Annotated in this window: 210 protein-coding genes, 1 tRNA gene and 6 pseudogenes (2 of these 217 cut by a window edge); 103 read left to right on the top strand and 114 right to left on the bottom strand. The window is 61.8% G+C overall.

The features are described from left to right. Positions 1-29, top strand: partial view of an RNA-binding protein gene (locus JJJ17_RS02360; protein WP_200684759.1) — the final stretch only. 592 nt of this gene lie to the left of the window's left edge; 29 of the gene's 621 nt are visible here — the last part of the coding sequence; the start codon falls outside the window, past its left edge; the stop codon is at positions 27-29. Between the two features lie 8 nt (positions 30-37). Further along, entirely contained in the window at positions 38-2,623 is a 2,586-nt protein-coding gene (infB, locus tag JJJ17_RS02355; protein ID WP_200683473.1) for a translation initiation factor IF-2, read from the top strand. 182 nt (positions 2,624-2,805) lie between these two features. On the opposite strand, the gene JJJ17_RS20500 is transcribed toward infB, so the two are convergent. The 4 genes from JJJ17_RS20500 to JJJ17_RS02340 all read right to left on the bottom strand — a co-directional run bounded on the left by JJJ17_RS20500 (position 2,806) and on the right by JJJ17_RS02340 (position 5,551). Beyond that, the gene (locus tag JJJ17_RS20500) at positions 2,806-2,934 is read right to left on the bottom strand and encodes a hypothetical protein (RefSeq protein WP_267911075.1); all 129 of its coding nucleotides are present in this window, start codon (positions 2,932-2,934) and stop codon (positions 2,806-2,808) included. A 123-nt stretch (positions 2,935-3,057) separates the two neighbouring features. Beyond that, positions 3,058-3,456: an 8-oxo-dGTP diphosphatase MutT gene (gene mutT, locus JJJ17_RS02350; RefSeq protein ID WP_200683471.1), complete on the bottom strand. Its 399-nt coding sequence runs from the start codon at positions 3,454-3,456 to the stop codon at positions 3,058-3,060. Continuing rightward, the gene (gene argJ / locus JJJ17_RS02345) at positions 3,453-4,706 is read right to left on the bottom strand and encodes a bifunctional glutamate N-acetyltransferase/amino-acid acetyltransferase ArgJ (protein WP_200683470.1); all 1,254 of its coding nucleotides are present in this window, start codon (positions 4,704-4,706) and stop codon (positions 3,453-3,455) included. The genes mutT and argJ overlap by 4 nt, the downstream gene beginning before the upstream one ends. Beyond that, the gene (locus JJJ17_RS02340) at positions 4,706-5,551 is read right to left on the bottom strand and encodes a peptidylprolyl isomerase (RefSeq protein ID WP_200683468.1); all 846 of its coding nucleotides are present in this window, start codon (positions 5,549-5,551) and stop codon (positions 4,706-4,708) included. The genes argJ and JJJ17_RS02340 overlap by 1 nt, the downstream gene beginning before the upstream one ends. 209 nt (positions 5,552-5,760) lie before the next feature. On the opposite strand from JJJ17_RS02340, the gene secA reads away from it, so the two are divergent. After that, the gene (gene secA, locus JJJ17_RS02335) at positions 5,761-8,478 is read left to right on the top strand and encodes a preprotein translocase subunit SecA (protein WP_200683467.1); all 2,718 of its coding nucleotides are present in this window, start codon (positions 5,761-5,763) and stop codon (positions 8,476-8,478) included. A 66-nt stretch (positions 8,479-8,544) separates the two neighbouring features. Continuing rightward, positions 8,545-9,258 (top strand): hypothetical protein, encoded by a 714-nt coding sequence (locus JJJ17_RS02330; RefSeq protein ID WP_200683464.1) that lies wholly within the window; start codon positions 8,545-8,547, stop codon positions 9,256-9,258. Between the two features lie 15 nt (positions 9,259-9,273). Here JJJ17_RS02330 and fmt read toward each other — a convergent pair whose 3' ends face one another. Genes fmt through def (JJJ17_RS02310) form a run of 4 tightly spaced genes read right to left on the bottom strand, consistent with a single transcriptional unit; the run spans position 9,274 to position 11,765 of the window. Next, entirely contained in the window at positions 9,274-10,167 is an 894-nt protein-coding gene (fmt, locus tag JJJ17_RS02325; protein ID WP_200683463.1) for a methionyl-tRNA formyltransferase, read from the bottom strand. Between the two features lie 59 nt (positions 10,168-10,226). Then, entirely contained in the window at positions 10,227-10,727 is a 501-nt protein-coding gene (gene def / locus JJJ17_RS02320) for a peptide deformylase (RefSeq protein WP_200683462.1), read from the bottom strand. Next, positions 10,724-11,251 carry a peptide deformylase gene (def, locus tag JJJ17_RS02315; protein WP_325168749.1) on the bottom strand — a complete coding sequence of 176 codons (528 nt, stop codon included), beginning with the start codon at positions 11,249-11,251 and terminating at the stop codon, positions 10,724-10,726. The genes def (JJJ17_RS02320) and def (JJJ17_RS02315) overlap by 4 nt, the downstream gene beginning before the upstream one ends. Next, entirely contained in the window at positions 11,244-11,765 is a 522-nt protein-coding gene (gene def, locus JJJ17_RS02310) for a peptide deformylase (protein ID WP_234463918.1), read from the bottom strand. The genes def (JJJ17_RS02315) and def (JJJ17_RS02310) overlap by 8 nt, the downstream gene beginning before the upstream one ends. 87 nt (positions 11,766-11,852) lie before the next feature. On the opposite strand from def (JJJ17_RS02310), the gene JJJ17_RS02305 reads away from it, so the two are divergent. Then, on the top strand, positions 11,853-13,037 hold the full coding sequence (locus JJJ17_RS02305; protein WP_200683460.1) for a MalY/PatB family protein: 1,185 nt from the start codon (positions 11,853-11,855) through the stop codon (positions 13,035-13,037). 46 nt (positions 13,038-13,083) lie between these two features. Here the strand turns inward: JJJ17_RS02305 and JJJ17_RS02300 are convergent, their stop codons facing one another. After that, positions 13,084-13,737, bottom strand: a complete 654-nt coding sequence (locus JJJ17_RS02300) for a hypothetical protein (RefSeq protein ID WP_200683459.1) — start codon at positions 13,735-13,737, stop codon at positions 13,084-13,086. Positions 13,738-13,897: 160 nt separating this feature from the next. Here JJJ17_RS02300 and JJJ17_RS02295 point away from each other — a divergent pair, with 160 nt between their 5' ends. Next, on the top strand, positions 13,898-14,857 hold the full coding sequence (locus JJJ17_RS02295) for an acetyl-CoA carboxylase carboxyltransferase subunit alpha (RefSeq protein WP_200683458.1): 960 nt from the start codon (positions 13,898-13,900) through the stop codon (positions 14,855-14,857). Positions 14,858-14,951: 94 nt separating this feature from the next. Here the strand turns inward: JJJ17_RS02295 and JJJ17_RS02290 are convergent, their stop codons facing one another. Together JJJ17_RS02290 and JJJ17_RS02285 are read right to left on the bottom strand one after the other, a co-directional pair. Continuing rightward, the gene (locus JJJ17_RS02290) at positions 14,952-16,202 is read right to left on the bottom strand and encodes an MFS transporter (protein WP_200683456.1); all 1,251 of its coding nucleotides are present in this window, start codon (positions 16,200-16,202) and stop codon (positions 14,952-14,954) included. 105 nt (positions 16,203-16,307) lie between these two features. Continuing rightward, entirely contained in the window at positions 16,308-16,718 is a 411-nt protein-coding gene (locus JJJ17_RS02285) for a hypothetical protein (protein WP_200683454.1), read from the bottom strand. Positions 16,719-17,228: 510 nt separating this feature from the next. On the opposite strand from JJJ17_RS02285, the gene JJJ17_RS02280 reads away from it, so the two are divergent. Beyond that, a complete protein-coding gene (locus JJJ17_RS02280) occupies positions 17,229-17,459 on the top strand; it encodes a hypothetical protein (protein ID WP_200683452.1) in 231 nt (76 codons plus the stop codon). 9 nt (positions 17,460-17,468) lie between these two features. On the opposite strand, the gene JJJ17_RS02275 is transcribed toward JJJ17_RS02280, so the two are convergent. The 4 genes from JJJ17_RS02275 to JJJ17_RS02260 are packed head-to-tail and all read right to left on the bottom strand — an operon-like array spanning position 17,469 to position 20,434. Then, on the bottom strand, positions 17,469-18,071 hold the full coding sequence (locus JJJ17_RS02275; RefSeq protein WP_200683450.1) for a pyridoxamine 5'-phosphate oxidase family protein: 603 nt from the start codon (positions 18,069-18,071) through the stop codon (positions 17,469-17,471). After that, complete coding sequence (locus JJJ17_RS02270; protein WP_200683448.1) at positions 18,049-18,837, bottom strand: lysophospholipid acyltransferase family protein; 789 nt, start codon at positions 18,835-18,837, stop codon at positions 18,049-18,051. The genes JJJ17_RS02275 and JJJ17_RS02270 overlap by 23 nt, the downstream gene beginning before the upstream one ends. Next, a complete protein-coding gene (locus JJJ17_RS02265; protein WP_325168748.1) occupies positions 18,834-19,763 on the bottom strand; it encodes a cell division protein FtsX in 930 nt (309 codons plus the stop codon). Before JJJ17_RS02265 ends, JJJ17_RS02270 begins: the two co-directional genes overlap by 4 nt. Continuing rightward, positions 19,760-20,434: a cell division ATP-binding protein FtsE gene (locus tag JJJ17_RS02260; RefSeq protein ID WP_200683446.1), complete on the bottom strand. Its 675-nt coding sequence runs from the start codon at positions 20,432-20,434 to the stop codon at positions 19,760-19,762. Before JJJ17_RS02260 ends, JJJ17_RS02265 begins: the two co-directional genes overlap by 4 nt. Before the next feature lie 94 nt (positions 20,435-20,528). Here JJJ17_RS02260 and JJJ17_RS02255 point away from each other — a divergent pair, with 94 nt between their 5' ends. Then, entirely contained in the window at positions 20,529-21,278 is a 750-nt protein-coding gene (locus JJJ17_RS02255; protein WP_200683443.1) for a zinc-ribbon domain-containing protein, read from the top strand. Here JJJ17_RS02255 and JJJ17_RS02250 read toward each other — a convergent pair whose 3' ends face one another. The 3 genes from JJJ17_RS02250 to argH form a co-directional block, all read right to left on the bottom strand. After that, positions 21,279-23,849, bottom strand: coding sequence for a DUF4175 domain-containing protein (locus tag JJJ17_RS02250; protein WP_234463843.1), 2,571 nt, complete (start codon positions 23,847-23,849; stop codon positions 21,279-21,281). Further along, positions 23,840-25,105: a diaminopimelate decarboxylase gene (gene lysA, locus JJJ17_RS02245; protein WP_200683442.1), complete on the bottom strand. Its 1,266-nt coding sequence runs from the start codon at positions 25,103-25,105 to the stop codon at positions 23,840-23,842. The genes JJJ17_RS02250 and lysA overlap by 10 nt, the downstream gene beginning before the upstream one ends. A gap of 137 nt (positions 25,106-25,242) precedes the next feature. Next, entirely contained in the window at positions 25,243-26,649 is a 1,407-nt protein-coding gene (argH, locus tag JJJ17_RS02240) for an argininosuccinate lyase (protein WP_200683440.1), read from the bottom strand. A gap of 22 nt (positions 26,650-26,671) precedes the next feature. Between argH and JJJ17_RS02235 the strand changes: the two genes are divergently transcribed. Then, a complete protein-coding gene (locus tag JJJ17_RS02235; RefSeq protein WP_407673315.1) occupies positions 26,672-27,220 on the top strand; it encodes a TlpA family protein disulfide reductase in 549 nt (182 codons plus the stop codon). Between the two features lie 54 nt (positions 27,221-27,274). Here the strand turns inward: JJJ17_RS02235 and JJJ17_RS02230 are convergent, their stop codons facing one another. Further along, a complete protein-coding gene (locus tag JJJ17_RS02230; protein ID WP_200683435.1) occupies positions 27,275-27,844 on the bottom strand; it encodes a DNA-3-methyladenine glycosylase I in 570 nt (189 codons plus the stop codon). Between the two features lie 149 nt (positions 27,845-27,993). On the opposite strand from JJJ17_RS02230, the pseudogene JJJ17_RS02225 reads away from it, so the two are divergent. From JJJ17_RS02225 to phbB, 3 genes and pseudogenes are all read left to right on the top strand, one after another. Next, positions 27,994-28,764, top strand: a pseudogene (locus JJJ17_RS02225) (EAL domain-containing protein). A gap of 316 nt (positions 28,765-29,080) precedes the next feature. Next, positions 29,081-30,253 (top strand): acetyl-CoA C-acetyltransferase, encoded by a 1,173-nt coding sequence (locus tag JJJ17_RS02220; RefSeq protein WP_200683433.1) that lies wholly within the window; start codon positions 29,081-29,083, stop codon positions 30,251-30,253. 86 nt (positions 30,254-30,339) lie between these two features. Continuing rightward, complete coding sequence (phbB, locus tag JJJ17_RS02215) at positions 30,340-31,065, top strand: acetoacetyl-CoA reductase (protein WP_200683432.1); 726 nt, start codon at positions 30,340-30,342, stop codon at positions 31,063-31,065. A gap of 84 nt (positions 31,066-31,149) precedes the next feature. Here the strand turns inward: phbB and JJJ17_RS02210 are convergent, their stop codons facing one another. The 3 genes from JJJ17_RS02210 to JJJ17_RS02200 are packed head-to-tail and all read right to left on the bottom strand — an operon-like array spanning position 31,150 to position 32,334. Beyond that, on the bottom strand, positions 31,150-31,314 hold the full coding sequence (locus tag JJJ17_RS02210) for a YdcH family protein (RefSeq protein ID WP_200683431.1): 165 nt from the start codon (positions 31,312-31,314) through the stop codon (positions 31,150-31,152). Positions 31,315-31,373: 59 nt separating this feature from the next. Continuing rightward, positions 31,374-32,132 (bottom strand): tRNA1(Val) (adenine(37)-N6)-methyltransferase, encoded by a 759-nt coding sequence (locus JJJ17_RS02205; RefSeq protein WP_200683430.1) that lies wholly within the window; start codon positions 32,130-32,132, stop codon positions 31,374-31,376. Next, on the bottom strand, positions 32,125-32,334 hold the full coding sequence (locus tag JJJ17_RS02200) for a putative signal transducing protein (RefSeq protein ID WP_200683429.1): 210 nt from the start codon (positions 32,332-32,334) through the stop codon (positions 32,125-32,127). Before JJJ17_RS02200 ends, JJJ17_RS02205 begins: the two co-directional genes overlap by 8 nt. A 75-nt stretch (positions 32,335-32,409) precedes the next feature. On the opposite strand from JJJ17_RS02200, the gene JJJ17_RS02195 reads away from it, so the two are divergent. Next, a complete protein-coding gene (locus tag JJJ17_RS02195; protein WP_200683428.1) occupies positions 32,410-33,411 on the top strand; it encodes a polyprenyl synthetase family protein in 1,002 nt (333 codons plus the stop codon). Positions 33,412-33,558: 147 nt separating this feature from the next. Here the strand turns inward: JJJ17_RS02195 and JJJ17_RS02190 are convergent, their stop codons facing one another. Next, positions 33,559-34,884, bottom strand: coding sequence for an ammonium transporter (locus JJJ17_RS02190; RefSeq protein WP_200683427.1), 1,326 nt, complete (start codon positions 34,882-34,884; stop codon positions 33,559-33,561). Positions 34,885-35,164: 280 nt separating this feature from the next. On the opposite strand from JJJ17_RS02190, the gene JJJ17_RS02185 reads away from it, so the two are divergent. The 5 genes from JJJ17_RS02185 (at position 35,165) to JJJ17_RS02165 (ending at position 42,082) form a co-directional block, all read left to right on the top strand. Continuing rightward, positions 35,165-36,580, top strand: coding sequence for an ammonium transporter (locus JJJ17_RS02185; protein ID WP_200683426.1), 1,416 nt, complete (start codon positions 35,165-35,167; stop codon positions 36,578-36,580). A gap of 172 nt (positions 36,581-36,752) precedes the next feature. Next, complete coding sequence (locus JJJ17_RS02180) at positions 36,753-39,038, top strand: transglycosylase domain-containing protein (RefSeq protein WP_200683425.1); 2,286 nt, start codon at positions 36,753-36,755, stop codon at positions 39,036-39,038. Between the two features lie 163 nt (positions 39,039-39,201). Then, the gene (locus JJJ17_RS02175; protein WP_200683424.1) at positions 39,202-40,302 is read left to right on the top strand and encodes an agmatine deiminase family protein; all 1,101 of its coding nucleotides are present in this window, start codon (positions 39,202-39,204) and stop codon (positions 40,300-40,302) included. 133 nt (positions 40,303-40,435) lie between these two features. Beyond that, on the top strand, positions 40,436-41,305 hold the full coding sequence (gene hchA / locus JJJ17_RS02170; RefSeq protein ID WP_200683423.1) for a glyoxalase III HchA: 870 nt from the start codon (positions 40,436-40,438) through the stop codon (positions 41,303-41,305). Between the two features lie 3 nt (positions 41,306-41,308). Beyond that, positions 41,309-42,082 (top strand): SDR family oxidoreductase, encoded by a 774-nt coding sequence (locus tag JJJ17_RS02165; protein WP_200683422.1) that lies wholly within the window; start codon positions 41,309-41,311, stop codon positions 42,080-42,082. Positions 42,083-42,132: 50 nt separating this feature from the next. Here the strand turns inward: JJJ17_RS02165 and putA are convergent, their stop codons facing one another. Further along, the gene (putA, locus tag JJJ17_RS02160; RefSeq protein WP_200683421.1) at positions 42,133-45,540 is read right to left on the bottom strand and encodes a bifunctional proline dehydrogenase/L-glutamate gamma-semialdehyde dehydrogenase PutA; all 3,408 of its coding nucleotides are present in this window, start codon (positions 45,538-45,540) and stop codon (positions 42,133-42,135) included. Positions 45,541-45,656: 116 nt separating this feature from the next. Between putA and JJJ17_RS02155 the strand changes: the two genes are divergently transcribed. Both JJJ17_RS02155 and JJJ17_RS02150 read left to right on the top strand, forming a co-directional pair. Continuing rightward, the gene (locus JJJ17_RS02155; protein ID WP_200683420.1) at positions 45,657-46,121 is read left to right on the top strand and encodes an Lrp/AsnC family transcriptional regulator; all 465 of its coding nucleotides are present in this window, start codon (positions 45,657-45,659) and stop codon (positions 46,119-46,121) included. Between the two features lie 281 nt (positions 46,122-46,402). Then, on the top strand, positions 46,403-48,061 hold the full coding sequence (locus JJJ17_RS02150; protein WP_200684755.1) for a thiamine pyrophosphate-binding protein: 1,659 nt from the start codon (positions 46,403-46,405) through the stop codon (positions 48,059-48,061). A gap of 210 nt (positions 48,062-48,271) precedes the next feature. Here JJJ17_RS02150 and JJJ17_RS02145 read toward each other — a convergent pair whose 3' ends face one another. Both JJJ17_RS02145 and JJJ17_RS02140 read right to left on the bottom strand, forming a co-directional pair. Next, positions 48,272-50,323 (bottom strand): DEAD/DEAH box helicase, encoded by a 2,052-nt coding sequence (locus JJJ17_RS02145; RefSeq protein WP_200683419.1) that lies wholly within the window; start codon positions 50,321-50,323, stop codon positions 48,272-48,274. A 153-nt stretch (positions 50,324-50,476) separates the two neighbouring features. Then, a complete protein-coding gene (locus JJJ17_RS02140) occupies positions 50,477-51,220 on the bottom strand; it encodes a sulfite exporter TauE/SafE family protein (RefSeq protein ID WP_200683418.1) in 744 nt (247 codons plus the stop codon). A gap of 75 nt (positions 51,221-51,295) precedes the next feature. Between JJJ17_RS02140 and JJJ17_RS02135 the strand changes: the two genes are divergently transcribed. Then, complete coding sequence (locus JJJ17_RS02135; protein WP_200683417.1) at positions 51,296-52,177, top strand: LysR substrate-binding domain-containing protein; 882 nt, start codon at positions 51,296-51,298, stop codon at positions 52,175-52,177. A gap of 39 nt (positions 52,178-52,216) precedes the next feature. Here the strand turns inward: JJJ17_RS02135 and JJJ17_RS20295 are convergent. The 8 genes and pseudogenes from JJJ17_RS20295 to JJJ17_RS02100 form a co-directional block, all read right to left on the bottom strand. After that, positions 52,217-52,324 (bottom strand): annotated as a pseudogene (locus tag JJJ17_RS20295) (IS5/IS1182 family transposase); the annotation flags it as partial. Positions 52,325-52,513: 189 nt separating this feature from the next. Further along, a complete protein-coding gene (locus tag JJJ17_RS20495; protein ID WP_200683416.1) occupies positions 52,514-53,785 on the bottom strand; it encodes a calcium-binding protein in 1,272 nt (423 codons plus the stop codon). Positions 53,786-53,968: 183 nt separating this feature from the next. Further along, entirely contained in the window at positions 53,969-55,243 is a 1,275-nt protein-coding gene (locus JJJ17_RS20620) for a calcium-binding protein (protein ID WP_200683415.1), read from the bottom strand. A 739-nt stretch (positions 55,244-55,982) separates the two neighbouring features. Continuing rightward, positions 55,983-56,957, bottom strand: coding sequence for an ATP-binding protein (locus JJJ17_RS02120; RefSeq protein ID WP_200683414.1), 975 nt, complete (start codon positions 56,955-56,957; stop codon positions 55,983-55,985). Continuing rightward, positions 56,954-59,140, bottom strand: coding sequence for a hypothetical protein (locus JJJ17_RS02115; RefSeq protein WP_200683413.1), 2,187 nt, complete (start codon positions 59,138-59,140; stop codon positions 56,954-56,956). The genes JJJ17_RS02120 and JJJ17_RS02115 overlap by 4 nt, the downstream gene beginning before the upstream one ends. Continuing rightward, positions 59,137-59,904 carry a hypothetical protein gene (locus JJJ17_RS02110; RefSeq protein WP_200683412.1) on the bottom strand — a complete coding sequence of 256 codons (768 nt, stop codon included), beginning with the start codon at positions 59,902-59,904 and terminating at the stop codon, positions 59,137-59,139. Before JJJ17_RS02110 ends, JJJ17_RS02115 begins: the two co-directional genes overlap by 4 nt. Continuing rightward, on the bottom strand, positions 59,901-61,910 hold the full coding sequence (locus JJJ17_RS02105) for a TniQ family protein (protein WP_200683411.1): 2,010 nt from the start codon (positions 61,908-61,910) through the stop codon (positions 59,901-59,903). The genes JJJ17_RS02110 and JJJ17_RS02105 overlap by 4 nt, the downstream gene beginning before the upstream one ends. A 212-nt stretch (positions 61,911-62,122) precedes the next feature. Beyond that, complete coding sequence (locus tag JJJ17_RS02100; RefSeq protein ID WP_200683410.1) at positions 62,123-62,371, bottom strand: helix-turn-helix domain-containing protein; 249 nt, start codon at positions 62,369-62,371, stop codon at positions 62,123-62,125. A 1,064-nt stretch (positions 62,372-63,435) separates the two neighbouring features. On the opposite strand from JJJ17_RS02100, the gene JJJ17_RS02095 reads away from it, so the two are divergent. Next, on the top strand, positions 63,436-63,924 hold the full coding sequence (locus JJJ17_RS02095; RefSeq protein ID WP_234463841.1) for a hypothetical protein: 489 nt from the start codon (positions 63,436-63,438) through the stop codon (positions 63,922-63,924). Between the two features lie 90 nt (positions 63,925-64,014). Here JJJ17_RS02095 and JJJ17_RS02090 read toward each other — a convergent pair whose 3' ends face one another. After that, positions 64,015-64,239, bottom strand: coding sequence for a hypothetical protein (locus JJJ17_RS02090; RefSeq protein ID WP_200684859.1), 225 nt, complete (start codon positions 64,237-64,239; stop codon positions 64,015-64,017). A gap of 266 nt (positions 64,240-64,505) precedes the next feature. Here JJJ17_RS02090 and JJJ17_RS02085 point away from each other — a divergent pair, with 266 nt between their 5' ends. After that, positions 64,506-64,817, top strand: a complete 312-nt coding sequence (locus tag JJJ17_RS02085; RefSeq protein WP_200683408.1) for an H-NS histone family protein — start codon at positions 64,506-64,508, stop codon at positions 64,815-64,817. A gap of 139 nt (positions 64,818-64,956) precedes the next feature. Beyond that, positions 64,957-65,160 (top strand): hypothetical protein, encoded by a 204-nt coding sequence (locus JJJ17_RS02080; RefSeq protein ID WP_200683406.1) that lies wholly within the window; start codon positions 64,957-64,959, stop codon positions 65,158-65,160. A gap of 751 nt (positions 65,161-65,911) precedes the next feature. Here the strand turns inward: JJJ17_RS02080 and JJJ17_RS02075 are convergent. The 3 genes from JJJ17_RS02075 to JJJ17_RS02065 all read right to left on the bottom strand — a co-directional run bounded on the left by JJJ17_RS02075 (position 65,912) and on the right by JJJ17_RS02065 (position 67,947). After that, positions 65,912-66,637 (bottom strand): hypothetical protein, encoded by a 726-nt coding sequence (locus JJJ17_RS02075; RefSeq protein ID WP_200683405.1) that lies wholly within the window; start codon positions 66,635-66,637, stop codon positions 65,912-65,914. Between the two features lie 111 nt (positions 66,638-66,748). Then, positions 66,749-67,090, bottom strand: coding sequence for a hypothetical protein (locus JJJ17_RS02070; RefSeq protein WP_200683404.1), 342 nt, complete (start codon positions 67,088-67,090; stop codon positions 66,749-66,751). Between the two features lie 314 nt (positions 67,091-67,404). Beyond that, a complete protein-coding gene (locus JJJ17_RS02065) occupies positions 67,405-67,947 on the bottom strand; it encodes an IS66 family transposase (RefSeq protein ID WP_234463914.1) in 543 nt (180 codons plus the stop codon). On the opposite strand from JJJ17_RS02065, the pseudogene JJJ17_RS20255 reads away from it, so the two are divergent. From JJJ17_RS20255 to JJJ17_RS02055, 3 genes and pseudogenes are all read left to right on the top strand, one after another. Continuing rightward, positions 67,873-68,202, top strand: a pseudogene (locus JJJ17_RS20255) (IS21 family transposase); the annotation flags it as partial. The gene JJJ17_RS02065 and the pseudogene JJJ17_RS20255 overlap by 75 nt on opposite strands. Positions 68,203-68,292: 90 nt before the next feature. Next, complete coding sequence (locus JJJ17_RS02060) at positions 68,293-69,036, top strand: ATP-binding protein (RefSeq protein ID WP_234463840.1); 744 nt, start codon at positions 68,293-68,295, stop codon at positions 69,034-69,036. Between the two features lie 387 nt (positions 69,037-69,423). After that, positions 69,424-69,567 (top strand): hypothetical protein, encoded by a 144-nt coding sequence (locus JJJ17_RS02055; protein ID WP_200683402.1) that lies wholly within the window; start codon positions 69,424-69,426, stop codon positions 69,565-69,567. Positions 69,568-70,313: 746 nt separating this feature from the next. Here the strand turns inward: JJJ17_RS02055 and JJJ17_RS02050 are convergent. The 5 genes and pseudogenes from JJJ17_RS02050 to JJJ17_RS02030 form a co-directional block, all read right to left on the bottom strand. Beyond that, positions 70,314-71,174 (bottom strand): hypothetical protein, encoded by an 861-nt coding sequence (locus JJJ17_RS02050; protein ID WP_200683401.1) that lies wholly within the window; start codon positions 71,172-71,174, stop codon positions 70,314-70,316. Between the two features lie 713 nt (positions 71,175-71,887). After that, a complete protein-coding gene (locus JJJ17_RS02045) occupies positions 71,888-74,479 on the bottom strand; it encodes a capsular polysaccharide export protein, LipB/KpsS family (protein WP_234463913.1) in 2,592 nt (863 codons plus the stop codon). 389 nt (positions 74,480-74,868) lie between these two features. Next, positions 74,869-77,388 (bottom strand): glycosyltransferase, encoded by a 2,520-nt coding sequence (locus JJJ17_RS02040; protein WP_200683398.1) that lies wholly within the window; start codon positions 77,386-77,388, stop codon positions 74,869-74,871. Positions 77,389-77,651: 263 nt separating this feature from the next. After that, positions 77,652-78,851, bottom strand: a complete 1,200-nt coding sequence (locus JJJ17_RS02035; protein ID WP_200683396.1) for a Hint domain-containing protein — start codon at positions 78,849-78,851, stop codon at positions 77,652-77,654. A 402-nt stretch (positions 78,852-79,253) separates the two neighbouring features. Then, positions 79,254-79,790: pseudogene (locus tag JJJ17_RS02030) on the bottom strand (IS5 family transposase); the annotation flags it as partial. 222 nt (positions 79,791-80,012) lie between these two features. On the opposite strand from JJJ17_RS02030, the pseudogene JJJ17_RS20250 reads away from it, so the two are divergent. Further along, positions 80,013-80,248 (top strand): annotated as a pseudogene (locus tag JJJ17_RS20250) (integrase core domain-containing protein); the annotation flags it as partial. A gap of 300 nt (positions 80,249-80,548) precedes the next feature. Here the strand turns inward: JJJ17_RS20250 and JJJ17_RS02020 are convergent. The 5 genes from JJJ17_RS02020 to JJJ17_RS02000 all read right to left on the bottom strand — a co-directional run bounded on the left by JJJ17_RS02020 (position 80,549) and on the right by JJJ17_RS02000 (position 85,679). After that, complete coding sequence (locus tag JJJ17_RS02020) at positions 80,549-80,983, bottom strand: nucleotidyl transferase AbiEii/AbiGii toxin family protein (protein WP_200684753.1); 435 nt, start codon at positions 80,981-80,983, stop codon at positions 80,549-80,551. 489 nt (positions 80,984-81,472) lie between these two features. Beyond that, positions 81,473-81,548 (bottom strand) — tRNA-Thr (locus JJJ17_RS02015). Positions 81,549-81,630: 82 nt separating this feature from the next. After that, the gene (locus JJJ17_RS02010; protein WP_200683394.1) at positions 81,631-83,508 is read right to left on the bottom strand and encodes a heme biosynthesis protein HemY; all 1,878 of its coding nucleotides are present in this window, start codon (positions 83,506-83,508) and stop codon (positions 81,631-81,633) included. A 10-nt stretch (positions 83,509-83,518) separates the two neighbouring features. Next, positions 83,519-84,946: a COG4223 family protein gene (locus JJJ17_RS02005; protein WP_200683392.1), complete on the bottom strand. Its 1,428-nt coding sequence runs from the start codon at positions 84,944-84,946 to the stop codon at positions 83,519-83,521. A 34-nt stretch (positions 84,947-84,980) separates the two neighbouring features. Next, entirely contained in the window at positions 84,981-85,679 is a 699-nt protein-coding gene (locus JJJ17_RS02000) for a uroporphyrinogen-III synthase (protein ID WP_200683391.1), read from the bottom strand. Between the two features lie 65 nt (positions 85,680-85,744). Here JJJ17_RS02000 and tsaD point away from each other — a divergent pair, with 65 nt between their 5' ends. The 9 genes from tsaD to truA all read left to right on the top strand — a co-directional run bounded on the left by tsaD (position 85,745) and on the right by truA (position 92,940). Then, positions 85,745-86,812: a tRNA (adenosine(37)-N6)-threonylcarbamoyltransferase complex transferase subunit TsaD gene (gene tsaD, locus JJJ17_RS01995; RefSeq protein WP_200683390.1), complete on the top strand. Its 1,068-nt coding sequence runs from the start codon at positions 85,745-85,747 to the stop codon at positions 86,810-86,812. Continuing rightward, entirely contained in the window at positions 86,809-87,750 is a 942-nt protein-coding gene (locus tag JJJ17_RS01990) for an NAD(P)H-dependent glycerol-3-phosphate dehydrogenase (protein ID WP_200683389.1), read from the top strand. Before tsaD ends, JJJ17_RS01990 begins: the two co-directional genes overlap by 4 nt. Continuing rightward, positions 87,751-88,023, top strand: a complete 273-nt coding sequence (locus JJJ17_RS01985; protein ID WP_200683388.1) for a YciI family protein — start codon at positions 87,751-87,753, stop codon at positions 88,021-88,023. Continuing rightward, a complete protein-coding gene (locus JJJ17_RS01980; RefSeq protein ID WP_200684751.1) occupies positions 88,023-88,436 on the top strand; it encodes an EVE domain-containing protein in 414 nt (137 codons plus the stop codon). The genes JJJ17_RS01985 and JJJ17_RS01980 overlap by 1 nt, the downstream gene beginning before the upstream one ends. Positions 88,437-88,556: 120 nt before the next feature. Beyond that, complete coding sequence (locus JJJ17_RS01975) at positions 88,557-88,808, top strand: DUF4170 domain-containing protein (RefSeq protein ID WP_200683387.1); 252 nt, start codon at positions 88,557-88,559, stop codon at positions 88,806-88,808. Between the two features lie 25 nt (positions 88,809-88,833). Continuing rightward, on the top strand, positions 88,834-90,015 hold the full coding sequence (locus JJJ17_RS01970; RefSeq protein WP_200683386.1) for a 3-deoxy-D-manno-octulosonic acid transferase: 1,182 nt from the start codon (positions 88,834-88,836) through the stop codon (positions 90,013-90,015). Continuing rightward, positions 90,015-90,998 (top strand): tetraacyldisaccharide 4'-kinase, encoded by a 984-nt coding sequence (gene lpxK / locus JJJ17_RS01965; protein ID WP_200684743.1) that lies wholly within the window; start codon positions 90,015-90,017, stop codon positions 90,996-90,998. The genes JJJ17_RS01970 and lpxK overlap by 1 nt, the downstream gene beginning before the upstream one ends. A gap of 178 nt (positions 90,999-91,176) precedes the next feature. Next, positions 91,177-92,151 carry a 5-bromo-4-chloroindolyl phosphate hydrolysis family protein gene (locus tag JJJ17_RS01960; RefSeq protein ID WP_200683385.1) on the top strand — a complete coding sequence of 325 codons (975 nt, stop codon included), beginning with the start codon at positions 91,177-91,179 and terminating at the stop codon, positions 92,149-92,151. Positions 92,152-92,154: 3 nt separating this feature from the next. After that, a complete protein-coding gene (gene truA, locus JJJ17_RS01955; protein WP_200683384.1) occupies positions 92,155-92,940 on the top strand; it encodes a tRNA pseudouridine(38-40) synthase TruA in 786 nt (261 codons plus the stop codon). Between the two features lie 6 nt (positions 92,941-92,946). On the opposite strand, the gene JJJ17_RS01950 is transcribed toward truA, so the two are convergent. Further along, the gene (locus JJJ17_RS01950) at positions 92,947-93,699 is read right to left on the bottom strand and encodes a sugar transferase (protein ID WP_325168746.1); all 753 of its coding nucleotides are present in this window, start codon (positions 93,697-93,699) and stop codon (positions 92,947-92,949) included. A gap of 154 nt (positions 93,700-93,853) precedes the next feature. On the opposite strand from JJJ17_RS01950, the gene JJJ17_RS01945 reads away from it, so the two are divergent. The 10 genes from JJJ17_RS01945 to JJJ17_RS01900 all read left to right on the top strand — a co-directional run bounded on the left by JJJ17_RS01945 (position 93,854) and on the right by JJJ17_RS01900 (position 102,585). Further along, entirely contained in the window at positions 93,854-94,309 is a 456-nt protein-coding gene (locus tag JJJ17_RS01945) for a universal stress protein (protein ID WP_200683382.1), read from the top strand. A 75-nt stretch (positions 94,310-94,384) separates the two neighbouring features. Continuing rightward, a complete protein-coding gene (locus tag JJJ17_RS01940; RefSeq protein WP_200683380.1) occupies positions 94,385-94,945 on the top strand; it encodes a NifU family protein in 561 nt (186 codons plus the stop codon). Beyond that, positions 94,938-95,525: a tRNA (adenosine(37)-N6)-threonylcarbamoyltransferase complex dimerization subunit type 1 TsaB gene (gene tsaB, locus JJJ17_RS01935; RefSeq protein WP_200683378.1), complete on the top strand. Its 588-nt coding sequence runs from the start codon at positions 94,938-94,940 to the stop codon at positions 95,523-95,525. The genes JJJ17_RS01940 and tsaB overlap by 8 nt, the downstream gene beginning before the upstream one ends. After that, the gene (locus tag JJJ17_RS01930) at positions 95,522-95,941 is read left to right on the top strand and encodes a GNAT family N-acetyltransferase (protein ID WP_200683376.1); all 420 of its coding nucleotides are present in this window, start codon (positions 95,522-95,524) and stop codon (positions 95,939-95,941) included. Before tsaB ends, JJJ17_RS01930 begins: the two co-directional genes overlap by 4 nt. An 80-nt stretch (positions 95,942-96,021) precedes the next feature. Continuing rightward, entirely contained in the window at positions 96,022-97,011 is a 990-nt protein-coding gene (locus tag JJJ17_RS01925; protein WP_200683374.1) for a BMP family lipoprotein, read from the top strand. Continuing rightward, positions 97,012-98,661, top strand: a complete 1,650-nt coding sequence (locus JJJ17_RS01920) for an ABC transporter ATP-binding protein (protein WP_200683373.1) — start codon at positions 97,012-97,014, stop codon at positions 98,659-98,661. It abuts the gene before it with no gap. A 439-nt stretch (positions 98,662-99,100) separates the two neighbouring features. After that, on the top strand, positions 99,101-100,198 hold the full coding sequence (locus JJJ17_RS01915) for an ABC transporter permease (protein WP_200683372.1): 1,098 nt from the start codon (positions 99,101-99,103) through the stop codon (positions 100,196-100,198). Positions 100,199-100,200: 2 nt separating this feature from the next. Next, positions 100,201-100,836: a LysE family translocator gene (locus JJJ17_RS01910; protein ID WP_325168745.1), complete on the top strand. Its 636-nt coding sequence runs from the start codon at positions 100,201-100,203 to the stop codon at positions 100,834-100,836. After that, entirely contained in the window at positions 100,836-101,801 is a 966-nt protein-coding gene (locus JJJ17_RS01905; protein ID WP_200684737.1) for an ABC transporter permease, read from the top strand. The genes JJJ17_RS01910 and JJJ17_RS01905 overlap by 1 nt, the downstream gene beginning before the upstream one ends. Further along, on the top strand, positions 101,785-102,585 hold the full coding sequence (locus JJJ17_RS01900; protein ID WP_200683371.1) for a purine-nucleoside phosphorylase: 801 nt from the start codon (positions 101,785-101,787) through the stop codon (positions 102,583-102,585). The genes JJJ17_RS01905 and JJJ17_RS01900 overlap by 17 nt, the downstream gene beginning before the upstream one ends. A gap of 61 nt (positions 102,586-102,646) precedes the next feature. On the opposite strand, the gene JJJ17_RS01895 is transcribed toward JJJ17_RS01900, so the two are convergent. Continuing rightward, complete coding sequence (locus tag JJJ17_RS01895; RefSeq protein ID WP_200683370.1) at positions 102,647-103,207, bottom strand: L,D-transpeptidase; 561 nt, start codon at positions 103,205-103,207, stop codon at positions 102,647-102,649. 414 nt (positions 103,208-103,621) lie between these two features. On the opposite strand from JJJ17_RS01895, the gene JJJ17_RS01890 reads away from it, so the two are divergent. Together JJJ17_RS01890 and JJJ17_RS01885 are read left to right on the top strand one after the other, a co-directional pair. Further along, positions 103,622-106,024, top strand: coding sequence for a heavy metal translocating P-type ATPase (locus JJJ17_RS01890; RefSeq protein WP_200683369.1), 2,403 nt, complete (start codon positions 103,622-103,624; stop codon positions 106,022-106,024). Next, positions 106,021-106,665, top strand: coding sequence for an arylesterase (locus JJJ17_RS01885; protein WP_200683368.1), 645 nt, complete (start codon positions 106,021-106,023; stop codon positions 106,663-106,665). Before JJJ17_RS01890 ends, JJJ17_RS01885 begins: the two co-directional genes overlap by 4 nt. A gap of 73 nt (positions 106,666-106,738) precedes the next feature. On the opposite strand, the gene JJJ17_RS01880 is transcribed toward JJJ17_RS01885, so the two are convergent. From JJJ17_RS01880 to meaB, 6 genes are all read right to left on the bottom strand, one after another. Further along, entirely contained in the window at positions 106,739-107,206 is a 468-nt protein-coding gene (locus JJJ17_RS01880; RefSeq protein ID WP_200683367.1) for a copper chaperone PCu(A)C, read from the bottom strand. Positions 107,207-107,239: 33 nt separating this feature from the next. After that, positions 107,240-107,581 carry a hypothetical protein gene (locus JJJ17_RS01875; protein ID WP_200683365.1) on the bottom strand — a complete coding sequence of 114 codons (342 nt, stop codon included), beginning with the start codon at positions 107,579-107,581 and terminating at the stop codon, positions 107,240-107,242. A 205-nt stretch (positions 107,582-107,786) separates the two neighbouring features. Beyond that, entirely contained in the window at positions 107,787-108,074 is a 288-nt protein-coding gene (rpmB, locus tag JJJ17_RS01870; protein ID WP_200683363.1) for a 50S ribosomal protein L28, read from the bottom strand. A 125-nt stretch (positions 108,075-108,199) separates the two neighbouring features. Continuing rightward, positions 108,200-108,946 (bottom strand): isocitrate lyase/PEP mutase family protein, encoded by a 747-nt coding sequence (locus JJJ17_RS01865; protein ID WP_200683361.1) that lies wholly within the window; start codon positions 108,944-108,946, stop codon positions 108,200-108,202. Then, positions 108,936-109,991 carry a bifunctional transcriptional activator/DNA repair enzyme AdaA gene (locus JJJ17_RS01860; RefSeq protein ID WP_200683359.1) on the bottom strand — a complete coding sequence of 352 codons (1,056 nt, stop codon included), beginning with the start codon at positions 109,989-109,991 and terminating at the stop codon, positions 108,936-108,938. The genes JJJ17_RS01865 and JJJ17_RS01860 overlap by 11 nt, the downstream gene beginning before the upstream one ends. A gap of 65 nt (positions 109,992-110,056) precedes the next feature. Continuing rightward, positions 110,057-111,031, bottom strand: coding sequence for a methylmalonyl Co-A mutase-associated GTPase MeaB (gene meaB, locus JJJ17_RS01855; protein ID WP_200683357.1), 975 nt, complete (start codon positions 111,029-111,031; stop codon positions 110,057-110,059). Between the two features lie 137 nt (positions 111,032-111,168). Here meaB and JJJ17_RS01850 point away from each other — a divergent pair, with 137 nt between their 5' ends. The 3 genes from JJJ17_RS01850 (at position 111,169) to JJJ17_RS01840 (ending at position 113,741) form a co-directional block, all read left to right on the top strand. Beyond that, positions 111,169-111,537, top strand: a complete 369-nt coding sequence (locus JJJ17_RS01850) for a thioredoxin domain-containing protein (RefSeq protein WP_234463839.1) — start codon at positions 111,169-111,171, stop codon at positions 111,535-111,537. Between the two features lie 129 nt (positions 111,538-111,666). Continuing rightward, entirely contained in the window at positions 111,667-112,959 is a 1,293-nt protein-coding gene (gene serS, locus JJJ17_RS01845) for a serine--tRNA ligase (protein ID WP_200683355.1), read from the top strand. Between the two features lie 50 nt (positions 112,960-113,009). Continuing rightward, positions 113,010-113,741 carry a hypothetical protein gene (locus JJJ17_RS01840; protein ID WP_200683353.1) on the top strand — a complete coding sequence of 244 codons (732 nt, stop codon included), beginning with the start codon at positions 113,010-113,012 and terminating at the stop codon, positions 113,739-113,741. 197 nt (positions 113,742-113,938) lie between these two features. On the opposite strand, the gene JJJ17_RS01835 is transcribed toward JJJ17_RS01840, so the two are convergent. Further along, positions 113,939-114,964 (bottom strand): TraB/GumN family protein, encoded by a 1,026-nt coding sequence (locus JJJ17_RS01835; RefSeq protein ID WP_200683352.1) that lies wholly within the window; start codon positions 114,962-114,964, stop codon positions 113,939-113,941. A 208-nt stretch (positions 114,965-115,172) separates the two neighbouring features. Between JJJ17_RS01835 and JJJ17_RS01830 the strand changes: the two genes are divergently transcribed. Together JJJ17_RS01830 and groL are read left to right on the top strand one after the other, a co-directional pair. Then, a complete protein-coding gene (locus JJJ17_RS01830; protein ID WP_200683351.1) occupies positions 115,173-115,460 on the top strand; it encodes a co-chaperone GroES in 288 nt (95 codons plus the stop codon). Positions 115,461-115,508: 48 nt separating this feature from the next. Continuing rightward, positions 115,509-117,146 carry a chaperonin GroEL gene (gene groL, locus JJJ17_RS01825; protein WP_200683350.1) on the top strand — a complete coding sequence of 546 codons (1,638 nt, stop codon included), beginning with the start codon at positions 115,509-115,511 and terminating at the stop codon, positions 117,144-117,146. A gap of 269 nt (positions 117,147-117,415) precedes the next feature. Here the strand turns inward: groL and JJJ17_RS01820 are convergent, their stop codons facing one another. The 5 genes from JJJ17_RS01820 to JJJ17_RS01800 are packed head-to-tail and all read right to left on the bottom strand — an operon-like array spanning position 117,416 to position 123,620. Further along, positions 117,416-117,883: an OsmC family protein gene (locus JJJ17_RS01820; protein WP_200683349.1), complete on the bottom strand. Its 468-nt coding sequence runs from the start codon at positions 117,881-117,883 to the stop codon at positions 117,416-117,418. A 35-nt stretch (positions 117,884-117,918) separates the two neighbouring features. After that, positions 117,919-119,454, bottom strand: coding sequence for a Ppx/GppA family phosphatase (locus JJJ17_RS01815; RefSeq protein ID WP_200683348.1), 1,536 nt, complete (start codon positions 119,452-119,454; stop codon positions 117,919-117,921). A 58-nt stretch (positions 119,455-119,512) separates the two neighbouring features. Then, positions 119,513-121,678 (bottom strand): RNA degradosome polyphosphate kinase, encoded by a 2,166-nt coding sequence (locus JJJ17_RS01810; protein ID WP_200683347.1) that lies wholly within the window; start codon positions 121,676-121,678, stop codon positions 119,513-119,515. A gap of 34 nt (positions 121,679-121,712) precedes the next feature. Then, complete coding sequence (locus tag JJJ17_RS01805; protein ID WP_200683345.1) at positions 121,713-122,411, bottom strand: P-loop NTPase family protein; 699 nt, start codon at positions 122,409-122,411, stop codon at positions 121,713-121,715. After that, on the bottom strand, positions 122,412-123,620 hold the full coding sequence (locus JJJ17_RS01800) for an AI-2E family transporter (protein ID WP_200683343.1): 1,209 nt from the start codon (positions 123,618-123,620) through the stop codon (positions 122,412-122,414). Between the two features lie 176 nt (positions 123,621-123,796). Here JJJ17_RS01800 and proS point away from each other — a divergent pair, with 176 nt between their 5' ends. From proS to JJJ17_RS01750, 10 genes are all read left to right on the top strand, one after another. After that, entirely contained in the window at positions 123,797-125,164 is a 1,368-nt protein-coding gene (gene proS, locus JJJ17_RS01795; RefSeq protein WP_200683341.1) for a proline--tRNA ligase, read from the top strand. Beyond that, positions 125,161-125,652, top strand: coding sequence for a DUF2937 family protein (locus JJJ17_RS01790; RefSeq protein ID WP_200683339.1), 492 nt, complete (start codon positions 125,161-125,163; stop codon positions 125,650-125,652). The genes proS and JJJ17_RS01790 overlap by 4 nt, the downstream gene beginning before the upstream one ends. Positions 125,653-125,767: 115 nt before the next feature. After that, positions 125,768-126,952 (top strand): ABC transporter substrate-binding protein, encoded by a 1,185-nt coding sequence (locus JJJ17_RS01785; protein WP_200683337.1) that lies wholly within the window; start codon positions 125,768-125,770, stop codon positions 126,950-126,952. Positions 126,953-127,065: 113 nt separating this feature from the next. After that, a complete protein-coding gene (locus JJJ17_RS20665; protein ID WP_200683336.1) occupies positions 127,066-127,857 on the top strand; it encodes an ABC transporter ATP-binding protein in 792 nt (263 codons plus the stop codon). Between the two features lie 65 nt (positions 127,858-127,922). Further along, on the top strand, positions 127,923-128,603 hold the full coding sequence (locus JJJ17_RS01775) for an ABC transporter ATP-binding protein (protein ID WP_407673335.1): 681 nt from the start codon (positions 127,923-127,925) through the stop codon (positions 128,601-128,603). A gap of 3 nt (positions 128,604-128,606) precedes the next feature. Beyond that, the gene (locus tag JJJ17_RS01770) at positions 128,607-129,614 is read left to right on the top strand and encodes a branched-chain amino acid ABC transporter permease (RefSeq protein WP_200683334.1); all 1,008 of its coding nucleotides are present in this window, start codon (positions 128,607-128,609) and stop codon (positions 129,612-129,614) included. Positions 129,615-129,626: 12 nt separating this feature from the next. Beyond that, the gene (locus tag JJJ17_RS01765) at positions 129,627-130,958 is read left to right on the top strand and encodes a branched-chain amino acid ABC transporter permease (protein ID WP_200683333.1); all 1,332 of its coding nucleotides are present in this window, start codon (positions 129,627-129,629) and stop codon (positions 130,956-130,958) included. Between the two features lie 131 nt (positions 130,959-131,089). Continuing rightward, positions 131,090-132,361 carry an acetylornithine deacetylase/succinyl-diaminopimelate desuccinylase family protein gene (locus JJJ17_RS01760; protein ID WP_200683332.1) on the top strand — a complete coding sequence of 424 codons (1,272 nt, stop codon included), beginning with the start codon at positions 131,090-131,092 and terminating at the stop codon, positions 132,359-132,361. A gap of 78 nt (positions 132,362-132,439) precedes the next feature. Then, complete coding sequence (locus tag JJJ17_RS01755) at positions 132,440-133,363, top strand: cation diffusion facilitator family transporter (RefSeq protein WP_200683331.1); 924 nt, start codon at positions 132,440-132,442, stop codon at positions 133,361-133,363. A gap of 79 nt (positions 133,364-133,442) precedes the next feature. After that, positions 133,443-134,276 (top strand): EcsC family protein, encoded by an 834-nt coding sequence (locus tag JJJ17_RS01750; protein ID WP_200683330.1) that lies wholly within the window; start codon positions 133,443-133,445, stop codon positions 134,274-134,276. Positions 134,277-134,282: 6 nt separating this feature from the next. Here JJJ17_RS01750 and JJJ17_RS01745 read toward each other — a convergent pair whose 3' ends face one another. The 12 genes and pseudogenes from JJJ17_RS01745 to JJJ17_RS01690 all read right to left on the bottom strand — a co-directional run bounded on the left by JJJ17_RS01745 (position 134,283) and on the right by JJJ17_RS01690 (position 149,604). Further along, on the bottom strand, positions 134,283-134,573 hold the full coding sequence (locus tag JJJ17_RS01745; protein WP_200683328.1) for a hypothetical protein: 291 nt from the start codon (positions 134,571-134,573) through the stop codon (positions 134,283-134,285). An 11-nt stretch (positions 134,574-134,584) separates the two neighbouring features. Then, a complete protein-coding gene (locus JJJ17_RS01740; protein WP_200683327.1) occupies positions 134,585-136,201 on the bottom strand; it encodes a phage minor head protein in 1,617 nt (538 codons plus the stop codon). Between the two features lie 83 nt (positions 136,202-136,284). Continuing rightward, positions 136,285-138,660, bottom strand: coding sequence for an ATP-dependent helicase (locus JJJ17_RS01735; RefSeq protein ID WP_200683326.1), 2,376 nt, complete (start codon positions 138,658-138,660; stop codon positions 136,285-136,287). 113 nt (positions 138,661-138,773) lie between these two features. Beyond that, positions 138,774-139,742: pseudogene (gene folE2 / locus JJJ17_RS01730) on the bottom strand (GTP cyclohydrolase FolE2); the annotation flags it as partial. Positions 139,743-139,860: 118 nt separating this feature from the next. Continuing rightward, positions 139,861-141,051 (bottom strand): O-succinylhomoserine sulfhydrylase, encoded by a 1,191-nt coding sequence (gene metZ / locus JJJ17_RS01725; RefSeq protein ID WP_200683324.1) that lies wholly within the window; start codon positions 141,049-141,051, stop codon positions 139,861-139,863. Between the two features lie 554 nt (positions 141,052-141,605). Then, positions 141,606-142,931: a sigma-54-dependent transcriptional regulator gene (locus JJJ17_RS01720; RefSeq protein WP_200683323.1), complete on the bottom strand. Its 1,326-nt coding sequence runs from the start codon at positions 142,929-142,931 to the stop codon at positions 141,606-141,608. A gap of 24 nt (positions 142,932-142,955) precedes the next feature. Beyond that, positions 142,956-144,671 carry a sensor histidine kinase gene (locus tag JJJ17_RS01715; RefSeq protein WP_234463909.1) on the bottom strand — a complete coding sequence of 572 codons (1,716 nt, stop codon included), beginning with the start codon at positions 144,669-144,671 and terminating at the stop codon, positions 142,956-142,958. Between the two features lie 141 nt (positions 144,672-144,812). After that, positions 144,813-145,481, bottom strand: a complete 669-nt coding sequence (purQ, locus tag JJJ17_RS01710; RefSeq protein WP_200683322.1) for a phosphoribosylformylglycinamidine synthase subunit PurQ — start codon at positions 145,479-145,481, stop codon at positions 144,813-144,815. 362 nt (positions 145,482-145,843) lie between these two features. Further along, positions 145,844-147,055, bottom strand: coding sequence for an NADP-dependent isocitrate dehydrogenase (locus JJJ17_RS01705; protein ID WP_200683320.1), 1,212 nt, complete (start codon positions 147,053-147,055; stop codon positions 145,844-145,846). Positions 147,056-147,368: 313 nt separating this feature from the next. Further along, complete coding sequence (locus JJJ17_RS01700) at positions 147,369-148,490, bottom strand: HD domain-containing protein (protein ID WP_200683319.1); 1,122 nt, start codon at positions 148,488-148,490, stop codon at positions 147,369-147,371. Then, positions 148,487-148,945 (bottom strand): hypothetical protein, encoded by a 459-nt coding sequence (locus JJJ17_RS01695; RefSeq protein WP_200683318.1) that lies wholly within the window; start codon positions 148,943-148,945, stop codon positions 148,487-148,489. Before JJJ17_RS01695 ends, JJJ17_RS01700 begins: the two co-directional genes overlap by 4 nt. Beyond that, entirely contained in the window at positions 148,942-149,604 is a 663-nt protein-coding gene (locus JJJ17_RS01690; RefSeq protein ID WP_200683317.1) for an alpha/beta hydrolase, read from the bottom strand. Before JJJ17_RS01690 ends, JJJ17_RS01695 begins: the two co-directional genes overlap by 4 nt. Before the next feature lie 164 nt (positions 149,605-149,768). Between JJJ17_RS01690 and iscR the strand changes: the two genes are divergently transcribed. From iscR to JJJ17_RS01675, 3 genes are all read left to right on the top strand, one after another. Further along, positions 149,769-150,227 carry a Fe-S cluster assembly transcriptional regulator IscR gene (iscR, locus tag JJJ17_RS01685; RefSeq protein WP_200683316.1) on the top strand — a complete coding sequence of 153 codons (459 nt, stop codon included), beginning with the start codon at positions 149,769-149,771 and terminating at the stop codon, positions 150,225-150,227. A 24-nt stretch (positions 150,228-150,251) separates the two neighbouring features. Further along, positions 150,252-150,851, top strand: a complete 600-nt coding sequence (locus tag JJJ17_RS01680; RefSeq protein WP_200683315.1) for a sulfotransferase family protein — start codon at positions 150,252-150,254, stop codon at positions 150,849-150,851. A gap of 80 nt (positions 150,852-150,931) precedes the next feature. Continuing rightward, positions 150,932-151,702, top strand: coding sequence for an IclR family transcriptional regulator domain-containing protein (locus tag JJJ17_RS01675; protein WP_234463837.1), 771 nt, complete (start codon positions 150,932-150,934; stop codon positions 151,700-151,702). On the opposite strand, the gene JJJ17_RS01670 is transcribed toward JJJ17_RS01675, so the two are convergent. The 6 genes from JJJ17_RS01670 to pcaD all read right to left on the bottom strand — a co-directional run bounded on the left by JJJ17_RS01670 (position 151,693) and on the right by pcaD (position 156,450). After that, positions 151,693-153,012, bottom strand: a complete 1,320-nt coding sequence (locus JJJ17_RS01670; RefSeq protein ID WP_200683314.1) for a class-II fumarase/aspartase family protein — start codon at positions 153,010-153,012, stop codon at positions 151,693-151,695. The genes JJJ17_RS01675 and JJJ17_RS01670 overlap by 10 nt on opposite strands. 61 nt (positions 153,013-153,073) lie before the next feature. Continuing rightward, positions 153,074-153,925: a BKACE family enzyme gene (locus JJJ17_RS01665; RefSeq protein WP_200683313.1), complete on the bottom strand. Its 852-nt coding sequence runs from the start codon at positions 153,923-153,925 to the stop codon at positions 153,074-153,076. A gap of 14 nt (positions 153,926-153,939) precedes the next feature. Beyond that, positions 153,940-154,545 (bottom strand): protocatechuate 3,4-dioxygenase subunit alpha, encoded by a 606-nt coding sequence (gene pcaG, locus JJJ17_RS01660; protein ID WP_200683312.1) that lies wholly within the window; start codon positions 154,543-154,545, stop codon positions 153,940-153,942. Continuing rightward, positions 154,545-155,297 (bottom strand): protocatechuate 3,4-dioxygenase subunit beta, encoded by a 753-nt coding sequence (gene pcaH, locus JJJ17_RS01655; RefSeq protein WP_200683311.1) that lies wholly within the window; start codon positions 155,295-155,297, stop codon positions 154,545-154,547. Before pcaH ends, pcaG begins: the two co-directional genes overlap by 1 nt. Beyond that, entirely contained in the window at positions 155,294-155,674 is a 381-nt protein-coding gene (gene pcaC, locus JJJ17_RS01650; protein WP_200683310.1) for a 4-carboxymuconolactone decarboxylase, read from the bottom strand. Before pcaC ends, pcaH begins: the two co-directional genes overlap by 4 nt. Then, on the bottom strand, positions 155,674-156,450 hold the full coding sequence (gene pcaD / locus JJJ17_RS01645) for a 3-oxoadipate enol-lactonase (protein ID WP_200683309.1): 777 nt from the start codon (positions 156,448-156,450) through the stop codon (positions 155,674-155,676). Before pcaD ends, pcaC begins: the two co-directional genes overlap by 1 nt. 141 nt (positions 156,451-156,591) lie before the next feature. On the opposite strand from pcaD, the gene pcaQ reads away from it, so the two are divergent. Then, the gene (gene pcaQ / locus JJJ17_RS01640) at positions 156,592-157,509 is read left to right on the top strand and encodes a pca operon transcription factor PcaQ (RefSeq protein WP_200683308.1); all 918 of its coding nucleotides are present in this window, start codon (positions 156,592-156,594) and stop codon (positions 157,507-157,509) included. Here pcaQ and JJJ17_RS01635 read toward each other — a convergent pair. Continuing rightward, on the bottom strand, positions 157,469-158,359 hold the full coding sequence (locus JJJ17_RS01635) for a helix-turn-helix domain-containing protein (protein ID WP_234463836.1): 891 nt from the start codon (positions 158,357-158,359) through the stop codon (positions 157,469-157,471). The two genes, pcaQ and JJJ17_RS01635, sit on opposite strands and share 41 nt — an antisense overlap. A 73-nt stretch (positions 158,360-158,432) precedes the next feature. On the opposite strand from JJJ17_RS01635, the gene pobA reads away from it, so the two are divergent. Continuing rightward, positions 158,433-159,587, top strand: a complete 1,155-nt coding sequence (pobA, locus tag JJJ17_RS01630; RefSeq protein ID WP_200683307.1) for a 4-hydroxybenzoate 3-monooxygenase — start codon at positions 158,433-158,435, stop codon at positions 159,585-159,587. Positions 159,588-159,651: 64 nt separating this feature from the next. Here the strand turns inward: pobA and JJJ17_RS01625 are convergent, their stop codons facing one another. From JJJ17_RS01625 to JJJ17_RS01605, 5 genes are all read right to left on the bottom strand, one after another. Continuing rightward, entirely contained in the window at positions 159,652-160,362 is a 711-nt protein-coding gene (locus JJJ17_RS01625) for an ABC transporter ATP-binding protein (protein WP_200683306.1), read from the bottom strand. Continuing rightward, positions 160,359-161,105, bottom strand: coding sequence for an ABC transporter ATP-binding protein (locus tag JJJ17_RS01620; RefSeq protein WP_200683304.1), 747 nt, complete (start codon positions 161,103-161,105; stop codon positions 160,359-160,361). The genes JJJ17_RS01625 and JJJ17_RS01620 overlap by 4 nt, the downstream gene beginning before the upstream one ends. Next, positions 161,102-162,097 (bottom strand): branched-chain amino acid ABC transporter permease, encoded by a 996-nt coding sequence (locus tag JJJ17_RS01615; RefSeq protein WP_200683301.1) that lies wholly within the window; start codon positions 162,095-162,097, stop codon positions 161,102-161,104. The genes JJJ17_RS01620 and JJJ17_RS01615 overlap by 4 nt, the downstream gene beginning before the upstream one ends. After that, positions 162,094-162,957 (bottom strand): branched-chain amino acid ABC transporter permease, encoded by an 864-nt coding sequence (locus JJJ17_RS01610; protein WP_200683299.1) that lies wholly within the window; start codon positions 162,955-162,957, stop codon positions 162,094-162,096. Before JJJ17_RS01610 ends, JJJ17_RS01615 begins: the two co-directional genes overlap by 4 nt. Before the next feature lie 129 nt (positions 162,958-163,086). Next, entirely contained in the window at positions 163,087-164,253 is a 1,167-nt protein-coding gene (locus JJJ17_RS01605; RefSeq protein ID WP_200683298.1) for an ABC transporter substrate-binding protein, read from the bottom strand. A gap of 476 nt (positions 164,254-164,729) precedes the next feature. On the opposite strand from JJJ17_RS01605, the gene JJJ17_RS01600 reads away from it, so the two are divergent. After that, positions 164,730-165,350: a glutathione S-transferase family protein gene (locus JJJ17_RS01600; RefSeq protein WP_200683297.1), complete on the top strand. Its 621-nt coding sequence runs from the start codon at positions 164,730-164,732 to the stop codon at positions 165,348-165,350. A gap of 53 nt (positions 165,351-165,403) precedes the next feature. On the opposite strand, the gene JJJ17_RS01595 is transcribed toward JJJ17_RS01600, so the two are convergent. Beyond that, positions 165,404-166,522 carry an ROK family transcriptional regulator gene (locus tag JJJ17_RS01595; RefSeq protein WP_234463835.1) on the bottom strand — a complete coding sequence of 373 codons (1,119 nt, stop codon included), beginning with the start codon at positions 166,520-166,522 and terminating at the stop codon, positions 165,404-165,406. A 122-nt stretch (positions 166,523-166,644) separates the two neighbouring features. On the opposite strand from JJJ17_RS01595, the gene JJJ17_RS01590 reads away from it, so the two are divergent. The 4 genes from JJJ17_RS01590 to JJJ17_RS01575 all read left to right on the top strand — a co-directional run bounded on the left by JJJ17_RS01590 (position 166,645) and on the right by JJJ17_RS01575 (position 170,224). Continuing rightward, complete coding sequence (locus tag JJJ17_RS01590) at positions 166,645-167,673, top strand: sugar ABC transporter substrate-binding protein (protein ID WP_234463834.1); 1,029 nt, start codon at positions 166,645-166,647, stop codon at positions 167,671-167,673. A gap of 90 nt (positions 167,674-167,763) precedes the next feature. After that, a complete protein-coding gene (locus tag JJJ17_RS01585) occupies positions 167,764-168,819 on the top strand; it encodes an ABC transporter permease (RefSeq protein ID WP_200683296.1) in 1,056 nt (351 codons plus the stop codon). After that, complete coding sequence (locus JJJ17_RS01580) at positions 168,816-169,589, top strand: ATP-binding cassette domain-containing protein (protein ID WP_234463833.1); 774 nt, start codon at positions 168,816-168,818, stop codon at positions 169,587-169,589. The genes JJJ17_RS01585 and JJJ17_RS01580 overlap by 4 nt, the downstream gene beginning before the upstream one ends. Beyond that, the gene (locus JJJ17_RS01575) at positions 169,586-170,224 is read left to right on the top strand and encodes an AAA family ATPase (protein WP_325168744.1); all 639 of its coding nucleotides are present in this window, start codon (positions 169,586-169,588) and stop codon (positions 170,222-170,224) included. Before JJJ17_RS01580 ends, JJJ17_RS01575 begins: the two co-directional genes overlap by 4 nt. A gap of 30 nt (positions 170,225-170,254) precedes the next feature. On the opposite strand, the gene JJJ17_RS01570 is transcribed toward JJJ17_RS01575, so the two are convergent. From JJJ17_RS01570 to JJJ17_RS01550, 5 genes are all read right to left on the bottom strand, one after another. After that, positions 170,255-171,085 (bottom strand): carbohydrate ABC transporter permease, encoded by an 831-nt coding sequence (locus JJJ17_RS01570; protein WP_200683294.1) that lies wholly within the window; start codon positions 171,083-171,085, stop codon positions 170,255-170,257. A 4-nt stretch (positions 171,086-171,089) separates the two neighbouring features. Continuing rightward, complete coding sequence (locus JJJ17_RS01565) at positions 171,090-172,001, bottom strand: carbohydrate ABC transporter permease (protein ID WP_200683293.1); 912 nt, start codon at positions 171,999-172,001, stop codon at positions 171,090-171,092. Positions 172,002-172,081: 80 nt separating this feature from the next. Continuing rightward, on the bottom strand, positions 172,082-173,314 hold the full coding sequence (locus JJJ17_RS01560) for an ABC transporter substrate-binding protein (protein WP_200683292.1): 1,233 nt from the start codon (positions 173,312-173,314) through the stop codon (positions 172,082-172,084). Between the two features lie 45 nt (positions 173,315-173,359). Further along, positions 173,360-174,418 (bottom strand): ABC transporter ATP-binding protein, encoded by a 1,059-nt coding sequence (locus JJJ17_RS01555; protein ID WP_200683291.1) that lies wholly within the window; start codon positions 174,416-174,418, stop codon positions 173,360-173,362. Positions 174,419-174,517: 99 nt separating this feature from the next. Then, entirely contained in the window at positions 174,518-175,369 is an 852-nt protein-coding gene (locus JJJ17_RS01550) for a response regulator (protein WP_200683290.1), read from the bottom strand. Positions 175,370-175,589: 220 nt separating this feature from the next. Here JJJ17_RS01550 and JJJ17_RS01545 point away from each other — a divergent pair, with 220 nt between their 5' ends. Further along, a complete protein-coding gene (locus JJJ17_RS01545; protein WP_200683289.1) occupies positions 175,590-176,279 on the top strand; it encodes a hypothetical protein in 690 nt (229 codons plus the stop codon). Positions 176,280-176,323: 44 nt separating this feature from the next. Here the strand turns inward: JJJ17_RS01545 and ilvD are convergent, their stop codons facing one another. The 4 genes from ilvD to JJJ17_RS01525 all read right to left on the bottom strand — a co-directional run bounded on the left by ilvD (position 176,324) and on the right by JJJ17_RS01525 (position 181,210). After that, positions 176,324-178,162, bottom strand: coding sequence for a dihydroxy-acid dehydratase (gene ilvD / locus JJJ17_RS01540; RefSeq protein WP_200683288.1), 1,839 nt, complete (start codon positions 178,160-178,162; stop codon positions 176,324-176,326). Between the two features lie 136 nt (positions 178,163-178,298). Then, entirely contained in the window at positions 178,299-178,613 is a 315-nt protein-coding gene (locus JJJ17_RS01535; RefSeq protein ID WP_200683287.1) for a DMT family transporter, read from the bottom strand. A 397-nt stretch (positions 178,614-179,010) separates the two neighbouring features. Next, entirely contained in the window at positions 179,011-180,207 is a 1,197-nt protein-coding gene (locus JJJ17_RS01530) for a UbiH/UbiF family hydroxylase (protein WP_200683285.1), read from the bottom strand. A 250-nt stretch (positions 180,208-180,457) separates the two neighbouring features. Continuing rightward, positions 180,458-181,210 carry a pyrimidine 5'-nucleotidase gene (locus tag JJJ17_RS01525; protein ID WP_407673312.1) on the bottom strand — a complete coding sequence of 251 codons (753 nt, stop codon included), beginning with the start codon at positions 181,208-181,210 and terminating at the stop codon, positions 180,458-180,460. A gap of 11 nt (positions 181,211-181,221) precedes the next feature. Here JJJ17_RS01525 and JJJ17_RS01520 point away from each other — a divergent pair, with 11 nt between their 5' ends. From JJJ17_RS01520 to JJJ17_RS01505, 4 genes are all read left to right on the top strand, one after another. Further along, positions 181,222-181,851 carry a GntR family transcriptional regulator gene (locus JJJ17_RS01520; protein ID WP_200683282.1) on the top strand — a complete coding sequence of 210 codons (630 nt, stop codon included), beginning with the start codon at positions 181,222-181,224 and terminating at the stop codon, positions 181,849-181,851. Next, positions 181,844-182,479: a DNA-3-methyladenine glycosylase family protein gene (locus tag JJJ17_RS01515; protein ID WP_200683280.1), complete on the top strand. Its 636-nt coding sequence runs from the start codon at positions 181,844-181,846 to the stop codon at positions 182,477-182,479. The genes JJJ17_RS01520 and JJJ17_RS01515 overlap by 8 nt, the downstream gene beginning before the upstream one ends. Beyond that, on the top strand, positions 182,476-183,129 hold the full coding sequence (locus JJJ17_RS01510; protein WP_200683278.1) for an alpha/beta hydrolase: 654 nt from the start codon (positions 182,476-182,478) through the stop codon (positions 183,127-183,129). The genes JJJ17_RS01515 and JJJ17_RS01510 overlap by 4 nt, the downstream gene beginning before the upstream one ends. Positions 183,130-183,291: 162 nt before the next feature. Continuing rightward, positions 183,292-183,672: a glyoxalase superfamily protein gene (locus JJJ17_RS01505; RefSeq protein WP_200683276.1), complete on the top strand. Its 381-nt coding sequence runs from the start codon at positions 183,292-183,294 to the stop codon at positions 183,670-183,672. Between the two features lie 192 nt (positions 183,673-183,864). Here JJJ17_RS01505 and JJJ17_RS01500 read toward each other — a convergent pair whose 3' ends face one another. Together JJJ17_RS01500 and JJJ17_RS01495 are read right to left on the bottom strand one after the other, a co-directional pair. Then, positions 183,865-184,959 carry a DUF7256 domain-containing protein gene (locus tag JJJ17_RS01500; protein WP_200683274.1) on the bottom strand — a complete coding sequence of 365 codons (1,095 nt, stop codon included), beginning with the start codon at positions 184,957-184,959 and terminating at the stop codon, positions 183,865-183,867. A gap of 220 nt (positions 184,960-185,179) precedes the next feature. Beyond that, positions 185,180-186,613 carry a cobyric acid synthase gene (locus JJJ17_RS01495; RefSeq protein WP_200683272.1) on the bottom strand — a complete coding sequence of 478 codons (1,434 nt, stop codon included), beginning with the start codon at positions 186,611-186,613 and terminating at the stop codon, positions 185,180-185,182. An 82-nt stretch (positions 186,614-186,695) separates the two neighbouring features. On the opposite strand from JJJ17_RS01495, the gene secG reads away from it, so the two are divergent. Both secG and JJJ17_RS01485 read left to right on the top strand, forming a co-directional pair. After that, positions 186,696-187,211: a preprotein translocase subunit SecG gene (secG, locus tag JJJ17_RS01490; protein ID WP_200683271.1), complete on the top strand. Its 516-nt coding sequence runs from the start codon at positions 186,696-186,698 to the stop codon at positions 187,209-187,211. A 150-nt stretch (positions 187,212-187,361) separates the two neighbouring features. After that, the gene (locus JJJ17_RS01485) at positions 187,362-189,005 is read left to right on the top strand and encodes a CTP synthase (RefSeq protein WP_200683270.1); all 1,644 of its coding nucleotides are present in this window, start codon (positions 187,362-187,364) and stop codon (positions 189,003-189,005) included. A gap of 377 nt (positions 189,006-189,382) precedes the next feature. Here the strand turns inward: JJJ17_RS01485 and JJJ17_RS01480 are convergent, their stop codons facing one another. After that, complete coding sequence (locus JJJ17_RS01480; protein WP_200683269.1) at positions 189,383-189,934, bottom strand: LabA-like NYN domain-containing protein; 552 nt, start codon at positions 189,932-189,934, stop codon at positions 189,383-189,385. Positions 189,935-190,045: 111 nt separating this feature from the next. Here JJJ17_RS01480 and folK point away from each other — a divergent pair, with 111 nt between their 5' ends. From folK to JJJ17_RS01460, 4 genes are all read left to right on the top strand, one after another. Further along, the gene (folK, locus tag JJJ17_RS01475) at positions 190,046-190,645 is read left to right on the top strand and encodes a 2-amino-4-hydroxy-6-hydroxymethyldihydropteridine diphosphokinase (protein ID WP_200683268.1); all 600 of its coding nucleotides are present in this window, start codon (positions 190,046-190,048) and stop codon (positions 190,643-190,645) included. A 70-nt stretch (positions 190,646-190,715) separates the two neighbouring features. Beyond that, positions 190,716-191,069 carry a DNA-directed RNA polymerase subunit omega gene (gene rpoZ, locus JJJ17_RS01470; RefSeq protein WP_200683267.1) on the top strand — a complete coding sequence of 118 codons (354 nt, stop codon included), beginning with the start codon at positions 190,716-190,718 and terminating at the stop codon, positions 191,067-191,069. 27 nt (positions 191,070-191,096) lie between these two features. Further along, the gene (locus tag JJJ17_RS01465; RefSeq protein ID WP_200683266.1) at positions 191,097-193,211 is read left to right on the top strand and encodes a RelA/SpoT family protein; all 2,115 of its coding nucleotides are present in this window, start codon (positions 191,097-191,099) and stop codon (positions 193,209-193,211) included. A 91-nt stretch (positions 193,212-193,302) separates the two neighbouring features. Then, the gene (locus JJJ17_RS01460) at positions 193,303-193,926 is read left to right on the top strand and encodes a DUF2062 domain-containing protein (protein WP_234463832.1); all 624 of its coding nucleotides are present in this window, start codon (positions 193,303-193,305) and stop codon (positions 193,924-193,926) included. 32 nt (positions 193,927-193,958) lie between these two features. Here JJJ17_RS01460 and JJJ17_RS01455 read toward each other — a convergent pair whose 3' ends face one another. Genes JJJ17_RS01455 through JJJ17_RS01430 form a run of 6 tightly spaced genes read right to left on the bottom strand, consistent with a single transcriptional unit; the run spans position 193,959 to position 200,496 of the window. Beyond that, positions 193,959-194,867, bottom strand: a complete 909-nt coding sequence (locus JJJ17_RS01455; protein WP_200684705.1) for a 2-hydroxyacid dehydrogenase — start codon at positions 194,865-194,867, stop codon at positions 193,959-193,961. Beyond that, on the bottom strand, positions 194,867-196,006 hold the full coding sequence (gene rodA, locus JJJ17_RS01450; protein WP_200683262.1) for a rod shape-determining protein RodA: 1,140 nt from the start codon (positions 196,004-196,006) through the stop codon (positions 194,867-194,869). The genes JJJ17_RS01455 and rodA overlap by 1 nt, the downstream gene beginning before the upstream one ends. Positions 196,007-196,013: 7 nt before the next feature. Next, the gene (gene mrdA, locus JJJ17_RS01445; protein ID WP_200683260.1) at positions 196,014-197,954 is read right to left on the bottom strand and encodes a penicillin-binding protein 2; all 1,941 of its coding nucleotides are present in this window, start codon (positions 197,952-197,954) and stop codon (positions 196,014-196,016) included. After that, positions 197,951-198,487: a rod shape-determining protein MreD gene (locus JJJ17_RS01440; protein ID WP_200683258.1), complete on the bottom strand. Its 537-nt coding sequence runs from the start codon at positions 198,485-198,487 to the stop codon at positions 197,951-197,953. The genes mrdA and JJJ17_RS01440 overlap by 4 nt, the downstream gene beginning before the upstream one ends. Then, positions 198,480-199,421, bottom strand: coding sequence for a rod shape-determining protein MreC (gene mreC, locus JJJ17_RS01435; protein ID WP_200683257.1), 942 nt, complete (start codon positions 199,419-199,421; stop codon positions 198,480-198,482). Before mreC ends, JJJ17_RS01440 begins: the two co-directional genes overlap by 8 nt. 40 nt (positions 199,422-199,461) lie before the next feature. Further along, positions 199,462-200,496 (bottom strand): rod shape-determining protein, encoded by a 1,035-nt coding sequence (locus tag JJJ17_RS01430; RefSeq protein ID WP_200683256.1) that lies wholly within the window; start codon positions 200,494-200,496, stop codon positions 199,462-199,464. A 474-nt stretch (positions 200,497-200,970) separates the two neighbouring features. Between JJJ17_RS01430 and urtA the strand changes: the two genes are divergently transcribed. The 5 genes from urtA (at position 200,971) to urtE (ending at position 206,916) form a co-directional block, all read left to right on the top strand. Continuing rightward, positions 200,971-202,254, top strand: a complete 1,284-nt coding sequence (urtA, locus tag JJJ17_RS01425) for an urea ABC transporter substrate-binding protein (protein ID WP_200683255.1) — start codon at positions 200,971-200,973, stop codon at positions 202,252-202,254. Between the two features lie 63 nt (positions 202,255-202,317). Then, positions 202,318-204,261 (top strand): urea ABC transporter permease subunit UrtB, encoded by a 1,944-nt coding sequence (urtB, locus tag JJJ17_RS01420; protein WP_200683254.1) that lies wholly within the window; start codon positions 202,318-202,320, stop codon positions 204,259-204,261. Further along, positions 204,262-205,470, top strand: a complete 1,209-nt coding sequence (gene urtC / locus JJJ17_RS01415) for an urea ABC transporter permease subunit UrtC (RefSeq protein ID WP_200683253.1) — start codon at positions 204,262-204,264, stop codon at positions 205,468-205,470. Then, positions 205,467-206,207, top strand: coding sequence for an urea ABC transporter ATP-binding protein UrtD (gene urtD / locus JJJ17_RS01410; protein ID WP_200683251.1), 741 nt, complete (start codon positions 205,467-205,469; stop codon positions 206,205-206,207). The genes urtC and urtD overlap by 4 nt, the downstream gene beginning before the upstream one ends. A gap of 1 nt (position 206,208) precedes the next feature. After that, entirely contained in the window at positions 206,209-206,916 is a 708-nt protein-coding gene (gene urtE, locus JJJ17_RS01405; protein ID WP_200683250.1) for an urea ABC transporter ATP-binding subunit UrtE, read from the top strand. Between the two features lie 33 nt (positions 206,917-206,949). Here the strand turns inward: urtE and JJJ17_RS01400 are convergent, their stop codons facing one another. Next, entirely contained in the window at positions 206,950-208,008 is a 1,059-nt protein-coding gene (locus JJJ17_RS01400; protein WP_200683249.1) for a hypothetical protein, read from the bottom strand. Positions 208,009-208,122: 114 nt separating this feature from the next. Further along, positions 208,123-208,992, bottom strand: a complete 870-nt coding sequence (gene yghU / locus JJJ17_RS01395; RefSeq protein ID WP_200683248.1) for a glutathione-dependent disulfide-bond oxidoreductase — start codon at positions 208,990-208,992, stop codon at positions 208,123-208,125. Positions 208,993-209,096: 104 nt separating this feature from the next. Here yghU and JJJ17_RS01390 point away from each other — a divergent pair, with 104 nt between their 5' ends. From JJJ17_RS01390 to bmt, 5 genes are all read left to right on the top strand, one after another. Beyond that, on the top strand, positions 209,097-210,176 hold the full coding sequence (locus JJJ17_RS01390; RefSeq protein WP_200683247.1) for a PA0069 family radical SAM protein: 1,080 nt from the start codon (positions 209,097-209,099) through the stop codon (positions 210,174-210,176). A 413-nt stretch (positions 210,177-210,589) separates the two neighbouring features. Then, on the top strand, positions 210,590-211,012 hold the full coding sequence (gene rpsF / locus JJJ17_RS01385) for a 30S ribosomal protein S6 (RefSeq protein WP_200683246.1): 423 nt from the start codon (positions 210,590-210,592) through the stop codon (positions 211,010-211,012). 13 nt (positions 211,013-211,025) lie between these two features. Next, on the top strand, positions 211,026-211,253 hold the full coding sequence (gene rpsR / locus JJJ17_RS01380) for a 30S ribosomal protein S18 (RefSeq protein ID WP_103173059.1): 228 nt from the start codon (positions 211,026-211,028) through the stop codon (positions 211,251-211,253). A gap of 12 nt (positions 211,254-211,265) precedes the next feature. Next, the gene (rplI, locus tag JJJ17_RS01375; protein WP_200683245.1) at positions 211,266-211,853 is read left to right on the top strand and encodes a 50S ribosomal protein L9; all 588 of its coding nucleotides are present in this window, start codon (positions 211,266-211,268) and stop codon (positions 211,851-211,853) included. Between the two features lie 162 nt (positions 211,854-212,015). Further along, positions 212,016-212,975, top strand: coding sequence for a betaine--homocysteine S-methyltransferase (gene bmt, locus JJJ17_RS01370; RefSeq protein WP_200683244.1), 960 nt, complete (start codon positions 212,016-212,018; stop codon positions 212,973-212,975). 14 nt (positions 212,976-212,989) lie between these two features. Here the strand turns inward: bmt and JJJ17_RS01365 are convergent, their stop codons facing one another. Next, positions 212,990-213,883, bottom strand: coding sequence for an MBL fold metallo-hydrolase (locus tag JJJ17_RS01365; protein WP_200683242.1), 894 nt, complete (start codon positions 213,881-213,883; stop codon positions 212,990-212,992). Between the two features lie 299 nt (positions 213,884-214,182). Between JJJ17_RS01365 and JJJ17_RS01360 the strand changes: the two genes are divergently transcribed. The 5 genes from JJJ17_RS01360 (at position 214,183) to JJJ17_RS01340 (ending at position 217,945) form a co-directional block, all read left to right on the top strand. Further along, positions 214,183-214,446 (top strand): YjhX family toxin, encoded by a 264-nt coding sequence (locus JJJ17_RS01360; protein WP_200683240.1) that lies wholly within the window; start codon positions 214,183-214,185, stop codon positions 214,444-214,446. An 8-nt stretch (positions 214,447-214,454) separates the two neighbouring features. Continuing rightward, a complete protein-coding gene (locus tag JJJ17_RS01355) occupies positions 214,455-214,952 on the top strand; it encodes a GNAT family N-acetyltransferase (RefSeq protein ID WP_200683238.1) in 498 nt (165 codons plus the stop codon). Between the two features lie 105 nt (positions 214,953-215,057). Further along, positions 215,058-216,110 (top strand): peptide chain release factor 1, encoded by a 1,053-nt coding sequence (prfA, locus tag JJJ17_RS01350; RefSeq protein ID WP_200683237.1) that lies wholly within the window; start codon positions 215,058-215,060, stop codon positions 216,108-216,110. Then, positions 216,107-216,928 carry a peptide chain release factor N(5)-glutamine methyltransferase gene (prmC, locus tag JJJ17_RS01345; RefSeq protein ID WP_200683236.1) on the top strand — a complete coding sequence of 274 codons (822 nt, stop codon included), beginning with the start codon at positions 216,107-216,109 and terminating at the stop codon, positions 216,926-216,928. The genes prfA and prmC overlap by 4 nt, the downstream gene beginning before the upstream one ends. Before the next feature lie 255 nt (positions 216,929-217,183). After that, positions 217,184-217,945, top strand: a complete 762-nt coding sequence (locus JJJ17_RS01340) for a DUF4167 domain-containing protein (RefSeq protein ID WP_200683235.1) — start codon at positions 217,184-217,186, stop codon at positions 217,943-217,945. 71 nt (positions 217,946-218,016) lie between these two features. Here the strand turns inward: JJJ17_RS01340 and rsmA are convergent, their stop codons facing one another. Genes rsmA through lptF form a run of 6 tightly spaced genes read right to left on the bottom strand, consistent with a single transcriptional unit; the run spans position 218,017 to position 225,767 of the window. After that, complete coding sequence (gene rsmA / locus JJJ17_RS01335) at positions 218,017-218,865, bottom strand: 16S rRNA (adenine(1518)-N(6)/adenine(1519)-N(6))-dimethyltransferase RsmA (protein ID WP_200683234.1); 849 nt, start codon at positions 218,863-218,865, stop codon at positions 218,017-218,019. Further along, positions 218,862-219,854, bottom strand: coding sequence for a 4-hydroxythreonine-4-phosphate dehydrogenase PdxA (pdxA, locus tag JJJ17_RS01330; protein WP_200683233.1), 993 nt, complete (start codon positions 219,852-219,854; stop codon positions 218,862-218,864). The genes rsmA and pdxA overlap by 4 nt, the downstream gene beginning before the upstream one ends. A gap of 6 nt (positions 219,855-219,860) precedes the next feature. Continuing rightward, on the bottom strand, positions 219,861-221,132 hold the full coding sequence (locus JJJ17_RS01325; protein ID WP_200683232.1) for a peptidylprolyl isomerase: 1,272 nt from the start codon (positions 221,130-221,132) through the stop codon (positions 219,861-219,863). Between the two features lie 32 nt (positions 221,133-221,164). Beyond that, complete coding sequence (locus JJJ17_RS01320) at positions 221,165-223,528, bottom strand: LPS-assembly protein LptD (RefSeq protein ID WP_234463831.1); 2,364 nt, start codon at positions 223,526-223,528, stop codon at positions 221,165-221,167. A gap of 11 nt (positions 223,529-223,539) precedes the next feature. Then, positions 223,540-224,649: an LPS export ABC transporter permease LptG gene (gene lptG, locus JJJ17_RS01315; RefSeq protein ID WP_200683230.1), complete on the bottom strand. Its 1,110-nt coding sequence runs from the start codon at positions 224,647-224,649 to the stop codon at positions 223,540-223,542. After that, positions 224,646-225,767, bottom strand: coding sequence for an LPS export ABC transporter permease LptF (gene lptF, locus JJJ17_RS01310; protein ID WP_200683228.1), 1,122 nt, complete (start codon positions 225,765-225,767; stop codon positions 224,646-224,648). The genes lptG and lptF overlap by 4 nt, the downstream gene beginning before the upstream one ends. A 119-nt stretch (positions 225,768-225,886) precedes the next feature. Here lptF and JJJ17_RS01305 point away from each other — a divergent pair, with 119 nt between their 5' ends. From JJJ17_RS01305 to JJJ17_RS01295, 3 genes are all read left to right on the top strand, one after another. Next, entirely contained in the window at positions 225,887-227,470 is a 1,584-nt protein-coding gene (locus JJJ17_RS01305) for a leucyl aminopeptidase (RefSeq protein ID WP_200683226.1), read from the top strand. A 450-nt stretch (positions 227,471-227,920) separates the two neighbouring features. Then, positions 227,921-228,370, top strand: a complete 450-nt coding sequence (locus tag JJJ17_RS01300) for a DNA polymerase III subunit chi (RefSeq protein WP_200683224.1) — start codon at positions 227,921-227,923, stop codon at positions 228,368-228,370. 406 nt (positions 228,371-228,776) lie between these two features. After that, positions 228,777-228,821 carry the 5' portion of a hypothetical protein gene (locus JJJ17_RS01295; protein ID WP_200683223.1) on the top strand. It continues 321 nt past the right edge of the window, so only the first 45 of its 366 coding nucleotides appear in the window; its start codon is at positions 228,777-228,779; its stop codon lies off the right edge, out of view.

Genomic DNA, 228,821 nt, shown 5'->3' with positions numbered 1-228,821 from the left:
GCGGCAATACGGCTGCCGGGAAGGAATGAAGACGCAGATGAGCGATAAAGACGACAAAAGAACCTTGGGCGTTGGCGGCGGTAGCGGCCGGTCCGGTCAGGTCAAGCAGAGTTTCAGCCACGGCCGCACGAAAAGCGTGGTCGTCGAGACCAAGCGCAAGCGCGTCGTGGTTCCCAAGCCCAGTGCGCCGCAAGGTGCGACCACCGTGGACAAGGCAAAGACGCCGATGGTTGCCCGTCACGCGGGCGATCCTTCGAAACGTCCGGCAGGCATCTCGGAAGCCGAGATGGAGCGTCGACTGAAAGCCCTTGCTGCGGCGAAGTCGCGTGAGGTCGAAGAGGCTGCCACGCGTCTGGCCGAGGAAAAGGCCCGCGAAGAAGAACGCGAGCGTCGCCGGGCCGAGATCGAGGCCAAGGAACGCGAAGATCGCGAGCGCGAGGAAGCCCTCAAGGCCAAGGCCGAAGAGGAAGAACGCCGTGCGCGCGAGGCCGAGGAGGCCGCCAAGCGCAAGGAAGAGCCCAAGCGCGAAGAGCCGAAGAAAGAAGAGCCGCGGGCCAAGCCTGCTGCCGCGGGTCGTCCGACCCCGCCCGATCAGGCGTCGATCGAAGCTGCCGCAGCCCGTGCCGAGACCAAAGGCGTGGCGACTGCCCGCAAGCCCGAACGCGACCGCCCAGAGCGTGCGCCGGAACGTGACAGCCGCAACAAGACCAACCGCGACGATAGCCGTCGTGCGGGCAAGCTGTCGCTGAATCAGGCGCTTGAAGGTGGTGAAGGCGGGCGTCAACGCTCGTTGGCCGCGATGAAGCGCAAACAGGACCGCGCCCGCCAGAAGGCGATGGGCGGCAGCCAGCGCGCTGAAAAGCAGGTCCGTGATGTGCAGTTGCCGGAAACCATCGTGGTGTCGGAACTGGCCAACCGGATGGCGGAACGCGCCGCCGATGTGATCAAGTCGCTGATGAAGATGGGTCTGATGGTCACGGCCAATCAGGCAATCGATGCCGATACCGCAGAACTGGTGATCGAAGAATTCGGCCACAAGGCGGTTCGGGTGTCGGATTCCGATGTGGAACAGGTGATCGACTCGGTCGAGGACAAAGCAGAAGATCTGCAATCGCGTCCGCCGATCATCACCATCATGGGTCACGTCGACCACGGCAAGACCTCGCTTCTGGATGCGATCCGCAAGGCCAACGTCGTCTCGGGCGAGGCTGGCGGGATCACCCAGCATATCGGCGCCTATCAGGTGACGACGGAATCCGGTGCGGTTCTGTCCTTCCTCGACACGCCGGGCCACGCTGCGTTCACCTCGATGCGTGCCCGTGGTGCGCAGGTGACCGATATCGTGGTGCTGGTGGTTGCAGCGGACGATGCGGTGATGCCGCAGACGGTCGAGGCGATCAACCACGCCAAGGCCGCCAATGTCCCGATGATCGTGGCGATCAACAAGGTGGACAAGCCCGCCGCCGATCCGCAGAAAGTGCGGACCGATCTGCTGCAACACGAAGTCGTGGTCGAGCAGATGTCGGGCGACGTGCAGGATGTCGAGGTTTCGGCCAAGACCGGCAAGGGTCTGGACAATCTGCTGGAGGCCATCGCGCTTCAGGCAGAAATCCTTGAGCTGAAAGCCAACCCGAAACGCGCCGCCCAAGGCGCTGTGATCGAGGCGCAGCTTGACGTGGGCCGCGGTCCCGTCGCCACCGTTCTGGTTCAGAACGGCACCCTGCGTCGCGGCGACATCTTTGTTGTCGGCGAGCAATGGGGCAAGGTGCGCGCGCTGATCAACGACAAGGGCGACCGTGTCGATGAAGCCGGTCCTTCGGTTCCGGTCGAGGTTCTGGGCCTGAACGGCACCCCGGAAGCGGGCGACGTTCTGAACGTGGTCGAGACCGAGGCGCAGGCCCGTGAAATCGCGGATTACCGTCTGCAGCAGTCCAAGGACAAACGCGCCGCTGCCGGTGCCGCGACCACGCTGGAACAGCTTATGGCGAAGGCCAAGGCCGACGAAACCGTTGCAGAACTGCCGGTGGTGGTGAAAGCGGACGTGCAGGGTTCGGCCGAGGCGATCGTTCAGGCGCTGGAGAAGATCGGCAATGATGAGGTTCGCGTCCGCGTGCTGCATTACGGCGTCGGTGCCATCACCGAATCCGATATCGGTCTGGCCGAGGCGTCACAGGCGCCGGTGATCGGCTTCAACGTCCGCGCCAACGCTCCGGCCCGCAATTCGGCCAACCAGAAGGGTGTCGAGATCCGCTATTACTCGATCATCTATGATTTGGTGGACGACATCAAAGCGGCGGCTTCGGGCTTGCTGTCGGCAGAGGTTCGCGAGAACTTCATCGGCTATGCGCAGATCCGCGAAGTCTTCAAGGTTACCGGCGTCGGCAAGGTTGCCGGCTGTCTGGTCACCGAAGGCGTTGCCCGCCGCTCGGCTGGCGTCCGTCTGCTGCGCGACAACGTGGTGATCCACGAGGGCACGCTGAAGACGCTGAAACGCTTCAAGGACGAGGTCAAAGAGGTCCAGTCCGGTCAGGAATGCGGCATGGCGTTCGAGAACTACGACGATATCCGCACCGGCGATGTCATCGAGATCTTCGAGCGTGAAGAGGTCGAGCGCAGCCTGTAAAGGCTGCCTCCCCCTCGGGGAAATCCCTCAATTACAAAACAAAAAGGCGGCCCTTTGGCCGCCTTTTTGCTATAGTATCACAATGTCGGGTTAATGGCGGAATGGCGCCTCCTACACCATTCCGCCGCAACACCGCTTTCCGCACCCAGAAGGTGTTCCAAGCGGGTTATTCCGCAGCGCCGTTAACGGCTGATCGGTTTCCCCTCATAGGTGCGGCCACCAACGCGCACCACCATGTTCCCATTCGGTGAGAGCCGTTCGAACAGCCCCTGAATGAGAATGTAGCTACCGATCGAAATCGTCCGAATCATTGTGCAAGCCTCCAACTCCCTCACATTTCAGTTTAAGCACAACTTGCTTAAATTTGTGTAACAAAATCTTACACATGCTAACAAATTGTGCATTCTTGAAATGCTGCAGTTGCGAAATGGTTTTTACAGCCACATTTGCAAAGCGGGGATCAGGGGAATATCGGCGGCGGGCATCGGGTAATTGCGCAGGTCATTCGCCCTGACCCATGCCAGTTTCTGCCCTTCTTGCGGCGTAACGATGCCCTGCCATTTACGGCAGGCATAAACCGGCATCAGCAGATGAAAATCGTCATAGCTGTGGCTGGCAAAGGTCAGCGGCGCCAGACAAGAGGTCCAGGTGTCGATGCCCAGCTCCTCATGCAATTCGCGGATCAGCGCGGCTTCCGGAGTCTCTCCCGGCTCGACCTTGCCGCCGGGGAATTCCCACAGACCGGCCATCGACTTGCCCTCGGGGCGCTGTGCCAGAAGCACCCGCCCGTCGGGATCGATCAGCGCAACGGCGGCGACCAGAACCGTCTTCACGAACGGTAATCCGCGTTGATGTCGATATAGCCATGGGTCAGGTCGCAGGTCCAAACCGTGCGCGCGCCCTGCCCCAGACCCAGATCAACCGCGATCAGCAGTTCGGCGTTCTTCATATAGGCGCTGGCCTGCGCTTCGTCATAATCGGGGGACCGCCAGCCGTGCTGTGCCAGCACCAGGTGGCCGAAGCGGATGGTCAGCATGTCGCGATCCGCCACCGCGCCGGATTTGCCCACTGCCATGACGATCCGGCCCCAATTGGCGTCCTCGCCCGCAATCGCGGTCTTGACCAGCGGCGAATTGGCAATCGCCATCGCAACCTTGGTCGCATCGCCTTCATCCATCGCGCCGGTCACCCGAACCTCGACGAATTTCGTCGCACCCTCGCCGTCGCGGACGACCAGATGCGCCAGTTCCCGCATCACCTCGGCCAAGGCCAGCGCAAACGCCCGCCCATCAGCATCGTTGAGCGAAGTGATCTCCGCCGTGTCCGAGCGCCCCGTCGCCGCCAGAATCAGCGCATCCGAGGTCGAGGTGTCGCTATCCACCGTGATCGCATTGAAGGTCGAGGGCAGCGCCTCATCCAGCGCCTGCTGTAGCAGCGGCGCGGAAATCTTGGCATCGGTGAAGATATAGACCAGCATCGTCGCCATGTCCGGCGCGATCATCCCCGAGCCTTTGGCGATCCCGGTGACCCTGATCTGCCCGCCATTGCCGTCGAAGGTCGCGGAGGCGCCTTTCGGAAAGGTATCCGTGGTCATGATCGCCCGCGCCGCATCCGCTGCGCCGTTCTGATCCAGCGCCGAGGCCAGATCGCCGATCACCGAGACGATCCGGTCATGCGGCAAAGGCTCGCCAATCACCCCGGTCGATGATGAAAACACCCGGCCCGCGGGCACGCCCATTGCCTCGGCCACAGCACCCGTCACCGCATCGACCGATTCCTGACCGCGCGCGCCGGTGAAGGCATTGGCATTGCCGGAATTGACGATGATCGCGGCACCTTCGGGCGCTTCACCGCCCTCGGCCAGCTTCGCCTGATTGTCCAGAACGCAGGCGGCGCGGGTCGAGGATTTGGTGAACGCCCCGGCCAGGGTCGAACCAGGCGCAATGCGGATCAGGGTCACATCGGTGCGACCCTGATACTTGACGCCAGCGGCACCGCTGGCGAATTCAACGCCACCGATAACCGGCAGATCGGGGAAAGAGGCAGGCGCCAGCGGCGAAACGGGAAGCCCGGCCTTGCCCATTATTCGGCCTCCAGCAATTCGACCTTGTCCATCGCCTCGGGCGCGATGCCCTCGATCTTTTCGACGGTCGCATCGGTGACGATCTTCTCGACCCCGGCCTCCACCTTTTCGCGACGGACCATCTGGTCAAGCTGGTCGCGGATGTCTTCCAGTTTGGGGTTCTCGCGCGTGCGGCTGTCGTTCAGCTTGATGATATGCCAGCCAAAATCGGTCTGGACCGGGTCAGAGATCGTGTCCTTTTCCATTCCGCGAACGGCTTCGGCAAAGGGCGCGACCATCTGATCGGCAAGGAACCAGCCCAGATCGCCCTTGTTCGGACCGGAATTGTCGGTCGATTTCTCGGCAGCGAGTTCGCCGAAATCGGCACCGCCATCAAGCTGCGCCTTGATCTCTTTCGCCTCGTCCTCGGTTTCGACAAGGATATGGGCGGCGGAATATTCGGTCTGCGCCTCGGCCTCGGCAAAGACCTTGTCATAGGCGGCCTTGATTTCGTCCTCGGTCGGATCGGTCTCGGCGATATTGGTCACCGCCACCGTCGCCAGCGTATTGCGGCGCTGGATTTCAAGCTGGGCGCGCACGCCCGCATTCTCGGTGCCCTGTTCGGCCACGGCGGTCTGGCGGATCAACTGGTCCAGCATCAGATCCCACAGCTCTGCCGGGGGCATCTGCGCGACCGAGGGGTCCTGCATCGACTGCTTCATCACGATCATCTGGCCCAGCGTGATCTCTTGGCCATTGACGGTCGCGACCACCGTGTCCGCGCTTTCATCCTGCGCGAAGGCCGGCACAGCCGTCATCACGGGCGCCGCGATCACGAAAGCGGCCAGAATCGACGGTTTGAACATGGGAATCCTTTGCTATGGTTTGCCCAAAACCCCGGCTTGGGGCGGGCCAGCGTTGACAGTCAGGAAAGCGAGGCATACATCCCGGTCCAACTCTGGGGAAGGCAGTGCCGCCGCTTTTCGTTCAGGCCCCTGATACGGCAATGCGGAAGGTCGCGGCAAGTGGGACCGCCCAACACGGCCTTTCCCAACAACGTGATTGCGAAGGTAACATGCTCGGCATTGGAAATCTGGCGAAGAAGGTCTTTGGTTCGCCGAACGACCGGAAAGTAAAGGGAACGCGCGGGCTGGTTTCGCAGATCAACTCGCTTGAGGATCAGTTCAAGGCGCTGAGCGACGAACAGCTTGTCGAAAAGACGCGCGAGTTTCAGGATCGCATCGCCAAGGGCGAGGATCTGGATGCGCTTCTGCCCGAAGCCTTCGCCAATTGCCGCGAAGGTGCCCGCCGCGCGCTTGGCCTGCGCGCCTTTGACGTGCAGTTGATGGGCGGAATTTTCCTGCACCAAGGTAACATTGCCGAGATGAAGACGGGTGAGGGCAAAACCCTTGTCGCGACCTTCCCGGCCTATCTGAACGCGCTTGGCGGCAAGGGCGTCCACGTCGTCACCGTCAACGACTATCTGGCGAAACGCGACGCCGACTGGATGAGCAAGGTCTTTGCACAACTGGGCCTGACCACCGGCGTGGTCTATCCCTTCCAGCCAGAGCCGGAAAAGCGCGAAGCCTATGCCGCCGACGTGACCTATGCCACGAATAACGAGCTGGGCTTCGATTATCTGCGCGACAATATGAAGGGCAGCGTCGCCGAAATGGTCCAGCGCGGCCACAACTTCGCCATCGTGGACGAGGTCGACTCGATCCTCATCGACGAAGCGCGGACGCCGCTGATCATCTCGGGCCCGTCGCAGGATCGCAGCGAGCTTTACGTTACGCTGAACCAGTATATTCCGCTGCTGACGGAAGAGCATTTCAAGCTGGACGAAAAGACCCGCAACGCCACCTTCACCGAAGAGGGCAACGAATATCTGGAGAAGAAGCTGCAGGCCGAAGGCGTGCTGCCCGAAGACCAGACCCTCTACGACCCGGAATCGACCACCATCGTCCACCACGCCAATCAGGCGTTGCGGGCGCACAAGCTGTATCTGCGCGACCAGCACTACATGGTCCGCGACGGCGAGGTGATGCTGATCGACGAATTCACCGGCCGGATGATGAAGGGCCGCCGTCTCTCTGACGGTCTGCATCAGGCGATCGAGGCCAAGGAAGGCGTGACCATCCAGCCCGAAAACGTGACGCTGGCCTCGGTCACCTTCCAGAACTATTTCCGCCTTTATTCCAAGCTGGCGGGCATGACCGGCACCGCCGCCACCGAAGCCGAGGAATTCGCCGAGATCTACAAGCTGGGCGTGGTCGAGGTTCCGACCAACCGTGGCATCGCTCGTCTGGACGAACATGACCGCGTCTATCGCACCGCGCAGGATAAATACGCCGCCGTGGTCGAGGCGATCAAGGAAGCCCATGCCAAGGGCCAGCCGACATTGGTTGGCACCACCAGCATCGAGAAATCCGAGATGCTGGCCGATGTGCTGAAGAAAGAGGGCATTCCCCATAACGTGCTGAACGCGCGTCAGCACGAGGCCGAAGCGCAGATCGTTGCCGATGCGGGCAAGCCCGGCGCGGTGACCATCGCCACCAACATGGCCGGTCGCGGCACCGACATCCAGTTGGGCGGCAATGCCGAGATGAAGGTGATGGAGGCGCTGAAGGCCGACCCGGACGCCAATCCCGACGATATCCGCGCCCGGATCGAGGCCGAACATGCCTCGGACAAGGAAAAGGTGCTGGCTGCGGGCGGGCTGTTCGTGCTTGGCACCGAACGCCACGAAAGCCGCCGGATCGACAACCAGTTGCGCGGTCGTTCGGGCCGTCAGGGCGATCCGGGCCGCTCGCTGTTCTTCCTGTCGCTGGACGACGATCTGATGCGGATTTTCGGGTCCGAGCGTCTGGACAAGGTTCTGTCCACCCTGGGCATGAAAGAGGGTGAGGCGATCATCCACCCATGGGTGAACAAGTCGCTGGAACGCGCGCAGGCCAAGGTCGAGGGCCGCAACTTCGACATCCGCAAGCAATTGCTGAAATTCGACGATGTGATGAACGATCAGCGCAAGGCCATCTTCGGCCAGCGCCGCGAGATCATGGACAGCGACGAGGTGGGCGAGATCGCCGCCGACATGCGCCATCAGGTGATCGACGATCTGGTCGATGAATTCATGCCGGAAAAATCCTATGCCGAGCAGTGGAACACCGAAGGCCTGAAAGCTGCGGTGCGCGAGCGGTTGAACATGAACCTGCCCGTCGATGAATGGGCCAAGGAAGACGGCGTCGATCAGGAATCGATGCGCGAGCGCATCGAGGACGCGACCGATACCTATATGGCCGACAAGGCCGCCGCTTTCGGCGAAGAAAACATGCGCCAGATCGAAAAGCAGGTTCTGCTGCAGATGATCGACAGCAAGTGGCGCGACCATCTGCTGACGCTGGAGCATCTGCGTTCGGTCGTGGGTTTCCGCGGCTATGCGCAACGCGACCCGCTGTCGGAATACAAGACCGAGGGCTTCCAGCTCTTCGAAACCCTGTTGAACAGTCTGCGCTTCGACGTGACGCAGCGCCTTGCGCAAATCCGCCCGCTGACCGAGGCCGAGCGCGAGGAAATGCTGCGCCAGATGGCCGAACAGCAAAAGGCGTCGCAAGAGCATCTGACGATGGAACATGGCGACGAACACCAGTCCACCGACGATGCCGACAAACCGACGCCGCTGGTGCCGGGCTTTGACGAGGCCGATCCCGCAACCTGGGGCAACCCGGCGCGGAACGACCTCTGCCCCTGCGGCTCGGGCAAGAAGTTCAAGCACTGCCACGGCGCATTCTGACCGATCGGCACCTGATCCGGGCGGTTCCCGCCGCCCGGCACGCTACCCATTGGACCGGGACCAGTGATGCTTGATTTCGGCCAACTGGTCTATCTGGATGTCCAGAAAACCGGCTCGATGTATGTCGCGGCCTTCCTCCGGGCCAGTTGCCGCCTGCCACTGATCAAGGCGGTCCAGCACGGCAGGATCGATACGCGCGACCCTTCTGCGGTCCACGTCATCTCGGTCCGCGATCCGCTGCAACAATATCTGTCGATCTTCCGCTACGGTCTGGACCGGCGCGGCGCGCTTTACCACAGCCTGAAGCAGCGCGATGCCGAAGAGGTTTACAAGCCGACACAGGAAGGTTTCGAGGAATTCGTGCAGATCATGCTTTCTGCCGATCTCGCCCCGATCCTGCACAAGGATTTCGCCGCCCCGGCGCGGAAATTCGACATCGGCTTCATGACCTTCCGCCACCTGCTTCTGGCGCTTCCCCAGCCACTTGCGACGCTCAACGCTACCCCCGGCCCGGCTTTGTCAAAGACCTATGGCGAAAAGCGCCTCTGGACCGATGTTCTGCGGCAGGAGAACCTGACAACCGATCTCCGCAACCTGATCGCCCGCTATCCGCACCTGCTGGATGCCGACCGGGCCGAAACCTTCCTTGCCGAACAGGCAACCATCAATGCCGCCGTCAGCGGAGCACATCTGCGCCCGGTTCTGTCCGAAACAACGACAGCCCTTCTTCGGCAGAAGGAATCACTGATCTACAGCGAATTCTACCCGGACCAAGCCTGAAACCCCGCCCGCCGCTCAATCCAGCATTGCGGGCAAGGCCCAACCCCGCAGCAATTCTTCGGCGCGCATCGGCTTGCGGCCTGCCCGCTGCGCCTCGGTGATCTCAATCGCCCCTTCGCCGCAGGCAATGGTCAGCCCGTCCAAAACCTCACCAGGCTGCCCCGCGCCCTCAGCTATACGGCTTCGAAGCAGCTTCACCCGCTCGCCCGCAACCTCGCACCATGCGCCCGGAAACGGCGACAGCCCCCGGATCAGCCGGTCCAGTTCCACCGCAGACCGCGTCCAGTCAATGCGCGCCTCGGCCTTGTCGATCTTGGCGGCATAGGTGACGCCTTCAGCCGCCTGCGCCACAGCGGGCAGCGGCAACCGCGCCAATACATCGACCACCAGTTCTGCCCCCATCCCGGCCAGCCGGTCATGCAGATCGGCGGTCGTCTCGCCCGCCCCGATCGCTGTCCGCGCCTCGGCCAATACCGGCCCGGTATCCAGCCCCGCCTCCATCTGCATGATCGCCACGCCGGTCTCGGCATCCCCCGCCATCACCGCCCGATGGATCGGAGCCGCCCCACGCCAGCGCGGCAACAACGAGGCGTGGATATTCAGGCAACCAAGCCTCGGCGCATCCAGAACGGCCTGCGGCAGGATCAGCCCATAAGCCACGACGACGGCAACATCCGCGCCCAAAGCCGCAAACGCCGTCTGCTCATCGGCATCCTTCAGCCGAAGCGGCACCCGCACCGGGATCCCCAACTCCTCGGCCACAAGCTGCACCGGCGACGGACGCGGCTTCTGCCCCCGCCCCGCTTCCCGAGGCGGTTGCGAATACACCGCCACCACCTCATGCACCGTAGCAATCGCCCGCAAGGCAGGCACCGAAAAATCCGGCGTTCCCATGAAGATCACGCGCATGGCAAACCCTTCTTCTTCATCCAAATATCCCGGGGTCCGGGGCAGCGCCCCGGCCTCGCCTATCGCCGCGCCAGCTTGGCCGATTTCGCCACCAGCATCTTGCGGCGCAGCGGCGTCAGGTGGTCCACATACATCCGCCCGTTCAGATGGTCGATCTGATGCTGCACACTGGTCGCCCAAAGCCCGACGAAATCCCGATCTTCGATCTCGCCCGTCTCGTTCAGAAACCGGACCGTCACCGCGCGCGGACGGTTGATCGGCGCGAAGACGCCCGGCAGGTTCGGACTGGCCTCATCATGGCTGCGCAACTGCACGCTGGCATGCAGCACTTCGGGATTGGCCATCCGCACCGCCTGCCCGCGCTTGTCCGAGGCATCGACGACCGCCAGCCGAAACATGATCCCGATCTGCGGCGCGGCCAGACCAACGCCGGGCATCGCGTCCATCGTATCGACCATATCGTCCCAGATCATCCGTACCGTCTCGGTGATCTCGGCCACCGGCTCTGCCGGGATATGCAGCCGGCGGTCGGTATAGGGCAGAAACGGGCGCACGCTCATTCCGCACCGTCCACAGGGTCCACGATCAGCCGCCCGTCAAGATGGTCGGCTTCATGCTGAAAGATCCGCGCCTCGATGCCGGACAGCGTCCGTTCGTGGTGGTGCCCGTCCAGATCATACCACGCAATCGCGATACTCGCGGACCGCAACACCTCGACCGGCTGATCGGGGATCGACAAACATTGCTCGACCGCCGCCACCTCTTCGACCGAGCGCGACAGGATCTCGGGATCAAGCATCACCTGCGGATCGGGACGGCCTTCTTTCCAATGCGCGTCCATGACAAAGGCCCGCAACATCACACCGATCTGCGGTGCGGCCAGACCCCTGCCCCCCGCTTCATACATCGTCGCCAGCAAATCCGCCGTAAGCGTGCGCAACTCTTGCCCACTCACGGAACCCGCGGGCTCGCAGCGCTGATGCAATCGAGGATCGGGATGTATCAGGATATCTCGGACATCGCCACGCGCAAGCTCGCCCTCAAGATCGGGGCGCGTCCAGCCCGGCAGGTCAGCCTCAGGCACGCGCCCTCTCGCGCTTCAGCTTGACCATCCGGCGCGTGATCATCTGCCGCTTGATCGCCGAGATGTGGTCGATGAACAGCACCCCGTCCAGATGGTCCAGCTCGTGCTGCGCACAGGTCGCCCAGAGGTCGTCGAACTCTTCCTCATGGGTCTTGCCGTCCAGTCCCAGCCAGCGCATGCGAACCTGCTTCGGGCGGGTCACATCGGCATATTGATCGGGGATCGACAGGCAGCCTTCCTCATAGGTGTTCTGCTCTTCCGAACTCCAGCTGATCTCGGGGTTGATCAGCACCATCGGACGCCGATCAGCCTCGGGGTCGCGGGTCGCATCCATGACGAACACACGGCTCAACACGCCGACCTGCGGGGCGGCAAGGCCCACGCCCGGCGCGTCATACATCGTCGCCAGCATATCGGCAGCCAGCTTTTCGATATCCGGGGTGATCCGTGCCACAGGCTCGGTCACCTTCTTCAGGCGAGGGTCGGGATGGATCAGGATCGGACGCAGGTTCATGCTTTGCGATTTAGGCCATGCCTTCACCATAAGCAACAACCGGCGTATGCAAGGAAGCGAACGGACAAAGCAGCGGGGACCACAGCCATGACCACACCCGATTTCGACGAGATCATCGACCGCATCGGCACCTATTGCGACAAATGGGACGAGATGGAGCGGGTCTATGGCGTCTCGCCTGCCGAAGGTGGGTTGGCAATGTGGGTCGCCGACATGGATTTCCGCCCCCCCGCCGCCGTCCAGAAAGCGGTCGAGGCCGCCGCCGCCCATGGCGTTTACGGCTATCCGGGCAGCAACCGCCCCTATCTCGACGCGATCAAGTGGTGGATGGCGAACCGCCACGGCTGGCAGATCGAGACCGACTGGATTCTGACCTGCGCCGGTCTGGTCAATGGCGTTTCCATGGCGATCGACGCCTATACCCAACCCGGCGACGGCGTGATCGTGATGAGCCCGGTTTATCACGCCTTCGCCCGCGTCATCCGCGCCTCGCACCGTGAACTGGTGGAACTGCCGCTCGCCATTCGGGACGGCAGCTACCAGATGGACTGGCCTGAATGGGAGCGGCAACTGACCGGGCGCGAGAAGATGCTGATCCTCTGCTCGCCCCACAATCCCGGCGGTCGTGTCTGGACCAAGGCCGAACTTCGCGAGGTCGCCGATTTCTGCACCCGCCACGACCTGATCCTGATCTCGGACGATATCCACTGCGATCTGGTCTATCCGGGCCATCGCCACCACATGATCGCCACCATCGCCCCCGAGATCGCTGACCGGCTGGTGACGCTGACGGCGGCAACGAAGACCTTCAACATCGCCGGCGCCCATATCGGCAACGCGATCATCGCCGACCCCGAGCTGCGGGCAAAGTTCAAGGGCGCGCTGATGGCGCGGGGCGTCTCGGTCGGGATGTTGGGGATGGACATGGTCGCCGCCGCCTATTCGCCCGAGGGCGCGGCATGGGTCGATCAACTGGTCGCCTATCTTGACGGCAATCGCCGCCTTTTCGACGACGGGATCAACGCGATCCCCGGCCTGCGCTCGATGCCGCTGGAATCGACCTATCTGTCATGGGTGGATTTCTCGGGCACTGGCATGTCGCCCGCTGAATTTACCGCTCGCGTCGAAAAGACGGCCCTCATCGCCGCCAATCACGGCAAGACCTTCGGTCTGGGGGGCGAGGATTATCTGCGCTTCAACATCGCCACCCCTCGGGCAAGGGTCGCGGATGCGGTCAGCCGCCTGCAAAAGGCCTTCGCCGACCTGCAATAATAAATGGGCGGGCGCGCCCCGAAACCCGGATGCGCCCGCTTTTCCGTCAATAGGTGCGCAGATCGATCGTCCCGGCCTGATAGGCCTGCAAGCAGTCGGTCGCGTCCCGTTCTACATCTTCCTGCAGCAGCGCGGTCGTGGTCATGCCTTCACCTTCGAAGCGCGGATCGTCGCATTCGTTGTCATTGGCCCAGTCGCCGCCATCGGTGCCGAAATTGATGCCGTCATGGATCAGGTTCTGCGTCACCGCCTCGCGCAAGGTGATGGTCCCGGCAGCATAGGCGCCGGCGCAATCGGTTGCATCGCGGCCGATATCCTCGTCCAGAAGAACCGTCGCGGTCATCCCTTCGCCGGTAAAACGCTTGTCATCGCACTCATTGTCATTGGCCCATTCGCCACCATCGGTGCCGAAGTTGATGCCGTCCTGAACCAGATCCTCGGTGACGACGTCGCGCAAGGTGATGGTGCCCGCCTTGAACGCCTTGGCGCAATCGGTCGCATCATGGCCGATATCCTCGTCCAAAAGCGGCGTCTGCGTCATCCCCTCGCCGATGAAACGCTTGTCATCGCATTCGCCGTCGCGGGACCAATCGCCCTCGTCGTCGCCGAAATCGACCTGCTGCGCCACCGCCGGTGTCGCCAGCGCCAGCAGCGACACCGCAAGTGTCACCGACAGCACGGAAAGCACGAAATGCCTCACGTCATTCTCCCTCGAAGCTCACAATCCTGTGTCTAGCCCGAGATCTGTGCAAAGCATAGCCAACTTAGGGACAAGTCCGCACGCCGCGTTGCATTCTGACGCTAAGCGCATCATATAGGGCGCAATCGTCAGCGCGAAACGACGCCCGGAGCAGTGTTGGATGGTCTATCTGGATTTCGAAAAACCCCTCGCCGATATCGAGGGCAAGGCTGAAGAGCTGCGCGCCATGGCCCAGAAGGGCGAAGGCGCGGTCGATGTCGAGAAAGAGGCCGCCGCGCTGGACAAGAAATCCGGCGATCTGTTGCGCGATCTTTACAAGAATCTCGATCCTTGGCGGAAAACGCAGGTCGCGCGGCATCCGGACCGCCCGCATTGCAGCGACTATATCGCGGCGCTGTTCACCGAATACACGCCCTTGGCAGGCGACCGCGCCTTTGGCGACGATCATGCGGTGATGGGCGGCCTTGCCCGCTTCAACGATACGCCCTGCGTGGTGATCGGCCATGAAAAGGGCAACGACACCAAGACCCGCATCAGCCACAATTTCGGCATGGCCCGCCCCGAAGGCTATCGCAAGGCGATCCGCCTGATGGATGTGGCCAACCGCTTTGGCCTGCCGGTGATCACGCTGGTGGACACGCCCGGCGCCTATCCCGGCAAGGGCGCGGAAGAGCGTGGCCAATCCGAAGCCATCGCCCGCTGCACCGAGAAATGCCTGCAGATCGGCGTGCCACTGGTCAGCGTCATCATCGGCGAAGGCGGCTCGGGCGGCGCTGTGGCCTTCGCCACGGCCAACCGGATCGCCATGCTGGAACACTCGATCTACTCGGTCATCTCGCCCGAGGGCTGCGCCTCGATCCTGTGGAAGGACGCGGAACGCATGCGCGAAGCTGCCGAGGCCCTGCGCCTGACCGCTCAGGATCTGAAGAAACTGGGCGTGATCGACCGCATCATCTCCGAGCCGGTCGGCGGCGCGCAACGCAACCCGTCCGAGGCAATCCAGGCCGTCGGCGCCGAGATCGCCTTGATGCTGAAGGATCTCGAGGGCAAGAAGCGCGCCGAACTGATCAAGGATCGTCGCCACAAATTCCTTGATATGGGATCGAAGGCACTGGCCTGATCCACGACGGACGCATCTGCTTTCGTCAAAACAGTCGACCCCGCCGCGCCTTGAGATGAGAATCGGCGGGGCGGGACAAACCGGGCCTTTCCGTTTAAGCCCGGTCGAAACGAAGGCGAAGAGCCGCAAAGACTGCCAGCAAGCTACAAATGGCGGCGGCGAACAGATATGGTGCGTGCAATGCGCCACTCCGCCCGATAGCAGGCGTCAGCGTCGTTACAAGCGCCCCGGCCCCCATGGCACCAAAGGGCATCCCGCCCCAGCCGAAGAACCTATAGACTGAGTTGACCCTGCCCAGCAGATCGTCCGGGATCAGGCGCTGACGATAGCTGACAGTAACCACGTTCCACAGCATCCCTGCCGCCGCTTCGATAAACAGGGCAAGTCCGGTCAGAACCGTCGAGCCGAAAAGGCCAAGCATGAGATTGATGACCACGAATGCGCCAATTGCAGTAAGAAGGCTACACCTCATGCCCAGTCGAAGGGCCAGTGCGGGTGCAAGCAAACCACCTGCGACGCCACCCATTGCACCGAAAGTCAGCAGCAATCCGTATCCTGTAGCGGACAAGCCCAGCACCTCTTGTGCGTACAGCACCAGAACCGTCATACCGCCGATGAATACCGCGTTGATTGCCCCCAACATAACCGCCAATCGCAGGATCGGGGGATTCTGCCGCATCCACGCCAACCCTTCCATCAATGCAGGGAGAAATCGGGTGGTGATGGCGAGATTTCTCGGCGGCAAGGCAATCATCCAGACCAGAAGGGCGGAAAACGCATAGGCCGATACGTCGAACCCGAAGGGCATGGCTACAGATGTGGCGATCAGCAGCCCTGCCAGCGGCGGCCCAATAAACTGCCCGGTGATCTGCTCCGCGCTCCACATCTGGCCGTTGGCTCGTTCCAGATCCTGATGCGCGACAATTGCAGGAAGTACAGTTTGGGCAGCGTTGTCCCGGATCACCTCCGCAGAACCAAACAAGAAGGCGATGAGCATCAGGGATAGAATGGCAGCCGAGCTGGAATTTTCCAGCGCAGGCAAGCTGGGTTGCGAAACTACCATAAGAATAGTGAACGCCATGAGCGCGACCCGTACCAGATCTGCCCGTACCATCAGCAATCGACGGTCCATGCGGTCAGTCCAGACCCCGGCAGGCAATGCAAACAGAAGCCAGGGTAGACGTTGCGCGGTAGCAACCCCCGCTATCAGAAGCGGATCACTGGTGAGCATCGTCGTCAGCCATGGCAGCGCGACCATTGCGATACCATCGCCAAGATTTGAAACCGAACTTGCCGATAGCAGCAGGCGATAATCACGATTTTTGCTGATCAGCGAATTTTTCAATCGAAGCCTCCAGCAGGACATTACCGGCGCAGCATAGCGGCGGCAACGAACAGCAGAAAAGGGCTCCATTTCCGCAATCCGCCCACCCTCACCTAACCCCACATATCAGCGTCGCGGTTTGATCGTAAAAACCCCGCCGCCAGAGATGAACCAGCGCTGTTCTCTCTCGTCCAATTCCAGTCTGGCGATCAAACTCATCTGACGCGACAGCCAATTCTGCCAAATCAACTCCTCCGGCGCATGGAGGCAGGACAAAACCCATGCCCCATACACGATCCTGCTGGTGCCATCACCAAGCCACAGGGTCCGCGGCGGTCTGAAATAGTCGTCATGCATCCGCGGAAATTCTGCCCGGCTCTCCGGCTCCTCCAGAAACCGACGCAGCGCCGCAGCCATGCCATGAACCTGGTCCTCCGCCAACGGCACCTTCTCACCGTTGCAGATGATGGACGGGCTTTCAGCCGCCTCGTATTCGGCCGGAATGGCGATCTGCGGCGGCTCGACATATCCGTCCATGATTCCGTTCCCCGAATTATTTTCGCCGCCCGCAACGCCACCGCTCGCAAGCGGTGTACAACCTGTGCACGCCCGGTGTACCCGCAGTGCACGCCCTGTGCAGCCAAAATCCCAGCATTTGCTGACCAGAACTGAGGGCGCGCCGACATCCTGCCACGCAACACCTGTTCTTCGGTAACTGTTGCCGATCAGCCACGGAGAATCGCCTGCGTCATCCTGCCGCAGACCAGCGCTTGCCAAAGGCACGATCGCTGCGGCATCCAGTCTTTGCCCCATATCAGTCCGAAAGGAGGGCCAGCATGACTAACATCGCCACCGCCCACGCCCTTTGGATGATTTCGGCCCAGACCGGCTTCCGACGCGCCTGAGCCTTTCCCGTAAGGGGCATTCCAACCTGACTTGCTGACCTGACGCGTTTGCGCGCGCCCAGCCGCACGTCTTTTTCCAACCTGTCAAAAATCGTGCCCGGTCAAAGGCTTGGCTTGTGGTGCGATCATCATGGAGACCGCAATGATTGCGCAATTCACCACGCGTGCGCCCAATCCGCGCATCGGTATGCAACGCCTGCTGGACCGTCATGGAACGATGCCGGTCTTACTGGCCCTGATCCGCGCACTGCTGCTGCCAAGGCGCAGGCGACCGAGGCCGCCTGACCCTTACCACCTCAGCCCACATATGCGGCGCGACATCGGCCTGCCGCCGATCGAGCCCTATGTCCCGAAATATTTCGACCTGAGGTAAATCAAGGGCTTACCACATCGTCCCGGCGGCGCGCACCGGCCATTCGGCATCATAGGCCGCGCCGCCCACCCTGCCCTCGGTCAGGTTCGCAAGAATCCGTCCGGGGGTCGGCAAGCCAGCACTGTCATCCTGACCGCCCCAAAGCCCGGAACGGATGATCGCCCGCGCACATTGAAAATAGATTTCAATCACTTGCACGACGATGACGGTGCGCGGTTCCTTTCCCTCATGCGCGCATGAGGCCCGTATTTCCGCATCATCGGTAACCCGCGCCATCCCGTTCACCCGGATCGCATTGCCCGATCCGCGCACCAGAAACATCAGGCTGACGCGGCCATCGCGAACGATATTCCTGATCGAGTCGATCCGGTCATTGCCCCGCCAATCGGGCAGCACCAGATGCTTTGGGTCCAGCACCCGCGCCACCGGGCCATCATCGCCCCGCGGGCTGCCATCGGTGCCCTCCGGCCCGACAGTCGTCAGCACGCAAAATCGCGAAGCCATTATGAACGCTTCATAATCCGGCGTCAGATGGTCCGCGACCTTTTCCAGCGAGGCCGGTCCCGGTTCGCCATAGATCGCGCTCAGATCAGCTTCTTTCAACCAGTTCATAGGTAAACCCCGCCTCTGCCATCAGCCTGTCGGAATGGGTCTCGACCTCGGCTTCTAGTCGCGGGATCAGACCCTCTTGCGGGACATCCGGGTCGATCACCGGCAAAAACTCGACCACAGCGCGCCCCGGCCGGATGCCCCAGCCTTTGCGCGGCCAGAACAGCCCCGTATTCACCGCCACCGGCACTACCGGCAATCCGGTCCCGGCGCGGATCGTGCCGACGCCGTGTTTGTAAGAACGCCGCTCGCCCGGCTTGGTCCGCGTGCCCTCGGGGTAGATGATCAACTGGCCCAAACCTTCGCCCGCCACGCGCTTGTTGATCTCGGCCGAGATCGTCCGCATCGCGTCGCGGCCCTTGGTCCGGTCGATCGGGATGCAGCCGACCTTATAGGCATACCAGCCCATGATCGGCACCCGCATCACCTCGCGTTTCATGATGAACGCGCGTTCGGGCGCGGCATGGGCGATGGTCAGAATATCAAGGAAACACTGATGCTTGGCCGCGATAATGCAATCGCCGGTCGGGGGCGTACCGCGCACTTCGCAGGTGACGCCCAGATGCAGCTTCGCCGCCCAGAGCATATAGCCGATCCAGCGTGTCGCGACCCGGTTCGCGCCCTTCCGACCTTGCGCCATGACCAGCGGTATCCCGGCCAGTCCAATGATCAGCGTCGCTACTGCGACATGCAGATAGTAGAGCGCGTTTTGCACGTATTGCCACGGCCCTAACGGCCCCGGCTCGGGCGACTCCGTGCGCCTGCTCATCGCACCGCGCCCAGCATCTTCAGCGCCGCCCAGCGGGTCGCAAAGAAGCCGACAGCGGCGGCGATGACCGGGATCAGCAGCGGCAGAAGCCAGCCCCAACCCTGAAACGCCAGACCCGTCAGGAAGCCTCCGGCGGCGCTCATCCCCGGCAGCAGCGCGACCGCGATCATCCCGCAAACCGTCCCGACCGAAGCACCGACCGCCGCGCGTTGGGTAAAGCGGCGCACGAAAGCCGTGGCGATGGTGATGTCTCGCGCGCCGATAAGACGCAGCACCCGGATCACCTGCCCGTTCGCCGCCAGTGCCGCCTTGGCCGCCAGCGTAATCATCGCCGCCGACGCCGCTGCGATCAGCAATAGCGAGACGATCCCAAGCGCGCTCAGCCGCTTGGCCGCAGAAACCAGCGGCTGCCGCCATTGCGTGTGGTCATCAAGGATCGAGCCGGGCGCCTCTGCCTCCAGCCGCAGCCGCAGCCCCTCGGCATCGAAGGCAGAATCCGTCACCGGCACATCGATCAGCGCCGGAACCGGCAGCGCATCCACCGGCATATCCGGCCCGAACCACGGGGTCAGCAGATGGGCGACCTCTTCATCCGGCAACAGGCGTGGCTGACCGATGCCCGGCGTGGTCTGAAGGATCTGCATTGCGGCCTGTGTCCGGGCCTCCTGCTCGGCAACGGGGGCGCTGACGCGGACCGTCACCGACTCGGCCAGTTCGGATGACCAACGCTCGGCCAGCCGTCCCGTTGCCAGCGCAAGGGCCAGCGCGAAGACTGCCAGAAACGCCATTGCGCCCGCCGAGAACACCGTCAGTTGCGCGGTAAAGCCGGTCGGCGGCACGATGCGGTCACCTGCGCCGCCATCGCTGCGGACCAGACCCAGCCATAATGCCTTGAGGTTCAGCCCCCTGAAATCCAGCTTCTTCACAGATCCGCCCCCGCCAGTTGCAGGCTGCCGCCCGAAATGCGCAGCACGCGCGCCGCGACCTGCGCCTTGGTGGCGCGGATCAGGTTCAGATCATGGGTCGCGACCAGAACGGTCTTGCCCGACTTGTTCAGCTCGATCAGCAACTGCATCAGCCGCATCGACATGTCCCAGTCAAGATTGCCCGTCGGCTCATCCGCCAGCACCAGATCGGGCGACAGAATCACCGCCCGCGCCAGCGCCGCACGTTGCCTTTCGCCGCCAGACAGCGACGGCGGATAGGCCCGCGCCTGCGGACCAAGCTGCACCCAACCCAGAAGATCGCGCAAAGCCTCCATATCGACGTTTTGCCCCGAGACGGTCAGCGGCAATGCCACGTTCTCGGCGACCGGTAGGTGGTCAAGAAACTGCGTATCCTGATGAACCACGCCCACTCGTCGCCGCAGATGGGCGATGCCATCGCGCGAAAGGCTGCGCACATCCTGCCCAAAGGCCGTCATTTCGCCCGTTGTGGGCAGCAAATCCGCATAGCACAGCCGCAGAAGCGTCGTCTTGCCCGAGCCGGATGGCCCGGTCAGGAAATGCAACATGCCTGGCTGAAGGCTAAGCGTCATGTTCGACAACAGCTCGGCACTGCCGTGATAACCGAAGCCGACATCTCGCATTTCGATCAAGCTGCACTCTCCTATTTTCTTACGCCTGCCGCAGCCGCTTGGAAGCCGGGCATGGACTTGATAGAACAGCCACAAACCGAATGCGAGGGTCGGCATGGCTGAAATAAGGGTGATCTGTCCGAACTGCCGAACGGCCTACGAGATTCCAGCCTCGGCATTACCCCCTCAGGGCCGCGAGGTGGAATGCAGCAATTGCGGTCGTATCTGGCGGGCGCAACTGCCCTCGACCAGCCAACCTTCTCCGCTGGAACTTGGCGTTTACAGTTATAATCTGACCGGTTTCAAGGAATTGGCCGATGAATATGCCCGCACGACCAAGCCTGCATCACCCGAGGCTACGTCGAAAGGCCCGGCACCGCTGAACCGCCGCCTGCCGGAAAATGTGCTGAATATTCTGCTGGAAGAGGTCGAGCACGAACGCCGCTTGCGCAAGGCCGAAGGGACCCGCACAGATTCGCTGCCGGTCCGTGCCGATTTCAATTACGAGGGCGATCCCGACTGGCCCGCGATGACGATGACAAATCCTGTCTCGCGTCCAACGCCAGCCGCCAGCCAAGCGGTGCCGGAACCTGCCGCCGAACCGGATCCCGCGCCAACTCCTGCAACGACCGAGCAGCAGGTTAGCGAAGTCCAGCCGCAGACGGTCAGCCCGAATGCACGCGGGGGCTATTGGGCGGGTTTCGGCCTTGCAGCCGGTCTGGCCGCCCTATGTGTCGGGCTTTATCTGGCGGCACCTTCGCTATCGGATAACGGCTCGTTCGGCGAGGTGCTGATGACGATGCGCGATGGCGTGGATCAGGCGCGCCTGTGGTTGCATGACACGGTGTCCGGCAACGGTGGCTGATCAGAAGCGGTCCAGCAGACGCCCCAGATAGTCACGCTCATCCTCGGGCCGCTGGCGTTCCGCGCTGCGGCGCCGGATCTCGTCCAGCAGATCGCGGGCACGGCGCGCCGGGTCCATGGCCCCGCCGATTTCCTCACCGCCGCCCTGCACATTGCCATCCGCGCCTGCGCTTTCACGCCCCAAAGGATCATGTGTGATAGGACGGTTGGGCTGGCCCTGCTGTCCGCCACCGCGACGATTGCCACCGGGACGATCATTCCGGTCCAACGCCCGCTGGCCGTTCGGGTCTTCCTGCGCCCCACCTTCCTGATCGCCCTGCTGGCCCTGCATCATCTCGCCAAGGGCCCGCATGCTTTCGCGCATCGACTCGATCGCATCTGCCTGCCGCTGCATCGCACCTGACATATCGCCGTCGCGCAACGCCTGTTCGGCGTCTTCCATCGCGCGGCCTGCTTCATCAAGCTGATCACCAGCGCGATCCCCGCTGTCCGAGCCCTGCCCCGGCAAAAGCCCGCGCTGCTGGCCTAGCTCCTCGCGCAATTGCCGCTGCCGCTCGGCCATTTCGTCGGAATTGGTCGAGGGTTGACCCATCTCGCCATTGCCGAACTGTTCCTGCATATCGCGGAAGGCATCGTCGGACAGGCGCTGCTGTTCACGCAGACTGTCGGCCAGTCGGCCCATTGCGCCACCCTGACCCGGCATTTCGATACCGTCGCCATCGCCGTCGCCCTGAGTGACCTGCAAATTCTCCATCATCCGGTTGAACTGCTCCAGCAGTTCCTGCGCCTCGGCCATGCGGCCTTCGTTCATCAGACGCTGGATCTCGTCCATCATCTCCTGAATCTGGTCGCCGGTGATCATCTGCCGCTCTTGATCGCGGGTGAAGCGCTCGGACGGGTCGCGTTCGTTCTGCTCGGCCAGCATGCGGGTATAGGCGTCGGTTGCCTCTTTCAGCTCATCCATCAGGCGCTGGATTTCGTCGGGGCTGGCACCGTTGCGGATCGCCTCGGACAGCTTTTCCTGCGCCTGCCGCATCCGCTGCAGCGCGTCCGCAAGACCGCCATCCTCAAGCTGGATCGCCGCCTGCCACAGCGCCTCGGCCATTTCGTCCCGCGCCTTTTCCGAGATCTCGCCAGATTCCAGAATGGTCACGGCACCGCGAAGCTGCAGATAAAGCTGTTGATCGACAAAGCCCTCCGGTTGCCATGTCACGGCGCGCAGGATTTCAGCACTCCGGTCGGCATTTTCGCGCGACCACAGCAGATCGCGGCGCATCTCGATCAGGGCTGCGGCAAGCGGCTGGAAGAAGCGCCGTCCCGGCAGGATTGTCTGCATCGGCTCGGCAGTACCTGTCTGCTCGATCCCGTCGGTCGCGGTCAGGGTCAGCGTCACCGGCAGATTGGCCCAAGGGTGCCGCGACAAATCCTGCACCAGTTGTCCCGAAATGTCGCGCCGATCCGCGCGCCGCGGGATGGGCAGCGCCAGTTCGACATCGGCACGCGGCTCGGGATCGGCGGCAAGACCATAGCGGCGATCGATCTGCGGCAGATCCAACGAGATCGTCGCGGTCGCGGCCATCACGCCATGGTCGTCCTCGGCCTCATAATCCTGCACCATCCGTCCGTCGGCCCGCCGCACCGGCGCGGCCCCGGCACGGATCACCGGCACCTCATCTGGCAGCACGGTGACCTCGAACCGGCGATCCCCGACAGAAATCACGCCGCTTTCTTCCGCCCGGAACGTAGGAGCCTTTGGATCATCCGCTGCGATGGCTGTGCCGATATCCTGCGACACCCCGGTCGAATCGTCATAAAGCCGGAAGCTCAGCGTGGTGCCCTTGGGCAGTTCCAGCAACTCACCCTCGGGCTGCGCATTCAGGTAGATCGTCGGGCGGCGTGTATAGGCGGGCGGCTCGGCCCATCCTTCCCAACTGGGGCCAATCGGCTTGGCATCGCCGGTGCCGGGACGGTTAGCGGTGGCAGCGATTGCCGACAGCCCGCGATCCATGTCGCTGATGCCGCCAAAGATCAGCGCCATCACCAACGCGACCAGACCGGCCAGCCGCAGCGCAAAAGGATCGCGCCTCGACAGGCCCGCATCGGGTTTCACCGCCCGCGCCTGCGCCGCCGACCGTGACATCTGCGCCAGATGCGCCTGCCACAACGCCCCTTCGCCACCAATCGCCGCGCGATCCGACAGCGCCGCCAAGGGCCGCCCGGGCAAGGTCCGGTCCAGCCGTTCAACGACTTCGCGCCGCCTGACCCGGCGATAGCGCAAACCACCCCGGATTGCCGTGACCACCAGCAGGATCAGTGCCGCGCCGGTCACCCAAGGCAACAGTTCGGGCGATATTTCCTCGACAAGGTTCAACCAGACGACTGCGAACAGCACCGCCAGCATCGTCGCCAGCGGCCAGAACGCACGCGCCGCCCGCTCCCATTCCATTCCCCAACGGGTCAGGAACAGTGCGCGACCTACAGGTCCGTTCTTCGTTGTGAAAATACCGTCGGGGGTCCGGGGGCGGACAGCCCCCGGCAGTGCCGTGTCATCCTGAGGACGCGTCAAAGCCATCCGGGGATGCTATCGCGGGCCAACATATCCTCATATGTCGGTCGCGCCCTGATGACGGCGAATTGATCGCCGCTGACCAGAACTTCGGGCACCAGAGGCCGGGAATTGTACTCCGACGCCATCACCGCCCCATAAGCACCCGCCGAACGGAAGGCGATCAGGTCTCCCGCCGCCATATCGGGCAGCGAAGTGCCCTTCTGGAACGTGTCCCCCGATTCGCAGACCGGGCCGACCACGTCGAAACTGCGCCCTTCCGAGCCCGCCACTGGCTCGACCACCGGGACGATGTCATGATGCGCTCCATACATGGCCGGGCGCAGCAGGTCGTTCATCGCCGCATCGACGATCAGGAAATTGCGGCCCTCGCCTTCCTTCACATAGATCACCTGCGACAGCAGCACCCCGGCATTGCCGACGATATTGCGGCCCGGCTCGATCTCGATCTCGCAGCCCAGATGGCCGACCGCATCACGGATCACTTGCCCGTATTCCAGCGGCAGCGGCGGCACGTTGTTATCGCGCCGATAGGGGATGCCCAAACCGCCGCCCAGATCCAGCCGGGTGATCGCATGACCATCGCCGCGCAGCACCTGCGTCAGCTCGGCGACCTTGGCATAGGCTTGCCGGTAAGGGTCAAGATCCGTCAGCTGACTGCCGATATGCACATCGATGCCGACGACCTTGAGACCGGGCAGAGCCGCCGCCTCGGCATAGACCTCGCGCGCCCGCGCGATAGGGATGCCGAATTTGTTCTCGGATTTGCCGGTCGCGATCTTCTCATGCGTCTTCGCATCGACATCCGGGTTCACCCGGACGGCAATCGGCACCTCGGCCCCCATACTGGCGGCCAGCGCCGACAGCGCCCGCATCTCGGGCTCGCTTTCGATATTGAACTGCCGGATGCCGCCTTCGATGGCCTGACGCATCTCGGCCAGGGTCTTGCCGACACCGGAAAAGACGATCCGGTCGCCGGGCACGCCTGCCGCCTTCGCACGGGCATATTCCCCGCCCGAGACGACATCCATGCCCGCCCCCAGATCGCCCATCAGCTTCAGCACGGCCAGATTGGAATTGGCCTTCACCGCGAAACAGACCAGATGATCGGTCCATTCCAGCGCTTGCCGGAACAGACCGAAATGCCGCGTCAACGTCGCGGTCGAATAGACATAGACAGGGGTTCCAACCTCGGCGGCGATCCGGGTCAGCGGAACATCCTCGGCCCACAGCGCACCGTCACGATAGTTGAAATGGTCCATGCTCGCTTAAAGCTCCGTCACCACGCCAACCGTGGCGTGACCCGAAACGTTTACACCCGGCTTCTGCGCCGGACGCTCGGGGGCACCGTCTACACCACATGCTGCAACTGCCAGAACTGCCAATATCGAAAACAACCTCATGCCAGTCTCTCCTTCCAGCGTTTGATCTGAGCGCGCACCTGATCGGGTGCCGTCCCGCCATAGCTTTGACGCGAGGCGACCGAATTGTGAACGCCCAAAACGCCGAACACCGAATTCGTGATATCGCCATGAACCGACTGCATTTCTTCCAAAGAAAGATCGGGCAAATCGACGCCTTTCCCCTCGGCCAGCGCCACCAGAGACCCGGTGACATGATGCGCGTCACGGAACGGCAGCCCAAGCTCGCGCACCAACCAGTCTGCAAGGTCGGTCGCGGTCGAGAAACCAGCCGAAGCCGCCGCCTCCAACTTGTCGCGATTGGCGGTCAGGTCCGACAGCATCCCTGCCATCGCGGCCAATGCCAGCATCAGATTGTCGGCGGCGTCGAAGACCTGTTCCTTGTCTTCCTGCATATCCTTGGAATAGGCCAGCGGCAGCCCCTTCATCACCGTGAACAGCGCCACCGTCGCCCCAAGGATTCGTCCTATCTTCGCGCGGATCAGCTCTGCCGCGTCGGGGTTGCGCTTCTGCGGCATGATCGACGAACCAGTGGACCACTTGTCCGACATCGACACGAACCGGAACTGGGCCGAGGACCAGATCACCAGCTCCTCCGCCAGCCGCGACAGATGGACGGCGCAGATAGAGGCGCAGGACAGGAATTCCAGCGCGAAATCACGGTCACTGACGGCATCAAGGCTGTTGGCCATCGGCGCGTCGAAATCCAGCGCCGCCGCCGTCGCGTGACGATCAATCGGATATCCGGTCCCGGCTAAAGCCGCCGCGCCAAGCGGCGATTCGTTCATCCGTTTGCGGGCGTCCCGAAACCGCGACAGATCACGGCCGAACATCTCGACATAGGCCATCATGTGATGGCCCCATGTCACCGGCTGGGCGGTTTGCAGATGGGTAAAGCCCGGCATCACCCAATCTGCACCGTTTTCCGCCTGCGACAAAGCCGCGCGGATCAAAGCCTCCAGACCGGAAATCGCCGCGTCGCATTGATCGCGCACCCAGAGACGGAAATCCGTCGCCACCTGATCGTTACGCGAACGGCCCGTGTGCAGGCGGCCTGCGGGCTCGCCGATCACCTCTTTCAGCCGCGCCTCGACATTCATGTGGATGTCTTCCAACGCGGTTGAGAACCGAAACTCGCCCGCCTCGATCTCTGACAAGACCGTGAGCAGCCCTTCCCCGATGGCCTTCGCATCGCTATCGCTGATGATGCCTTGTGCGGCGAGCATCGCGGCATGGGCCCGGCTGCCCCGGATATCCTGGGCATAAAGTCGACGGTCGAACCCGATCGAGGCATTGATCGCCTCCATGATCGCGTCAGGTCCGGCGGCGAAGCGTCCGCCCCACATGCTGTTGGCGGCGTCCTTGCTTTGGGGCCGGTCGGTCATCGTGAAGTCCTTCGGAGGTCATATGCTGCGTTCCGTCCTGCTTTATACGGCACTGGTTTTCTGTGCAAACACCGCCTTGGCAGGCGAGGTGGATTGGCAGGCCGCGAAAGATGGCGGGCTGGACAAGCTGGTGGTGACGAACGACGCGCCGCCGGTGGCCGAAACCACGTTCACCGACCCAAAGGATGGCACGCACACGCTGGCCGATTACAAGGGTCAGGTGGTTCTGGTGAATTTCTGGGCGACATGGTGCGCACCCTGCCGTGAGGAAATGCCCTCGCTGGATGAATTGCAAGCGGAACTGGGAGGTGATGATTTTCAGGTGGTTCCAATCGCAACCGGCCGCAACTCGGTCGAAAATATCGATCGATTCTTTCAGGAAACCGGCGTCGAGAACCTGCCGGTCCTGCTGGACCCACGCCAGCAGCTTGCCCGGCAGATGGGTGTGGTCGGACTTCCGGTCACCATCATCCTCGACCGCGACGGCAACGAGGTCGCGCGGCTGATGGGCGATGCCGACTGGGCTAGCGATGCTGCGAAAGAGCTAGTCAGGCAGTTAATCGCGGGCTGATCGAAGCGGTCGGCGGCAGGAGCGTCGGTTTGAAATCTCACCCTGCCGAGGCGCTCAGGACGCCGTGCCGCCAAGCCGCGCGTGACAGGGGCAGCCAGTGATGTGGTCGTTGACCATCCCGGTCGCCTGCATGAAGGCATAGACGATCACTGGCCCACAGAAATTGAAGCCGCGCTTTTTCAGCGCCTTCGACATGGCGGTCGATTCGGCGGTTGCGGTCGGAACCTGCGACATATCGCTAAAATTGTTCTGAATTGGTTTGCCGCCGACGAAGCTCCACAACCACGGTGTGAAACCCTGTTCCTTCTCGATTTCAAGAAATAGCTGTGCGCCTTTCACCGTGGCTTCGATCTTGCCGCGATGGCGGATGATGCCAGCATTCAGCAAGGCGCGATCGACGCGCGCGACATCCCAACTTGCAATCCTCTCAGGATCAAACCCTTCGAATTCCTCACGAAAAGCGTCGCGCTTGCGCAGAATGGTGATCCAGCTCAACCCGGCCTGAAAGCCATCCAGCACCAGTTTTTCCCATAACGCGCGAGGGTCATATTCCGGCACGCCCCATTCTTCGTCGTGATATGCGACATAAAGCGGGTCGGTGCCGCACCACGTACATCTGGTCATGTTCCGTTAACCTCGCTTCCAGAATCCCCTGCCCGTTGACGCGAAATTAGGGAAACATGGGTCAGGATCAACACCCGACCAGATACCAGACGAGGCTTCACGTGACCAACGGCTCCCCTCCCTTCAAAGGCTCGCCGCTTGATTATGCGATGAACCGGCAGGAACGACTGACCCTGCCCGCCGTCCACGCGGCGGTGGCCAAGGGCAATGGGGTTCTTGCCTTCCAGCCCATCGTGCAGGCTGAAAATACCGGGCGTCCGGCCTTTTACGAAGGTCTCATTCGCATCATCGACGACAGCGGTCGTATCGTGCCTTTGCGTGACTTCATGCCGGTCGCGGAAACGACCGAACTTGGGCGCGAAATCGACTGCCTGTCGCTGTCGCTTGGCCTGCAGGCGCTGCTCGAAAACCCGATACTACGCCTGTCGATCAATATGTCCGCACGCTCGATCGGCTACCCGGCATGGATCAAAATCCTGCGCGACACGGTGACCGACGACGCTCATGTCGGTGAGCGGTTGATTCTAGAGGTGACTGAAAGCTCGGCCATGGATATGCCCGCTGAGGTCAATTCTTTCATTCGCGAGGTGCAGCAATACGGGATCAGCCTTGCGCTGGACGATTTTGGGGCCGGCTATACCTGATTCCGTTACCTACGGGATTTCTGCTTTGACATGATCAAGATCGACGGACAGTTCATCCGCGAGATCTCGAAACATCGCGACAATCAGGTGCTGACCCGCGCGCTGATGTCGATAGCGCAGCATTTCGACATGTTCACCGTGGCCGAACAGGTCGAGACGGCGGACGATGCCAGCTTTCTGATCGAACACGGCATCGACTGTATGCAGGGCTATTATTTCGGCGCACCGACAATCGCGCCGCCATGGCGCACTCCACCCTCGGTTGCGGTGCGCTGATTTCTTCGAAGCACTGACTGCGCCCGCTGCCGTTTTGGCAATGGCACGGCGGCAATCTGACCGAATTACGCGAGAGCAACAAAATCCTGCGAAATCAACGAATGAAAACTGCGCGATACCGCGATTGCAGCGCCGTCAGTAACGAGACTGAAATGGTCCCTAAACGCCCGCGAAGCGTCTCAGCCCGCCCGATATGGCCTGCCGCTTCGGGGCTCGGATATGTCGCAATTGCATGGCGTTCCTTGACGCGACGACATGAACCGGCATCCTAGCGTTGATTCGCCATTCGTCCGGCGACCAAGGGAAGGAGCCCGCCATGACCAAAGCTGTTATCGTTTCCGCCGCGCGCACGCCGGTTGGAAGTTTTCTTGGATCTTTCGCGAACGTCCCGGCACATGATCTGGGTGCCGTCGTTCTGAGGGAAGTTGTTGCCCGTGCCGGTGTGGACCCCGCCGAAATCAGCGAGACCATTCTTGGTCAGGTGCTGACCTCCGGCCAAGGCCAGAACCCTGCACGGCAGGCACATATCCACGCCGGGCTACCCAAGGAATCCGCTGCGTGGCTGATCAATCAGGTCTGCGGCTCGGGCCTTCGTGCGGTTGCGCTGGCGGCCCAGCAGGTCATCCTTGGCGATGCAAAGATCGTTCTGGCGGGCGGTCAGGAAAGCATGTCGCTGGCCCATCACTCGGCCCATCTGCGCGCCGGTCAGAAGATGGGCGATCTGCAATTCATCGACACGATGATCCGCGACGGTCTTTGGGACGCGTTCAACAATTACCACATGGGCCAGACCGCAGAGAATGTGGCGAACCAGTGGTCGATCAGCCGCGAAGAGCAGGACGAATTCGCCGTCGCCTCGCAGAACAAGGCTGAGGCCGCGCAGAAGGCGGGCAAGTTCGACGATGAGATCGTCGCCTATACCGTGAAGACCCGGAAGGGCGATACTGTCGTCGATAAGGACGAATATATCCGCCACGGCGCGACGCTGGAAGCGATGCAGAAACTGCGCCCCGCCTTCACCAAGGACGGCAGCGTGACTGCGGGGAACGCATCTGGTCTAAACGACGGTGCCGCCGCCGCGATGGTGATGACCGAGGAAGAGGCGAACCGCCGCGGCCTGACGCCTCTGGCCCGGATCGCCTCTTATGCGACCGTCGGTCTTGATCCGTCGATCATGGGCACCGGCCCGATTCCGGCCAGCCGCCGCGCGCTGGAAAAAGCGGGCTGGAGCGTCGGCGATCTGGATCTGGTCGAAGCGAATGAGGCTTTCGCTGCGCAGGCCTGTGCAGTCAACAAAGACATGGGCTGGAACCCCGAGATCGTGAACGTGAACGGCGGCGCCATTGCTATCGGGCACCCGATTGGCGCTTCGGGCGCGCGTATCCTCAACACCCTGCTGTTCGAAATGAAGCGCCGCGACGCCAAGAAAGGCCTTGCCACGTTGTGCATCGGCGGCGGCATGGGCGTGGCCATGTGCCTCGAACGGTGATTGCGATTTCGGTGCGCAATGATATTGCGCACCGAACCATCAACATTTAACAAGATTTCAATGAAGCTTTCACTTAAGGGGGGAATATGTCCAAGGTAGCACTTGTCACGGGTGGTTCGCGTGGGATCGGCGCAGCGATCTCCAAAGCCCTGAAAGACGCCGGTTACACGGTCGCGGCCAATTATGCTGGCAATGACGATGCCGCAAAGGCGTTCACCGATGAAACCGGGATCGAGACCTTCAAATGGTCGGTGGCCGATTATGATGAATGCGCAGCGGGTATCGCCCGGGTGAGGGAAAAGCTGGGCCCGATCTCGGTTCTGGTGAACAATGCCGGGATCACACGCGATGCGATGTTCCACAAGATGACCCCGCAACAGTGGAAAGAGGTCATCGACACCAACCTGACCGGCCTGTTCAACATGACCCATTCGGTCTGGGGCGACATGCGTGACGCCAAGTTCGGACGTGTCGTCAATATCAGCTCTATCAACGGCCAGAAGGGTCAGGCTGGGCAGGCCAATTATTCGGCAGCCAAGGCAGGCGATCTGGGCTTCACCAAGGCACTGGCGCAGGAAGGCGCGCGGGCCGGGATCACCGTCAACGCGATCTGCCCCGGCTATATCGGGACCGAGATGGTCCGCGCCATTGATGAAAAGGTGCTTAACGAACGGATCATCCCGCTGATCCCGGTCGGTCGTCTGGGTGAGCCGGAAGAAATCGCCCGCGCCGTGGTGTTTCTGGCGTCGGACGATGCGGGCTTTATTACCGGATCGACCATCAGCGCGAATGGCGGTCAGTACTTCTCCTGACGCTGTTTCCGACAATTTTACAAAGAAAGACGGCCCGCGCGTTCTGCGCGGGCCGCTTTCATTCGGGTGAAACCATTCTGGTGACTAGTGGGACAGTCGGGAAATCTCTTCCTTCAGACGAAGCTTCCTGCGTTTCATCTCGGTAATTTCCACGGTATTCATGCTAGGGCTTCTTTCCGCCTTTTCAACGGCTTCCGAAAGCACTCGGTGTTTCTTGCGAAGCTCCTCGACATGGGAAGCAACCGACATCGCGTCCTCCTATCCAGTTGTGTCGAACAGGGGGATTGCAGCACAGGATTGCGATTCTGTCACGAGACTTTTGCAAAGAGATTCGTGATCGCCTGACCCTCGCGGAGAACAGCCGATGCGGCGGGGCTGAGGTCTTCGCCATCGGCCAGATGTGCGCCGTTTTCATGCATGATGAAGGGAGCCAAAAGCCGCAGCGGCCCGCGCCCGCCCTTGCGCGCCGTGACGATGATCCGGCCCGCTTCGCGGCCTGTCCGTGCAGCCACGGGCAGGATCGCGATGTCACCAGCGCGGTCCGACAGTCCGGCGATGATCCCATCCAGCCTGTCGGCCCGTTGGATCAGAGTGATGGTGCCACCGGGTCGCAAACGGCGCAGACCGGCGTCGATCCATAGCGACAGCGGGGTATTCTCCTGCCTCGCCTGCGCCCGCCCCAGGTCAGGTGCTGCGGTTCCGGCGAGAAAATAGGGTGGGTTGGCGATGATGTGATCGAAACTCTCGGCCCGCAGATCGGCGGGGGGCGCGGCAAGATCGCCCGTGATGATCAGGCAGGCAATCGCATTCAGATCGGCGTTCTGCCTGGCAAGGTCCGCATATTCAGGCTGCTGCTCGATTCCGGTCAGGCGCAGGTCGGACAGGCGCCAGCCAAGGCACAGAAGCGCCACCCCCGCCCCGCAGCCAAGCTCCAGCACCGACTGTCCGGGTTGCGCCGGGCACGCAGCGGCCAGCATCACCGCGTCGGCACCCGCGCGATAACCTTTGGCCGGTTGCAGGATCCGCAGCCGACCGTTCAGAAAGCCGTCGTTTCGAAGATCACTCATCCAGCCCGGCATCGCGCAGGATCGCACGCGCCATGAACTCGTCGCGGTCGGCGACCATGATGCGCCGGGGCAGAATACCGATCGAGCCTTCCAGCACGCTCATATGCTGGTCCATTTCGAACACGAGTATTTCCTCCTGCTCCAAGAGGTCTTTGGCGATTGAAATACGCACGGGATCGTTGCTGCGAAAAAGCTCTTTCATCGGCAAAACGTTACGTGGCGGTTGCGCAATTGTCGATGGCATGGCAATGCGTTCGCGCAGAAACGGGGTTGGGCAATGGGTGTGAAGCAAGACGTCCAGAAACCGCTGGATCGCCTGTCGGTCGCTTTGGCGGATGAAATGGAGGCGGTGAACGTCCTCATTCGGCAGAAGATGTCCAGCCGGCATGCGCCCCGGATCCCCGAGGTGACAGCGCATCTGATCGAGGCTGGCGGCAAAAGGTTGCGGCCGATGCTGACGCTGGCTGCGGCGAAGATGGTCGGCTATGGCGGCCCCTATCACGTGCATCTGGCGGCGACGGTCGAGTTCATTCACACCGCGACCTTGCTGCATGACGACGTGGTTGATGAAAGCCGTCAGCGGCGCGGGCGGCCCACGGCTAACCTGTTGTGGGACAATAAATCTTCGGTTCTGGTCGGCGACTATCTGTTCGCCCGCAGCTTCCAGTTGATGGTCGAGCCGGGGAATATGCGGACGCTGGAGATTCTGGCGAATGCCAGTGCGACCATTGCCGAGGGCGAGGTGTTGCAACTGACCGCCGCGCAGGATCTGCGGACGGATGAAAGTGTTTATCTTCAGGTGGTTCGCGGCAAGACCGCCGCGCTGTTTTCAGCTGCGACCGAGGTTGGCGGGGTGATTGCGGGTGCGCCGCAAGCGCAGGTGCAGGCGCTGTTCGATTATGGCGATGCGCTTGGGATTGCCTTCCAGATTGTCGATGATCTGCTGGATTACGGCGGCGCGACCGAGACCATCGGCAAGAATGTCGGCGATGATTTTCGTGAACGAAAACTGACGCTTCCGGTGATCAAGGCCGTCGCCAAAGCCGATACCGAGGAACGCGCCTTCTGGTCGCGGACCATTGAGGCGGGCGATCAAAGGGACGGCGATCTGGAGCAGGCGCTGCGGCTTCTGGCCAAGCATGGCGCGATGGAAGCGGCGCGCGCGGATGCGCTGGATTGGGCGGCGAAGGCCAAGGCGGCGCTGAACGAATTGCCGCCGCATCCGATCCGCGACATGCTGGCCGAACTGGCGGATTTCGTGGTCAGCCGGGTCGCCTGACCCCCTTCACAACCCGCACACAGTCGGTGCACAGCGCGTACACAGACTGTACACAGGCTTGATGCCATTGGAAAAATCGTGTTCCCTAACAGGAAGGGGCGAGGCGCTTTCGCACCCCGCCCCCTCTCGGGAAGAGACCCTGTTATTTTATGCCTGTACGAAATCCGGGTAGGCTTCCATTCCCATCTCTTTGGTGTCGAGGCCGTTGATCTCGGTCTCCTCATCGGCACGGATACCGACGGTCATCTTCAGGACGGTCCAGACGATGAAGCTGGCGGTGAAGACGAAGGCACCGATGGCGACGATGCCGATCAACTGGGTGATGTAGCTGGCCTCGGGGTTCGAGGCCGGGACGATCAGCGTGCCCCAGATGCCTGCGATCAGGTGAACCGGGATCGCGCCGACCACGTCGTCGATCTTGAATTTGTCCAGCAGCGGGACGGTAAAGACCGCGATGGCACCGCCGACGCCGCCGATCAGAACCGCGCCGAGGATCGAGGGGTAAAGCGGTTCGGCGGTGATCGAGACCAGACCGGCCAGCGCGCCGTTCAGCACCATGGTCAGGTCGATCTTGCCATAGCGCAGGTGGCAGCAGATGATTGCCACGACGACACCGGCAGAGGCGGCCATGTTGGTGTTGACGAAAACCCGGCTGACATCGGCGGCATCATTGACCGAGCCGATGGCAAGCTGCGATGCGCCGTTGAAGCCGAACCAGCCCAGCCACAGGATGAACGTGCCAAGCGTCGCCAGTGCGAGGTTAGAGCCGGGCATGGCGTGAACGCTGCCATCGGCGCGATACTTGCCATGGCGTGCGCCAAGCACGATGGCACCGGCCAGCGCGGCAAAGCCCCCGGTTGCGTGAACCAGCGTCGAACCTGCGAAGTCCGAGAAGCCCATTTCCGACAGCCAGCCGCCGCCCCACTGCCAGCTTGCCTCAATCGGGTAGATCAGGCCGGTCAGCACAACGGTGAACAGCAGGAAGGGCATGACACGCACCCGCTCGGCCACGGTGCCCGAAACAATCGAGGCGGTGGTCGCGCAGAACATAAGCTGGAAGATGAAGTCCGACCCGGCCGAATATCCGTCCTCGGTCACGCCCGCGGCGACGGGATCGATGCCTTTCGGGACGAAAAGCTCTCCGATCAGGCCGCCGATGGTCCAGTCGCCCGGATACATCAGGTTATAGCCGACGATCCAATACATGATCCCGGCGATCCCGAAGACGCCGACATTCTTGAAAAGCTGGGTTGTGACGTTCTTCGAGCGGACCAGACCCGCTTCCAGCATCGCAAATCCTGCCGCCATCCACATGACCAGAAAGGCTCCGATCAGGAACAGCAGGGTGTTGAAGATATAGGCCACCTCGGGGGTGACACCCCCCGGCGCAGCTTCAGGGACCACCTCTTGCGCGGACACCGGCAGAGCCTGTGTCATCGCAAGAATCGCGGCAAGCATAAGGAGCTTTTTCATTCTGTTACCTCGCTTCCGTGATGCAGCCGCCGGGCGACCGCCTTGTGACCATTGATCGGGACATCACGGCTTTGCGCGCAAGTTGTGTGGCCATTGTGCAGGCGCAGAAACTCAGTCTGCCTAAATATTGCGCTGAGGTCGGTTTTTCTGCCCCGAAATGTCTCAAACGCGATCTGATTGGTCGCTAAACATGCTCAACCTCTGTGCATGGGCGTCTGACTTGCTCATGGAAAAGGCGTTGGCGGCCTGGCGGGCTGCAGCCTTTTTGGGGAATATCGGAATGAAAAGGGCACTTCCTTTTATCGCAATGGCCGCGTTTGCTGCGGCCCCTGCCTTTGCTCAGGACGCCGCAGCGGTCGTCGAGACCGCCGTGGCCGAAGTGGCCGCGCCGGTCGCAGACAAAGGTGATACGGCCTGGCTGCTGGTTTCGGCGATTCTGGTCATGATGATGACGCTGCCGGGTCTGGCGCTGTTCTATGGCGGTCTGGTCCGGGCCAAGAACATGCTTTCGGTGCTGATGCAGGTTCTGACTATCTTCAGCATCATGGCGATCCTGTGGGTCGCTTTCGGCTATTCGCTGGCCTTCACCGGCGCGGGCAGCGCCGAGGATGTCGGCTTCCTGACGCCCTATATCGGCGGTTTCAGCAAGGCGTTCCTGTCGGGTGTGGGCACCGATGCGCTGGCCGAGACCTTCTCGACCGGGGTTTATGTGCCGGAACTGAGCTTCGTGATCTTCCAGATGGCCTTCGCCTGCATCGCCAGCGCGCTGATCGTCGGCGCGACCGCAGAGCGGCTGAAATTCTCGGCCATCCTGCTCTTCGTGGTGATCTGGTTCTTCTTCTCCTACATCCCGATGGCCCATATGGTCTGGTGGTGGGGCGGCCCAAGCGCCTATGACGCGCCTTCGGGTCTGCTCTTCAGCCATGGCGCGCTGGACTTTGCAGGCGGCACGGTCATTCACATCAATGCGGGCGTCGCCGGTCTGGTCGCAGCCTTGGTCGCCGGTCCGCGCATCGGTTACAAGAAAGAGCTGATCGCACCCCACAACCTGACCTTCACCCTGATCGGTGGCTGTCTGCTGTGGATCGGCTGGTTCGGCTTCAACGCCGGTTCCAACCTCGAGGCCAATGGCCTGACCGCGCTGGCGATGATCAACACCGCTGTGGCGACCGCTGCCGCCGTGCTGGCATGGTCCTTTGGCGAATGGATCTTCCGTGGTCATCCCAGCCTTCTGGGCGGTATCTCGGGCGCGATTGCCGGTCTGGTCGGGATCACCCCGGCGGCAGGCTTCGTCGGCCCGATGGGCGCGATCGCCATTGGTCTGGTCGCGGGTCTGATCTGCATGTGGTTCGTGATCTCGCTGAAATCGAAGATCGGCATCGATGACAGTCTGGATGTCTTCGGCATCCACGGCATCGGCGGCATCATCGGCGCGATCCTGACCGGCGTATTCGCGGCACCCTCGCTGGGCGGCGGCGGTGTCTTCGACTACTCGACCGGCGAAGTGGCCGAGTTCGCGATGGGCAGCCAGGTCTATGCGCAGACACTGGGCGTGGTCATCGCGATCATCTGGTCGGCGGTCGTGTCCTTCATCGCCATCCATATCGTGAAGGCGGTGATCGGTCTGCGCGTCGCCGAAAGCGACGAGCGGCAGGGTCTGGACGTGACCACCCATGGCGAGAACGCCTATAACTAAGGCGGATTTCCGCACTATCGGGGGCCCGGTCATCGCGACCGGGCCCTTTTCAATTGCCACACGTCAAATCACGTCTCGGTCAGCCCAATTCCCTCGCCGTGATTCTTGATGTAAGGTGGCCGCCAATTCGGCCGGGTGAACCGGCTCTGGGCAGCGACAGGCATCCACAGGAATGAAACGACCGACCGGCACTCCGAAGCGCACGGGCCGCAGCCCCGTTGCTGACAAGCGCACACAGCCGCAACCCGAAAAGCCCGCGACTTCGGGCAAGGTGCGGCGACACAAGCAGCGCCCGCGTTCGGGCAACGTGGTGGTGCGGACCGTGGTCGGCACCGTCAGTCTGATCTGGCGTATCCTTTGGGGTTCGGCCTGGCGGCTGGCGATGGTGATGTTCCTGATCCTAGGAGCGGCCACGACCTATTATTACATCAGCCTGCCCAAGGCCGAGGATCTGTTCGACGCCCGCGCCCGCGGCTCTGTCACCATGCTGGATCATGAGGGCAAGGTGTTCGCCTGGCGGGGCGAGACCTATGGCGCGGTCAGCAGCGATCAGATCGCGCCGGTGCTGAAACAGGCCGTCATCGCGACCGAGGACAAGCGTTTCTACGGCCATCTGGGCATCAGCCCGCGCGGTATTGCCAGCGCCATCAAGATCAACCTTGCCGAAGGGCGCGGCGCGCTGGAAGGCAATGGCGGCTCGACTATCACGCAGCAGGTGTCGAAACTGCTGTGTCTGGGCGAGACCTTCGATCCGATCCGCTGGAAGAACGAGGCCGAGTTCGAGGCGGATTGCCGCGTCGGCAGCCTGTGGCGGAAGATCAAGGAAGTGCCGTTCTCCTTCGCGCTTGAGGCCAAGTATTCGAAGGACGAAATCCTTAGCATCTACATGAACCGCTCTTACATGGGTGGCGGCGCGCGGGGCTTTGAAGCTGCCAGCCAGCGCTATTTCAACAAACCGGCATCCGAGGTGAATGCGCAGGAATCGGCGATGCTGGCCGGGCTTCTGGTCGCGCCCAGCCGTTTCGCACCGACCGCAAACCTGCAGCGCAGCCGTGACCGTGCCAATGTGGTTCTGGGGCTGATGCATGAACAGGGCTATCTGGACGAGGCACAGCTTACCGATGCGCGCGCCCATCCGGCCAGCCTGTCGCAAGCGGCAGAGGCGCGCGCGGGCGGCTATTTCGCGGATTGGGTGATGGATTCGGGTCCGGGCTTCCTGACCAGCGAAACGACCGAGGACGTGACCATCCGCACCACGTTCGACCAGCGCATTCAGCGCGCGGCGGAAGGTGCGGTGAAGCGTATTTTCGACGAAAAGGTCGATACTGGCAGCAAGGCCGAAGCCGCGGTGGTGGTGATGTCGGCGGATGGTGCAGTGCGTGCCATCATCGGCGGTCGCGACACGACCGTGAACGGTGCCTTCAACCGCGCGGTTCAGGCCAAGCGGCAAACCGGGTCCAGCTTCAAGCCCTTCGTCTATGCGGCGGCACTTGAGGCGGGTTATTCGCCCTCGGACGTCGTGCAGGACGGGCCGCTGACGATCCGCATTCCGGGTGGGCGTCCGTGGTCGCCGCAAAACTATACCCGGCGTTTCTATGGCGCGGTGTCGCTGACCTCGGCGCTGAAGAACTCGCTGAATACCGCGACGATCCGCCTGCAGGAGGCCGTGGGCCGTGATGCCGTGCGCCGCGTGGCGCATGATTTCGGCATCGTCAGCAACCTGACCACCAGCCCCTCGCTGGGCCTTGGCGCGTCCGAGGCGACGCTGATGGAACTGACCGGCGCCTATGCGGGCATCCGCAACGGCGGCACCTCGGTCGCGCCTTACGGGCTGATCGAGCTGCGCATCCGCGGTGATGAGCAACCGTTGATGGGTCAGTCGGGCGGTATGGGTCAGCGGGTGATCAGCCAGCGGGCAGCAGGCCAGTTGATCTACATGATGCAACAGGTGATCGACAGCGGCACCGGCGGGCGCGCGAAAATGGGCTCGCGCCCGATTGCGGGCAAGACCGGCACCACCAGCAGCTATCGTGATGCGTGGTTCGTCGGCTTCTCCGAACAATACGTGGTCGGCGTCTGGATGGGCTATGACGACAACACCCCGCTGAAAGGCGTGACCGGCGGCGGTCTGCCCGCCGAAATCTGGCAAGCGGTGATGACCGATATCCATCAGGGCCTGCCAGAGCTGCCGCTTTCGACCGTCTCGCCGGATGGCAGCGGCATTATCCTGTCGGGTGCCGATGGCGGGCAGAAGGTGGTGACCTCTGGCTCGGCCGACGATCCGCTGGCGGCGGCGCTGGCTGGCGTCATGAACCAGTCCAACAGTCAGCAGGCGCAGCAGGGTGGCCGCGTTGTCACCGCTCCGACCGAGATTCAGGGCGGCGGCGCAGCAGGCGGCGGCGGGGGCGAGGATGACGCGCTGATGCGGGCCTTGCAGGGTGCGTTGGGCGGCAACTAGACCCGGCACTTCCCGCAAATGCGATGAGAATGCCCGCCCGATGGCGGGCTTTTTCATTTCCAGAACCACTGGACGGCGGTTTTCGGGCGGGACTATCCTTGGCCTTCGGTCATGGTTCCCGCGTCGGCCTGTCTGGCCTGATGCGTTTTGGAAGGGGTTGCAGATGGTGACGCGGCGCGTGGTTATTGGCTCGGCGGCTGTTGCCGGTGGTTTGTCGCTGGCTCCGCGCGGTTTGCGCGCCGGGCAGACCGCCCGTCAGGCGGGCTTCTGGTATCCAGAAGAAACCGACCCGCATGAGCGGACTTTCATGCAATGGCCGGTCAATCGCGAAGTCCATCCCGACGCGGATTTCCTCTACGATCTTCAGGACAGCATTGCCGAGATCGCCAGCACCATCGCCGAGTTCGAGCCGGTGGTGATACTGGCCGCAGCCCGGCATCACCGCGATATTCGGGCAAGGGTTTCCGGCGGGGTCGAGCTTTGGGACATCCCGACCGACGATCTTTGGTGCCGCGATTCCGGGCCGTCTTTCCTGATCGACGGCAAGGGCGGGATCGCGGTGACGCAGTTCAATTTCAACGGTTGGGGCAACAAGCAGGTGCATGGCAATGACGGCCTGATCGCCGCCCGCGTGGCCCAGCATCTCGGTTTGCCGGTCTTTGATACGGGCCTGATCGGCGAGGCAGGCGGGGTGGAAACCGACGGTCACGGCACGCTGATCGCCCATGAAAGCACCTTCATCAATCCGAACCGAAACCCCGGCACCAAGGCAGAAATCGAGCGGATGTTGCTGGACACGATGGGCGCGGAGAAGATCGTCTGGGCGCCCGGCATCATTGGCGCCGATATCACCGATTATCACATCGACGCCTTGGCACGGTTTGTGCGCCCCGGCCAGATCGTGATCCAGATGGGTGAAGAGATGGACCCCGATGATCCGTGGTCCGTCGCCGCCTTCAAGACGCATGACATCCTTGCCGCCGCCACCGATACGAAGGGTCACCGGCTGGAACTGGTGGTGCTGCCCGAGCCATGGGAACCTCGGGTTCAGACACCGGATTTCGTCTCGTCCTACGTGAATTACTATATCTGCAATGGCGCGGTGATTGCCGCGGAATTCGGAGATCAGGACGCCGATGAACAGGCTGCCGCGATCCTTGCCGACCTTTATCCCGACCGCGAGATCGTCATGTTGAACATCGATCCGCTGGGCGAGGTCGGCGGCGGCATCCACTGCGCCATGCATGAGCAGCCGAAGGTCTAAGGGCCTGCACCGCCTGCGTCCAGGTTGCGGGCGGGGTGGCGCGCGGCGGGCTTATGTGTGAACTTTTGGTATGGCGGGACGTTTCCCCGCCAACGGTTTTCCCGCGTGACCATTGCCCAAGGAGGAACTTCTCATGGACGACGCCAGCACCCAGACCCGGACCCCTACCCCCGACCGTGCCGAGCATGAGGCCTATTTCCCCTCGCCCTATTCGCTGACGCAATATACCTCGCCCAAGACCGACTTTGATGGCGGCAAGTATCCGCAAAGTTTTCAGGGTTCGCGCAAACGGGTGATCGTGATCGCCTCGGACGAGCGTTACGTGTTGATGCAGAACGGGAAAAGTTTTTCCAGTGGCAATCACCCGGTCGAGACTCTGTTGCCGATGCTGCATCTGGATCAGGCGGGGTTCGACCTTGATGTGACGACGCTGTCGGGCAATTCCGTGAAGTTCGAGCTTTGGGCAATGCCGGGCGAGGACAAGGCAGTCACCGATTTCTATGCCCGCCTTCTGCCGCAGTTCCAGAAGCCAAAGAAGCTGGCCGATGTGCTGGCGGGCGATCTGGACGATGTGGCGGCGATTCTGGTGCCGGGCGGGCATGGCGCGCTGATCGGGCTGCCGGAAAGCCTTGATGTAAAGGATGCGCTGAACTGGGCTTTGGAGAATGAGCGCTTCATCGTGACGCTGTGCCATGGCCCGGCTGCGTTGCTAGCGCCGTCGGTCGATGAAGACCCCGAGGATTACCCGTTCAAGGGCTATGAGATCTGCGTTTTCCCGGATTCGCTGGATGAAGGCGCGAATATCGAGATCGGCTATATGCCGGGTCGCCTGCCCTGGCTTCTGGCGGAATCGCTGGAAAGTCTTGGGGTGAAGGTGCTGAACACGGATATTTCGGGCGCGGTGCATCGGGATCGCTTCCTGCTGACCGGGGACAGCCCGCTGGCCTCGAACGCGCTTGGGCGGTTGGCGGCAGAGACGATGCTGGCCGAGATCAAGGACTGAGCCATGACCAAAACGGTTCTGATCACCGGCGCGGGCAGCGGCTTTGGGCGCGGCGTGGCCTTCGGGCTGGCGCGGCAGGGGCACAAGGTCATTGCCGGCTGTCATATTTGGCCACAGGTGACCGAGCTGCGGGCCGCCGCCAAGACCGAGGGTGTCGAGCTTGAAGTGATCAAGCTGGACGTGCTGGACGAATTCGACCGCAACAACGCCTTCGCGCGTCAGATCGATGTGCTCTTCAACAATGCGGGCCTGATGGAATCCGGGCCGGTCGTGGAATTGCCCATCGAGATCGTCCGCCGCGTCTTTGAAACCAATGTCTTCGCCGCCCTGCAAATGGCGCAGGGCTTTGCCCGTCAGATGGTAAAGCGCGGCAGCGGGCGGATCGTCTGGACATCGTCGGTCGCCGGGCTGGTGAAGGTGCCTTGGGATGGGGCCTATGCGGCCTCGAAACATGCGGTCGAGGGCTTCTGTTCGGCCATGCGCGACGAGTTGGAGCCTTACGGCGTGCAGGTCGCGACGGTCAATCCGGGGGCCTATCGGACCGGGTTCAACGATACCGGGATGGAGGCACAGGATCAGTGGTGGGATCAGGGCGAGCGAGTGGTGAAACACTGGCCCGTCCGCGAACTGACCCGCCAATCCGATCCGCAGGAAATGATCGATGCGATCATCGAGGTGATCCTTGCCGATGCACCACCCTATCGCACCGTGCGCCCCGCCTCTGCCGAGCAGATGGTGAAGGATGAGCAGACTGAGATCTGGGAGCGGAAGGCGTAGATTTCCAAAGCTGAGGCCGGTGCCCGCCCAAACGGGCGGGCGGCCTGCCTTTACCCCGCAAGCAACGCCGCGTTACCGCCGGCTGCCGTCGTGTCCACGCACAGATGCCGCTCATGCGCGACATGGGCGCGGTCGGGCATGGCGGTGATCAGCGGCACGATCTCACCCTCACGCGCTGCCAAGGCGGCCGCATAGGCGCGGCCCTGATCGGCGTCACCCCACCACAAAACCGCCGAAAGTCCGGGGATCGCTCCCAATTCACCAGCCGTCAGACTGCCGCCGGCCGAGATCGCCTGCCCGCCAAGCGCTTCGACCGCCGCGACTTGCGCCTGCGCCACCGCCTCTCCGGGGCCGAGGCACAGCACCGGGGCGCGGGTTACGAAGGCCAGACGATTCAATTCGCCGGTCGGGCCGGGCATGAAGGTCTCTTCAATCTCTCGCATCGGGGCGGTCACGATCCGCCGGGCCAAAGCCGCCTGATCGGCTTTGCCGGTCCAGTCGGACCCGTTCGCATCAGCAGTCGCGGGCGCATAGAACCGCGCCAAATACAGCGGCCCGCCCGCTTTGGGGCCGGTGCCCGAAAGGCCTTCGCCGCCAAAGGGTTGGCTACCGACCACGGCACCGATCTGGTTGCGGTTCACATAGATATTGCCCGCATGGATCGCATCCGTCACCTCTTGCACGCGGGAATCGATCCGCGTGTGCAGCCCGAATGTCAGCCCGAAGCCGCGCGCATTGATTGCCGCGATCACCTTGTCGATGTCCTTGGCCTTGTAGGTCGCGACATGCAGGACCGGGCCGAAAATCTCGCGCTCCAGATCGGCAATGCCGTTGACCTTCAGCAAGGCCGGAGTGACGAAATGCCCCCGCACCGGCGCGTCCAGACGGTGCAGCACACGGGTATCGTTCTGGCGCAGATAATCCTCGATCCCCTCTTGCGCCTCGATGTCGATGACCGGGCCAACATCCGTCGTCAGCGACCACGGATCGCCGACGCCCAGTTGATCCATCGCGCCTTTCAGCATCTCGGTCAGATGCGGGGCGATATCCTCTTGAATATAAAGGCAACGCAGCGCCGAACACCGCTGCCCGGCAGAGCGGAACGAAGAGGCCACGATATCGCGCACCGCCTGTTCGGGCAGCGCGGTTGAATCGACGATCATCGCGTTCAGACCGCCGGTCTCGGCGATCAGCGGCGTTCCGGGCTCCATATGTTCAGCCATGCTGCGGGCGATGATCTTCGCCGTCTCGGTCGAGCCGGTGAACACCACGCCGCCGATCCGCGCGTCCGAAGTCAGCGCCGCCCCCACCGTGCCGCCATCCCCCGGCAGCAATTGCAGCGCCGAGACCGGCACGCCAGCCTGATGCAGCAACCGCACCGCAATCGCCGCGATCACCGGGGTCTGTTCCGCCGGTTTCGCCAGCACGGCATTGCCCGCCATCAGCGCGGCGGCAATCTGGCCGGAGAAGATCGCCAGCGGAAAATTCCACGGGCTGATCGCGGTGATGATACCACGCGGCGCATCGGTCCGCGTCTCGCCCTGCTGGGCGTAGTAGCGCAGGAAATCCACGGCCTCGCGCAGTTCGCCCACGCAGTCGGACATGATCTTGCCCGCCTCGCGCGTCAGGGCCGCGAAGATCACGCCATAGTTTTCCTCGTAAAGATCGGCAGCCCGGCGCAGCACTGCCGCGCGCTCCGGGGGCGAGGCATCCCAGACCCGCGCATCGGCAATCGCCTGCGCCACGGTCGCGGCAGATGCCTCGGTCACCTGCGCGACGGTTTCACCGCTTGCCGGGTTGACCACGGGCCGGGCAGTCCCATCCGGCGCACCAACCGTCAGCGGCGCGGCATCGGGCAGCGCCACCGAACGGGCGGCGTCAATCCGGGTCAGCGTCTCCTCATCCGTCAGGTCGAACCCGGTCGAGTTCTGCCGCCCCTGCCCGAACAGCGCATCCGGCGACAGCAAAGAGGTCGGGGCCGTGGCCGACGCCAGCGCCTCGAATGGATCGCGGGCCACGGCTTCGGGACTGACCGATTCATCGACGATCTGATGGACGAAGCTGCTGTTCGCGCCGTTTTCCAACAGCCGCCGCACCAGATAGGCCAGCAAATCGCGATGCGCGCCGACCGGGGCGTAGATCCGGCAGCGGCCTTTGGTTTCGCGCAGGACGATGTCGTGCAGACGCTCACCCATGCCATGCAGACGCTGAAACTCGAACGGAATATCGCCCACCATTTCCAGCACTGCCGCGACGGTCTGGGCGTTATGCGTGGCAAATTGCGGATAGATGCGGTCGGCATAGCCGATCAGCTTCTTCGCATTGGCGATATAGCTGACATCGGTGGCGGTTTTCGAGGTGAACAGCGGAAAGCCCTGAAAGCCCTCGACCTGTGCGCGCTTGATCTCGGTATCCCAATAGGCGCCTTTGACCAGCCGCACCATGATCCGCCGGTCCAGCCCAGCGGCGGTCGCGTAAAGCCAGTCGATCACCTGCCCGGCGCGCTTGCCATAGGCCTGCACGACCACGCCGAACCCGTCCCATCCGGCAAGCGAGGGGTCCGACAGCACCGCCTCGATCACCTTCAGCGAGATGACCAGCCGGTCCTGTTCCTCGGCATCGATATTCATCCCCATGCCCGCCGCCTTGGCCTTCCGCGCCAGATCCAGAACCACCGGCACCAGTTCGGTCAGCACGCGATCTTCATTCGCGACCTCGTAGCGGGGATGCAAAGCGGACAGTTTGATCGAGATGCCCGGATTGGCCTCGACGCTGCCCTTGTCGCAGGCTTTTGCAATCGCTGCGATGGCGTTGGCATAGTCGCGGGCATAGCGGTCGGCATCGGCCTGCGTCATCGCCGCCTCGCCCAGCATGTCGTAGCTGTAGGTATAGCCCTGCGCCTCGCGTGTACGGGCGCGGTCCAGCGCCTTGACGATGGTTTCGCCCAGCACGAATTGCCGCCCCATTTCCTTCATCGCCCGGCCAACGGCGGTGCGGATCACCGGCTCGCCCAGCCGCCGGATCGCGCCGCGCAATGTGCCCGCGATCCCCGGCTGATCGTCGTCCAGCACCTTGCCGGTCAGCATCAAGGCCCAGGTCGAGGCGTTCACAAGCGAAGACGATGCCTCGCCCAGATGCTTGCCCCAGTCGGACGGCGCGATCTTGTCCTCGATCAGCGCGTCGATGGTCATGCGGTCGGGGACGCGCAGCATCGCCTCGGCCAGACACATCAGCGCCACACCCTCGCGCGTGGAAAGCCCGTATTCCGACAGGAAATGCTCCATCAGCGTGGGCTTTGCCTCGTTGCGGATGCGGCGGACCAGATCGGCGGCGCGTTTGGTGGTGCGGGCGCGGGTTTCCGGCGACAACGCGGCGTCGGCCACCAATTCGGTCAGCAGATCTGCTTCGGGGCGGAATTTGGCGTCGAGGGTGAAGGCTGACAGGGAATCGAAGGGCATGGCGAACTCCGGGGGCTCAGGCGATGGCGGGATTTTAGCGCGAGACGGCTGGACGATGCGCCCAAAGATCGGGATAAACGAAGGCGATTCGAACATTTTTGGCGGGATTTTCAGACGTGACCGAGGAACTGGACGCCACCAACCGCAAGATTCTGGCCGAATTGGTCGCCAATGCCCGGATCCCGATCAGTGAATTGGCGCGCAAGGTCGGGCTTTCCAAGACCCCGGTGGCCGCCCGGATCAGGCAGATGGAAGAGATGGGGCTGATCACCGGCTACCGCGCGATCCTGTCGCCGCTGAAGCTGGGCTTAACCCATGTCACCTATATGCAGATTCGCTTGGGCGATACGCGGCAAAAGGCGTTGGAGCAATTCAATGCCGAGGTTCGCAAGATCCCCGAGGTCGAGGAATGCTATATGATCGCGGGCGGGTTTGATTACCTGCTGAAGGTGCGGTCCCGCGACATGGCCGAGTTTCGCCGGATCATGGCCCAGCAGATATCGGCGCTGCCACATGTCAGCGCGACATCGAGTTTCGTGGCGATGGAATCGGTGGTGGAGCAGGATTTCAGCCCGTCATAAGAGCTTTGTCGGATTTGTCCCGCGACAAATCCGACCGCGCCTGCCTGCCCTTTGGCAGGCGCGTTGCCGCGCCAGCCCAGTCAGGCGCGGTCGGATTGCAAATGTTCGCTGTGGTGGCACGCCCCTTGCCCTGCGGCTTACGCCTCCGGTCAATCGGTCTGGGAAACTGTCCACTGGACAGTTTCCTGCCAGACCTCTGACACGCCCGATGCCGCGGGATTGCCCTTCCCCGTCCCATCGTCCAGCATATGCACATCATGCAAGGGAGGCGCAGGATGGGAATGCGGAATGGCGGGCAATTGCTGGTGGACAGCCTGATCGCGCTTGGCGCGACGAAAAGCTTTGGCATTCCGGGGGAAAGCTATCTTGCGGTGCTGGATGCGCTTTATGACACGCAGGGCAAGCTGGACTTTATCTTGTGCCGGAGCGAGGGCGGCGCTGCCTTCATGGCTGCCGCATGGGGCAAGCTGACTGGCAGCCCCGGCATCTGTCTGGTGACGCGGGGGCCGGGGGTGACGAATGCCTCGATCGGGATCCATACGGCGATGCAGGACAGCGCGCCGATGCTGGTTTTCGTCGGGCAAGTCGGCACGGATATGAAGGGGCGCGAGGCGTTTCAGGAGATCGATTACCGCGCCGTCTTTGGCAGCATGGCGAAATGGGCGGTCGAGATCGATCAGGTCGAGCGGATCCCGGAAATCGTGGCGCGCGCGTGGAAGACGGCGACCACCGGACGGCCCGGCCCAGTGGTCATCGCGCTGCCCGAGGATATGCTGACCAGCCTCACCGACACCCCACCGCTGACCGGCCCTGCCGAGATTTTCGAGCCTGCACCACCTGCCGAAGCGATAGACAAAGCACTGGAATTGCTGAGCAAAGCTGAATGCCCTCTGATCCTTATCGGCGGTTGCAACTGGAGCGATCAGGGCCGTACGGCGTTTCAGGCTTTCGCCGAGGCGTCCGACATTCCCGTTGCGGCGGTGTTTCGGTTTCATGACCGCTTCGACAACCACTCGCCCGTCTTTTGCGGCGAGGCAGGGGTGGGGATGCCGGCGCATCTGCGTAAGCTGATCGCCGAGGCGGATGTGGTTCTGGCGGTGAACAATCGCTTTGGCGAGATGACGACGGATGCATGGACGCTGATGCAGGTGCCAGAGCCGTCGCAGGTGCTGATCCATGTGCATGGATCAGATGCCGAGATCGGCAAGATTTATCAGCCCAGATTGGGGATTCAGGCAGGGCCGAACCTGTTCGCGGAAAGCCTGCGTCCGGTTACCGGCGATTGGGCGGAATGGCGGAAGGCGGCGCGTGGGGCCTATGAGGCATCGCTGGATGCGCCCGACCAACCCTCGCCGGTCGATATGGGCAAGGTGATGAAATTCCTGCAAAATCGGCTTCCGGAAGATGCGATTTTGACCAATGGGGCGGGAAATTTTGCGATCTGGCCGAACAAGTTTTTCAGCTTCGGGGCGAAGGCCCGGCTGCTGGCGCCGCAATCGGGGGCGATGGGCTATGGCTTGCCCGCAGCCATAGCGGCGAAGATCGCCGAGCCGGGGCGAACGGTCGTCTGTTTTGCGGGTGATGGCGATTTTCAGATGAATTGCAATGAGTTGGCGACCGCGATGCAGCATGGCGCGCAGCCGATCGTGCTGGTCTTGAACAACGGCATCTACGGCACGATCCGCGCGCATCAGGAACGGAACTATCCGGCGCGGGTGTCGGGGACGACGATGATCAACCCGGATTTCTCAGCGCTGGCAAGGGCTTATGGTTTCCACGCCGAGCGGGTCGAGCGGACCGAGGATTTCGAGGCGGCGTTTGAGCGGGCTTTGGCATCCGATAGCGGGGCGTTGCTGGATCTGGATATCTCGCCCGAGGCATTGTCGCCGCGACAGACGCTGACCCAGATGCGGGAAGCGGGGTTGGCGAAAGCGCGTTGATCAGGCCGCGCAACGGGGTGCGGGCGTTGCATCCGGTATTTTTGCAACGAAGAAATGGGCGGCGTGTCTGGACCAGCAAATGCTGGGGATTTTTCTGCACAATCTATGCACCGCGCATGCGCCGGATGTACACAGGGTGTACACAGCTTGCGAACGGTGGGTGTTGCGCGGTGGTGGCGTAGGGTGGGCTGATAACCCACCCCGCAGGTCTTAGCGGCCTTCGCCGCGGCGCGGTTTGCCGCCGCCTTTGGGGGCGGGCTTGCCGAATGAAGGCTTGCCAGCGCGGGGTTTGCGATCAGCCGATTTCGCCGCGAAGGGCGGTTTGCCGAATTTCGGCTTGGGCGCACCGGGACGGCGGGGACGGTCTTCGCCCGGACCTGTCGCCACCGGCTGCGATGCCTTGGCTGCGCGTTCCTCGGGTGTCCAGCGGGGCTTCTTGCGGGCCTTGGCCGCAGTCTCGTCGGGGTGGAACGTCGTCTCCGGCTCGGGCGCGGGTTTCGCTGCGCGCGGGGCCGGTTTTTCGTAGGCCGGACGCTCGGCGCGTTCGGGCCGTTCGGCGCGATGCGGACGCTCAGGGCGTTCAGGCCGCTCGGGACGTTCTGCCCGCTGCGGGCGCTCGGCCATGGGTTTATCGCGGCGGGGGCCTTTGCGATGCTCGGTCGGGCGGGGGGCCGGACGGTCGAGATCGGGGGCCTGGGCCAGACGGGTCATGGTCAGGCCGGGTTCCAGTTCGATCACCGCGCCGAAGCGGTCGGCATGGGCGGCGTCGATCTGGGCATAGCTTTCATCGGTGCGGATGCGGATCGCGCCGATGGCATCGCGGGTGATGCCGCCCGCCTCGCAGATTTTCGGCAGCAGCCAGCGCGGCTCGGCCCGACCGGAATGACCGACCGAGAGGCTGAACCAGACCGCATTGCCGAAATCGCCGCGTTCGCGGGGCTCGGAAGGCGGGCGGTCCTGAAGAAGCGTCAGTTCTTCGGGCGCAGGACGGCCTTCGCGCCACAGATGGATGAAGGCCGCAGCGACGCCTTCAGGGCCAAAGCGGTCCAACAGGGTTGCGGCAAGGGCTGCGTCGTCTTCCAGATCAGTGCGGAAGCCCGGATGTTCAAGGATGCGTTCGTCGTCACGGGCGCGGACCTCGTCAGCCGAGGGTGCCGGTGCCCAGATCGCCTGCACCTTGGCGCGGCGCAGCAGCGATTCCGCCTTCTTGCGCTCGGACGGCATGACCAGCATGGCCGAGACGCCCTTCGCCCCGGCCCGCCCGGTGCGGCCCGAACGGTGCAGCAGGGTTTCGGAATTGGTCGGCAGGTCGGCATGGATCACCAGTTCCAGCCCCGGCAGGTCGATGCCGCGCGCAGCGACATCGGTTGCCACGCAGATCTGGGCGCGACCGTCGCGCAGCGATTGCAGCGCGTGGGTGCGTTCCTGCTGGCTGAGTTCGCCCGACAACGCCACGGCACGGAAGCCGCGATTGCCCATCCGGGCCAGTAGGTGGCTGACATTGGCGCGGGTCTTGCAGAAGATGATCGCCGTGCGGGCCTCGTGCAGGCGCAGCAGGTTGAAGATCGCGGGTTCGCGGTCGCGGGCGGCGACGCTGAGGGCGCGATATTCGATATCGCCATGCTGGCGAGATTCGCCCTGCGCCACGATCCGTTTGGCGTCGCGTTGGAATTCCTTGGCCAAAGCCTCGATTTCCGGGGGCACGGTGGCCGAGAACATCAGCGTGCGGCGGTCGGCGGGGGCGGATTGCAGGATGAATTCCAGATCCTCGCGGAAGCCCAGATCCAGCATCTCGTCGGCTTCGTCCAGCACGGCGGCGCGCAGGAAGGACAGATCAAGGCTGCCGCGCTCGATATGGTCGCGCAGGCGGCCCGGCGTGCCGACGACGACATTCGCGCCACGTTGCAGGGCGCGGCGTTCGGTGCGGTAATCCATGCCGCCGACGCAGGTGGCGACAAGACCGCCTGCCGGGCCATAGAGCCATTCCAGCTCTCGCGCGACTTGCAGGGCCAGTTCGCGGGTGGGTGCAATGGCAAGGCCCACGGGCAGGCCGGGCTCGGGCATGGTTTCATCACCAGCCAGCAGATCGGGCGCGATGGCGAGGCCAAAAGCCACCGTCTTGCCCGACCCGGTTTGGGCTGAGACCAGCATATCGCCGGTTGCATCATCTGCCAGAACGGCCTCTTGCACGGCGGTCAGGCTGTCATAGCCCTTGGCCGTAAGCGCCGCAGCCAGAGGCGCGGCAATCTTGTCATGTATCATATCTTCGCCAGAAACAGAGGTGCCAAACACCTGATGAAAGGCACCTTGGTCCTGTCTTCGGGAAACCATGCCCGGATAAGGAGAGTTCAGCGCCAAAGGACGCGCTCTAACCGCTGTTGTGGGGTTTGTCAAACCGCCGGTTGTATCGGGTAATCAGCCGAGGCCGCGCAGGATCGCGTGCAGTCCAAGACCCATCAGCAGCAGGAAGAACAACCTGCGAAAGGTGGTGGCGCTGATCCGGGCGCGCAGCATCGCGCCCAGTTTCATCCCCAGAAGCGCAGGCAGGATCGCCGCGACCGAGCCCCAGCCTGCGCTTGCCGTGACCGCGCCGTTGAGAAACAGTCCAAGGCCAAGCGCCAGTGTCGAGACGGTGAAGGACATGCCCATCGCCTGCACCAGCCGGTCGCGCTGCATGCCGATGCCGGTCAGATAGGGCACCGCTGGCAGCACGAAGACGCCGGTTGCGCCGGTGACGAGGCCGGTCGCGGTGCCGATGACGATGCCGGTCCATGGCTCGGCCTTTGGCGGGAAGGTGGGGTGCCAGTTGATCAGGCCGCTGATCCCATAGGCGGCCAGTGCGACCCCCAGCCAGAAGGCGGCAATGCCCGCATCCCCGCGCGCCAGAAGCGGGCTGAAGGCAAGCGTCGAGACGAAAATCGCCGCCAGCATCGGCGACAGCCGGCGCAGCAGCATGGCGGTATCGCGCCCGTCCAATGCTTGCCAGGCATTCGTCAGAAACGAAGGCAGAAGCAGCAATCCCGCCGCCGTGGCCGGTGAGACGAAAAGCCCCAGCAGCCCCATGCCGATGGTCGGCAGGCCAAGGCCAAGCGCGCCCTTGACCATACCGGCTGCGACGAAGACAAGGGTGATAGCGATGAGAAGCGATGGATCGGTCATACCCCCATCTTGCGGATCGGGGCAGGTTGCACAATTCGTCTTTCATTGAGTCTGGCTTAGGCAAAGGCAAAGGCTATGGATTTCGACCTGACCGATCTGCGGCTTTTCGACGAGGTGGTGCGCGCGGGCAGCATTACCGGCGGTGCCGAGGCGGCGCATCTGTCGCTTGCGGCGGCAAGCACCCGGCTGCGCGATCTGGAGATACGGCTGGGCGTCACGCTGTTGCAGCGGCATCGGCGGGGCATCAGGGTGACGGCGGCGGGGATGGATTTGCATCAACACGCGCTGCGGATGCTGGCCGAGGCGCGGGCATTGCAGGTGGCAATGCGGGATCACAGCTCGATCCTGCGCGGAGATCTGCGGCTGGTGGTGAATACCGCCGCGTTGCATCACGGTTTGCCGGAACTGCTGGCGGGCTATCTGCGCGGCCATCCGGGCGTCGATCTGGCGATCACCGAACTGCCCAGCGGCAAGGCCGCCGAGGCGGTCAGCGCAGCGCGGGCGGAACTGGGGATCGTGGCGGATCACGCCGATCTTGCCGGGCTGGTCAGCCGCTTCTGGCGCAAGGACCGGCTGGTGGTGGTTTTGCCGGTGGGCGATCCTCTGGCGCAAGGCGGGTCGCTGCGGCTGGCGGATATCGTGCGTCATCCGGTGATCGGGCTTGGCCGGATGAGCGCGCTGCAACGTCACATCGATGAACGTGCCGCCGCACACGGACTTGGGCCGCTGCATCTGCGGGCCAGTCTGGCGGATGTCGGCATGGTGCTGCGGATGGTGGCGGCAGGGGCCGGTCTGGCGATCCTGCCAGAGGCCGTCGTCGCGACCCATTCCGCGGAGCTGGTTGCGGTGCCTTTGGATGAGGTCTGGGCCGCTCGGTCTTTGCATCTGATCTGGCGGGATGACGGGGCTGGTCCCTCGGTCAGGAAGCTGATCGAGCATATCGCGGGCGGTTCGTGATCGGCGCGGCCTCGAACCAGTGACGGCTCACGCTTCACTCCAGTAAATCCCATCCGGAACATTCCGATGGTCCGCAGGTTTGCACCCATTCGCGTGCCGGGCAGCACGGATAAGACCTTCGAAAAAGACCCACTCATCGGGCTGCACCGACCGTTACAGCGTTATTCATACCCTCCGATCATGGGGTTTTGATGGGTAATTTTTCTCGCCGACGCTCTGATCGCCACCAAACCCTCCAAGGCTTCGCTGGCTATTCCCCATCGATCGCGCCTTCTCGTCGCACCCGCATGACGTTCGGCACCACGCAAGACGCAGTGCCGAACGTCAGCAAGGTTGTCACAGGAAATCGAAGGCGAAATCGTCTTCGCTGAGATTGGTGACGCCGTGAACCTCGGCCTCGAACTCGGCGATCTTGTCGCCGTTATTGTCGGCATAGATCAGGGTCCGGTTGCTCTCGACCTTGATCCAGACGCTGTTCGCCGTCGCCGTAGTGCCAGCCCATTCAAGAACGTCCATCCCCGACGTTCTCCGATCAGCGTCGAAACGGTCGAAGCTGATCAGATCGGTGCCGACTTCGAAATCCATGATAATGTCGATTTCGCCGGAACCCGCGAGGCCATCTGAATCGCGGTTGAACCAGAACGTATCGGCACCTTCCCCGCCAAACAGAGTGTCGCGCAGTTGGCCGCCAGCCAGAATATCGTCGCCCTTTCCGCCTTTCAGCAGGTCGTTGCCCTCGTGATAGGGGTAGTAGGTGTAGAGATCGAGATCGCCGACCAGATAGTCATCGCCATTCCCGCCAAGCAGCGTATCGTCGCCGTCCCACCCGGCGATCGAGTCGTCGTCGTCGCCGCCATCCAGCAGATCGTTGCCGTGCAACCCGTGCAGGCGATCCTCTCCGGCACCGCCGCGCAGCGTATCCGGGGAATCGCCGTAATTCTCGATCATCACCTGAAGCGACCTGAAGCCCTCCCAGCCGTCACCGACGATGGTGTCGTTGCCAGCACCGCCGCCCATCACGTCCTCGCCGCGACCGCCATACATCTCGTCATCGCCGTCGCCGCCCTTGATGGTGTCGCGGCCATGGCTGCCCTCGATCAGGTCATCGCCGTCTCCTCCCAGAACGACATCATTGCCGGCCCCGGCATAGATCGTGTCATCACCCGCGCCGCCCAGCAGCGTGTCGTTGCCACCGCCGCCATGCAGAAGGTCGTGGTCCCTGCCGCCATCCAGCCGGTCATGACCGCCAAAGCCATAGAGCAGATCATTGCCATCGCCGCCCGACAGGCTGTCATTGCCATGGATGCCGCCAGACCCGTCGCCGCGCAGCGTGTCGTTGCCGTGGTTTCCTTCCAGCGAGTCATGCCCTGCGCCACCGTCAAGCTGGTCATTGCCCGCGCCGCCGGTCAGAAAATCCGCGCCCCAGCCACCGAAAAGCCGATCCGCCCCCGCACCACCGCGCAGCAGATCATGGCCGTCGCCGCCTTCCAGCGTGTCATTGCCGTCGTTGCCTAGCAGAGTGTCATTGCCGCCAAGGCCCCTCAGCAGGTCGTTGCCCGGCCCGCCTTTCAAAAGGTCTGCAAGCCGGGTGCCAATGAAATTCGCCATATTCAATCTCCGGAGTCTTTATCGTTGAAATGTGCAGGTTAGCCGATAGTGCCGCAATTATAGGGCGACCCGGTCGCTGCTGTCGATTTACCCCGTCGCCACGCGCGGCGACTTGCCGATCGCGGGGCACTTTTACAAATTCGGCGCCGCAGAGGTCGCGGCGCCGAAGCGATTGGAGCGCTGCTACAGATAGAAGAGGAAATCGTCTTCGCTCAGATTGGTGACACCGCGAATTTCGACTTCGAAGTCATGTGTCGTGTCGCCATCGGCATCCGCGCGAACCAAGGTATTGCCGTCCTGCACGACGATCCAGACACCGTTCGCCGTAGCGGTCGTGCCGGCCCATTCCAACGTTGTCCAGGCGGGGATCTCGGGATCATATTCGTCGTCGTCGAAAGTCAACTTGTCGATGCCGACTTCGAAATCGCCAATGATGTCGCGCTGATTGCCCGGTCGACTTTCGGCTGCGGAGATGAACTCGAATTCGTCGGCATCCACACCGCCGAACAACGTGTCGCGACCAACTCCGCCCCAGAGCGTATCCTCGCCGGCTCCGCCTCTCAGCAAATCATCGCCTTTATGCTCTCCAAACGATGAATCAGTGGGTATGTCGCCGTCCATTTCATCGTCCCCGTCGCCGCCAAGCAATGTATCGTTCCCGTCCCAGCCAACCAACAAATCGTCGTCGTTACCCCCTTCCAGCAGATCGTTGCCATACATTCCGTGCAAATCGTCGTTTCCTTCTCCGCCGCGCAAAGTGTCATTGCCTTCACCCAGTTTCTCGCGGGTGACATCATCAGTCGAACCGCCCACAATATCTAAAGAAGCGTCACCAAGGAGGAAATCGTCATCATTTCCACCCTCGATCAGGTCGTCCCCACGACCTCCAGCGATCCTGTCGTAGCCATCGCCACCGGTGATGGTATCGTTGCCCCAACCACCCTCGATCGCATCATCACCCAACCCGCCACGCAGGACATCATGTCCTGCGCCGCCTAACAGCAGATCGTTGCCATCGCCGCCCAGAAGGGTGTCATGGCCCCCGTCGCCATAGAGTTGGTCGTCGCCAGCATCACCTTGCAGCAGGTCATCACCCCTGCCGCCATACAGCACATCCTCGCCTTCGCCGCCCGACAGGGTATCATTGCCATGAATGCCCCCCGGTCCGTCGCCGCGTAGCGTGTCGTCGCCGATGCCGCCGTCAAGGGAATCGTGACCCGCGCCGCCGTCCAGCAGATCGTCGTCTTCGCCGCCGGTCAGCGTATCTGCGCCCCAGCCTCCAAACAGGCTGTCATTGCCCCGCCCGCCACGCAGCAGGTCATGTGCGTCGCCGCCTTCAAGTGTGTCGTTGCCGTCATGTCCCAGCAGCGTGTCATTGCCGCCCAGACCTTTCAGCAGGTCGTCGCCCGGTGCTCCCCGCAGCAAATCCGCAAGCCGGGTTCCGATGAAATTCGCCATGTCAAATATCCATTATTAGAAGATGTTCCTACAGCAATACGTCATAAAAGGCTTCCATGACGCAATGCACCTAAAAGTTGTGCAAATTGCCTTGCGCCGCAAGCCCAGTCCGCGCGCTGGTGCAAAAACCGCCGACGGGGCTTGCGTGCCGCCGTCAACGCCGATGCAATACTTAATCGAACTTCCTGAGCGCTCGCAGCTTGCGGGTCGCACTATGCCGATATGCTTCAATGAATTGGGGAAAGATTGGCCTCATCAAGAGGCGATTTCCGTGATCATAAAGGCGGAACTGTCTGCCTAATATTGTCAGTGGCGCATAAGAGTACAAATTTGTGGCCCAAGAAAGAACGAATAAATCTATAATGCGTTGATTTAGATTAACAATAATCGATGCCCGCAAGAGGCGGGACCAAATCGGTACAATTTGGGCGGAAATCCATACAAAACTCTTGGTGCGGCAAATAAAGGCGCGAAGCAACGGAATGGCTCGCCGATAGGCTGGCCCGCATTTCAGGTTGCAAAAGCACTCCAAGGCATCATCCAGCAAGGCCTCCAACCTATCCGCCTCGGCGGCATTCCAAAATTTGCGCTCCGCCGCAACTCTCGGGCGAGCAATGGCCTCTGTCCTTTTTAAGGCTGCCATTTCCACCGACACATCTTCACTGGCGTAGCGTGGATCTCTGCGATTAACCCCAAAGATGTCGGGGATCAGCCTCTAAAAGGCTTTCGCAACTGGTGGTCAGCTATTTTTCCCCTTCTTTTCAAATAGCGCAACCACCTTTGCCGCCTCGAACACACGCTCGTACTCGTCGATGGAGAACGGTGAGAAGCCCTCACGCAAGTCGGCACGCTGAGTAAAGGCCGTACAGAAATGCTGTAAGGTCAGTTCGTCGACGCCCCCAGTTTGGGCCAGGACCAGCGTTTCCATAAGCAACTCAATTACCAGCCCCCAGCGATTGGCTGCGGCGCAGCTCAGTCGCCGATAGAAATCGAGTGAGTACAGCGCCTTGAATTCGAACCCGGCTTTCTCGGCATAGGCGTCACAAAGCATATGCAACTCGTCCAGATCGCTTTCCTTGTGCAAGCAGATCTCACCGAAAACCACAGGTCGCAGGAGAAACCGCAACTGCTCCTCGCTGTTAACGTGATCGACGAGGTTTTCAACACCCGATAGGATCAGCATCATTGGCCAATCCGGTTGTTTCAACAGGGTTTTGAAGCTGTCGAGAATGATAGCCCGGCTGTCTGCGCTGGCGGTAGTGAAAATGTGCTGACATTCGTCGTAGTGGATACCAACGATGCCCTGTGCGCGCGCATTCGCGCTGACCCTGGCCCAGATGTCACGCTGCGTCATGCGCCCGGTGGCAACGTATTTCAACCCATCGTTCAATGTTCTCAGCCCCAGATCCTTCCAAGTGGTCTTGCCGTCGAGCATCACCGAGACGATGCGTGCGGGCCGACCATCGGGCATTCCTGTTCCTGATGCATCGAGTTGTGACAGAACTCGCCTGATTTCATCGGTCTTTCCGACACGCGATGGACCTGTGACAAGCAGGCCCCGGGCCTCGAATGGACGACCCACCATCGCTTTTGCATAATAGTCTGTAAGCATCCAGGACAAGGCCTCGCGGAGGCGGCGGGAGCGAGGAAAATTATAGTGCAGCGCCCTCAACTCGGCGAGAGCTCCTGCTGTATCTAGCGCAATAAATGTCATGTCAGCTTCCCCTTGCTGTCAGGTTTGATGAAGACTCGTTCGTTGGGACGGTCCTCCTTTTCGTCCAATCCCCCTTCGATCGGCGGCTGATGGCCTCGTCCGATCCGATGCTGTTCCGAGGCCGGGAGCTCAAGAGCGATATCATCCGGAGACAGGGTTCCCGGTAGCTGACCAGGATGGCTGACATGAACCCCGGTCGAATAGCGCGCGGCCTTTGTTTGAGCCTCGTCGACGGTCATGAAGCTGCGCGCGAGGCCGCGCTCCAGCGCGATTTTCTCCAGCTGATCGGAAAGCCTCGCCCGAACACGCGCCAACTGAGCTTCGCGCAGGTGCGTGGTCTGCGGATCTTCATTCCAGGCCTGTTCAAGGACTGCCAAGAATTGTGGTAAGGTCAGATCCTGCATCTCGGTCCAGGAGAGGTCGACGAGGACCGGCTCGCGATGATTTTCGATCAGAACCGTAGCGTGCCTGATGCAGTCGGGATCGACATAGATGGCAACCCGGCTATGGATATGGTCGCGCAATTGCTGCAACTCTACAGAGTTGAAGGGGAGCCCGAATGCCTTGATGCCCTCGTCGGTCATCCGGCGCTGCTCCATCCAACCAAGATGGATCCGGCGGTCATGGGCGGAAGGGGGTACGATCACCGCCTCCTCGGCGATGAGCCCAGCGGCTCTGTCAATCGGGCGCTGACCCATCATGTTTGTTCCGAAATGACGCTCGTTCGGGTATTCATCGATGAGGTACCGGGTGATGATGCCGTAGAGTTCCTCGCAGTCGAGGACACCGTTACGGAGCGCATCATATCCAGGCAAAGCGCCGGCCTTGCGGCCTGTATAACCGTGGATCAGATTGATGAGCGTGCTCTCAATCGTCCCGAACATGCGCTCGACATAGGGCTTGTCAATGCTATGATAGGTCCGGGCATCGATGGAGTGGGTACGGATGCCTAGCAGCCCCTGTTTCACGCCCACGTTGCGAATGCCGGTGCCGTTATCCGCCTTGAAGCAGGCTAGGCCGATCGCCGGCAAAGGATCACATTCACAGCCATATCGGATTTTTTCTCTGGTCTTGTCGCGTGTGGCCATGCGGATCAGTTCACGCGTGGTTGCTTCGGAAGGGGCATCCGTCAACACCCAGGCTAGTGGCATCCGCGATGCAACGTCCAGCATAAGCACTAGATAGAGACGGGTGCGGATGACGTCTTCGATCTCTGCCAACGCCTGTTTGTCATTTTCTGATAGAGCGGCCCAGAAACCATGCTTCTTCGCGACGGTGATCAGCGACAGCTTGCACTCGTCCACCTCAACCAACTCGCCGATGAACAGCGCACGGGTATCGGTTGTCCCGCGGGAGCGATTATTCGCAACAGAGCGCTCACCGTCGCGGGCGATGGATATTGCGGTCGAGCCAATTTTCTTCATGTGCCGCGATAATGTTTTGTGATCAACTAGGGCAAATGGCTTTTGACCGTTTTGCTGGCGCAGATCGTTTTCCTGAACGATCAGCGTACAGAGTTTTTTCAGGGCAGCGGCAATTGTCGGCTTCTTTGTGTCGAGATATGCCTGCTCCAAAGCCAAGGTCATCAAATGCCGCATGCGATCACATATGCCATGCCCGGTCCGGTTGCCCCTGAGCCACACTTGGTCAACAAGCGACATTTCATCACCACCAGACTCTCGATAGCGAGTATAATAGACTAGCATGGTCCGGCCTTTCGGCATAATCGCCACCTCCTTGACCGAGCCGCCGCGCCGGGCAATATCGATAGGCAGCCGGGTGTAGAGCTGCTGCGCAATCTCGCGAACGAACCGTCGATGCTCGATCCGGTTGAGATCAGTGGCCCGAACGTGACCCAGCTTTGCAATCAGCGCTTCGATCCCGACCATCAGCGCTTTGCGGAAGTCGATCTGATCGCGCAACTTTTCGGAAAGCTGATAACGATACATTCGACCGCCTTGGCGGATGCGCGCCGCCGCCTCTGTCTGCGCCATAAGCGCAATGCGTGAGGGGGCCCCGGGCATGTTCAGACCCTGGACGACTTCGGTGTAGCTGAGAATAGCCTGGCTACCGGTGGCATCATCGACGAGGCGGTAATGATCGCCAACAGGATAGACTGCTCCTGTAAGGCCTTGTGCCGCGACGCGAGCCCCTCGAGGAATGGCATATTTGATTTTTGTCATGGCTCGGGCCTCCAGATCCTCGAATGTTCGCAAATCACGGCATCGGGATCGGCCTGTAGCTGACGTCGGCCTATCAGGCGCAGACAAGATTTCATCACACGGCCACGCGGAAGTGCGATCGCCTTCTGCAGGTCAGAAATCAACCAGAGTGTGTGAAGATGCTGCGCAGTATCGAGAACAATCTCGTCGGTGACCGGATCGGGTTCCTCGATGATATACCAGTACATGCGACGGAGGTTGTCCCGGCGCGGACGAGAAAATGCATCGGCATCGACAACGTGTAGCTCGTGCCCGTGGCTCTCCTGCGCCGCGGATCTGATCGTGGCAATTTCTGCTTCGGTCTGCGGTTTCGTTAGGCTGTGACGATTGCGAACGAAGAGGAGGCGTCTCAGGCCGGATCGGAATGTTAGCCGGATATCAATCGTATGCTGCCGGGTTCGACTGGTCATCGGGCAGAGATAGGTGATTTCGACCGGCTGAAATTCGACGTCGTGGATTGTGGTTGCAATTAACGCCTGCAGACCAGCTGCATATTCAGCCCCGCTTTCCGCGAATCCCACGCGCAACCGCCAACTGTTCGCAGCGGTGCGATAGGTAAAAGACACCTTATGCGAAATACTGCTGGGCGTGATCGGATTGCGCCGCCCGTTGAAGGGCAGCACGCCATGGATCGCCCCGAGTTCAATCTTTCCGGCGGTTGTGTGTTGGGGGATTCCGGGTGCCCAACTGTCATGCTCAATGTCGGTGATGGATACGCGCTTCACGGCTGCGCTCCTGCACCAAGGGCGGAGGCCTTGAGCGCCGCGCGCTTTTGCGAATTCCGTTCCGACAGCCGTTCGCCGATCACGCGCAGCTTGGCATCCTCGGCATCAAGAAGGCGGGGAAGTTTTTCGCCACCGGGGCGAGTTGCAATGCGCTCGATGTCTTTGCGCAGATAGATCCACCGTGCGGATTGACCGAGTGAAAGGGGATGGACGTTCTGCGCCGCAATGAAATCTTGTGTGGCCTGATAGGTGGATTTCCTTGTCCCGCTCAGCGCACGCAGCACGACATGACACCGCGCGAAGCTTTCGAGCGATGCAACCCCGATCACTAGGCGATCGCGATTGGCCAAGCGTGAATCGATTTTCTCAGATTCAAGAAACCCAGCCTCGGCCAGTGCATGTATGGTTTTAGCATTGACGCCAAGGAGCGCTGCGGCCTCCATCGCGGACACCTTCCCCTCAGGAGAGGCGAGCAGCAGCCGTTTGACCTCGGACAGTGAAACAAGGAAGTCGTCGAGGCGGAATGGCTCCTTGAGGGACGTGCCGAGCGCCAATCGTTTACTGGCTACCTGCTGCAACAACCATGCAGTCGAGCAGTGGCATCGGGCTGCGATCTTGGTAATCGGCTTCCAGTCAAGGCAGGCCTGAGGCAACGGCACGAGCCCCTTCCTAAGGCCGTGGATGAACGCAAGAAGGTCATCGAGGTGATAGAGCGGCATGCCCCCGTCTTCGCTACCCAGCCGGGGTGACAGCAGACCTGCCTCGCATAGCCGTTCCATCACAAAGCGGTCGATACCCAGCACTGTCCGCGAGACCGCCAAGGTCGACAGTTTTCTGACATCCATCACTGCGCCCCGCATGACACCGACCGGCACAAGAGTGTTGACGTCGCTGATCGTGTTTTTGCGGGTCTGCCGCACAATCCGGCTCTCCCGAACGAGATAGCGAGACAGATGTGAAATCGGCACATCGAATGTCTTTGCGGCAGTCGCAACGGTGTAGACGCGGGGTGTGTCACAGATCCTGCCCAGCAGGGACGTCTCGGCGGGGATGTAGAAATGATCACGGATGAATTCGCGGACAATGTCGCGGATTGGATCAAAGTCAGGGTCAAGGCGCCGTTCAATCAGGCATGACAGAAATGTTGTGTATATTTTTCCATAGTTTGCTCGATCCGCACCCGATGCCGCAAGCAGATCGGCGAGTATGGCGAGAAGCCCCTCCTTGCCTGTGGCCAGCCATTTGATTCCCTCGTTGCCTGCGGAGATCAGTTCCAATGTGGACGCATCACGCACTCTAAACCCGGGTCCATTCCGCACGGCCAACCCCAGTGCCTCCGCGCAGGAATGGATCACATGGAGAGGCTGTTGGTCGATCCATTCTTGACCCGCGCCAACCTCGATCCGTTTTGCAAGATAGGCGTCGAGCTCGCGCTCGCCGCAAGGGCCGGGCATGATCTTCTCGGGGATCCATCCCGCGATTAGACGCGCAAAATCCAGAAAGTCATCAGGTTTGCAGGCAAAGCTGGGGCGTTCGTAGATTATATTGTGGATCGGACATCTTCGAAATGCGGAAATTTGCCAAAGGCTTGGCTGCCAAGGGCCCAGCCGCGCGTCCAAGTCGCGATTCTCGCCAATACAAAGCTGGCAGATCTGGCCGCCGCGCCGCAACAAAATCGAGAATTTCAGGTCTTCGTTGCCGATCCGGAACCAGCCTTTCCGAATGAGGCGTGGCGTGTGAAACAGTAGGTTGGTCGGATCGGTCGCCGCGAGCTGCGCAATACGCTCGACGGCATCGGAGGCACCGTGGCAAAGCGCGGTGTGCGATATCGACATCTCGTTGCAGAGCGTCAACATCCTTGGTGCGCCATTGGCAAGCGTAAGGCGGGAAGCTAACGACGTTGCGGTTTCTGTCGGACCTGCTGCGACCAGTACCGGCAACGGCAGAATCTTGTAGTTGGCAGATTTCGCAGTGGCTGCTTTGACGTTGAGGTTGTCTTTGGTCATGGCTCGGCCGTCACGGAACCGGCATTCTCGGCCCCGTGTCCGACGCTCCTCCTTTCGATCGGGAATGTGCAGGCATTGCAGTGCCGTGGGGCAATGCGCTTGACTTTTCATCTGTCAGGGAGGAAGCTGATCACGTCGGGACGTTGCAATTTCGACGCGCAGCGACCTCGTTAGCTTATGCTTTCGGGGTCGTTTTCGTTTGTCAAAGCATATCAGTTCTCCTTATCAGTTGCTTTGGATGGATAGCGCTCCGGGAAAAGAGCGTCGACATCCACTCCAAGATGGAATGCCGCCATCTGCTCGATTTCCGCATTTTTTCGGTAACCCTGAAGTACTTGTGTCACCTGACTGGGTTGTCGACTGGTCGCAACGGCGATATCGATCAGCCTCACGCCCTTGGAGCGAAGCTTTCTTTTGATCTCGTCGTGGCGGGCCAGATTTACGCCGACATAACCAAACATTGCGGTCTCTCCCAGGAGTAGAGGTGAGAAGAATTATTCTGACCAGATAATGCGGAAATGATTCGCATTCCGAAAGTGACTATGGCAGCCTGCTCGTGCATTATTTGCGTCCCATGGAGATAGCGCACTAAGCTGAAGGGCGATACCTATGACAGTGAAACGACCATCCCGAACGATTTCTGCTCAGGACGTTATGTTTCGGTACGGTATTTTCTCGCTAGAGATATTTCTCACTCAGATCAAAGACCCGGGCGTTTCACGGAATCGGTTTCAGGATTTTTCTGCCATTCCGAACGGACTAAACTACGAAAGGCTGTTGTTGGCCTTCTTGGTCTATGTCTGGATGAGAAAGAGTGATGGTCTTCGAAGGAATTCTATTAAATCAATGCGTGCGGATGGGATTGATATCGATACGTTCATTTCTGATCAATGGCTTGCTGGAATGTCTTTGCGAGAGCTCCAGCGTTTCTACTCGTGTCGTCGCCAAACGATTAAAGATACTCTGGTCGGACAGGGTCACTATATCCGCGAGGGGCGCCACGCCGAGTTGCCCAGCGCAAAACATCTCAAGCGCGTCTATCGTGTGGTCGGCGGTAGCTACAGGGCGGTAGGGAAGAGATTTGGCGTTAGTGGCCAGACTGTGAAAGCGCACATGCGGCGACGGAGAACAGACTCTGACCATTACATGGGGAGCGGTAAGCGCCCCAGAGTGTATCAGAAGCGGACATGTGGACGGCGTCCCTTCAACGATTACGCTCGCCCTAAGCTCGAGGCTGACGAACTTTTCATCAAGTACCGGTCGATCAGTTCCGCAGAATGCGAGTGGATTGCTGATTTGCTGTTGTGGCAATCACTGCGCAAGATTCACAGTAGTTGGTTGAGCGCAAAAGAATTGAGGTGGCGGGCCCAGGTTGATCGCAATTTGTGTTGTCGTCCGCCGCCTGCGCGCGCTGGAAAGCGCACTCTTGTGGCTTAGTACTCTAGACGGAGATTCTAGGTATACATCTAGGAAAAGTCTGTCCACTCGCTTACGATTGCTATGTGAAAGGGATGAGTTGTGAAAAATGAGTCGTTCGGGCCCGCATCTTGGCTCTGCGTGTGCAAGAGGCGCAGGTTTGCTTAATGCACTGATCCAGCTTAAATACAAAAAAAACAGCCGGCTCGATCCATGCCTGCTATTTGACCATTTGCTGGAAACGAAGACCAGAATTTCCGATGTCATGAATGCGGTGCGAGAACTTCGGGATAGTAATGATGCGTGCGTCCTTAACCTAAGCCTCCAGGAGTTTCTTCCACAACTGTTAACAATCCTTTCACGGCTTGAGCACGAACAGCATGCGCAACTCTCCAAGCAGGATGTGAAGCAAGCGGTGTCAATGGGTAAAAAGATCGGTCGTCCAATCGCAATGACGCAAGAACGTGCGGCTTGGGCGCAGAGATTGCTTCGGGACGGTTACACCGGCGTTAAAATCTACCCGATGGTCGCGCAACTTGAAGGCCCGAGTCTCAGTAGATCAGCATACTATTTGTGGCAAAAAGCCTTACTTTCATAAACCGCACTGCTGCTGAACGTGTCTAGCGGGCTGACTATACAAGAGGACGGATTTCACCAGATCTCGCGATATTCCGCTCCCGCTCGGCGGTCAGGCTGCGCGGTCACTTTGCCTTGAGGTTGCGCGATTTTCTGATTTCGACTGGCTCTGTTGCCCAACCCGCCAAAATTGGCAAAACTCAAACCCCGAGTCTCGCTCACGCTGGATAAAAGTCGGGGGCAACGTCAGCGGCACCGCCCGGCCCGCAGCGTCGGCCCCGCGAACCTGAAACACATTCTTCGCCAAATCGAGTCCGACCGTGACAATCTCCGACATGATCGCTTTCCTTTGTGGATCATTGCAGACCCACCTTGGCACACAGATGCCATCGGGGGGCGGTCACAGCATCAGAGCCCTCCGCGACCTTCTTGACGAATTGCAAATGCGTCGTATCACCATCTGCAAGAGCAATGAGCGCGCTGGCGCGATCAACGAAACCTCCGAGAGATCCGTTTCGTTACTGATAATAGACGTCGCGACAATGGACGATTGCTTGGCCCGATGCTATGAGCCGAAAACAATCGCACAAAGGATAAAAAGATATGAGCGATATTGACATTGAAACCCTCGACATTGGCCAACTCAAGCGCTTGCGCAAAGAGCTCGACAAGGCCATCGAAAATTACGAAGTGCGGCAGAAGGCGAAAGCGATCATCGCAGCGGAAAACGCCGTCAAAGAATTCGGGCTGACTTTGGCTAATCTTGGAGTGACGGCAAAGACGCGCAAGCCCGTGGAAGTCAAATATCGCAACCCTGAGGATGCGACCCAAACTTGGACGGGACGTGGCCGCAAACCTCTTTGGATGGAAAAGGCCCTAAAAGCTGGGAAAAAACTAGAAGACCTTTCTGTATAGCGTCGCCCTGCATTGACGCGAACACCTCCAGCGCCCTCACTCTACTACGGTGCTGTTTGCTACTGAGCCAATGGGATGAACTGCCTTACCACCAATCTGCTGCTATCGTTGCGGGCATAGGTGGAGAGAGGAGCATCTGATGGACGACAAGGTTCTAGGGATTTATCTTGGCAAGACCATTTGCAGTCTTGCCAGTTTGGACGCAGCAGGAGCGATTGTGTTTCGCAAACATATAAAGCGACACCGGCTGCTGGACTTTCTTGGTGGCCTTCCGCCCTGCGTTGTTGCGATGGAGGCGATGTCAACCTTCGATGCACGCTGCGTCAGGCGGAAGCCTTCATGATGCATCGTGGACGGGCGGGCTGGCTGCGAAACTGGCCCCCTGTCGCGCATGACAGCGGAACACTTCGCGGAAAACGGGTATCGCCGTGCACTCTGGCACGTGATGTTCCAAGCGGCCCAGGTTGCCGCCCATCACAACCCCAGCCTGAGATCCTTCGCGGATCGACTTCGCAAGGCAGGTAAAACCGCAGAAGGTCATCACCGCCGTTGCCAGAAAGCTGGTCACTATCGCAAATGCATTATCCAAGAGTCGTCAGAAATGTGCGGACCATCCAACTTGACAGATACAGTTGCTACGTAAGCGCTGCAACTGGTCCTCAAATTGGGCACTATTTTGAACATTAACTAAGCGATAGAGTGGCGCAACGCGCCACCGAGAAGAAAAAACGAATCAGTCCTTTTCGTTCGAACTGCATTGGACCGCACCAAATTTTCCCCTGGTCGATGTCTTTTTTAAAGCATCAGTGCACGCCTTGAGGTTAGCACGATGATCGCAACATCGGCTGCTGCTAAGCACCGGAATAAGATGATTCCCACTGCGACGATCAAGCTAGAGGTATGGCAAGCGCTCTTGGCCAGCTTCGGGGGGAGCTCAACATTCGTGTGACCCGGCCCGTGAAAGTTCCAAGGCTACTCTGCTTCCCCCTGCGCTGCGAGTTTGCTTCGTCCCGCATAGCCGATGTCCATGCAGCATCCGGCTTCATTGGTGGAAGATGATGGCTCCCATGGCCACCACCTACGCACGCTCACGGTCAGTGACGTATTACGGGCCGGACCATGTCATCGGTGTCAAGCCTGAGCACGGATTGCCACAGCGGTGTCTTGAAGATCATGTGGGCCAACCGCCCGTTCGGCTCACGCGCTTCCTGCATGGCGATCAGTCCAGCCCACTCGAGGGGTTTCAGGACAGATGCGCTGAACGCGGCAATCTGGCGCCAACCGTCGTTATCCCAATCTGGACCCTCTCCGTAAAACACCCCGTAAAGCTGTCGCTCGCTGATCCCGCTCTCAATTTCGACGTTCATGACGTTCAGCCAAGTGTTCCAATTGCCTGGAGCGGGCTCACCGATCCGGGAATAAGCAGCATGGTCCATCGCAAAAAGGAAAGACGGGACCAGTCTGTCAAACAATGTGCCCGGTTGTGCGGCGAACATGCGTCCATCATTGTTCACCTTGAAGCTGCCTTTGTGGTGGCGTCCGAGCTGCAGGCGGATTAATAAGAAATGCAGGAGTTCCAGCGGCTGGAAATCTGCCTCGTTTATCAATTTCCGGTGCCGAAAGACCTCGGCGGCCGACTGACCTGGCCAGTCAAATTGCTCGACCGCCCAATGCACGAAATCACGCCTGAACGCCTTTGTCGCTGTCAGGCCGATGCCGTCATGCTCATCAGCATAGCCAATGGTCAGTCGCGCCGCGCGCAACAAGGGAGACAGGTTGAGATCGGCGTGATCATCCGACAATACACGAAATTCCATCATGACTGATAATTTACGTCCAAGCTGAACCACAATGCCAGCAGTGAACCGATAGCTGGATGGAAAAAACCTCGCACCGGGTCATGGGCCGGCGCACTCCACGCCATTCGGTGCCTAAAGCCACCAGGCAACGGCCGCACGCGGGTGATTTCTCAAAAGCACGGCCTGTGAACAGTTTTCGAGATAGGCCTGTTCAAAAACGACCTTGCTCTGATCGCGGCACTGATCGGTTCGCATGCGCTCAAAGGCGTCCTGTACAAATCGATGTGTGATTGCGGCGCCATATGTCATGCGACCGATCTCGATATGACCTGAAAGCTCCAGCATGAGCGCATCAAACTGCAATTGGGTGTCGTCGGATGCCCTCACGCGTAATGTAAACGGCGTGGTCAGGCCCAGGTCGCAGAGCTCGTTGGCCGAACCTACATCTACGCAACCATGCAGATGTAGGTTCATCAAGGCGATTCCGAGGTCGGGTGTCAGGGTCTTCGGGAAGCTGCTTCTCCTTCCAATGGCACTACTTTCTGCCACAAATTGGCGCGCACGACTATCTCAATTGCAGATCCACGGCGATTCCACAGCAAGCGGCACCGCATTGGCAGCGGCATATCGAAACCCGCATCAAGCACCTTGGCGGCTGGATAGGAGGGCAACTCAGCTCGTCGCCGCATCCAGCAGAAACATATATTGAGAGCCGCGCAGCCGTTCGTGCCCCGCGCCCTTCCCGTAGGCGCGGGGTGAAACATATTTTCTGCACGTCTGGCTGGGCGCTATGTGCGTTTAGGCAGGTCGTTGCGGCAACTGTTCGGGGCGTTCCAGGGAAGGAGCGCCTCATAGTCAACAGCAGCGCCTTTCCCGATGATTTCGTCGAAGACCCACATCAGGTAGCGGTAGAAGTCGATATTGTTGAGGCTGCAGGTCTGGGCGAGGCTCGCGAGGATGGCCCATGCTTCGTCGCCCTCCTCGCTGCCGATGAACAACGCGTTATTGCGCAGAAGAATGGTATGCTTGAATTGTCGCTCGATTGGATTGTTGTCCAACTCGATCCTGCCATCATCGAGCAAACGGGTCAGGCCAATCCAGCGGGCGAGGGTATAGCGAATAGCTTTCCGCATATCGCTTTTTCCGAGGTAGTGTTGCTCAAGTTCCATCAGGCGGTTGTGGATACGATCGAGGACAGGCCGACTTTCTTTCCGCCGAATTGAGGCCCGGACCAAAGGTGCTTTGCCATTGATGACGGTTACACGATCATCAAGGATTATATCCGGGAACGTGAACGGCGGGGCCAGGAGGTGTTCGTCCCGCTGTCGCATCCGCCGGGTCACGCTCAGGCCGACTTCGGTGAGGCCTTGATCCGGATCGAGGGTGTTGAGCAGAAGGCGCACCTCTTCGCGCTGGACCTTCCGCACAGAGATGCGTGCTATGTGCGGGCCTACCCTGCGGCGGTGGCCGAGGCCAGGGTGGATGGCCACATCCATGCGTTGTCGTTCTTCGGCGCTGTTCCGCAATCGGTTCTCTATGACAACGACCGCTGCCATATGGCAAAGATTCTGCCGGCTGGATCTCGACTGCTATCCCTATCTGCCGAAGGCGACGGTCGAGAAGACCAGGGCCGGGTCTTACATGCGGCTGCTGTCCGGCGATGCGGAGGACGCGGCATGAGTGATGAACCGGAAATCCTGCTCGCCCATCATCTCAAGGCACTGAAGCTGCCGACATTCCTGCGCGAGCATCAGAAGCTCGCCCGCCAATCCGCGACGGAAGGGCTGGACCATGTCCGATACCTGGCACGGCTGGTCGAACTTGAACTGATCGACCGTGAACGGCGGATGGTGGACCGTCGCATCAAGGCTGCGAAGTTCCCGGCCGTCAAAAGCCTGGACAGCTTCGACTTCGCGGCTATCCCGCAGCTGAACAAAATGCAGGTTCTTGAACTGGCCCGGTGCGAATGGACCCTACGTGCATGCTCTCGGCCCGTCCGGCACTGGCAAGACCCATGTCGCCCCGGCATCGGGCTGGCTGCCTGCCAGAAGGGCCTGTCCGTTGGCTTCACCACCGCCGCAGCCCTAGTCAGCGAGATGATGGAGGCCCGTGATGAGCGCCGTCTGCTGCGCTCCCAAAAGCAGATGGCTGGATACAAGCTTCTCATCATTGACGAACTCGACTTCGTGCCCCCGTCCAAAACCGGCGCCGAATTGCTGTTCGAGCTGATCTCGCAGCGCTATGAACGCGGATCGACCCTCATCACCAGCAATCTGCCCTTCGACGAGTGGACCGAGACCTTCGGCTCTGAGCGCCTGACCGGCGCACTCCTCGACCGGCTGACCCACCACGTCAGCATCCTCGAGATGAACGGCGAAAGCTACCGCCTCGCAAACAGCACTGCCCGCAGGCGGCGCTGATCCAGATCCAGAAATTTTACGACAACAGGCCCTGACGGGCCAGTGCGCCATGGCACGCACTGGCTATGTGGTGAGCGCGCGCGCCATGGCGCATTCCCTCACAAACTGGCCTGGTTTTGCGCCGCCGCCATGGATGACTTTTGCTCCGCCGTTGACAGATGAACCGTTTGAAACGTTGTGACCTGAGGCGTCTGCCGCCAGACATGACGGGAATGGAGAAGCCGAATATGTTAAGTGTCTGGGGAACGTCGGCCATGGTAACCTCATGCTTTGAGGAACCTTATACGGAAACAGCGCCGGTTTCAGCAGGCTTGAAGGGGGCCAGATGCAACGCTTACGTTGGCGCAGACAATTTGCCCATTTACACAGGGGGTCACCGAATATCGGGTGATCACCTATGTGGTGTGGGGTGCGATCTTCGGGTGCACCCCAAAGGGCGAAACCGAGCAGAACTTCGGTCTGATCCGGCAGATTGAGATCGACGAGCAGTTCCTGAAAACCCCGTTAATCGCTGTCCGGCAGATAGCCTAGCACCTGCGCAACGCCACCTCGTGAACGAGAAGCGGATCCGGCGACTGATACGCCTTATGGGGCTGATGCCAATCTACCAGAAGACCAACACCAGTAGGCCCGCGAGGCGGAATTGCTGCGCGTGAAGCGCATTCATCACGTCATTCATCGGCATCTTTATGGAAAAAAGGCCTCTGTTAACTGGATTTAGGGTTGATGCGCATCAAGGTTCAAGGCAAACGCCTAGGTAAACCTGCTAGTTCACATCCATTAGCGAGTCGTGAAAGATAGATACCCTTAAGGCGCATTTAGTGTCCGCCCATCCCAAGAAGATCGGCGGTTTCCCGTTATCATACTTTTCTTGACACCCTTTTATGGTGAGGACACGATGAGAGTGAGCAACTACTCCGAGATGATGCCCATATTACAAACGAACACTGACGCCGAAGACGCTCTTAAATTAAATATCAGAATTTGCAAGATCCGTATCCGGTTGGAAGAAAAACGCCTCGCCCTATTGCGTAAGAAACTTCAGCAGTTAAGCGAAGGTGATTAGATTGCGTCAGCGCTTGGTCGATTGGTAACCCGAGCAATGCCACCGGGTAAGTCTACCGTTTTCTGCGACACGAAAGAGGTGTTCGGACTTGCCCGGCAATTTCGTAAGGCGCGTGATCTGGTAATATGGCAGGGGTTTGTGCCGGCAGAGCATTCAACTGGAGGCAAGGAGACCTTGTTGCGCATCCGCCAGAACACTACCATTCAATAGCTTATATACTGTGAACTATAGATACTCCTGGAATTTCACGAATTTTATCCAAGTCTACCAAATATTCATCATCCCACTTACTGGAGACATTTGCGGGAAGAAGCAGGTTTTTTTTCATGGAGGGACCAGTAGTCGCGGACCTTGCGACCGCCTTTGAGTATTTAATTACCACATCCCTTCCGAGAAGTTTATCCATCAAATATAAAAGGTCATATCCCTCTTGGGACATACTGGATCGGCCAGCCACTTCATTTGGCGCGACCAAATCGGAACGCAGCAATCTCGCCTTGGTCAGCTTTTCTATAAGATAGTCAACGCCAAATTCATTATTTTCATAAGTCCATACAAACAATTTATTTTCGCCTATAATATCTTTTATCCTTCTAACCACACTGAACCAAGAAAAGCCTCTATTTTTTACTAAATTAGTAAAATTATCTAATCCCACATAGCTCCGAAATCGGATTGCCTCGGCCCACGCCGAGACAATAAAATCAGAAGGCCTGCGGATGCACATAAAAAATACAACCTTATCGGAATCTCTAAATATTCTTTTCAACTTATGTTCTGCATTGGGATAGGCAACCCCGGTGGACACAAACTCGGAGCACGTTCCAATGATATTTTCGTCTGAGAGAAGGATGCTTCGTAAATTATCGTGTCCGGAAGTTGAAATTCTGGACTTTATGTAGCCGAGAGGATGTTCACAGGAAATTGCCTTCGGGATAATATCCCCTCTTAATTCGGAAAGAGGGAGATAACCCACGCCCTCTCTGGAAAGTAAGCTTAAGTTGGCGGCAAGAAGATTTTGAAGGTATGTAGTTCCAGTCTTGTGGCACCCTATGTGCACAAATGTTTCCATATCAGGATGCCTTCTTATGATAAGTGAAAAGTTAAAGTTGAGGACAAGCCAAAGAATCGTTTTTCTCGTGCACACCGCCCCCCGCTAGATGAACAGACTGCGTGATCCAGTAACAGAATTCCAGTGGAGGTATAGGATCCCACTCTCGCACAATTACGCTATTCTGACCCCCGCTAGGGTCACCTCGATATCAGGCAGTATAGTCAACAAAAAATCTAGATGCCAATACAACAGCCGCCCTTTCCGCGCTAGCGTTCTCCACGACGACACATGGCTCGCCGGCAAGCCATGCCACCTCAGTCACCGTTGCACCCGGCAGCAGAGTTTCCGCAACTATCCCCGGCTTCACCTTATCCGATCACTTCCGGTTCCGATGACCTCGACCGCCAACCGGGAGAACTTCCAATGCAGTCTCCATGGAGAAACTCCGCTCCGATGATGCCAAACAACTAATGCGACAATCGGAGCAAAGGCCGGAAGGTGCGGTCGAGGCGCCGCTTACTCAACTATCATGCGGAGTTCACTCCATGGGCTCCCTCTCGGGATTTGAACTACCAAGCCGAGCTGTTTTGCTAGATCGACGTCGATGCTAGAGAATTCATGCCATGTTCCCCCTTGTCCGTTCAGGACCATGCTGCACATAAGTGCTGTTAGGAGGGGCTGCGCACCACAGCGTCAACGTCGATCCCCTATCCGCTCAAATAGGCCTCACGTCAGGAGCTTGGCGAACCGTGCATGTTGCCATAATTCAGCAGCGAGGCACCAAGTGTGCTTGAGATGCCTTCGTTGCTCGCTCGCACCCTTCCCATGTCGATGCGATTTCCATCAACATTTAATGACGTGACAACGATATCCTTATACCCATGAGCTTTACGTGTCTGGAACTCGCGGACGTTATCGGTGGCTACAAACTCTGAATATAATTTTGACAGCAACCACGCATAGACCCGAACTGTCGCTGATTCGTCGACAAGCAAATCTCCTCCAGACACCTCGCGAACCGCATCGGCGAGGCTATTCGCTTCCCGCCCTGCTCCACCACGATTAAAATACGCGTTTCCAACTGTCCATACTGGCTTTTGATGAGCCATTGCAAGAAGTGCAACTCCCGAATTGTAGGCCACAACTGCATCACAAATGTCGATAATAGCATGAATATTATCACTTCGATCGGCTACGATTACATTATGGCCTTTGAGCGATATGGCGCCCTTGGTAAGGGGGTGCGGCTTCACAACGAATATTACATCATCATTATCCGCGGCGATGTCATTGATAGAGTCACTAAATTCGTCATATTTCTGCCGCCCGTTCACGAACATCGTGACCGCCATATCCTCGGACATTTGCAATGGAATGAATATAATTTTTTTATCAAGCACCGAAAGCGGAAAATATTTTTTCATCGTAAAGCTGTAGGGGTCACCAGCCTCTAGCATGGATCCACCAGTTCGAAGCATGTCCATGTATAATGACGCCTTCGAAATTTCACCTGCAGACGGAGTATAGCTAAAGAATGAGTCTATAGAAAATTCATCCGAAGCGTATGCAACATCACTGGCGTAATAAATACTTCCAGGAAGCGCTCCTCGCTCCACCACAATTGTTTTGCAGTACTTACGTGCGACATGGAATAGGCCGAGAAATTTACGATGACTATCCATGTATGGATTATATATAGCCAAGGCGTCAACTTCACCTGATATAATCCGCTGAGCCGCCTCAGATATTATTTTAACCGCACTGTCGTAAATTGGAACTATCTCATAACCGGCCAAACGCAGCGGAGCAAAATAACCCCAATGATCCTTGTGAAGGCAGATACATAAGGCCTTCATCTTTCTGGGGAGATAATCTATTTCTATAATGCGCTCTTCGTTCACTGCATAACGGCTCATTCGCTCTTTGAGTTTATTTCTCTTCCAGTCGTTATTGACCCGCCAGTCATCCTGAGGTGTGGGATGATACAGATGAAATGCGCGCAGGCCGTTAAGTTGACCAGGTAGCGATATGGCGGTATTAAGCGCGCGGAACCCTTCATAATTCTTCGCCTTGAAGAAGTCCGCCTTCGTCGGCCCCCCAGAGTCAACGGTTAGTTCGCGCGGCATTGGGAAATGTCCAGTAAAAAGATTTACTCTCGTTATAAACTCAAAATCCTCAGATCCATGGCCCCTGAAATTTTCATCGTACCCACCGGCCAAGGAGAATAATTTCTTATTAATCATAAAGACGTTTGAGTATGGCGCTACAAATTGAACAGATTTTCCAAATTGCTCGAAAATGGACCGATATCCCAATTGCCGCAGAAATACGGATCGAGTTAGTGGGTCAGCAAGACTAACAAATTCTGAACTAGCAGTCTCTGACATGTGAACAGCTGAACACATTAATAATACGTCAATCTTTGACCTCGCGGCCAACGAAGATGCTGCGGAAGCTAGTTCGGCAAAAAAATCGCTTGGAAATACGAAATCAATGTCGGAGAAAAACAATAGATCGGTGTCTGATTCAGACGCTCCTATATTCCGGGCTTTGGCAAGAGAAAATACTTCTTTGTCCTCGACAAACGTGTAGCCAAATCCGCTTTCGGCACAGATTATTTCGATCTGCGAGCTGTGATCTGGTTCAGAGCCGAAGTCAACTATTCGTATCCGAGGCGCCGGGCGATACATCGAATGCAGCGCCATAAGTCTGTCTAATACCCAAGGGTTTTCAGAATGAGATCTGATGCAGATAATCATAGTTATATCGTCAGGCTCTACATTGTCCGAGCTGGCGTGTTTGCTTTGCAGATGCGACGATCCTTTAGAACCTTTTTCAGAATTAAACATAATGTGGGAAATGTCATTAGCTTCAGGTGGAAATGATTCATCTAACTTCTGCACATGGGGGTGATGCACAAAAATCTCGACGTCAATATTCAATGGGGTCAATAGAAATTTATCTTCAAGTCTCGACAAACCTAAGAGCCGCCATCCGTTCTCCTTCAGGAGTCGCAAATCAGCGAACTTCATTTTGTACCCGACGGGAATAACAAATATACTTTCCTTCTCACGCGCGATGTGGTCTAAACTGCTTGATATCAAGCTGCGGCTGCCTAAAACAGATACCTTACTTGCGCCATTTTCGATTGCCCACTCTTTAAACTCAGGGCGCTCCTCCAGAGGCACTCCAATTAAAAAAATAGTTGAGCCGTTAATGCACAAATTACTCACAGGGGAAGTTGGTTCTGATCCGACCATTTCTAGATCGCGTCGCATCATGTTATCTTTCCCGTCGGTCACTTCATCAGCGCCTTCAACCATTTCCACTTCAAGCTCCTTCCAGTTCATAGTTTTGTAGAACAAATGTTAGATGGTCATCATTACTGCCGCGATATCTGAAAGCGACATACGGAGGAAACCGCTGCTGACGCAGTAAAATTCGGGTGCGCATAAACTCGCTAGGACCGCTGAACAAATTGCGCGCCGATCTAGCACGCTCATAAGCTCTGTTACCGACCGTGGCGTTCCGTTCTCCATTTAAACTACTGAGCATTGTTCCGGTCAAGACTTTTCTATTATTTTCCAATCAAGTATTTATGTCAAAAAGATTATAGCGATCTGTTTTTTGTGAAATCATTAGCTAATCATCTCCCCCTAGGTGCACCCAGAACAAGCATAGATATCTGCGCATAATCCAACTAAAGCACTAATTATATACTTCGACCCGCGGAAAGGTTGCGAGCCAATTCATCGATTGTCGAAGTATATAGGCGCGAGCTGTTCTTTCCTTTGGCATCCCAGTACGACGCCTTTTTTTTGTACGGCAGCGGCAAATGCATTTGAATAAACCTTCCAATTTGACAGTGCTTGACGATTAAAATTCCTCTTTCTTCCTCACCGCACGACAAAAATTTTGCTGTCGCTCGAGTTATCAAGCCCGGACCTGTTTTCCCCCAAGTATTCTCGCTTTCGCGCCGGATGAGCGATTCTCTCGCCATGCTTGCCGCCAATTCAAAAAGCGGATGCCTACGGACTGTAGCCATAAAATTATTTCCTATTGTTCCGGTGTTCTCTTGGTAGAGAAGTGTGTGATTGGCTGCTGCAAGCAGCGGATCAGGAGTCAAAATTACTCTATCATCAGAATCAGCATAAATTCCGCCATTATGAATCAGCCACAATAGCCTAAAAAAATCCGACTCTTCGGCAGCACTTCTACACATCTTGAATGCTCGAACCCACGAAACTCCCGCTACACCTGCAATGTAATCCGCAGCAGACCTTTTGTCGAATAGTTCATACTTATATCCAGGCAAGTATTTCCATGACGACATTATTTCAGCAACTTCTAAACCTGGCCGTCCATTACTCCAATACTGCATAATATGCTTGGGGATTTTTGAAACGTATCGTTTGGTCGCTTTGGGAGCATCCAACTGCTCTACGTGCCTGTCAACGATGGCAACAGCATGTGCAGTAATGGCAGAGCTCGGCAGTGAATGCTTCTTGTAGATAGATATTTCATTCGCAAGCCCACCATTAATAGTTGGCGCCCGATGCATTGAGATGTTCGACTTATTAGTCGATGCATTTATAATTCTGGAAATGGCTCGCCCATGCAAATCACCTTGCGGCAGATTTAAAAGCATTAATCTTTCATCATTCCTGTCTATATTTCCGGGCCGCGTATTGATTTTTTTCGCGGTCAATTTGATCAGCGGGAGCCGGTTTCCGAGCTGAAACTGCAGATGAGCCTTTATTTCTGCGTAGCGATCATGGGCTATTACTTTATTTTGATCGTAGAATTTTAATTCGTCGAGTACCTCTTGCAGGCGACCATATCTTGCGAGCGACCTCGTATATGCAAACATCATGCTAGGAATGCTTGGCCACCTCCGTAGTCCGCGCCTTAACAAACGAAGTGACAATTCTACTTTACCCAAAGCATCTATGATCGCAGCAACTGCAATCACCTCATTGTAGGTGGTGAGCGTAAGCTTCTTGCCATTCCTTAATTTTTTGATTTTTAATTTTGAAGGCAGATTGCTGAAGTCAGGAGACTGCACAATTTTAGTCGCTAATTCTTTCGTGCAAATGCAACAAAACTTAGCCAGTTGAGCGTCAACTTCATGATCCGGCAAGTGCCTGACCCAACGTAAAAATAGCACCTTAGCTAGGGATATTTTGAGATGGCCGTTCTTAATTAATATTTCCAGAAACTCTGCAGGAGCATTCGAATTTGACCATTGCTCAAGAAAATGGAAAATAGTTACCGCATGGGTATCTCTCAGTTCGCAGCCTGATCTGAGTAACTCTAGGATCCTAACAGCCGATGCCGATTTAGGAGATATTTGACTTGCCTTCACCAAAAAAAGCAATTCCTGCCGAGCATTGCCTTCCCTCCTCGCTCGTGATAAAGCGATCTGAATATTTGAGCTAGCCAATTTATCGTCAGCATTCAGATGCGCAATTTCTGATCGCATATTTAGAAACTGATAATCTTCCTTGTTTTTTTCTGGGACACCGCGCAGCGTCTGAGACGCGGAATTAAGCCAACCGGATTTTATCTGGTACTTGCAAAGCTCGTAGCGAAATCGAATTTCATCTGGAAATTCTTTTACTAGCTCTGCGTACCATTTTGCTGCGCGTTTAGATCCAAATAACTGGTCCTTTATTTCACCTTTCCGCAGCCGTAGGATAGTTTCCTTCGGATGTGCATTTAGGCCCTCTGTGCAACAAGCCAATGCTGCCGGAAGGCTTCCAAGCTTCACAAGTATGGCGACTTTAAGCCTCAACGCGTCAATCTGTGCCGGTTTTATCTCGAGCGCTCTACCCACCCACGCCAATGAGGCCTTGAGATTATAATCATCTCTGAAAAGCGCCTTGGCATAACGATATAATATCGTAGCATCCGAAGGAAACATCTCCTGTGCCGCTTTGCACCATTGCGCAGAAAATATTCCGCCGTACACCTGTTCAAGAATATCAGCTCGCTGAAGGTACAGCTTTTTATCATTCTTATGCTTGCATATCTCGATCCATGATCTTTTTAGCGCGGGAATTTCTCCTTGGTTTTCACGAATATATTCTATATATAGTAAAATTGAATTTGTATGATTAGGCCGAATTTTTAGGGCCTGTTCGAGAAGTTCAATGCAATCGCCACTTCTATTATCTCGCTTAAATATTTTTCTTGCTGCCTCATATATATCTTGAGGTGATGAAGAAGGCATTGATCTGCTCGCGGACATTTGATTCACTGAGGCTTCTCTAGGAATTTATATAGGAATCACTCCATCTATGTATGATGGCGCTCTTTCCTAGATGGAACGGATGGCTTTTACTTGTGAGGTGTCTCGCAAACGTTAAAGCTCAACGCCTTAGAAATTTTGGCAACCGCTCTGCAGTAAACCTAAAGGATAGAGACTCACCATGGGTTCGCGCCGCAAAAGGATTTTTTGCGGCGCGAAAGGTTGCCATCGCTTGAAACCTGCTTTTAGGCGGCCTGACTCTTGCCGTGCGACGGATCTTTAACGCCCAACTTCTCCTTAAGATACTCCGGAAGCAGCCGCTGTGTGGATATCCTTCCAAAACCCATTTCTCTGATGTTTGCTGAATCTGGATACATTTCAACATAACTCTTATAATTATCAAACATACGCCGCCCTACATAGTCTATGAAACTTTCAGCTGGGGTTCCATTTGCGCGTATCACGTCGTGTTGATCTGTTTCGATATGATAATATACGATATCGCGATCAAGCCAATCGGGCTGTATATCTTTAATTGTATCTCCGTTCACCATTACACCTGCATTTACGACGTAGTCATCAATGATGATGCCGTGGTCAGCAGACACGTAGAGATCCCTGTTAGGCGTATTTTTTCCCAGTGCTCCTTTCGAGATAAGCACGGGCAAGTGATGGATGCCGGCTTTCCTGAACTTGATTGTCTTGACGCCTATCCATTTAACCGAGACAGTTTTTCCGTCCGCTGTCAGTATCGAGTCGCCAACAGCCAGGTCTTCAACTGGAACCTCTCCGTCTGCCGTCGCGATCATCGTTCCAGCGAGGAAACATGGTACAACTTGATCGTCATCAAGGTCCAAAGCACCTTCAGGATCAACTTCAACAGTAATTATAGCGACATCTAGTGCTCCCTGAACCGCGTTTCCCGCCCCCTCGATCAGGGCTGCCGCTGCGCCGCCGACGAGCGGGACGCTCGACACTGTCGAGGCAAGTTCAGAGAGAGCCGAGCTGATGTCGGCGCCGATTACGGTAAAGCTTTGCCCTGCGACTGTCGCGGTTATTTCCACTCCTAGGTGACTGCTATCCAACCCGCTTTCGCTGATGGCATAGAAGCGCCCTTCATCATCCATCATAAGCGCAGCTTCGAGAGGATTAAGCGTTACCTGCAGTCCAACAAGTGGTGGCAGTCCGACGTCTACCGAGGCGGTGGATACGGTCACATCCCCTACGTAGGTACCCGACACAACTGCGCCTCCGTCCTCATCGACCAAGGAGAGGTTGTCGCCGTTGGATAAGGTAGTTCCGCTGGTTGCATCGACATCGTACAGAGAGAATTCGGCATCCTCAGCCGACGTGATGTTAATGAGGCTCACACTATTCGTATCGATAACATACGCGTCACCATCAAAAGTAATCATACCATCGGGTAGTTCCGTTACATATGGCATATGAATTCCTTCAAGGCTGTGCTGCAAGCGAATGTGCTTGAAGCAATAGTTTCGCTATTTTTTAGGGTAAATTCGAAACAATGCGGGGAAGAACGGCCCCGATTACACATTGATTTTGTATCTATTTTCATGATGTGCAAGCATTTTTTGAAGATATACCACAAAAATTTGCATAGAGCTTGACCTGCCACTGAATTTTCATTCAGCCACGTCCGGAGTTCGGTTGCGTTGCCCTACTATTGTTTTTGGCGAGCGGCGCTGGCGGCGCCTGCCCAAAAGGCGGCCGGCGCCGCAAAATTGGTCTTTCACTTCGACGACCAAGGATCGCTGGCCAAATCCACTCATGCCGGCGTTGTTGCGCAAATCGGCTGGCGACCGCAGTTCCCCTTTCCCCGGACACACCTATCCCACTGCCAAAGTGACCGGGGTGCCGAGGGCCGTGAAGCGGTTCATGTCCGCCGCGCGGATCTGGACCTCGGCAACCTGCCGGTCGAAGTCCCGTGGCATCAGCCGCTGGCCGAGCTGCTTGACGCAGTTCATTTTCGTTTCCACCCCGCTGCGGCGGTGATACCCACTCCAGTTCCTCCAAAGCGCCCGGCCAAGATACTTCGATGCCCGCAGGCTCTCATTACGTGCCCAGGCCCGGGGAGTGTCCGGCTTCCATGACCTCGCATTCCGCCTCGGCGGAATGACCGCCGATGCACTGCGGGGAGCGATGGCGTCATGGCAGGCCCGTGTGTCGTAGGCGCCGTCCGCGGTGACCCTGGCGATCTCCTCGTCCGCCGGGATCTGGACAAGCAGGCCTGGCAGCATCGGAACATCGCCGACATTGCTTGAAGTAACTTCCACCGCACGGGGCTCGAGCGTTTCCTCGTCTATCCCGAGATGGATCTTGCGCCAAACCCTTCGTCTCGAGCCGCCATGCTTGGGCATGTGCCATCCAGCGTAAACCTGGCGCGCTCAGGAATGGCGCTCCGTTTGCCGAACTGCCGTCAGGATTCAAGCAACTGCAGGAACAGATGCTGCGACGTCCTGGTGGAGACCGTGAGATGATCGATATCCTTGCATTGGAGTTTTCTGCGGGGCTACTTGATAGGCAGCTTTGGGGAATATCGGTGAGCCGATCCCGCGCGATCATCTGCCGTTCCAGTCGCAGGCTGAAAGCCCGCTTGCATCGGCAGCGAAAACGGCACCGAACTCACCAGCTGCGCCATCCTGAAGTGGGCAGACAATAACGGGGTGCCCTAGCATTACATGGACCCGGGTAAGCAATATCAGAACGCCTTCATGAGTCGTTCAACGGCAGCCTGCGCGAAGAGCTTTTGAATGAGGAGATATTCGGCACTCTGGAGGCCCCTCGACGGAAGCTAGCGCTCTGGCGTTACGACCACAGGTCGTAGATACAGACTGCGCCCGGCGCGGATCAGTCGGCCACGTTCTGCAAGGCGCGACAATGCCTGCTCCACCGCGGCACGGTTGCCGAGGTGGAGCAAGCCTTTAGCCGAGATTGCACTTCCCTCGGGCAAGCCATCTGCATGATCAAGAATTTGTTCGGTCAACCGCTGCACACCGCTCTCCTGTCAGGATTCTATGCTCTTTTCTGACAGTTTTCAATGCAGATTATCCTTCAATGGCCAAGCTTCGGGCGTAGATTGCAAACGGCATGAGGAAAGTGGAAATATCATTAATTACAACGGCTAGCGCCCTCGGATCGTGAGTGGATACTCCTCCGACGAAGGCGCGCATTGTCGCTTCTTATCCGCGGCCGCGTCCTCGGCGAAGCCGGACGTCAGCGCATCCGGCGGGTCTTGAGGTATTGCCGTCAGGCGCCGCGCGAAAGTGGCGGCGACTGCCCAAGCCAGTCTGTCATCGAAGGTGAACGAGCGGCTGAGAACCCAGATGTCGTAGAGGTCCTTCATCCGGCTGTTGGCACGCCCCAACGCCACCATCGCCTGAAACTTTTCAGCAATAACAGTTTCGCGCGCATAGGCACGCAGACGCGGTACGGGAAACGCCAACATGGTGGGATAGTCGAGCGTCTCCGCGCCGGGTTCCATCGCATCACCGAAGCCGATGTCGATCGTTAGATTGATCCTGGCGCCGCTAATTGAGGCGGTTGTCCGCAGCCTCAGCCCGCCATATTACTCGATTCCTTCGATCAGCTTCGGCCTCTCGGATTAGCCGACGATCTTCCGCTTCCGCTTTGGATCGCCTCTTAGCTGTCGCGACGGCTTTCTGTTGCCTTGCCGCCTCCCGTGCCATCGACATGACAAACCACCGCGCCGCGCCAATTTTTCCTCCAATGTTTTTCACAATCAAATGGCAACTGGCAAGATAATCAATTATTTTTCTTGGGCTCTCGCTGCATCGATGGGTGAGTGTCCGCTTCAGGGAGGCTGCTGATCAGCGGGAACGACGTTTGACCGGCAGCTTTGGGCCGTTCTCGTGGTTCATGTGGGTTGGAAGGCTTTGAGACAACGAATACATGGTCCCTTCCTTCGCCGAAACGGAGCCCTCAATGACACACGACTGTGCTGCATTGGCCATATTGACACGCAATCTGCAGCCAATTGCTCCAAATCTGCACTCTTATGGTCCAAGGACAAATATCACATGGAAACTGGTGCCGCTGAAGGGACTCGAACCCCCGACCCCATCATTACGAATGACGTGCTCTACCAGCTGAGCTACAGCGGCATCTGGTTGTGACGCGCCGGATAGCAGGTTCCGGCGAAGGGGGAAAGAGGGGCGGCGTGGTTTTTTCGCCGCCCCCGATCCGTCAGGGCCTGATCTTGCCCTCGGTCCAATCCGCCTCTTCAGGCGGCACCACATCCGGGCGAACCATCTCGCGCTCAAGCTCTGGCTCGGGTTCCGGCTTGGACGCGACATTGGCGCTGACCGGGGGCGTCGCGGGCGCGGTTTTGGCCGGTGGCACCGGCTTTTCGACCGCTGGCTGCGCAGGAGCCGACGCAGCGGGTTCGGGCACAGGTGCAGGTTGCGGCGTTTCGGCAGCGGGGGCAGGAGCGGCAGGACGGGGTGCCGCGCGCGGTGGTTCGGCCGTCGTGATCGTGCTGGATGGCTCGTTATAATCGGCCTCGCGCGGGACCATGCCGGGCGCGACCGCAGGGGTCGGCTCGGGCTTTGGTTTAGGTGGCGGCGCGGTCAGTTCCGCCTCGGCCAGTTCCGGTTCGGGGCGGGCGGGACGCGGGGCCGCATCAGGGCGATCCGGCGTGATCGTCTGGGCCTCTTCGACCGGAGCAGGCGCCGGTTTCGGCGTGCCGATCAGCAGCGGCAGCATTTCCGCACCTGTCCCCGACATGGCGGCACCGCTGCGCTTTTCGTCCGGCTCGCGCCAGGTCAGCGTGTCGAACCCGCCGCAACTGTCGCAGACCGGCGCCCAGTCGGCCATGATATTGTGGCACTTGTCGCAGCACCATTGCGGCCCGCGCGATGCCGTCAGTGCCCGCGCAAGATAGCCGCGCACGACGCTGTCGTCAGAGCCTTCGCCCCGCTCGATCGCGGCCATGATCGACAGGGTCCGAACCGTCGGATGCTTCTCGGCCAGATCGCCAAGCGCGCGCCGCGCACCGGGGAAATCCTCGGCGGCAAGCAGCAGTTCCGCCTTCAGCAGACGCGATTCCTCGTTCTCCGGGTTCTTGGCGATCAGCCGGTCGAAGCGCTTCAGCCGGGCGGCGGGCGTCTCGTCCGGGGTGATTTCGGCATAGACGGCGGCAATGTCGGGATGCGGGCGCACCGACCATGTCTTTTCCAGAAGCCGCGAGGCGTTGCGGAAATCCTTCTGCGCGATATAGCTGCGCGCCGCCAAAGCCGCAGCCGGGATCAGGTCGGGCGAGGCTTTCGCAGCCGAGATCGCCGCCTCACGCGCGCTGATGGAATTGCCCTTTGCCAGAACCTCGCTGGCCTCGGTCAACGCCAGAACGGCATCGCGGCGCAGGTGGACATCCTGTGGCAGTTCGCCCTGACGACGCTTTTCCTTCAGCATCTGGCGGGCACCCTTCCAGTCATGCTCGCGCATTTCCAGCGACAGCAGCGTGTCCTGAATTTCCTTGTGCTTAGGCTTCAGCGCATAGGCTTTCTGCGCCAGAAGCAGCGCGGTGGCGGTGTCGCCGTCTTCCAGCTTCTGCCGCAACAGCCCGCGCACGCCGACGAACCGGGTGCGGTCGTCGCTCAGCAATTCGCGATAGATCTGCCCGGCCTTCTGCGTATCGCCCGCAACCTCTGCCGCCTGAGCGGAGAGGAGATTGGTGATATGCGGCTTTTGCAGGTATTTCTCGGCCTTGGCCGCCTTGTCCTGTGCCAGCTTCCCCTCGCCCGAGGCGATGGCAAGCACTGCATCGGCAACGGCCTGATAGCCCTTACGCTCACGCGAGCGGGCGAAATAGCGGCTGATCGCGGTCTCATCGCCCGCAAGGAAACGGACGAAGGCCAGCGCAAGGCCCAGCAACTTCACCAAAAGCCATGCCAGCACAACCAGAACCGCCAGCACGACCGCCGCCTTGAGCGGGGTCAGGACCATCTCGGTCCCGGCATATTCAAGGCGCAGATACTGGCCGGTTTCGGACAATTGGATCGCGCCCAGGGTCAGAGCCAGAACCACCGCGAAGAAGAAAAGGATTTTCAGAAGGCTTAACAACATGGCGTGGCTCTCAATTCGAAGGGGTCGACAAATCGGACAAGGCCGCCTGCGCGTCGCGATAGGCGGTGGCCCGGTCGATCCATCCTGCCATATCGGGCGCGGCCTTTGCTGCGTCAGACAAGGCGGAAATCTGCTCCAAAGCGGCACCGATCCGGCCCGCCTCGACCTCGGCATTGGCGCGGGACAGGATCGCGTCCGCATCATCCCCCTCGCGCGGCTCGACCGAGCGGGCGCCGGTCTGGGCGCGCAGGAAGTTCGTCAGCACATTGCCACCGCCGCTGGCGCTTTCCTCACGCAGCGAAGCGCGAAGGGCGGCGCGGGCGGCATCGCCAAAGGTGGTCTTCAGACTGTCGAGGCTTGCAATCTCGCGGCTCAATGCCTCGGGGGTCTCGATCCCCGCGCCTTCAAGGGTCTGTTGCGCATCTTCGGCGGTGACGCCCTGATCCAGCGCCGATTGCAAAGAGGCAATGGCGGCCACGGCCTCGGCCCGGCGGGTACTGCCCTCGGCGGCTTCCTGCAGTCGCTGCGCCTCGGCCTGAGCCTCGCTGATCTGGGTCTGAACCTGCTGGGCAGAGCTTTGGATCTGCTGTTCCAGCGCTGCGGCCTGTTGGGTCAGCGCCTCAATGCGGGCTTCGGTATCGTCGGGAACGCCGCCAGAGGCCGCAGGCGCAATCGCCAGTTCCTCGATCCGGGCGGCCTGATCCTGAAGCTGCTGGCGCAACTCGGCCAAAGCCGCACCGTCGTCACCTTCGACTGCGGGTGCAGCTTCCAGTTCGGCACGCAGCGCCGCGATCCGCTGATCCATGGCGGCTTCGGCGGCGGCGACTGCACCTGCCTCGATAGCGGCGGTATCGACCGTTGTTTCCGGCGCGGCGGGCTGTTCGGGAAGCCATGAGGCGGGCAGATGCGGCAGCGCCCAGATGGTTGCGGCGGCACCAATCGCTGCGGCACAGACGCCGCCCAACAGGACCGGCCAAAAGCCGGTTTTCTTCACCGTCACCGGCGCGGGCACGGCGGCGATTGCAGGTTTCTCATTCGGCTTCTCGGCAGGCTTGTCGGCGGGTTTCGTTGCGGGTTTCTCGGCAGACTTTTCGGCGGGCTTTTCGGCCACCGGCTCCGTCTTCGCGAATGGCGTGGCCTTCGGCGCATCTTTTCCAGCAGATGTGGTCGCTTTTGCGGCAGCGGGCTTCGGCTCGGCGGCGGGTCGCCCATTGTTGCCGTCGCCAACCAGTGTCGAACTTGCGGGCTTGATCTCGCCCCCGCCCGCTGCGGCGGCGGTTCCGTCGCCCGGCCCAGTATCGGTGCTGGCAATGATTCCCGGCTTGGCAGCCTGCAGTTTCACCGGAGCGGAGGGATCGTCGGTCCCGGAAGCCTTGGATTTGCTGGAATTTCTGGCGTCTTCTGGCTTTTTCACGTCGGTCCCCGTCATCGCTGCCATCCGGGCGCTTTTGCCCGTGCGGCTTTACGCCAGCCTAATCAGGCGCGTTCCGCTGCTCAACCCGCCGTCGGGCATTATGTTCCGCCACCGGCAACAGCCGGATCGCCGCCGCCATCGCCTTGGCATCCGGGCGCGCAGCTACGGCATGGCCCGCACTGTCCGCATCCCACGCCGCCAACGCCGCCGCGCTGATTGCCACGGTCCAGATCGGCGCCCGCGCCTGCCGCGCCTCGGCCGCAAGCAGCCGGGCCGAGCGGGGCGAGAACAGCGGCAGAACCAGAGGCGCATCCCCGGCCAGCAACGCCCTCGCCGCATCCGACAGGGGCAGCGCGATCTGGTCATAGACGACCACGCCCGGCACCGGCAGAACCTTCGCCAGATGCCGCCCGTGGGGATGGATCAGCGGCACCGGCGACGCCTTGATTAGCGGCAACAGGCTTTCGGCAAAGCCGTTCCCCTCGCGCACATCAAAGCCCGCCTGCCGCGCGATCGCGCCGGTCCGGCCACCCACGCACAGCGCCAGCCGCCCCCTGCCCGGCCCGGCAAATCCGACCGCATGGGACGAGGTGAAGACCAACCCTTCCGCCGCGCGCAGGTCGGCATCGTGCGCCACCGGCTCGATCCGCAGAATGGGCGAGATCACCGCCGGCCATTCCGGTAGCATCGCCGCGAAGCGTTCCGAATCCGCCTGCGGTCGGGTCAGCAGCAGAAGGGGCGCGGCATCTGTCGCCATTGGCTTCCCGTGTGGTCAATGTTAGGCCATCAGGCGTAAGCACCATTTTCCCGTCCGACAAGAGCATGAACGAGATCGTCTTTCTTGGCATCGAAAGCAGTTGCGACGATACCGCCGCCGCCATCGTGACCGGCGAGGGGCGGATTCTGGCCTCGGTCGTCAGCAGCCAGACCGCGTTGCATGCCGATTTCGGCGGCGTCGTCCCTGAAATCGCCGCCCGCGCCCATGCCGAGCGGCTGGATTTGGCGGTCGAAGAGGCGCTGGCGAAAGCAGGCGTGACGCTGGCCGATATGACCGGCGTTGCGGTGACGGCGGGACCGGGGCTGATCGGCGGCGTGATGGCCGGGGTGATGTGCGCCAAGGGAATCGCTGCCGGTGCGGGCTTGCCGCTGGTCGGGGTGAACCATCTGGCGGGCCACGCGCTGACGCCGCGCCTGACGGATGGCGTCGAGTATCCTTACCTGATGCTGCTGGTCTCGGGCGGGCATTGCCAGTTCCTGCGCGTCGATGGGCCCGAGGATTTCACCCGCATCGGCGGCACCATCGACGACGCGCCGGGCGAGGCGTTCGACAAGCTGGCGAAACTGCTGGCTCTGCCGCAACCCGGCGGCCCCTCGGTCGAGGCAGAGGCGGCATTGGGCGATCCCGACCGCTTCGATCTGCCGCGCCCGCTGCTGGACCGGCCCGGTTTCGACATGTCCTTTTCGGGACTGAAAACGGCGGCCCTGCGCCTGCGCGATCAGTTGATCGCCGAACAAGGCGGCCTGCGCCAGACCGACCGTCGCGATCTGTGCGCCGCGTTCCAGTCTGCCGTCGCCGATGTTCTGGCCGAAAAAACCCGCCGCGCGCTGGCCGCCCATCCGGTTCCGGTCATCGCCGTTGCCGGGGGCGTTGCCGCGAACCAGAGCATCCGAGGGGCTTTAGAGCCGATCGCGGACGAGGCGGGCGCCCGGTTCCTAGCCCCGCCGCTGAGCCTTTGCACCGATAACGGCGCGATGATCGCTTGGGCCGGGATCGAGCGGTTCCGGCAGGGGCATCGCGACGGCATGGACTTGCAGGCCCGTCCGCGCTGGCCCTTGGATAGCAGCGCCGCACCGATGCTGGGCGGCGGCAAGAAGGGGGCTAAGGCATGAGCGTGGCGATCCTTGGCGCGGGCGCATTCGGGACCGCTTTGGCGGTAGCGCTGTCGGCCAATGGCGCGGTGACGCTGTGGGGACGCGATACCGGCTGGGGACGAGAGAACCCGCGCCTGCCCGGCGTGACCCTGCCCGATAACATCAACATCACCAACGATCTGGCTAGCGCGGTGCAGGCGGAAACCCTGTTGCTGGCGGTTCCGGCGCAATCGCTGGGCGCTTTCCTTGCCGCGAATGCGCGGATGTTGGACGGCAAGCGTCTGGTCAGCACCGCCAAAGGCATCGATCTGACCCGCCTCACCGGACCCTCGGCGCTGATTTCCGAGGCCTGTCCTGCGGCGACCGTGGCCGTCCTTACCGGACCCTCTTTCGCCGCCGACATCGCGCGCGGTTTGCCGACCGCCCTGACGCTCTCCTGCGCTGACGCGGATGCCGGACATGATTTGCAGGCGGCGCTTTCCACCCCGGTTCTTCGGCTCTATCGCACGACCGACGTGACGGGGGCAGAGCTTGGCGGCGCATTGAAGAACGTGATCGCCATTGCCGCTGGCGTGGTTATCGGCGCAGGCTTTGGCGACAGCGCCCGCGCCGCCATCATCACCCGCGGCTTTGCCGAGATGACCCGCATGGCGACTCGCCTTGGCGCGCGACCCGAGACGCTGACCGGCCTCTCCGGCCTTGGCGATCTGACGCTGACCTGCACCTCGGCCCAGTCGCGGAACTTCCGTTTCGGGCAGGCGCTTGGCCGGGGCGAAGCCTTCGACCCCACCACCACCGTCGAAGGCGCGGCCACCGCCCGTGCCGTCACCGCGCTTGCCGCAAAACTGGGCGAGGATATGCCCATCGCCGCGATGGTGGCGAAGCTTTCCGAGGGCAGCGTTTCCGTGGAAACGGCCGCTGCCCATCTGATGACCCGACCGCTGAAGGAGGAATGAATGGCGCTCTTTGCCGTGATCTGCCGGGACAAGCCCGGCGCGTTGCAGACCCGTCTGGACACCCGTCAAGCGCATCTGGACTATATCGCGCGCACCGGCCTTGTGCTGATGGCCGGGCCGCTGATCGAAGAGGGAGAGATGCGCGGCTCGCTGATCATCCTCGAAGCGGTCGATCTGGCGGCGGCACAGGATTGGGCGGCGAATGATCCCTATACGGGCGCGGGCTTGTTTCAGGCTGTCGAGGTGATCGAATGGAAGAAGGTGATCGGCTGATGCAATACTGGCTGTTCAAATCCGAACCCGATGTCTTCGGCTGGGACGATCTGGTCGCCAAGGGTGGCAATGCCGAAGAATGGAACGGCGTGCGCAACTATCAGGCGCGCAACTTCATGCGCGCCATGAAAAAGGGCGATCTTGGGCTGTTCTACCATTCGAATATCGGCAAGGAAGCCGTCGGCATCGTCGAGGTGGCGAACGAAATCCATCCCGACAGCACCACCGAGGATGCGCGGTGGGAATGTGTCGATGTGAAGGCGGTGAAACCGCTGCCAAAGCCGGTGACGCTGGATCAGGCCAAGGCCGAGCCGCGCCTGAAAAACATGGCGCTGGTCAACAATACCCGCCTGTCGGTGCAGCCGGTCACGGCCGAGGAATGGGCCGTGGTAATGGAACTGGCGGGTCTTTGACCAGCGCTGCTTCTTCCTTGGCCAAATAGCTGCAAGACCGCCCGCGGCACCAGAATGCGGCTTCATCTTGCGCGGCCCGCGCGCTAGGTTCCGCGCGCAACCTAACTATCGGAGGCACCTATGAGCCAACGCCTGCACCTCGTCTTCGGCGGCGAGCTGACTGACACCCAATCGACCCAGTTCCGCGATACCGACAATATCCACATCGTCGGCATCTTCCCGAACTATGAGGCCGCCTATTCCGCATGGAAAGCCGAAGCGCAGCGCACGGTGGACAGCGCCCAGACCCGCTATTTCATCGCCCACCTGCACCGCCTTCGGGATGAGGAAAAGCCCGGCGGCCCGACCGAAGAGCTGGACGTGAAGGGCTAAGGCCCGTCGCGACGGGTGGTCTGGCATGGCACCGGGAGGATGGGGGATCGGGCGGCTGGCCCTGTGGCTGGAACTGCGCAAGGCAGGTCCGTCCGGCGTCGCGTTCGAGCCTCCGCATGGGCAAGGCCCGATCGTTGTCATGCATGTGGCCGAAGATGCGCAGGTCGCCGCCGCGCAGGTTCAGCGACGCCTGCTGAAGGCGCGGCCCGACCTGCACATCCTGCGGATTGGTGAGGATCTCGAAGATCCGGGCGGCAATCTTGCCACCGCCGAGGCGCTGATCGCCGCCATCTCGCCAACTGTTCTGCTGCTTCTGGGATCGGATTTCCCCGCAGCTTTGGTGACGGCGGCACGAAACAGCGGTTTGCCCGTCATTCTGGCCGAAGCGCGGCTTGACCCGCAGGATGCTGGCTGGTCCCTGCGTGGCGCGATGCGGCGGGAATTGCTGCGCGACATGCAAGCGGTCCTTGTGACCGATGCCGCCAGCCAGCAGGTTGCCTATCGCATGGGCGCGCGCGCCTCTCGCGTGGTGATGACCGGGCCGGTCGCAGAAATCCGCGATCCCCTGCCCTGTTCCGAGGGTGAACGCAGCGCACTGGCCGAACTGCTCAGCGGGCGTCACGCATGGTTCGCAGCCTCGATCCCCGAGGACGAGGAGCAGGCGGTGATCGAAGCCCATCAGGCCGCCCTGCGCCAGTCGCACCGTGCGCTTCTGTTTCTCGCGCCGCTTGATGCGGACCGGGCACCGGCGCTGGCGGAACAGCTTGAAGCCTCGGGCCTCAATGTCGCGCAGCGGCAGTTGGACGAAGACCCGATGGACGACATCCATGTGATGATCACCGACGGCCCGACCGAGATGGGGTTGTGGTATCGCCTTGCCCCCGTCACCTATCTGGGCGGCACGCTGACCGACAACGACACCGCCGCCCGCCACCCGTTCGAGCCTGCGGCGCTTGGTTCCGCCATCGTCCACGGCCCCGCAGTCGGGCAATTCGCGACCGAATGGCAGCAATTGCAGGGTGCCTCGGCCTCGCGGCAGGTTGCCAATGCCGAGGAACTGGCGACGGCGGTGGCCGAGTTGACGCAGCCCGAACTGATCGCGACACTGGCCAGCAATGCTTGGACCGTCAGCACCGGCGGCGCCGATGTGACCATGCGGATCTGCGCGCCGGTTCTTGCCGCGCTGAACGAGGCCAAGACAACATGATGCGCGCGCCCTCATTCTGGTATCAGCGTCCGCCCGATCTTCGGGCGCGGCTGCTGTCGCCGCTTGGGGCGCTTTACGCCCGGGCGACGGCACGCAGGCTGGCATCGGGCGCACGGGCGCGGGTTGGCGTTCCGGTGATCTGCGTCGGCAATCTGAATGCGGGCGGGACCGGCAAGACGCCGACGGTCATCTTCCTGCAGCAACAATTGCAGGCGCGGGGGATCGCCGTACATGTGGTCTCACGCGGCTATGGCGGCAGCGCCAAGGGCGTGCTGCAGGTGGACGAGGCGCGCCACGATGCGGCGCTGACCGGGGATGAGCCGCTGCTAATGGCCGCATTCGGGCCGGTCTGGGTCAGCGACGACCGCCGCGCGGGGGCCGAGGCCGCTGCACATGCCGGGGCGCAGGCGATCCTGCTGGATGACGGCCTTCAAGACCCGGCACTGGCACATGATCTGTCGGTGGTGGTGGTCGATGCGGCGAAGGGCTTCGGCAACGGGCTGTGCCTTCCCGCAGGCCCGCTGCGTGAACCCGTGCCCGCCGGCCTTGCCCGCGCCGATCTGCTGCTGTCGATCGGCACCCCAGAGGCGCAGGCGCAGTTCACCCCGCCACCCGATGCCCCCCCGCATCTTCGCGGTCAATTGCAGCCGTTGCAGATGGGCTTTGACTGGCAGGGCCATCGCCTCCTTGCCTTCGCCGGCATCGGCCACCCCGAGAAATTCTTCGCCACCCTGACAGCACTTGGCGCAGAGGTGGTCAGGGGCGAAGCGCTGGACGATCATCAGCCCTTCACCACTGCCCTGCTGACCCGACTGGAAACCGAGGCGCGGATGCAGAACGCCCAGCTTGTCACGACCGAGAAGGATGCCGCCCGCCTGCCGCGCAGTTTTCGCCCGAAGGTCATGGCGCTGCCGGTCAGGCTGGCGCTGGACGATCCTGCGCCACTTGATCAGGCGCTTGATCGCCTGTTCATGACCGCCTGATCCGGTTTCGTCTTTGCAAACGGCAGGGCGATACCGATATAGACGAAGACTTGGCCATTCCGGCCATCACGGGAAAGGAAAGAGATGTCGCGCAACGCCGTGCAAAGGCTGAGCTTTTACCTTCTGGTCCTGCTGGCGCTTTACGCGTCGCTGGTCGGTGCGGGCTAGGGGCGGCGGCATGTCAGAACGCTTTGGCGGACGCTATTCGCCCGACGGTTCCCGGCGCGATCATCGCAATGCAGAGGTCCAGCAGACCCTGCCCGAACCGCGCATTCGCCACCGCCTTGCGGGAAGGCCGAAATGGGTGACGATCGCGTCGTCTCCGTTCCTCGCGCTGGCCTTTTTCCAATCTCCCACCGGCATGTTCACCGATCTGGCGGCCTTCGGCCTCATCGCCTCGGGCATGTGGATGACGCGCGAAGGTCTGGTCGCCGAAGCCGCCTATGAAGTGCGCCGCGTCGCCAAGCGCCCCGCCATTCCGCGCAAGCTGTTCGGTGGCGTTCTGGCCGCGCTTGGTCTGGGCATTGGCGTGGCCGAACCCGGCGTCCTGACTGACGGCGTGCTGGTCGGTGTCGCGGGGATGATCCTGCATGTCCTTTCCTTCGGCACCGATCCGATGCGCGACAAGGGCGCGACCGGGGTCGATGACTTTCAGCAGGACCGTGCCCATCGCATGATTCAAGAGGCCGAGGATCTGCTGGACCAGATGCGCGATGCCATCCTGCGCGCCGGGGATCTGCAGCTTGAGCGGCGGGTGGATCGCTTCGCCGCAACGGTCGAGGGGCTTTTCGACAGGGTGCGCGACAATCCAGGCGATCTGTCGGGCGCGCGGCGCTATATGGGCATCTACCTGATGGGTGCCCGCGACGCGACGGTGAAGTTCGCAAGCCTTTATGGCCGAACCCGCGATGCGTCGGTCAGGGCATCCTATGAGACATTCCTCGACGATTTGGAAAAAGATTTCAAAGCAAAGTCACGCAAACTTCTGGACAGCGACCGCAGCGATCTGGACATCGAAATCTCGGTCCTGCGCGACCGGCTGATGCGCGAGGGTGTCCAGCCCGAGACGGAGCCGAAGGCGCTGGTCTCGGACCAGGCGCAGACGCTGGACGATCTGCTGTCCTATGATGTGACGAAAGAAAAGACCCGTTAGGCAATGCCGCGTTACGCGCTGAAGATCGAATATGACGGCAGGCCGTTTGCCGGATGGCAGGCTCAGGCCGATCAACCCTCGGTGCAGGAGACGGTCGAAACCGCGCTGGCAAAGCTGGACCCCGGTTTCGCCGACGGCGCACGGATCGCCGCAGCGGGGCGGACCGATGCGGGCGTGCATGCGACCGGGCAGGTTGCCCACGCCGATCTGCTGCGGGACTGGGATACGTTCCGGCTGGCCGAGGCGCTGAACTTTCACCTGAAACCCGCGCCGGTCGCCGTTCTGGAAGCTGCGCCGGTTGAAGAGGATTTCCACGCCCGCTTCTCTGCGACCGAGCGGCTCTACATGTTCCGCCTCGTGGCGCGGCGGGCACCTTTGACGCATGGGCGAGGCAGGGTCTGGCAGGTTCTGAACCCGCTCAACGCCGAACTGATGCGCGAAGGCGCGGCGCATTTGATCGGGCAGCATGATTTCACCACCTTCCGGTCCTCGATCTGTCAGGCGAAAAGCCCGCTGAAATCGCTGGACGAGATTCGGATCGAGGAAATCGAGATACCTCATGGGCGGGAATACCGATTCTTCCTGCGCGCCCGGTCGTTCCTGCACAATCAGGTCCGCTCGATCGTGGGGACGCTGGAAAGGGTGGGCGCAGGATCATGGAGCCCCGACCGCGTGGCAACGTCACTGGCGGCGCGGGATCGGGCCGAATGCGGGCCGGTTTGCCCGCCGCATGGGCTTTATCTGACGGGGGTTGGCTATCCGCGCGATCCGTTTGCGCAGACCGACTAAGACGATCTAGCCGCGACCGTTGCGGCGCGGGCGTTCGTCCTTGCGGAAGAAAACGATCTTCAGCGTGTTCCACAAAATCCAAAGGTCCAGCCGCATGTCACGATGCCGCTGATAAATCAGGTCGATCTTCAGTTTGGCGGGAAGACAGCGGCGGTAATAGGCCTTCTCGGTCGCTTCGGCACTTCTACAGCTAGCGAGAATGCGGTCTTCGTGGCGGTGATAGATCAGTGTCGCAAGGCCGGTCACGCCGGGGCGGCTTTTCAGCACCTGCGTATAGACCGCCGGAAAACGCTCGACATATTCGCGCAAGGGCGGGCGCGGGCCGACGAAGCTCATATCGCCGCGCAGGATGTTGAACAGTTGCGGCAGCTCATCAATGCGGGTGCGGCGCAGGAAATGTCCCAAAGGCGTGATGCGCCAATGCTTGTGCGCGCCGGTTGCGCCGAAATCATCCTCTTCCCGCAGCATCGTGCGGAACTTCAACTGCGTGAAGGCCTGACCCGGCGCACGCATCCGGTGCGCAGTATAAAAAATCGGCCGCCCCTGCATGATCAGCAGCATCAGCGAGACGATCACCATCACCACCGACAAGGGAATCAGCAGAACCAACACCAGAGAGAGGTCGAAAATGCGTTTGCCCAGCGGCATCGGCTCGACGCCGGCGGCACTGGCTTCGCCCATAAACCATGCCATTTTCGGCGACGTCAGCCTGTTCAGGCGTGCCGCTTCGGCCTTGTCCCAATCATGGTGAATGGTCACGATGCGTTTCGCTCGCTCAGGGTTAGGGTCGATTTGAGCTAACATATCGTCTTGACCATGGAAACCACACCGCGCGGGAAGTTGCCGAATGACTTGCGCGACCATGGCATATAAGCCACTGTTCGCGCATTCCAACAACAGCCGAGAACGCATAATGCGCAAATTTCTGGTGCTTCTTGATGACAGCCACGAAAGTCTGAACGCGATGCGCTTCGCCGCCATGCGGGCGTCGAATTCGGATGGCGCGGTTCTTGTACTGGCGGTGATTCCCGCGGCCGAGATTCAGCACGGCTTCGGCGTAGCCGATGTCATGCGGGCCGAGGCGCAGGAACGGATCGAGGCGCATTACGAAGTTTTCGCCAAATGGATGCGGACCCGCCCCAAGGTGGAGCCGGAACTTCTGATCCGCGAGGGCGATCCCGCAGAAGAGCTTTTGCGTCTGCTGGACGAAGACCCCGAGATCGGGATCGTCGCCATTGGGCTAAGCTCGGACAAATCGCGGCAAAACCCTGTTCTGACGCGGCTTTTACGAGACGCGGCCGGCCTGCCCTGCCCGATCACCATCGTTCCGGGGGATATTTCCAAAGAGCGGCTTGAGGCAATCACCTGAGCCCGTCTAAACCGGGCAGCAAATCTTGACCCAAGGCCCCCGCATCGCCATATCAGGCTCACAAGGAGCGCGCCCATGTTCATTCAGACCGAAACCACCCCGAATCCCGCCACGTTGAAGTTTCTTCCGGGCGATCTCGTTCTTCAGGACGGGACAGCGGATTTCCCCGATGCGGATGCCGCCAAACGCTCGCCCTTAGCGCAGCGGATTTTTGCGGTCGAGAATGTGACCGGGGTGTTTCTGGGTCGCGACTTCATCACCGTGACCAAGACCGACGATGTGCCCTGGGATCATCTGAAGCCTTCGGTTTTGGGCGCGATCATGGAGCATTTCCAGTCGGGTGCCCCCGCAATCGAAGGCGATGTCGCCGAGAATGCAGGCCATGCCGACCATGACGGACCCGATTCGGAGATCGTTGTGCAGATCAAGGAACTGCTGGATACCCGCGTCCGCCCCGCCGTGGCGCAGGATGGTGGCGACATCACCTTCCACGGCTTTGATCGCGGCATCGTCTATCTGCACATGCAGGGCGCCTGTGCGGGCTGCCCGTCCTCGACCCTGACGCTGAAGATGGGGATCGAGAACCTGCTGCGCCATTATATCCCGGAAGTGATCGAGGTTCGTCCGGTTGCCTGATCCCGTCGCATTGGGCTTTGACACATCGGCCGCGCATTGCGCGGCCGCTTTGGTATGCGGCGACAGGGTTCTTGCGGCCCGCGTCGAGGACATGACCAAGGGGCAGGCCGAACGGCTGTTCCCGCTGCTGGAAGAACTGCTGGCCGAGGCCGGGCTGACATGGCGCGACCTTGCGGTCATCGGCGTCGGCACCGGCCCCGGCAACTTCACCGGCATCCGCATCGCCGTCGCCGCCGCCCGTGGTCTGTCGCTGTCTCTCGGCATCCCCGCCATCGGCATCAGCGCGACCGAGGCCGCCGCCTTCGGCCTGCCCCGCCCCTGCCGGATCGTGCTGCCATTGCGCGCCGGACAAGTCGTCTGGCAGGATTTCGACGGCTCTGAAACTCTGCCGCAACAGGCGACCGAGGAGACTTTGCCCCCCGGTCCGCCCGCATCCGCGCCCCAGTTCCTCATAGCTGAAGCCATCGCAAGACTGGCGCTGGATCGTCGGGATCAGCCCGCGCCACGTCCCGCGCCGATCTATCTGCGCCCTGCCGATGCGGCACCTTCGCGCGACCCGGCTCCGGTCATCCTGCCGTGACGCCTGAAGCGCTGGCGGCGATCCATTCGGCCTCGTTCACCATTCCCCGCCCGTGGAGTGCCCCGGAATTCCGCGATCTGCTGGCGACGCCCGGCGCGTTCCTGCTGACCCGGAATGACGCTTTCCTGCTGGGCCGCGTCATTGCCGACGAGGCCGAGTTGCTGACGCTGGCGGTTGCACCAGGCGCACGGCGCGCCGGTCTGGGACGCGAATTGGCTGCGGAATTTGCCGTTACGTCACGCCAGAACGGCGCTGTGTCGGCCTTTCTCGAGGTGGCTGCGGATAATGCACCGGCGCGGGCGCTTTATCTTGGCGCAGGCTGGCAGGAAGCCGGGCTAAGGCGCCGATATTACGGGCCAGATCTGGACGGGATTGTCATGCGGCTGGCTTTGGCATCACCCCAAGAAGGCGGTTGACCACTTCCAAGCGATGCGCCCTAATCGGCGCATCAAACGGGCGCGCTGAATCGCCCGGCTCAAACAGGAAGAGGTTCCTTATGTCCCTGATGAAAACGCTTCTGGCAGGCTCGGCGCTGATCGCCCTGACCTCGGGTGTTGCAATGGCCGAACCGGCGCTGATCTATGATCTGGGCGGCAAGTTCGACAAATCCTTCAACGAGGCCGCTTTTAACGGTGCGCAACGTTGGGTCGAGGAAACCGGCGGCACCTATAAGGAACTGGAAATGCAGTCCGAGGCGCAGCGCGAACAGGCGCTTCGCCGTCTGGCCGAGACTGGCGCCAATCCCATCGTCATGACCGGCTTTGCCTTTGGCGACGTGCTGACCAAGATCGCGCCGGATTATCCCGACACGAAATTCGCCATCATCGACATGGTGGTAGAGGCGCCGAACGTCCAATCCATCGTCTTCACCGAAGAACAGGGCAGCTATCTGGCCGGGATCATGGCGGCGATGGTGTCGCAATCGGGCACCGTGGGCTTTATCGGCGGCATGGACATCCCGCTGATCCACAAATTCGAATGCGGTTTCGCGCAGGGCTTCAAATCGGTGAAGGCCGACGGCAACGTGCTGATCAACTATACCGGCACCACGCCTGCCGCGTGGAACGACCCGGTGAAGGGCGGCGAGCTGGCCCGTGCGCAGAAATCGCAGGGCGCTGACGTGATCTATGCTGCGGCTGGCGGCACCGGCATCGGTGTGTTGCAGGCGGCAGCGGATGAGGGGATCCTGTCCATCGGCGTGGACAGCAACCAGAACCACCTGCATCCGGGCAAGGTGCTGACCTCGATGGTCAAGCGCGTGGACAATGCCGTCTTCGACGCCTTCACCACCGGCACTGACCTAGAGCCCGGCGTGAAGGTCATGGACCTTGCCGCTGGTGGCGTGGACGTGGCCGTTGACGAGGCGAACCAGTCGCTGGTCACGCCGGAAATTCAGGCGGCGATTGACGATGCCAAGGCGAAGATCGCCTCGGGCGAGATCGCGGTTCACGACTACATGGCAGACAACACCTGCCCGGCCTCGTAAATGGCGACCACCACTGGTGATAAAGGGGTGCGGCCGGCTTCGGCCGCCCCTGCCGCTATCGAGTTGCGCAAGATCTCGAAGGCTTTCGGTCCGGTTCAGGCGAACAAGGATATCGACCTTCTGGTGCCCAAGGGCACGATCCACGGCATTATCGGCGAAAACGGCGCCGGGAAATCGACGCTGATGTCGATCCTCTACGGCTTCTACAAGCCTGACAGCGGCGAAGTCTTGATCAACGGCCAGCCGATCACCATCACCGACAGCCAGACCGCGATCCGCGCGGGCATCGGCATGGTGTTTCAGCATTTCAAGCTTGTGCAGAACTTCACCGTTCTGGAAAATATCATCCTTGGGGCTGAAGATGGCGCGCTGCTGCGCCCCTCGCTTGCCAAGGCGCGCGGCGTGCTGAAGCAACTGGCCGCCGAATATCAGTTGAACGTCGATCCCGACGAGACCATCGAAGAATTGTCCGTAGGCCACCAGCAGCGCGTGGAAATCCTGAAGGCGTTGTATCGGCAAGCCGATATCCTGATCCTTGACGAACCGACCGGCGTTTTGACCCCGGCCGAGGCTGACCACCTGTTCCGCATCCTCGAAGGGCTGCGCGATGAGGGCAAGACGATCATCCTGATCACCCACAAGCTGCGCGAGATCATGGAGATCACCGACAACGTCTCGGTCATGCGGCGGGGCGAGATGGTGGCATCGGTCAAGACCGCCGAGACAACGCCCGAAGAACTGGCCGAGCTGATGGTCGGCCGCAAGGTTCTGCTGAACGTTGCCAAGGGCGCGGCCCAGCCCGGTCAGCCGATCCTTGAAGTGCGCGATCTAAAGCTGGTCGATCCCGATGGCGTCGAGCGTCTGCGCGGCATCAGCTTCGACATCCGCGCCGGAGAGATCGTCGGCATCGCCGGGGTCTCCGGCAATGGCCAGACGCAGTTGCTGGAGCTTCTGGGCGGCTATCCCGAAAGCGGCAGCAAGATCAGCGGCACGGTGAAAGTGAACGGCAAGGAAATCCCGTTGATGGGTCGCGGCGCCGACGCTGCCGAGCGGCGCGAGAACGGGATCGGCCATGTCCCCGAGGATCGACAGGTCGAAGGCCTGATCATGGACTTCGCCGCCTGGGAAAACGTGGCTTTCGGCTATCATCACGATCCACGCTATAATCGCGGCCTGCTGATGGACCATGCGGCGATCCGCGAGGATGCCGAGGGCAAGTTCGAGCGCTTCGATGTGCGGCCTCGGAATACCAATCTGGCGGCACGGAATTTCTCGGGCGGGAACCAACAGAAGATCGTCGTGGCCCGCGAGATCGAGCGGAACCCCGATCTGCTGCTGATCGGCCAACCGACGCGCGGCGTCGATATCGGTGCCATCGAGTTCATTCACAAGCGGATCGTGGAACTGCGCGATGCGGGCAAGGCGGTGTTGCTGGTCAGTGTCGAACTGGACGAGATCCTGTCGCTGTCGGACCGCATCGCGGTGATGTTCGACGGCCGGATCATGGGTGAGCGTCTGCCGGGTCAGACCACGACGGGCGAATTGGGCCTGCTGATGGCGGGTGTGGTGGATACCGAGAACACGCCGGACAGCGCGGGCATCCCGCCGGGTCCAAAGCATGTCGAGGAACTGCCCGAGGAGCCAGCATGACCGTTCCGGCAACCTCGCAATCCAGAGCAGAGGGCAGCGCACAGCCGCGGTTGGGCACCCGCAACACTCGTGTTGGGCGCTTTATGGTGCCAACCACCCCTACCCAACTGTATCGCGGAACATCACCAAAGTGCCCAGCCGGGGGGCGGCTGTGCACTGCCCGGCGGTGCCTTTCAGGCACCTTGATTCCGGGCGGGCGCTCTACCTTCACCGAAGAAAGTGCAAAGGGCAGCGACCAGCCGCGGTTAGGCACAGCAACGGTGGTGTTGGGCACTTTATGGTGCCATCTCTCCCGAACTGGCTGTCGCGCGAGACCTTACCAAAGTGCCCAGCCGGGGGGCGGCTGGTCACTGCCCGATGGTGCCTTTGGCACCTTGATTCCGGGCGGGGCCTTGCCTTCGACCAACAGGCCCGCCAGCATCACAGGAGCAGCCCGATAATGGACAAGATGCCGAAATGGGCCGATGTGATCCTGACGCCACTGATCTCATTGCTGCTGGCGATGGCGATCTCGGCCATTGTCATCCTTGCCATCGGTGAAAGCCCGTGGGAGGCGCTGACGACGATGATCGATGGCGCGCTTGGCTCCAGCTATGGCTGGGGCTTCACGCTGTATTACGCCACTAATTTCATCTTCACCGGACTGGCGGTATCGGTCGCCTATCACGCGGGCCTGTTCAATATCGGCGGTGAGGGTCAGGCGGCGATGGGCGGTCTGGGCGTCGCCCTGGTGCTGCTTTACCTGCCGCTGCCACATTGGCTGCTGGCACTACCTGCGGCGATGGTCGGCGCGGCGCTGTTCGGGGCGCTTTGGGCGCTGATCCCGGCCTATCTGCAGGCGAAACGCGGCAGTCATATCGTCATCACCACGATCATGTTCAACTTCATCGCCGCTGCGGTGCTGAACTATGTGCTGGTGAACCTGCTGCGCCCGGTCGGCAGCATGGACCCGGCCTCGGCCCGCTTTCCCGAAAGCACGCATCTGCCGAAACTCAGCGATATGGCGCTCAACTTCGGGATCGAATGGGGCAAGAACACCCCCGCCAACATCACCTTCTTCGTCGCACTTGCCGCATGTCTGATCGTCTGGCTGCTGATCTGGCGCACACGGCTTGGCTATGAGATCCGCGTCCTTGGCAAATCCGAACCCGGCGCGCTTTATGCGGGCATCAACCCGGTCAAGATCACGGTCATCACCATGCTGATCTCGGGCGGGCTGGCGGGGCTGATGGCAATCAACAACGTCATGGGCGAGGCGGAACGCCTGCTTCTCAACGCAGTCGAGGGGGCGGGCTTCATCGGCATCGCCGTGGCGCTGATGGGCCGCAATCACCCGGTCGGCGTGCTTCTGGCGGCCCTGCTATTCGGCTTTCTGTATCAAGGCGGCGGCGAGCTGGCGCTGTGGACCACCATCCCGCGCGAGTTGATCATCGTCATTCAGGCGCTGGTGATCCTGTTCACCGGGGCGTTGGACAATATGGTGCGGATACCGCTTGAGCGGCTGTTCCTTGCCATCCGCAAACCGGGGAGGCCGTGACGGTGGACGCTCTCGCACCCTATCTGCCCGGCTTTTTCGCCGCCTATGCGGTCCTGATCGTGGGCGTTCTGTCCCCCGGCCCGGCGGTCGCCCTGCTGCTGGGCGTCGGCGCCGAACAAGGCCGACCGGCAGCGCTTGCAACGACGGCAGGGATTGCGCTTGGCGCAGGAACGCTTGGGCTTGGGACGGCGCTTGGCCTTGGCCTGCTGCTTGAGCGCGCGGCATGGGCGGGCACCGTCCTGCGTTATCTTGGCGCGGCCTATCTGGCATGGCTTGCCTATCGCGCCGGTCGCAAGGCGCTGTTCCCGCCAAAGCTGGGCGTGACCACGATCCGCAAACGCTCGATGCGGCGGCTGTTTCTGATGGGCTACCTGTTGCAGGTCACGAATGTCAGCGCGATGGTGTTCTGGCTGGCTGCCGTCAGCATCGGCCCGGCACAGGCAGCCCCCTTCTGGGTGATGCTAAGCTTCGCAATCGGCGGCGCGACCATTTCGGCCATCGGCCACGGCGCCTATGCCGTCCTTCTGTCCAGCCGCCCGGTTCGCAGCGCCTATAACCACGCCCGCCGCTGGATCGAGGGATGCCTTGGTGTCTTTCTGGGCTACATGGCCTTCCGCATCGTGATGGAGCGTAGATGATGGATTTCGCAACAATCCTGCAAATCCTCGACTCGGCGGTGCGGCTGATGACGCCGTTGCTGCTGGCCTGCCTTGCCGGGCTTTATTCGGAGCGGGCAGGCGTCTTCGACATCGGGCTTGAGGGCAAGATGCTGATGGCCGCCTTCACCGCCGCCGCCGTGGCCTATGCCACCGGCAGCGCATGGCTGGGCCTGCTGGCAGGGGTCGCCGGCTCGCTGTCGCTGTCGCTGATCCACGGCGCTGCCTCGATCACCTTCCGGGGCAATCAGTTGATCTCTGGCGTGGCGATCAACTTCCTTGCATCCGGGCTGACAGTATTGCTGGGCCAGAAAATCTTTGGCCTTGGCGGACGAACCCCGCCGCTGGAAGGACCGGCCCGCTTCGGGGAAATCACCCTGCCCTTCGCCAATGCGCTGCGTGACGTGCCCTTTATCGGCCCAATCTATGCCAATGTGATCTCGGGGCATACGGTGCTGGTCTATATCGCCTTCCTCTGCGTGCCGCTGACATGGTGGGTGCTGTTCCGCACCCGCTTCGGCCTGCGCCTGCGCGCGGTGGGCGAAAACCCGGCCTCGGTCGATACCGCCGGCGTCTCAGTCACCCGGCTGCGCTTCATCGCGGTGGCGATCTGCGGCATCCTTTGCGGGCTTGCCGGGGCTTACCTTGCCACTGGCCTCTCTGCCGGTTTCGTCAAGGAAATGACCGCCGGTCGCGGCTTCATCGCATTGGCGGCGCTGATCTTTGCGAAATGGCGACCCTGGACCGCACTTGGCGCAACCTTCCTCTTCGGCCTGCTGGAGGCCATCGCCAACCGCTATCCCAACCTCGATCTGGGCATCATCACCATCCCGTCGATCTTCATGACGGCTTTGCCCTATATCCTGACCGTCATCATCCTTGCGGGCTTTGTCGGCCGCGCCATCCCGCCACGCGCGGGCGGAGAACCCTATGTCAAAGAGCGCTGAACTCGCCGCCCTGATCCGCGAACAGGCAGGCGACGAGCCGCCCGAATTCGGCCTGATCCTCGGCTCGGGGCTTGGGCACCTGTCGGGTACGGTGGACGGCACGGCGATCCCCTATTCCGACCTGCCGGGCTTTCCCCATGCAGGCGTCTCGGGCCATGTCCCGCAACTGGTCATCGGCGAGCTTGAGGGGCGCCGCGTCGCCGTCTTCGGCGGACGGGCGCATTACTATGAAAGCGGCAAGGCGGATGTGATGCGCCTGCCGCTGGAAGTGCTGAAGGAACTGGGCTGCGACCGGCTACTGCTGACCAATGCGGCAGGCTCGCTGCGGGCCGACATTCCGCCGGGCGGGCTGATGCTGCTGAACGACCACATCGCCTTCGCGGGCACCAACCCGCTGATCGGCGAAAAGACCGACGCCCGCTTCGTGCCACTGACCGATGCCCATGACGCGGAGTTGCGCGCCGCCCTGACACTGGCAGCAGCCGATGAGGGCATCGACATGGCCGAGGGCGTCTATTGCTGGTTCTCCGGCCCCAGCTTCGAAACCCCGGCCGAGATCCGTGCGGCAAAGGTGCTGGGCGCGGATGCGGTCGGCATGTCCACGGTGCCAGAGATCATCCTTGGCCGCTTCCTTGGCCTACGTTGCGCCGCGATCTCGGTCATCACCAATATGGGCGCGGGTCTCAGCGACGAATCGATCAGCCACGATCACACCAAGGCGATGGCCCCGCTGGGCGCGGCCAAGCTGGAACGCATCCTGCGCCGCTTCCTGCGCGACGCGTGACGCTTCTTCTTCAGTGAAATATCCCCGCCGGAGGCACCAGAGGCTGCCACCGGCGCAAGGATCAATAGACGTAAACCGGCGTCCCGATCGGGATCTGGTCATAAAGCGCCATCACCGCTTCGTTCCGCATCCGCAGACAGCCGTTCGAGACTGCGCGCCCGATCGAGTTCGGCTCGGTCGTGCCGTGGATACGGATCGCGGTGTCATTGCCGCGCGCGTCGTAAAGATACAGCGCCCGTGCGCCAAGCGGGTTGCGCGGGCCACCCGGCATGCCGTCGCGGTAACGCTCATAGGCATTCGGATTACGCTTGATCATATCCTCCGTCGGACGCCAGCTTGGCCATTCGACCTTCCGGCCAACGGTCGCCCGGCCCTTCCAGACCAGTTCGGCCTTGCCCACGGCGACGCCGTAACGCACGGCGCGGCCCGGCGCGATGACGTGATACAGGAAGAAATCCTTGCTCACGACGACGATCGAGCCGACCTCGAAATCGTTGCGGATCGCCACCTCGACCGGGGCATAGGGATCACGGGCCGCTTCCTGGGCATTGGCCAGCGACGGGCCAAAAGCCGCGACCGCCACCATAGGCACGGCCAGCGACATCAATTCACGTCGGTTCATGGATGCTCGTCCTGCTCAGCGTTAACGTTTCTTTCCCGCGATTATCGCAAAACCACCGTGATTGGCAATTCACGACGGCGTTCGCGAAAAATTGCGCCCTTGAATGCGAGTCGTATCGGCCACATGTTCGAAACATGCCGACGGAACAGACATCTCTTTGCTGTCACGCAGCCGCACCGCGCCGGGCCACCCCCCGGCCCGTGCATCTGTGCCGTGGCCGTGGCGACCGGGCCTGCCGTTGTCATATCGGCGCGCGGACCCGATTGTCGGCGCAACCGCTGGTGCGCCAGCGCCTTGCCGATCAACATGCCTTGCTGCGACCGCAACTTGAATGGCCGCAACCATCGCCACCGCAGGCCCCTCCCCGTTTCCGAAACATGCCACTCCCTTCACGCATGATTTCAGGAAACGGACATGACCACCTCTGACATCGAACTGCCCATTCCGGGCATCAATTGCGCCGCCTGCGCGGGCCGCGTCGAACGCGCGCTTGCCAATGTCCCCGGCGTCTCCGACATCTCGGTCAGCGCGATCACCAAACGGGCGCGGATGCGTCTGGACGGGGCCAAGCTGCCCGATATCGATCAGGCACTTGCCAAGGCGGGCTATCCGCCGGAACTGATGACCACACGGCTGTCGGTCGAGGGGATGAGTTGCGCCTCATGCTCTGGCCGGATCGAGCGGGCACTGACCGCACGTCCTGACATTGCCAAAGCCGAGGTCAACCTTGTCGCCCAGACCGCCGAGATCACCCACAGCCCTGCCGTGACCCCGCAGGCGCTGGCCGAGGTGGTGACGAAACTTGGCTATCCGGCAAAGCCCCAGACCGATCACAGCCAACATCACCATCACCATCACGATGACGAGGCAGGCACGATCAAGCGCCGCTTTCTGATCGCGCTGGTCCTGACCCTGCCGATCTTCGTGGGCGAGATGGGCGGACACCTGTTCCCGTCCTTTCACCACTGGCAGCACGTAACCTTTGGCGCGCAGAACCTGCTTTACGCGCAGATGATCCTGACCGCGATCATTCTTGCCGGGCCGGGTCTGCGCTTCTTTACCACCGGCATCCCGGCGCTGCTGCGCGGCGGGCCCGAGATGAACTCTTTGGTCGCGCTTGGTGCAGGTGCTGCATTTCTTTATTCGTCGGTGGTGACGATTGCCCCGCAACTCATCCCCGAAACCTCTCGCCACGTCTATTTCGAGGCGGCAGCGGTCATCATCACCCTGATCCTGATGGGCCGCTGGCTCGAAGCGCGGGCCAAGGGTCAGGCCAGTCAGGCGATCCGCGCCCTGATTGAACTGGCCCCGGATGAGGCGACGATTCTGCGCGACGGCCAGCCGATAACGGTCGCGGTCGCGGATTTGCGCCCCGGCGATCTGGTGCGGCTGAAACCGGGCGAACGAGTCGCGGTGGATGGCGTCGTCACCGAAGGCACCGGCCCGGTGGATGAGGCGATGCTGACCGGAGAGCCGATCCCCGCCGTGAAAAGCCCCGGCGACAAGGTGACGGGGGGGACGGTCAATGGCTCGTCTGTCCTGACCTTTCAGGTCACGGCGACGGGGGCGGATACGACCCTCGCCCGGATCGTGAAGCTGGTGCAGGACGCACAGGCGGCCAAACTGCCGGTTCAGGCGCTGGTGGACCGGATCACGCGGATTTTCGTGCCGGTTGTGATCGGGCTGGCAGCGCTGACCTTCGCGCTGTGGATGGCGTTTGGTCCTGACCTTGCGCATGCGGTGGTGGCTGCGGTGGCGGTGCTGATCATCGCCTGCCCCTGTGCCATGGGGCTGGCCGTTCCGGTCTCGATCATGGTCGGCACCGGGCGCGGCGCGCAGCTTGGCGTGCTGTTCCGGCGCGGCGATGCGCTGCAACGGTTGTCCGAGGCGAAGCTGGTCGGCTTCGACAAGACCGGCACCCTGACCCAGGGCCGCCCGGCGCTGGTCGGCTTGCGAACCGAAGGTATCCCCGAGGACGACGCCCTGCGCCTGACCGCTGCCGCCGAAACGCAGTCTGAACATCCGCTGGCCCATGCCATCGTCACCGCTGCCAAAGATCGCGGGCTGACTCTGCCCGAAGCGACACAGGTCAGCGCCTCGGCCGGACACGGGCTGACGGCTTTGGTCGAGGGGCAGCACCTGCTGATCGGCAATCGCAAGGCGCTTGAGGATGCCGGGATCGCGTTCAATGACGCGCTGCTGTCTGACCAGATTGCCGCGACCCCGGTGCATCTCGCCGTGGATGGCCGCCATGTCGCCAGCCTTGCGCTGATGGACCCGATCCGCCCCGAGGCGGCAAAGACCATTGACGGGCTGCACAGCCTTGGCCTGCAAGCAGCGATGCTGTCGGGCGATGTGCAGGCGACGGCGGATGCGGTGGGCGGTCGCCTTGGGATCGATCAGGTCCAAGGGGGATTACTGCCGGATGACAAGCTTGGCGCGGTGAAGGCGATGGGCAAGGGTTCGGTCTTTGTCGGCGACGGGATCAATGACGCGCCCGCGCTGGCGGCGGCGGATACCGGCATCGCCATTGGCAGCGGTACCGATGTCGCCATCGAATCCGCCGATGTGGTGCTGATCTCGGGCGATCCGTCGGGGGTGGTTCGCGCGATCCGGCTGTCGCGGGCGGTGATGCGGAATATCAGGCAGAACCTGTTCTGGGCCTTTGGCTACAACGCCCTGTTGATCCCCGTTGCGATGGGCGTGCTGGTGCCCTTTGGCGGGCCACAACTGTCGCCGATGCTGGCCGCAGGGGCGATGGCGCTGTCCTCGGTCTGCGTTGTCGGCAATGCCCTGCGGCTAAGGCGCGCCGCATGATCGGTCGGCGCGGGTTTCTGGCCTCTGGCGCGGCGCTGGTCCTTTCCGGCCCGGCCCGCGCCGATCAGCCGATCCCGCGCGTGCTGATGTTCGGCGACAGCATGACTGCAGGTTTCGGCCTGCCGCCAGCGGACGGGCTGGTGCCGCAACTGCAAGAATATCTGACCAGACAGGACCGCCGCGCGATGATGATCAATGGCGGGTTATCGGGCGACACGACCTATGGCGGGCGGGTGCGAATCTTGTGGTCGATGCGGCGGCACCGTCCCGATGCGGTCATCGTCGAGCTGGGCGGCAATGACATGCTGATGCGTATCCCGCCGGATCGGGCCGAAGCCAATCTGGACGTGATCCTTGAGACGGCAAAATCGGGCGGCAGGCCGGTGCTGCTGGTCGGTATCCACCCACCGCGCGGCGATGCCGAGATACGCCGTCGCTGGGCCGCGATCTGGCCGCGTCTTGCGCAGCGGCACAAGGTGCTGCTGCTGCCCGATATCTACGGCCCGCTTGTCGCAGGACCTCCCGAACGACAGCGCGAATTGCTGCTGGCCGACGGCATCCATCCGTCGGCAGAGGGGGTGAAGCTGCTGGTCGAACGGCTTGGGCCGCATCTGCTGGAATTGCTGGATCAGCTTGAATGACGCGGTGAACACAGGCGCACAGGGCAGAGCCCGCCCGTCAGGGCAAGCTCTCTATCCCTGTGTGACGGCTGATTTAGTGCCCGCTGTGATCCTCGGCCGCTTCGGCGCTTGCTTCCGGCGTCCGGTCCACCACCGGAGCCTCGACATCCAGCGTGCCGCAATCACCGAAATCCAGCTTCAGCTTTACCACGTCATCGACATCCAGCGGCTCCTTGACCCCCATCATCATGATGTGATCGCCGCCACGCTCCAGCGCATGCTCGGCACGCGGGGCGACGGCGAAGCCTTCCTCGACATGGGTCATTTTCATCATGCCGTTCTCTTCGACATGCGTGTGCAGCTCGACCCGCTCGGCGGTGTCCGAGGACGCGCCGGTCAGGCGGCATTCCACCTCACGGTGATTCTCAAGCTGCATGAAGGCGGCTGCGGTCTTGGGATTGCTGCTCAGCACATAGGCGTCGCGCACTGCAACGCCGTCATGGGCAAGCGCAGACAGCGGCAGAAGCGCCGCGAGGGCGGTGGTCAGGGCGATACGGTTCATGGTCTTTTCCTTCGAGATGCGTTCAGTTTCCGGTCACAGAAGCTGCGTCGAAGGTGGACCGCGCGCCCATGCAGGCGGGGCAGAGCGGCCGATGCCGATGTGATCGACAGGCAAGATATGGATCAGCGCAGTCGCCAGACGTTCAGGCAGGACCGGCGGCTCGGCTGTCTGTGCCGACATTAGCGACAAGGCCATGTCGGGGCAGATATGCGCCTTGATCGCGAAGGGAGAATCGGGCTGATGAACCATGACGACGCCATGGCCCGAGCAAAGGACCACCTGCCCGTCCAGCACCGCAGTTCCCCGCGCAGCGCCCAGACCGATGCCGGTCAGCGCAAGCAAAAGGATCAGCGAAAGATGCAGAACGCGGCTCATGGCGTGATCAGACCCGCAGCGCCCGCGCAGCAGACCCGGCGGGGGCTTTGTCGTCACATCCGATGATCCCAGCAAACGGCAACGGCTTCCTCACGCGCGAACCTGGCCCGCTATAGCCTTGCCGCGATCTCACCGCAAATCAATTGCCCGCAAATGCAAAAGCCCCGCTGCAAAGCGGGGCAATCTGTCGCAGATGCGGCAGAGATCAGGCGGTTGCGGCGCCCTTGGCGATCTCGCGCTTGATCTTCAGCGCGCGGTCCGACAGTTCCGCATCCTTGGCTTTGGCCAGGAAAGCGTCCAGACCGCCACGGTGATCGACCGAACGCAGCGCGGCAGCCGAGATGCGCAGCGAGTAGCTGCGGCCCAGAGCCTCGGATTGCAGCGTCACGTCGTTCAGGTTCGGCAGGAACCGGCGACGGGTTCTATTGTTCGCGTGGCTGACATTGTTGCCAGTCATCGGGCCTTTGCCGGTCAGTTCGCAGACGCGCGACATGGTACTATTCCTTCGTCTCAGCTATGCGGGCGGTCCCGGCAGGGGTCCGACCCAATGTGAAAGGGCGCCGCGAGGCAGCGCCCGAAATCCTGTTCGCGGTTGGTTACGAAAAAGCCGTGGCGGCGTCAAGCCAGAATCCTGAATTCAGCTTCAGCCGCCGATGCCAGCCCCGCCATCGCCGCGCGCCACGGGAACGGCCCATGGCTGACCCGCGCCACGTTCAGCCGTGCAAGCGCGTCAAGCGGCGGGGTCTTTGGCGAGGCCATGATATTGACCGGCAAGGGGCAATCGCGTGTCAGCGCGCCGATCAGCGCCGGATCGGCAAGGCCGGGGGCGAAGAAGCACCCTGCCCCGGCTTCGGCATATGCCGCCGCGCGCGCAAGTGCGTCTGCGATCAGATCGGCATGGGTTTCAGCCGGGTTTTGCAGGAACAGGTCGGTGCGGGCATTCACGAAGATGCCGGTATGATCGGTGATCGCCGCGATTCGGGCGGCGTGCTCATGGGCCGGGCGGATGCCGTTTTCGGGCGGAATCCCGTCCTCAAGGTTCACCCCCGCGACGCCAAGAGCTTCCAGTCGCTTCGCATTGGCGGTGATCCCTGCGGGATCGTCGGCATAGCCCGCCTCGAAATCCACGCTCAAGGGCAGGTCCGAGGCGGCGCGGATACGTTCGATGACCAGAAGCAACAGGTCCAGCGGGATCTCTTGCCCGTCGCCGAAACCAAGCGCACCGGCGACCGAGGCGCTGCCGGTCGCCAGCGCCTTCGCGCCGGCGCCAGCGACGGCCTTGGCCGATCCGGCGTCCCAGATATTGATCAGGACCAGCGGATTGCCCGGCTGGTGGAGGTCGCGGAAGATGATGTCAGGCTGCATAGCTACGCTCTATCTCGATCAGTTTTTCCTTGCGCCACAGCCCCCCGGCATAGCCGGTCAGCGTGCCATCGGCGCCGATGACGCGGTGGCAGGGCACGACCAGCGCCAGCCGGTTCGTGGCATTGGCCCGCGCCACGGCGCGAACGGCGGTCGGTTGGCCGATCTGGGCGGCAAGCTGGGCATAGCTGCGCGTTTCGCCCGCCGGGATGGTCTGCAGCGCCTGCCAGACACGGTTCTGGAAATCGGTGCCGTGAAGGGCGACGGGAATGTCCATCAGCGGAGCCTCGCCCTTGAAATAGCGCCGAAGCTGCGCCTCGGTCCGGTCGTGGACGGCAGAGCGGCCAAGACCGAGGCGGCCCTTGGTCAGTTCGGATAGCTTGCGCAGCCCCTGTGGCAGCGCCTTTCTTTCGACGAATTCCAGCAGGTGCAGATTGCTGTCGTCGGCAATGGCGATCATCCCGCCCAGCGGCGTGTCGATCCAGTCGGCGCGCAGGTCCGAGGGCTTTACCATCTGGTGCGGCGGATGGCCGAACAGCCGGGCAAAGGCCGTGCGGAACCCCGAAGCCGAATCGAATCCCGCATCAAGTTGCGCATCGATCATCTGCGATCCCTCCTTCAGCGCACCAAGCCCATGGCGCAGCCGCGCCGCGCGGGCCATTTCCAGAAAACTTTGCCCGAAATGCCGCTTGAACGCGCGGCGCACGGTCGAGGGGTCATGGCCAAGTGCGGTCAGATCGGTTTCGGACCAGCGATGCTCGGGGTCGGCCTCCAGCCGGGCCATCAGGTCGCGGACCAGCGGCTCTCCCTCGGCTGTCGCACCTGTCGGGTGGCAGCGCAGACAGGGACGGAAACCGGCAGCGCGGGCCTCTGTAGCGGTGGTGAACCATTGGCAATTGGTTTCCAAGGGCTTGCGGGCCGGGCAGGTCAGGCGGCAGAAGATGCCGGTCGTGGTGACGCCGACCAACGCGCGCCCCTCATAAGCGGGATCGCGGGCGACCAGCGCGGCGTAGAGCGTTTTCGGATCGGGCAGAGCGTTCATGGTCATGGTCCTTGCTGATGCTCTCCCTTGCTAGATGATTCGCCGCTACAGCGGGCCGCGAAATCGGGCGTCTATTTCCGGCCCTGATCCTGCAGCCAGTCCAGCATCTGATGCGCGGCATCTGCCGGGCTGGTATCGCCACTGGCAACCCGTTCGCCCAGATCCTCAAGATGGGCCTTTGCCGCATGCGTTTCCAGCCGTGCCAGCAGCCCGGCGCGAAGTTCCGCCATGAACCAGTGCCGCGACTGCTCTGCCCGGTTGCCGTCGAAATGCCCATGTTCGCGCCGCCAGTCGGCCAGTTCCTGCATCTCGTCCCAAGCCTTGCGCATGCCGTCGCCGGTCAGCGCCGACACCGCCAGAGCCTTCGGAAACCGCTCAGGATCCTGCGGGCGTTTGCGCAGCAGGCGCAGCGCCCCCGCATAGTCGGCAACGGTGCGACGGGCGGTGGACAGCAGGTCGCCGTCGGCCTTGTTCACAAGGATCAGGTCGGCCATCTCCATGATGCCGCGCTTCACGCCCTGCAATTCGTCGCCCCCCGCCGGTGCAAGCAGCAAGACGAAAAGATCGCACATCTCGGCCACCAGCGTCTCGGACTGACCGACCCCCACGGTTTCGATCAGCACGACATCATAGCCCGCCGCCTCGCACAGCCGGATCGCCTCGCGCGTGCGGCGGGCGACGCCGCCAAGCTGGGCACTGGAGGGCGTGGGGCGAATGAAGGCGTTCGGGTTGCGCGAAAGAAGCTCCATCCGGGTCTTGTCGCCAAGGATCGAACCACCCGAGCGGGTCGAGGACGGATCGACGGCAAGGACGGCGACCTTCAACCCGGCTTCGGTCAACATGGTGCCGAAGGCTTCGATGAAGGTGGATTTGCCGACGCCGGGCGTGCCCGACATTCCGATGCGCAGCGCCTGCCGGTCGGGCAGGCTCGACAACAGCGCAACGGCGCGGGCGCGATGGTCGGGCCGCGTCGATTCGATCAGGGTGATCGCCCGCGACAAGGCGCGGCGGTCGCCCTGGATCAGAGGGTTCAGAAGCTCGTCCATTCCACCCCGCTTCTCGCCTACAACAGTTCGGCGGATCATGGATATGGGCGCCGCGGCCAAATGCCAAGGGAAAGGGGCCGGGTTGCGACCGTTCACCGGGCTGGCTAAGCCTTGCTGGAATGGCAGAGGGGGGCCGGATGCGGCGCAGGGCTTTTCTGATCGGGACAGGATTGGCGCTGCTGCCGGGCATTGCGGGCGCGCAGGCGATCGACTGGAAGGCGCAACCGCTGCGGCTGATGATGTTCGAGCGGAAGGGTTGTCTTTATTGCCTCGCATGGAAGCGGCAGATCGGGCCGGGCTATGCGGAAAGCGCTGCCGGGCGGGTCGCGCCTTTGGTCGTCGTCGATATGGACGGGCCCTATCCCGACGGGCTGGCGCTGGCGCGCAGGCCGGTGGTGACGCCGACTTTCGTGCTGATGCGAAACGGGATGGAGTTGGGGCGGATCGAGGGATATTCGCGGCCCGACGCCTTTTATCCTGCGCTAGAGACCTTGCTGGCCGGGTAGTCGGGGCGCTGCCCCGTCGCCTGACGGCGACTCCCCGGGATATTTTCGGTGAAGAAGAAAGGCGCGGCCTTTTGTCGGGGGCGTCGATGCGCTAGGCAGCGGGCATTCGTTTTCAACACGGTGAACGCCATGCATGACATTCGTGCCATTCGCGAGAATCCTGAAGCCTTTGACGCCGCGCTGAAGCGCCGGGGTCTGTCGGGTCTGTCGGGAGAAATTCTGTCGCTGGATGCCGAACGCCGCTCACGCATCGCCGAGGCCGAAAGCGCACAGGCCGAGCAGAACCGGGCCAGCAAAGAAGTCGGCGCGGCCAAGGCGCGTGGCGACGATGCCGAGTTCGAGCGGCTGAGGGCGCTTGTGGCCGAGAAGAAGGCCGATGTGGCGCGGATGCAGGCCGAGGCGCAGGCGCTGGACGAGCGGTTGCGGGAAGCCCTGATCGGCATTCCGAACCTGCCCTTGGACAGCGTGCCGGATGGCGTCGATGAGAATGACAATGTCGAGTTGCATCAGTGGGGAACGCCGCGCCAGTTCAACTTTGCGCCGGTCGAGCATTTCGAGATTGCCGGGGTGAAGCCCGGAATGGATTTCGAAACTGCCGCCAAACTGTCGGGCAGTCGTTTTGTCGTGCTGAAAGGCGCGGTCGCCCGGGTTCAGCGGGCCTTGGCGCAGTTCATGATCGATCTGCATGTCACGCAGCACGATCTGGAAGAGACATGGACGCCGGTTCTGGTGCTGGAAGAGATGATGTATGGCACCGGGCAGTTGCCGAAATTCGGTGAGGACAGCTATCAGACCCGCGAGGGCTATTGGCTGATCCCGACCTCGGAAGTGACGCTGACCAATACCGTCAATGGCGATCTGGTCGAACATGCCAGCCTGCCGCGGCGGATGGTGGCGCATAGCCAGTGCTTCCGTTCGGAAGCGGGCAGCGCGGGGCGGGATACGACCGGGATGCTGCGGCAGCATCAGTTTGAGAAGGTCGAGATGGTGTCGATCACCGATGCCGAGACCGGCGTGGCCGAGCATGCGCGCATGACCCGTTGCGCCGAGGCGGTGCTGGAAGCGCTGGAACTGCCCTATCGGACCGTGGTTCTTTCGACCGGGGATATGGGTTTCGGCGCGCGGATCACCCATGACATCGAGGTCTGGCTGCCCGGTCAGTACAAGTATCGCGAGATCAGCAGTATCAGCTATTGCGGGGATTTTCAGGCGCGGCGGATGAATGCGCGCTATCGCCCGGAAGGCGGCGGAAAGCCCGAATTCGTGCATACGCTGAACGGATCGGGGTTGGCCGTCGGTCGGACGCTGATCGCGGTGCTGGAGAACGGGCAGCAAGAGGACGGCTCGGTCCTGTTGCCGGCGGCGCTGCATCCTTATCTGGGCGGGGCGACGCAGATCACCGCCGAGGGCAGTCTTGCCTGACAATGGAAACTGGTCCGGCGCTTTCTGCGTTGGGCCAGATGAAACGTCGTTTGGACATAGCATATATTGCCTCGGTGGCGGGATTCCTTGCCAGCGGGATGCTGTATGTCGGGGCGGCGCCCGGCGGTGGGGTCGTGACCAAGATTGCCGAGACGGAGACGCTTCTGCTCTCTACCGCCCAAGCGAATCCCACACAAACGACTGATCTTCCTGAGCTTTTCCTGCAGCCCGACAATGCAGTCTCCTGGATGCTGCTGATCGTGCTGTGGGGGCTGTTGCTGCTGGATGCCGCTGATCGGCTGCTGCAACCGGAAGATCAGCGGTCGCGACCGGAATTGCTGCCGCTTTGTGTGGCACTGATCGTCGGCGCAATCTGGCCGTGGATTTATCGGACGAATGTGCCTGTCGCGGTTCTGGGGGCAATCCTGATGGTCACCTCGGCGCTGGCTGCTGCGATGCGCGATGCCAGCACTCGCAGGCCCGCCGTGGGGTTCTTTGCCGGGTGGAGCACAGGTCTGGGGCTGGTCACCGCGACGGCGCTGATTGCCGGGCGGCTGGAATTGACCATCGTTCAGGCGGCGATTGCAGTGATCCTTTTGGGCGCGGCGATCGGGATCGTGGCGCAGTATCGGCTGGACCATCGGGTGAGCTATTCCGTTGCGGTGATCTGGGTCTTCTGCGGGCTGGCGGTCGCCACGATGGGGGGCAGCATGGCGGTGGCGCTGGCTGCGATTCTGGCGATTTCTGGGATGAGCGTGATGCTGATCCGGGCGGCCAGTTAGCCGCGCAACACCCCCTGCGGGCGTTGCTATGGGTGTTTTCGCAACAATAAATTGAGAAGGTGCGCCGGGCCAGCAAATGCTGGGGTTTTGGCTGCACAGGGCGTCCACCACGCATGCACAGCATGTGCACAGGCTGTACACAGCTATCGCACGGTGTGTTGCATGGCGGGGGTGGGGTCGCCGGTCGGCGCTGCGGGTCAGCCGTCCAGACGCTCGACAGTCCAGCCGTCTTTTTCCAGCAAGCGCAATACGCCCTGTTCGCCCGGCAGGTGCAGCGCACCGAAGCCTGCGACGATGCCCTTGCCGTCCGCCGCCGCCTGTTGCGCGGCGTCCGTAAGCGGCGCGATCCAGCTTTGATTGCGTTTGTCCATCAGCTGTTCCTGCGCAAGATCCATCTGCTCGTCCACCTTGTCGCGGCTGAGGCCGGAACTGCGATAGGCGTCAAAGCGGCCAAATTCCCAGATCAGCCAGATGTCACCGTCGAAATAGGCGTCGCCCAAGGTCACCGCATAATCGTCGGCATGGGCCGCCAGCGGCAGCGAGGCGCGGATCATGTCCAGTTCCTGCTCAACCGTCAGATCGGCAAAGATCGTGAAAACGGTGTTCCACGGCTCAAGCGCCTTGACGGCGATGCCCTTGTCCTCGGCTGCTTTCACCAGCAGATGATCCAGCCCGTGATCCTCTGTCTCGCCCTGTATCTGCGACATCATGCAGGGGCTGATCGACAGCATCATCGCCACATACCATGGCCTTAACTTCGAGGTGACGACGGCGGGCAAGCCCCGGTCGGACATTGCTTCGGCGAGCTTCGCCCATTCGGCCGGGTCCAGCCGCTCGGGCAGGGTCGGGCCGGTGGCATCCACCATCAGCGACGGGTCTTCGGACAGGGCGCGGGTCAGTTTCGCCTCTTCCTCGGGCCCGGCCTCGACCAACAGCGCGGCAGCATCCGCAATCTCGGGCGCGACGCGGTCCAGCATGGCGCGGTGGCGCGGATCGGGGAAATGGTAGGTGCCGATCATCAGGATATCCTGATCGCCCTTGGTGGCGCGCCACAGGATGCCTTCTGGATTGGGCACCGATGTCGCAGCCTCGGTCAGTTCGCTGCGCAGATCCTCGGGCATGTCGGCGAAAAGATTGGTGCCGCTGCACCCCTCGATCTGGGCCGAGGCAAGGCCCGCCATTCCGGTCCAGCCCACAAGGATCGCCGTCAGTAGAAGCCGCATCAATTCCGTCCCGTATTTCAGCCCACGCCTTCAGGCTGACATATCGATCCCCCGGCGAACAGATGCCGGGGAAACTTTGTCGCGCGGATTTTATCTGTTCGCCATCGTTGACAGCCCGGCATCAGGTGCCTAGATCGTCTGCCATTGGCACTCGCCCCCGGTGAGTGCCAACAACGCAACACTGCAACCTGAGACACGGAGTGTTACCATGGCATTCAAACCGCTGCACGACCGCGTTCTGGTCCGTCGCGTCCAGTCGGACGAGAAGACCAAGGGCGGGCTGATCATCCCCGATAGCGCAAAAGAAAAACCGGCCGAAGGCGAAGTCGTCTCGACCGGCGAAGGCGCCCGCAAGGATTCGGGCGAGCTGATCGCACCGTCGGTCAAGGCTGGCGACCGCGTCCTGTTCGGCAAATGGTCGGGCACCGAAGTCACGATCGACGGCGAAGAGCTGCTGATCATGAAGGAAAGCGACATTCTGGGCGTGATCGGCTGAGCCGACCCCGGAACGTAAATCCTTCAATAGAACATTCAGGAGATTCAAATGGCTGCTAAGGAAGTCAAGTTCAGCACCGACGCCCGCGATCGCATGCTGAAAGGCGTCAACGTTCTTGCTGACGCCGTCAAAGTGACGCTGGGCCCGAAAGGCCGCAACGTCGTGATCGACAAATCGTTCGGCGCGCCGCGCATCACCAAGGACGGTGTTTCGGTCGCCAAAGAGATCGAGCTGTCGGACAAGTTCGAAAACATGGGCGCGCAAATGGTCCGCGAAGTCGCTTCGCGCACCAATGACGAAGCCGGTGACGGCACCACCACCGCAACCGTGCTGGCCCAGGCCATCATCAAAGAGGGTCTGAAATCGGTCGCCGCCGGTCTGAACCCGATGGATCTGAAGCGCGGCATCGATCTGGCCACCTCGAAAGTGGTCGAAGCGATCAAAGCTGCTTCGCGTCCGGTGAACGATTCGGCTGAAGTCGCCCAAGTCGGCACCATCTCGGCCAATGGCGAGGCCTTCATCGGCCAGCAAATCGCCGAAGCCATGCAAAAAGTTGGCAACGAGGGTGTCATCACCGTCGAAGAAAACAAAGGCATGGAGACCGAGGTTGAAGTCGTCGAAGGCATGCAGTTCGACCGCGGCTACCTGTCGCCCTACTTCGTCACCAATCCCGACAAGATGATCGCAGATCTGGAAGACGCCTACATCCTGCTGCACGAGAAGAAACTGTCGTCGCTACAGCCGATGGTTCCGCTGCTGGAAGCCGTGATTCAGTCGGGCAAACCGCTGGTCATCGTTGCTGAAGACGTTGAAGGCGAGGCTCTGGCCACGCTGGTCGTCAACAAGCTGCGTGGCGGTCTGAAAATCGCTGCCGTCAAGGCTCCGGGCTTCGGCGATCGTCGCAAGGCGATGCTGCAAGACATCGCGATCCTGACCGGCGGTCAGGTCATCAGCGAAGATCTGGGCATGAAGCTGGAGAATGTCGGCATCGACATGCTGGGCCGCGCCAAGAAGATCACGATCAACAAGGACAACACCACCATCGTTGATGGCGCTGGTGAAAAAGCCGAGATCGAAGCCCGCGTTTCGCAAATCCGTCAGCAGATCGAGGAAACCACCTCGGACTACGACAAGGAAAAACTGCAAGAGCGCGTGGCCAAACTGGCTGGCGGCGTTGCCGTGATCCGCGTCGGCGGCATGACCGAAGTGGAAGTGAAAGAGCGTAAAGACCGCGTCGATGACGCGCTGAACGCAACCCGCGCTGCTGTCCAAGAGGGCGTCGTTGTGGGTGGTGGTGTTGCTCTGGTTCAGGGCGGCAAGGTGCTGGAAGGCCTGAAGGGTGAAAACTCGGATCAGGAAGCCGGTATCGCCATCGTTCGCCGCGCACTGGAAGCTCCGCTGCGTCAGATCGCTGAAAACGCTGGCGTCGATGGCGCTGTCGTGGCTGGCAAGGTCCGCGAGTCGACCGACAAGACCTTCGGTTTCAACGCACAGACCGAAGAATATGGCGACCTGTTCAAGTTTGGCGTCATCGACCCGGCAAAGGTCGTTCGCACCGCGCTGGAAGATGCAGCCTCGATTGCAGGCCTGCTGATCACCACCGAAGCGATGATCGCCGAGAAGCCCGAGCCGAAACCGGCTGGCGGCGGCATGCCCGACATGGGCGGCATGGGCGGCATGATGTAATCACGCCTGCCTTTGGCAGAACGGAAAGGGCGTCCGAAAGGGCGCCCTTTTTGCTATTTTGGTTTTCGGGCAGAGGGCGGTGCCCGACCGCGGGTGGGCACCTGCAACAGTCGTTCTGCACACTTTATGGTGCCACCCCGTCGTCGCTATCTGTATCGCGAGACCTCACCGAAGTGCCCGCCCGTTGGGGCGGTCGGGCACTGCCCGGCGTCGCCCAAGGGCGACTTGATTCCGGGCGGGCGCTTAAATTTCAGCGGCCAAGGTAGGGTTCATTCGGTGAAATGAAACTGCGGCTCGTAGCTCACCGGGAAATTCACCGACCGCGCGATGAAGCAGACCGTGTGGATGCGGTCATGAATCTCGGTCGCGGTCTGCAGATCGGCCCCGTGTTTCAGCGTCACACGCGGATGCAGCGTGGCCGAGAGGAACCGCCCTGCCCCGCCTTTTTCCACCTCGCCAATGCCAACCGGGCGATCCTCATAGGCGGTAACCACCAGCCCGGCATCCGAGGCAAAGTGCAGATACCAGAGCATGTGACAGGCCGACAAAGCCGAGAGCAGCAGATCCTCGGGGTTCATCTTCGCGGGATCGCCGCCAAGCAGCGGATCGTTCGAGCAATGGATCGCCTCTTTGCCCGGAACCGCCACATCCCATGTCCGCTCATAGGCGCGATAGCCCGACGTGCCAGCGCCCCGATTGCCGGTCCAGACGATACGTGAGTAATAGTCGTGCTGCATCTTCGCCTCCTTCCGTCAGCGAATGGCGTCGGTCGTCAGTCCACGACAACGCCTTCCGCACCCATAGCACTTGCCAAGCCCTTGAACCGCGACTGCGCCACCTCGCCCATCAGCTCGCGGCCGGTGCGGGTCAGCTTCAGTCGCAATTCCTTCTTCTGCGGCAGCCATGTCAGCTTACCCGCATCCGCCGGATCGTCGATCGAGAACATCGCGCCGAACCGCATCGCCTTGCCAAGGATCTCGGCATCGCGGATCTGTTCTTCGGTCAGCAGATCGAACAATGGCGCCATCGGCGATTTCGCCCGGCTGTTCTTGTAGCGATGCAGCAGCGCCAGCCCCAGAAATACCCGTTCGGGGTGGCTCAGCGCGGCCATATTGGCGCGGGTCACGTTGTCGAAACAGGCTTCCGCGCGATAGTCGGGATGCGCGCGCCATGTGGTGTCGTGCAGCAGACAGGCGGCGCGGATCAGGCGGTCGCGTTCGGGCGGGGCACCCTTGAACAGCGGCTCAAGGAAAAGGTGCAGCTTTTTGCCGAAACCCGGCATCCGCGCCATCTGGCGTTCGGTGAAACGCGCCGCCTCGATCAGCGGATCGCGTTTGCGCAGGCTGTCGGACATATGCTCATAGAGCAGCCCTTCGCGGATGCCATAGCTGGACACGGCAAGCTCTTTCGGCTGGAAGGTCTCGACCAGCTCGGCCAGAACCAGCGAAGCCAGCGGCACCAGCTCCATCCGCGACGAGGAAATCCCGACCCTTGCGCGCAGATCGTTCAGCTCGTGCGCGGCGATCCAATCCACCGTCTGGGTGACCGCCTTCGGGTCCATCCGGTATTCGTGCAGCACGGTCATCGGGTAGTTCACCCGTTCCATGTCCAGCCGCGCAATCGCCCGCCACGAGCCGCCGACCAGATAGATCCGTTCGTGATCGGTGCCCAGCTTCTCGGCCAGTTCCTTCATGATCTTGCGGATATGCTTTTTCAGACCATCCTTGCCGCCCTGCACCTGCTGCAACCGGAACGGCCCAAGCGGAGAGGTCACGCGCCGACCGACCTTGCCATTCGCAACCTCGGCCAGTTCCATCGAGCTGCCGCCGATATCGCAGACCAGCCCCTTGGCTTCGGGCCAGCCCAGCAGAACGCCCTGCGCCGAAAGCCGCGCCTCTTCCTCGCCGTCGATGATATGCAGCTTCAGCCCGGTCTCGCGCTGAACGCGCTGTTCGAAGGCGGGGCCGTCCTCGGCCTCGCGGACAGCGGCGGTCGCCACGCAGGTCAACGGCTCGATATCCATGCCCTTGGCCAAAGTGGCAAAGCGGCGCAACGTGATGATTGCGCGTTCGACCCCGGTCGGGTTCAGGCGTCCCGTCTCGACCATCTGCGCGCCCAGACCGGCCATTACCTTTTCGTTGTAGAAATAGGCAGGCGACCGCGCCGCGCCGTCAAAGACCACCAGACGGACCGAGTTCGAGCCGACATCGACAACGCCCACCCGCGACAGCGCGCGTTTAGGGAGCTTGTCGAACGTCTTGCCGAAGGAATCGAGCTTCTGGCCCGTGGTCGTGGTCACGCCGTTCATTCGCATCAGCTCCCTGCTTGCGCATCGGGTCGTTTATTGACGGCAGCTATCGCTCGCGTCAATCCGGAGAATGGGTCAGGGCCGGAACATCGCGCGCGCCAGCCGTTCCACGACCGGACAATGACGGATTTTCCATGAAGAAGCGGTGACAGTTGAACAGGTCATCGCGATCCTCTGGCAGATAGCGGACATAGCGGCCATCGGGCTGCAACAGCCAGCTTTGCGCCTCATCCGCCATGTTCGCCGCCATGATCTGACTGACGATCTGCGCCTTCACCGTGTCGTTCAGACATTCCACCAGCGTCTCGACCCGGCGGGACAGATTGCGCTCCATCCAGTCGGCAGAGCTGATAAACACCCGCGCCTTTTTCGACGGCAGGTCATGGCCGTTGCCAAAGCAGACGATGCGCGAATGTTCCAGATAGCGGCCGACGATGGATTTCACCCGGATATTGTCCGAAAGCCCCCGGATGCCCGGCCGGATGCCACAGATACCGCGCACGACAAGGCTGATCTTCACCCCGGCAGCGCTGGCGGCATACAAGGCCTCGATCACGTCTTTCTCGATCAGCGAGTTCATCTTGGCCCAGATCGCGGCCTTGCGGCCCTGCCGGGCAAATTCGGCCTCGCGCGCGATCAGCGCCAGCAAATCCTCTTTCAGATCGACGGGAGAGATCGACAGATTCTCAAGTCCGGCGGGCTGCACATAGCCCGAGAGATAGTTGAACACCTTGGTCGCATCCCGGCCAAGCGCCGGATCGCAGGTGAAAAGTGCCAGATCGGTATAGATGCGCGCGGTGATCGGGTGATAGTTGCCGGTGCCGTAATGGGTATATGTCACCAGATCCTCGCCCTCGCGTCGGACGACGGTGCTGATCTTGGCGTGGGTCTTGTAGTTCACGAAACCATAGACGACATGCGCCCCGGCCCGTTCCAGACGACGGGATTGACGGATATTCGCGGCCTCGTCGAAACGGGCCTTCAGTTCCACCAGCGCTGTGACCGACTTACCGGCCTCGGCGGCTTCGCACAAAGCATCGACGATCGGGCTGTCGCGGCTGGTGCGGTAGAGCGTCTGCTTGATCGCCAGCACATTCGGGTCGCGCGCCGCCTGTGCGACGAAGCGGACCACCATGTCGAAGGTCTCGTAGGGGTGGTGCAGCAGCATATCCTTTTGCTGGATCGCCGCGAACATGTCGCCGTCATGGTCCTGCACCCGTTCCGGCACGCGGGGGGTGAAGCTGGGCCATAGCAGATCGCGGCGCGAATCGAGCACCAGTTCCCGAAGATCGGCCATACCCAGCAAGCCTTCGACCTCGACCACCTCGTCGGGGGTGACTTCAAGCTCTTCCATGATCAGGCGGCGAAGGCGGTCGGGGGCGCCTGCGGTGATCTTCAACCGGATGACACTGCCGCGACGACGGCGCTTCAGCGCGGTCTCAAACTCGCGGACCAGATCTTCGGCTTCTTCCTCGACCTCAAGATCACTGTCCCGCAGCACCCGGAAGGCACAATGGCCGGTGTCGCGATAACCGGGGAAAAGCGAGGACAGATGCATCAACAGCAGGTCTTCCAGCCGCAGGAACCGCTCGCCCCCCGGCAGGGGCACGAAGCGCGTCAACTGTGCCGGGATCGGCAGCAAAGCCTGCATCTGGCGGCCATCGGTTTCGCGGGCCAGTTCCAGCGCCAGCGAGAAGCCCGCATTCGGGATGAACGGGAACGGATGGGCCGGGTCGATGGCCAAGGGCGACAGGACCGGGAACACCTTCTTTTCGAAATAGTCGCGCAGATATTCCTCTTCCGCGCGGGTCAGCCGGGCGCGGGACAGGATCACGATACCCTCTTGCTCCATCTCGCGGCGCAGGCGGTTCCAGACGCCCTGCTGCGCGCCCATCAGGCGGCGGGCATCGGCGTTGATCACGGTCAATTGCTGCTGCGGGGTCAAGCCGTCATCCGAAGGGGTGCTGCTGCCTTCACGCACCAATTCGCGCAGACCGGCGACGCGGACGGTGTAAAATTCGTCAAGGTTCGTCGCGCTGATCGAGATGAAGCGCAGCCGTTCCAACAGGGGGACGCGGGGATTGCGGGCCTCGTCCAGAACGCGCCAGTTGAAGCTGAGCCAGCTGAGTTCGCGATTGAAGAACCGCTGCGGGCCCTCGGGCGGGCCTTCGGGCAGATCGCGGGGTTCGGGAAAGGGTGTGCGCAGGAAATCGGCTTGGGTCATGAGGCGGAAATTCGGGTGAGAGGTTCGTTCGGGATCATGCGTCAGCGTCTGGCAGATTGTCCAGCAACTCGGCGGCAAGACGGCGGGTGATCGGGCGTTTCTCGGCCAAGGCGCGGCGGTCTAGGGCGGCAACCAGATGCCGGGCCAGCCCCAGATCGCGGTCCATGTTCAGGACCAGCCAGCCGATCAGGTCGGCGGGCACGTTCTGCTGACGGTCGGCGAAAAGCTTGACCAGAACGGCGGCCAGAAGCGCCTCATCCGGGGCGCCAAGGCGGACCAGCGGCATCGCCTGCATCCGTGAACGCAGATCGGGCAGGACCAGCCCCCAGTCACGCGGCGGCGTCCGGGCGGTCAGAAGCAGCAGGCAATCGCGGGCGGCGCTGAGGTTCCACAGATGAAACAGCGCCTGTTCCGCACCCGCAGCCCGACCGGCGCGGTCGGCATCCTCGACGACCAGCGCGCCACCCTCGGCGACCAGAGCATCGGCGGCATCGGGGCGTAACGCCGCAGCCTTCAGCCGCAACGCGCCGTTCTCGGCCGCCCAGAAGGCCGCCATATGGGTTTTCCCCGCGCCTTCCGGCCCGACCAGCAGCATCCGCCCCTGAGGCCAGCTTTGCGGCTGGTCCAGCATCTGCAGCGCCTCGGCATTGGCGGGCGCGGGCAGGAAATCGGCCCGCGCATGGGCGGGCGCGGTGGTCAGATCCAGCGTAAGCTGGCGCGAAGAGCCTGCCATTTACTCGGCGTTCTTCCGTTCAAGCTCGTGCTGCATTTCCTCGATCTGGCCTTGGGCGCGATTGCGGTCGGCGGCCAGACGCGCGGTGCGGATCTGTTGCTCGACAGTGCCCGTCGGCACAATCTCGATCAGTTGCGGCTGGCCCGGCTCAGGTGGCAGCACCTGCCCGGTATAAAGCGCCGAATCTCGGTAACGCTCGGTCAGGAAGCGGGCGATGACGCCAAGGGTCGCGGCCATCGGCACCGCGGCCACCATGCCGACAAAGCCGAAAAGCGTGCCAAAGACCGACAAGGCCAGCAGCAGCCAGACCGGATGCAGACCGACATGGCCGCCGACGATCTTGGGTTGCAGATAGTTACCCTCAACCAACTGCCCCAACCCGAAGATCGCAACGACCGAGGCGATCCAGAACCAGTCGCCCCAGAAGCTGAACAGGGCGACCCCGATGGCCGTCGCCCCGCCGATCAGCACGCCGACATAGGGGATCAGCGACAGGATCGCGGCCATCACCCCGATGAAGAAGCCAAAGGGCAGACCGACCAGCATCAGCATGATCGAATACCAGGTGCCGAGGATCAGGATCACCAGCCCCTGCCCGCGCAGAAAGCCCGACAGCGTCTCATCGATATCACCGGCGATGCGGCGGATCGTGGGGGCATGCTCTCTCGGCAGCAGGCGGTCGATATGGCGGACCATGCGGTCCCAGTCGAGCAGCAGGTAGAAGGCCACGACCGGCGCGATGACAAGGATCGCCACCATACTGATCATGCCGCCGACCGAGGTCAGCACCGATTGCGCGATGGTGCCCCATTGCTCGCCCATGGCGGCGTTGAGATCGCTCATCGCGCTGCCAAGCGTGCCGCCTTCGGGCAGCAGATCGGGGAAGCGCGCGGTCAGGAATTCCTGCCCCTGTTGCAGCATGTCGGGCATGGTCTCGATCAGGGCGGCGGCCTGACGGACGACGATCGGAACCAGCAGCAGCACGGCGGCGACGAAGATCAGCACCACGACAAAGGTGATCACCACGACGGACAGCGTGCGGGAAAGGCCCATCCGCTCCAGCCGATCGGCGACCGGGTCCAGCAGATAGGCGATGCCTGCGCCAAGGATGAACGGCAGGATCGCCTGCCCCAGAAGCCACATGGTCAGTAGCAGCAGCAAACCGGCGACGCTCCACCAGATGATCTGTTTGTGGATCGGCATACGCATGGGCAAGGCTCCGCAGGGGTTACAACCCCGGCAATGTGACCGCAGCATGGGTTGGTTTCAAGCTGGAACATGCTGCATGTGCGAAACCGTTCCGTTCGGATCGGGCGACGGTTCTTGGCAAGTGCGGGCCGATCCGCTAACGCTCGGAACCTGAAGATTGTCGAAGGATCCCGTTCATGCGTCTGTCGCGCTACTTCCTGCCCGTGCTGAAGGAAGACCCCAAAGAGGCCCAGATCGTCAGCCATCGCCTGATGCTGCGCGCGGGTATGATCAAGCAGCAGGCCGCAGGCATCTATTCATGGCTGCCGCTGGGCCTGAAGGTGCTGCGCCGGATCGAGCAGATCGTGCATGAGGAACAGCAGCGCGCGGGCCATATCCCGTTGCTGATGCCGACGCTGCAATCGGCCGATCTGTGGCGCGAAAGCGGCCGTTACGACGATTACGGCGAAGAAATGCTGCGCATCAAGGACCGCCACAAGCGCGACCTGCTGTATGGTCCGACGAATGAGGAGATGGTGACGGATATCTTCCGCAGCCATGTGAACAGCTACAAGGATCTGCCGCTGACGCTGTATCACATCCAGTGGAAGTTCCGCGACGAGATCCGCCCGCGCTTCGGCGTCATGCGTGGCCGCGAATTCCTGATGAAGGACGGTTACAATTTCGACCTGACCAAGGAAGACGCGCTGCACGCCTATAACCGCCATCTGGTCAGCTATCTGCGGACCTATGAGCGGATGGGCCTGCAAGCCATCCCGATGCGTGCCGATGGCGGCCCGATTGGTGGCGATTACACGCATGAATTCCTTGTGCTGGCCGAAACCGGCGAATCCGAGGTCTTCTATGACAGCCAGATCACCGATCTGACATTCGGCGATCGCCAGATCGATTATGATGACGTGGAACAATGTCAGGCGGTGCTGGAAGAATTCACCAGCCGTTATGCCCGCACCGATGAAACCCACGATCAGGCACTGTTCGACCAGATCCCCGAGGATCGCCGCCGTTCCGCACGCGGCATCGAAGTCGGCCAGATCTTCTATTTCGGCACCAAATATTCCGAGCCGATGGGCGCAACGGTCGTGGGCCCCGATGGCAGCCGCGTGCCGGTTCACATGGGCAGCCACGGCATCGGTGTCAGCCGCCTGCTGGGCGCGATCATCGAGGCCAGCCATGACGACAAGGGCATCATCTGGCCCGAAGGCGTGACGCCCTTCCATGTCGGTATCGTCAACCTGAAACAGGGCGACGTATCCACCGACAGCGCCTGCGAGGCGATCTATGCCGAGTTGAAGACCCGCGGTCTGGACCCGCTTTACGACGACCGCGACGAACGTGCGGGGGCGAAATTCGCCAGCATGGATCTGATCGGCCTGCCGTGGCGGGTGACGGTCGGGCCGCGTGGCCTTGCCAATAACAAGGTCGAGCTGACCAACCGCCGCACCGGCGAAAGCGAAGAGATGTCGCCGCAGGAAGCCGTGGATCGACTGCAGCAGATCTATCTGCCGGTGCTGAACGCAGGCGCTCCGGCTGCGGCGAAATGATCGGGGTGCTGCGACTGGCGGGCGGCATCGCTTGCGCCGTCTGCCTGTCGCAGTTCCCGGCCTTTTCCGATCAATACGTTCAGCGCCTTGGCGGGCAGGTCGATTCGCTGGCCCGCGTGGTGCAGGAATTCGACGCCAGCGCCACTCGGGCAGGTCTGAGCCGCGAAGAAGCGCTGGCCGATCTGTCGGGCAGCCGTTTCCGCGATCTGCATCAGGATGACATGCGCCGCGCCTTCACCCGGCTGGACCATGCCCGCGCCGATCTGGCCATGCTGCGCATTGCATCGCCGCTGGAGCGGATGGCCCTGCCCCACCGCCTGCGGGACACCGAAACCCTTGCCGCCACTTGGTCCGATTTCAGTCCGGCGATTCCGGTTACCGCCGCAGGTCTATGGGCCGCGGGAATCGGTTTTGCCGGGGGCTGGTTGCTGATCGCGCTGCTGAGTATTCCGTTCCGGCGTCAGAAACAGCATCTGGGCTGGCGGTAACGGGCAATAAACTTGCCTGAAAAGCCTCGTAAATGCCAGAATATCACGCTTTTCTTTTGGCAACCGCCCTTTTAACCTGCACGGCAGGAAAAGATTTCCAACTGGGAGACAAAAAATGAAAAAACTGCTTCTTGCGACCGCCGCCAGTGCATTGATCGCTGGTGCCGCCGGCGCTGAAGAGATCAAGCTGGGCATGTCGCTGGGCTTTACCGGACCGCTGGAATCGATGGCGCCGGGCATGGCTGCCGGGGCTGAGCTGGCAATGAAAGAGGTCAGCGACTCGGGCCTGCTGCTGGACGGCTCGACCGTCGTCGGCGTGCGGGGCGATTCGACCTGCGTTGACGCCGCTGCGGCCAGCGCCACTGTCGAGCGTCTGATTACCGCCGAAGGCGTCAAGGGCATCGTCGGCGGCATGTGTTCGGGCGAAGCGATTGCGTCGCTGGAAAACGTCGCCAAGCCGAACGGCATCGTGATGATCTCGCCCTCGGCGACCTCGCCCGCTTTGTCCACGATCGAGGATAACGGCCTGTTCTTCCGCACCTCGCCTTCGGATGCGCGTCAGGGCGAAGTGATGACCGACATCATCCTTGAAAAAGGCATCAACAGCGTCGCCATCAGCTACACCAACAACGATTACGGCAAGGGTCTGGCCGACAGCTTTGCGGCAGCCTACACCGCCAAGGGTGGTAGCGTGACGATCAACGCACCCCACGACGACGGCAAGGCCGACTATTCGGCAGAAGTCGCGGCATTGTCGGCAGCGGGCGGCGATGCGCTGGTCGTGGCCGGTTACGTCGATCAGGGCGGTTCGGGCGTCGTGCGCGGCGCGCTGGATACCGGCGCCTTTGAAACCTTCGTCTTCCCCGACGGCATGGTCGGTCAGGCTTTGGTTGACAATTTCGGCTCGGAAATCGACGGCAGCTTCGGTCAGAACCCCGCCGCTGAAGGTGAAGGCCGCGAGAAGTTCCTTGAAATGGCGACCGCAGCCGGTTTCGACGGAACCAGCGCCTATGCAGCCGAGGCTTATGATGCCGCGGCGCTGATGATGCTGGCGATGGCTGCGGCGAAAAGCAGCGATCCCGCCGTCTGGAAAGACAAGGTGATGGACGTCGCCAACGAGCCGGGCGAACAGATCCTGCCGGGCGAGCTGGCCAAGGCGCTGGAAATCATCAATGGCGGCGGCGACGTCGATTACGTTGGTGGCGCCGCGATCGAGATGGTCGAGCCGGGCGAGACCGCAGGCGTCTATCGTCAGGTCGAGTTCAAGGACGGTGCAATGGAGGTCGTCGGCTACCGCTAAGCCGCGCGAAATGCTCCGGCCCGGCTCCCTTTCAGGGCGCCGGGCCATTTTTCAATGACAAATCCGTAACAAGCGGACACACTTCTCCTATCGGTGAAGACAGGGATTAAAGAATGATCAAGGTCGAAGACCTACACCGACATTTCGGTGGATTCAGGGCCGTGGATGGTGCCAGCATCACCATCGAGACCGGCTCGATCACCGGGCTGATCGGCCCGAACGGTGCCGGAAAATCGACGCTGTTCAACGTCATTGCGGGCGTTCTGCCCCCCACTTCGGGCAAGGTGACGATGGACGGCGAGGACATCACCGGCCTGCCCCCCCACGAGTTGTTCCATCGCGGGCTGTTGCGGACGTTCCAGCTTGCGCATGAATTTTCCTCGATGACCGTGCGAGAGAACCTGATGATGGTTCCCGGCGCTCAAAGCGGCGAGACGATCTGGAAGACATGGCTGCAACGCGCCCGGATCGAACGCGAAGAGGCCGAGTTGCGCAAGAAGGCCGACGAGGTTCTGGACTTTCTGACCATCCGCCACCTGACCCATGAGAAGGCCGGCAACCTGTCCGGCGGTCAGAAGAAGCTGCTGGAACTTGGCCGCACGATGATGGTCGATGCCAAGATCGTCTTTCTGGACGAGGTTGGCGCAGGCGTGAACCGGACACTTCTGGGCACCATTGGCGATGCCATCGTCCGGCTGAACAAAGAACGCGGCTATACTTTCTGCGTGATCGAGCACGACATGGATTTCATCGGCCGCCTTTGCGATCCGGTGATCGTCATGGCCGCAGGCAAGGTTCTGGCCCAGGGTCCGGCCGATCAGATCATGCAGAACGAGGACGTGATCGAGGCCTATCTGGGCACCGGGCTGAAGAACAAGGTCAAGGCCGAAGGGGGTGTCGTATGAGCCAGGTTCAGACACAGGCCGCACCCGCGACGCAGGCGAAAGAGCCCTATCTTTCCGCGACCGCGATGCGCGGCGGCTATGGCAAGGCCGACATCCTGCATGGCTGCACGCTGCAGGTCGATATGGGCCAGATCGCAGTGATCGTCGGCCCGAACGGCGCTGGCAAATCCACCGCGATGAAGGCCGTTTTCGGGATGCTGCCGCTGCGCGAAGGCAGCGTGAAGCTGGATGGTGAGGATATCATCAAGCTGTCCCCGCAAGAGCGCGTTTACAAGGGCATGGGGTTCGTGCCGCAGGTTCACAACATCTTCCCGACCATGACGGTCGAGGAGAACCTTGAAATGGGCGCCTTCATCCGCAAGGACGACATCAAGGACACCATCGAGCAGGTCTATCATCTGTTTCCCGCCGTGGCCGAAAAGCGCAAGCAGGCGGCAGGCGAATTGTCCGGCGGCCAGCGTCAGCAGGTGGCCGTGGGCCGCGCGCTGATGACCCGGCCCCGGCTTCTGATGCTGGACGAGCCGACCGCAGGCGTCAGCCCCATCGTCATGGACGAGTTGTTCGACCGCATCATCGAAATCGCCCGCACCGGCATCTCGATCCTGATGGTCGAACAGAATGCCCGTCAGGCACTGGAGATCGCTGATATCGGCTATGTCCTTGTGCAAGGCACCAATCGCTACACCGACACCGGCGAGGCCCTGATGGCCGACCCGGAAGTCAGACGCACATTCCTGGGGGGCTGAGCCATGGATATTCTCAACGCCCTTGTGGTCTTTCTGAACTTCGTCTTCATCCCCGCTGCCGCCTATGGCGCACAGCTTGCGCTTGGCGCGCTTGGGGTGACGCTGATCTACGGTATCCTGCGCTTTTCGAACTTTGCCCATGGCGACACCATGGCCTTCGGCGCGGCCATCACCATCATCGTGACATGGGGGCTGCAATCACTGGGCATTTCGCTGGGCGTGCTGCCGACGGCGCTGCTGGCCCTGCCCTTCGGCATCGCCGCCACCGCGCTTCTGGTGCTGGGCACCGACCGCGTCGTCTATAGGTTCTACCGGGTGCAGAAGGCCGCACCGATCATCTTCGTGATGGCCTCGGTCGGGGTCATGTTCGTCATGAACGGCCTGACCCGTCTGATCATCGGCGTCGATGAACAGCGCTTCGACGACGGCGCGCGCTTTGTCATCACGGTCCGCGACTTCCGCGAAATGACCGGGTTGCAGGAAGGTCTGGCCTTCCGCACCACGCAGGCGCTGACGCTGGTTATCGCGGTGCTGGTGGTCTGGGCGCTTTTCTGGTTCCTGAACCGCACCAAGTCGGGCAAGGCGATGCGCGCCTATTCCGACAATGAGGATCTGGCGCTGCTGTCGGGGATCGATCCCGAAAAGGTCGTGCGCATGACATGGATCATCGCGGCGGGTCTCGCGACCATTGCGGGCGTGCTTTACGGCCTCGACAAGTCCTTCCGGCCCTTCAACTACTTCCAGATCCTGCTGCCGATCTTTGCCGCCGCCATTGTCGGCGGGCTTGGCAATCCGCTGGGCGCAATCGCAGGCGGCTTTATCGTCGCCTTTTCCGAGGTTGCGATCACTTACCCTTGGGTCAAGGTCGCGGGCTATCTGTTCCCGAACTGGGAGCCGGGCGGACTGCTGCAACTGCTGGGGACGGAATACAAATTCGCGGTCAGTTTCGTCATTCTGATCGTGGTGCTGCTGTTCAGGCCAACCGGCCTGTTCCGCGGAAAATCGGTGTAAGGAGGTCAGGACATGTCAACCAATCGTCAAGCCTCTGCCGCAAACCCGTGGCGCGCCCCGATCTTCTTCGCCATCCTTGCAGTGCTGTTCATCCTTGAGGGCACCGTTCGTAACGGCATGTTCTCGGGTAGCTGGAACACCGCACTAGCCATCCTGAACGTCGGGCTGATCTCGGCCATCGTGGCGCTTGGGGTGAATATGCAATGGGGCTATGCCGGCCTCTTCAACGTGGGCGTCGTGGGCTTTCTGGCCCTTGGCGGCCTTGCCCCGGTTCTGGTCTCGCTGCCGCCTGTCGAGGGCGCGTGGCAGGCAGGCGGTCCGCGTCTGCTGCTGTCGCTGGCCGTCGGACTTGGCACGCTGGCGCTGGCCAAGGTGGTCTGGACCCGGTTCCGAAAGGGATGGGCCGTCGCCCTGATCCTGTTGGCCGGTCTGCTGCTTTATCGCTGGCTCTTCGGCCCGGCCTCGACCGCGATCGAGGCGAACAACCCCTCGCGCTATGGCAATATCGGCGGCCTTGGCATGCCGGTCCTGCTGTCCTGGCTGGTCGGCGGTGCCTTTGCGGCAGCGGCGGCATGGGCGGTGGGCAAGGTCGCGCTTGGCCTGCGTTCGGACTATCTTGCCATCGCCACGCTGGGCATCGGCGAGATCATCGTCTCGGTCCTTCGTAACGAGGAATGGCTGGCGCGCGGCGTCAACAACATCACCGGCGTTCCGCGCCCGGTGCCTTACGAGATACAGCTTCAGCAGAACCCCGAATTCATCGACTTCGCCGCCCGTTGGGGCTTCAGCGTGGCCGAGGCCTCGGGGATCTGGGTCAAGATCTGCTATCTGTCGCTGTTCCTTGTCGTGCTGCTGTCGATCATTCTTCTGGCCGAACTGGCGCTGAAATCGCCATGGGGCCGGATGATGCGGGCCATCCGCGACAACGAAACCGCCGCTGAGGCCATGGGCAAGGACGTGACCGCCCGGCATCTGCAGATCTTCGTTCTCGGCTCTGCCGTGATCGGGATCGCGGGCGCGATGATGGTGACGCTGGACGGGCTGATGGCGCCGACCCAGTATAACCCGCTGCGCTATACCTTCCTGATCTGGGTGATGGTGATCGTCGGCGGCTCGGGCAATAACTGGGGCGCGGTTCTGGGCGCGGTTCTGATCTGGTTCCTGTGGATCAAGGCCGAAGTCTGGGGTCCGAACCTGATCGGCTTCCTTGTCTCGCCGCTGCCTGCGGGCGACGTGAAGACGCATCTTCTGGGCAGCGCCGCGCATATGCGCTTCATCGCAATGGGGGCGGTGCTGCTACTGGTGCTACGCTTCGCGCCAAGGGGCCTTGTCCCCGAGAAGTGACACCACTTCTGCCTTAATTCCAACCGGCGCCCCTGCGGCGCCGGTTTTATTTTATGCAGCCGCCGGTTGTCTTTGGCTCTGCGGACAAGCGGGGATTGTCAGCCCCCACAGGCTCGCCTAGCCTGCCGCTTATGACCGATCTCAAAGCCGCCATAGATGCCCGCCGCGAGGCGCTGATCGCGCTGACGCAAGACCTGATCCGTATCCCGACGCTGAACCCTCCGGGCCGCCATTACCGCGACATTTGCGACTATCTTGAGGCGAGGATGGCGCCGCAGGGATGGGATTGCGAACTGGTTCGCGCCCATGGCACCCCCGGCGACAGCGAGGAATTTCCGCGCTGGAATATCGTCGCCCGTCGCAAGGGCAGCCGCCCCGGCGATTGCGTGCATTTCAACAGCCATCATGACGTGGTCGAGGTCGGTCATGGCTGGACCCGCGACCCGTTCGGCGGCGAGCTGGACGGCGACAAGATTTACGGGCGCGGCGCCTGCGACATGAAGGGCGGGCTGGCCGCCAGCATCATCGCCGCCGAGGCTTTCGTGGCCACCCATCCCGATCACGCCGGCAGTATCGAGATCAGCGCCACCGCCGACGAGGAATCGGGCGGCTATGGCGGTGTCGCCTATCTGGCAAGTCAGGGCGCGTTCGCCCATGTCCAGCATGTCATTATCCCCGAACCGCTGCACAAGGACCGCATCTGTCTGGGCCATCGCGGCGTCTGGTGGGCCGAGATAGAGACCCAGGGCCGGATCGCGCATGGCTCGATGCCGTTCCTTGGCGATTGTGCGGTCCGGCATATGGGCGCGGTGCTGGAAGAGATGGAGGCGACATTGTGGCCGCTGCTGGCCAGCAAACACACCGAGATGCCGGTGATCCCGGAAGGGGCGCGATCCTCGACGCTGAACATCAACTCGATCCATGGCGGCGCGGCGGAGCAGGCGGCGGATTTCACCGGGCTGCCCGCGCCCTGCGTGCCCGACCGCTGCCGGATCATCATCGACCGCCGCTTCCTGATCGAAGAGGATCTGCGCGACGTGAAGGCCGAGGTCACCGCCCTGCTGGAGCGAGTGAAGGCTCAGCGGCCCAGTTTCCGCTATGAGGTGCGCGACCTGTTCGAGGTAGTGCCCTCGATGACCGACAAGGATGCCCCCGTCGTGCGGACCACGGCGGCGGCGATTCAGCGGGTTCTGGGGCGCGAGGCGGGTTATGTCGTCAGCCCCGGCACCTATGACCAGAAGCATATCGACCGGATCGGCAAGCTGAAGAACTGCATCGCCTATGGGCCGGGGGTGCTGGATCTGGCGCATCAGCCGGACGAGTGGATCGGCGTGACGGATATGCTGGACAGCGCCAAGGTCATGGCGCTGGTGCTGGAGGATCTGCTGTTGGGCCAGCCGTGAAGAAGATGGCGCGGGCTCTATCTTAAAATCGCGCTGCATGAGACAATTCCACCTGTCCGTGTGCGAAAGGAAAGCAGGATGAACACCGAACAGGGCGTCTTGCGGCTGTCGATCATCATGACCTTCATCGTCGCAGCGGTGGGCGTGGGGTTCGGTATCCTCTCCGGCTCGGCCTCGATCATTTTCGACGGGATTTACTCGCTGACCGATGCCAGCATGACCGTGGTGGCGCTGATCGTGGCGAACCTGATCACCGCCCGCCTGTCCGAGAAACGGCAGGCCCGGCTGGTCAAGCATTTCACCATGGGCTTCTGGCATCTGGAGCCGATGGTGCTGGGCCTGAACGGTGTCCTGCTGACCGGCGCGGCGATCTATGCGCTGGTCACCGCGATTGGCAGCATCATGGCGGGCGGACGGGATCTGAATTTCGGCGGCGCGATCATCTATGCGGTGGTCGTGGTGACTGCCGCAGTGGCGATGGCCGTCAACAATTATCGCGCCAACCGCAAGATCAAGTCGGGCTTCGTGGCGCTGGATGCGCAGGGCTGGGCGATGTCGGCGGCGCTGACCGGCGCCCTGCTGATCGCCTTCATCTTCGGCTGGCTGATCCAGGGCACCGAATGGCAGTGGATGACCCCCTATGTCGATCCGGTCGCGCTGGCGCTGGTCTGTATCGTGGTGATCCCGCTGCCGATCCCGACCATCCGCCGCGCGCTGGCCGATATCCTGCTGGTCACGCCCACGGATCTGAAGGCCCATATCGATCAGATCGCCGCCCGCACCGTCGAGGCCCAGGGCTTTCTTGGTTACCGCGCCTATGTCGCCCGCGTCGGTCGCGGCCGCCAGATCGAGCTGTTCTTCATCGTCCCCACCGGCCTGCCGCCCCGACCGCTGGAGGACTGGGATGCCATCCGCGACCAGATCGGCCACGAGATCGGCGGTGAAAGCCCCGACCGCTGGCTGACCATCGCCTTTACCACCGATCTTGAATGGGCCGAATGATCCGGCTGAACCGCAAGCCACGTTGACGCGTTTCTCATCCGCCCCCACATCGGGGAAAGATGTTGAAAGGATGCCTTGGATGAGCCTGCCCGTCCCGACCCGGCCCGCACTGGACATTGAACTGGACCGGATTGCCCGGAACCAGATCGCGGCGCGCAGCGTGATGATGCGCGGCGTCGAGGCAATCGGCCGCCTGACCGAGGGTGCGGCGACCACCATCCTTGGCATGTCGCCGATCTCGCTTGAAAAGGTCATGGAAAGCGCCTTTCGCCAGCTTTACGACCTGTCGGGCAAGACCGATCAGATCAGCGTGGTCCGCGACACCCCCCGCATCGCCAACCGCGCGGCAGCGATTGCCAGCGGCGCAGCGGGCGGCTGGTTCGGGATCGCGGGGATCGTGCCGGATCTCATCGCCTCGACCACGGTGATCTTCAACTCGATCCAGAAGGTTGCGCGCGAGCATGGCTTTGACACATCAGACCCCGAGGTGCGGCTGGAATGTCTGGCGGTGTTCCAGTTCGGCGAACCGGGCGAAGGCGGCGACGCGGCGGCGAAATCCTTTATCGCCAACCGGCTGCTGACCAACGGGCAGACCGTATCGGCGCTGATCTCGCGCTTCGCGGCAGAGTTCGCCACGCGGATCACGACCAAGCTGGGGGCACAGGCGGTGCCGATCATCGGCGCGGCGACGGGGGCGGCAATCAACTACGCCTTCGCCGATTACTATGAGCGGGTGGCGGATGTGCATTTCAGCCTGTTGAAGCTGGCGAAAGAGCATCCAGAGGCCGATATCGAGGCGGCCTATCGCGAGGCGCTGGACCGGGCCAAGGACCGCCCGAAGGTCAGCTTTGCGGAACGCTTGCGCAAGCGCACCGTACGGAACGATCAGGGGACGGGTTTGGGTAAAACCTGAAGTAACTCAATACCCGCTTTCTGGTAAAGGGCCATCATTGAACAGGTAATCGTACATTTCCTGCAAATAGCGATACAGGGTTTCTTCGTCATCCAACCCGTGGTTGGCATGCTTATCATACCATTCCAAAGTCACCAGCCGCTTTTCCAGAACCTCATCAAAATTCCTTCGGATGATCTCGGACCATTCGGGTTCAAGCTGCAAGCCTTCCTTGAGCGCATCAAGATCGTAATTATTCGTATGAGCAAACAGATGGATCATCATCATCCATTCGTAGGGAACTGGTTTCTTGTCCATAGCTCTCTTCCTCAATTTCCTACCGGATACATCGTGATAAGCTGCGGCTCACCATTGGACGAAAACTTGAAAATTGCTACAGCAATTCCATCTTTGAAATCTATTTCTTCTGTTCCAAAAGGATTACGCCTCGACCCCACACGCCTTACTCCTTCGACTTTATTCGCATAGTTTAAACCCAGGGCATCTTCCAGCGAAACCTCAACTTCAAAAGATCCGCGGCGGACTGATATACTATGAATCGATTCATCTCGGAGATCCCGATATATAGATGACCGCCGTATATGAGTTTCTGCAACAACAAATGCCTCCTCCGTTTTGAATCGTGTTGCGGCCCTTGGTGCCGAATGTGTTCTACCGATTTTTTCACCGTCCATCGTGGTTCCGGTCATTGGATCAATGCCGCGCAAGACACGATCCTCAAGCATCTGCTTCGTCACCGCACCTTCGTGGCGCTGCGGGCCGTGCCCTTGTGTTTCAAGTTCAGCAAATCGGCGGGCAATCAGCATTTCGGTCGTTTGCCGTCGCGCTGGCAACAGTGCTTTAACCCGTGTTGCCGCAGCCAGTATGCCGATCGTCGTTATACGGAATGGCGCCCTTGCAAGACGAACTCCAAGTTTCGCTGCGGCCGTGGTTAATGCAATCCCGCCAAGTGCCGTCGACGCATCCAGATAGGCGACATCGCGATATGCGCGAAGCAGGGTTTCTTCGGAAACCAGTCCAAGTCGATACTCCAGATCAAGTTGCCGCAGATCGGCGTGTTGCGCGGTTACGTGCTCGACAAAAGCATGGGCCAAACTTTCAACGGCATCGGCATCCAAGTTCTCGACTGCTTTGATCGCCGCCGATAGCTTCTGGTGCAGTTCCCGAAGCTCAGCTTCTTCTGCGGGCCGCAGATCACCACCAAAATCGCGCACGCCCAGGTAAAGGTATCTAACCACGGGAATGCTCGTCCGCACCCCATCAGCCAGCGTATCCAACAGTGCGTCTTGCAAGCCCTGCCCCTCAGCCGTCGCTATGCGTGCGGACAATCCCACGGCAACCCTGACGTCAGTCAGCAGGATTGCGCCATCAAGGATGGCTGGCTCAGCAAAACAACGACAATTGTATCCATCACCGGGATGGCCGTCGCTGAACCTATTGTCCCACGAGAACAACCTGTCGTCGCGTTCAGCGTGTGCTGCACGGACCTTGATATCATCGCGGCTACGCCAGATATAATGTGTGACCCCCAACTGCTGTTGGCGCCATTGATTCACTACGGCGGAAAAACGCTCCGTCAGCTGATCGGAAATCTCTGCGATCTTGTCATAACGATTGGACGGGCTATCCGTCTCCGGTAAGTCAGCTATCAGCGATTCGAAATTGGAAACATGTCTGAATATCAGTTCATCGACATTCTCCACTTCGGGATCAGGAATGATCTTGGCTCGTTGGAAAACACCTAACAGATAGGCCCAACTCTCTTTCGAGACATCATGCAAGCGCATTTCAAAAGTCGAAAGCGTAAAGCTATCGACGGTTACTTCTTTCACCTCTGGTAGCGAAGTCTCTCCTTGCAAACGCAAGACGAGGCTGGCCTGTCCACCACGGCGGATAAATTCCGCAAAGTTAGCAAAACTGGTCATGGCGATCCCACAATTGATCGCCAAAAAATAATCGTAGAAACTCTAACAAGATCTTAATCAGGCGTACGTACGCAACGCGCCTTCTAGAACGGCACGTCGTCGTCAGCGATCCCGACCGACTGAACATAAGCAGCCTTGATGTTCTTGAAGCCCGCCTCGAACTGAATGGTCAGCGTATCCTCGGCCATGCCCATCACTTCACCCTCGCCGAATTTCGGGTGGATGACGCGGTCGCCAACAGTAAAGCTGGAGGCCGGGCTGGCATTGATCGTCACCGGCGTGCGGTGAACCGGCCCCTTGCGTTCCACAGCCCGCGCCTGCATCCGCTTCCAGCCGGGTGAGTTATAGACATCGGCCTTGGCCGCGCGATCATACATCGCGTCGCCCGGACTAGCCCCGGCGAAGGCCATCGCCGCGCCGTAGCCGCCACCGTAAAGGCCGGGCGGGGTCAGCACCTCGACATCATCGGCTGGCAGTTCGTCGATGAAGCGCGACGGCATTGAGGATTGCCACTGGCCGTAAAGCCGCCGGTTCCCCGCGAAACTGATCGTCGCCAGACGCTCGGCCCGGGTGATGCCGACATAAGCAAGCCGCCGTTCCTCTTCCAACCCTTTGGTGCCGCTTTCGTCCATGGCGCGCTGGTTGGGGAACAGCCCATCCTCCCATCCCGGCAGGAAGACCAGCGGGAATTCCAGCCCCTTGGCGGCATGAAGCGTCATGATGCTGACCTGCTCACCCGCCTCGCCATCATCCCGGTCCATAACCAGCGCGACATGTTCAAGAAAGCCCTGAAGGTTTTCGAATTCTTCCAGCGCCTTGACCAGTTCCTTGAGGTTGTCCAGCCGCCCCGGCGCGTCGGGGGATTTGTCGTTCTGCCACATCGCGGTATAGCCGGATTCGTCCAGCAGGCGTTCGGCCAGTTCGACATGGCTGACGGTGCTGTCGATCGCATCCGCATGCCAGCGCCCGATCCCGGTCACGAAGTCGCGCAGATTGGTCAGCCCCTTGCCGCCCAGATGGCCTTCCTCGACCACGATCCGCGCGCCGTCCAGCAGCGACACACCATTTTGCCGCGCCACCACCTGAATGGTCTGCAACGCCTTGTCGCCAAGACCGCGCTTGGGGGTGTTCACGATCCGCTCAAACGCCAGATCGTCGGCGGGGCTGACCACCAGCCGGAAATAGGCCATCGCGTCGCGGATCTCGGCCCGTTCATAGAAGCGCGGGCCGCCGATCACGCGGTAAGGCAGGCCGATGGTCATGAAGCGATCCTCGAAGGCGCGCATCTGGTGGCTGGCGCGGACAAGGATCGCGATATCGTTGAGGCTTACTTGCCCGATGGCGGCGCGATGGCCGCCGTGGAAGGCCTCGATCTCTTCGCCGATCCAGCGGGCCTCAGCCTCGCTGTCCCAATGGCCGATCAGGCGGACCTTTTCGCCCGGCTCTGCATCGGTCCACAACGTCTTGCCCAGCCGCCCCTGATTGGTCGCGATCAGCCCCGAGGCAGCGGCAAGGATCTGCGGGGTCGAGCGGTAATTCTGCTCCAGCCGGATCACCTGCGCGCCGGGAAAATCCTTCTCGAACCGCAGGATGTTGCCGACCTCGGCTCCGCGCCAGCCATAGATCGACTGATCGTCATCGCCTACACAGCAGATGTTTCGATGCGCCTGCGCCAGCAGCCGGAGCCACATATATTGCGCAACGTTGGTATCCTGATACTCGTCCACGAGGATATAGCGGAACCGATCCTGCCAGCTTTTCAGCACATCCGGATGCGCCTGAAACATGGTCACGCAATGCATCAGCAGATCGCCGAAATCGACGGCGTTCAGGGTCAGCAGACGTTCCTGATAGGCCGCATAAAGCCTGCCGCCCCAGCCGTCGAAACTGGCCGCGTCGCCCTTGGGCAGGTTCGGCGGGGTCAGGCAACGGTTCTTCCAGCCATCGATCAGCCCGGCCAACTGCCGCGCGGGCCAACGCTTCTCATCCAGATTTTCGGCCGCGATCAACTGCTTCAACAACCGGATCTGATCGTCTGTGTCCAAAATGGTGAAGCTGGGCTTCAGATGCAGCGTGCCGTTGCCGATCAACTCGGCATGGCGGCGCAGGATCTTGACGCTGATCGAGTGGAACGTGCCCAGCCACGGCATCCCCTCGACCACCTCACCCAAAAGGCGCGCGATCCGGTCCTTCATCTCGCGGGCGGCCTTGTTGGTAAAGGTCACCGCAAGGATTTGCCCCGGTCGCGCCTTGCCCAGCATCAAGAGATGCGCGATCCGCGTGGTCAGCGCCCGCGTCTTGCCGGTCCCCGCACCCGCCAGAAGCAGAACCGGCCCATCCAACGCCTCGACCGCCGCGCGCTGCGCCGCGTTCAGGCCGTCCAGATAGGGCATCGGCCGTGCCGCAGCGGCGCGCTGCGACAGAGGGACGGGTTTATCGGAATCGTCGATCAGGTCCATCGCCTCAACATAAGCGCAAGCGCGGCACAAGGAAAGCCTGTGTTCCGCTTATGTTCCAGCCCCTGCATTGGTCGCCAAATATCCTCGGGGGTCTGGGGGTGGAAAACCCCCAGCTAGGCCCGCAACCCCGCGAAGGTCATCGGGTCCAGCGAGGATTGCGCAAAGGTCGGCCCGTCCACCAACAGACTGACCGCATCATGCGAATGCAGCGATTCCTGATGGCTGGCAATGATGCGGAAATCGCCGAAGCGGTCGTCCTCCTGCAATTCCTTGGCAAAGGCGCGCACGGCGTCCTCGACGAAGATCGGATTGGCGGCGTTTAGCTCTGCAAAAGCCTGCTCGTCCTCGCGCTTGACCATCACCTGCGTTTCGGTCGGCACGGCGCGGCGGCACAGTTCCACCATATCCTCGAACCAGACCTTCTCCGGCCCCTTCATCACCGCCGAAATCCGCGCGACCGAGCGTTGCGAATGCGGCGTTGCCAGACGGCCCCGCGTCTCGCGCGCATGTTCGGACAGTTCCAGCGAGCAAGGGCAGGTCGAGGAATATACATAGTCGAAATGCATGATCCGCAGCCGCTGACCCTGATGTTCCAGCACTTCCTGCGCGATGTCGTAATATTGCCAGCCGGACAGACCCGACCGCAGCGAGTCGACCCGGATTGGATAGGAAAACCGCATCTGAATCCGCGCATCGAAGGCATCCAGATCGGATTTGTAATCGTCCAGCGCGGCCTCCAGCACCTTCAGGCTGAACAGATGCTCGGAATGGCCATAGAAGGACCGCATGATCCGGCTCATATTGATGCCCTTGCGGTCGGCCTCAAGGCTGACGGTGCCGGTTACGCTGGTTTCCAGCGCGATCTCTCCACCGTCACGGGTCTGATAGCGGATCGGCAGCCGGAAATTCGAAATGCCGACATGCTGGATCGGTGCGCGCGCACCGACGATCAGGCTGGCGGGGCCGTTCTGAAGATCGGGCAGCCCTGCCTTATAGGTGTCGCTCACCCGGAACTTCGCATCATATTCACGGATCAGCGCGGGATAGGCGGGCACGATCGGACGGGCTTCGGTCATAGAGCTTACCTCTGGACAGCCAAATGGCACTTATGCCCGAATATGGGGGCATGGGTCGCATTTCTAAAGTGTCTTGCGCCGGTCCCGTAGCGAAAACCGGCGCATGAGGGGTTTTAAGCGGCGATCACGCCCCAAGCGCGCCGTTCAGGTCGGCGATCAGGTCGGCAGTATCCTCAAGCCCGATCGAGACCCGCAGCAGGCCCGGCGTGATGCCCAGCTCTGCCTTGATCTCGTCGGACAGCCGCTGGTGGGTGGTCGTCGCCGGGTGGGTGACGATGGATTTCGCATCGCCCAGATTGTTGGAAATCTTGACGATGTTCAGCCGGTCCAGCGCCGCGAAGGCGGCTTCTTTGCCACCCTTGACCTCGATCGCGATCATCGTGCCGCCCGAACCCATCTGCCGCATCGCCAGATCATGCTGCGAATGATCGGCAAGCCCCGGATAGATCACCCGGCTTAGCGCGGGATGGCCCTGCAACGCCTTGGCAATCGCCAGCGCGCTGTCGGCCTGTGCCCGGACCCGCAGATCCATCGTGGTCAGGCCGTTCAGCATGATCCAGCTATGGAACGGGCTGATCGCGCCGCCGGTATGTTTCAGATAGGGCTCGGCCACCTCGCGAACGAATTGCCGCGTGCCGCAGATCACCCCGGCCAGCGCGCGCCCGCCGCCATCGATATGCTTGGTCGCCGAATAGACGACCACATCGGCCCCCTGCTCGACCGCTTTCGAAAAGACCGGCGTGGCAAAGACATTGTCCACCACGACCAGCGCCCCCGCCGCATGGGCGATATCGGCAACGGCCTTGATGTCCACGATCTCCAGCCCCGGATTCGACACCGATTCGAAGAACACCGCCTTGGTGCCGGGCCGGATCGCAGCCTGCCACTGATCCAGATCGGTGCCATCGACATAGCTGACCTCGACCCCATAGCGGACCAGCAGGTCCAGCACATAGAGGCAAGACCCGAACAGCGCCTTCGCAGCGACCACATGATCCCCCGTCCGGCACATCGAGAACAGCGCCCCGTTCACCGCAGCCATGCCGCTGGCGGTCGCAAACGCATCCTCGGTCCCTTCCAAAGCGGCGATCCGATCCTCGAACATTCGGGTGGTCGGGTTGCCGTAGCGGGCGTAGATGAATTCATCCGGGCCAGTGCCCTGAAAGCGCTTTTCGGCCTGTTCGGCGCTGTCATAGACAAAGCCCTGGGTCAGGAAAATCGCTTCCGCCATCTCGCCATATTGGCTGCGACGGGTGCCGTGATGAACTGCTTGCGTGCGGGGACCATACCCGCCGTTCGAGGCTTGATCTGTCATCTTGGATATGCCTTGTGCTAACAGACCGGGGTTAGCGCCCGGCGCCGCCGCGTGCAAGCGGAACCGGCAGACTTCCGGCCCGGCGCCACACTGCGGAAAACATCCATACTTACTTTCAGTTCATTAACCAAATGGACAGCTATGAAAAAACCGACAGTCTGGGTAAGTTTTTCCTGCAATCGGGGAAACCGGGATCGCAGGATCTCCGGAATGCCCTGATGAGCCGCAGATGGGATGACGGTGTGGTGTCTGACTGGTCCGTGGCTCGAATGCGCTCCGCGTTTTTGGCGAGAGGGCATTTGCAAACGGACTGCGCGCATCATGCGCCCGGTCTGCCGAGTGGTACGGAGTTTATTCGTTCCGCCGTCATATCAGCATCATCGCCAGAACTGGCGACGGTGCCGAAACTGGCGGTCTTTTAACAGTTGCCCTGCCGCTAGGCATGGTCGAGGCGCGTTTTCCGCCCCCGGTGCGGATAGTGTTTTGTGTTGTTGTGAGTGATGCCTGGACCCGGAGCCAAGGGGGCGGATATCCGCCCCCTTGCTGCGTTTTGATTACAGGTAATCGCCGCGCTGCAATCCGTATTTCGCCATCTTCTCGTTCAGCGTCCGGCGCGGCAGGCACAATTCGTCCATGACGCTGGCAATGCTGCCCTTGTGACGGCGCATCGTGTTGTCGATCAGCATCTTTTCGAAGCTCTCGACATATTCCTTCAGCGGCTTGCCCTCGGTCGTGGTGGCCTGCTGGTTGTCATCGCCATCCGCCATCAGAAGCGAGGCGATGCTGCCCGAGCCGCGACGGTTCTGCAGCACCGCACGTTCGGCCACATTGATAAGCTGACGGATATTGCCCGGCCACGGCGCCTGCAACAGTTGCGCCGCCTCTTGTGCCGACACTTGCGGCGGCTCGCAGCCATATTCCTCGCTGAACTGTTCGGCCATGCGGGTGAACAGCGCCAGAATATCCTCGCCCCGCGCGCGCAGCGGCGGCAGGGTGATTTTCAGCGCCGACAGCCGGTAGAACAGATCGGGGCGCAGCGAATCCTCGGCCTTGCGGCCCTCGCCGCGCGCATTGGAGATTGCGATGATCCGGGTTTCCGCCGGGGTGCCCTGTTCGCTGATAAAGGCCAGCAGACGAGCCTGAAGCGGCTCTGACAGGGCCTCGATATCCTCAAGCGACAGCGTGCCGCCACGGGCTTCCTCAACGGCAGGCAAACCATCTTCCAGCGGACCGAAGAGGCGCGCGGTCAAGGCTTCGTCGCTATAGGCCGCGCAGGATACCGGGATGAACTTCTTCGAGGCGCGCGGCCCGACCGCATGTAGCGCATGCGCCACCAGCGTCTTGCCGGTGCCGGTCTCGCCGTCGATCAACACGTGACCATCGGCCTGTCCCAGATCCAGAATATCCTCGCGCAGGCGGTCCATGACCGGGCTGGTGCCGATCAGCTTCGACATCACCTGCTGACCTTCCGACAGGTCACGCCGCAGGGCGCGGTTGTCCAGTGTCATCCGGCGCGTTTGCGTGGCCTTCTTGGCCAAAGCGGTCATCTTGTCGGGATTGAACGGCTTTTCCATGAAATCCATGGCGCCGATCCGCATCGCCTCGACCGCCATCGGCACATCGCCGTGGCCGGTGATCATGATGACCGGCAGGCCCGAATCCAGCCCCATCAGCCGTTTCAGAAATGCGATGCCATCCATCCCCGGCATGCGGATGTCCGACACGACGATCCCCGGCCAGTCCGAGCCGATCACCTTCAGCGCGTCCTCGGCACTGGCATAGGTCTCTGTCTCGAAGCCGGACAGGACCAGCCACTGACTGATGGACTCACGCATGTCAGGTTCATCGTCTACGATCGCGATCTTCAGTTTGCGCGACATCCGTCGGTTCCTCTCTCGAATAGTCTATTCGGCGGCTAGCGCCCGATTTGGTTGGTCAGGATCATGCAGGGGAAGTTCCACCATGAACACGGCCCCGCCCTCGTTTTCATTATGCGCGGTCAGGCGACCTCCGAAGTCCGCAACAATAGAGGAAGAAATCGCCAGACCCAATCCGGTTCCCTCGCCCGGCTTTTTCGTTGTCCAGAAGGGTTCAAACAGTTTTTCCAGATCAGAGACACCCGGCCCGTTATCGCGGACGGACACATAGGCGTGAGCGCCTGTTTCCACGCTGATCTCGATCCGCGCATCGCGTTTGTCCTTCACCGCGTCCACGGCATTGCGCAGCAGGTTGATGATCACTTGCTCCAGCCGGATGCGGTCGGCCAGCACCATCACCTTGCCGCGAGGCCGGTTCTGCACCACGCGGATACTGCGCGTGCGCAACTGTGGCTCCATCATTGTCAGCGCGGAACTGACAGCGGCCCGTAAATCAACGGGTTCCACCGCCTCGCCACCCTTGCGGGCATAGGATTTCAACTGCCGGGTAATGGCGCCCATCCGCTCGATCAGATCATCGATCCGCTGGAAACTGGACATCGCCTCTTCACTGCGCCCACGCTGCAACAGCAGCCTTGCGCCCGCCAGATAGGTCTTCATCGCGGCCAGCGGCTGATTCAACTCATGGCTGACGCCCGCCGACATCTCGCCCAATGCCGCCAGCTTCGAGGATTGCTGCATCGTCTGCTCGGCAACCCGCAATTCCTTCTGCACCCGCTCGCGCTCGGCGATCTCGCGGGTCAGCCGCATATTCAGCGCCCTGAGGTCAGCCGATTCGCGCATATAGGCCGCCGATTGCCGCCGCGCCCGCCGCGACAACGCATAGAACGTCCCGGCCAGCAGGATCGCAAAGCCCATGATCTCCAGCGCCAGAACCGCATTCACCCGCTCGCGGATCGAGGCGTAGGTGGTGAAGCTGATCATCCGCCAGCCGCGAAACGGCACCCGCGCCTCGCTTTGCATCACTGCGCGGCCTTGCAGATAGGCATCGGCAGGCGGTGCGGTCCAGTCCGCCGTGACCTGAAACGCCCGCTGGATCGCCGAGGGCGCAGACCGCACCTCCAGCGCCTCGGGCAACGTCCGCCCCCGCCAGCGCGGCTCGGTCGCCAGAATGATATTGCCCTCGCTGTCGGTCACCGCCACCGCGTCCGATATCCCCGCCCACGACTTCTCAAGCCGCGACAGATCGACCCCCACGACGATCACCCCCAAGGTTCGCCCGTCCGAGACGACGGCCCGCGAATAGGTGAACTCGTAAAGCGCAGAGCCTTGATTAGCCACGTTGAAAACGGTGTCACGCGAGCGCAGCGCATCGACGAAATAGCGCGCATTGACGCTGTTCGTGCCCAGTTGGTAGCGGTCGGTCGAGGCCACCGTGCGCCCCGACGCATCCAGAAGCCGGATCGAGGCGGCGCCGATTTCCCTCTGCGCCGCCATAAGCTGCGCCGAGGTGATCGAGAAATCATTGCTGTCCAGCGACCGGATCAGCGCCGGATCGCGCGCCAGCAACAGCGGCACCACGGCATTCCGCTGCAATTCGGACAGCAGGTTGCCGGTGTAAAGCGCCAGCCGCAATTCGGATCTGACACGGGTGTTTTCAGAAAAGCGCGCGGTCAGCCATGCATTCGTGGTCCATGTCGCCGCTAGCGCGGTCAGGAAAATCGCCACCACCGTCAGCCGCAGCCACCAGGGAGAAAACGATTGTGCCCCCCTGCCCACGTCCTGCCCGGTCGCTTTTTTCCTGTCCTGATCCCTGATCACCAAGTCGGTCCGACATTGTTGCGAAACTGACGCAACTTAAGCCCAGAACCGCTTTGGCTCAAGTCAGGCGTGAACAAGCCCGTTCACCAACGAGCGGAACAGCGCCGCCCCATCGGCCCCGCCATGCGCCGGGTCCACCGCCCGCTCGGGATGCGGCATCAGGCCCAGCACGCGCCGGTTGTGCGACAGAACGCCCGCAATATCCGCGACCGAGCCGTTGATCGCCGGCGCATAGGTGAAGGCGATCCGGTCATTATCGCGCAACTCGGCCAGATCCTCGGTGGTGATCTGGTAGTTGCCGTCGTGATGGGCGACCGGCAGGGTGATCTGCTGACCCTTCTCATAATCAGCCGTGAAGGCGCTGTCCGTCGTCACGACATCCATCACCACCGGGCGGCAGATGAAGGTCAGCCCGGTATTGCGCATCAGCGCGCCGGGCAGCAGGCCCAGCTCGGTCAGCACCTGAAAGCCGTTACAGACGCCCAGCACGAAGCCGCCCTTGGCCGCATGCCGCTTCAACGCCCCGGCGATCGGCGATTGCGCCGCGATGGCACCGCAACGCAGATAATCGCCGTAAGAAAAGCCACCCGGCACGCCGACGACATCAACGCCCTCGGGAAGCGCATCATCCTTGTGCCAGACCCGCGTGACCTCGGCGCCCGCCTGTTCGAAGGCTACGGCAAGATCACGGTCACAATTCGATCCGGGAAAGGTAATGACGGCGGCTTTCATGGCGCGGGCTCCGGCTGAGGGGATGGCGTTGCCATAGCGCAGAAACGCAGCAGTGTTAAGCCGTGTTCGCTCCCTGCCAACAATCCCCATCGCCTTTGAAGCGCCCGCCCGGAATCGAGGTGCCTGAAAGGCACCGCCGGGCAGTGCACAGCCGCCCCCCGGCTGGGCACTCGTCACCGTCTCGCGCTACAGATATGGCAGGAGAGGCGGCACCATAAAGTGTCCAGCACAACCGTTGCTGTGCCCATCCGCGACTGTGCCCCGCCCTCGGCCCTGTGCGGCAGCGACCGAAAGACGGAACCTCGATCAAACCACTCGCCCCCGCCAATGAAAAAGGCCGGGGTCACCCCCGGCCTTCGCGCTCAGTTCAGAGCTTTGTTCAGATATTCATCGACCTTTTCCAGATAGCCCATGGTGGTCAGCCATTTCTGATCCGGCCCAACCAGCAGCGCCAGATCCTTGGTCATGAAGCCATCTTCCACCGCCTGCACGGTCACACGCTCCAGCGTCTCGGCAAAGTTCAGCAGCGGGGTGTTGTCGTCCAGCTTGGCGCGATGCTTCAGACCGCCCGTCCAAGCATAGATCGACGCGATCGAGTTGGTCGAGGTCTGGTTGCCCTTCTGATGCTCGCGATAGTGGCGGGTCACGGTGCCGTGCGCCGCCTCTGCCTCGACGGTCTTCCCGTCCGGCGTCATCAGAACCGAGGTCATCAGCCCAAGCGAGCCAAAGCCCTGCGCCACGATGTCCGACTGCACGTCGCCATCATAGTTTTTGCAGGCCCAGACATAGCCGCCCGACCATTTCAGCGCGCTGGCGACCATATCGTCGATCAGGCGGTGCTCGTAATGGATACCGGCCTTTTTGAACTGATCGGCGAATTCGGCGTCATAGATCTCTTGGAAGATATCCTTGAAGCGGCCATCATAGGCTTTCAGGATGGTGTTCTTCGTGGACAGATAGACCGGGAAATTCCGCTGCAGGCCATAGTTGAACGAGGCGCGGGCGAAATCGCGGATCGAGTCGTCCAGGTTGTACATCGCCATCGCCACACCCGAGCCCGGCGCCTGGAACACTTCATGCTCGATGGTCTCGCCATCTTCGCCGACGAACTTGATCGACAGCTTGCCCGCACCGGGGAAGCGGAAATCGGTGGCGCGATACTGATCGCCAAAGGCGTGACGGCCAACGATGATCGGGCGGGTCCAGTGCGGCACCAGACGCGGCACGTTCTTGCAGATGATCGGCTCGCGGAAGATCACGCCGCCAAGGATGTTGCGGATCGTGCCGTTGGGCGAACGCCACATCTTCTTCAGGCCGAATTCCTCGACGCGGGCTTCGTCCGGGGTGATCGTGGCGCATTTGACGCCGACGCCGTATTGTTTGATCGCATTGGCTGCATCAATGGTGATCTGGTCGTCGGTGCGGTCACGCTCTTCGATGCCCAGATCGTAATATTTCAGGTCCACATCCAGATAGGGCAGGATCAGTTTTTGCTTGATGAAGTCCCAGATGATCCGGGTCATTTCGTCGCCGTCTAATTCGACGACAGGATTGGCTACCTTGATCTTGGTCATGGATGGTTCCCTTGTTGGCGTTGGGGGCTCTGGCGCGGGTCATAGCGGCAAATGTCGCGAAAGAAAAGACGGTATGCGATTGTATGCCGAAAAAGCCGCCAGATTTCCCTGATAGCCGCCGCAACGCCCTACCCGACACCCAAACGCAACACCAGCGTGCGCAAGCGGTGTACAGGCTGTGCTCGCCCTGTGCACGCGCAGTGGACGGGTTGTGCAGCCAAAATCCCAGCATTTGCTGGCCAAAGCCGCACCTGCGTTTCTTCGTTGCTAAAATACCGATTGCAACGCCCGCAACCCGTTGCGCGGGTGGCTTTCAGCCTGCCAGCATCCCGTCCGACCGCTGAAGCAGCCAGTCCCAAAGCTCCGGCATCCCGCGCTGGATCTTCACCCCTACGCGGTCCTGCAATTGCTGCCGCGTCACCTGATATTCGGTCCACGTCCCGCCACCGCAGGCGATGTTCAGCATAACCGGCTGCGCCCGGTCCAGCGCATTGGCAAAGATCGAGGACGGCGTCTCATTCGCCTCGAACTCATCCCAAAGCGCCCTGAATTCACGAGACAATTCGCCCGGCAGCAACCCGAAGATGCGCGCCGCCGCAGCCTCTTCCGCCGCCATCTGCGCGGCTCCGTGATGAGTCAGCCCATTGCCGGAATGGATCGGGACATCGCCGGTATCGATTTCTGGCAGGTCATGCAGGATCAGCATCCGGATCACCCGCCCGATCTCCACGCCCTCACCCGCCAGAGGCGCAAGGATCAGCGCGTAAAGCGCCAGATGCCAGCTATGCTCGGCACTGTTCTCGCGCCGCCCCGAATGAATGCGCCCGGCCCGCATCACCGACTTCAGCCGATCTGCCTCGGCCAGAAACCGAAGCCGCGCCGCCACCCCCGTCTCGGCCCCGCGCCCGGCCATCAAAGCCTCTGCAACCTCAATGATTGCTGGCCATTCCTGCCTTAACCGCAGCGCCCGACCCCGGCTCATATTGTCACGGCAGATATCCAGATGCTCAGGAATCGGCGTGGGCGCAAGCAGCACCTGAAACAGCGGCTGGATATGATCCATGCGCTTGGCAAAGCGCGCGTCCTCGGTCTCTGCCGCCTCGAATTCCTGCCACAGCCCGATCATCTCATCGCCATTCGGGATCATCCCGAACAACCGCCGCGCCGCCGCCAGTTCGGCCGCCGCCACCGCCTCTGCATCATGCGCCAGATGGATCGGATGGTCGCCGGTATCGATCTCGACCAGATCATGCAGCAGGATCATGGCGATAGCCCGATCCGAGGCACCAAAAGCCATCGCGTAAAGCGCGACATGCCAGCTATGCTCGGCGCTGTTCTCGGCCCGCGACAGGTCCATCAGCACACTGGCCCGATCCACCGATTTCAGCCGGTCGGCCTCACAGAGAAAATCGAACGCAGCCTGCAGATCGCTCACTCGCCTGCCCTTTCGGCAAAGGTTTCGCCAAACCGCCAGGCCAGCATCGCGCAGATCAAGGCCGGGGCGATATAGGGCAAGACCTCTATCCGATCCGCGATGGAACAGCCACCCGCCGCCTCACGCCGCAGGTTCCACGCAACCACTGCGGCGAAGGCGACCGTGCCCATCGCGATGACCCACTGCCTGCGCCCCCATGTCCGCAGGGCCAACAGCGCAAAGGGCAGCAAACTCAACAGAAACACGGCCAGATCGCGCCATTCCATGCCCGCCAAGACCGATGCCAGATCCGGCGCGGGATAGCGGAACAACGCAGCCTCGGGCGTCATGTTCAAAAGCCCCGACTGGGCCACGCAATGCAGGATCTCCTGCCGCAGCCCTGCCGTCAGCAGCGTCAGCGCAAGGGCAAGCCCGGCCACCGACAGCAGCCAGAGCCCGCCCAGGGCTTTCTTCAACGCGTGTTCTCGGTCAGCCTGCGCCGCACATAGGTCTGCACCAGATCGATCATCGGCTTCATATGCGCCTCGTCATCGCGGAAAAAGTGGTCCGCGCCCTCGATCTCTTCATGGGTGACGGTGATGCCCTTCTGCTCGCGCAGCTTGCTGACCAGCGTATGCGTGTCTTTCGGCGGTGCCACCCGGTCGGCGGTGCCGTTCACGATCAACCCGGACGAGGGGCAAGGCGCGAGGAAGCTGAAATCATACTGGTTCGCCGGGGGCGACACGCTGATAAAGCCGGTAATCTCGGGGCGGCGCATCAGAAGTTGCATCCCGATCCATGCCCCGAAGCTGAAGCCCGCGACCCAGCAATGCTTGCTGTTGGGGTTCATCGCCTGCAGATAATCCAGCGCCGAGGCGGCATCCGACAGCTCGCCAATACCCTGATCGAACTCGCCCTGCGACCGGCCCACGCCACGGAAATTGAACCGCATCACGGTGAAGCCCATGTTGTAGAAGGCGTAATGCAGGTTATAGACGACCCGGTTGTTCATCGTGCCGCCATATTGCGGATGCGGGTGCAGGATGATCGCGATCGGCGCGTCGGGCTTGCCCGCTTGCGGGTGATAGCGGCCTTCAAGACGGCCTTCGGGACCGGGGAAAATCAACTCTGGCATCGTGTTCCTTCGGGGCTTTCGGTGTTTTCTTGACGCATTGGCGCGCGGCTTCTAGATGAGCTATCTGGGATGCCTGCGCGAAATGCGCAAGAAACAGGCCATGGCGGCATAGCGCGGCTGCGCCTGTGCCGTCAATGGAACGCTGCGTAAGGGGAGGCCGAGCCATGAAACTGTCCACCAAAGGACGTTACGCGATCATCGCTCTGGTCGATCTGGCGATCGCAAGAGGGGATGACCTGACCTCGCTGGCGGAAATATCGGAACGGCAGGATATTTCGCTGCCCTATCTGGAACAGCTATTCGTGCGCCTGCGCCGGTCCGGGCTGGTCGCATCGGTGCGCGGACCGGGCGGCGGCTACCGTCTGGCACGGGCGCCAGAGACCATCCGCATCGCCGAAATCCTTGAAGCCGTCGATGAGACCGTCAGCGCCATGCATGTCGGTGCCGGTGCCTCGGGCGGGGTGTCGGGGTCGCGGGCGCAGACGCTGTCGAACCGGCTGTGGGAAAGCCTGTCGGCGCATGTCTATGTGTTCCTGCACAATCACACGCTGGCGGATGTGGCAAAGAACCAGCTTCTGCCCTGCCCCGCCTTGCCGCAAATCCTGAACGTGGTGGACGAATAACGCTGCACGACCGGAGCCACGGCCATGATGATCTTTCTTCGACATGGCCTGGCCTTCCTGTCGGTGCCCAAGACCGGCACCCACGCCTATCAGGCGCATCTGGGCGGCATGGCCGACATTATCTTCCGCCATCCCCAGCATCTGAAGCACATGGGCCTGCGAAAGCTGGAACAGCGTATCCTGCCGCTGATCCAGCCCGATAGGCCGCTGGAAACCTTTGCCGTCATCCGCGAGCCGGTGGATTGGCTGGGAAGCTGGTATCGCTACAGATCGCGGCCAGAGGTCAGGAACCGGCAAAGCTCGACCCATGGCATGAGCTTTGACCGCTTTGTCGAGGATTACCTGTCCCCCGCCCCTCCGCCCCATGCGGCGGTCGGATCGCAGGCGAACCTGCTGACGGCAGATGCGGGGAAGCGCGTCGATCATCTTTACCGTTACGACTACCCCTCTGAAATCGCCCGTTTCCTGTCGGCACGGCTGCAGGCCGATCTGTCGGGGATGGCGCGGCTGAATGTCTCGCCGGTGGCAGACCTTCATCTCAGCGACGAGTTGCGCCAACGGCTGCATGAGACGCAGCCGCAGGATTTTGCACTTTATCAGGCGGCAATCGGCGGCTGCGCTTGAGCCGCCGTTTCATGCCTTTCCCAGTCCAAGCTTGTGCGCTATAATCTATTTGTTTACTTATCGCACGGATCCATAGGGCATTGAGCATCTCAGAACGTGATATCATGGGCGGGCTGGCGAAGGGGCTGGCGGTGATCGAATGCTTCAATGCAGACCGTCCCCGCCAATCGATTTCCGAGATCGCTCAGGCTTCCGGCCTTGATCGCGCGACGGCGCGGCGCTGCCTGCTGACGCTGGCGCATCAGGGTTACGCGCATTGGGACGGCAAGTATTTCACGCTGACACCGCGCATCCTGCGGCTGGGCACCGCTTGTCTGGCAACGCTGCCGCTGCCGCGGATCGTTCAGCCATTCCTTGACCGTATCTCCGACCAGATCGGAGAAAGCTCTTCCGCCTCGGTGCTGGACGGCTCGGATATCGTCTATGTCGCGCGGGCGACGCAGAAGAAAGTCATGTCCATTTCGCTGATGCCGGGTTCCAGACTGCCCGCCTATTGCACCTCTATGGGTCGCATCCTGCTGGCAGCCCTGCCGGTCAACGAGGCTCTGGCGATACTAGAGGCCGACGCGCCCTTGTCTGCCAAAACCCGGCACACACTGACCGACATCCCGGCGATCATGGCGGAACTGGGGCGAATTCGCGAACAGGGTTATTCGGCCAATCTTCAGGAAATCGAGATCGGGCTGTGTTCGGTCGCGGTGCCGATCCATAACACCTATGGCAGGGTCGTGGCGGCGCTGAACTTCGGCCTGACCGCCAGCCCGGAATTCCCTGACCGCGTCGAAAAAGAACTGCTGCCCGCCTTGCGCGAGGTGCAGCAGGAACTGCGCGGCATGATCGGTCAGATCTGAGCGTTCACGTTCGCCGCAAAGGCCCGCGCCTCGGCAGGTGCCGTGCCCGGGCCACCCGCATCGGAAAGATCGAGATCGGGGAAATCCCGCGCGATCAGTTGCGACAGCGACAGGCCACCTTTCTGCGTCTCGGCGCACAGTGCCTTGATCCTTGCCTGCGCTTCAGGTCGCGGCATGTGGCGGGCCAGTGCAAAGCTGTAAGCCTCGGCATGGATCAGGCCGCTGCCGTCGTCCAGTTGTCGCGCCATCGCTGCCGGTTGTGGTGTGATCTTTGCCGACAACTCAGCCGCCCGGGCCAGACAAGCTCCGGTCGAGATGCAAAGCTGCGGCAAGGTCAGCCACTCCACGAACCACGCCGCGCCGTCGCGTTGTTGCCGATGCAGCCCGGCACCCTGCATCGTGGCGGCAAGCGCAATGATCTGCCGGGCCAGCGCCACCAGCACCGAAGGCCCAACCGGGTTCTGCTTCTGCGGCATGGTCGATGAGCCGCCTGCACCCTCGATCAAGATTTCCTCGATTCCGCTTTGCGCCATCAGGATCAGGTCTTCGCCCATCTTGCCAAGGCTGGCAGCCAGCCCCGCCATCCATGCGGCAAAGGCATCGATACGGTCCCGCTCGGCATGCCAGCTTTGCCCCGGATCGGCCAAGTTCAACGCCTCGGCCAACGCCTTGCGCACAGACGGACCCTCTGCACCCATGGCAGACAGCGTCCCCGCCGCACCGCCAAGCGACACCATCGCCAGATCGGGAGCCAGCGCCCGCAGACGCTGCAAATGCCGCAGCAAGGGGCGCCCCCAGCCTGCGACGACCGCGCCGAAGCTGGTCGGGGTCGCAACTTGCCCATAGGTGCGCGCCGCCATCGGCAAATCGGCATGCTGCAAGGCAAGCTGGGCCAGCAGGTTCAGCAGCGCCTGCAAACGGGCGTCCCACAACTCGACCACGCGGCTGAGGCGCAGGGCCAGACCGCTATCCATAATGTCCTGGCTGGTCGCGCCCCAGTGCAGATACTGGGCATGTTCAGGCGCCTGCATCGCCTTGCGAAAGGCAGCGACCAGCGCCGGAACCGGGACGCCATTGGTGGCCGTCTCATCCGCCAGAGCGGCAGGATCGATCTGCACCTCACGCGCGCTACGCTCGATATAGGCCGCCGACTCCTTGGGGATCAGCCCAAGCTGCCCCTGCACCCGCGCCAAGGCCCCCTCGACCAGAAGCATCGCCCTGATCTCGGCGCTGTCGGTGAAAAGCGCGGCGGTCGCCTCGTCACTGAACAGGCGGCGATAAAGGGGACTGTCAGCAAGAGCGGCGGGCATGGGTGTCTTTCATGGCTTTGATCGGGCGCAGTTTATCCGCGCCGCGATCCGTATGAAACGGTCAAAGACCTGCAGGCGTGCCGAGGCCAAGGATCGCCCGCGCCTGCCGCCAATCCGCCACCGGTCGCTGATACTGATCGCAGAGATCGGTCACCCGCCGGACCAGCGCCGCGTTCGAGGCCGCCAGCGTCTGCCGGTCCAGCCGCACGTTATCCTCAAACCCGGTCCGCGCATGGCCGCCCTTGCTGACCGACCATTCGTTGATCTTCAACTGATCCGCGCCGATCCCCGCCGCACACCATTCCGCGCCCGGCGCAAGGCGACCCAATGTGCGGATGTAGAAATCGAAAATGGTCTCATCCGCAGGCATCGCGTTCTTCACGCCCATGACGAACTGGACATAGAGCGGACCTTGCAGCCGCCCGTCCCCCTCCATCTTCGCCGCCTGCACGATATGGGACAGATCGAAGGCCTCGATCTCGGGCTTGACGCCATGAGCCAGCATTTCCGATGCCAGCCAATCCACCAGTTCGGGCGGGTTTTCATAGACGCGGTTCGGGAAATTGTTCGAGCCGACCGACAGCGAAGCCATATCGGGCCGCAGGGGCAGCATCCCGCCACGCAGCCGTCCCGCGCCGGATCGTCCCCCGGTCGAGAACTGGATGATCAGGCCGGGGCAGTGCTTTTCAAGCCCCTGTTTCAGCGCGGCAAAACGCTCGGGGTCCGAGCTTGGATGCCCGTCATCGTCGCGGACATGGCAATGGGCGATGGTCGCGCCCGCCTCGAACGCCTCCTGCGTCGACTCCAGCTGCTCGGCGACCGAGATCGGCACCGCCGGGTTGTTGTCCTTGGTCGGCAAAGAGCCGGTGATCGCAACGCAGATGATACAGGGCTTTTCGGACAGATCGGTCATGTCCCGCCTCCCATTCAGATGTCGAAAAAGACCGTTTCGCCATCGCCCTGAAGGACGATGTCAAAGCGGTAATGTCCCGGCCCGGTCTGCCGGGCGATCAGGGTCTCGCGTCGTTCCGGCTGCTCGATCCGGGCGAGAACGGGGCAGGCCGAATTGTCCTCGTCCTCAAAATAAATCCGTGTCTGCAGGCCCAGATTGATCCCGCGCGCCACCACCCAGACCGAGATATGCGGCGCCATGCTGCGGCCGTCGGGATAGGGAACGCGGCCCGGCTTGATCGTGTTCAGCAGCCATTCACCGCTGTCGAAATCGGCGATGATCCGGGCCCAGCCGGTCACGTTCGGATCGGCTGCGCCGCGCGGATCATTGCCCGGATAGATGCCATCCGCATCGGCCTGCCAAATCTCGATCAGCGCATCGCGCAGGATCATCCCCGCACCGTCGCGCACCGTGCCGGTGATCGTCACGGCCTCGCCTTGCGCGCCATCGCGGATCGGGCTTTCGCCCAGATCGACCGGATAGACGCCCGCATTGCCCAGCTTGTTCGGGGTCAGCCCAATATGGACATAGGGACCGGCAGTCTGCGACGGGGTTTCCTTCAGATCGTCCAGCCGGCCCATCACATCCCCTCCATCCGGTTCTCAAACACCGACTGGCGGCGTCCGCGCAGCACGATGTCGAATTGATAGGCGAGGCAGTCCATCGGAATGGCCCGGTTCATGTCCAAAGGTGCGACCAGCGACTCGATGGCTTTCCTTTGGCCGATGGTCTTCACGATGGGGCAGAGATCGATCAGCGGATCGCCCTGAAAATAGCATTGCGTGATCAGCCGTTGCCCGAAGCCGGTCCCGAAGACCGAGAAATGCACATGCATCGGTCGCCAGCTATTGACGTCGTTCGGCCATGGATAAGCGCCGGGCCGAACGGTCAGGAATTCATACGATCCGTCCCACGCCGTCAGACAGCGCCCGCAACCGGCAAAGTTCGGGTCCAGCGGCGCCAGATAGCCGTCCTTCTTGTGGCGATAGCGTCCGCCCGCATTGGCCTGCCAGATCTCGACCAGCACGTTCGGGATGCCGCGACCGTTCTCGTCCACCACACGGCCATGCAGGATGATCCGCTCGCCAATCGCGGGTTGGCCGGTGAAATTCAGGATCAGGTTGTTGTCCAGATCGCCGATGGCGTTCTGCCCGAAAGCCGGGCCGGTCTCTTCCGACAGGGTCGAGCCAAGCGCAACCAACGGCCTGCTGGGCGCGCGCGTAACCGAGGTCTTGTAGCCCGGCGTGTAAGCTGCCGGGTGCCAGTCGCGATCGCGGGGATACAGCGCCCCCCGATCAACGGAGTTGCGCGGATGGGGACTGTCCTGGGTCATCGCAAAGCCTCCATTTCGGCAAGCGTTTCCTTGGCGATCTTGAACGCATGGTTGGCACGCGGCACACCGGCATAGATGGCCACATGCAGCAATGTCTCCATGATATCATCGGCGGTCGCGCCCGTATTCATCGTTGCTCGGATATGCATGGCAAGCTCGTGGTCATTGCCCAGACCGGCCAGCAGCGCGATGGTCAGCATCGAGCGTTCGCGCAGGCTGATCGTGTCGCGCGACCAGACATGGCCCCATGCGGCCTCGGTGATCAGATCCTGATAGGGCGCATCGAACACGTCCTTTTCGGCCTCGGCACGGTCCACGTGGGTTTCACCCAGAACACGGCGACGGGTCTTCATGCCCTGCATTTGGCGATCGATCATCAGGCGTAGTCCTTCAGGAATGAGACGAGGCAGTCGGCAAAGGCCTGCGGTGCTTCCACCGGCGGCAGATGTCCGACATCGGGAATAAGATGATAAGAGGCACCTTCGATCAGGTTCGCGGTCGCCTGAACCAGATCGGGCGGTGAAGAGCCATCGGCAGAGCCCGCGATCACCTGCACCGGCAGGCGCAGCTTGGCGGCGGTGTCGGTCAGATCGGCGGCGGCGATGGCCTTGCAGATGGCGATATAGCCGTGATCGTCCGACCGGCTCAGCATATTGCGCCAGACCGACAGTTGCGGCGAAGCGCGGAAAACCGGGCCAAACCAGCGCTCCATCACCGCATCGGTAATGGCGGCGGTGCCGCCCTGCCGGATCACCTCGATCCGGGCCTGCCACAGTTGCGGGCTGCCCATCTTCACCGCGCTGTTCGACAGAACCAGCGCCTTGAGCAGATCGGGCCGTGACGCCGCCAGCGCCTGACCGATCATCCCGCCGACCGAAATGCCGACAAAGACCACCCGGCCCGGCTTCAGATAATCCAGCAGCGCCGCCGCATCATCGGCCAGATCGCTGATCGAGGGCCAGCCGCCCAGATCGGACAGCCCATGGCCACGCTTGTCGAAACGTATGGCGCAGATGCCGGGAAGGCGGCTCAGCAGCGCGTCCCAAAGACGCAGATCGGTGCCCAGCGAATTTGCGAAGACGACCGGCATCCCGTTCTCGGGACCGTCGATCCGGTAGTGCATCGCCCCCCAGGGCCGGCGTAGTATATTCATGGCATCTCCCTCGATACATAATCTGCCATGACAAAATGCCGAGGTATAATGCATAGTGAGGCTGTTTCAATAATCACACGGTTATGATTCGCCGCCCCGAAACGGGATGACGGTCAGCGCCACAGCAGGGATCAGCGCAGGATGCGTATCATCAACCCCCGGATCAAGCTGCGTCATCTGGTCAGCTTCTGGGAGGTTGCCCGGCTGCGATCGGTGGTGAATGCGGCCGATACGATGAATATCAGCCAGCCAGCCGTGTCCAAGACCATCAAGGAATTGGAAGAGATCCTTGGCAACGACCTGTTCGACCGCACCCGCAGGAGGCTGACGCTGACGCCCTTTGGCGAGGTCTTTTTCCGCTACACCGCGACCAGCCTGTCGGCGCTGCGGCAGGGAATCGATGCCGCTCAGGGCGGCGAGCAGCGGTTGCTTTTGAAAATAGGGGCCTTGCCGACGGTGTCGGCGCTGATCCTGCCCGACGCCGTGCGCAAGCTGACCGAGGGCGGATCGGGCCTCAGGACACGGATCATCACCGGGCCGAACGATTACCTGCTGTCACTTTTGCGCACGGGGGATGTCGATCTGGTCATCGGTCGGATGGCGCGGCCCGACGACATGCTGGGCCTGTCCTTCGAACATCTCTATTTTGAGCGTGTGGTGATGGCCGTGCGCCCCGGCCATCCGCTGCTGTCGGTCGAGGAATTTCATCCCGGCATGGTCGAACCCTATCAGATCCTCATGCCGACCCCGGATTCGGTGATCCGCGGTCTGGTCGAACAGATGCTGCTGGCCCAAGGCGTGACCGAGCTGCGCGACGAGATCGAGACCGTCTCGAACGCTTTCGGACGGTCCTATATTCGGCAGACGGACGCTGTCTGGATGATCTCTCAAGGGGTGGTGGCGCGGGATGTCGAGGAAGGGCTGATCGCGCTTTTGCCCATCGACATGTCGGACACGATCGGCCCGGTCGGCTTTACCACCCGCACCGATCAGGTGCCCGAAGTCACCACCAGCGGCTTCATGCAGGCCGTCCGCGAGGTGGCCGCGCTTCAGCGCTAAGCGCCGCAGCCCGGCGGAAGGCCATTGGCGAACGGCCAAGCAACCGGGTCAGCGCGCGGGTGAAATAGGCCGGGTCGTCATAGCCAAGCTCTGCCCCGATCTCTTTCACCGAGAGGTTCGAGAATAACAACATCCGCCGCGCCTCAAGCGCGATCCGCCGTTCGATCACGCCCAGCGGCGACGTGCCCAGCACCTCGCGGCAGATCCGGCCCAGATGGGTCTGACTGATGCCAATCTCCTGCGCGTAGGACGCGACCGAACGGCTTTCACGGAACCATTTCTCGACCAGAGCCTGAAACGCCTCGGCCTTGCTGCGGGCCGGATCGCGGCCCGAATCAGAGGCTGGCGCGATCACAACCGCCCGCGAGAGCGCCACCATCAGCAGCGCGATCCGCGCCCGCATCGCGATGTCCCGACCGGCTGCGGGTTCATTCATTTCGGCCAGCAAATCGGACAGAGCTTGCCTGACCGGGATTGCGGTGTCTCCATGGATAACCGAAGGACCGGCGATCACAGCCCCGGAATCCAGTGCGTCGCGCTGCATCATCGTCAAGACGATCCCATCCACATCCGGGCTGAAATCATAGCCATGGACGGTCAGCGCCGGAAGGATCGCGACGGACGGCGGCTCCATCCGATGCGTCACCCCGTCCAGAGTAATAACGGCCTGTCCGGCTGTCAGCGACAGAACCTGAAACAGATGTCCGTGACGGTGCGGCGCGATGGTGAAACCGTGCAAGCGGCTGCGGGCGGGAATGGTTTCCCAATGCAGCCAATCCTGTGCGGCGGTCTGCTCATCCTCGCCGTAAAGCGCATAGGTCGGTATTCGCGTCATGTTCGGATAGTCCATATCATTGCGCCACCTGTCCATTTTCAGGGGCGTCTTTCACGTGCATCCTTCCCTTGATGTGGGGGAGAAGAAGATGCGTCATCAGGTTGCGATCATCGGGGCAGGCCCGGCCGGGCTGATGCTGGGCAGACTGCTGGAACAGGCTGGCGTCGATGCCGTGATCGTTGAGCGGCGCAGCCCCGAATATGTGCTGGGCCGGATTCGCGCCGGTGTACTGGAACCGGGATCGGTGGCGCTGATGGATCGCGCAGGTGCCGCGGCGCGGATGCATCGCGAGGGGCTGATGCATGACGGCTGCGAACTCAGCTTCGACGGAGACCGGCTGCGGCTGGATTTCAAGGCGCTGATCGATCAGCGGGTGATGGTCTATGGCCAGACCGAGGTGACCCGCGACCTGATGGACATCCATACCGGCCCGGTCATCTATGACGCCGAGGACGTAACGCCCCATGACTTTGATGCTCGTCCCTTCGTCACCTATCGCAAGGACGGCACCGAACATCGCATCGATTGCGATTTCATCGCGGGATGTGACGGCTTTCACGGCATCAGCCGCGCCTCGGTTCCCGCATCGGCGCTGCGGATCTTTGAACGGGTCTATCCCTTCGGCTGGCTGGGAGTGCTGGTCGATCAGCCCCCCGTCGCCGACGAATTGATCTATGCCCATCACGAACGGGGCTTTGCGCTGTGCTCGCAACGCTCGGCCAGTCGCAGCCGCTATTACGTGCAGGTTCCGGCCAGCGAGAGGGTGGCCGACTGGTCCGACACCCGCTTCTGGGACGAACTTCGCGCCCGGCTGAATCCCGACACTGCCGAGGCGCTGCGAACCGGCCCGTCGATTGAGAAAAGCATCGCGCCGCTGCGCAGCTTCGTGGCCGAGCCTTTGCGTTTCGGGCGATTGTTCCTTGCAGGCGATGCCGCGCATATCGTGCCGCCGACCGGGGCGAAGGGGCTGAATCTGGCGCTCAGCGATGTGGGCATGCTGGCCGATGCGCTGATCGAGGCACTGATCGACCGATCCGATGCCGGGATCGACGCCTATTCGACGCATGTGCTGGGCCGGATCTGGAAGGCCGAGCGGTTCAGTTGGTGGATGACGTCGTTGCTGCATACATTCCCCGAAACCGGCGCGTTTGGCCGGCGCATTCAGCGAGCTGAATTCGATTATCTGGCTGGTTCCCGCTACGCGCAGCAAAGCCTGGCTGAGAATTACACAGGCACTTTTTAATGAAGCTGACGCGCCGCCGGATTTCTCCGACGGCGCAGATCCAAAAACTATGACCCGGTCGCCCTCAATGCCCTACACCCAGCAGCCGGTTCACAGTCTCAGGATCTTCCTGCAGATCGCCGGGCGTTCCCGTCCAGACGACCTTTCCACGTTCGAGGATCACCACATGATCCGCGAAATCGAATGCGGCTTTCAGCCGCTGTTCGACCAACAGCACCGTCATGCGGCCGGTCGAGGCAAGTTCGGTAAATGCCGCCATCAGTTCATCGCAGATGACCGGGGCCAGCCCTTCAAGCGGCTCATCCAGCAGCAAAAGCCGTGGACGGCCAAGGATGGTGCGGGCGGTGGTCAGCATCTGCTGTTCGCCGCCCGACAACTGGCCGCCCATATTGCGACGACGCTCCTTGAGGCGGGGAAACATCGCATAGGCTTCCTCGATATCCCCGCGCGGACGTTCCTTGAGGCCCGCGAAAAGATTTTCCTCGACGGTCAGCGATTTGAAGATCGCCCGGTTCTGCGGCACGAAGCCCAGACCCGCGCGCGCCCGCGCCGATCCGTCCATCGCGGTCAGATCCTGACCGTCCATGAGGATCTGGCCGCCATAGCGCCGCGTCTGTCCGGCAATGGTGGCAAACAGCGTCGATTTGCCGACCCCGTTCCGCCCCAGAACCGCCGTGCGCCCGGCTGCCGGAACCGAAAGGCTGATCCCTTCCAGAATCCGGGTCTGACCATAGCCCGCCGTCAGTTCGGTGATTTCCAGTTTTGCCGCGCTCATTCCGCATAGCTCCCCAGATAGGCTTCACGCACCTGCGGATCGGCTGCGACCTGCGCGGGCGTGCCGTCAAAGATGACGGTGCCAGCGGCCAGAACCACGACCCTTTGGGCGAAGCGGAACACGAAATCCATGTCATGCTCGATCATCAGCACCGCCAGATCGGGCGGCAGACGATCCAACGCACGCTCGATCAGGACCGTATCGGATGAGGGCACCCCCGCCGCCGGTTCATCCAGCAACAGCACCTTGGGCCGCAGCGCCATCGCCAGACCGATTTCCAGCAGGCGTTGTTGACCATAGGCGATGCCGCTGACACGGCTTCGGGCAATCGGCGTCAGGTTCAGGATGCCAAGGATCTCGGCGGTTTCAGCCATCACCTCGGGCATCGAACGGTAATCGCCGAAAGCCTTCTCGACCTTGCCCATCCGTTGCAGGATCGCCATCGCGACATGCTCTTCCGGGCTCATTTCGGGGAACAGCCGGGTGACTTGAAAACTGCGGACCAGACCGGCATGCACCCTTGCGCGGGGCGACAGGCGGGTCACGTCCTGACCGGCGATCATCACCACACCGGCATCGGGGCGGATATGGCCCGTCACCAGATTGACGAAGGTGGTCTTGCCCGCGCCATTGGGACCGATCAAGGCGATACGGTCGCCGGGGTTCAGGCTTATCGACACATCATTGGTGACGTTCAGACCGCCGAACTTCTTGGACAGGTTGCGAACTTCGAACAGGCTCATTTCGCGCCTCCCTTGCCGAACTTATCGCGCAGTTGGTCAGCGATGCCGGTCAGACCCCTCGGAGCGAACAGGACCACAGTGACCAGCAGGACACCAACGATGGTCAGCCAGTGGAACGGGTTCACGGACGAAACCAGATGCTCGAACCAGATGAAGACAGTGGTGCCGATCATCGCGCCGAAGAGGTTCGCCGTGCCGCCAAGGACAAGCATCACCACCGCCTCGGCCGACAGCTCGAAAGACAGCGCGTCCAGGCCCACGACCTTGGTCGCCACCGCCGACAGCGCACCGCCAAGCCCAGCAACGGCCCCCGAGATGACATACATCTTGACCAGCGTCCAATAGACCGGCGCACCCATGGCGCTGACCCGGATCGGGTCCTGACGGATCGCCTTGACCAGCATCCCGAAGGGCGAGCGGACGATCTGGCGCAGGATCAGGAACACCACCAGCAGCAGAATGACCGCCAGCCAGTAAGAGGTCTTGCCCCACAGATCAAAGCGCCACATCCCCAGAAGCGGCGAGGGTGCGATGCCGGACAGCCCGTCGCTGCCCCCGGTCCAGGTCGAGAACTTGTTGGCCGCTTCCCTGGCCAGCATGATCACGGCGATGGACAGCACAAGCTGGCTCAGACCATGGCCGCGCAGGATCACGAGGCTGGAGAGGAAACCAGCAATGGCTCCGGCAATGGTGCCGATCAGCAGCATCAGCAGCGGATCGGTGATGCCGAACTTCGCCGCCGCGATCCCTGCGGCATAGGCGCCTGCGCCGAACAGTGCGGCATGGCCCAAGGTGGCGACGCCGCCATAGCCGGTGACCAAATCGATGGACAGGACCAGCAGCATGATCGCAATGATCCGGGTCAGCAGCGACAGGCCCGAGGGCATGGCGTAGAAACAAATGACCGCGATCAGCCCGATCAGCAGGCAGGCGATCAGGTCGCTGCGAAGGCCGCGCTGCCAGATCGTCATGGTTTTGGCATCGTTGCTCATTTCGCGCGCCCCATCAGGCCGTTGGGGAAGACCGACACAATGGCGATCACCGCAAGGTAGAAGAAGAAGTTGCCGAATTCGGGCCACAGATAACTGCCGGTGGTTTTCACCGCGCCAAGCAGCAGACAGGCGACCAATGCGCCGGGGATCGACCCCGCCCCGCCGACCGAGACGACGACAAGGAACGTGACCATGTAATGCAGCGCATAATATGGCTCGATTGGCAGCAGTTGCGCCCCGACCACCCCGCCCAGTGCGGCAAGACCGATGGCGATGGCGAAGCTGACCGAATAGACGATCTTGGTGCGGATACCCAAGGCACCCGCCATCGCCGTATCATCGACCGAAGCGCGTAGCTTGATCCCGAACGAGGTGCGCTCGATCAGATACCACAGACCAAGGGCGACCGCGCCTCCGACGGCGGCGGCGAAAATCTTGTGTGCGGCGATGGTGCGAAAGCCGATATCGACCGGGCCGCGCAGGCTGTCGGGTAGCGCGATGGTTTTAAGCGTTGGTCCCATCAGCCAGTTGGCGATACCGATGATGATGAAGGTGATGCCGATGGTCATCAGGACCTGAATCAGCTCTGGTGCGCCGTAGATGCGACGGAACAGAAGCCGCTCCATCGGGAAGGCCAGCACCACACAGAACAGCACCGCAGCAACGGTTCCGACCGCGAAATGCAGACCCATCTGCTGGGTCACGTAAGAGGCGACATAGCCGCCGATCATGGCAAAGGCGCCGTGGGCCAGGTTCACCACCTTCATCAGTCCCATCGTGACCGAAAGGCCGATGGAAATGACGAAGAGGACCATGCCATAGGCAAGGGCGTCAGCGCCGATTGAAAGGATTGTCTGCATCCGGGGCCTTTGTTCAATAAGGCGTCATGGTATGGGTTAGCGCCTCTGACAGAAGCGCCTCCGGGCGAGATAAACAGTCAGCTCGGAATGTCGGCGACCCCACCGGGACCGCCGATGACCAGTCAGGGATCAGGGTGCGACCCACCCGGGATCGCCCTGATTCTCGAATGTCTGGATCTCCTTGTTGATCCAGCTTTCACCTTCCTTCGCTACTTCGCGAAGATAGATGTTCTGCGTGATGTGACGGTTCTCGGGATTGATCGAGACCGGGCCGCGCGGGCTGACCCATTCCAGACCCTTGACCGATTCCACGGCGGCGGCTGCATCCTGTTCGCCGCCCGTCGCCTCGATCATATGGGCGATGACATGCATGCCGTCGAAGGCACCGACAGCGGGGAAGCTCAGCTCATTCGCGTTGCCCAACCAACCGGTCGCGGCTTCGACGAAGGCCTTGTTCTCGGGCGAATCGTGGCTGACCGCGTAGTGGAAGGTGGTCAGCATCCCCTCGGCATTCGGGCCAAGCGCGCCCAGATCGGATTCCTGCGTCAGATCGCCCGGCGCCAGCAGCGCCACGCCCGATTCTTTCAGGCCGTTCTCGACATAGCTTTGCATGAAGCCCAGCGTCTGCGGACCGGCGGGAAGGAAGGCGAAGACGGCCTCTGCGCCCGAATCCTTGATGCGCTGCATGATCGGGCTGAAATCGGTGGTGCTCATCGGCATGCGGATCGACTGCACGATCTCGCCACCCTGATCGGTGAAAGCCTTGATGAACGCGGTTTCCGAGTCGGTGCCGGGACCGTAATCGCTGACCACGGTGATGATCTTGTTGATGCCACGCTCGCGCGCGACAGCCGCCATCGGGGTCGAGGTCTGCCAGGTCGTGAACGAGGTCCGAACGACATAGGGGCTTGCATTGACGATGGCCGAAGTGGCGGCGTTGAAGACCACCATCGGCACATTCGCCTCTTCCAGAATCGGGGCGGCGGCCATGGCGTCGGGGGTGTAGTAGTAACCGGCCAGATATTGCACGCCTTCGCCCACGACCAGTTCCTGCGTCAGGGCGGCGGATTGTGCCGGATCGGCGGCGGGCAGATCGCGATAGATGATCTCGATCTCATGATCGCCGACGGTCTTGCCGTTCAGTGCGAACCACGCCTCGATCCCGGCCTGAAAGTTGCGACCCTGCAGCGCGGCAGAGCCAGAGAAGGGGCCGACGACCCCGACCTTGATGGTATCCGCACCGGCGGCAGTCGCCATCAGCGCGATCGCAGCAGTCGCCTGCAGCAATTTTCTCATACGAAGTTCCTCCCTTGGAGACGGGCGAAGCCGTCAGGCAGCCCGAATACTGCCCATTGACTATCGCAAAGCCGGGCCAAAACAGAAAATGAAAACACTTCGCGCATTCATAACCAATAGGATATACCTTGCCATCACAACCCGCCACGATCCCGTGATGTCCTTCAACCCTGTATTTTCTCTGCAAAACCCAAACATTTTGGTTCGCCGTCGTTCATAATCAGCCAGATTTTTGCGGTCACGATTTTCCCTTGCTGATAGCAATAGGGAATATGTGCGCTGAAATGCCCCGATCTCGGGACAGCAAGACACCTCGTCCTCGGGGATGCCCAGCCACGCCTTGGGCATCACGGCAACGACTTGCTGGCCCCGCCCATCCCTTGCCAATCGATCGCTTCTCGCAGACTAATCGTCATTCGCCTGTTTTGTCCGCGAAGCCCATCGCTGACATGGCCACCATGTTGAGGAGGAAGAACATGACCACCCTGTATTACGCCGTCGGCGCGTGCTCGCTTGCCCCGCATATCGTGCTGGAATGGATCGGCGCGCCCTATGAATCGGTGAAGGTCAACTATGGCTCGAAAGAGCTGCTGGCCGTCAATCCGGCTGGTGCCGTGCCGACCCTTCGCGAAGATGACGGCTGGTTGCTGACGCAGGCAGGCGCGATTCTGGACTATCTGGCGCATAAGCATCCCGAGGCAGGGCTAAGCGGCGGCGACAGCCTGCGCGAGAAGGCCGAGGCCCATCGCTGGTCCGCCTTCTTCACCAGCGATCTTCATGCCGCCTTCTGGCCGATCTTCATGCCCTACCGCTACACGACCGATGAAAGCGACGAGGCCAAGAAGGCCGTGGCCGAGGCTGGTCAGAAGCTGGTCCAGAAGCAATTGAAGGTGCTGAACACGCATCTGGAAGGGCGGGAATGGATTCTGGACGGCGGGCGCTCTGTCATCGATGCCTATGCCTTCCCGATGATTCGCTGGGCGATCAAACTGCTGCCGGGCGGCCTTGCCGACTACCCGAACGTGCAGGCGCTTCATGACCGCCTTGCCGCAGATCAGTCGGTTCAGACCGTGCTTGCCCGCGAATCCGGCAAGTAAATCGATCCAACTCCGCCGCACCGCGCCCCATGGCAGCGGTGCAGCGGGACGGATCAGCTTAGCTTTCCATCCGGCAGGAAGAAATGCGACAGCGGCAGCGCGGCGGCACCAAGGGTGCGTGCGCTGTTGCCCAAAGTGCCTTCGACCACTTCGGGACGGTCGATGCCTGCCGCGGGCATTTCGCTGATCGCCCGCCGCGTCTCTTCGACAAGCAGAGCGCGCGTCGCGGGCGGCACCGCGCCATCGATCACCACCATCGACAGATCCAGCAGCGCGACGGCAGACATTGCCGCAAAGGCCAGCGACCGCCCGGCATCTCGCGCCCATTCCGCCTCGATCTCGGGCGGGGGCGGCATCCAGCCGGAAAAATCGCGCGGCAACGCGGTTTCGATGCGGCTTTCCAGTGTCGCAATGGAGGCCACCTCCAGAAGCTGTCCCGAATTGGCAATCGGCATCGAGCCTAATGCACCTGCGTTCCTGTTCGGACCAAGCCGCAGCTTTCCGTCAAGAACGATCCCGCCCCCCGCGAAATGGGCGATATAAAAATGCAGAAAATCTTCAGGAAGCACACTCCGCCCGAAGACCAGTTCAGCCGCACAAGCGGTCGAGGCGTCGTTTTCAAGAAAAACCGGGAACGGAAAATCCGCGGCCAGCTCGGCCCGCAGATCACGCTCGCGCCAGTCGCCCATCTCGACGCCCCAGTCCCATAGGCGGAAAGGCGCCGCTATGCCCATTCCACTGATTCGCGACCGCGATTCCGATGACATCGTTGTCATGATTGCTTCAGCGCCTTGACGTGCAAAGGTTGCCACATGGTCCGGATGGGGGAATCGACACAATTCCTGACGGTGAATTCGGACCGATCCGGCGAAGTCCACCAGTGCCAATTCGATCAACCTGCGGCCGAGTTTCAGCCCCAGAAACCAGGCCCCGTCAGGGGCCAGATCCAGGGGCGTCGAGGGCTGTCCTACCTTGCCTCTGACGACCTTGCCCGAGTCAAGAAAACCGTCTGAAATCAATTTTCTAGTAAGATTGGTAATCGCCTGCGCCGATAGCCCCGTCCGCTGTGCCAGCGCTGCACGCGCAAGTGGTCCGTGGCGACGGATCAACGACAGGACCAGACGCTCATTCCGGCTGAGTTCGCGCAGGTTGGTACAGTCTTGTTTCATCATTCCTCCCCCTTCACGGATATTAATCAATACGATTGACTTATTGACAAGTCATTATCTATTTGGCCTTGTGAGGAAAGGAAGCGGGCTGTTGGAGGTCCGTGTATCTGGGAGGAGTGTTCCTAATGACTATGAAGACTGCAATCCGCCTGTCTTTGGCTGCTTCGGCTCTGGCGCTGGCCGCTGGTGCTGCACAGGCACAAGACACGGTCAAGGCGTGCCTGATCACCAAAACCGACATCAACCCGTTCTTCGTCAAGATGAAGGAAGGCGCGACGGCCAAGGCTGAGGAACTGGGCATCGAGCTGATGACCTTCGCCGGCAAGGTGGATGGCGACCACGAAACCCAGCAACAGGCTGTCGAAAGCTGCATCGCGGCTGGCGTCAAAGGCATCCTGATCACCGCGTCTGACACCAAGGCCATCGTTGATTCGGTCAGCCAGGCCCGCGATGCCGGCATTCTGGTGATCGCGCTGGACACGCCGCTGGACCCGATCGACGCGGCAGATGCGACCTTCGCCACCGACAACCGCGAAGCTGGCCGCCTGATCGGCGCCTGGGCTGCGGGCAAGCTGGGTGACGAAGCCGCGAACGCCAAGATCGCCATGCTGGATCTGACGCCAAGCGCGCCGTCGGTTGACGTGCTGCGCGACCAGGGTTTCCTGGAAGGTTTCGGAGTTGATGTGAAGGACGAGAACGTCATCGGCGACGAAGACGATGCTCGCGTTATCGGCCACGAGACCACCTCGGGCAACGAAGAAGGCGGCCAGAGCGCCATGGAAGCGCTGCTGCAGCGCGACCCCGACATCAACGTTGTTTATACCATCAACGAGCCCGCCGCTGCAGGCGCCTATGAGGCGCTGGATTCCTTCGGTAAAGCCGACGGCGTCCTGATCGTTTCGGTCGATGGCGGCTGCCCCGGCGTCGCAAACGTCGAAGCAGGCGTGATCGGTGCTACTTCGCAGCAATACCCGCTGGAAATGGCCTCGAAAGGCATCGAAGCGATCTCCGCTTTCGCGAAAGACGGCTCGAAGCCGGAAAACAGCGAAGGTCTGGATTTCGTCAATACCGGCGTCAATCTGGTGACCGGCGAACCCGTCGAAGGCGTTGAATCGATCAGCATCGAAGAAGGCAAAGATCGCTGCTGGGGTTAAGCGCTTAACCGTATCTTCATTTCCTATATGCAAGACCGGCGCGGCGGCCCTACAGCCCCGTCGCGCCGCCTCTACTCCAGGGAGACCTTCATGTCCGACAGTCCCGACCCCGTGGTCGAGCGCAATGTGACCGAGCAACTGGCCCGGTTCGAGCATCATCGGCACGGCCCGATCGATCGCCTGCAACATTTCCTGCATCGATATCCGACAATGGTTCCGGTTATCGTTCTTATTCTGTCACTGATCATCTTCGGTCTGATTTCGCCGAATTTCTTCTCGGCCTTCAACCTGTCGCTGATCATGCAGCAGGTTGCGATTGTCGGCACCTTGGCAGCAGCTCAATCACTGGTGGTTCTGACCGCCGGGATCGACTTGTCTGTCGGCGCAGTCATGGTGATGATCTCTGTGATCATGGGCAAGCTGTCGATTGACTTCGGCGTGCCGGTTCCGATCGCGATCATGATCGGCCTGTTCTGCGGCGCCCTGACCGGCGGTCTGAACGGCTTTCTGGTAACGCGACTGAAGCTTCCGCCGTTCATCACGACGCTCGGCACATGGAATATCTTCCTCGCCTTGAATTATTTCCTTTCTGGTCGCGAAACCATTCGCAGCCAGACCCTGAATGCCGAAGCTCCGCTGCTAAAATTGTTTGGTGAGCGTTTTACGATTGGTGGCGCGGTGCTTACGTGGGGCGTTGTGCTGATGCTCGCTGTGTTTGCGGTGCTTTGGTATGCGCTTTACAAGACGGCATGGGGGCGGCGTGTTTACGCAGTCGGAGACGACCCGGAAGCCGCCGCCCTCGCAGGCATCCAGACCAAGCGTGTGCTGATGTCGGTTTACGTCGTCGCTGGTGTGATCTGCGCCTTGGCCGCATGGTCCTCGATCGGCCGCGTCGGTTCGGTCAGCCCGACCTCGTTCTTCGAATCCAACCTTGAATCGATCACCGCAGTTGTCATCGGGGGCATCTCGCTCTTCGGCGGTCGCGGCTCGATCCTGGGACCGCTGATCGGAGCGCTGATCGTGGGTGTCTTCAACTCGGGCCTTCGTCTGGCTGGTGTTGATGTCCTGTGGCAGCTTTTCGCAACCGGCTGGCTGATTATCGTCGCCGTCGCCATCGACCAATGGATCAGAAAGATTTCGTCATGACCGAACCGCTTCTGAGTGCCCGCAAACTGGTCAAGCGCTATGGCCGCGTGACCGCACTGGACAGTGCAGATTTCGATCTCTATCCGGGCGAAATTCTGGCTGTGATCGGCGATAACGGCGCTGGTAAGTCCAGCCTGATCAAGGCGATCTCCGGCGCGGTGCAACCTGATGAGGGTGAAATCCGCCTCGACGGCAAGCCGATCCAGTTCGCCTCGCCGCTGGAGGCGCGTCAGTCGGGGATCGAGACCGTTTACCAGACGCTCGCCTTGTCGCCCGCGCTGTCCATCTCGGACAACATGTTCATGGGGCGCGAACTGCGCCGCAAGAACATCATGGGCAAGGTCTTCGGGATGCTGGACAAACCGGCCATGGACCGTTTTGCCCGCGAAAAGCTGACCGAGCTTGGCCTGATGACCATCCAGAACATCGACCAGCCGGTCGAAACGCTTTCGGGCGGCCAACGGCAGGGTGTTGCGGTGGCGCGCGCGGCGGCCTTTGGCAGCCGGGTGATCATCCTCGACGAACCGACCGCGGCGCTTGGCGTCAAGGAAAGCCGCCGGGTGCTGGACCTGATCCTTGACGTGCGTTCGCGTGGCATTCCTATCGTGCTGATCTCGCACAACATGCCGCATGTGTTCGAAGTCGCGGACCGGATTCACATCCACCGCCTTGGTCGCCGTCTTTGCGTCATCAACCCGAAAGAGCATACGATGTCCGACGCGGTCGCCTACATGACCGGCGCTCGTGTGCCCGGAGGGCTGGCTGCGTGATCGAAACGGCTTCGCCTGTTCAGGACTGGCTTGACGGCACGTTCGGGCAGGCGTTGCTGCAGCGCATTGCCGGGTTGACCGGCAAGCGCGTTCTTGTTGCCGTTGCGGGCGCGCCGGGTTCCGGCAAATCGACGCTCGCAGCGGAACTGGTCAAGCGCCTTCCCGGCGCTGCTTTGGTGCCGATGGATGGTTTTCATCTGGACGACCTGTTGCTGGCCGAGCGCGGCCTTCTGGCGCGCAAAGGTGCCGTCGAAACATTCGACGCCGATGGCTTTGCCGCGCTGGTCGCGCGCCTTGCCCAGCCCGACCGCGAAGTGATCTACCCGATCTTCGACCGTTCGCGCGAAATCGCGATTGCCGGGTCGGGGGTGGTCTCGGCGGATCAGCGCATCGTGGTCATTGAAGGCAACTATCTGCTGCTCGATCTGCATCCCTGGAATGAAATTCATTACGATCTGACCATCTGCCTCGATGTGCCAGAGACCGAGCTGCAACGCCGCCTGACCGAAAGATGGCAGGGCTTCGGTAAGAAGCCCGAGGCGATCAGGGCGCATCTTGAGAACGACCTTGCCAATGCCCACAGGGTGATCGTGCAGTCGATGGAAGCCGACATCGTGATCGAGGCGACGATCTGAGACCCGTAAAAGGTGGCGACGTTGGCGCTGTCAGCCCTTCACGCCGCCTGTCGTGAGGCCTGAAACGACCCGCTCCTGAAACAGCACGATCAGAATGGCAACCGGCACGATCCCCACGATCAGCGCCGCCGAGATCACCGGCCAAGGGAAGGTGAACTCACCCTGATACATCTGAATGCCGACCGGCAGCGTCCGCAGCGCCGGGTTCGAGTTGAAGGACAGCGCCAGCAGAAACTCGTCCCACGCATTGACGAAGGCCAGTATCCCCGCCGTGAACACCCCCGGCGCAGAGAGCGGCACCACCACGCGGAACAGCGCACCGATCCGGGTGCAGCCGTCGATCATCGCGGCATTCTCCAGATCGCGGGGGATGCCCTCGAAGAACGAGACGAGGATCAGGGTGCAGACCGGCAGGCTCAGGACCGTATAGGGCAGGACCAGCGCGGTCCATGTGTTGAGCAGCGATAGCCCGCGCATCACCTCGAACAGCGGCACCAGCAGCGTTACCAGCGGAAAGGTGGACACGGCGATGATCGCCGACAGGATCAGCCCGCGATGCCGCAGGTTCAGCCGCGCGATGGCATAGGCGGCAAGGACCGAAACGAACAGCGTCAGCAGCGTGGACAACAGCGCCACCATGAAGCTGTTGAACAGGAACAGATGTAGTGGCTGATCTGTGAATGCAGTGAAATAATTTTCCATATTTGGCGATTCAGGCAGCCATGTGATCGGCTTCTGGGTCAATTCCTGCTCGGATTTCAGTGATGTGAGAAGGATCCATAAAGCCGGAAACAACCCGTTGATCAGCAGCACCCCTGCCACGATCAACCGCAATGCCTTGCCCTGCAGAATGCTGCCCACCGCCTCAACCCCTCGCCCGGATCATGCGCAGATAGGCCGCCGTCATCAGCATCGACAGCAGAAACATAACCACCGCTAAGGCCGAGCCATAACCCAGATCAAGAAACGAGATGGTGTTTTCGTGGATATACATGGCCAGCGTCGCAGTCGCATCGCCCGGCCCGCCCTGCGTCATCGTATAGGGAATGTCGAAGGTCTGCAGCGCGGTAATGGTCCGAAAAATCAGCGCCACGACAATGGCCGGACGCAGAAGCGGCAGCGTGATTTCGCGAAACTGCCGCCAGCGCCCTGCCCCGTCCACATCCGCCGCCTCGTAAAGCGAGCGCGGGATGGTCTGCAGCCCGGCCAGCAGGATCAGCGCCATGAAGGACGAAGTTTTCCAGATGATCGTCAGGCAAACCGCAGCCATCGACCAGAAGGGAGAGTTGAACCAGATCACCGGCTGTAGGCCGAAGCGCCGCAGCAGATCGTTCACCACCCCGTATTCCGAATGAAAGAACCACGCAAAGATCAGACCGGCAAAGGCCAGCGGCAGCGCCCAAGGGATCAGCAATGACAGCCGCACCGGCCATTTCCGCCGGAACGGCAGGTTCGCCATCAGCGCCATCGCCAGCCCCATCAGCAGCGCGCCGGGCACGGTGACAGCGGTGATGATCGCCGTACTGCCCAGCACCCGCCAGAAAACCGGGTCTTCCGCGATCAGCAGGAAATTCTCGAACCCCACGAATTCCGGCGGCATCCCCGAGGTCAGCGCATGATTGTAAAGGCTGGTCCTGAACAGTCGGGCCACGGGATAGACGACGACAAGCCCGACCAACAGGACCAGCGGTGTCAGCAGCATCACCGCCAGCCCGCGATCCGACGGATCGGTCAGCCAATAGAGCCGCAGCCGGGAGGAGGGGCGAGGCGTTGCCATTCAGCCCCGCCCTACGCTTGCACCATCAGCGCCGTAGGGTGCGTGCTCCGCACGCACCGACCCGCCACCCACACACACCACTACCGCAGCACGCGCCGCAGCCGCGCCTCGATCTCGGTCACGCCGTCCTCGGGCGTGGTGACCCCGGCCAGCACCGCGTTCAGCGTCGTGCGGATCACCTCACTGACCTCGGCATAGCGCGGTGTCACCGGACGCGGGCGCGCCGTTTCGACCACCTCTTTCGCATCCGCGAACCATGGCGCCGCCTCCAGCACCTCTGCATCGTCGTAAAGCTCGGGGAAGGCAGGCAGCAGCGCGCCGTTCACCGCCATATGCTTGGCGACCTCGGGGCTGGAGAGATATTTCACCAAAGCCTCGGCCTCGTCAGGATGTTCGGTAAAAGCCGACACGCCCCATTCCCAGCCACCCAGACAAGAGACCTGCTCGCCCCCCTCCATCGCAGGCAACCGGGCAACGCCCACCTTGCCCGCAACCTCGGATTCCTCGCCCTGCGCCTGCGCCCATGCATAGGACCAGTTCACCGCGAAAACGACATCGCCCGCCTGAAATTCGCGCCGCGTGTCGTCGGTCGCCACTTCGGAAATGTTGGGCTTGGCGGTGCCGTCATCGGCGAAACCCTTCCACAATTCCATCGAGGCCAGTGCGGTGGTGTCGTCCATCTCGAACTCACCATCCTCGACCACCTGCCCGCCAAGGCTCCAGAGCGGCAACAGGAAGGTGCAGACCGCCCCCTCGATCGCCTTGCCCTGAAAGGACAGCCCCTGCAGATCGGCATCGCCTTCAGCGGCAAGAATCTTCTGCGCGGCAGCGCGCAATTCCTGCCATGTCTCCGGCACGGCAACGCCATGCTTTTCCAGAAGATCGGTCCGGTAATAAAGGAACATCGCATCGGCAAAGGCCGGCAGCGCCACCACATCGCCGCCCACGGTATTCGCCTCGGCATAGGCAGGCAGATAGGTCGCCATATCGACGCCCTCGACAGGCCGCGTCCAGCCCGCCGCCGCATATTGCGCCGGGCGGACCACATCAAGGATCATCACATCCAGGGACGAATCCTCGGCCGACATCAGCGTGTTCAGATATTGCGCCTGCGCCTCTGACGTGTTGCCGCCAGTCTCGATCTCGACGGTCACATCGGGATGAGCCTCTTGATAGCGGTCCAGAACTTCGCGCCAGATATCCGGCTGATGCTGGCTTGAGATGAAGATGCGCAAGGCAGTCTCCGCCGATGCCATGACGGGCAAGGCCATCGTGCCGGCGGCAGCCAGCGCGGCGAGTGACATGTTTCTCATCTTCTCCTCCGGGTGGAACAGGGTCTGGTCAGGTTATCCCGACTTTCAGGGGCAAGGCAAAGCGCGTTCGGTTCGACCATCGAACAGGCGGATATTGGCGAATGCGGCGGTCAGGTCAATGCGTGAGCCGGGCTGCGGGCGCAATGCCGGATCAAGACGCGCCGTCACCAACGCGCCGCCCAGATCGACATGGACCAACGTATCCGCGCCCAGAGGCTCGACCACCTGCACCACGCCGGAAAGGTCGATCCCCTGACCGCGCCCGGCGGCCAGATGCTCGGGGCGCAGGCCCAGAAGAACCTGATCCGGCAGATCGTCCCTGCCCGTCAGCAGCACCTGTCCTGCATAGTCCACCACACCATCCCGAACGGAACAGCGCAGGAAATTCATCGCGGGTGCGCCGATGAAGCCGCCCACGAAGACATTGGCCGGATTGCCGTAAACCTGATCCGGCGTTCCGACCTGCTCGATCACGCCGCCGCGCAGGATCACGATGCGGTCGGCCAGGGTCATCGCCTCGACCTGATCATGGGTGACATAAAGGATCGTGGTGCCAAGCATCTGATGCAGCTTCTTGATCTCGGTCCGCACCTGTCCGCGCAGTTTGGCGTCCAGATTGGACAGAGGCTCATCGAACAGAAAAACCTGCGGACGGCGGACGATGGCGCGGCCCATGGCGACGCGCTGACGCTGACCACCCGACAATTCGGCCGGGCGACGGTCCAGCAGATGCCCGATACCCAGCATCTCTGCCGCCTCACCGATGCGCCGCTCCGCCTCGGCCCGGTCAACGCCGCGGACCTTCAGGCTGAAACCCAGATTTTCGCGGACGCTTTTATGCGGGTAGAGCGCGTAATCCTGAAACACCATGGCAATGTCGCGCTGACGCGGTTGCAGGTGATTGACCACCTGCCCCCCGATAAGGACTTCGCCCCCGGTGACGCTTTCCAGCCCGGCCAGCATCCGCAGGATCGTTGACTTGCCGCTGCCCGACGGCCCGACCAGCACCACGAATTCGCCATCCGCAATATCCAGATCGATCGCCTGCACGATCGGTGCCTGACCATAGGCTTTGCTCAGCTTGCGGAACGCGACGGCGCCCATGATCCCCCCGGCGGCAAAGACCGCGTGACTTTGAACGCTGGACGATAGCCCAGCCTGACGCCAAGTCCCACCCGCATCGGCGACCAGTTGCCGCGACGTTCAGGCCTTGCGCAGCGCGCGCAAGATATCCTCGATCTGATAGGGCTTGCTGACAACCGGAACCGAGCCGAACCCGTCAGGCAATTCCACATCCGCGCCATGGCCGGTCGCGAAGACGAAATGGATGCCCCGCGCCTGCAACGCCTCGGCCACGGGAATCGCGGTCTCGCCATTCAGGTTCACATCCAGAACAGCCAGATCCGGTGGGTCGCTGGCGATCAACTCAAGCGCCCGCACCACAGTCGCCGCAACACCGCTGACCACCAATCCGAAATCCTGCAACTCGGCCTCAAGCGCCATTGCAATCAGGATCTGGTCCTCGACCAGCAGCACCCGTCGACCCTCAAGCGTGTCAACCGCGCTGTCCTCGGCAACATTATCCTTGGCGGCCTCCGCAACGGGCTGGACCCCCGTGCTGGCACGCACGAATTGATCGGGCACGGTAAACTCTGCGACCACCCCGTCAGCGGTGAAGCTCACATTGCTGGAACCGTTCAGATCGAACGACACCGCCCGCTCGATCAGGGAAGAGCCAAAGCCACTCCGCGACGGCGGCGCAACCCCCGCCACACCGCTTTCCGCCCAGCGGATGCAGCAATTCCCCGCCTGATCCAGCGACCATGTCACCCGCAACTCACCCGAAGGCTGCGACAGCGCCCCATATTTCGCCGCATTCGTCGCCAGTTCATGCAGCACCAGCGCCACGGCCGAAAAGGCGCGGTCGTCCAATGCCACCCCCGGACCGTCCAGTGAGATTCGGCTGCCGTCGCGATAGGGCCCAAGCTCTGCCTGCAACAGACCGGCCAGATCGCCGCCATTCTCAGCGCCCGCGATCCTGGTCTTGCCATCCATCAATTCTGCCCCGTCCCTGCCTCTGTTCGCCCACTTCCAAGAATGTGCCCGCACCGCCCGCCGGTCGCAACCCGCGCCTGCGCCATGTCCCAGTTCTGTCACCGGGATTGCACCCTTCGCGCAACATTATTGCTAGCCAAACTGATCGGTTTGATATTAGCCTGCTGGCACCGGAATTGTGAATTTTAGCTCGTGGACCTTTTGACAGCGTGGTGACGCGATGAGACATTTCCCTGCCTTGCTTGCGACGATCAGCCTTTCCCTTCCTTCCACAGCACCAGCATCCGCCCAGTCGGTCGAACGAGACGCCTTCATCTATGTGGGGGCGAACTGCGCCGGCATGCGGTCCATCGAGATCGAGGGCGATGTCGAGGCAGCGCTGCTGCGCCGTATCGCCAGCGGTGAAGTGGCTGGCTCGACCGAAATGATCGAACTTGGCCGCTTACAGGCGGTCCTTGACGGCTTCGAGACCGAAAGCGGTCGCAACGAAGCGCTGCGCCTGCATACGGAATGTGTCGTGAAATCGCTTGAGGCTCTGGCAGCGGGCAAAGCCAGCCCCGGCGTGCCGGAATCCGAAGTCGTCATCGAAGGCAGCGACGTTGTTCCCGCACCCTTCGTCCGCGCAGGTCATCAGCAGCGCTTTGCGATCAAAACCGACGAAATCCGCGTGATCGGAAACGACGACATCATCTTCACCGTCCTTGGTGCCTCGCCCAGACGGATCGAGGTTCGCTGGATCAATACCACAACAGGCGATAGCGGCGTCCTTGCAGGAGCAAACGCGCTTGACGTGGGCAGCGCCGCCGAGATCGCCGAGAATTGCAGGGTAAGCCTTTACGGGATCAAACCGGACGACGACGCCGCAGCCATACAGGCGTCTTTCCACGTCACCTGCCCGCCGCCGATGTAAAGGCGATGAATGGGCGGCAGGGTCTTGCCCGCCACCCGTTCTTTTTACTCCGGCACCACCCGCACCGCGCCGCGCGCCGCGCTGGTGGTCATTGCGGCATAGGCGCGCAAAGCCGTGGTGATCTTTCTCTGACGCGGCTTCGCGGGTTTCCAGCCCTCTGCCTCGCGCTTTTCGCGACGGGCGGCAAGGGTTGCGTCATCGACCTCCAGATGGATCACCCGGTTCGGGATGTCGATGCGGATCAGATCGCCCTGTTCGACCAGACCAATCGTGCCGCCCTCTGCCGCCTCGGGCGAGACATGGCCGATCGACAGCCCCGACGAGCCGCCCGAGAAGCGGCCATCCGTCACCAGCGCGCATTCCTTCCCAAGGCCCTTCGACTTCAGATAACTGGTCGGATACAGCATCTCCTGCATCCCCGGTCCGCCGCGCGGACCTTCGTAACGGATCAGCACGACCTCACCCGCCTTGACCTTGCCGGTCAGGATCGCCGACACGGAATCGTCCTGGCTTTCAAAGATATGCGCCGGTCCTTCGAATTTCAGGATCGAATCATCGACCCCCGCCGTTTTCACGATGCAGCCATCCTCGGCCAGATTGCCATACAGCACCGCCAGCCCGCCATCCTTCGAGAAGGCATGTTCGGCATTACGGATCACGCCCGTTTCGCGGTCCAGATCAACAGCATCATAGCGACGCTCCTGCGAGAAAGCCGTCTGCGTCGGAACCCCACCCGGCGCGGCACGGTAGAAGTCATGGACCGAGGCCGCATCGGTGCGGATCACATCCCAGCGGTTCAGCGCCTCGCCCAAGGTGCCGGAATGAACATTGCCGACATCGGTGTGCAGCAACCCGGCCCGGTCCAATTCGCCCAGAATGGCCATGATGCCACCGGCGCGGTGAACGTCTTCCATGTGGACATCGTTTTTGGCCGGGGCGACCTTACACAGCACCGGAACCTTGCGCGACAGCCGGTCGATATCGGACATCGTGAAGTCGATCTGACCTTCATAGGCAGCCGCCAACAGATGCAGCACGGTATTCGTCGACCCGCCCATCGCGATATCCAGCGTCATCGCATTCTCGAACGCCGCAAAGCTGGCAATCGAGCGGGGCAGCACGCTGGCATCGTCGTTCTCGTAATAGCGCCGGGCCAGATCGACGACCAGATGCCCAGCCTCGACAAACAGCCGCTTGCGGTCTGCATGCGTGGCCAGGGTCGAGCCATTGCCGGGCAGCGCAAGGCCAAGCGCCTCGGTCAGACAGTTCATCGAATTGGCGGTAAACATGCCCGAACACGACCCGCAGGTCGGACAGGCCGAGCGTTCGATCGCCTGCACATCGGCATCGGACACGGTATCATCGGCAGCGGCAACCATGGCGTCCACCAGATCCAGCGCCTTCACCTTGCCGTTTTCCAGCACGACCTTGCCAGCCTCCATCGGGCCGCCCGACACGAAGACCACCGGGATGTTCAGCCGCAACGAGGCCATCAACATGCCCGGCGTGATCTTGTCGCAGTTCGAGATGCAGACCATCGCATCGGCGCAATGCGCGTTGACCATGTATTCGACGCTATCCGCGATCACCTCACGCGAGGGCAGCGAATACAGCATCCCGTCATGGCCCATCGCAATGCCGTCATCGACGGCGATGGTGTTGAATTCCTTGGCGATCCCGCCTGCCGCCTCTACCTCGCGTGCGACAAGCTGGCCCAGATCCTTCAGATGGACATGGCCGGGCACGAACTGGGTGAAGCTGTTCACGATGGCAATGATCGGCTTGCCGAAATCGCTGTCCTTCACACCGGTCGCGCGCCACAGGCCGCGGGCTCCGGCCATGTTACGACCGTGGGTGGTGGTTCGGGAACGATAGGCTGGCATGGTGGCTCGACTCCTTTGGCTGCCGGGCGTTCTAGCACCGATAGCTGTGGAAGGAAATTGCCTGCGACACCGTTTGAGGGGTGTTTTATGTCGCAAGGGCCATGCAATTCTTGCATGACCCGAATGATATGGTGGCTCAGGAGGTCAGTTTCATCACCACCATGCCGGATACGATCAGACCGGCAGCGATGATCCGCCCGATATTGGCCGCCTCGCCGAACATGAAAACGCCGACCAGAAAGGCGCCGATTGCGCCGATCCCGGTCCAGATCATGTAAGAGGTGCCCAGCGGCAGGCTGCGCATCGCCAGCGCCAGCAGCCAGAAAGAGCCGATCATCCCGATCACCATCACGCCTGTCGGCATGATCCGGGTGAAGCCATGCGATTGTTTCATCGCGGTGGCCCAGACGATTTCCAGCAAACCGGCGAGTAACAGAAGAATCCAGGGCATTGTGAGACCTCTTGATGCGAACCGGGTCGTCCCGGCCAATCTACCCATATCGGGGAGGTCGTCCTCTGTGGGCAAGAGATAGGGCCAGCTTTTCCACACAACAAGGCGGCGGGATCAAACCGACCTGCATGGCGGCAAAATGGCAACCATCTGCTTCTTGCCGACAACGCGATGTGGTCGCCATTTCTTCGCCGGATTTGTCCCGCGGCAAATCCGGCCGCGCCTGCCTGCCCTTTGGCAGGCGCGTTACCGCGCCAGCCCAGTCAGGCGCGACCGGATTGCAGATGTCGGCTCTGGTGGCACGCCCCTTGCCCTACGGCTTGCACCTTCGGGCAATCGGTCCGAGAAAATGTCCCCCGGACATTTTCCATTCGGACCTCTGCCGACCCACACCGCCCTATCGCAGCCCCAACCCCGCCCGCATCATCAGCCGCCGGACCGGCGCGATCCCGTAAAGCCCGCCCAAAGCCGCCGCCCGCAGATCCCGCAAAGGACGCAGCGAGGCCTGACTGGCCCGGTTCAGCGCATCGATCCCCAGCAGCCGCGCATAGGCATCGGGCCGCCGCCCGCGGTTATATTCGGCAAGGCTCGCCTCGCTACCCGGATCGTCCCGCGACAGATCAAGCAGCGCCCCAAGATCGGCCAGGCTCATGTTCAGCCCCTGCGCGCCAATCGGCGGCAATACATGCGCCGCCTCGGCGATCAGCGCCACATGCGGCGCGCTGAACCTGTCGGCGATCTGGCTGATGATCGGCCATTGCGTCAGCCGCGTCGCCTGCCGCAGATGCCCCAACACCCCGGCAGACCGGGCATTCAGCTCCTGTTCAAACGCATCAGGCGGCAACGCGGCCAGCCGCGCCACTTCGCGCCCGCTTTCCATCCAGACCACGGCAGAGCTGTGCCTGCCCTCGCGATCCGGCAGCGGCACCAGCGTGAATGGCCCGCCCGAGCGGTGGATCTCGGTCGAGACATTTCCATGCGGCACGCCATGAGTGACGGCAAAGGCCAACGCCTTCTGACCATAGCGAAAGGTCCGCACCCCGATCCCCGCCGCCTGCCGCACTGGCGAATCGCGGCCATCCGCCCCGATCAGCAGTTTTGCCCGCAACCGCCGCCCGTCGGACAGACTGACCAGCGCGCCTTCGCTGCGGGTGATAACGGCGGTCGTGGCAATGCCCGGCTGAAACCGGACCGTCTGCAACTCCTTCAGCCGCTGCGAAATCTCGCGCCGCAGCAACCAGTTCGGCAGGTTCCACCCGAAGGGCTGATCGCCGATCTCTGCCGCATCGAATTCACGCGACAGCCGCGCCACCGGCTCGGCCCCGCCCGCATCGACGATCCGCATCACCTGCAAGGGCGTGGCATAGGGCGACAACCGCTGCCACAAACCGATCCGCTCCAGAAGCTCGACCGAGGGCGCCAGAAAGGCGGTGCTGCGCAGATCCGCCCCCTCGGCGCCTTCTTCCGTCACCGGCGGCGCCGGATCGACGCAAAGGGTCGAAAATCCTTCGGCCCCGAAAGCCGCAGCCGCGATCAATCCGGCAACCCCGCCGCCCGAGATCAGGATGTCGATATCTTCGATCGGTTCTGTCATCGCGACCTTCCGTTTACTTCGCCCGGATCATGACCGCATCCACCGCCACAGACCAGAGGCCACTGCGCCGCAGGCAACACCACCGTTCGCAAGCTGTGTACAGCCTGTGCACATCCGGTGCATGCGCGGTGGACGCCCTGTGCCGCCGAATTCCCAGCATTTGCTGACAATTTCACCCCGGCGCCCAGACCGGGATTTCTTCGTTGCAAAAATACCGAAAGCAACGCCCGCCCCGTTGCGCAGCCGCTGTTTATTGCTTCAACGACGCATAAATCTCCAACAGGAATCCAGTAAGGTCATGGACGTGATGATCGACATAACCCGGCGCAGATGCCCCCAAAGGCTCGGGCCCGTCCCGCCCCGGCCCGACCAGCACCGTCCTCATCCCCATCTCATGCGGAACCCGCAGATTGCGCGGATCATCTTCGAAAAATGCAGCCTTTTCAGGGTCTAACCCGGCGCAGGAGATCACCGTCTCAAAGGCCGCCCGCTGTGGCTTCGGGCAATATTCCGTCTCGCCGATCCCATAAATCGCCTCGAACAAGGGCGCGGGCACCCGGTCATCGACCAGCCCCATCCCGCGCGCCCGCAGCACCTTCACCGCATAGGCCGCATCGGCATTCGTATGGATGATCTTCCGCCCCGGCAGCGCGGCAATGGCCGCAGCAAGTTCCGGCGCGGGCAGGATCGGGGTGAAGTCGATATCATGCACCTCGTCCAAAAACTCAATCGGATCAATGCCATGCTCGGCCATCAGACCGGCCAGCGTGGTCCCGTGCCGCGACCAGTAATCCCGCCGCAATCGGTCGGCAGCTTTCGCATCCACCTCCAGAAGACGCATGACATAGGCGGTCATACGCTCTTCGATCTGCGGAAACAGCGCCATCTCGGGCGGGTAAAGCGTATTGTCCAGATCGAAGATCCAGACATCGACATGCTTGAAATCCATGTAAAAGTCATAATCCGGCGCGCCCGCGCTTGCAATCGCCCGCGCATCTGCCAAACCTGTGCGCCATGAAGGAAGATGCCTATTCCCTGATCCTCGCCGCGATTGAATCCGGCACCTATCGCCCCGGCGACAGGCTGGTGGAATCCGAACTCGCCGACCGCTTCGGCGTCTCGCGCACCCCCGTCCGCGAGGCGTTGCAACGTCTGGAAACCCAGCAAATGCTGGTCCGCGACGGCCGCAGCCTGATCGTCGCCTCGCTGGATCACAACCAGTTGGCCGAACTTTACGTGGTCCGCGCCGAGCTTGAGGGCCTCGCCGCCCGCCTCGCCGCCCGCCATGCCACCCCGGAAGAGGTGCGGGTGCTGGCGCAGATGCTAACCGACGATCAGAAATGCATCGGCAATCCTGAAGCTTTGGCCCGCGCCAACAAACGCTTCCACCACCAGATCCATCTGGCCTCGCATAACCGCTATCTGGTCCAGCAGCTTGATCTGGTCCACCGGACCATGGCGCTGATGGCCAAGACCTCGCTTGCCGCCGAAGGCCGCAGCGAAACCGCGCTGGCCGAGCACAAAAAGATCGTCGATGCCATCGCCTCGGGCGACGGCAATGCGGCGGATCAGGCGCTGCGGCAGCATATCTCGATGGCTTGGGAAACCCGGCTGAAGCTGGAAGCGAAGGCAGATCGTGGCTGATACCGGCCGCATCATCGAGACGCCCGAAGACATCCTCGAAGGCGCGGCGCATCTGGCCCGTATATGTCCGGTCTGGGCGCGCGTGCTGCCCCAGCTTGACCCCCTGCCGCTGCGGCGCAGTGAGGCGGGCTTTCGGACCATGGCGAATGCAATCGTCGGCCAGCAGATCTCGATTGCGGCGGCAGGCTCGATCTGGGCGCGGATGGAGGCGGCGGGACTTCTGACCCCCGAAGCCATCGCAGCGGCAAGTGACGAGGAGTTGCGCGCCGTCGGCCTTTCCCGGCCAAAGGTCAAGTATCTGCGCGGTATCGCCACGGCAGGGCTGGATTGGGATGCGCTGCACCTTCTGCCTGACGACAAGGCCATAGCGGAATTGGTTGCTCTGCCGGGCATCGGCCTTTGGACAGCCGAGATTTACCTGAAATTCGCCCTCGGCCGCGCCGATGTCTTCGCGGCGGGCGATCTGGCGCTGCAAGAGGCGGCCCGGATCATGTATGACCTGCCCGAACGCCCCAATCCGGCTCAATTGCGCGAACTGGCCCTGCCGTGGAGCCCATGGCGTTCGGTTGCGGCGCGGGGGCTGTGGGCCTATTACCGGCAGGCCAAAGGGAAAGAGGGAATCCGATGACGGAACTGAAATCCGCCCGCAAGGGACCCGCCGATGCCGACGCCGCCGTGGTCTTCCTGCACGGCTATGGTGCCGACGGTGCCGATCTGCTGGGTCTGGCCGATCCGCTGGGCCAGCATCTGCCGAACACCGCCTTCTACGCCCCCGACGCGCCCGAGCGCAGCGTCAACAACCCGATGGGCTATCAGTGGTTTCCGATCCCGTGGCTGGACGGCTCGACTGAGGAACAGGCGAAGGCCGGGATGGCCCGCTCGATCCCGCTGATCGATGCGTTTCTGGACAAGGTTCTGGCGGATGAGGGGATCACCCCCGACCGGCTGATCGTGATCGGCTTTTCTCAGGGCACGATGATGGCGCTGCATGTGCTGCCGCGCCGGTCCGAGGAAATCGCAGGCATCGTCGGCTTCTCGGGCCGCCTGCTGGCGCCTGAACTGCTGGAAGCCGAGTTGAAGGTAAAGCCGCCGGTCCTGCTGATCCATGGCGATCAGGATCCGATGGTGCCGTTCGAAGAAATGGGCCTTGCCGGTCAGGCGCTGCAGGACGCGGGTTTCACCGTCTATGGTCATGTGATGAAAGACACCGGCCACGGTATCTCGCCCGACGGGCTGGGCGTGGCGCTGAGCTTCCTGAAAGAGCGTCTGGGCAAGTGATCCGAAAGGCAACGCGCCTTTTCTGAGGGGGATGGCGCGGTCCTGTCAAAGCGGATAATCTTCACCGGCGGGCACCGTCCCGATGTGCAACATCCAGAAGCGGCGAATGCTGCGAACACCGTTTCGCAGGTTCAGGCCACTTCTTGGGACGGAGGTGATGCGATGGAGAATATCGCGAATAATGCTGTGGGCTTTGGCCGCATCGCGGCCATGCTGCCAGTCAAGGACATGCAGAAGGCCGAGACTTTCTGGTGCGGCGTTCTGGGATTCAGGAAGGTTTTCCAGAACGGCGATCCGGTCGGTTTCATGATCCTGTCTCAGGACGACGCGGAACTGCACCTGACATTGCAGCCCGGATACAAGGCCGCTCCTTTCAATATCGCGCATATGATGGTCGGCGATGTGGATCGGTTTCATGCGATCTGCCAGCACGCCGGATTGCGGATCGTGAAGGGGTTGCAGGACAAGGATTATGGGCTGCGGGCCTTTGTCTTTGAAGATCCCGACGGCAACCGGATCGATGTCGGGCAAAGGCTTCGGTAGGTCGGTTCGTTTCTGCAACATGCCGGGGGCGCTGCCCCCGGACCCCCGGGATATTTGGATAAAGAAGAAGCCCGGCGAATGTGCCTTGGTTGGGGTGCTTTCGGGACATCAAGGGCCGAAAGGATCGTCCGGTTAGGCCGCTGCATTCCGATGAGAGAGAGCCGCGCCGCGTGCAACGGCGCGGAACCCCGATCACTCGAAAGGTATTGGGCGGGCCGCGCCGGGCCAAGTCGTCGGGCTGACGTAAATCTTGACCCCGCGCCGCTTCAACTCATCCAGCAGGGTTCGGGTCGGATGTCCCGGTGTCATCGCGTCGCGGTAGGCGTCCGTATCGAGAAGGCGAAACGATTTCAGGCTGGGGATGTCTCGGAGCGCATTGAGATTGCCATGATCAACGCTGATCGAGAGCCGCTCCAGTCGAGGCAGGCCGGTCACATCCTTGATGTCCACCATCTCTATCATCGAGATCGCGTGAGTGCTTGTCAGGTTGGTGCAATGTTCGATGCCGGTCAGAGAGGTGACATCGAAAGATTCATCCTCTCCGCTCCAGAAATAGTAGGGAAAAGTATAGATCTCGTTGCCGCCATCGAAGACGATTTCTCGGCATTGCGCCAGCAGTGCGGCATCCAGCGGATAGCGGGCGAGATAGTCGAGGACTTCTGGGATCAAATCATAGCCCTCATCCTCCAGATCGACCGGGCGACCAAGGACATGCTGTGCCAGTTGTTCGGGTGTACCGAGGTCAAGCGCCTTCGCATCAAGCAGCGATGACAGCACCACAAGCTTGAAATTCACATCCGCAAAGGGCGCCCCCGGTTCACCCGATGGTGCCGGATAGGGCGGCGCGAAGGGCTCGCGGTATTCGGCCGTTCGATTCCGGATCGTAATCTCATTCACCTTTTCCAGCGTGAACTTGACATTCAGGTAGGCGCCATCAGGAAGCTGCCGATGGCCAAAGCGGACGCCGCGCATCATCGGTTGATCCTCACCAATCTGAAGACCCGGGTCGGCGGTGCGGGCCTTGGCCAGCGTCATTCCCATCTGGAACCCTGCCACCGGGGCACCCGTGAAGCGCCAGTTATAGGTGATCGCTCCGATCACATCGTCGCGGTCGAGACGGATCACGACGCCATGGCTGTTTTCAAGAAGGTCGATCTCGCCGCCCTTATGCGGCGCAGGAGGAACCCAAAGATCGCCCATCGCCTCGGCCACGCGCTGAACGGGCATTCCGGGGCGCAAGGCAGCAAGCGCCTGTTCAAGCGGGCTGCCAATTTTGGGGGCGGCCATGCTGATCCCGCCTGAGGTCGATAAAAGAGCGGCTCCGCCTGCCTTCAGGAAAAGGCGTCGCCCGAATGTGGATAAGGTCTGAAATAGCTTCATTCTATGAACCATGCCGTTTGAATGAGGCGAGGATAGGGGATGGCCCGACGGTGGCAAGGCTCTCGACCTCCGTCCGCCCGGCAAGATCCGGGCGCGATATGGGTGGGAAATATGTCGGGGCGACTGGTTAGGTTTGGGCCAGTGCCAGCAGGGCGTCGATGTCCAGATGGGTTTCGAGGTGCTGGGCGAGGGCGTCGAGTGTCTGGTCTATGCCCGCCTCGTATCCCGGCTGCGAGGTAGTGCCGAGACGGGCGAGGAAGGCGGCCCGGAAGCTGTCATTCGAAAAGAGCCCGTGCAGATAGGTTCCCATGATCCGGCCATCCGGGCTGATCGCGCCATCGGGATGCGGGATATGGGCGAAGGGGCGGTTGCAGTCGGGGCCGGTGCTGCGCCCGATATGGATCTCATAGCCGGAAACGGGTTGGTCCAGTGCCCTGCCGGTGATCTGTTCGAGGCGCTTTTCGGTGGCCATGTGGGTTTCGATGTTCAGATGGCCAAGCGCCTTCACCTGCCCCGGCGTGCCGTCGCTGCCCTGCGGGTCGTGGATGCTGCCGCCCAGCATCTGATAGCCGCCGCAGAGGCCCAGCACATGGCCGCCGCGCCGGATATGGGCGGCAAGGTCGATGTCCCAGCCTTGCGCGCGCAGGAACGCCAGATCGCCCAGCGTCGATTTAGTGCCGGGGATCACCACAAGATCGGCATCGGCAGGGATCGGGCGACCGGGGCCGAGCATGGTCAGTTTCACGCCCGGCTCAGCCGCCAGCGGGTCGAGGTCGTCGAAATTGGCGATGCGCGACAGGGTCAGGCAGACGATATGCAGGCCGGTGCCGCGTGAGGCGCGCAGATCCACAGCATCCTCGGCTGGCAGGCGGTGCGCATCGGGGAACCACGGCAAGACGCCGAAGCCGGGCCAGCCGGTGCGGTCGGCGATCATGCGATAGCCATCCTCGAAAAGCGAAAGGTCGCCTCGGAACTTGTTGATGAGGAAGCCCCGGATCATCGCGGCATCGGCGGGGTCCAGCACCGCCTGCGTGCCGACGATCTGGGCGATGACGCCGCCGCGATCGATGTCGCCAGCCAGAATGACCGGCACGCCCGCTGCCGTGGCAAAGCCCATATTGGCGATGTCGCGCGGGCGCAGGTTGATCTCTGCCGGGCTGCCGGCGCCTTCCACGATCACAAGATCATGTGCGGCGGACAGGCGGGCGAAACTGTCCAGCACGCCCTGCAACAGTCGCGGGCGCAGGGCGGCATAGTCGCGCGCCTCGGCCCGGGCGATGGGCTGGCCGTGCAGAATGACCTGCGCGCCGGTATCGGTTTCGGGCTTCAGCAGCACCGGATTCATGTCGGTCAACGGTTGCAGACCAGAGGCGCGGGCCTGCAATGCCTGCGCGCGACCGATTTCGCCGCCATCGACGGTCACGGCTGCATTGTTCGACATATTCTGCGGCTTGAACGGTGCGACCGACAGGCCGCGACGCCACGCCGCGCGGCACAGCCCCGCCACCAGCAGCGATTTCCCGACATTCGAGCCCGTGCCCTGTATCATCAATGCAGCCATGTTTGCCTTTGCGGACACTCTGCTTGCCATCACTCGCTTCGGTGACTAGATAGGCGCGTCCGCAAATGAAAGGCCGAATGCCGTGGAAAACGTCGTCCTGACCGTCCATCTGATTCTTGCAGTCCTGCTGACCGGGGTGGTTCTGCTGCAACGCTCGGAAGGTGGTGGTCTGGGCATGGGCGGCGGTGGTGGCGGCAATGGCGTCATGACGGGCCGTCAGGCGGCCAATGCGCTGACCCGGCTGACCTGGATTTTCGGCATCGCCATTTTCTGCACCTCGATCGCGCTGACGATCATTGCGGCGCGTCAGGTTTCGACCAGCTCGATCATGGATCAGTTGGGCGTTCCGGCCAGCCGTCAGGAATCGACCACGCCGAGCCTGCCGACCTATACTCCGCCGCCGACGACCAGCGGTGATCCGCTGACCCCGCCGACGCCGGGCGCGGCCGCTCCGGCAGCCAGCGAGCCTGCGGCGACGACCGAGGCGCCGGCCGCGGAAGCGGTGAGCCCGCCTGCCGCAGAAGCACCGGCTGCGGCTGAGACTGCCCCGGCAGAAGCGCCTGCGGATGCATCGACCCCGCCCGCACCAGCGAATTAAGTCACACAACAGCTAGGGGCAGAATAAATCTGCCCCACATCAACTTGCGGTCCATTGCGGCCACGGGCCGAATGGTATATGCATTGAGTCCCGTGATGCTGGCTTATCTGGCCCGCAGAATATCGAATATTTGGACATCACGGGGGCCTCATGGCGCGATACATTTTCATCACCGGCGGCGTGGTTTCCAGTCTTGGCAAAGGGCTGGCTTCGGCGGCACTGGGCGCCTTGCTGCAGGCTCGGGGCTATACCGTCAGGCTGCGCAAGCTGGACCCCTATCTGAACGTCGATCCGGGCACGATGAGCCCCTTTGAGCATGGCGAGGTTTTCGTCACCGATGACGGGGCCGAGACCGATCTGGACCTTGGCCATTACGAGCGTTTCACCGGCGTTTCGGCGCGCAGGACGGACAGCGTGTCCTCGGGGCGGATCTATTCGAACGTGCTGGAGAAGGAACGGCGCGGCGAATATCTGGGCAAGACCATTCAGGTCATTCCGCACGTCACCAATGAGATCAAAGACTTCCTGTCGATCGGCGATGAAGAGGTCGATTTCATGCTGTGCGAGATCGGCGGCACCGTCGGCGATATCGAGGGCCTGCCCTTCTTCGAGGCGATTCGCCAGTTCACCCATGAACGCCCGCGCGGCGATTGCATCCTGATGCACCTGACGCTGCTGCCCTATCTGTCGGCCTCGGGAGAGTTGAAGACCAAGCCGACGCAGCACAGCGTCAAAGAGCTGCAATCCATTGGCCTTGCCCCGGATGTGCTGGTCTGCCGCAGCGAACATCCGATCCCGGAAAAGGAACGCGCCAAGATTGCGCTGTTCTGCAATGTCCGCCCTGATGCGGTCATTCCGGCCTATGATCTGAAATCGATCTATGAAGCCCCCCTGGCCTATCACCGCGCCGGTCTGGACCGCGCCGTGCTGGATGCCTTCCAGATCAGCCCTGCCCCGCGTCCTGACCTGTCGAAATGGGAAGACGTGATGGACCGCCTGACCAATGCCGAGGGCGAGGTCAGGGTCGCCATCGTCGGCAAATACACCCAGCTTGAGGATGCCTATAAATCCATCGCCGAGGCGCTGACCCATGGCGGCATGGCCAACCGGGTGCGGGTCAAGGCCGATTGGGTCGATAGCGAAAAGCTGGAAGGCGAAGGCGCGCATCTGCTGGACGGCTATCACGGCGTTATCGTTCCGGGTGGCTTTGGCGAGCGCGGGACCGAGGGGATGGTCACCGCGGCCCGCTATGCCCGCGAAAAGAACGTGCCCTATCTGGGCATCTGTCTGGGCATGCAGATGGCGGTGATCGAGGCTGCACGCAATCTGGCCGACATGCCCGATGCCGGTTCCGAGGAATTCGATCACGAGGCGGGCGCGGCGCGGTTCACTCCGGTCGTTTATCACCTCAAGGAATGGGTGCAGGGAAATTACACCGTCCAGCGCAAGCTGAGCGACGACAAGGGCGGCACGATGCGGCTGGGCGCCTATACGGCGATCCTGAAGCCGGATTCGAAGATCTCTGCCGTTTACGGCGGCGCGACCGAGATCGAGGACCGCCACCGTCACCGCTACGAGGTTGATGTGTCCTATCGCGGCAAGCTGGAAGATGCGGGCATGTCGTTCTCGGGGATGTCACCGGATGACCGGCTGCCGGAAGCAGTCGAATACGCGGATCACCCGTGGTTCATTGGCGTGCAATCGCACCCCGAGCTGAAGTCAAAACCCTTCGATCCGGCGCCGCTATTCGCGGGCTTCGTGCGGGCGGCGATGGAAGAAGGGCGGCTGGTCTAGTTGTCTTTCAGAAGTCTCTGAAGTCCAGAATATTATCCATAAGAATGATCTCTACAGAGCGCCCCGACAGGCGCTCTTTCCATTCGTTGACCAGTTCCTTGCGTTCCCTGCCCGAAACTTGTCATTGAACGATGCGAATCGTCGCACCTTCAGGCGTATTGGCGATCATTCTGTTTAGGTGATAATCGCCCGACCAATTCCCTTGCCGATGACAATTGTCCTGGAAACCATCGCCACCTCAATAAGCAAATCAATGTGCTGATTGAGGCAGCGCTTGGCCATGACGGGGGCTATTGCGCAGACAACAACTCACCACAAACGACATCGCCCGCGCTGTACGGTTGCGCGGGCGAGATCGATTGTAATAGCGGGCGAACTTAGTCGCCGTTTTGCTGCGGTTCGCGCGGCGGACGTCCGATGATGTCGCGCAATGCATCAAGCTCGATGAAGTTGTCTGCCTGACGGCGCAGGTCGTCCGCAATCATCGGTGGTTGAGACCGGATGGTCGAGACGACCGAAACCCTGACGCCCTGACGCTGCAACGCCTCGATCAGAGGGCGAAAGTCACCGTCGCCAGAGAACAGCACCGCATGGTCAAGACGCGGTGCAAGCTGCATGGCATCGATTGTAAGCTCGATGTCCATGTTCCCCTTCACTTTGCGACGGCCCATGGCGTCGGTATATTCCTTCGCCGGTTTGGTGACCACGCAATAGCCGTTGTAATGCAGCCAGTCGACCAGCGGTCGAATTGGGGAATAGTCCTCACCTTCCATCAGGGCTGTGTAATAGTAGGCACGCATCAACTTGCCACGGCGATCGAACTCCTGTCGCAGCAGCTTGTAATCGATATCAAAGCCCAGTGATTTCGCGGCGGCGTAGAGGTTGGCGCCGTCGATGAAAATCGCCAAGCGGTCGTCTTTGTAAAACATTCCTGTTGCCTTCAGTGAGACTTGCTCGTTTTAGTTTCGGTCCGCGCCAGGGTGAGGGAACTGGCTAGTTGCGGTCCGGGCCGGGGATCAATTTAGGACGCAAGCATCGGGATGAGAAAGTTGTCTTTAGGTTTGGTTGCTTTAGGTGCCAATCTGGCGTCCACGGCAGGCAGCGCGAGTGAAACGCTGCAAGCGGCGACGAATATTCTGCACGACGGGCAAGATATTACAATAACCGCCGTCAGTCGGTTTTGGCTGACACCCGCCGACCCGCCCGGGGCCGGGCCCGATTATGTCAATGCTGCCGCGACAATCTCCACTTTGCTCTCTGCCAGCCAGCTTCTTGAACGTCTTCATCGGATCGAGGCCGATTTCGGCCGCGACCGCAGCGGCGGTCGCTGGTCGGCGCGGGTTCTGGATCTTGACCTGATCGCCTTTGACGACATGATCCTGCCGGATATGGCCACCCTTCGCAACTGGATCAACCTGCCGCGTGAGGCACAGTTGCGTGAGGCGCCCAACCAATTGATTCTGCCGCATCCGCGGATGCAGGATCGCGGTTTCGTCCTGGCGCCGACGGCGGAAATCGCCCCCGGCTGGCGCCACCCCTTGACCGGACGCAGCGTCATTGAGATGCTTGCCGCGCTTGGACCGGACGGAACGACCGGAATGCACCCCCTGCCAACCCATTCATCGGCGGGGTTTCCTTGACATTTACGCGGCGGAGCGCCAGATACTCGGCTTCCGCCCCGGAAATTCGATTCGAACACACAGGTGAGACATGGCCCGCGTAACGGTTGAAGATTGCGTCGACAAAGTACCCAACCGCTTTGATCTGGTGATGCTTGCCTCGCATCGTGCCCGTGAAATCGCGACCGGCAGCCAGCCGACCGTGGATCGCGACAACGACAAGAACCCGGTCGTCGCCCTGCGCGAGATCGCCGACGAGACCCAGCCGGTCGATGACCTGCGCGAGCGGATGATTGAATCGACCCAGACCCAGATCGAGGTCGATGAGCCGGAAGAAGACGCGATGGCGCTGCTTCTGGGTGCAGAAATGGACCGCCCGAAACCCGCCGATGAAGAATCGGAAGAGCGGATGTTGCGCATGATGCTGGAAGCTAACCAGCGCTAAGGATTTCATGGGGTCTTCGTCAGGATCATGATCGACGTCGAAGACCTCATCGCGCTTGTCCGCAACTACAATCCCCGCAGCAATTCCACGCTGATCCGCGATGCCTATGAATACGGCATGCGGATGCATGAAGGGCAGTTCCGCCATTCGGGCGAGCCCTATTTCACCCATCCGATTGCCGTCGCCGCCATCCTGACCGAAATGCGGCTGGACGATGCCACCATCGTCACCGCCCTGCTGCATGACACGGTCGAGGATACCCGCTCGACCAAGGACGAAGTCGCCACCATCTTTGGCGAAGAGATCGCCGAACTGGTCGATGGCGTCACCAAGCTGACCAACCTTCAGCTTAGCTCGACCGCCTCGAAACAGGCCGAAAATTTCCGCAAGCTGTTCATGGCGATGTCGCGCGATCTGCGCGTCATTCTGGTCAAGCTGGCCGACCGTCTGCACAATATGCGCACGATCCGGTCGATGCGCCCCGACAAGCAGGTGCAAAAGGCGCGTGAGACGATGGATATCTATGCGCCGCTGGCCGGGCGCATGGGCATGCAATGGATGCGCGAAGAGCTGGAGGATCTGGCCTTCAAGGTCATCAATCCGGAAGCACGCAAATCGATCATCCGCCGCTTCGTCAGCCTGCAACGCGAATCCGGCGATGTCATCGCTCATATCACCGGCGATATTCGCGCCGAGCTTGAGAAAGAAGGCATCGAGGCGATGGTCTTTGGCCGCGCCAAGCGCCCCTTCTCGGTCTGGCGGAAGATGCAGGAAAAGCAGTTGGCGTTTTCGCGGCTGTCCGACATCTACGGCTTTCGGATCATCACCCGCTCGGAAATGGATTGCTACCGCGCGCTTGGCGTGATCCATCACCGCTGGCGGGCGGTGCCGGGCCGGTTCAAGGATTATATCAGCCAGCCGAAATCGAACGGCTATCGCTCAATCCACACCACTGTTTCGGGCCGCGACGGCAAGCGGGTCGAGGTGCAGATCCGCACCCGGCAGATGCATGAGGTGGCTGAGGCGGGCGTGGCTGCGCATTGGGCCTATCGCGACGGTACCCGCTCGGAAAACCCGTTTGCGGTCAATCCGGCAGAGTGGATCGAAAGCCTGACCGACCGTTTCGAGGGCGAGGATCACAACGAATTTCTCGAGCATGTAAAGCTTGAGATGTATCAGGATCAGGTCTTCGTCTTCACGCCCAAGGGCGACGTCATGCAATTGCCGAAAGGCGCGACGCCGATCGATTTCGCCTATGCGATCCATACGCGTCTTGGCAATTCCTGTGTCGGCGCCAAGGTCGATGGCATCCGCGTGCCGTTATGGACGCGGCTGAAGAACGGGCAATCGGTCGATATCATCTCAGCCTCGGGTCAACGTCCGCAGGCGACATGGCTGGACATTGTGGTCACGGGCCGCGCCAAGGCCGCGATCCGGCGGTCCTTGCGCGAAGAAGACCGCGACCGCTTCATCCGCCTTGGCCGCGAACTGGTTCGGGTCAGTTTTGAACATGTCGGGCGCAAGGTGACCGACAAGGCGCTGCGGACCGCTGCTAAGCAGATGGGTCTTAACGACGCAGACGAGCTTCTGGCCCGGATCGGCAGCGCCGAAAATTCCGCCAAAGAGGTGCTGGAGGTTCTGTATCCCGATCTGGTCCATGACCGGGAAGAGATCGACGGCGAACGCCCCTTTGCCGGGCTGGAGGCAGATTCGCAGTTTCAGCGGGCGCCGTGCTGCAATCCGCTGCCGGGTGAGCGCATCGTGGGCATCACCTATCGCGGCAAGGGCGTCGTCATTCATGCGATCGACTGCCCGGTTCTGGCGGAATACGAGGAAAGCCCCGACCGCTGGATTGATGTGCAATGGCGCGAGGGGCGGCATCCGCCGGTCTATTCGACGATCCTGCAACTGACGATCCGTCACGATCCCGGCGTTCTTGGCCGTATCTGCACCCTGATCGGGCAGCAGGGGGCGAACATCTCGAACCTCGAATTCATCGCACGCAAGCCGGATTTCTACCGGATCGAGGTCGAGGTAGAATTGCGCGACCATGAACATCTGCACAATCTGCTGACCGCGCTGGAAGCGGAAAGTGACGTGGCGCAGGTGGCGCGAATTCGCGATGCAGCGCTGAAACCCTAGGCGATCTGCCGCGTTTTGCTGCCAACACCAAGGATAAGCAAACGTGTTTAAACGGCGCACACCCCGCAGTTACGGGCAGATTGCCAGTGACATGATCTACCCCCGCGGCGGCTGGCGTCGGGCGGGGACGTATATCGTGCATCGTCTCAGCCGTTTGCCGGATCAGCCACAGCGGATTGCGCTTGGCCTTGCTGTGGGCGTCCTTGCCTCATTCACGCCGTTCTATGGTGTGCATTTCCTGCTTGCCGCCGCGCTGGCTTGGATGATCCGAGGCAATATCTTCGCCGCCCTGATCGGCACCTTCGCCGGCAATCCGGTGACGCTGCCCTTCATCGCTATTATGTCTGTCAGTCTGGGCCGCTATCTGATGGGGATGGAGGCGGGCCTGCCGCCGCAAGAAATATTCGTCGAGTTCGCCCGTGCCAGTGCCGAAATCTGGCAGAATGTCGCGGCGATCTTCGGTCCCGCTGAGGTCGGGTGGGACCGCATGGGCGATTTCATGGGCGACATCTTCCTGCCCTATCTGATCGGCGGCACATTTCTTGGGCTGATCGCCGGGTTCATCTCGTATTATCTCGCGCTGCCGGTCATTCGCGCCTACCACCGTCGCCGCGCGAAGAAGATGGCCCGCCGGATCGCCAAGGCTCATGCAGCCGCACCGATACCGCCACTGACCAAGACAACGACAACGCAAGATCCACGCGGGCATGCGTGACCGGGACCAGGGCCTTTTCTGAATAACCCGGATCAATATCCCTTCGCGCGATCCACCAGATGCAGGATCGGCTGCCCTGCCATCGCCCGCAGCAGGTTATCGGCGGCAACCGGCGCTGCGGTTTCGGGTCGCGTCTCGGCGGCGATATGCGGGGTGACGGTCACGCCGGGATGGCCCCAGAACGGATGTTCCGGCGGCAAAGGCTCGGTGCGGAACACATCCAGCACCGCATGGCCCAGATGGCCGCTGTCCAATGCCTCGATCAGCGCATCCTCATCCAGAACCGTCCCGCGCCCCGGATTGATCAGCCATGCCCCCTGCGGCAACAGCGCCAGCCGCGCAGCATCCAGCAGGTTCCGCGTCGCGGCCGTATCCGGCAAAAGGTTGATCAGGATCCGCGCCCCGGTCAGCGCCTCGGCCAACTGATCCGCGCCAAGCACCCGCATCCCCGGAACCGCGCGGCCCGAGGCACTGAAGCCTGTCACCGGAAAACCGATCCCGCCCAGCATCGCGGCGACCGAGCGGCCAAGCTCTCCGGTGCCAAGGATCGTGACAGGCGTTTCCGAGGCCAAGGGCGGCACCAGATGGTTCCGCCATTCACCATCTTGCGCATATGCATCCATCCCCAGATGCGCCCGCATCGCCCAGCCGGTGCAGAATTCGGCCATGCCCTGCGCCAGACCCGGATCGACCATGCGCGCCAAGGGTTGTGTCAGCGTGGGATTGGTCACGATCCGCTCAACCCCCGCCCAAAGGCTTTGAACCAGCCGCGCATTCACATAGGGCGACAGATCGCTGATCTCTCCCCCCGGCGCATAGATGATCGCATCGATCACGGCGGGATCGCTTTCCCGCAGCAAGGTCATCTCCGGGCAGGCGGCTTGCAGGGCGGGGGCCCAGCGGGACCAGTAGCCGTGAGGGGCGGCGAACAGAACGCGCATCATCTTGGCCTGTGAACATGGGCGGACTGGACCAGCCCAAAACCCAGCATGAGGATCATCAGCGAGGTGCCGCCATAGCTGACCAGCGGCAGGGGCGAGCCTTTGGCGGGCAACAGCCCCATCACCGTCGCCATGTTGATGGCGAAATACAAAAAGAACGTGGCGCTGATGCCAATGGTAATCAGGCTGGCGAAACGGTCGCGATTGCTGAGCGCCGAATAGAGGCAAAAGCCAAGGATCAGCGAATAGAGGATCAGCAGAGAGATTGCCCCGATAAAGCCGAATTCCTCGGCCAGCACCGTGAAGATGAAGTCGGTGTGCTTCTCGGGCAGAAAGTTCAGGCGTGACTGCGTGCCCTGCATGAAGCCCCGCCCCGACCAGCCGCCAGAGCCAAGGGCGATCTGGCTTTGGATGATGTTGTATCCCGCGCCAAGAGGGTCGGAATAGGGGTCAAGGAAGGTGTCGATCCGGCGGAACTGATAGTCTTTCAGCAATTGCCATTCAGTGCCGCGACTTTTCAGGACGGTATAGACCAGCGCCACTGCAACGCCGATGACGGCGCCGAAATACCACAGCGACACCCCCGCCACGAACATCACAATCCCGCCCCCGGCGACCAGCATGATCGAGGTGCCAAGGTCGGGCTGGATCAGCACCAAAGCCGTCGGCGCAAGGATCAGAATGACCGGGATAATCACCCAAAGCGGGCGCGAGACTTTTTTCAGCGGCAGCCAGTCGTAATAAGCGGCCAGCAGCAGAACCAGCGCGATTTTCATCAACTCGGACGGCTGCAAACGGATCGGGCCGATATCGATCCAGCGTTGCGCGCCCATGCCGATCTCGCCCGCGATCTCGACGCCGACCAGCAAAAGGAAGCAGCAGACATAGGCCGCGACCGAGATCCCGCGCCAGAACCACATCGGCACAAAGGCCAGCCCGATCATGATGACCATGCCAACGGCAAAGCGATACATCTGCGGCTCGGCCCACAGATCGACCCGTCCTCCGGCGACCGAGATCAGCATGATGAAGCCGATCCCGGCCACAGCCAGGATCAGGAAAACCAGCGGCCAGTTCAGATACAGGATCTTGCGGATGCCGGTCGGGGTCTGGGCGACCTTGTAATCCAGATAGGACATGCTTGCCTCAGGCGCGGGTCAGTCGGGGCGCTTCGGGCGCAAGAAGATGCATGGCATTGTGCCGTTCCTCCATCGCGGCGCGCTGTTCATCGGGCACAGCGTCCAGCGGCGGCAAGCCACCCGCCAGCGCGAACAGCATAATGTCGCGGGCGACAGGGGCCGCAATCGCGCCACCGCCGCCGCCGTGTTCCACCACGACCGAGACAGCATAGCGCGGCATCTCGTAGGGTGCGTAACAGACGAAAAGCGCGTGATCACGGCGGTTCCAAGGAAGCTGTTCGTTCGAGACGACGCCGCGCGCGCGTTCGGCGGCGGTGATGTTGCGGACCTGACTGGTGCCGGTCTTGCCCGCCATCCGCCAATCCTCGCGGATGATCCGCATCCGCCGCGCGGTCCCGGTCGAGGCGTTCATCACCGCATCCATCCCCTGCCGCGCCGTGCGCAGATGCAGCGGGTTCAGACCCAGATCGGCAAATTCCGGCACCGGCTGCGGAACGCCGTCAATGGCGCGGATCAGCCGCGGCTTCACCTCTTTCCCGGTCGCAACCCGCGCGGTCATCACCGCAAGTTGCAACGGAGAGGCCAGCACATAGCCCTGCCCGATCGAGGCATTCAGGCTGTCGCCGACCTGCCAGTTCTGGCCGTAGCGCGCCTGTTTCCACGCCCGGTCCGGTGCGATCCCTTCGGCCACGGCGGACATCGGCAGATCGTGACGCACGCCGACGCCCAACTTGCGGGCCATGGCCGCGATCCGGTCGATCCCGACCTTTTGCGCCAGTTCGTAGTAATAAACGTCGCAGCTATGCGACAGGCTGTTGATCGCATCGACCGAGCCATGCCCGCCCCTGCTCCAGCAATGGAAACGGCGACCGCCGACCTCGGTATAGCCGGGGCAATAGAAGCGGCTGCCCGCGTTGATGACCCCGGCTTCAAGCCCGGCCAGCAGCGTGATCATCTTGAAGGTCGAACCGGGCGGATAAACCCCCTGCACGGTCTTGTCGGCCAGCGGGCGGTGGTCGTGATCCATCAGTTCCCGGTAATCGGTCGAGGATATGCCGCGCACGAATTTATTCGGATCAAAGCTGGGCGAAGACGAGATCGCCACAATATCGCCGGTCTGGACATCGATCACCACGGCGGCGGCGCTTTCCTCGCCCATGCGCTGTGCTGCGTAGTTTTGCAGCCGCGCGTCCAGCGTCATCTGCACGGTCGCGCCCTGTTCGCCTTCCTGCCGGGACAGTTCGCGCATTTCGCGTCCGGCGCTGTTCACCTCGACCCGGCGAGAGCCTGCGGTGCCGCGCAACGCATCTTCCATCCGCGCCTCGAAACCGACCTTGCCAAGCTGGAATTCGGGCAGTTTCAGAACCGGATCGGGTTCCTCGATCTTCGACAGATCATAATCCGAGACCGGGCCGACATAGCCCACCACATGCGCCAGATCGCCCGCGCGCGGGTAAAAGCGCGACAGTCCCGATTCCGGTGTCACCCCCGCCAGCGAGGGCGCATTCACCGCGATCGCGCTGAACTGTTCCCATGACAGCCGGTCAGCAAGAATGATCGGCGTCACCGCGCTGCGTTTGGAAAACTCTTCCATCAGCTCGGCCATACGAACTTCGCTGATCGGGATCAGTTTGGACAGGCGTTGCAGCACGGGTTTCACATCGCCACCGGCATCCTCGCGAGTCAGGGTGACGCGGTAATTCTGTTCGTTTCCGGCGATCTGAAAGCCGTTGCGATCAAGGATCAGCCCGCGCGCCGGGGGCAGCAGCCGCACCTTGATCGAGTTGCCGTCGGCCAGCGTGCGGAATTCCTCGGCATGTTCGACCTGCATCGAGCGCAGCTTCAGCGCCAGTGTCGTAATCACACCCAACTGGATACCGCCCAGCAACAAGCCGCGGCGGCCGATCTTGCGGCTGCTGTCAATGATCTCGCGCGGCGATTTCGTCATTGGGCGTATCTCATCATCTCTGCTTCGACGGGGCTGATCCGTTTCAGACCGATCAACCAGCGCGCCATCAATGTGACGAAGGGATAGGCCATGACCGTCGCGATATATTGCAGCAGCACCTGTCCCAAAGCCGGGACGGGCAACATGAAGATGAACTGCACGAAACGGTAGCCAATCACCATCGCCCCCATCAGGATGGCAACGCGCAGCCATTCAAGCACGAATGGCTGATCCCGCCAACGCCCCTCACGAGAGCGTGCAGCCTCGGTTCCCATCAGCACGAAGACCGCCCAAAGACCGGGCGGGCGCAACAGCATGATATCCTCGACCAGAAACACCAGCACGATCAGCAGCGCCGGAAGCTGATCCGGGCGGCGCAGCAGCCAGATGAAGGTCAGACATAGCGTGATATCCGGGCCGGGCCAGATCGCGCGCCCCGGCAGGGGCAGCAGGCGAAAGAACAGGATCGCGCCCGTGCAAAGGATGAACAGGACCGAGCCGATCATCACCTGCCTTTTGGCGCTTTCAATCATTCCCGGTGCCCGTCGAAAGCGCGGGCGCAGCCTGCGCCGCATCAACCGGAGAGGTCGGCATTTGCGGGCCGATGAAGCTGCGATCATCCGAGACGATGATTGCGCCGACATCGACCACGGTTTCGGCGGGGTGCGAGCGCAGCACGCGCAGGAACTCCAGCCGCCCATAATCAGCGGCCATGCGCAGACGGATTCGCCCGTCGCTGCCCTGCACCACCTGCCCCGCGATCAGACCGGGCGGGAACACACCGCCATCGCCAGAGGTCACCACCCGGTCGCCGGGCCGCACATTGTCGGGCGTCTCGATGAAATCCAGAAGCGGCAGCGCCGTGTTGTCGCCGGTCAGCAGCGCCCTTTCACCCGACGGCTGCACCGTCACCGGGATACGTGACGAGGGATCGGTCAGCAGCACCACCCGGCTGGTCCGCTGCCCTACTCCGGCGATCCGACCCACAAGGCCCAGCCCGTCCATCGTCGCCCAGCCTTCGATGATGCCATCGCGTGAGCCGACATTCAGCAGCACCGATTGCCGAAAGGCGGAGCCGCTATCGACCATGACCACGCCAGTCACGCTGGTCAGCGTCGGATCGATACGGACATTGTTCAGCGCCAACAGCTTCGAGTTTTCCTGCTCAAGCTGGACGGCGGCTTCCTTCCACGCCTGCATCTTCTGCAACTCGCGGCGCAGTTCCTGATTTTGCTGATAGATGCGGGCATAGGACTGAAAGCCAGAGATCATCTGGCTGACCTGAGTGACCGGGGCCAGCGCCCATTCGAAGCTGGGCACAGCCCGGTCGATCATCGCGGTTCGCATCCGCTCGGCCCGCGGGCTGTCGATGCGCCAGAACAGGAACAGCGCGATCAGCACGATCGCCAGCAACGCGATCAGAACGCGCCGGATGGGCGTGACGAAATCCGGTCCCTTGCTTGCCATTCAGGCGGCCTCTGCGCGATGGGCCACAGGATTGGCCATGTCAGCTGTCGTAGTCGATAACGTGCCGCAACTGCTTTTCATATTCCAGCGCCTTGCCCGTGCCCAAGGCCACACAGCTCATCGGCTGGTCGGCAAGGGTGATCGACAGCCCGGTCTGTTCGCGCAGCGCCAGATCCAGATCGCCCAACATCGCGCCGCCGCCGGTCAGCATGACACCACGGTCGACGATATCGGCTGCCAGATCGGGGGGCGTCGCCTCCAGCGCGACCATCACCGCCTCGACAATGGCCTGCATCGGCTCGGTCAGGGCTTCGGCGACCATCGCCTGACTGATCTCGATTTCCTTGGGGATCCCGTTCAACAGATCGCGACCGCGAACGGCAATCGTTGCGCCACGCCCGTCATCGGGCATCCGGGCGGTGCCGATGGAGGTCTTGACCCGCTCGGCCGTCGAATCGCCGATCAGCATGTTCTGATTGCGGCGCAGATAGTTCACGATGGCTTCGTCCATACGGTCGCCGCCGATCCGGACCGAGCGCGCATAAACCACATCGCCAAGCGACAGGACCGCAACCTCGGTAGTGCCGCCGCCGATATCCACGACCATGCTGCCGGTCGGTTCAGTAATCGGCATCCCCGCGCCGATGGCTGCGGCAATGGGTTCGGCGATCAGACCAGCCTTGCGGGCGCCTGCGGACAGAACCGACTGACGGATCGCGCGTTTTTCAACCGGGGTTGCGCCATGCGGGACGCAGACGATGACCTTCGGCTTCGAAAAGCTGGTGCGTTTGAACACTTTCTTGATGAAGTGCTTGATCATCTGCTCGGCGCTGTCGAAATCGGCGATGACGCCTTCGCGCATCGGGCGGATTGCCTCGATGCTGCCGGGCGTCCGGCCCAGCATCAGTTTCGCGTCCTCGCCCACGGCCAGAACCTGACGTTTGCCGTCCTTGACGTGATAGGCCACGACCGAGGGCTCATTCAGAATGATGCCCTTGCCCTTGACATAGATCAGCGTGTTCGCCGTGCCGAGGTCGATTGCGATGTCGGTCGAAAACAAACCGCCGAATGCCATGCCTGTATCCTTTCGTGCCGGGTTGGCCCGGTCCTGCCCCGTTTAGGTCGCCCCATGCCGAAACCCGGGCAAGGAATCGCCTGCCCGGAACAGCGTTGCCCCATATAAATGGGTTGGCCGGGCCTTGAAAGACCCGATGCAGATTGCGCGAACGGCGGGCCGGTTTTCGCGCGACGACCTATCGTCACCGCCATCAACCGACATTTGCCCGGTCCAGATGCAGGCGCGGCATATCGGCAAGGCATCCGGCCCTCTCTTCAATCATCTTCTGCCCAAGTCGCGGGCAACCGCTTTCAAGCCTGCCTGTCCATGCGTCACTCTGCGCGCGCTGCGGGCGAATACTGCCCGAATCCTGTCCAAACCGCCCGTTTCCGCAATCTGCTGCAAGTGCGAAGACCGCGCCCCACCGGGCCAGCGCCTTCACAGAGATCGTAACAGGGACACCGGCCCCGATGGCCGGGCGAAAGGGTGAGAATGAGAAAACTGACGGGATTGCTGATGCTGAGCAGCGCAATGGCATTGGCGGGCACGGCCTGGGGCCAGGAAGGCGAGCCGATCAAGATCGGTGTGCTGCACTCTCTCTCCGGCACGATGGCGATTTCGGAAACGACGCTGAAAGACACTGTGCTGATGATGGTCGAACAGCAGAATGCCAAGGGTGGCCTGCTGGGTCGTCCGCTTGAGGCCGTGGTGGTCGATCCCGCCTCGGACTGGCCGCTGTTTGCTGAAAAGGCGCGTGAACTACTGACTGTTTCTGATGTCGATGTGATCTTCGGCTGCTGGACCTCGGTCAGCCGCAAATCGGTGCTGCCGGTGATCGAGGAACTGAACGGTCTGCTGTTCTATCCGGTGCAGTATGAGGGTGAGGAATCCTCGAAGAACGTGATCTATACCGGCGCCGCACCGAACCAGCAGGCGATCCCTGCGGTGGATTACATGGCCGAGGAACTGGGCGTCGAGAAATGGGCGCTGCTGGGCACGGACTACGTCTATCCGCGCACGACGAACAACATCCTTGAAAGCTATCTGGCCGATAAAGGTGTGGCCAGCGGCGACATCTTCGTGAACTACACCCCGTTCGGGCATTCGGACTGGTCGAAGATCGTCGCCGATGTCGTGGCGCTTGGTGCCGACGGCAAAAAGGTCGGAGTTGTCTCAACCATCAATGGTGATGCCAATGTTGGCTTCTACAAGGAACTGGCGGCAGCGGGTGTCTCGGCCGACGACATCCCGGTTATGGCATTCTCGGTCGGGGAAGAGGAACTGGCGGGTCTGGATACGACGAACCTCGTCGGTCACCTGGCGGCCTGGAACTATTTCGAAACCGCCGATACCCCTGAAAACGCGGCATTCATCGAAGAATGGCACAAGTTCATCGGTGACGACGAACGCGTGACCAATGACCCGATGGAGGCCACGATGCTGGGCTTCAACGCATGGGTCGCGGCGGTCGAAGCGGCGGGCACCACCGATGTCGATCCGGTGCTGGACAAGATCGTCGGCGTCGAGGTTCCCAACCTGACCGGCGGCACCGCCACCGTTCTGCCGAACCACCACCTGACCAAGCCCGTCCTGATCGGCGAAATCCGCGAGGATGGTCAATTCGACATCGTCAGCCAGACCGAGCCGGTTCCGGGTGATGCATGGACCGACTTCCTGCCGGAATCGGCGGTGCTGGATGCCGACTGGCCCGGCAAGGAATGCGGCATGTGGAACACCGAGACCGGGACCTGCGTGCAGGTTCAATCGAACTACTGATGCTGCCCGGAGATGGCGGCGGGTTATCGCCGCCATCGCCAGCCCGTTTCGGAAAGATTTCCCATGATGGCCTTTCGCGCCTCTCTCCGCCTGTTTCCCGCGCTGCTTCTGGCGCTGAGCCTGCTGGCCCTGCCCCAGATTTCCGCCGCAAATCCCGCGCTTGAGGCGGTGATCGCCGACAATCTGGACCAGATCGAGAAACCCTCGCGCCGCACGGTCGAGCCGCTGATCGCAGAGATCGCCGCAACCGGGCCGGAGGGTTTGGCGCTGCTGTCGGCATGGGCAAGCCGCAATCTCGGCATGACCGATGACGGGCGGTTGCTGATCGTCGATGGCGACAGCGCGACCGATGCCGCGACCGGCGCGGCGGTGACGGGTGCCGATCCGAAGATGCTGCGGCCAAATTCCGGCGTGCGCGGCGTGATCGAAGGCGCGCTGGTCGCCGGTGAAATCTCCAGCCCCGATCCTGCCCGCCGCGCCGCTGCCCTGTCCAGCATCGCCCGCGACGGCACCTCAGCCCATCTTGACGCCCTGCGCGCCGCCCCGGCCGAGGAAGACCCGGCCCTTGCCGCCCGCCGCGACCGGGTAGAAAAGCTGCTGACCATCCGTTTCGACACCGACACCGCCGCCCGCGTCGCCGCGATCGAGGAGATGGCGGGCGATGTCAGCCTTGATTTCCGTGCCGCGCTGAACCCGCTTCTGGCAACCAGCCGCATCGCCGCGACCGAGGAACCCGCAAACGCCAATATCGCCCGCGAACTTTCGGTGGGTGGTGGGGATTTCTCCGAAGAGGCTGCCATTGCGCTGATGACCTCGGAAGGGCTGCTGCAACCGAAACTCAGCTCTGCCGATCAGCGTAATGCGCTGGCCGCGAATATCGTCGATGGTCATGTCGGTGGCGTGCCGGTGGGGCAACTGAACGACCCCGCAGCCCGTGACCGCGCCTATGAGGCGCTGGAAGCCGCAGGCACCGTCCCCCCCGCCGCGACCGAGGCCGAGGCGGGGGCGGCACTGGAAGCCACCCGGTTCTTCGATACCTATGCCGAGCCAGACAAGGCCGTCACCGACGCCGCCCGCGCCGCGCAGATGCGGGCCGAGGTGCGGCTGACCGCCATGAAAGGCGTCGATCTGGGGCTGGATGCGCTGTCGCTGGCCTCGATCTATTTCCTTGCCGCAATCGGGCTTGCCATCACCTTCGGCGTCATGCGCGTGATCAATATGGCGCATGGCGAATTCATCATGATGGGCGCCTATACCGCCTATGTCGTCCAGACCATGATCGCCAACCGCACCCTGTCGCTGATCGTCGCGCTGCCATTGGCCTTTGTGGTGACATTCGGCGCGGGGGTGCTGCTTTATCGGCTGGTCATCCGCCATCTGGCGAACCGCCCGTTAGAGACGTTGCTGGCGACCTTCGGCGTTTCTATCGCGCTGCAACAGCTTGCCAAGAACATCTTCGGCACACAGGCCCGCCCGCTGACCGCGCCCGCATGGCTGGAAGGTGCGATCACCTTCAACGATGTCATCTCGATCTCGTCGATCCGGGTGGCGATCTTTGTTCTGGCGTTGCTGTTCCTTGGCCTGTTCCTGTTCATCATGAAGCGGACCCGCGTGGGGCTTGAGGTGCGGGCGGTGACGCAGAACCCCGGCATGGCCTCCAGCATGGGGATCAACCCGGACCGGATCGCGATGCTGACCTTTGGCCTTGGCTCTGGCATTGCCGGGATCGCGGGCGTCGCCATCGGGCTTTTCGCGCAGGTCACGTCAGAGCTTGGACAGCAATATATCGTGCAAAGCTTCATGACTGTGGTTGTCGGCGGCGTTGGCAATATCTGGGGAACGCTGGCCGGGGCCGGGTTGATCGGCGTGCTGTCGAAGGTGATCGAATCCTTCAATCCGTCGAACACGCTGGCGGCGCAGACCTTCATGATCCTGTTCATCGTGATCTTCATCCAGTTCCGGCCGCGCGGGATCATTCCGCAGCGTGGCCGCGCGGCAGAGGCGTAAATGACCCGGCAACCCTTCATCCTTCGCAACCCCTCGATCCTGATCGTGCTGGCGGTTCTGGCGGCGTTCACCGTCGCGGTCACGCTGATGAGCGCGGCTTATGGCAACGGGGCGATCCCGACCTCGATGGTCAAGGTGCTGGGCAAGACGCTGTGCCTTGCGCTGGCCGCCGTGGCGATGGATCTGGTCTGGGGCTATCTGGGCATCCTGAGCCTTGGTCAAATGGCGTTTTTCGCGCTTGGCGGCTATATGGTCGGGCAATGGCTGATGTATGCGCGCACCGAAACCATTGTCGCGGCATCCTTGGCCCAGAACCCGATCCCCGCCACCCCGCTGGAACTGCAAGAGGCGGTGGCGAACCAGATTTTCGGCGTGGTTGGCTCGTCCGATCTGCCGCTGGTCTGGACCTTCGCCCATTCGCTGACGCTGCAACTGATCCTTGTGGTCGCCGTGCCCGGCATTCTGGCGCTGGTTTTTGGCTGGCTGGCCTTCCGGTCGCGGGTGAACGGCGTCTATCTGTCGATCCTGACGCAGGCGATGACGCTAGCGCTCGCGCTGTGGCTGTTTCAGAACGACAGCGGCTTTCGGGGAAATAACGGCCTGTCGGGGCTGCAAAACATCCCCGGACTTGAGGGCCGCGATCAGGCTACCCTGTCGGTCTGGTTCCTCTGGGCCTCTGCCGCTGCGCTGGCGGTGTTTTACGTGCTGGCCGCGTGGCTGGTCAGCGGCAAGTTCGGCAGCGTGATCCGCGCCATCCGCGACGACGAAACCCGCGTGCGCTTTCTTGGCTACCCGGTCGAGGGCTTCAAGCTGGTCGTCTTCACCCTTGCCGCGATGATCACCGCCATTGCCGGGGCGCTTTATTACCCGCAGGCCGGGATCATCAACCCGGCGGAACTGATGCCCATCGCCTCGATCTACCTTGCCGTCTGGGTCGCCATTGGCGGGCGCGGCAGGCTGTATGGCGCGATCATCGGCGCGGTTGTCGTCTCGCTGCTGTCAAGCTGGTTCACCGGCGGGCGGGCACCCGATATCCGCCTGCCCGGTTATGTCGTCCATTGGGTCGATTGGTGGCAGGTGGCGCTTGGCCTGTCCTTCGTGCTGGTCACGCTGTTCGCGCCGAAAGGCATCGCTGGCATTTTCGACCGCCTGTCGGGCCTGCGCGCACCGCGCCGTGCAGCCCCCCGCAAACAGGAGGTCAAGGCATGAGCGCGCTTCTGGAAGTCGATTCCGTCTCGGTCAGCTTTGACGGGTTCAAGGCGATTAACAACCTGTCCTTCAATATCGGCGCGGTGGAACTGCGCGCGGTGATCGGCCCGAACGGCGCGGGCAAGACCACCTTCATGGACATTGTCACTGGCAAGACCAAGCCCGATGCAGGCCGGGTTCTGTGGGGCGAAGATTCCCGCTCGCTGCTGAAGATGAACGAGGCGCAGATCGCCCGTGCAGGCGTCGGCCGCAAGTTCCAGCGCCCGACGGTGTTCGAGGATCAAAGCGTTTCCGCGAACCTGACCATGGCGCTAAAGGCCAATCGCGGCCCGTTCGGGGTGCTGTTCTGGCGTCCCAGCGCCACCTCGGCCGCACGGGTCGCCGAACTTGCGGAAGAGGTGGGCCTGTCCGAACAGATCGACCGCAAGGCAGGCGAGTTGAGCCACGGCCAGAAACAATGGCTGGAGATCGGCATGCTGCTGGCGCAAGAACCGCGCCTGCTACTGGTCGATGAACCGGCGGCGGGGATGACCCTGGCCGAGCGGGAACAAACCACGACGCTGCTGCGCCGTCTGGCCGAGACGCGGGCTGTGGTGGTGGTCGAACATGACATGGATTTCGTGCGGCGGCTGGAATGCAAGGTGACGGTGCTGCATCAGGGCTCGGTTCTGGCCGAGGGCTCGCTGGACCATGTCACCCGAAATCCCGACGTGATCGAAGTCTATCTGGGGCGCTGAGATGCTGAACGCGACGAACCTGACCCTGCATTATGGCGGATCGCAGATCCTGCACGGGATCGACATCGCCGCCCGCCCCGGCGCGGTGACCTGCGTGATGGGGAATAACGGGGTCGGAAAGACCTCGCTGATGAACCTGCTGGCCGGGCGGTATCCGCGCTCCGGCGGCGACATCCGTTTTGACGGCGCAGAGCTTGGCCGGATCAGCGCGCAACAGATGGCGCGATTGGGCGTGGGCTATGTGCCGCAGGGCCGGGCGATCTTCCCGATGCTGACGGTGCGCGAGAATATGGAAACCGGCTTTGCCTGCCTGCCCCGCGCCGAACGGCGCATCCCCAACGAGATTTTCGAGAGCTTTCCGGTGCTCGCCGAAATGTCCCACCGTCGCGGCGGCGATCTGTCGGGCGGGCAGCAACAGCAGCTTGCCATCGCCCGCGCGCTGATCACCAAGCCCCGGGTGCTGTTGCTGGACGAACCGACCGAGGGGATTCAGCCCAACATCATCGCCCAGATCGGCCGGGTGATTGCCGCGCTTCGCGACCGTGGCGATATGGCGATCGTGCTGGTCGAGCAGTATTTCGACTTCGCATGGGATCTGGGTGACGATTTTCTGGTGCTGGAACGCGGGCGCGCGGTGATGCAGGGCCCGAAACAGGCGCTGCGGCGCGAGGATCTGCATGCCCGGCTGGCCGGGCACGCAGCGGCATAGAGAAACGTTGCTCTAACCTCGTTTCCGGTGTCGTCAGGCGACTTTCTGCGCGGCTTCCAGCCGCGCGATGGCCATACGCTCATCGCTGGTGGTGATCCCGGCATTCAGCAGGCGCACCAGTTGCGTGACAAAATCCCGGTCGCTGACCTGAAGCGCCGCGATCTGGGCGTCGCCCAGCTTGTTCACATAGGCCACGGCCACATCGTCGCTGTCGCTCCAATGCGCCTTTTCCAGCCGGTCGAAGATCGACCGCAGCCGCCGGGTATTGGTGCCAAGGGTGACGCAGAAATCGGCAAGGCCGTCTTCGTCCATGTTCACGGTCATGCCCCAACCGCCGGTGCGGAAGCGGTTCACCACAAATTCCCCGTCCTGATCGACATAGTTCAAGAATCCATGCGCGACCTTGAAGCCGACCTTGGAACTGGTCCAATCCATCGTCAGATCAAGGAAGCTGACCGGATCGAAGGTATAGGCGTTGTTCACCCGCCGCAGACCGGCAGGCCAGCCGCGCGCCGGGGAACCGAAGCTGTTCACCTCTAGCCCCTGCACCGCGCCGGTGCCGCGCACCATCGTCACGCCGGTCAGCGCGTTCGAGGTGACCAGATTGCCCTGACTGTGGCAGCAGATCGGCGTGCCCAGCATCCCGTCCGAGGCGACCAACAAGGCAAACAGCGATTGCGCCGCCGCGTTCGAGGCCAGCAATTCATGCACATAGGCAGCATGGGTCAGGCCGGGGCGTTTCTGCTTTTCGATCTGATAAAGCTGTTCATAGACGCGGATCCACTGATCGTTCGTATGCAGGTTCGATGTCTGCATCGAGGTCATCTGCGCCTTGTCCGAAATGCACTGGAACAGGTCGCGCCAGAAACCGTCTTTCTGGTTGTAAACACCGATCACCGGGCTGCCCAGCATCAGCGACAGCGCATTGGCGCTTTTCATGTGATCCTCGGGGGTGTTCAGCATCCCGTTGACGAAGATCACCGGCTTGCCCGGATTGAACCAGGATTTGTTGCGCACCTCGGGCGAAATGTATTTCGTGACCGCGCCGTCTCCTGCGGGCAGGGCGTCAATCGCTATACGGGGAAGCTGCATTTCAATACCTCCGAATAAAATCTGGCGGCATTAAGCAGTTACCGAATTGAAATGCCAAGCCAGATTCTGCCGGGCGACGTCGCGTCCCGGCTGAATCCGGCCTATGGCGGGGCGTCAGCCCTGTGGTTCCAGCTTGTCCTGCGTGCGGTTCTGGAAGTCCGAGGCGTCGTGGCGTTCGTGCAATTGCTGCGCCGGATCGCCCGAGGTCTTGTTGACCATGATCCCGCGCTGCACCGCCGGGCGGGCCGCGATTTCGTCATACCAGCGGCGGACATTGGTATAGCTTGCGCCATCAAGGAAGGTCGCGGCATCGCCGTAAACCTTGCCCGCGACCAGTTGCCCATACCACGGCCAGATCGCCATATCGGCGATGGAATAGTCATCGCCCGCCATGAAGCGGTGATCGGCAAGGTGGCGGTCCAGCACGTCAAGCTGACGCTTCGCCTCCATCGCATAGCGGTTGATCGCGTATTCGATCTTCACCGGCGCATAAGCGTAGAAATGGCCAAAGCCGCCGCCAAGGAAAGGTGCCGATCCCATCTGCCAGAACAGCCAGTTCAATGCCTCGGTCCGTGCGGCGGGGTCTTTCGGCAGGAAGGCTCCGAATTTCTCGGCCAGATAGACAAGGATCGAGCCGGATTCGAACACCCGCTGCGGCGGCGTGACCGAATGATCGAACAAAGCCGGGATTTTCGAGTTCGGGTTCGCCTCGACAAAGCCGCTGCCGAACTGATCGCCATCGCCGATCTTGATCAGCCAGGCATCGTATTCGGCGTCAAAACCGGCCTCCAGCAGCTCTTCAAGCAGGATCGTGACCTTTTGCCCGTTGGGCGTCGCCAGCGAATAAAGTTGCAAGGGGTGCTTGCCCACAGGCAGGGCCTTGTCATGGGTCGCCCCTGCGATCGGCCGGTTGGTGCTGGCAAATGCGCCGCCGTTTTCCTTGTCCCAGACCCAGACCTTTGGCGGAATATATTCGTCGCTCATGACATCTCCTGTCGGTGTTCTTTGCAAAACATGTGTCTGGCAGTCGCGAACATCAACCCGCCGAATCTCTGGTAAATGTTCTTGTTATGTTCTAATCTTGCCTCATGCTGCCACCCCGCGATCCAGATGAACGGCTGAAAGCCAGAGGCTCGGACACCCGCCCGGAGGGTCGGTTCGAGCTGTATCAGCGTCAGCGGGAACATGACGGCTGGGACATTCCTGAAGAGGAACGGTTACTGCAAACCGAAGTCGTGACCGAACAGCCGCGCAGCATCATCACCCGCAATTCCTCGCCCGATGTGCCCTTCGACCGCTCGATCAATCCATATCGAGGGTGCGAGCATGGCTGCATCTACTGCTACGCCCGGCCCAGCCACGCCTATCTTGGCCTGTCTCCGGGACTGGATTTCGAGACGAAGATCACCGCCAAGCCCGATGCCGCAAAGCTGTTGGAACGGGAAATCGGTCGCCCTTCCTACAAGGTCGCACCGATTGCGCTTGGCACCAATACCGACCCCTATCAGCCGATTGAATCGAAGCTGGCGATCATGCCGGGCATCCTGAGGGTGCTGCGGGACTGGAACCATCCGGTGACGCTGGTGACGCGGGGGCGAACGGTTTTGCGGGATGTGGATCTGTGGGCGGAACTGGCGGCGAAGGACATGACCTTTATCGGCATCAGCCTGACGACGCTGGATGCGGGCCTTGCAAGAGCGATGGAGCCGCGCGCGCCGACGCCCGAAACCCGCCTCAAGATGATCCGAGAACTGTCGCGCGCCGGGGTGCCGGTCCGGGTCATGGTCGCGCCCGTGATCCCGGTCCTGACCGAGCCTGAGATCGAGACGATCCTTGCCGCTGCGCGAGAGGCCGGGGCGAAGATGGCCAGCATGATCCCGCTGCGGCTGCCCTATGAGGTCGCGCCGCTGTTTCGCGACTGGCTGGAGCGGCACCGCCCCGGCATGGCCGCGCATATCATGAACCGGGTTCAGGCGATGCGCGGCGGCAAGGATAACGACCCGCGCTTCGGTCATCGCTTCCGGGGCGAGGGGATCGAGATCAAGTTGACGCAGCAGCGGTTCCGGCTGGCGCGGAAACGGCTGGGCTATAGTGAGGGCAGTATCGCGCTGGACAGCAGCCGGTTCGGGCGACCGCCCAAGGCGGGGGATCAGTTGTCGTTGTTTTGAAAAGCGCCTCGGCCTCACCCGGCAGAAGATAGGATGCCCGCCCGGAATCAAGGCGCAGAATGCGCCGCCGGGCAGTGCCTGTCCGCCCCACCGGACGGGCACTTCGTCACCGTTCCGCGCTACGGTAATGTTCGGCGGGATGGCACCATAAACTGCCCAACATCATCGTTGCAGTGCCCATCCGACGGACAGGCGCTGCCCTCTGTCCTGTTATGCAGCCATGTGACATGAATATGTCCAACCGTCGCCGCCTCTGCATCCGACCGCGGCCCCCCGAATCGCCTTGCATCCGCAGCATTCGCCGCTATAAGACCCCATCCTTCCGCCGAGCTTTTGCAATCGGCGCGACCTCTCGTGGCGGGAGCGGAGGGATTTCCCGCCTATGAAGTGCGCCTGAACATGAAAGGATCGCCATGCCCTTGTATGAGCATGTGCTGATCGCCCGTCAGGACCTGTCGAATACGCAGGCCGAAGGGCTGATCGAACACTTCTCGACCGTTCTCGCCGATAATGGCGGCAAGGTCGTTGAAAACGAATATTGGGGTGTCCGCACCCTCGCCTACAAGATCAACAAGAACCGCAAGGGCCATTACGCCTTCCTGCGTTCGGACGCGCCCTCGGCCGCCGTGCAGGAAATGGAGCGTCTGGCACGCCTGCATGACGACGTGATGCGCGTGATGACCATCCGCGTGGACGAGCATCAGGAAGGTCCGTCCGTGCAGATGCAGAAGCGCGAAGAGCGTGGTGAGCGCGGCGACCGTGGTGATCGCGGCGACCGTCCGCGTGGCGATCGCGGTGACCGTGGCGATCGCGGCGAACGCCGCGAGCGGAACTGAGAGGATCTGAGACATGGCGAACAAACCGTTCTTCCGCCGCCGCAAGGTCTGCCCGTTCTCGGGTGAGAATGCCCCGGCGATCGACTACAAAGACACCCGCCTGCTGCAGCGCTATATCAGCGAGCGCGGCAAGATCGTGCCGTCGCGCATCACCGCGGTTTCGGCCAAGAAGCAGCGTGAGCTGGCCCGTGCCATCAAACGCGCCCGCTTCCTGGCGCTGCTGCCCTATGTCGTGAAGTAAGGAGACCTGAATATGCAAGTCATCCTGCTGGAACGCGTGTCGAAACTTGGCCAGATGGGCGAAGTCGTCAACGTGAAAGAGGGCTATGCCCGCAACTTCCTCTTGCCGCAGGGCAAGGCGCTGCGCGCCTCGGACGCCAACATCAAGTCGTTCGAAGACCGCAAAGTGCAACTGGAAGCCCGCAACGCCGAAACCAAAGCCGACGCCCAGAAGGTCGCCGACAAGCTGGACGGCGAAACCTTCGTCATCATCCGCTCGGCTTCTGATGCCGGTGCGCTGTATGGCTCGGTCACCCCGCGTGACGCCGCTGATGTGGCGACCGAGGGCGGCTTCAGTGTCGATCGCAAGCAGATCGTCCTGTCGAAGCCGATCAAGGATCTGGGCCTGCACGAAGTCAGCGTTGTGCTGCACCCGGAAGTGACTGCGACCATCGTGCTGAACGTCGCCCGTTCGACCGAAGAGGCCGAACTGCAGGCGCAGGGCAAGTCGATCCAGGATCTGGCTGCCGAAGCCGATGCCGAAGCCGAATTCGAGATCGCCGAACTGTTCGACGATATCGGTGGCGCTTCGAACGACGAAGACGGCGACGACCGCAACTGATCTTTCGCGCAATGTCGTGGAAAATTCATGCCGCGCCGGGAAACCGGCGCGGCATTTTCGCGTTTTCGTTCAAACAGTTTTGAGCGGACAAAATTTGACATGGACCTGATTGTCGGTGACCGTCCTCTGACGGACCTCACACGGTATCTTAGAGGATTGGAAATGCCGGACCCGCTGAGCCAGCTTATGGCAGACCGAGATTGGCTTCTGGCCGACGGGGCGACCGGCACCAACCTGTTAAACATGGGTCTGTCGTCCGATGAGGCGCCAGAATTGTGGAACGCCGATCACCCGGAAAAGGTGCGCGCGCTTTATCAATCATCGGTCGATGCCGGTGTCGATCTGTTCCTGACCAATACATTCGGCGGCAATGCCAGCCGCCTGAAGCTGCGCGGTGCCGCCGGGCGCGTTGGCGAATTGAACCGCATCTCGGCGGAACTTGCCCGCGATGTGGCGGACAAGGCCGGGCGCAAGGTCGTCGTCGCCGGAAATATCGGCCCGACCGGCGAAATCATGGCGCCGATGGGCAGCCTGACCAATGATGCCGCCGTCGAGATGTTTCACGAACAGGCCGAGGCGCTGAAAGCAGGCGGCGCGGATATTCTGTGGGTCGAGACGATCAGCTCGGAAGAGGAATTCCGGGCAGCGGCAGAGGCTGCGGATCTGTCCAGCATGCCGTGGTGCGGAATGATGAGCTTTGACACAGCCGGGCGCACGCTGATGGGCCTGACGCCGGGCCATCTTGCGGCTTTGGTCGAGCGGTTGCCGAATCCGCCCATCGCCTATGGCGCAAATTGCGGCGTTGGTGCGGCGGATCTGTTGCGGGCGATCAACGGACTGGTGGCTTCGGGCAATGAGCGTCCGCTGATCGCCAAAGGCAATGCCGGGATTCCGCGGATGGAACATGGCCACCTGCATTATGACGGCACACCCGAACTGATGGCGCGATATGCGGTGCTGGCGCGCGATCTTGGCGTCAAGATCATCGGCGGCTGTTGCGGCACCACCTCGGCACACCTGCAGGCGATGCGCGCGGCGCTGGAATCCGAGCCGGTGGGCGACCGCCCGACGCTGGAAGGGATCACCGCCGCTCTGGGCACGCTGGACAGTCAGGCCGACTAAGCTGGCCTTTGTCCCTAGAAGTGATTGGCCGGGATCTTAAGGTAGCTGCGCCCATCCGCTTCGGGATCGGGCAAACGCCCGGCACGTAGATTGATCTGCAACGCGTATAACATCCGGTCCGGCAGCGGCAGGGTCGCGTCCCGCGTCTCGCGCAGATGCACATATTCTTCGCGTCCGACATTGCCGCCGATATGGGCATTCTGCGCGCGCTGCTGGGCGACAGTCGATTCCCATTCCGGCACATCGCGGCTGCTTGTGCCATAATCATGACCGACGAAAAGCCGCGTTTCCGGCGGCAGCGACAGGATCGACTGCAAGCTGTCATAAAGCTGATCCGCCGAGCCGCCCGGAAAATCGGCGCGCGAGGTGCCGACATCGGGCTGCATGAAGGTATCATGCACAAAGGCCGCATCGCCGATCACATAGCTGACCGAACCAAGCGTATGACCGGGATGCAGCGTCACCCGCAGGTCAAGTTCGCCCAGCCGCAGCGTTTCGCCATCGGCAAGAAGACGGTCGAACGCCGTATCCGGGTCGAAGGGCGCGTGATAGATCGCGCTCCACAGCTTTGCGATCTCTCGCACCTTCTCGCCAATCGCATTCGGCACGCCGGTCTGCTGTTTCAGCCAGTCTGACGCCATCAGGTGATCGGCATGTGGATGGGTGTCGAGGATCCAGACCAGCGTCAGACCCCGCCGCGCGATCTCTTCCAGCGCCCAGGCCGCAGCATCGAACCGGGTCGAGGCGCTGGCGGGATCGAATTCCTGCACCACATCGATCAGCGCCGCCTGTTTCGTCGCGGGATCCCAGACCAGATATTGCGCGCTGCCGGTCGGCTTGTCGTAAAAGCCAAGCACATGGGGCGATCCGGTGCCGCGTGAAGGGCTTTCTCTTGTCAGCATATTCATCCGTGGCTTCTTATATCGCTGCGGCGGGCAGATTTGGCGATGCGCCCGCGAATGTCCAGTCCGGGCCGGGAAGACACAGCCCGACGGATTGTCGCAGCAGCCGAAAGACGCCGGGTTGACGCAACGGCGCAACGGCGTTTATCAAGGCCGTCCATTCCTGAAACACTGAGGGAAGAGTTCATGTTGGAGCTTGTATCGAGCCGCTAATCGTTCCGTTTCGACGGGACGGTCAGATTGTATCCTGCAGCCGGGCATTAGCCGCTGCGAGCGATGCGCTTGGCTTTTCCACAGGTTCCCAGATGAACATCTCGAAAGACGAACAGCGCGTGTTGCACGTGCTGGCACAGGGCGGTCACATCCGCCATTCGCGCGGCCCGAACGGTCGCATTATCGACGCCGAATGCATTGCCCATGACGGAAGCATCCTTCTGGGCTGCTCGCTTGACGTGATCCGCAAGCTGCGCAGCAAACGGCTGATCGAATCCCGCGGGTCCGGCCCCTACCGGATCTCGTTAGCCGGTCGGCGGGCGGTCCGCGCTCAGTCCGACAACCGCGTCAGATGAGGTGAAAGATGCATATACGTTTGGAAGATACTGCCGATATCGACGCAATCCGCCAGATCACCGAGGCGGCGTTCGAGGGTGCCCCTTACAGCGCCGGCACCGAGGGCCGGATCATCGACGCCCTGCGCGCCGCCGATGCGTTGACGGTCTCGCTGGTCGCCGAGGATGGGGGCGAGGTGATCGGCCATGTCGCCTTCTCGCCCGTCACCATCGAGGGCGCGGGCTGCGGCTGGTATGGGCTTGGCCCTGTTGCGGTCCGGCCCGACCGGCACCGGGGCGGTATCGGCCAGTTGCTGATCCGGCAAGGCCTGTCGCGGCTGGCGATTCTGGGCGCGAAGGGCTGCGTGGTTCTGGGCGATCCGGGCTATTATGGCCGCTTCGGCTTCAGCCATGATCCCGGCCTTCGCTATGAAGGTGCGCCGCCCGAATATTTCACCCGTCTGGTGATCGCAGGCCCTGCCCCGACCGGCGCGGTTGCTTTCCATGATGGCTTCAACGTCGCCTGAACCCACCGGGGGGACTTTGCGTCCCCCCGACCCCCTGCAGGATATTTGCCGACCAATGCAGTTGCATGGCTTGTTCGCGCTCGCTTGCGCAGGTAATCCGCGCTGATGTTGCCTGAAGACCGCCTGATCCAGATCATCCAGCGTTTCGAGTTTCTCGAAGCGCAATTGAACGCCGGTGCCGCCGCCGATCAGATCGCGCGGATCAGCCGGGAATATGCCGAACTGAAGCCGGTGGTCGAACAGATCGTCCGGTGGCGCGCCGCCCGTGACGGGCTGGCCGAGGCGCAGGCGATGCTGGCCGATCCCGAAATGCGCGAGTTGGCCGAGGATGAACTAAGCCGGTTGCACAAGGACCTTCCCGCGCTGGAGCAGGATCTGCGCGTGGCTTTGTTGCCGAAAGATGCCGCCGATGCGCGCCCTGCCATTCTGGAAATTCGTCCCGGCACTGGCGGGGACGAGGCAGCGCTGTTCGCAGGCGATCTTTTGTCGATGTATCGCCGCTACGCCGAATCGCAGGGATGGAGCTTCCAGCTTCTGGACCTGACCGAGTCCGAGCTTGGCGGCGTCAAGGAAGCGACCGCCCGGATCGAGGGCGAGGGCGTCTTTGCCCGGTTGAAATACGAATCCGGCGTGCATCGCGTTCAGCGGGTTCCAGAAACCGAATCCGGCGGGCGCATTCATACCAGCGCCGCGACCGTCGCCGTGCTGCCCGAGGCGGAGGATGTCGATATCGACATTCCAGCGGGCGATATCCGCATTGATACCATGCGCGCCAGTGGCGCCGGTGGCCAGCACGTCAACACCACCGATTCCGCCGTTCGCATCACCCATTTGCCGACCGGCATCGTCGTGACCAGCAGCGAAAAGTCGCAGCACCAGAACCGCGCCAATGCGATGGCCGTCCTGCGCGCCCGTCTTTACGATATGGAGCGGCAGCGCGCCGATGCCGAACGGGCCGCCGACCGCAAATCGCAGGTCGGCAGCGGCGACCGTAGCGAACGAATCCGCACCTACAACTTTCCCCAAGGCAGGATGACCGATCACCGGATCAACCTGACGCTCTATGCGCTGGACCGGGTGATGCAGGGCGATCTGACCGAGATTCTGGACGCGCTGATCTCGCACGATCAGGCCGCCCGGCTGGCCGCCGAGGCATGAAGCTGAACGAGGCCCGGACCGAGGCCACCGCCCGCCTTCTTGCAGCGGGGATCGATGGTGCGGCCCGTGACGCCGACCGTATCCTTGCCGCCGTGATCGGGGTCGAGCCGGGACGGCTGCGGGTCATGGATCACGATCTGACCCCCGATCAGCAGGATCGGCTTTGGACAGGGATCGCCGCCCGCGCGCAGCATCAGCCGGTCGCGCAGATTGTCGGTTTCCGCGATTTCTACGCCCACCGCTTCATCGTCACCCGCGACACGCTGGACCCGCGCCCCGATACCGAAACACTGGTCGAAGCCGCGCTGGCTCTGCCTTGGAACAGCGTCCTTGATCTGGGCACCGGCACCGGCGCGATCCTGCTGTCGCTGCTGGCGGCGCGGCCGGGAAGTCAGGGTCTTGGCACCGACATTTCCCCGGCGGCGCTTGACGTGGCGCGGCGGAATGCCCACTTGATGAAAGTGACGGCAGGATTTCGTCATGCCGACTGGTATGACGCTATCCCCGAACGGTTCGACCTGATCGTCTCCAATCCTCCCTATATCGCTTTGGATGAGATGGCAGGTCTGGCCCCCGATGTCCGCCTGTGGGAACCGGAAACGGCCCTGACCGATGGCGGCGACGGCCTTGCTGCCTATCGTGTCATAGCTGCGGGTGCGACGGATCGTCTCAACCCCGGCGGGCATGTGCTGGTCGAGATCGGCCCAAGCCAGGGACAGGACGTGGCCGGATTCTTCGCCCAGGCGGGCGCGGAAACCCGGATCATTCCCGATTTGGATGGCCGTGACAGGGTCGTTTTGGCGGGATTTCGGGGGTAAAACGACGTAAACTGGCCGGATTCTGACGATACGGCAAATTTTCCCTTGTCAGACCCGCCTGGGCATGTTTATTCGGCAGCGTGCAGGGGGCGGCAACGCCATCGCACGGGTCAGCCTGAAAAGCCGGAACCACGATCGGTGCGACAAGCACATTTCGAGGTGCAAGGCCGGGCTGAATGGCAGGCGCGTATTTCGTGTTGCTGGTGCCATCCCGAAGCCGTCCAGACCAACCTGGAACCACTGACAGACAAACTGATGAGATCATCGAAATCACGTTCGCGTAACAAGTCGAACCGCCAGCGCTCGCTGGGGAATATCGTCAACCGTGTCTTTGACAGCTCCGGCCCCGAGGGGAAGGTGCGCGGGACGCCTCAGCAAATTATCGAGAAATATCTGACGCTCGCCCGCGATGCTCAGTTGTCCAACGATCGCGTGGCCGAGCAGAGCTTTCTGCAACATGCCGAGCATTACACCCGTATGCTGGGTGAAGCGCAGCGCGAGATGGCCGAACGGCAGGGCAGCAACCCGCGTCAGGACGACGACGGCAATGTGCAGCAACCGCGCGAGCATCAAGGCTCTGGCGGGAATGGCAACGGCCATCAGTCGAACGGCAACGGCAACGGCAATGGCCGCGAACATAACCGCGACTATCAGCAGAACCGCGATGGCCGTGACGGCTTCAACCGTGACCGTAACCGCCGTGACCATGTGGCCGAGCAACAGCCCCCCGCCCGTCAGGACGAGGCTGAGCAGGCCGCCCCGGTCGAGCAACCTGTGCAGGTGATGCCGGACGTATCTGTGCAAACGGATGACGCGCTTCCTGTCGCGATGGCCGCGAATGACGACGACACCAGCGGTCCCGTCGAGACGCCGGAAACCGCGCCCAAGCCGCGCAGCCGTGCGCCCCGTGCCCCGCGCCCCGTCGGCGAGGCCGCCGCAAGCGCACCGGCCAAACCGCGCAACCGTCGGAAAACCGCCTCAGCCGAACCCGCCCCGAGCGAGGGCAGCGCCGAATAGGCCTGTGCGCTGACGCGACAATCAATCTGGACCGGGCCCGCCATCTGTGGCGGGCCTGTTCATTTTCGGGCTTATCCCCGCGCCGCCTTCAGCGCCCGCGCGAGCGCGCAAAACCGCTCCAGATCGATCTCTTCCGCGCGGGCGGTGGGCGGAATGCCGACCTGTTCCAGCATCGCCTCGATATCCGGGTGCAGCCCGCGCAGCGAGGCGCGCAGCATCTTGCGCCGCTGATTGAACGCCGCCGCCGTCACCTGCGACAGAACCTGCGGATCGGCAGGATAGCGCGGCGCGGGCAAAGCGGTCAGGTGGACCACGGCGGAATGGATCTTCGGCGGCGGCACGAAGGCCTCGGGCGGCAGGATCATCACGATCTGCGCCTCGGCCCGCCATTGGGCCAGAAGGGCAAGGCGGCCATAAGCCTTGCTGCCGGGCCGGGCCACGATCCGCTCGGCCACCTCTTTCTGGAACATCAGCGTCAGCGATGACCAGAAGGGCGGCCATTCCGGCGGCGTCAGCCAGCGCACCAGCAGTTCGGTGCCGATATTATAGGGCAGGTTCGCGGCAATGCGGATCGGCGGAGTCAGGTGCTCAAGCGGATCGATTGCCAGCGCATCGCCATTGATGACCGTCAGTCGGCCCGGATAGGCCTCGGCGATCTCCTGCAGCGCGGGCAGCGCACGGCTGTCCTTCTCGATCGCCAGAACGTGCCGCGCGCCTTCGGCCAGAAGGCCACGGGTCAGCCCGCCGGGACCGGGGCCGATTTCCAGAATGTCGTGGTCGGCAAGGCTTCCCGCCTGACGCGCAATCTTGGCGGTCAGGTTCAGGTCCAGCAGGAAGTTCTGGCCCAGTTGCTTCTTGGCACGCAGATCGTGGCGAGAGATGACCTCACGCAGCGGCGGCAGGTTGTCGATGGCACTCATCGGGCTGCCGTCGCAGAGCTGTTTGGAGAACGAAGACGCGACATGTCGCGCGCCATCCGCAGCGCGGCGATGGTCGAATCCGGGTCGGCGATCCCCTTGCCCGCGATGTCGAAGGCTGTGCCGTGATCGGGCGAGGTGCGGATGAAAGGCAGGCCCAGCGTCACATTCACGCCGCCTGCGAAATCCAGCGTCTTGATCGGGATCAGCGCCTGATCGTGATAGGCGCAGATCGCCGCGTCATAGCGGGCGCGGGCCGGGGCGTGAAACATCGTGTCTGCGGGAAGCGGGCCGGCAATGGTCAGCCCCTCACCCCGCAGGCGGTCAAGCAAGGGCGCGATGCGGTCGCGTTCCTCACGGCCCATGGTGCCGCCTTCGCCTGCATGCGGGTTCAGGCCCGCCACCGCGATACGCGGCGCGGCAATGCCAAAATCGCGAATCATCGCCGCATGGGTGATGCGGATGGTCTCTTCCAGCAGATCGTCGGTCAGCGCGGCGGGGACATCGGCCAGCGGGATATGGATCGTCGCCGGAACCACCCGGCAGGGCGGCGTCACCGTGGTCGAGGCCAGCATCATCACCACCGGCACATCCCCCGCCAACGCCGCCAGATATTCGGTATGGCCCGGATAGGCAAAGCCCGCGCCTTCCTTCAGCGCCTGTTTGTTGATCGGCAGCGTGGTGATGCCCAGAGCCTTACCGCGCATGACCAGATCGACTGCGCGGGCGATCACATCGATCACCCCTTGCGCATTGCCCGGGTCAGGTTGGCCCGGAACGGCCGGGGCGGCGAAGTCATGGCGCAGCACCGGTAGGTGGCCATCCGGCACCGGGTCCGAAGGCGTCGCGATCTCGGTGAATGCGGTGCCTGCGGGCAGGTGGCGCGGATCGCCCAGATAGGCAAAATCGACGCCCGAGGCCAGCGCCAGCGGCGCCAGTTCAGGCCCGACCCCCGCCGGTTCGCCGCAGGTCAGAAGGATGCGCCCGGTCATCGCCGGTCAGGGGCGACGAATGATGGCGTCCGCCCGAAGCTCGGCCAGATAGGCGTCGGCAGCGGCATTGGCCTTGCGATTGAAGACCGAGTCGCGGATTTCTTGCCGACTGGGCAGGGCGTTCGGATTGGGCACCGCCGCCTCGACCCCGTCGTCGGGCAAGGCGGTCGTGGCGACGCCCTGATCCATCTCGGCCACCAGTGCAGGTTGCCGCGAACACAGCATTACCAGATCGGCGGCATTGCCGTAATTGACCACCGCCGCTTCATCATCATCCAACGAGGCAAGCTGCGTCGCGATCAGTTGCGGGATCTGCCCCTGCGAGATCGTCTGACGCTGGACCTGCGGGGCGACCTGCGGGCCGGCCTGCACGTAAAGATCGTTGCAATTGCGCGTCCGCGCAGCCAGTTCCGCCGCCGCATTGGTCGAGGCCATGCGCAGCGTCATGTAATCGATCACCTGTTCGCCCGCGCCCGGACGCAGCGTGCCCGCCGTATCGCGCATAAAGAACAGGATCACCGCCCCCTCGATCCCGATGGGTTGGCTGACCTGACCCGGTTGCAGCGAGGCCAGAACCGGCCGCAGCCCCGGCGGCAGGTTGTCGATGTTCATCCAGCCCAGACGACCGCCCATTTCGCGCGATTCCGAGGCCGAATATTCCCGCGCCGCCGCCGCAAAGGCCGCCTCATTCGGGCTGGAGGACGCGATCTGCCGCGCAAGGCCCATCGCCTGCTGCTCCTGCCCCTGAGGGGCGGGAATGATCAGTTCGGAAATCAGCACCCGCGACAGGATCGGGGTTTCGATCTGACGTTTGTATTCCTGATCCACATCGGCATCGGTCACATTGATCTGCGGCACGATCCGCGCACGCACCACTTCGCGCCAGACCATGCCCGAGACGACGAAATCGCGGAATGTTTCCGGGTCGATGCCCGCGCCTTCAAGTGCTGCGACGAACTCCGCGCCACTCATATTCGCGCGACCGGCAAATTCCTCCAGCCCCGCCTGCACACCCTCTTCGGTCGGCTGAATGCCCATCTGCTTGGCCGACCAGTTGCGCAGCCGATCTTCGATCAGCGCCTCGGTCGCCTCTTCGGGGGTGGTGTTGGGCGCACCCAGAATCCGCATAAAGCGCTGTCGCTGATCGACCTCGAAGCGGGTGATGGCGGTGTTGTTAATGTAGATGACCGGCTCGAACAGGTTCTGTGCGGCCACCGGCGCGACCGTGCCCAAAAGCAGGGTCGCCGAAATGGCGATGCCGGAAAGAAGATGCCGCATATGCTGCCCCCAAATCATTCTTTGGCCAGAGACTAGCGCATACAACTGCGCCGCGCCACTGTGCCGGGCCCGTCTTTCTGTGTGCCGAAACCGCCCAGACGCACGGACAGGCCCACCGATGTTTCAGGCCGGACCGTATCCGAGGCCGTGAACCGGCGCGAGACCCCCATTTCGACAGTGATACATTCATTGCGATAGGTCACGTCCAGCGAGGCGCGCTGTGCGCTGTCCGTCGCGAAATCGTAGCGGGTTTCGGCATTGCCCCACCAGCCTTGGGCAATCTGCCAGCCGATATTCGCGGTCAATTCGTTCGTATCCTTGCGGCTTTCGCCCTCGTCGCGGTCGATCCACAGATGACCGGCGGAAAGCTGCAGATCCGGGCGTAGCCAGCCCAGCCGCAATTCATTGCGCGAAACGTCGAAGGAATCGTCGAACAGCGCCCGGTTGGCGATCGCCAGCCCGTCATTGTTGTCGTAATTCGCGGCCAGCAGCCAGTTCGACCGCTTGCCCGACAGGGGCGAATCGTCGCCGAAGATCCGATCCCGCTCGGCCCGGAAGACGCGGCCAGCGGTCAGGCCCAGCGACCAGCCGGTCGGATCGATCCGGGTCCATGTCGCCCCGACATTGGCGCGCAGCCCGCTTTCGCGCGCATCCCAGCCGGGAAAGCGGTTGTCGGAAAACAGGTTGCCTTCGTCAAACTCGATCAGGCGGCTGTCCTCGTTCGGGATGTCGGTGCCGTCATCCTTCGGCGAATAGAGGATCTGGATCACCGGCTCGACCAGATGGCTGGCGCCGCCATGGCTGCCAGCCAGCGGCCAGCGCAATTCGACCCCGACCATCGGATCGACGCGGGTGACCAGATCGTCATAATTGCTGTCCTGCGCGATCCGGTAAATATCCGCATCCAGCCCCGCCAAGGCCGAACCGACCACCCCACCCGGCAGGATCTGGCTGCGCCGCCAATCCAGCCCGACCGAGCCGCGCGCAATATCGCGCCCGTCAACATCCGTGTCCGAGGGGCGGCGATGGGCATGTGCCGACCATTCCAACAGCGCCTCTCCCCCGATCCAGTTCGGGGTGAAACGGCGCTGCCAGATCACGTCGGCGACCTGCGCGGGCGAGGTGCTGTTATCCTCGTCATCGCGCAGCGAGTGGTAGTTGCCCACCCGCCCGAAGAAAATCTTGTCGCGGCGCACACGCTCGACCATGACGCCGCTCCACAGCCGGTCGGCATCGGTGATGTCGTAATCCAGCAGATAGCCGCGATCCGAGGCGACTTGTATCTGCACGCCCAGCCGGTAGTCGCGCGGCAAATCGAAGATGGCGTTGCCGAACAGATAGCCGCGTGTCTCGCCCGCCTCGATATCGTCGCGGCTGATCGCGCCGTTCCATTCGGTCACCGCGTTTTGCCAAGCCTGCCGGTAGCGCAGCTCCATCGTCCGGGTGCGGCTGGCCGAGATATAGGGCGTCACCGTCAGATCGGCATGATCGCCCATCGTGATAAAGTAGGGCACCTTGATCCCGAAACCGAGGCCCGAGGTCGTGCGAAACTCTGGCCGCAGGAAGCCCGATTTCCGGTCAACCGTCGGGTCGGGTGCGGTCAGCGTGAAGGGTGCGGCGGCGATGGGCATGCCGAAGGCGCGAAGCTGCGGGTGATCGAAGGTGATCAGCCGGGTTTCGGCGTCATGGGTGATGCTGCGGGCGCGGATTTCCCACAAGGGGGTGGGATCGCTGGCGCAGACCTGACAGGACGAGGCGACGACCTGTCTCAGCGTGGTGATCCGCCCATTGTCCGTGCGGGTCATTTCCGTCGCGGCAAGCTGCAATTCGCGGGCAATGACCAGACGCGCGCCGCGGATGATGCCATCCTGCAATTCGCGGTCAAGCTGGCCGGAATCAGCGATCAGGATCGCCTCGCGCTCGGGGTCGGCGGCACCGGGTTGGGACAGATGGATCGGTCCCTCGATGGTCAGATCGCCGCTTGGCCCATCGACGATGATCCGCGACGCGACCAGACGCGCGCCCTGATACCAGACGACGACGCCACCCGCCGCGATCAGCGTATTGTCGCCCTGCAGCACCATGCTGTCGGCCAGAACCGTCGCCGCATCGCCGGTATCGCCGACCGTCGGACGCGCGCGAATGGTGACATCGGTATCAGGCTCTACCACTTCCAGCGCTGCGGCGCCGGGCGTCCGGTCGCCGACCAGCCCCTCGCCCAGCCGGGTCGCGGTCGGTGCCAGCGCGGCCTCGCCCGACCAGTTCAGTTGCGGGCCGACGCCCAGGCTGCCGGTGCCGAGGGCCGGGTCTTCGGACATGATCATCTGCGCCAAGGCCAGCGACGGCACCAGCGTCAGCCCTGCGATGCCGATCGCCTGCCGCCACTTGCTTCGCATCCGTCCCCCGCTCATCCGTCCTCCCGCGCCAGGATCAGCGCCACGGCCAGAAGCCCGCCGACCAACGGCGGCGTCCAGCCCGCCATGGACGGCGGCACCTGCCCATTATCGCCCAGAACCTGCGCCAGATTGCGCAAGAAGAACAGTCCGATCCCCGCCGCGAAGGCCAGAAGAACCGCCGTCCCGGTATTTCGGCCACGGATATGCTGCATTGTGAACGCCGCGGCGATCAGCACCATCGCCGCCATCAGGAACGGCCGGGCCAGTTCCATCTGCAGCCAGACCTTATGCCGCGCCGCCGAAAAGCCCGCGCGTTCCAGCCCCGCGATAAAGGTCGGAAGCTGCCAGACCGGCACCGCCTCGGGCCGCCCGAAACCATCGCGAATCCGCTGCGCCGTCAGATCAGAGGCCAGCTTCAGCGTCCCGGCGCTGGTCGCGTCCGCCTCGGGGTTGCCGGCATTCAGCGGATAATCCCGCACATCGGTCAAGTCCCACTCGCCCGGCATCAGCCGCGCCTCGCGCGCCTCGATCCGGCGAACCGGGCCGCTTTCGCTGTCGAAGACCATGAAGGTCGCATCGTAAAGCGTGGTCGCATCGGGGCTGGCACGCCGCGCGCGGATGACGATCTGCCCGGCCTCCTGCCCCTCTTCCACCACCGCCTGCCGCAGCCAGACCGCGCTGTCCCCGACCGAGACCGTCTGCTGTCCCTCACTTTCGATCCGCGCCACCGCCTGATCGAAATGAGAGCCGGTCACAGCGACCAGCGGATTGATCAACCCGACCGTCAACAGCCCCAGCATCACCGCCGTCACCGCCGGTGCCGCCGCCACCTTCAGCGCCGACCGCCCCGAGGCGCGGATCGCCACCATTTCGGAACTGCGCGCCAGCCCCAGAAACAGCGCGATTCCGGCAAGGACAGTCAGCAGCGGCAGAATCGAATAGAAACTTGAGGCGATGTTCAGCGCCGCCAATTCCGCCGCGCCGCCAAGGCCCAGATTATGACCCGAAAAGCGACGGATCATCTCGATCATGTCGATCAGGAACAGGATCAGCAGAAACACCCCGGCGACCATCAGAAAGGCGCGGGTGAACCTGTTCGAGACATAACGCGCAAGGATCATGTCCCGCCCCCCCTCAACCGCCTTGGCCGCGCCGCCAGCCATAAAAGCCCGGTGCAAAGCCCCGCCCCAAGCAGCGCGGGCAGATAAAGCAGCGGCCACAGATCGGTATTCCGCCCGACCTGATTGGCGGCGGCATTCGACAGAAACTGCACCACGATCAGCCCAAGAATCGCCCAGAAGACCTGCCGCCAGACGCCAAACCGCGAATATCCCCCGATCAGCAGCGTCGCAAAACCGATCATCGCCGCGACCGGAGCCAGCAGCGGCTGTGCGATCCGCTCATGCGCCTCGCGCCGGGCATCGCCCGCCGTGGCCCGCGTCGCCTCCAGCAGTTCGGCATCGGGGTTCAACAGCCGCCACGTCCCGTAATCGCGCAGATCGCGGCCCTTGCGACTGCCAAGGCTCAGCATGCCGCCGATATCATAGCTCAGTTCCTGAAACCGCGTCACCGACAGCCGCCGCGCATCGCCCGTGCCGGTCAGGTTCTGCGCCATCCCTTGCAACAGGACCAGAACCGGCCCGGTCTCGGCCCGGACCACCAGCGCCTCTTCCGAGGTATAGATGGTCTGATCCTCGGGATTGCGGGCATCCTCGATGAACAGATCCAGCAGGCGGCCATCGGCGGCGATGTCACGAATGAACAGCGTCAGCCCGTCGGTCGGGTATTGAAACGCGCCGGGCCGCAGGAATTGCGAGGTCACATTCTCGGCCAGCTCCGCCTGCCGGTCGGCCAGCCGCGCCCGCGCCATCGGCACCAGCCCGTGAACCAGCACCGCCACCATCAGGCCCGCAAATACCCCGAAGATCAGCACCGGCCGCGCCAGCCGCCACGGCGACAGCCCCCCGGCCTGCATCGCCACCAGTTCGGATTCGTTCGCCAGCCGGTTCGTGCCGTAAGCCGTCGCCACAAAAGCCGCGACCGGCAGCACCACCGAAATCACCAAAGGCAGCGTCAGCGCCGTGAATTCCAGCACCACCAAAGCGGTCTGCCCGTCATTCATCAAATCGTCGAACAGGCTGACCGCCCGGTTGATCCAATAGACCGACACCAGCACAAGCGCGAAAAAGCCGAACAAGGTCAGCAGCAGGCTGAGAATGTATCGGTCAATCCGAAGCATGGGCGAAGCGGCTTTCTCGGGCGGTGGCGTTACCACCTGATTAGCGGCAAGGGCGGCTCTGGAAAAGGGCTGGAAGCGCGTCTAGGCTCGCCGCCGACCCGAGTCGAGGAGCCGATGACATGACACAGCCCGTAGAAATCACCTTTGCCGAGACCGCAACCGACAGGCTTGCTGGCCATGAAGGACGTGTCGCGCTGATCGTGCAGCCCGGCGGAAAGCTGCCTGCGGGCCTGCCGCGTGCCGCGCGCGAGGCCGCACAACGCGCACTTGATTCGAAAGCCGGGAAGGCGCTGAAGGCCGGCGGCACCATCGAACTGTCCTATCCGTCGGGTATGACCGCCGATGCGCTGACCCTTGTGGCGCTGCCGAACAACGCCAACGTGACCGAGGCCCGCAAGGCCGGTGCCGTCATCGGCGCCAAACTGGGCAAGACCCACACACTGGTCCTTGCTGGCAATCACAAACGCGCGGGCGAGATCGCGCTTGGCATCGCATTGCGCGGCTATGACTTCTCGGTCTATCGCACCTCGCCGGATGAGGGCGGCGAAGAGCCCGTCACCGATCCGATCCCGCAAAGCACCAACCGCGCGCCCGAAGATGCTATCCTTGGCGACGCACAGGCCGACCCGGCCCCCGATGCCGCCGATGAGCCGGTCTCGGAAAAGGCCCGCGTCACGCTGATGGTGAAAGATCCCGAGGCGCTGGCGAAAGAGGCCGCCGATGCCGCAGCGCTTGCCGAAGGCGTCTTTTTCACCCGCGATCTGGTCAATGAGCCCGCGAATGTGCTGACCACCACCGATTTTGCCGACCGCCTGAAGGCGATGGAGGAAATCGGCCTGACCGTCGAGGTTCTGGAAGAGGACGAGTTGTCCAAACTTGGTATGCGGGCCTTGCTGGCCGTGGGTCAGGGCAGCGAGGCCCCGTCAAAGGTCGTGGTGATGCGCTGGAACGGCGGCGTCAAGGACGAAGCGCCGCTGGCGCTGGTCGGCAAAGGCGTCGTTTTCGACACCGGCGGCATCTCGATCAAACCCGCAGCGGGCATGGAAGAGATGACGATGGACATGGGCGGCGCGGGCGTCGTCGCGGGTGTCATGCGGACGCTGGCCCTGCGCCGGGCCAAGGCGAATGTCGTCGGTCTGGTCGGTCTGGTCGAGAACATGCCCGACGGTAAGGCCCAGCGTCCGGGCGATATCGTGAAGTCGATGAAGGGCGACACGATCGAGGTGATCAACACCGATGCCGAAGGTCGCCTCGTTCTGGCCGATGTCCTCTGGTATGCGCAGACCCGCTTCAACCCCTCGGCGGTGATCGATCTGGCGACGCTGACCGGCGCGGTGATCATCGCGCTTGGGCACGACAATGCGGGCATCTTCTCGAACGACGACATGCTGGCGAACAAAATTCTGGCGGCAGCAAAGTCCGAGGGTGAGGGTGCGTGGCGTCTGCCGCTTGGCCCCGCCTATGACAGCCTGATCAAGTCGCGTCTGGCCGATATCAAGAACACCGGCGGTCGCGCAGCAGGCTCGATCACGGCGGCGGCGTTCCTGCAACGCTTCATCCGCAAGGACCAGCCCTGGGCCCATATCGACATCGCTGGCGTGGCTCTGCCGCCCTCTGCAACCGACCTCGCCCCTCGTGGGGCGACCGGCTGGGGGGTAATGACACTGGACCGCCTGATCCGCGACCAGTTCGAGGCGACGTGAACCAGCGAAAGCACCGGCAAGTGTCCGATGGGTGCCAATCGATGACAAGCGCCTTGCACGATGGCGGGCGAGCAGCGCAACAAATGCGCTTGCCCGCTTGTCGCGCGATCCCGTCCCCCATCTCTGTTACGCCTGATCTTACCGAAGTGCCCGCCCGTCCCGGCGGTCGGGCACTTTACCGCAGCAGCTTTTCCGCCCTGCCTCCACAGAGGCACTCAACCTCCCGCGCCGTAGGGTGCGTGCTCCGCACGCACCGCCTGAACCCAAACCCACGCACCACCACCGCACGCAAGCGGTGCACACCCTGTGCACATCCCGTGCTTCCCCGGTGCACGTTCTGTGCAACGAAAAGCCCTGCATTTGCTGCCCCATTCGACCCGCGCACCCTTTCCGTTGCAGAAATCACCAGTGCAACGCCCGCACCCCGTAGCGCAACATTTCGGGGCCTGAATGGGTAACGCGCTTTTCTATCACCTCACCCGCTCCCCTGCCGAAAACCTGCTCTCGGTTCTCATCGGCAAATCCCTGCAAGCCGGATGGCGCGTCGAACTTCGCGGCACCGACCCCCAGCGCATGGACTGGCTTGACCGGCAGCTTTGGTCCGGTGACGGCTTCATGCCCCACGGCCTTGCTGGCGGCCCCCATGACGCCCGGCAGCCCGTGCTGCTGACGATGCCGGGACAGTCTGCCCCTAACGATGCAGCCTGCCTGATGGCACTGGACGGTGTTGAAGTCTCCGCCGAAGAAATCCAGCAATTACAGCGCACCTGCATTATCTTCGACGGTGGAAATACCCCCGCCCTGAACCGCGCCCGCGACCAATGGCGCGCATTGACCAGCGCCGGGGCCACCGCCGAATACTGGTCCGAAGAATCGGGCCGGTGGGAGAGGAAGCGTTAGCGAACTCGGCGCGACGGCGGCACCGCGTCGGGACCTCTCTCCGACCGTGCAAACCAGAGCGGCGATCTGAACCGCTGCGCCTTGTCGCGCACCTCCGGCACGAATTGCGGCAGTTTCCTCACCCATTCAATTACGGAAATCACCCGCTTCGCGTCGATGTCGTCTCCAGTATCTTCGATCACTCACAGACAGACGATGCCTCCTCCTCTCACAACCTAAAAACCCAACAAAAACAGAAGCCTTTCCATGCTCTACAGCTGCAAGCTACGGCCTCAAAGAACGGCTAGATCACGCCCGCGATTCCGTCAACGAACGCATATCGACAATTCGAAGCATATTTCGCTATCCGCCGCATGCGACGAAAAGGTAATTGCGGTGCATCGGTCATTTCTGGCAAAGCGAGGCGGTGCGCAACTTTCTTCATATCCCCCTGTTCGGCACCTTCCTGATC

This window comes from Paracoccus caeni, from assembly GCF_016629665.1.
GTDB lineage: Bacteria > Pseudomonadota > Alphaproteobacteria > Rhodobacterales > Rhodobacteraceae > Paracoccus > Paracoccus caeni.
This window is presented reverse-complemented; position numbering and strand designations above follow the sequence as displayed.

Bases quoted from the DNA above. Each gene is read 5' to 3' on its own strand.
- infB (WP_200683473.1), top strand. From the start codon at position 38: ATGAGCGATAAAGACGACAAAAGAACCTTGGGCGTTGGCGGCGGTAGC.
- JJJ17_RS20500 (WP_267911075.1), bottom strand. From the start codon at position 2,934: ATGATTCGGACGATTTCGATCGGTAGCTACATTCTCATTCAGGGGCTG.
- argJ (WP_200683470.1), bottom strand. From the start codon at position 4,706: ATGGGCAAGGCCGGGCTTCCCGTTTCGCCGCTGGCGCCTGCCTCTTTC.
- JJJ17_RS02340 (WP_200683468.1), bottom strand. From the start codon at position 5,551: ATGTTCAAACCGTCGATTCTGGCCGCTTTCGTGATCGCGGCGCCCGTG.
- secA (WP_200683467.1), top strand. From the start codon at position 5,761: ATGCTCGGCATTGGAAATCTGGCGAAGAAGGTCTTTGGTTCGCCGAAC.
- JJJ17_RS02330 (WP_200683464.1), top strand. From the start codon at position 8,545: ATGCTTGATTTCGGCCAACTGGTCTATCTGGATGTCCAGAAAACCGGC.
- fmt (WP_200683463.1), bottom strand. From the start codon at position 10,167: ATGCGCGTGATCTTCATGGGAACGCCGGATTTTTCGGTGCCTGCCTTG.
- def (WP_200683462.1), bottom strand. From the start codon at position 10,727: ATGAGCGTGCGCCCGTTTCTGCCCTATACCGACCGCCGGCTGCATATC.
- def (WP_234463918.1), bottom strand. From the start codon at position 11,765: ATGAACCTGCGTCCGATCCTGATCCATCCCGACCCTCGCCTGAAGAAG.
- JJJ17_RS02305 (WP_200683460.1), top strand. From the start codon at position 11,853: ATGACCACACCCGATTTCGACGAGATCATCGACCGCATCGGCACCTAT.
- JJJ17_RS02295 (WP_200683458.1), top strand. From the start codon at position 13,898: ATGGTCTATCTGGATTTCGAAAAACCCCTCGCCGATATCGAGGGCAAG.
- JJJ17_RS02285 (WP_200683454.1), bottom strand. From the start codon at position 16,718: ATGGACGGATATGTCGAGCCGCCGCAGATCGCCATTCCGGCCGAATAC.
- JJJ17_RS02280 (WP_200683452.1), top strand. From the start codon at position 17,229: ATGATTGCGCAATTCACCACGCGTGCGCCCAATCCGCGCATCGGTATG.
- JJJ17_RS02275 (WP_200683450.1), bottom strand. From the start codon at position 18,071: ATGAACTGGTTGAAAGAAGCTGATCTGAGCGCGATCTATGGCGAACCG.
- JJJ17_RS02270 (WP_200683448.1), bottom strand. From the start codon at position 18,837: ATGAGCAGGCGCACGGAGTCGCCCGAGCCGGGGCCGTTAGGGCCGTGG.
- JJJ17_RS02255 (WP_200683443.1), top strand. From the start codon at position 20,529: ATGGCTGAAATAAGGGTGATCTGTCCGAACTGCCGAACGGCCTACGAG.
- JJJ17_RS02250 (WP_234463843.1), bottom strand. From the start codon at position 23,849: ATGGCTTTGACGCGTCCTCAGGATGACACGGCACTGCCGGGGGCTGTC.
- lysA (WP_200683442.1), bottom strand. From the start codon at position 25,105: ATGGACCATTTCAACTATCGTGACGGTGCGCTGTGGGCCGAGGATGTT.
- argH (WP_200683440.1), bottom strand. From the start codon at position 26,649: ATGACCGACCGGCCCCAAAGCAAGGACGCCGCCAACAGCATGTGGGGC.
- JJJ17_RS02235 (WP_407673315.1), top strand. From the start codon at position 26,672: ATGCTGCGTTCCGTCCTGCTTTATACGGCACTGGTTTTCTGTGCAAAC.
- JJJ17_RS02230 (WP_200683435.1), bottom strand. From the start codon at position 27,844: ATGACCAGATGTACGTGGTGCGGCACCGACCCGCTTTATGTCGCATAT.
- JJJ17_RS02220 (WP_200683433.1), top strand. From the start codon at position 29,081: ATGACCAAAGCTGTTATCGTTTCCGCCGCGCGCACGCCGGTTGGAAGT.
- phbB (WP_200683432.1), top strand. From the start codon at position 30,340: ATGTCCAAGGTAGCACTTGTCACGGGTGGTTCGCGTGGGATCGGCGCA.
- JJJ17_RS02210 (WP_200683431.1), bottom strand. From the start codon at position 31,314: ATGTCGGTTGCTTCCCATGTCGAGGAGCTTCGCAAGAAACACCGAGTG.
- JJJ17_RS02205 (WP_200683430.1), bottom strand. From the start codon at position 32,132: ATGAGTGATCTTCGAAACGACGGCTTTCTGAACGGTCGGCTGCGGATC.
- JJJ17_RS02200 (WP_200683429.1), bottom strand. From the start codon at position 32,334: ATGAAAGAGCTTTTTCGCAGCAACGATCCCGTGCGTATTTCAATCGCC.
- JJJ17_RS02195 (WP_200683428.1), top strand. From the start codon at position 32,410: ATGGGTGTGAAGCAAGACGTCCAGAAACCGCTGGATCGCCTGTCGGTC.
- JJJ17_RS02190 (WP_200683427.1), bottom strand. From the start codon at position 34,884: ATGAAAAAGCTCCTTATGCTTGCCGCGATTCTTGCGATGACACAGGCT.
- JJJ17_RS02185 (WP_200683426.1), top strand. From the start codon at position 35,165: ATGAAAAGGGCACTTCCTTTTATCGCAATGGCCGCGTTTGCTGCGGCC.
- JJJ17_RS02180 (WP_200683425.1), top strand. From the start codon at position 36,753: ATGAAACGACCGACCGGCACTCCGAAGCGCACGGGCCGCAGCCCCGTT.
- JJJ17_RS02175 (WP_200683424.1), top strand. From the start codon at position 39,202: ATGGTGACGCGGCGCGTGGTTATTGGCTCGGCGGCTGTTGCCGGTGGT.
- hchA (WP_200683423.1), top strand. From the start codon at position 40,436: ATGGACGACGCCAGCACCCAGACCCGGACCCCTACCCCCGACCGTGCC.
- JJJ17_RS02165 (WP_200683422.1), top strand. From the start codon at position 41,309: ATGACCAAAACGGTTCTGATCACCGGCGCGGGCAGCGGCTTTGGGCGC.
- putA (WP_200683421.1), bottom strand. From the start codon at position 45,540: ATGCCCTTCGATTCCCTGTCAGCCTTCACCCTCGACGCCAAATTCCGC.
- JJJ17_RS02150 (WP_200684755.1), top strand. From the start codon at position 46,403: ATGCGGAATGGCGGGCAATTGCTGGTGGACAGCCTGATCGCGCTTGGC.
- JJJ17_RS02145 (WP_200683419.1), bottom strand. From the start codon at position 50,323: ATGATACATGACAAGATTGCCGCGCCTCTGGCTGCGGCGCTTACGGCC.
- JJJ17_RS02140 (WP_200683418.1), bottom strand. From the start codon at position 51,220: ATGACCGATCCATCGCTTCTCATCGCTATCACCCTTGTCTTCGTCGCA.
- JJJ17_RS02135 (WP_200683417.1), top strand. From the start codon at position 51,296: ATGGATTTCGACCTGACCGATCTGCGGCTTTTCGACGAGGTGGTGCGC.
- JJJ17_RS20495 (WP_200683416.1), bottom strand. From the start codon at position 53,785: ATGGCGAATTTCATTGGCACCCGGCTTGCAGACCTTTTGAAAGGCGGG.
- JJJ17_RS20620 (WP_200683415.1), bottom strand. From the start codon at position 55,243: ATGGCGAATTTCATCGGAACCCGGCTTGCGGATTTGCTGCGGGGAGCA.
- JJJ17_RS02120 (WP_200683414.1), bottom strand. From the start codon at position 56,957: ATGACATTTATTGCGCTAGATACAGCAGGAGCTCTCGCCGAGTTGAGG.
- JJJ17_RS02115 (WP_200683413.1), bottom strand. From the start codon at position 59,140: ATGACAAAAATCAAATATGCCATTCCTCGAGGGGCTCGCGTCGCGGCA.
- JJJ17_RS02105 (WP_200683411.1), bottom strand. From the start codon at position 61,910: ATGACCAAAGACAACCTCAACGTCAAAGCAGCCACTGCGAAATCTGCC.
- JJJ17_RS02100 (WP_200683410.1), bottom strand. From the start codon at position 62,371: ATGTTTGGTTATGTCGGCGTAAATCTGGCCCGCCACGACGAGATCAAA.
- JJJ17_RS02095 (WP_234463841.1), top strand. From the start codon at position 63,436: ATGAGTCGTTCGGGCCCGCATCTTGGCTCTGCGTGTGCAAGAGGCGCA.
- JJJ17_RS02090 (WP_200684859.1), bottom strand. From the start codon at position 64,239: ATGTCGGAGATTGTCACGGTCGGACTCGATTTGGCGAAGAATGTGTTT.
- JJJ17_RS02085 (WP_200683408.1), top strand. From the start codon at position 64,506: ATGAGCGATATTGACATTGAAACCCTCGACATTGGCCAACTCAAGCGC.
- JJJ17_RS02080 (WP_200683406.1), top strand. From the start codon at position 64,957: ATGGACGACAAGGTTCTAGGGATTTATCTTGGCAAGACCATTTGCAGT.
- JJJ17_RS02075 (WP_200683405.1), bottom strand. From the start codon at position 66,637: ATGATGGAATTTCGTGTATTGTCGGATGATCACGCCGATCTCAACCTG.
- JJJ17_RS02070 (WP_200683404.1), bottom strand. From the start codon at position 67,090: ATGAACCTACATCTGCATGGTTGCGTAGATGTAGGTTCGGCCAACGAG.
- JJJ17_RS02065 (WP_234463914.1), bottom strand. From the start codon at position 67,947: ATGCGACAGCGGGACGAACACCTCCTGGCCCCGCCGTTCACGTTCCCG.
- JJJ17_RS02060 (WP_234463840.1), top strand. From the start codon at position 68,293: ATGAGTGATGAACCGGAAATCCTGCTCGCCCATCATCTCAAGGCACTG.
- JJJ17_RS02050 (WP_200683401.1), bottom strand. From the start codon at position 71,174: ATGGAAACATTTGTGCACATAGGGTGCCACAAGACTGGAACTACATAC.
- JJJ17_RS02045 (WP_234463913.1), bottom strand. From the start codon at position 74,479: ATGGTTGAAGGCGCTGATGAAGTGACCGACGGGAAAGATAACATGATG.
- JJJ17_RS02040 (WP_200683398.1), bottom strand. From the start codon at position 77,388: ATGCCTTCTTCATCACCTCAAGATATATATGAGGCAGCAAGAAAAATA.
- JJJ17_RS02035 (WP_200683396.1), bottom strand. From the start codon at position 78,851: ATGCCATATGTAACGGAACTACCCGATGGTATGATTACTTTTGATGGT.
- JJJ17_RS02010 (WP_200683394.1), bottom strand. From the start codon at position 83,508: ATGTTGTTAAGCCTTCTGAAAATCCTTTTCTTCTTCGCGGTGGTTCTG.
- JJJ17_RS02005 (WP_200683392.1), bottom strand. From the start codon at position 84,946: ATGGCAGCGATGACGGGGACCGACGTGAAAAAGCCAGAAGACGCCAGA.
- JJJ17_RS02000 (WP_200683391.1), bottom strand. From the start codon at position 85,679: ATGGCGACAGATGCCGCGCCCCTTCTGCTGCTGACCCGACCGCAGGCG.
- tsaD (WP_200683390.1), top strand. From the start codon at position 85,745: ATGAACGAGATCGTCTTTCTTGGCATCGAAAGCAGTTGCGACGATACC.
- JJJ17_RS01990 (WP_200683389.1), top strand. From the start codon at position 86,809: ATGAGCGTGGCGATCCTTGGCGCGGGCGCATTCGGGACCGCTTTGGCG.
- JJJ17_RS01985 (WP_200683388.1), top strand. From the start codon at position 87,751: ATGGCGCTCTTTGCCGTGATCTGCCGGGACAAGCCCGGCGCGTTGCAG.
- JJJ17_RS01980 (WP_200684751.1), top strand. From the start codon at position 88,023: ATGCAATACTGGCTGTTCAAATCCGAACCCGATGTCTTCGGCTGGGAC.
- JJJ17_RS01975 (WP_200683387.1), top strand. From the start codon at position 88,557: ATGAGCCAACGCCTGCACCTCGTCTTCGGCGGCGAGCTGACTGACACC.
- JJJ17_RS01970 (WP_200683386.1), top strand. From the start codon at position 88,834: ATGGCACCGGGAGGATGGGGGATCGGGCGGCTGGCCCTGTGGCTGGAA.
- lpxK (WP_200684743.1), top strand. From the start codon at position 90,015: ATGCGCGCGCCCTCATTCTGGTATCAGCGTCCGCCCGATCTTCGGGCG.
- JJJ17_RS01960 (WP_200683385.1), top strand. From the start codon at position 91,177: ATGTCAGAACGCTTTGGCGGACGCTATTCGCCCGACGGTTCCCGGCGC.
- truA (WP_200683384.1), top strand. From the start codon at position 92,155: ATGCCGCGTTACGCGCTGAAGATCGAATATGACGGCAGGCCGTTTGCC.
- JJJ17_RS01945 (WP_200683382.1), top strand. From the start codon at position 93,854: ATGCGCAAATTTCTGGTGCTTCTTGATGACAGCCACGAAAGTCTGAAC.
- JJJ17_RS01940 (WP_200683380.1), top strand. From the start codon at position 94,385: ATGTTCATTCAGACCGAAACCACCCCGAATCCCGCCACGTTGAAGTTT.
- JJJ17_RS01925 (WP_200683374.1), top strand. From the start codon at position 96,022: ATGTCCCTGATGAAAACGCTTCTGGCAGGCTCGGCGCTGATCGCCCTG.
- JJJ17_RS01920 (WP_200683373.1), top strand. From the start codon at position 97,012: ATGGCGACCACCACTGGTGATAAAGGGGTGCGGCCGGCTTCGGCCGCC.
- JJJ17_RS01915 (WP_200683372.1), top strand. From the start codon at position 99,101: ATGGACAAGATGCCGAAATGGGCCGATGTGATCCTGACGCCACTGATC.
- JJJ17_RS01905 (WP_200684737.1), top strand. From the start codon at position 100,836: ATGGATTTCGCAACAATCCTGCAAATCCTCGACTCGGCGGTGCGGCTG.
- JJJ17_RS01900 (WP_200683371.1), top strand. From the start codon at position 101,785: ATGTCAAAGAGCGCTGAACTCGCCGCCCTGATCCGCGAACAGGCAGGC.
- JJJ17_RS01895 (WP_200683370.1), bottom strand. From the start codon at position 103,207: ATGAACCGACGTGAATTGATGTCGCTGGCCGTGCCTATGGTGGCGGTC.
- JJJ17_RS01890 (WP_200683369.1), top strand. From the start codon at position 103,622: ATGACCACCTCTGACATCGAACTGCCCATTCCGGGCATCAATTGCGCC.
- JJJ17_RS01885 (WP_200683368.1), top strand. From the start codon at position 106,021: ATGATCGGTCGGCGCGGGTTTCTGGCCTCTGGCGCGGCGCTGGTCCTT.
- JJJ17_RS01880 (WP_200683367.1), bottom strand. From the start codon at position 107,206: ATGAACCGTATCGCCCTGACCACCGCCCTCGCGGCGCTTCTGCCGCTG.
- JJJ17_RS01875 (WP_200683365.1), bottom strand. From the start codon at position 107,581: ATGAGCCGCGTTCTGCATCTTTCGCTGATCCTTTTGCTTGCGCTGACC.
- rpmB (WP_200683363.1), bottom strand. From the start codon at position 108,074: ATGTCGCGCGTCTGCGAACTGACCGGCAAAGGCCCGATGACTGGCAAC.
- JJJ17_RS01865 (WP_200683361.1), bottom strand. From the start codon at position 108,946: ATGCAGCCTGACATCATCTTCCGCGACCTCCACCAGCCGGGCAATCCG.
- JJJ17_RS01860 (WP_200683359.1), bottom strand. From the start codon at position 109,991: ATGACCATGAACGCTCTGCCCGATCCGAAAACGCTCTACGCCGCGCTG.
- meaB (WP_200683357.1), bottom strand. From the start codon at position 111,031: ATGGACGAGCTTCTGAACCCTCTGATCCAGGGCGACCGCCGCGCCTTG.
- JJJ17_RS01850 (WP_234463839.1), top strand. From the start codon at position 111,169: ATGCGGCGCAGGGCTTTTCTGATCGGGACAGGATTGGCGCTGCTGCCG.
- serS (WP_200683355.1), top strand. From the start codon at position 111,667: ATGCATGACATTCGTGCCATTCGCGAGAATCCTGAAGCCTTTGACGCC.
- JJJ17_RS01835 (WP_200683352.1), bottom strand. From the start codon at position 114,964: ATGCGGCTTCTACTGACGGCGATCCTTGTGGGCTGGACCGGAATGGCG.
- JJJ17_RS01830 (WP_200683351.1), top strand. From the start codon at position 115,173: ATGGCATTCAAACCGCTGCACGACCGCGTTCTGGTCCGTCGCGTCCAG.
- groL (WP_200683350.1), top strand. From the start codon at position 115,509: ATGGCTGCTAAGGAAGTCAAGTTCAGCACCGACGCCCGCGATCGCATG.
- JJJ17_RS01820 (WP_200683349.1), bottom strand. From the start codon at position 117,883: ATGCAGCACGACTATTACTCACGTATCGTCTGGACCGGCAATCGGGGC.
- JJJ17_RS01815 (WP_200683348.1), bottom strand. From the start codon at position 119,454: ATGAACGGCGTGACCACGACCACGGGCCAGAAGCTCGATTCCTTCGGC.
- JJJ17_RS01810 (WP_200683347.1), bottom strand. From the start codon at position 121,678: ATGACCCAAGCCGATTTCCTGCGCACACCCTTTCCCGAACCCCGCGAT.
- JJJ17_RS01805 (WP_200683345.1), bottom strand. From the start codon at position 122,411: ATGGCAGGCTCTTCGCGCCAGCTTACGCTGGATCTGACCACCGCGCCC.
- JJJ17_RS01800 (WP_200683343.1), bottom strand. From the start codon at position 123,620: ATGCGTATGCCGATCCACAAACAGATCATCTGGTGGAGCGTCGCCGGT.
- proS (WP_200683341.1), top strand. From the start codon at position 123,797: ATGCGTCTGTCGCGCTACTTCCTGCCCGTGCTGAAGGAAGACCCCAAA.
- JJJ17_RS01790 (WP_200683339.1), top strand. From the start codon at position 125,161: ATGATCGGGGTGCTGCGACTGGCGGGCGGCATCGCTTGCGCCGTCTGC.
- JJJ17_RS01785 (WP_200683337.1), top strand. From the start codon at position 125,768: ATGAAAAAACTGCTTCTTGCGACCGCCGCCAGTGCATTGATCGCTGGT.
- JJJ17_RS20665 (WP_200683336.1), top strand. From the start codon at position 127,066: ATGATCAAGGTCGAAGACCTACACCGACATTTCGGTGGATTCAGGGCC.
- JJJ17_RS01775 (WP_407673335.1), top strand. From the start codon at position 127,923: ATGCGCGGCGGCTATGGCAAGGCCGACATCCTGCATGGCTGCACGCTG.
- JJJ17_RS01770 (WP_200683334.1), top strand. From the start codon at position 128,607: ATGGATATTCTCAACGCCCTTGTGGTCTTTCTGAACTTCGTCTTCATC.
- JJJ17_RS01765 (WP_200683333.1), top strand. From the start codon at position 129,627: ATGTCAACCAATCGTCAAGCCTCTGCCGCAAACCCGTGGCGCGCCCCG.
- JJJ17_RS01760 (WP_200683332.1), top strand. From the start codon at position 131,090: ATGACCGATCTCAAAGCCGCCATAGATGCCCGCCGCGAGGCGCTGATC.
- JJJ17_RS01755 (WP_200683331.1), top strand. From the start codon at position 132,440: ATGAACACCGAACAGGGCGTCTTGCGGCTGTCGATCATCATGACCTTC.
- JJJ17_RS01750 (WP_200683330.1), top strand. From the start codon at position 133,443: ATGAGCCTGCCCGTCCCGACCCGGCCCGCACTGGACATTGAACTGGAC.
- JJJ17_RS01745 (WP_200683328.1), bottom strand. From the start codon at position 134,573: ATGGACAAGAAACCAGTTCCCTACGAATGGATGATGATGATCCATCTG.
- JJJ17_RS01740 (WP_200683327.1), bottom strand. From the start codon at position 136,201: ATGACCAGTTTTGCTAACTTTGCGGAATTTATCCGCCGTGGTGGACAG.
- JJJ17_RS01735 (WP_200683326.1), bottom strand. From the start codon at position 138,660: ATGGACCTGATCGACGATTCCGATAAACCCGTCCCTCTGTCGCAGCGC.
- metZ (WP_200683324.1), bottom strand. From the start codon at position 141,051: ATGACAGATCAAGCCTCGAACGGCGGGTATGGTCCCCGCACGCAAGCA.
- JJJ17_RS01720 (WP_200683323.1), bottom strand. From the start codon at position 142,931: ATGTCGCGCAAACTGAAGATCGCGATCGTAGACGATGAACCTGACATG.
- purQ (WP_200683322.1), bottom strand. From the start codon at position 145,481: ATGAAAGCCGCCGTCATTACCTTTCCCGGATCGAATTGTGACCGTGAT.
- JJJ17_RS01705 (WP_200683320.1), bottom strand. From the start codon at position 147,055: ATGACCAAGATCAAGGTAGCCAATCCTGTCGTCGAATTAGACGGCGAC.
- JJJ17_RS01690 (WP_200683317.1), bottom strand. From the start codon at position 149,604: ATGCCAGAGTTGATTTTCCCCGGTCCCGAAGGCCGTCTTGAAGGCCGC.
- iscR (WP_200683316.1), top strand. From the start codon at position 149,769: ATGAAACTGTCCACCAAAGGACGTTACGCGATCATCGCTCTGGTCGAT.
- JJJ17_RS01680 (WP_200683315.1), top strand. From the start codon at position 150,252: ATGATGATCTTTCTTCGACATGGCCTGGCCTTCCTGTCGGTGCCCAAG.
- JJJ17_RS01670 (WP_200683314.1), bottom strand. From the start codon at position 153,012: ATGCCCGCCGCTCTTGCTGACAGTCCCCTTTATCGCCGCCTGTTCAGT.
- JJJ17_RS01665 (WP_200683313.1), bottom strand. From the start codon at position 153,925: ATGACCGATCTGTCCGAAAAGCCCTGTATCATCTGCGTTGCGATCACC.
- pcaG (WP_200683312.1), bottom strand. From the start codon at position 154,545: ATGGGCCGGCTGGACGATCTGAAGGAAACCCCGTCGCAGACTGCCGGT.
- pcaH (WP_200683311.1), bottom strand. From the start codon at position 155,297: ATGACCCAGGACAGTCCCCATCCGCGCAACTCCGTTGATCGGGGGGCG.
- pcaC (WP_200683310.1), bottom strand. From the start codon at position 155,674: ATGATCGATCGCCAAATGCAGGGCATGAAGACCCGTCGCCGTGTTCTG.
- pcaD (WP_200683309.1), bottom strand. From the start codon at position 156,450: ATGAATATACTACGCCGGCCCTGGGGGGCGATGCACTACCGGATCGAC.
- pcaQ (WP_200683308.1), top strand. From the start codon at position 156,592: ATGCGTATCATCAACCCCCGGATCAAGCTGCGTCATCTGGTCAGCTTC.
- JJJ17_RS01635 (WP_234463836.1), bottom strand. From the start codon at position 158,359: ATGGACTATCCGAACATGACGCGAATACCGACCTATGCGCTTTACGGC.
- pobA (WP_200683307.1), top strand. From the start codon at position 158,433: ATGCGTCATCAGGTTGCGATCATCGGGGCAGGCCCGGCCGGGCTGATG.
- JJJ17_RS01625 (WP_200683306.1), bottom strand. From the start codon at position 160,362: ATGAGCGCGGCAAAACTGGAAATCACCGAACTGACGGCGGGCTATGGT.
- JJJ17_RS01620 (WP_200683304.1), bottom strand. From the start codon at position 161,105: ATGAGCCTGTTCGAAGTTCGCAACCTGTCCAAGAAGTTCGGCGGTCTG.
- JJJ17_RS01615 (WP_200683301.1), bottom strand. From the start codon at position 162,097: ATGAGCAACGATGCCAAAACCATGACGATCTGGCAGCGCGGCCTTCGC.
- JJJ17_RS01610 (WP_200683299.1), bottom strand. From the start codon at position 162,957: ATGCAGACAATCCTTTCAATCGGCGCTGACGCCCTTGCCTATGGCATG.
- JJJ17_RS01605 (WP_200683298.1), bottom strand. From the start codon at position 164,253: ATGAGAAAATTGCTGCAGGCGACTGCTGCGATCGCGCTGATGGCGACT.
- JJJ17_RS01600 (WP_200683297.1), top strand. From the start codon at position 164,730: ATGACCACCCTGTATTACGCCGTCGGCGCGTGCTCGCTTGCCCCGCAT.
- JJJ17_RS01595 (WP_234463835.1), bottom strand. From the start codon at position 166,522: ATGATGAAACAAGACTGTACCAACCTGCGCGAACTCAGCCGGAATGAG.
- JJJ17_RS01590 (WP_234463834.1), top strand. From the start codon at position 166,645: ATGACTATGAAGACTGCAATCCGCCTGTCTTTGGCTGCTTCGGCTCTG.
- JJJ17_RS01585 (WP_200683296.1), top strand. From the start codon at position 167,764: ATGTCCGACAGTCCCGACCCCGTGGTCGAGCGCAATGTGACCGAGCAA.
- JJJ17_RS01580 (WP_234463833.1), top strand. From the start codon at position 168,816: ATGACCGAACCGCTTCTGAGTGCCCGCAAACTGGTCAAGCGCTATGGC.
- JJJ17_RS01565 (WP_200683293.1), bottom strand. From the start codon at position 172,001: ATGGCAACGCCTCGCCCCTCCTCCCGGCTGCGGCTCTATTGGCTGACC.
- JJJ17_RS01560 (WP_200683292.1), bottom strand. From the start codon at position 173,314: ATGAGAAACATGTCACTCGCCGCGCTGGCTGCCGCCGGCACGATGGCC.
- JJJ17_RS01555 (WP_200683291.1), bottom strand. From the start codon at position 174,418: ATGGGCGCCGTCGCGTTCCGCAAGCTGAGCAAAGCCTATGGTCAGGCA.
- JJJ17_RS01550 (WP_200683290.1), bottom strand. From the start codon at position 175,369: ATGGATGGCAAGACCAGGATCGCGGGCGCTGAGAATGGCGGCGATCTG.
- JJJ17_RS01545 (WP_200683289.1), top strand. From the start codon at position 175,590: ATGAGACATTTCCCTGCCTTGCTTGCGACGATCAGCCTTTCCCTTCCT.
- ilvD (WP_200683288.1), bottom strand. From the start codon at position 178,162: ATGCCAGCCTATCGTTCCCGAACCACCACCCACGGTCGTAACATGGCC.
- JJJ17_RS01535 (WP_200683287.1), bottom strand. From the start codon at position 178,613: ATGCCCTGGATTCTTCTGTTACTCGCCGGTTTGCTGGAAATCGTCTGG.
- JJJ17_RS01530 (WP_200683285.1), bottom strand. From the start codon at position 180,207: ATGACAGAACCGATCGAAGATATCGACATCCTGATCTCGGGCGGCGGG.
- JJJ17_RS01520 (WP_200683282.1), top strand. From the start codon at position 181,222: ATGAAGGAAGATGCCTATTCCCTGATCCTCGCCGCGATTGAATCCGGC.
- JJJ17_RS01510 (WP_200683278.1), top strand. From the start codon at position 182,476: ATGACGGAACTGAAATCCGCCCGCAAGGGACCCGCCGATGCCGACGCC.
- JJJ17_RS01505 (WP_200683276.1), top strand. From the start codon at position 183,292: ATGGAGAATATCGCGAATAATGCTGTGGGCTTTGGCCGCATCGCGGCC.
- JJJ17_RS01500 (WP_200683274.1), bottom strand. From the start codon at position 184,959: ATGGCCGCCCCCAAAATTGGCAGCCCGCTTGAACAGGCGCTTGCTGCC.
- JJJ17_RS01495 (WP_200683272.1), bottom strand. From the start codon at position 186,613: ATGGCTGCATTGATGATACAGGGCACGGGCTCGAATGTCGGGAAATCG.
- JJJ17_RS01485 (WP_200683270.1), top strand. From the start codon at position 187,362: ATGGCGCGATACATTTTCATCACCGGCGGCGTGGTTTCCAGTCTTGGC.
- JJJ17_RS01480 (WP_200683269.1), bottom strand. From the start codon at position 189,934: ATGTTTTACAAAGACGACCGCTTGGCGATTTTCATCGACGGCGCCAAC.
- folK (WP_200683268.1), top strand. From the start codon at position 190,046: ATGAGAAAGTTGTCTTTAGGTTTGGTTGCTTTAGGTGCCAATCTGGCG.
- rpoZ (WP_200683267.1), top strand. From the start codon at position 190,716: ATGGCCCGCGTAACGGTTGAAGATTGCGTCGACAAAGTACCCAACCGC.
- JJJ17_RS01465 (WP_200683266.1), top strand. From the start codon at position 191,097: ATGATCGACGTCGAAGACCTCATCGCGCTTGTCCGCAACTACAATCCC.
- JJJ17_RS01460 (WP_234463832.1), top strand. From the start codon at position 193,303: ATGATCTACCCCCGCGGCGGCTGGCGTCGGGCGGGGACGTATATCGTG.
- JJJ17_RS01455 (WP_200684705.1), bottom strand. From the start codon at position 194,867: ATGCGCGTTCTGTTCGCCGCCCCTCACGGCTACTGGTCCCGCTGGGCC.
- rodA (WP_200683262.1), bottom strand. From the start codon at position 196,006: ATGTCCTATCTGGATTACAAGGTCGCCCAGACCCCGACCGGCATCCGC.
- mrdA (WP_200683260.1), bottom strand. From the start codon at position 197,954: ATGACGAAATCGCCGCGCGAGATCATTGACAGCAGCCGCAAGATCGGC.
- JJJ17_RS01440 (WP_200683258.1), bottom strand. From the start codon at position 198,487: ATGATTGAAAGCGCCAAAAGGCAGGTGATGATCGGCTCGGTCCTGTTC.
- mreC (WP_200683257.1), bottom strand. From the start codon at position 199,421: ATGGCAAGCAAGGGACCGGATTTCGTCACGCCCATCCGGCGCGTTCTG.
- JJJ17_RS01430 (WP_200683256.1), bottom strand. From the start codon at position 200,496: ATGGCATTCGGCGGTTTGTTTTCGACCGACATCGCAATCGACCTCGGC.
- urtA (WP_200683255.1), top strand. From the start codon at position 200,971: ATGAGAAAACTGACGGGATTGCTGATGCTGAGCAGCGCAATGGCATTG.
- urtB (WP_200683254.1), top strand. From the start codon at position 202,318: ATGATGGCCTTTCGCGCCTCTCTCCGCCTGTTTCCCGCGCTGCTTCTG.
- urtC (WP_200683253.1), top strand. From the start codon at position 204,262: ATGACCCGGCAACCCTTCATCCTTCGCAACCCCTCGATCCTGATCGTG.
- urtD (WP_200683251.1), top strand. From the start codon at position 205,467: ATGAGCGCGCTTCTGGAAGTCGATTCCGTCTCGGTCAGCTTTGACGGG.
- urtE (WP_200683250.1), top strand. From the start codon at position 206,209: ATGCTGAACGCGACGAACCTGACCCTGCATTATGGCGGATCGCAGATC.
- JJJ17_RS01400 (WP_200683249.1), bottom strand. From the start codon at position 208,008: ATGCAGCTTCCCCGTATAGCGATTGACGCCCTGCCCGCAGGAGACGGC.
- yghU (WP_200683248.1), bottom strand. From the start codon at position 208,992: ATGAGCGACGAATATATTCCGCCAAAGGTCTGGGTCTGGGACAAGGAA.
- JJJ17_RS01390 (WP_200683247.1), top strand. From the start codon at position 209,097: ATGCTGCCACCCCGCGATCCAGATGAACGGCTGAAAGCCAGAGGCTCG.
- rpsF (WP_200683246.1), top strand. From the start codon at position 210,590: ATGCCCTTGTATGAGCATGTGCTGATCGCCCGTCAGGACCTGTCGAAT.
- rpsR (WP_103173059.1), top strand. From the start codon at position 211,026: ATGGCGAACAAACCGTTCTTCCGCCGCCGCAAGGTCTGCCCGTTCTCG.
- rplI (WP_200683245.1), top strand. From the start codon at position 211,266: ATGCAAGTCATCCTGCTGGAACGCGTGTCGAAACTTGGCCAGATGGGC.
- bmt (WP_200683244.1), top strand. From the start codon at position 212,016: ATGCCGGACCCGCTGAGCCAGCTTATGGCAGACCGAGATTGGCTTCTG.
- JJJ17_RS01365 (WP_200683242.1), bottom strand. From the start codon at position 213,883: ATGAATATGCTGACAAGAGAAAGCCCTTCACGCGGCACCGGATCGCCC.
- JJJ17_RS01360 (WP_200683240.1), top strand. From the start codon at position 214,183: ATGAACATCTCGAAAGACGAACAGCGCGTGTTGCACGTGCTGGCACAG.
- JJJ17_RS01355 (WP_200683238.1), top strand. From the start codon at position 214,455: ATGCATATACGTTTGGAAGATACTGCCGATATCGACGCAATCCGCCAG.
- prfA (WP_200683237.1), top strand. From the start codon at position 215,058: ATGTTGCCTGAAGACCGCCTGATCCAGATCATCCAGCGTTTCGAGTTT.
- prmC (WP_200683236.1), top strand. From the start codon at position 216,107: ATGAAGCTGAACGAGGCCCGGACCGAGGCCACCGCCCGCCTTCTTGCA.
- JJJ17_RS01340 (WP_200683235.1), top strand. From the start codon at position 217,184: ATGAGATCATCGAAATCACGTTCGCGTAACAAGTCGAACCGCCAGCGC.
- rsmA (WP_200683234.1), bottom strand. From the start codon at position 218,865: ATGAGTGCCATCGACAACCTGCCGCCGCTGCGTGAGGTCATCTCTCGC.
- pdxA (WP_200683233.1), bottom strand. From the start codon at position 219,854: ATGACCGGGCGCATCCTTCTGACCTGCGGCGAACCGGCGGGGGTCGGG.
- JJJ17_RS01325 (WP_200683232.1), bottom strand. From the start codon at position 221,132: ATGCGGCATCTTCTTTCCGGCATCGCCATTTCGGCGACCCTGCTTTTG.
- JJJ17_RS01320 (WP_234463831.1), bottom strand. From the start codon at position 223,528: ATGCGAAGCAAGTGGCGGCAGGCGATCGGCATCGCAGGGCTGACGCTG.
- lptG (WP_200683230.1), bottom strand. From the start codon at position 224,649: ATGATCCTTGCGCGTTATGTCTCGAACAGGTTCACCCGCGCCTTTCTG.
- lptF (WP_200683228.1), bottom strand. From the start codon at position 225,767: ATGCTTCGGATTGACCGATACATTCTCAGCCTGCTGCTGACCTTGTTC.
- JJJ17_RS01305 (WP_200683226.1), top strand. From the start codon at position 225,887: ATGACACAGCCCGTAGAAATCACCTTTGCCGAGACCGCAACCGACAGG.
- JJJ17_RS01300 (WP_200683224.1), top strand. From the start codon at position 227,921: ATGGGTAACGCGCTTTTCTATCACCTCACCCGCTCCCCTGCCGAAAAC.